Source organism: Streptomyces sp. NPDC012474, from assembly GCF_042955185.1.
Taxonomy (GTDB): Bacteria; Actinomycetota; Actinomycetes; order Streptomycetales; family Streptomycetaceae; genus Streptomyces; species Streptomyces cahuitamycinicus.
In genome coordinates this window covers 1-228,584 of record NZ_JBIBEP010000014.1, presented here as the reverse complement: position 1 = coordinate 228,584, position 228,584 = coordinate 1, and the positions used below count along the sequence as shown (strand labels likewise).

Annotated in this window: 199 protein-coding genes and 4 pseudogenes (1 of these 203 running past the window's edge); 109 read left to right on the top strand and 94 right to left on the bottom strand. The window is 71.7% G+C overall.

Features of this window, described 5'->3' with window-relative positions:
* The 5 genes from ACFY9S_RS28120 to ACFY9S_RS28100 form a co-directional block, all read left to right on the top strand.
* Positions 1 to 840: the 3' portion of an ABC transporter permease subunit gene (locus ACFY9S_RS28120; protein ID WP_391133326.1), read on the top strand. 192 nt of this gene lie to the left of the window's left edge; only the last 840 of its 1,032 coding nucleotides appear in the window; its start codon lies off the left edge, out of view; the stop codon is at positions 838 to 840.
* Positions 841 to 919: 79 nt separating this feature from the next.
* The gene (locus tag ACFY9S_RS28115; protein WP_391133323.1) at positions 920 to 2,596 is read left to right on the top strand and encodes an ABC transporter substrate-binding protein; all 1,677 of its coding nucleotides are present in this window, start codon (positions 920 to 922) and stop codon (positions 2,594 to 2,596) included.
* A gap of 73 nt (positions 2,597 to 2,669) precedes the next feature.
* Positions 2,670 to 3,662: an ABC transporter permease subunit gene (locus ACFY9S_RS28110; RefSeq protein WP_391133320.1), complete on the top strand. Its 993-nt coding sequence runs from the start codon at positions 2,670 to 2,672 to the stop codon at positions 3,660 to 3,662.
* A 36-nt stretch (positions 3,663 to 3,698) separates the two neighbouring features.
* Positions 3,699 to 4,799, top strand: a complete 1,101-nt coding sequence (locus tag ACFY9S_RS28105; RefSeq protein ID WP_391133317.1) for an oligopeptide/dipeptide ABC transporter ATP-binding protein — start codon at positions 3,699 to 3,701, stop codon at positions 4,797 to 4,799.
* Positions 4,800 to 4,825: 26 nt separating this feature from the next.
* Positions 4,826 to 5,911 (top strand): dipeptide ABC transporter ATP-binding protein, encoded by a 1,086-nt coding sequence (locus ACFY9S_RS28100; protein WP_391133314.1) that lies wholly within the window; start codon positions 4,826 to 4,828, stop codon positions 5,909 to 5,911.
* 229 nt (positions 5,912 to 6,140) lie between these two features.
* Here ACFY9S_RS28100 and ACFY9S_RS28095 read toward each other — a convergent pair whose 3' ends face one another.
* Positions 6,141 to 7,496: a M20/M25/M40 family metallo-hydrolase gene (locus tag ACFY9S_RS28095; protein WP_391133311.1), complete on the bottom strand. Its 1,356-nt coding sequence runs from the start codon at positions 7,494 to 7,496 to the stop codon at positions 6,141 to 6,143.
* 190 nt (positions 7,497 to 7,686) lie between these two features.
* Here ACFY9S_RS28095 and ACFY9S_RS28090 point away from each other — a divergent pair, with 190 nt between their 5' ends.
* Positions 7,687 to 8,928, top strand: a complete 1,242-nt coding sequence (locus ACFY9S_RS28090; protein ID WP_391133308.1) for a geranylgeranyl reductase family protein — start codon at positions 7,687 to 7,689, stop codon at positions 8,926 to 8,928.
* Here the strand turns inward: ACFY9S_RS28090 and ACFY9S_RS28085 are convergent.
* On the bottom strand, positions 8,912 to 9,361 hold the full coding sequence (locus tag ACFY9S_RS28085; RefSeq protein WP_391133305.1) for a nitroreductase family deazaflavin-dependent oxidoreductase: 450 nt from the start codon (positions 9,359 to 9,361) through the stop codon (positions 8,912 to 8,914). The genes ACFY9S_RS28090 and ACFY9S_RS28085 overlap by 17 nt on opposite strands.
* 172 nt (positions 9,362 to 9,533) lie before the next feature.
* Here ACFY9S_RS28085 and ACFY9S_RS28080 point away from each other — a divergent pair, with 172 nt between their 5' ends.
* The 3 genes from ACFY9S_RS28080 to ACFY9S_RS28070 all read left to right on the top strand — a co-directional run bounded on the left by ACFY9S_RS28080 (position 9,534) and on the right by ACFY9S_RS28070 (position 12,232).
* Positions 9,534 to 10,226, top strand: a complete 693-nt coding sequence (locus ACFY9S_RS28080) for a WHG domain-containing protein (protein WP_391133302.1) — start codon at positions 9,534 to 9,536, stop codon at positions 10,224 to 10,226.
* A gap of 99 nt (positions 10,227 to 10,325) precedes the next feature.
* Positions 10,326 to 11,570, top strand: coding sequence for a histidine kinase (locus ACFY9S_RS28075; protein ID WP_391133299.1), 1,245 nt, complete (start codon positions 10,326 to 10,328; stop codon positions 11,568 to 11,570).
* Complete coding sequence (locus tag ACFY9S_RS28070; protein ID WP_391133296.1) at positions 11,567 to 12,232, top strand: response regulator; 666 nt, start codon at positions 11,567 to 11,569, stop codon at positions 12,230 to 12,232. Before ACFY9S_RS28075 ends, ACFY9S_RS28070 begins: the two co-directional genes overlap by 4 nt.
* On the opposite strand, the gene ACFY9S_RS28065 is transcribed toward ACFY9S_RS28070, so the two are convergent.
* The gene (locus ACFY9S_RS28065) at positions 12,193 to 12,408 is read right to left on the bottom strand and encodes a DUF6332 family protein (RefSeq protein WP_391133380.1); all 216 of its coding nucleotides are present in this window, start codon (positions 12,406 to 12,408) and stop codon (positions 12,193 to 12,195) included. The genes ACFY9S_RS28070 and ACFY9S_RS28065 overlap by 40 nt on opposite strands.
* 210 nt (positions 12,409 to 12,618) lie before the next feature.
* Between ACFY9S_RS28065 and ACFY9S_RS28060 the strand changes: the two genes are divergently transcribed.
* Positions 12,619 to 13,011 (top strand): MarR family transcriptional regulator, encoded by a 393-nt coding sequence (locus tag ACFY9S_RS28060; RefSeq protein WP_391133294.1) that lies wholly within the window; start codon positions 12,619 to 12,621, stop codon positions 13,009 to 13,011.
* Between the two features lie 18 nt (positions 13,012 to 13,029).
* On the opposite strand, the gene ACFY9S_RS28055 is transcribed toward ACFY9S_RS28060, so the two are convergent.
* From ACFY9S_RS28055 to ACFY9S_RS28045, 3 genes are all read right to left on the bottom strand, one after another.
* A complete protein-coding gene (locus ACFY9S_RS28055) occupies positions 13,030 to 13,758 on the bottom strand; it encodes a maleylpyruvate isomerase family mycothiol-dependent enzyme (protein ID WP_391133291.1) in 729 nt (242 codons plus the stop codon).
* Positions 13,759 to 13,813: 55 nt separating this feature from the next.
* Positions 13,814 to 14,692 carry an SDR family oxidoreductase gene (locus tag ACFY9S_RS28050; protein WP_102910971.1) on the bottom strand — a complete coding sequence of 293 codons (879 nt, stop codon included), beginning with the start codon at positions 14,690 to 14,692 and terminating at the stop codon, positions 13,814 to 13,816.
* Between the two features lie 101 nt (positions 14,693 to 14,793).
* Positions 14,794 to 15,975, bottom strand: a complete 1,182-nt coding sequence (locus ACFY9S_RS28045) for an MFS transporter (protein ID WP_391133287.1) — start codon at positions 15,973 to 15,975, stop codon at positions 14,794 to 14,796.
* A 141-nt stretch (positions 15,976 to 16,116) separates the two neighbouring features.
* On the opposite strand from ACFY9S_RS28045, the gene ACFY9S_RS28040 reads away from it, so the two are divergent.
* The gene (locus tag ACFY9S_RS28040) at positions 16,117 to 17,595 is read left to right on the top strand and encodes a glutamate--cysteine ligase (protein WP_102910437.1); all 1,479 of its coding nucleotides are present in this window, start codon (positions 16,117 to 16,119) and stop codon (positions 17,593 to 17,595) included.
* 2 nt (positions 17,596 to 17,597) lie between these two features.
* Here ACFY9S_RS28040 and ACFY9S_RS28035 read toward each other — a convergent pair whose 3' ends face one another.
* From ACFY9S_RS28035 to ACFY9S_RS28025, 3 genes are read right to left on the bottom strand one after another with little or no spacing between them, the layout of a single operon-like run.
* On the bottom strand, positions 17,598 to 18,707 hold the full coding sequence (locus tag ACFY9S_RS28035) for a Gfo/Idh/MocA family oxidoreductase (protein WP_391133284.1): 1,110 nt from the start codon (positions 18,705 to 18,707) through the stop codon (positions 17,598 to 17,600).
* Positions 18,677 to 19,387 (bottom strand): ThuA domain-containing protein, encoded by a 711-nt coding sequence (locus tag ACFY9S_RS28030; RefSeq protein WP_391133281.1) that lies wholly within the window; start codon positions 19,385 to 19,387, stop codon positions 18,677 to 18,679. Before ACFY9S_RS28030 ends, ACFY9S_RS28035 begins: the two co-directional genes overlap by 31 nt.
* A gap of 51 nt (positions 19,388 to 19,438) precedes the next feature.
* Positions 19,439 to 20,290 (bottom strand): methyltransferase domain-containing protein, encoded by an 852-nt coding sequence (locus tag ACFY9S_RS28025; protein WP_391133278.1) that lies wholly within the window; start codon positions 20,288 to 20,290, stop codon positions 19,439 to 19,441.
* 77 nt (positions 20,291 to 20,367) lie between these two features.
* Here ACFY9S_RS28025 and ACFY9S_RS28020 point away from each other — a divergent pair, with 77 nt between their 5' ends.
* The 4 genes from ACFY9S_RS28020 (at position 20,368) to ACFY9S_RS28005 (ending at position 24,334) form a co-directional block, all read left to right on the top strand.
* Positions 20,368 to 20,799 (top strand): helix-turn-helix domain-containing protein, encoded by a 432-nt coding sequence (locus tag ACFY9S_RS28020; protein WP_102910433.1) that lies wholly within the window; start codon positions 20,368 to 20,370, stop codon positions 20,797 to 20,799.
* Between the two features lie 94 nt (positions 20,800 to 20,893).
* Complete coding sequence (locus ACFY9S_RS28015) at positions 20,894 to 22,162, top strand: MFS transporter (RefSeq protein ID WP_391133275.1); 1,269 nt, start codon at positions 20,894 to 20,896, stop codon at positions 22,160 to 22,162.
* A 235-nt stretch (positions 22,163 to 22,397) separates the two neighbouring features.
* Positions 22,398 to 23,165, top strand: coding sequence for a carbonic anhydrase (locus ACFY9S_RS28010; protein ID WP_391133272.1), 768 nt, complete (start codon positions 22,398 to 22,400; stop codon positions 23,163 to 23,165).
* Positions 23,166 to 23,281: 116 nt separating this feature from the next.
* Positions 23,282 to 24,334, top strand: coding sequence for a substrate-binding domain-containing protein (locus ACFY9S_RS28005; protein WP_391133269.1), 1,053 nt, complete (start codon positions 23,282 to 23,284; stop codon positions 24,332 to 24,334).
* Between the two features lie 239 nt (positions 24,335 to 24,573).
* Here the strand turns inward: ACFY9S_RS28005 and ACFY9S_RS28000 are convergent, their stop codons facing one another.
* Complete coding sequence (locus ACFY9S_RS28000; protein WP_391133266.1) at positions 24,574 to 28,518, bottom strand: glycosyl hydrolase; 3,945 nt, start codon at positions 28,516 to 28,518, stop codon at positions 24,574 to 24,576.
* Between the two features lie 208 nt (positions 28,519 to 28,726).
* On the opposite strand from ACFY9S_RS28000, the gene ACFY9S_RS27995 reads away from it, so the two are divergent.
* The 7 genes from ACFY9S_RS27995 (at position 28,727) to htpG (ending at position 37,537) form a co-directional block, all read left to right on the top strand.
* A complete protein-coding gene (locus ACFY9S_RS27995; protein ID WP_391133263.1) occupies positions 28,727 to 30,013 on the top strand; it encodes an MFS transporter in 1,287 nt (428 codons plus the stop codon).
* Between the two features lie 2 nt (positions 30,014 to 30,015).
* Entirely contained in the window at positions 30,016 to 31,479 is a 1,464-nt protein-coding gene (locus tag ACFY9S_RS27990) for an arabinose isomerase (RefSeq protein ID WP_391133260.1), read from the top strand.
* Positions 31,480 to 31,730: 251 nt separating this feature from the next.
* A complete protein-coding gene (locus ACFY9S_RS27985) occupies positions 31,731 to 32,996 on the top strand; it encodes a cation:proton antiporter (protein WP_391133257.1) in 1,266 nt (421 codons plus the stop codon).
* A 448-nt stretch (positions 32,997 to 33,444) separates the two neighbouring features.
* Positions 33,445 to 33,732 (top strand): DUF3040 domain-containing protein, encoded by a 288-nt coding sequence (locus ACFY9S_RS27980; RefSeq protein WP_391133253.1) that lies wholly within the window; start codon positions 33,445 to 33,447, stop codon positions 33,730 to 33,732.
* Positions 33,733 to 33,927: 195 nt separating this feature from the next.
* Positions 33,928 to 34,701 (top strand): hypothetical protein, encoded by a 774-nt coding sequence (locus ACFY9S_RS27975; protein ID WP_391133250.1) that lies wholly within the window; start codon positions 33,928 to 33,930, stop codon positions 34,699 to 34,701.
* A gap of 116 nt (positions 34,702 to 34,817) precedes the next feature.
* A complete protein-coding gene (locus ACFY9S_RS27970; protein WP_391133247.1) occupies positions 34,818 to 35,555 on the top strand; it encodes a class F sortase in 738 nt (245 codons plus the stop codon).
* A gap of 83 nt (positions 35,556 to 35,638) precedes the next feature.
* Complete coding sequence (gene htpG, locus ACFY9S_RS27965) at positions 35,639 to 37,537, top strand: molecular chaperone HtpG (protein WP_391133244.1); 1,899 nt, start codon at positions 35,639 to 35,641, stop codon at positions 37,535 to 37,537.
* Between the two features lie 12 nt (positions 37,538 to 37,549).
* On the opposite strand, the gene ACFY9S_RS27960 is transcribed toward htpG, so the two are convergent.
* The 3 genes from ACFY9S_RS27960 to ACFY9S_RS27950 form a co-directional block, all read right to left on the bottom strand.
* On the bottom strand, positions 37,550 to 37,801 hold the full coding sequence (locus ACFY9S_RS27960; RefSeq protein ID WP_391133241.1) for a twin-arginine translocase TatA/TatE family subunit: 252 nt from the start codon (positions 37,799 to 37,801) through the stop codon (positions 37,550 to 37,552).
* Positions 37,789 to 38,454: a hypothetical protein gene (locus ACFY9S_RS27955; RefSeq protein WP_391133238.1), complete on the bottom strand. Its 666-nt coding sequence runs from the start codon at positions 38,452 to 38,454 to the stop codon at positions 37,789 to 37,791. The genes ACFY9S_RS27960 and ACFY9S_RS27955 overlap by 13 nt, the downstream gene beginning before the upstream one ends.
* 79 nt (positions 38,455 to 38,533) lie before the next feature.
* Positions 38,534 to 39,109, bottom strand: a complete 576-nt coding sequence (locus ACFY9S_RS27950) for a TerD family protein (protein ID WP_107457539.1) — start codon at positions 39,107 to 39,109, stop codon at positions 38,534 to 38,536.
* Positions 39,110 to 39,254: 145 nt separating this feature from the next.
* Between ACFY9S_RS27950 and ACFY9S_RS27945 the strand changes: the two genes are divergently transcribed.
* Together ACFY9S_RS27945 and ACFY9S_RS27940 are read left to right on the top strand one after the other, a co-directional pair.
* Complete coding sequence (locus ACFY9S_RS27945) at positions 39,255 to 39,641, top strand: BlaI/MecI/CopY family transcriptional regulator (protein WP_062925342.1); 387 nt, start codon at positions 39,255 to 39,257, stop codon at positions 39,639 to 39,641.
* A 6-nt stretch (positions 39,642 to 39,647) separates the two neighbouring features.
* Complete coding sequence (locus tag ACFY9S_RS27940) at positions 39,648 to 40,616, top strand: M48 family metalloprotease (protein WP_391133233.1); 969 nt, start codon at positions 39,648 to 39,650, stop codon at positions 40,614 to 40,616.
* Positions 40,617 to 40,795: 179 nt separating this feature from the next.
* Here the strand turns inward: ACFY9S_RS27940 and ACFY9S_RS27935 are convergent, their stop codons facing one another.
* The 5 genes from ACFY9S_RS27935 to ACFY9S_RS27915 form a co-directional block, all read right to left on the bottom strand.
* A complete protein-coding gene (locus ACFY9S_RS27935; protein ID WP_391133231.1) occupies positions 40,796 to 43,261 on the bottom strand; it encodes a carbohydrate-binding protein in 2,466 nt (821 codons plus the stop codon).
* Between the two features lie 100 nt (positions 43,262 to 43,361).
* Positions 43,362 to 44,186: an ABC transporter permease subunit gene (locus ACFY9S_RS27930; protein ID WP_391133228.1), complete on the bottom strand. Its 825-nt coding sequence runs from the start codon at positions 44,184 to 44,186 to the stop codon at positions 43,362 to 43,364.
* The gene (locus tag ACFY9S_RS27925; RefSeq protein WP_391133226.1) at positions 44,183 to 45,106 is read right to left on the bottom strand and encodes an ABC transporter permease subunit; all 924 of its coding nucleotides are present in this window, start codon (positions 45,104 to 45,106) and stop codon (positions 44,183 to 44,185) included. Before ACFY9S_RS27925 ends, ACFY9S_RS27930 begins: the two co-directional genes overlap by 4 nt.
* Before the next feature lie 2 nt (positions 45,107 to 45,108).
* Complete coding sequence (locus ACFY9S_RS27920; protein WP_391133224.1) at positions 45,109 to 46,434, bottom strand: extracellular solute-binding protein; 1,326 nt, start codon at positions 46,432 to 46,434, stop codon at positions 45,109 to 45,111.
* A gap of 70 nt (positions 46,435 to 46,504) precedes the next feature.
* Positions 46,505 to 47,542, bottom strand: coding sequence for a substrate-binding domain-containing protein (locus ACFY9S_RS27915; protein WP_391133221.1), 1,038 nt, complete (start codon positions 47,540 to 47,542; stop codon positions 46,505 to 46,507).
* Between the two features lie 106 nt (positions 47,543 to 47,648).
* On the opposite strand from ACFY9S_RS27915, the gene ACFY9S_RS27910 reads away from it, so the two are divergent.
* Complete coding sequence (locus ACFY9S_RS27910; RefSeq protein ID WP_391133218.1) at positions 47,649 to 49,781, top strand: alpha-galactosidase; 2,133 nt, start codon at positions 47,649 to 47,651, stop codon at positions 49,779 to 49,781.
* A 10-nt stretch (positions 49,782 to 49,791) separates the two neighbouring features.
* Here the strand turns inward: ACFY9S_RS27910 and ACFY9S_RS27905 are convergent, their stop codons facing one another.
* The 3 genes from ACFY9S_RS27905 to ACFY9S_RS27895 form a co-directional block, all read right to left on the bottom strand.
* Positions 49,792 to 50,955, bottom strand: coding sequence for an acyltransferase family protein (locus ACFY9S_RS27905; protein WP_391133215.1), 1,164 nt, complete (start codon positions 50,953 to 50,955; stop codon positions 49,792 to 49,794).
* A 209-nt stretch (positions 50,956 to 51,164) separates the two neighbouring features.
* Positions 51,165 to 52,802 (bottom strand): cellulase family glycosylhydrolase, encoded by a 1,638-nt coding sequence (locus ACFY9S_RS27900; protein ID WP_391133212.1) that lies wholly within the window; start codon positions 52,800 to 52,802, stop codon positions 51,165 to 51,167.
* A 124-nt stretch (positions 52,803 to 52,926) separates the two neighbouring features.
* Positions 52,927 to 54,027 (bottom strand): GDSL-type esterase/lipase family protein, encoded by a 1,101-nt coding sequence (locus ACFY9S_RS27895; RefSeq protein WP_391133210.1) that lies wholly within the window; start codon positions 54,025 to 54,027, stop codon positions 52,927 to 52,929.
* A gap of 253 nt (positions 54,028 to 54,280) precedes the next feature.
* On the opposite strand from ACFY9S_RS27895, the gene efeU reads away from it, so the two are divergent.
* From efeU to ACFY9S_RS27860, 7 genes are all read left to right on the top strand, one after another.
* Complete coding sequence (efeU, locus tag ACFY9S_RS27890; RefSeq protein WP_391133377.1) at positions 54,281 to 56,365, top strand: iron uptake transporter permease EfeU; 2,085 nt, start codon at positions 54,281 to 54,283, stop codon at positions 56,363 to 56,365.
* Between the two features lie 96 nt (positions 56,366 to 56,461).
* Positions 56,462 to 57,736 (top strand): iron uptake transporter deferrochelatase/peroxidase subunit, encoded by a 1,275-nt coding sequence (efeB, locus tag ACFY9S_RS27885; protein ID WP_391133207.1) that lies wholly within the window; start codon positions 56,462 to 56,464, stop codon positions 57,734 to 57,736.
* Between the two features lie 217 nt (positions 57,737 to 57,953).
* Positions 57,954 to 58,820, top strand: coding sequence for an ABC transporter permease subunit (locus tag ACFY9S_RS27880; RefSeq protein WP_391133374.1), 867 nt, complete (start codon positions 57,954 to 57,956; stop codon positions 58,818 to 58,820).
* Positions 58,817 to 59,704 (top strand): ABC transporter permease subunit, encoded by an 888-nt coding sequence (locus ACFY9S_RS27875; protein ID WP_391133204.1) that lies wholly within the window; start codon positions 58,817 to 58,819, stop codon positions 59,702 to 59,704. The genes ACFY9S_RS27880 and ACFY9S_RS27875 overlap by 4 nt, the downstream gene beginning before the upstream one ends.
* Before the next feature lie 27 nt (positions 59,705 to 59,731).
* Positions 59,732 to 61,381 (top strand): extracellular solute-binding protein, encoded by a 1,650-nt coding sequence (locus ACFY9S_RS27870; RefSeq protein WP_391133201.1) that lies wholly within the window; start codon positions 59,732 to 59,734, stop codon positions 61,379 to 61,381.
* A 43-nt stretch (positions 61,382 to 61,424) separates the two neighbouring features.
* A complete protein-coding gene (locus tag ACFY9S_RS27865) occupies positions 61,425 to 62,471 on the top strand; it encodes a substrate-binding domain-containing protein (protein WP_391133371.1) in 1,047 nt (348 codons plus the stop codon).
* Between the two features lie 31 nt (positions 62,472 to 62,502).
* A complete protein-coding gene (locus ACFY9S_RS27860) occupies positions 62,503 to 64,602 on the top strand; it encodes a DUF2264 domain-containing protein (RefSeq protein WP_391133198.1) in 2,100 nt (699 codons plus the stop codon).
* 5 nt (positions 64,603 to 64,607) lie between these two features.
* On the opposite strand, the gene ACFY9S_RS27855 is transcribed toward ACFY9S_RS27860, so the two are convergent.
* The 4 genes from ACFY9S_RS27855 to ACFY9S_RS27840 all read right to left on the bottom strand — a co-directional run bounded on the left by ACFY9S_RS27855 (position 64,608) and on the right by ACFY9S_RS27840 (position 69,872).
* Entirely contained in the window at positions 64,608 to 66,104 is a 1,497-nt protein-coding gene (locus ACFY9S_RS27855; RefSeq protein ID WP_391133195.1) for a tripartite tricarboxylate transporter permease, read from the bottom strand.
* 1 nt (position 66,105) lies between these two features.
* Positions 66,106 to 66,645 carry a tripartite tricarboxylate transporter TctB family protein gene (locus tag ACFY9S_RS27850; RefSeq protein ID WP_391133192.1) on the bottom strand — a complete coding sequence of 180 codons (540 nt, stop codon included), beginning with the start codon at positions 66,643 to 66,645 and terminating at the stop codon, positions 66,106 to 66,108.
* Entirely contained in the window at positions 66,642 to 67,625 is a 984-nt protein-coding gene (locus ACFY9S_RS27845; RefSeq protein ID WP_391133368.1) for a tripartite tricarboxylate transporter substrate-binding protein, read from the bottom strand. The genes ACFY9S_RS27850 and ACFY9S_RS27845 overlap by 4 nt, the downstream gene beginning before the upstream one ends.
* Before the next feature lie 234 nt (positions 67,626 to 67,859).
* On the bottom strand, positions 67,860 to 69,872 hold the full coding sequence (locus ACFY9S_RS27840) for an FAD-dependent oxidoreductase (protein WP_391133189.1): 2,013 nt from the start codon (positions 69,870 to 69,872) through the stop codon (positions 67,860 to 67,862).
* A 312-nt stretch (positions 69,873 to 70,184) separates the two neighbouring features.
* Between ACFY9S_RS27840 and ACFY9S_RS27835 the strand changes: the two genes are divergently transcribed.
* The 3 genes from ACFY9S_RS27835 to ACFY9S_RS27825 all read left to right on the top strand — a co-directional run bounded on the left by ACFY9S_RS27835 (position 70,185) and on the right by ACFY9S_RS27825 (position 72,951).
* Positions 70,185 to 72,083, top strand: a complete 1,899-nt coding sequence (locus ACFY9S_RS27835; protein WP_391133186.1) for an NAD-binding lipoprotein — start codon at positions 70,185 to 70,187, stop codon at positions 72,081 to 72,083.
* A gap of 113 nt (positions 72,084 to 72,196) precedes the next feature.
* A complete protein-coding gene (locus tag ACFY9S_RS27830; protein WP_031139394.1) occupies positions 72,197 to 72,367 on the top strand; it encodes a DUF5670 family protein in 171 nt (56 codons plus the stop codon).
* Positions 72,368 to 72,459: 92 nt separating this feature from the next.
* Positions 72,460 to 72,951, top strand: a complete 492-nt coding sequence (locus tag ACFY9S_RS27825) for a hemerythrin domain-containing protein (protein ID WP_391133182.1) — start codon at positions 72,460 to 72,462, stop codon at positions 72,949 to 72,951.
* Between the two features lie 128 nt (positions 72,952 to 73,079).
* On the opposite strand, the gene ACFY9S_RS27820 is transcribed toward ACFY9S_RS27825, so the two are convergent.
* The gene (locus tag ACFY9S_RS27820) at positions 73,080 to 74,621 is read right to left on the bottom strand and encodes an alpha/beta fold hydrolase (RefSeq protein ID WP_391133179.1); all 1,542 of its coding nucleotides are present in this window, start codon (positions 74,619 to 74,621) and stop codon (positions 73,080 to 73,082) included.
* A gap of 342 nt (positions 74,622 to 74,963) precedes the next feature.
* Here ACFY9S_RS27820 and ACFY9S_RS27815 point away from each other — a divergent pair, with 342 nt between their 5' ends.
* The 7 genes from ACFY9S_RS27815 (at position 74,964) to ACFY9S_RS27785 (ending at position 81,493) form a co-directional block, all read left to right on the top strand.
* On the top strand, positions 74,964 to 76,079 hold the full coding sequence (locus ACFY9S_RS27815) for a Gfo/Idh/MocA family oxidoreductase (RefSeq protein WP_391133176.1): 1,116 nt from the start codon (positions 74,964 to 74,966) through the stop codon (positions 76,077 to 76,079).
* Positions 76,076 to 76,999, top strand: coding sequence for a DUF6807 family protein (locus ACFY9S_RS27810; RefSeq protein WP_391133173.1), 924 nt, complete (start codon positions 76,076 to 76,078; stop codon positions 76,997 to 76,999). The genes ACFY9S_RS27815 and ACFY9S_RS27810 overlap by 4 nt, the downstream gene beginning before the upstream one ends.
* Entirely contained in the window at positions 76,993 to 77,757 is a 765-nt protein-coding gene (locus ACFY9S_RS27805) for a cupin (protein ID WP_391133170.1), read from the top strand. The genes ACFY9S_RS27810 and ACFY9S_RS27805 overlap by 7 nt, the downstream gene beginning before the upstream one ends.
* A gap of 61 nt (positions 77,758 to 77,818) precedes the next feature.
* Positions 77,819 to 79,102, top strand: coding sequence for an extracellular solute-binding protein (locus tag ACFY9S_RS27800; RefSeq protein ID WP_391133167.1), 1,284 nt, complete (start codon positions 77,819 to 77,821; stop codon positions 79,100 to 79,102).
* Entirely contained in the window at positions 79,099 to 80,037 is a 939-nt protein-coding gene (locus tag ACFY9S_RS27795) for an ABC transporter permease subunit (protein ID WP_391133164.1), read from the top strand. Before ACFY9S_RS27800 ends, ACFY9S_RS27795 begins: the two co-directional genes overlap by 4 nt.
* Complete coding sequence (locus ACFY9S_RS27790) at positions 80,034 to 80,894, top strand: ABC transporter permease subunit (protein WP_391133160.1); 861 nt, start codon at positions 80,034 to 80,036, stop codon at positions 80,892 to 80,894. Before ACFY9S_RS27795 ends, ACFY9S_RS27790 begins: the two co-directional genes overlap by 4 nt.
* 5 nt (positions 80,895 to 80,899) lie before the next feature.
* Complete coding sequence (locus ACFY9S_RS27785) at positions 80,900 to 81,493, top strand: hypothetical protein (protein ID WP_391133157.1); 594 nt, start codon at positions 80,900 to 80,902, stop codon at positions 81,491 to 81,493.
* Positions 81,494 to 81,664: 171 nt separating this feature from the next.
* Here ACFY9S_RS27785 and ACFY9S_RS27780 read toward each other — a convergent pair whose 3' ends face one another.
* Positions 81,665 to 82,366: a phosphatase PAP2 family protein gene (locus ACFY9S_RS27780; RefSeq protein WP_391133154.1), complete on the bottom strand. Its 702-nt coding sequence runs from the start codon at positions 82,364 to 82,366 to the stop codon at positions 81,665 to 81,667.
* Positions 82,367 to 82,502: 136 nt separating this feature from the next.
* On the opposite strand from ACFY9S_RS27780, the gene ACFY9S_RS27775 reads away from it, so the two are divergent.
* A complete protein-coding gene (locus ACFY9S_RS27775) occupies positions 82,503 to 83,159 on the top strand; it encodes a methyltransferase domain-containing protein (RefSeq protein ID WP_391133151.1) in 657 nt (218 codons plus the stop codon).
* Positions 83,160 to 83,171: 12 nt separating this feature from the next.
* On the opposite strand, the gene ACFY9S_RS27770 is transcribed toward ACFY9S_RS27775, so the two are convergent.
* Both ACFY9S_RS27770 and ACFY9S_RS27765 read right to left on the bottom strand, forming a co-directional pair.
* Positions 83,172 to 85,421 carry a heavy metal translocating P-type ATPase gene (locus ACFY9S_RS27770; RefSeq protein ID WP_391133148.1) on the bottom strand — a complete coding sequence of 750 codons (2,250 nt, stop codon included), beginning with the start codon at positions 85,419 to 85,421 and terminating at the stop codon, positions 83,172 to 83,174.
* A 3-nt stretch (positions 85,422 to 85,424) separates the two neighbouring features.
* On the bottom strand, positions 85,425 to 85,637 hold the full coding sequence (locus ACFY9S_RS27765; RefSeq protein WP_391133145.1) for a cation transporter: 213 nt from the start codon (positions 85,635 to 85,637) through the stop codon (positions 85,425 to 85,427).
* Positions 85,638 to 85,837: 200 nt separating this feature from the next.
* On the opposite strand from ACFY9S_RS27765, the gene ACFY9S_RS27760 reads away from it, so the two are divergent.
* A complete protein-coding gene (locus tag ACFY9S_RS27760) occupies positions 85,838 to 86,803 on the top strand; it encodes a hypothetical protein (protein WP_391133142.1) in 966 nt (321 codons plus the stop codon).
* A 3-nt stretch (positions 86,804 to 86,806) separates the two neighbouring features.
* On the opposite strand, the gene ACFY9S_RS27755 is transcribed toward ACFY9S_RS27760, so the two are convergent.
* Positions 86,807 to 88,645, bottom strand: coding sequence for a glycoside hydrolase family 15 protein (locus tag ACFY9S_RS27755; protein ID WP_391133139.1), 1,839 nt, complete (start codon positions 88,643 to 88,645; stop codon positions 86,807 to 86,809).
* Between the two features lie 62 nt (positions 88,646 to 88,707).
* Positions 88,708 to 89,505: a DeoR family transcriptional regulator gene (locus ACFY9S_RS27750; protein WP_391133136.1), complete on the bottom strand. Its 798-nt coding sequence runs from the start codon at positions 89,503 to 89,505 to the stop codon at positions 88,708 to 88,710.
* 117 nt (positions 89,506 to 89,622) lie between these two features.
* Here ACFY9S_RS27750 and ACFY9S_RS27745 point away from each other — a divergent pair, with 117 nt between their 5' ends.
* The gene (locus ACFY9S_RS27745) at positions 89,623 to 90,504 is read left to right on the top strand and encodes an SIS domain-containing protein (RefSeq protein ID WP_391133133.1); all 882 of its coding nucleotides are present in this window, start codon (positions 89,623 to 89,625) and stop codon (positions 90,502 to 90,504) included.
* A gap of 274 nt (positions 90,505 to 90,778) precedes the next feature.
* Complete coding sequence (locus ACFY9S_RS27740; RefSeq protein ID WP_391133130.1) at positions 90,779 to 91,639, top strand: ketose-bisphosphate aldolase; 861 nt, start codon at positions 90,779 to 90,781, stop codon at positions 91,637 to 91,639.
* Here ACFY9S_RS27740 and ACFY9S_RS27735 read toward each other — a convergent pair.
* On the bottom strand, positions 91,629 to 92,759 hold the full coding sequence (locus ACFY9S_RS27735) for a methyltransferase (protein ID WP_391133127.1): 1,131 nt from the start codon (positions 92,757 to 92,759) through the stop codon (positions 91,629 to 91,631). The two genes, ACFY9S_RS27740 and ACFY9S_RS27735, sit on opposite strands and share 11 nt — an antisense overlap.
* 68 nt (positions 92,760 to 92,827) lie before the next feature.
* Here ACFY9S_RS27735 and ACFY9S_RS27730 point away from each other — a divergent pair, with 68 nt between their 5' ends.
* From ACFY9S_RS27730 to ACFY9S_RS27715, 4 genes are all read left to right on the top strand, one after another.
* On the top strand, positions 92,828 to 93,502 hold the full coding sequence (locus tag ACFY9S_RS27730) for an alpha-ketoglutarate-dependent dioxygenase AlkB (RefSeq protein WP_391133124.1): 675 nt from the start codon (positions 92,828 to 92,830) through the stop codon (positions 93,500 to 93,502).
* A 55-nt stretch (positions 93,503 to 93,557) separates the two neighbouring features.
* Complete coding sequence (locus ACFY9S_RS27725; RefSeq protein WP_391133121.1) at positions 93,558 to 94,805, top strand: ROK family protein; 1,248 nt, start codon at positions 93,558 to 93,560, stop codon at positions 94,803 to 94,805.
* A gap of 144 nt (positions 94,806 to 94,949) precedes the next feature.
* Entirely contained in the window at positions 94,950 to 95,840 is an 891-nt protein-coding gene (locus ACFY9S_RS27720) for an NAD(P)-binding domain-containing protein (protein ID WP_391133118.1), read from the top strand.
* An 11-nt stretch (positions 95,841 to 95,851) separates the two neighbouring features.
* Positions 95,852 to 96,274 (top strand): TIGR03618 family F420-dependent PPOX class oxidoreductase, encoded by a 423-nt coding sequence (locus ACFY9S_RS27715; RefSeq protein WP_391133115.1) that lies wholly within the window; start codon positions 95,852 to 95,854, stop codon positions 96,272 to 96,274.
* 18 nt (positions 96,275 to 96,292) lie between these two features.
* On the opposite strand, the gene ACFY9S_RS27710 is transcribed toward ACFY9S_RS27715, so the two are convergent.
* The 3 genes from ACFY9S_RS27710 to ACFY9S_RS27700 are packed head-to-tail and all read right to left on the bottom strand — an operon-like array spanning position 96,293 to position 98,366.
* Complete coding sequence (locus ACFY9S_RS27710) at positions 96,293 to 97,201, bottom strand: phosphotriesterase (RefSeq protein WP_391133112.1); 909 nt, start codon at positions 97,199 to 97,201, stop codon at positions 96,293 to 96,295.
* The gene (locus ACFY9S_RS27705) at positions 97,198 to 97,776 is read right to left on the bottom strand and encodes a DUF4865 family protein (protein WP_391133109.1); all 579 of its coding nucleotides are present in this window, start codon (positions 97,774 to 97,776) and stop codon (positions 97,198 to 97,200) included. The genes ACFY9S_RS27710 and ACFY9S_RS27705 overlap by 4 nt, the downstream gene beginning before the upstream one ends.
* Positions 97,777 to 97,787: 11 nt before the next feature.
* Positions 97,788 to 98,366, bottom strand: coding sequence for a TetR family transcriptional regulator C-terminal domain-containing protein (locus tag ACFY9S_RS27700; RefSeq protein ID WP_391133105.1), 579 nt, complete (start codon positions 98,364 to 98,366; stop codon positions 97,788 to 97,790).
* A gap of 163 nt (positions 98,367 to 98,529) precedes the next feature.
* On the opposite strand from ACFY9S_RS27700, the gene ACFY9S_RS27695 reads away from it, so the two are divergent.
* A complete protein-coding gene (locus tag ACFY9S_RS27695) occupies positions 98,530 to 98,814 on the top strand; it encodes an SHOCT domain-containing protein (protein WP_391133102.1) in 285 nt (94 codons plus the stop codon).
* A 194-nt stretch (positions 98,815 to 99,008) separates the two neighbouring features.
* Here ACFY9S_RS27695 and ACFY9S_RS27690 read toward each other — a convergent pair whose 3' ends face one another.
* Complete coding sequence (locus ACFY9S_RS27690; RefSeq protein WP_391133099.1) at positions 99,009 to 99,542, bottom strand: ATP-binding protein; 534 nt, start codon at positions 99,540 to 99,542, stop codon at positions 99,009 to 99,011.
* Positions 99,543 to 99,725: 183 nt separating this feature from the next.
* A complete protein-coding gene (locus ACFY9S_RS27685) occupies positions 99,726 to 100,049 on the bottom strand; it encodes a hypothetical protein (RefSeq protein WP_184567416.1) in 324 nt (107 codons plus the stop codon).
* A 501-nt stretch (positions 100,050 to 100,550) separates the two neighbouring features.
* Here ACFY9S_RS27685 and ACFY9S_RS27680 point away from each other — a divergent pair.
* Positions 100,551 to 101,675 carry a pyridoxal-phosphate dependent enzyme gene (locus tag ACFY9S_RS27680; protein WP_391133096.1) on the top strand — a complete coding sequence of 375 codons (1,125 nt, stop codon included), beginning with the start codon at positions 100,551 to 100,553 and terminating at the stop codon, positions 101,673 to 101,675.
* A 10-nt stretch (positions 101,676 to 101,685) separates the two neighbouring features.
* On the opposite strand, the gene ACFY9S_RS27675 is transcribed toward ACFY9S_RS27680, so the two are convergent.
* Together ACFY9S_RS27675 and ACFY9S_RS27670 are read right to left on the bottom strand one after the other, a co-directional pair.
* Positions 101,686 to 102,153, bottom strand: a complete 468-nt coding sequence (locus tag ACFY9S_RS27675) for an SRPBCC family protein (RefSeq protein WP_391133093.1) — start codon at positions 102,151 to 102,153, stop codon at positions 101,686 to 101,688.
* 56 nt (positions 102,154 to 102,209) lie between these two features.
* Positions 102,210 to 103,040, bottom strand: coding sequence for a DeoR/GlpR family DNA-binding transcription regulator (locus tag ACFY9S_RS27670; protein WP_102913519.1), 831 nt, complete (start codon positions 103,038 to 103,040; stop codon positions 102,210 to 102,212).
* A gap of 289 nt (positions 103,041 to 103,329) precedes the next feature.
* Between ACFY9S_RS27670 and ACFY9S_RS27665 the strand changes: the two genes are divergently transcribed.
* Positions 103,330 to 105,693: a hypothetical protein gene (locus ACFY9S_RS27665; protein ID WP_391133090.1), complete on the top strand. Its 2,364-nt coding sequence runs from the start codon at positions 103,330 to 103,332 to the stop codon at positions 105,691 to 105,693.
* Between the two features lie 119 nt (positions 105,694 to 105,812).
* Here the strand turns inward: ACFY9S_RS27665 and ACFY9S_RS27660 are convergent, their stop codons facing one another.
* From ACFY9S_RS27660 to ACFY9S_RS27645, 4 genes are all read right to left on the bottom strand, one after another.
* Complete coding sequence (locus tag ACFY9S_RS27660) at positions 105,813 to 108,248, bottom strand: right-handed parallel beta-helix repeat-containing protein (RefSeq protein ID WP_391133087.1); 2,436 nt, start codon at positions 108,246 to 108,248, stop codon at positions 105,813 to 105,815.
* Between the two features lie 153 nt (positions 108,249 to 108,401).
* Entirely contained in the window at positions 108,402 to 109,007 is a 606-nt protein-coding gene (locus ACFY9S_RS27655; RefSeq protein ID WP_391133084.1) for a hypothetical protein, read from the bottom strand.
* 165 nt (positions 109,008 to 109,172) lie between these two features.
* Positions 109,173 to 110,000, bottom strand: coding sequence for an MOSC N-terminal beta barrel domain-containing protein (locus ACFY9S_RS27650; protein WP_391133081.1), 828 nt, complete (start codon positions 109,998 to 110,000; stop codon positions 109,173 to 109,175).
* A gap of 44 nt (positions 110,001 to 110,044) precedes the next feature.
* On the bottom strand, positions 110,045 to 110,473 hold the full coding sequence (locus ACFY9S_RS27645) for a DUF6643 family protein (RefSeq protein WP_391133078.1): 429 nt from the start codon (positions 110,471 to 110,473) through the stop codon (positions 110,045 to 110,047).
* Between the two features lie 298 nt (positions 110,474 to 110,771).
* On the opposite strand from ACFY9S_RS27645, the gene ACFY9S_RS27640 reads away from it, so the two are divergent.
* Positions 110,772 to 112,064, top strand: a complete 1,293-nt coding sequence (locus ACFY9S_RS27640; RefSeq protein WP_391133075.1) for a TerD family protein — start codon at positions 110,772 to 110,774, stop codon at positions 112,062 to 112,064.
* 16 nt (positions 112,065 to 112,080) lie between these two features.
* On the opposite strand, the gene ACFY9S_RS27635 is transcribed toward ACFY9S_RS27640, so the two are convergent.
* Positions 112,081 to 113,271: a glycosyltransferase gene (locus ACFY9S_RS27635; RefSeq protein ID WP_391133072.1), complete on the bottom strand. Its 1,191-nt coding sequence runs from the start codon at positions 113,269 to 113,271 to the stop codon at positions 112,081 to 112,083.
* 39 nt (positions 113,272 to 113,310) lie between these two features.
* On the opposite strand from ACFY9S_RS27635, the gene ACFY9S_RS27630 reads away from it, so the two are divergent.
* Entirely contained in the window at positions 113,311 to 114,096 is a 786-nt protein-coding gene (locus ACFY9S_RS27630; protein WP_391133069.1) for an aspartate/glutamate racemase family protein, read from the top strand.
* A gap of 115 nt (positions 114,097 to 114,211) precedes the next feature.
* A complete protein-coding gene (locus ACFY9S_RS27625) occupies positions 114,212 to 114,766 on the top strand; it encodes a hypothetical protein (RefSeq protein ID WP_102913532.1) in 555 nt (184 codons plus the stop codon).
* Positions 114,767 to 114,815: 49 nt separating this feature from the next.
* Here the strand turns inward: ACFY9S_RS27625 and ACFY9S_RS27620 are convergent, their stop codons facing one another.
* Positions 114,816 to 115,883, bottom strand: coding sequence for an O-antigen ligase family protein (locus ACFY9S_RS27620; RefSeq protein ID WP_391133066.1), 1,068 nt, complete (start codon positions 115,881 to 115,883; stop codon positions 114,816 to 114,818).
* Positions 115,884 to 116,102: 219 nt separating this feature from the next.
* Between ACFY9S_RS27620 and lnt the strand changes: the two genes are divergently transcribed.
* From lnt to ACFY9S_RS27600, 4 genes are all read left to right on the top strand, one after another.
* Entirely contained in the window at positions 116,103 to 117,719 is a 1,617-nt protein-coding gene (gene lnt, locus ACFY9S_RS27615) for an apolipoprotein N-acyltransferase (protein ID WP_391133063.1), read from the top strand.
* Between the two features lie 68 nt (positions 117,720 to 117,787).
* Positions 117,788 to 118,267: an NUDIX domain-containing protein gene (locus ACFY9S_RS27610; RefSeq protein WP_391133060.1), complete on the top strand. Its 480-nt coding sequence runs from the start codon at positions 117,788 to 117,790 to the stop codon at positions 118,265 to 118,267.
* Positions 118,268 to 118,321: 54 nt separating this feature from the next.
* Positions 118,322 to 119,122, top strand: coding sequence for a 3-hydroxybutyrate dehydrogenase (locus ACFY9S_RS27605; RefSeq protein ID WP_391133058.1), 801 nt, complete (start codon positions 118,322 to 118,324; stop codon positions 119,120 to 119,122).
* Between the two features lie 75 nt (positions 119,123 to 119,197).
* Positions 119,198 to 121,102, top strand: a complete 1,905-nt coding sequence (locus ACFY9S_RS27600; RefSeq protein WP_391133055.1) for a GAF domain-containing protein — start codon at positions 119,198 to 119,200, stop codon at positions 121,100 to 121,102.
* A 102-nt stretch (positions 121,103 to 121,204) separates the two neighbouring features.
* On the opposite strand, the gene ACFY9S_RS27595 is transcribed toward ACFY9S_RS27600, so the two are convergent.
* Entirely contained in the window at positions 121,205 to 122,593 is a 1,389-nt protein-coding gene (locus ACFY9S_RS27595; protein ID WP_391133052.1) for an MFS transporter, read from the bottom strand.
* A 686-nt stretch (positions 122,594 to 123,279) separates the two neighbouring features.
* Here ACFY9S_RS27595 and ACFY9S_RS27590 point away from each other — a divergent pair.
* A pseudogene (locus ACFY9S_RS27590) lies at positions 123,280 to 123,509 on the top strand (pirin family protein); the annotation flags it as partial.
* 337 nt (positions 123,510 to 123,846) lie between these two features.
* Here ACFY9S_RS27590 and ACFY9S_RS27585 read toward each other — a convergent pair.
* Entirely contained in the window at positions 123,847 to 124,272 is a 426-nt protein-coding gene (locus tag ACFY9S_RS27585; RefSeq protein WP_391133049.1) for a DUF4440 domain-containing protein, read from the bottom strand.
* A gap of 113 nt (positions 124,273 to 124,385) precedes the next feature.
* On the opposite strand from ACFY9S_RS27585, the gene ACFY9S_RS27580 reads away from it, so the two are divergent.
* Together ACFY9S_RS27580 and ACFY9S_RS27575 are read left to right on the top strand one after the other, a co-directional pair.
* Positions 124,386 to 124,997: a TetR family transcriptional regulator gene (locus ACFY9S_RS27580; RefSeq protein ID WP_391133046.1), complete on the top strand. Its 612-nt coding sequence runs from the start codon at positions 124,386 to 124,388 to the stop codon at positions 124,995 to 124,997.
* Positions 124,998 to 125,191: 194 nt separating this feature from the next.
* A pseudogene (locus tag ACFY9S_RS27575) lies at positions 125,192 to 125,620 on the top strand (carboxylesterase family protein); the annotation flags it as partial.
* A 135-nt stretch (positions 125,621 to 125,755) separates the two neighbouring features.
* Here ACFY9S_RS27575 and ACFY9S_RS27570 read toward each other — a convergent pair.
* The 3 genes from ACFY9S_RS27570 to ACFY9S_RS27560 all read right to left on the bottom strand — a co-directional run bounded on the left by ACFY9S_RS27570 (position 125,756) and on the right by ACFY9S_RS27560 (position 130,137).
* Positions 125,756 to 125,890 (bottom strand): hypothetical protein, encoded by a 135-nt coding sequence (locus ACFY9S_RS27570; RefSeq protein ID WP_391133385.1) that lies wholly within the window; start codon positions 125,888 to 125,890, stop codon positions 125,756 to 125,758.
* A 67-nt stretch (positions 125,891 to 125,957) separates the two neighbouring features.
* On the bottom strand, positions 125,958 to 126,188 hold the full coding sequence (locus tag ACFY9S_RS27565) for a hypothetical protein (RefSeq protein ID WP_391133383.1): 231 nt from the start codon (positions 126,186 to 126,188) through the stop codon (positions 125,958 to 125,960).
* A 223-nt stretch (positions 126,189 to 126,411) separates the two neighbouring features.
* Positions 126,412 to 130,137, bottom strand: coding sequence for a helix-turn-helix domain-containing protein (locus ACFY9S_RS27560; RefSeq protein WP_391133043.1), 3,726 nt, complete (start codon positions 130,135 to 130,137; stop codon positions 126,412 to 126,414).
* 558 nt (positions 130,138 to 130,695) lie between these two features.
* Here ACFY9S_RS27560 and ACFY9S_RS27555 point away from each other — a divergent pair.
* From ACFY9S_RS27555 to ACFY9S_RS27525, 7 genes and pseudogenes are all read left to right on the top strand, one after another.
* Positions 130,696 to 131,964: a glycosyltransferase gene (locus ACFY9S_RS27555; protein WP_391133040.1), complete on the top strand. Its 1,269-nt coding sequence runs from the start codon at positions 130,696 to 130,698 to the stop codon at positions 131,962 to 131,964.
* Entirely contained in the window at positions 131,961 to 133,352 is a 1,392-nt protein-coding gene (locus tag ACFY9S_RS27550) for a hypothetical protein (protein ID WP_391133038.1), read from the top strand. The genes ACFY9S_RS27555 and ACFY9S_RS27550 overlap by 4 nt, the downstream gene beginning before the upstream one ends.
* A gap of 598 nt (positions 133,353 to 133,950) precedes the next feature.
* The gene (locus ACFY9S_RS27545) at positions 133,951 to 134,715 is read left to right on the top strand and encodes a ribosome-inactivating family protein (RefSeq protein WP_391133035.1); all 765 of its coding nucleotides are present in this window, start codon (positions 133,951 to 133,953) and stop codon (positions 134,713 to 134,715) included.
* Positions 134,716 to 134,728: 13 nt separating this feature from the next.
* Complete coding sequence (locus ACFY9S_RS27540; protein ID WP_391133032.1) at positions 134,729 to 134,878, top strand: hypothetical protein; 150 nt, start codon at positions 134,729 to 134,731, stop codon at positions 134,876 to 134,878.
* Positions 134,879 to 135,094: 216 nt separating this feature from the next.
* Positions 135,095 to 135,368: pseudogene (locus ACFY9S_RS27535) on the top strand (hypothetical protein); the annotation flags it as partial.
* Positions 135,369 to 135,465: 97 nt separating this feature from the next.
* Positions 135,466 to 135,621 carry a hypothetical protein gene (locus ACFY9S_RS27530; protein WP_391133030.1) on the top strand — a complete coding sequence of 52 codons (156 nt, stop codon included), beginning with the start codon at positions 135,466 to 135,468 and terminating at the stop codon, positions 135,619 to 135,621.
* 405 nt (positions 135,622 to 136,026) lie between these two features.
* Entirely contained in the window at positions 136,027 to 137,580 is a 1,554-nt protein-coding gene (locus ACFY9S_RS27525; RefSeq protein WP_391133027.1) for a hypothetical protein, read from the top strand.
* Between the two features lie 39 nt (positions 137,581 to 137,619).
* Here the strand turns inward: ACFY9S_RS27525 and ACFY9S_RS27520 are convergent, their stop codons facing one another.
* From ACFY9S_RS27520 to ACFY9S_RS27510, 3 genes are all read right to left on the bottom strand, one after another.
* Positions 137,620 to 137,808 (bottom strand): ferredoxin, encoded by a 189-nt coding sequence (locus ACFY9S_RS27520; protein WP_391133024.1) that lies wholly within the window; start codon positions 137,806 to 137,808, stop codon positions 137,620 to 137,622.
* Positions 137,805 to 139,112, bottom strand: coding sequence for a cytochrome P450 (locus tag ACFY9S_RS27515; protein ID WP_391133021.1), 1,308 nt, complete (start codon positions 139,110 to 139,112; stop codon positions 137,805 to 137,807). The genes ACFY9S_RS27520 and ACFY9S_RS27515 overlap by 4 nt, the downstream gene beginning before the upstream one ends.
* Before the next feature lie 81 nt (positions 139,113 to 139,193).
* Positions 139,194 to 140,075 (bottom strand): enoyl-CoA hydratase-related protein, encoded by an 882-nt coding sequence (locus tag ACFY9S_RS27510; protein WP_391133018.1) that lies wholly within the window; start codon positions 140,073 to 140,075, stop codon positions 139,194 to 139,196.
* Positions 140,076 to 140,196: 121 nt separating this feature from the next.
* On the opposite strand from ACFY9S_RS27510, the gene ACFY9S_RS27505 reads away from it, so the two are divergent.
* The 3 genes from ACFY9S_RS27505 to ACFY9S_RS27495 are packed head-to-tail and all read left to right on the top strand — an operon-like array spanning position 140,197 to position 144,484.
* Entirely contained in the window at positions 140,197 to 141,213 is a 1,017-nt protein-coding gene (locus ACFY9S_RS27505; RefSeq protein WP_391133015.1) for a CoA transferase, read from the top strand.
* Positions 141,207 to 142,481, top strand: a complete 1,275-nt coding sequence (locus ACFY9S_RS27500) for an amidohydrolase family protein (RefSeq protein ID WP_391133013.1) — start codon at positions 141,207 to 141,209, stop codon at positions 142,479 to 142,481. The genes ACFY9S_RS27505 and ACFY9S_RS27500 overlap by 7 nt, the downstream gene beginning before the upstream one ends.
* Entirely contained in the window at positions 142,478 to 144,484 is a 2,007-nt protein-coding gene (locus ACFY9S_RS27495; protein ID WP_391133010.1) for a Tat pathway signal sequence domain protein, read from the top strand. The genes ACFY9S_RS27500 and ACFY9S_RS27495 overlap by 4 nt, the downstream gene beginning before the upstream one ends.
* Positions 144,485 to 144,489: 5 nt before the next feature.
* On the opposite strand, the gene ACFY9S_RS27490 is transcribed toward ACFY9S_RS27495, so the two are convergent.
* From ACFY9S_RS27490 to ACFY9S_RS27430, 13 genes are all read right to left on the bottom strand, one after another.
* Positions 144,490 to 145,248, bottom strand: a complete 759-nt coding sequence (locus ACFY9S_RS27490; protein WP_391133365.1) for an SDR family oxidoreductase — start codon at positions 145,246 to 145,248, stop codon at positions 144,490 to 144,492.
* 9 nt (positions 145,249 to 145,257) lie between these two features.
* A complete protein-coding gene (locus tag ACFY9S_RS27485) occupies positions 145,258 to 146,406 on the bottom strand; it encodes an acyl-CoA dehydrogenase family protein (RefSeq protein ID WP_391133007.1) in 1,149 nt (382 codons plus the stop codon).
* A 14-nt stretch (positions 146,407 to 146,420) separates the two neighbouring features.
* Positions 146,421 to 147,554 (bottom strand): acetyl-CoA C-acyltransferase, encoded by a 1,134-nt coding sequence (locus ACFY9S_RS27480; RefSeq protein ID WP_391133362.1) that lies wholly within the window; start codon positions 147,552 to 147,554, stop codon positions 146,421 to 146,423.
* On the bottom strand, positions 147,554 to 148,357 hold the full coding sequence (locus tag ACFY9S_RS27475) for an enoyl-CoA hydratase-related protein (protein ID WP_391133004.1): 804 nt from the start codon (positions 148,355 to 148,357) through the stop codon (positions 147,554 to 147,556). Before ACFY9S_RS27475 ends, ACFY9S_RS27480 begins: the two co-directional genes overlap by 1 nt.
* On the bottom strand, positions 148,354 to 149,532 hold the full coding sequence (locus ACFY9S_RS27470) for a CoA transferase (RefSeq protein WP_391133001.1): 1,179 nt from the start codon (positions 149,530 to 149,532) through the stop codon (positions 148,354 to 148,356). The genes ACFY9S_RS27475 and ACFY9S_RS27470 overlap by 4 nt, the downstream gene beginning before the upstream one ends.
* A 4-nt stretch (positions 149,533 to 149,536) precedes the next feature.
* Positions 149,537 to 151,111 (bottom strand): FadD3 family acyl-CoA ligase, encoded by a 1,575-nt coding sequence (locus tag ACFY9S_RS27465; protein ID WP_391132999.1) that lies wholly within the window; start codon positions 151,109 to 151,111, stop codon positions 149,537 to 149,539.
* Between the two features lie 13 nt (positions 151,112 to 151,124).
* Positions 151,125 to 152,273 carry an acyl-CoA dehydrogenase family protein gene (locus ACFY9S_RS27460; RefSeq protein ID WP_391132996.1) on the bottom strand — a complete coding sequence of 383 codons (1,149 nt, stop codon included), beginning with the start codon at positions 152,271 to 152,273 and terminating at the stop codon, positions 151,125 to 151,127.
* Complete coding sequence (locus ACFY9S_RS27455; RefSeq protein ID WP_391132993.1) at positions 152,270 to 153,250, bottom strand: acyl-CoA dehydrogenase family protein; 981 nt, start codon at positions 153,248 to 153,250, stop codon at positions 152,270 to 152,272. The genes ACFY9S_RS27460 and ACFY9S_RS27455 overlap by 4 nt, the downstream gene beginning before the upstream one ends.
* A 2-nt stretch (positions 153,251 to 153,252) precedes the next feature.
* The gene (locus ACFY9S_RS27450; protein WP_391132990.1) at positions 153,253 to 154,053 is read right to left on the bottom strand and encodes an enoyl-CoA hydratase-related protein; all 801 of its coding nucleotides are present in this window, start codon (positions 154,051 to 154,053) and stop codon (positions 153,253 to 153,255) included.
* A 104-nt stretch (positions 154,054 to 154,157) separates the two neighbouring features.
* Complete coding sequence (locus ACFY9S_RS27445; RefSeq protein ID WP_391132987.1) at positions 154,158 to 154,925, bottom strand: FCD domain-containing protein; 768 nt, start codon at positions 154,923 to 154,925, stop codon at positions 154,158 to 154,160.
* A gap of 64 nt (positions 154,926 to 154,989) precedes the next feature.
* Positions 154,990 to 155,757 carry a 3-oxoacyl-ACP reductase FabG gene (locus ACFY9S_RS27440; protein ID WP_391132984.1) on the bottom strand — a complete coding sequence of 256 codons (768 nt, stop codon included), beginning with the start codon at positions 155,755 to 155,757 and terminating at the stop codon, positions 154,990 to 154,992.
* A 10-nt stretch (positions 155,758 to 155,767) separates the two neighbouring features.
* Positions 155,768 to 156,934: an acyl-CoA dehydrogenase family protein gene (locus ACFY9S_RS27435; protein WP_391132981.1), complete on the bottom strand. Its 1,167-nt coding sequence runs from the start codon at positions 156,932 to 156,934 to the stop codon at positions 155,768 to 155,770.
* 156 nt (positions 156,935 to 157,090) lie between these two features.
* Positions 157,091 to 157,933 (bottom strand): TetR family transcriptional regulator, encoded by an 843-nt coding sequence (locus ACFY9S_RS27430; protein WP_391132978.1) that lies wholly within the window; start codon positions 157,931 to 157,933, stop codon positions 157,091 to 157,093.
* Positions 157,934 to 158,103: 170 nt separating this feature from the next.
* On the opposite strand from ACFY9S_RS27430, the gene ACFY9S_RS27425 reads away from it, so the two are divergent.
* From ACFY9S_RS27425 to ACFY9S_RS27415, 3 genes are read left to right on the top strand one after another with little or no spacing between them, the layout of a single operon-like run.
* The gene (locus ACFY9S_RS27425; protein WP_391132975.1) at positions 158,104 to 158,955 is read left to right on the top strand and encodes an acyl-CoA dehydrogenase family protein; all 852 of its coding nucleotides are present in this window, start codon (positions 158,104 to 158,106) and stop codon (positions 158,953 to 158,955) included.
* Complete coding sequence (locus ACFY9S_RS27420) at positions 158,955 to 160,112, top strand: acyl-CoA dehydrogenase family protein (RefSeq protein ID WP_391133360.1); 1,158 nt, start codon at positions 158,955 to 158,957, stop codon at positions 160,110 to 160,112. Before ACFY9S_RS27425 ends, ACFY9S_RS27420 begins: the two co-directional genes overlap by 1 nt.
* Before the next feature lie 10 nt (positions 160,113 to 160,122).
* Positions 160,123 to 160,914, top strand: a complete 792-nt coding sequence (locus ACFY9S_RS27415) for an enoyl-CoA hydratase (RefSeq protein WP_391132973.1) — start codon at positions 160,123 to 160,125, stop codon at positions 160,912 to 160,914.
* Between the two features lie 19 nt (positions 160,915 to 160,933).
* Here the strand turns inward: ACFY9S_RS27415 and ACFY9S_RS27410 are convergent, their stop codons facing one another.
* From ACFY9S_RS27410 to ACFY9S_RS27395, 4 genes are read right to left on the bottom strand one after another with little or no spacing between them, the layout of a single operon-like run.
* On the bottom strand, positions 160,934 to 161,989 hold the full coding sequence (locus ACFY9S_RS27410; RefSeq protein WP_391132970.1) for a dihydrodipicolinate reductase: 1,056 nt from the start codon (positions 161,987 to 161,989) through the stop codon (positions 160,934 to 160,936).
* Between the two features lie 15 nt (positions 161,990 to 162,004).
* On the bottom strand, positions 162,005 to 162,541 hold the full coding sequence (locus ACFY9S_RS27405) for a carboxymuconolactone decarboxylase family protein (RefSeq protein WP_391132967.1): 537 nt from the start codon (positions 162,539 to 162,541) through the stop codon (positions 162,005 to 162,007).
* Positions 162,538 to 163,257 (bottom strand): 3-oxoacyl-ACP reductase FabG, encoded by a 720-nt coding sequence (locus ACFY9S_RS27400; protein WP_391132965.1) that lies wholly within the window; start codon positions 163,255 to 163,257, stop codon positions 162,538 to 162,540. Before ACFY9S_RS27400 ends, ACFY9S_RS27405 begins: the two co-directional genes overlap by 4 nt.
* On the bottom strand, positions 163,254 to 164,060 hold the full coding sequence (locus tag ACFY9S_RS27395; RefSeq protein ID WP_391132962.1) for a TauD/TfdA family dioxygenase: 807 nt from the start codon (positions 164,058 to 164,060) through the stop codon (positions 163,254 to 163,256). The genes ACFY9S_RS27400 and ACFY9S_RS27395 overlap by 4 nt, the downstream gene beginning before the upstream one ends.
* Positions 164,061 to 164,241: 181 nt before the next feature.
* Here ACFY9S_RS27395 and ACFY9S_RS27390 point away from each other — a divergent pair, with 181 nt between their 5' ends.
* The 11 genes from ACFY9S_RS27390 (at position 164,242) to ACFY9S_RS27340 (ending at position 175,438) form a co-directional block, all read left to right on the top strand.
* Positions 164,242 to 164,973: an SDR family oxidoreductase gene (locus ACFY9S_RS27390; RefSeq protein ID WP_391132959.1), complete on the top strand. Its 732-nt coding sequence runs from the start codon at positions 164,242 to 164,244 to the stop codon at positions 164,971 to 164,973.
* Entirely contained in the window at positions 164,970 to 166,436 is a 1,467-nt protein-coding gene (locus tag ACFY9S_RS27385) for an aldehyde dehydrogenase family protein (RefSeq protein WP_391132956.1), read from the top strand. Before ACFY9S_RS27390 ends, ACFY9S_RS27385 begins: the two co-directional genes overlap by 4 nt.
* Entirely contained in the window at positions 166,433 to 167,638 is a 1,206-nt protein-coding gene (locus ACFY9S_RS27380; protein WP_391132953.1) for a CoA transferase, read from the top strand. The genes ACFY9S_RS27385 and ACFY9S_RS27380 overlap by 4 nt, the downstream gene beginning before the upstream one ends.
* An 87-nt stretch (positions 167,639 to 167,725) precedes the next feature.
* On the top strand, positions 167,726 to 169,099 hold the full coding sequence (locus ACFY9S_RS27375) for an ABC transporter substrate-binding protein (protein WP_391132950.1): 1,374 nt from the start codon (positions 167,726 to 167,728) through the stop codon (positions 169,097 to 169,099).
* 7 nt (positions 169,100 to 169,106) lie between these two features.
* Complete coding sequence (locus tag ACFY9S_RS27370) at positions 169,107 to 169,307, top strand: ferredoxin (protein WP_319165086.1); 201 nt, start codon at positions 169,107 to 169,109, stop codon at positions 169,305 to 169,307.
* Between the two features lie 34 nt (positions 169,308 to 169,341).
* Entirely contained in the window at positions 169,342 to 170,709 is a 1,368-nt protein-coding gene (locus tag ACFY9S_RS27365) for a cytochrome P450 (RefSeq protein WP_391132946.1), read from the top strand.
* The gene (locus ACFY9S_RS27360; RefSeq protein ID WP_391132943.1) at positions 170,706 to 172,361 is read left to right on the top strand and encodes an OB-fold domain-containing protein; all 1,656 of its coding nucleotides are present in this window, start codon (positions 170,706 to 170,708) and stop codon (positions 172,359 to 172,361) included. The genes ACFY9S_RS27365 and ACFY9S_RS27360 overlap by 4 nt, the downstream gene beginning before the upstream one ends.
* 61 nt (positions 172,362 to 172,422) lie before the next feature.
* Complete coding sequence (locus ACFY9S_RS27355; RefSeq protein ID WP_391132940.1) at positions 172,423 to 173,340, top strand: alpha/beta fold hydrolase; 918 nt, start codon at positions 172,423 to 172,425, stop codon at positions 173,338 to 173,340.
* Positions 173,333 to 173,833 carry a DoxX family membrane protein gene (locus ACFY9S_RS27350; RefSeq protein WP_391132938.1) on the top strand — a complete coding sequence of 167 codons (501 nt, stop codon included), beginning with the start codon at positions 173,333 to 173,335 and terminating at the stop codon, positions 173,831 to 173,833. Before ACFY9S_RS27355 ends, ACFY9S_RS27350 begins: the two co-directional genes overlap by 8 nt.
* Positions 173,830 to 174,666, top strand: a complete 837-nt coding sequence (locus ACFY9S_RS27345; protein WP_391132935.1) for an NAD(P)-binding domain-containing protein — start codon at positions 173,830 to 173,832, stop codon at positions 174,664 to 174,666. The genes ACFY9S_RS27350 and ACFY9S_RS27345 overlap by 4 nt, the downstream gene beginning before the upstream one ends.
* A 79-nt stretch (positions 174,667 to 174,745) precedes the next feature.
* Positions 174,746 to 175,438 (top strand): TetR family transcriptional regulator, encoded by a 693-nt coding sequence (locus tag ACFY9S_RS27340; protein ID WP_391132933.1) that lies wholly within the window; start codon positions 174,746 to 174,748, stop codon positions 175,436 to 175,438.
* On the opposite strand, the gene ACFY9S_RS27335 is transcribed toward ACFY9S_RS27340, so the two are convergent.
* The 3 genes from ACFY9S_RS27335 to ACFY9S_RS27325 form a co-directional block, all read right to left on the bottom strand.
* Positions 175,414 to 176,280, bottom strand: a complete 867-nt coding sequence (locus tag ACFY9S_RS27335) for an NAD-binding protein (RefSeq protein WP_391132930.1) — start codon at positions 176,278 to 176,280, stop codon at positions 175,414 to 175,416. The two genes, ACFY9S_RS27340 and ACFY9S_RS27335, sit on opposite strands and share 25 nt — an antisense overlap.
* On the bottom strand, positions 176,277 to 176,654 hold the full coding sequence (locus ACFY9S_RS27330) for a carboxymuconolactone decarboxylase family protein (protein WP_391132927.1): 378 nt from the start codon (positions 176,652 to 176,654) through the stop codon (positions 176,277 to 176,279). Before ACFY9S_RS27330 ends, ACFY9S_RS27335 begins: the two co-directional genes overlap by 4 nt.
* An 81-nt stretch (positions 176,655 to 176,735) precedes the next feature.
* Positions 176,736 to 179,189, bottom strand: a complete 2,454-nt coding sequence (locus tag ACFY9S_RS27325; RefSeq protein ID WP_391132924.1) for a glycoside hydrolase family 3 C-terminal domain-containing protein — start codon at positions 179,187 to 179,189, stop codon at positions 176,736 to 176,738.
* A 381-nt stretch (positions 179,190 to 179,570) separates the two neighbouring features.
* Between ACFY9S_RS27325 and ACFY9S_RS27320 the strand changes: the two genes are divergently transcribed.
* The 4 genes from ACFY9S_RS27320 to ACFY9S_RS27305 all read left to right on the top strand — a co-directional run bounded on the left by ACFY9S_RS27320 (position 179,571) and on the right by ACFY9S_RS27305 (position 183,264).
* Positions 179,571 to 180,854: an SRPBCC family protein gene (locus ACFY9S_RS27320; protein ID WP_391132921.1), complete on the top strand. Its 1,284-nt coding sequence runs from the start codon at positions 179,571 to 179,573 to the stop codon at positions 180,852 to 180,854.
* Positions 180,855 to 180,904: 50 nt separating this feature from the next.
* Positions 180,905 to 181,234 (top strand): hypothetical protein, encoded by a 330-nt coding sequence (locus tag ACFY9S_RS27315; protein ID WP_391132918.1) that lies wholly within the window; start codon positions 180,905 to 180,907, stop codon positions 181,232 to 181,234.
* Positions 181,234 to 182,511, top strand: coding sequence for an amidohydrolase family protein (locus ACFY9S_RS27310; protein WP_391132916.1), 1,278 nt, complete (start codon positions 181,234 to 181,236; stop codon positions 182,509 to 182,511). The genes ACFY9S_RS27315 and ACFY9S_RS27310 overlap by 1 nt, the downstream gene beginning before the upstream one ends.
* 201 nt (positions 182,512 to 182,712) lie before the next feature.
* Positions 182,713 to 183,264: a snapalysin family zinc-dependent metalloprotease gene (locus ACFY9S_RS27305; RefSeq protein WP_391132913.1), complete on the top strand. Its 552-nt coding sequence runs from the start codon at positions 182,713 to 182,715 to the stop codon at positions 183,262 to 183,264.
* Positions 183,265 to 183,339: 75 nt separating this feature from the next.
* Here the strand turns inward: ACFY9S_RS27305 and ACFY9S_RS27300 are convergent, their stop codons facing one another.
* From ACFY9S_RS27300 to ACFY9S_RS27270, 7 genes are all read right to left on the bottom strand, one after another.
* Positions 183,340 to 185,712, bottom strand: coding sequence for a glycoside hydrolase family 3 N-terminal domain-containing protein (locus ACFY9S_RS27300; RefSeq protein ID WP_391132910.1), 2,373 nt, complete (start codon positions 185,710 to 185,712; stop codon positions 183,340 to 183,342).
* Positions 185,713 to 185,823: 111 nt separating this feature from the next.
* Positions 185,824 to 187,617, bottom strand: coding sequence for a beta-glucuronidase (gene uidA / locus ACFY9S_RS27295; RefSeq protein ID WP_391132908.1), 1,794 nt, complete (start codon positions 187,615 to 187,617; stop codon positions 185,824 to 185,826).
* 127 nt (positions 187,618 to 187,744) lie between these two features.
* Positions 187,745 to 188,962: a family 1 glycosylhydrolase gene (locus ACFY9S_RS27290; RefSeq protein ID WP_391132905.1), complete on the bottom strand. Its 1,218-nt coding sequence runs from the start codon at positions 188,960 to 188,962 to the stop codon at positions 187,745 to 187,747.
* A gap of 42 nt (positions 188,963 to 189,004) precedes the next feature.
* On the bottom strand, positions 189,005 to 189,841 hold the full coding sequence (locus tag ACFY9S_RS27285) for an ATP-binding cassette domain-containing protein (protein WP_391132902.1): 837 nt from the start codon (positions 189,839 to 189,841) through the stop codon (positions 189,005 to 189,007).
* Positions 189,838 to 191,622 (bottom strand): ATP-binding cassette domain-containing protein, encoded by a 1,785-nt coding sequence (locus ACFY9S_RS27280; RefSeq protein WP_391132899.1) that lies wholly within the window; start codon positions 191,620 to 191,622, stop codon positions 189,838 to 189,840. Before ACFY9S_RS27280 ends, ACFY9S_RS27285 begins: the two co-directional genes overlap by 4 nt.
* Positions 191,619 to 192,563 (bottom strand): ABC transporter permease subunit, encoded by a 945-nt coding sequence (locus ACFY9S_RS27275; protein ID WP_391132896.1) that lies wholly within the window; start codon positions 192,561 to 192,563, stop codon positions 191,619 to 191,621. The genes ACFY9S_RS27280 and ACFY9S_RS27275 overlap by 4 nt, the downstream gene beginning before the upstream one ends.
* Before the next feature lie 28 nt (positions 192,564 to 192,591).
* Complete coding sequence (locus tag ACFY9S_RS27270) at positions 192,592 to 194,157, bottom strand: ABC transporter substrate-binding protein (protein WP_391132893.1); 1,566 nt, start codon at positions 194,155 to 194,157, stop codon at positions 192,592 to 192,594.
* Between the two features lie 361 nt (positions 194,158 to 194,518).
* On the opposite strand from ACFY9S_RS27270, the gene ACFY9S_RS27265 reads away from it, so the two are divergent.
* Entirely contained in the window at positions 194,519 to 195,157 is a 639-nt protein-coding gene (locus ACFY9S_RS27265; RefSeq protein ID WP_391132891.1) for a TetR family transcriptional regulator, read from the top strand.
* Between the two features lie 60 nt (positions 195,158 to 195,217).
* Here the strand turns inward: ACFY9S_RS27265 and ACFY9S_RS27260 are convergent, their stop codons facing one another.
* The 3 genes from ACFY9S_RS27260 to ACFY9S_RS27250 are packed head-to-tail and all read right to left on the bottom strand — an operon-like array spanning position 195,218 to position 197,696.
* Entirely contained in the window at positions 195,218 to 195,952 is a 735-nt protein-coding gene (locus tag ACFY9S_RS27260) for an alpha/beta hydrolase fold domain-containing protein (protein ID WP_391132888.1), read from the bottom strand.
* Complete coding sequence (locus tag ACFY9S_RS27255; RefSeq protein WP_391132885.1) at positions 195,942 to 196,661, bottom strand: enoyl-CoA hydratase-related protein; 720 nt, start codon at positions 196,659 to 196,661, stop codon at positions 195,942 to 195,944. Before ACFY9S_RS27255 ends, ACFY9S_RS27260 begins: the two co-directional genes overlap by 11 nt.
* A 42-nt stretch (positions 196,662 to 196,703) precedes the next feature.
* Positions 196,704 to 197,696 (bottom strand): 2Fe-2S iron-sulfur cluster-binding protein, encoded by a 993-nt coding sequence (locus ACFY9S_RS27250; RefSeq protein ID WP_391132882.1) that lies wholly within the window; start codon positions 197,694 to 197,696, stop codon positions 196,704 to 196,706.
* Positions 197,697 to 197,760: 64 nt separating this feature from the next.
* Here ACFY9S_RS27250 and ACFY9S_RS27245 point away from each other — a divergent pair, with 64 nt between their 5' ends.
* From ACFY9S_RS27245 to ACFY9S_RS27205, 9 genes and pseudogenes are all read left to right on the top strand, one after another.
* Positions 197,761 to 199,347: an AMP-binding protein gene (locus ACFY9S_RS27245; protein WP_391132879.1), complete on the top strand. Its 1,587-nt coding sequence runs from the start codon at positions 197,761 to 197,763 to the stop codon at positions 199,345 to 199,347.
* Between the two features lie 11 nt (positions 199,348 to 199,358).
* Positions 199,359 to 200,537, top strand: a complete 1,179-nt coding sequence (locus tag ACFY9S_RS27240) for an amidohydrolase family protein (RefSeq protein ID WP_391132876.1) — start codon at positions 199,359 to 199,361, stop codon at positions 200,535 to 200,537.
* Positions 200,534 to 201,976, top strand: a complete 1,443-nt coding sequence (locus ACFY9S_RS27235) for a FadD3 family acyl-CoA ligase (RefSeq protein WP_391132873.1) — start codon at positions 200,534 to 200,536, stop codon at positions 201,974 to 201,976. The genes ACFY9S_RS27240 and ACFY9S_RS27235 overlap by 4 nt, the downstream gene beginning before the upstream one ends.
* Entirely contained in the window at positions 201,973 to 203,550 is a 1,578-nt protein-coding gene (locus tag ACFY9S_RS27230) for a methylmalonyl-CoA mutase family protein (protein WP_391132870.1), read from the top strand. Before ACFY9S_RS27235 ends, ACFY9S_RS27230 begins: the two co-directional genes overlap by 4 nt.
* On the top strand, positions 203,550 to 203,954 hold the full coding sequence (locus ACFY9S_RS27225) for a cobalamin B12-binding domain-containing protein (RefSeq protein ID WP_319165120.1): 405 nt from the start codon (positions 203,550 to 203,552) through the stop codon (positions 203,952 to 203,954). Before ACFY9S_RS27230 ends, ACFY9S_RS27225 begins: the two co-directional genes overlap by 1 nt.
* Positions 203,954 to 204,910 (top strand): TIGR03564 family F420-dependent LLM class oxidoreductase, encoded by a 957-nt coding sequence (locus ACFY9S_RS27220; RefSeq protein WP_391132866.1) that lies wholly within the window; start codon positions 203,954 to 203,956, stop codon positions 204,908 to 204,910. The genes ACFY9S_RS27225 and ACFY9S_RS27220 overlap by 1 nt, the downstream gene beginning before the upstream one ends.
* Positions 204,907 to 205,944 carry a CoA transferase gene (locus tag ACFY9S_RS27215; RefSeq protein ID WP_391132863.1) on the top strand — a complete coding sequence of 346 codons (1,038 nt, stop codon included), beginning with the start codon at positions 204,907 to 204,909 and terminating at the stop codon, positions 205,942 to 205,944. The genes ACFY9S_RS27220 and ACFY9S_RS27215 overlap by 4 nt, the downstream gene beginning before the upstream one ends.
* A 201-nt stretch (positions 205,945 to 206,145) precedes the next feature.
* Positions 206,146 to 206,328: pseudogene (locus tag ACFY9S_RS27210) on the top strand (phosphotransferase); the annotation flags it as partial.
* A gap of 97 nt (positions 206,329 to 206,425) precedes the next feature.
* Positions 206,426 to 206,653: a hypothetical protein gene (locus ACFY9S_RS27205; protein WP_391132860.1), complete on the top strand. Its 228-nt coding sequence runs from the start codon at positions 206,426 to 206,428 to the stop codon at positions 206,651 to 206,653.
* A gap of 13 nt (positions 206,654 to 206,666) precedes the next feature.
* Here ACFY9S_RS27205 and ACFY9S_RS27200 read toward each other — a convergent pair whose 3' ends face one another.
* The gene (locus ACFY9S_RS27200; RefSeq protein ID WP_391132857.1) at positions 206,667 to 208,571 is read right to left on the bottom strand and encodes a hypothetical protein; all 1,905 of its coding nucleotides are present in this window, start codon (positions 208,569 to 208,571) and stop codon (positions 206,667 to 206,669) included.
* 24 nt (positions 208,572 to 208,595) lie between these two features.
* Positions 208,596 to 209,363: an SDR family oxidoreductase gene (locus ACFY9S_RS27195; RefSeq protein WP_391132854.1), complete on the bottom strand. Its 768-nt coding sequence runs from the start codon at positions 209,361 to 209,363 to the stop codon at positions 208,596 to 208,598.
* A gap of 53 nt (positions 209,364 to 209,416) precedes the next feature.
* Here ACFY9S_RS27195 and ACFY9S_RS27190 point away from each other — a divergent pair, with 53 nt between their 5' ends.
* Both ACFY9S_RS27190 and ACFY9S_RS27185 read left to right on the top strand, forming a co-directional pair.
* A complete protein-coding gene (locus tag ACFY9S_RS27190) occupies positions 209,417 to 210,853 on the top strand; it encodes an AMP-binding protein (protein WP_391132851.1) in 1,437 nt (478 codons plus the stop codon).
* Positions 210,846 to 211,976 carry an acetyl-CoA C-acyltransferase gene (locus tag ACFY9S_RS27185; RefSeq protein WP_391132848.1) on the top strand — a complete coding sequence of 377 codons (1,131 nt, stop codon included), beginning with the start codon at positions 210,846 to 210,848 and terminating at the stop codon, positions 211,974 to 211,976. The genes ACFY9S_RS27190 and ACFY9S_RS27185 overlap by 8 nt, the downstream gene beginning before the upstream one ends.
* Before the next feature lie 230 nt (positions 211,977 to 212,206).
* Here the strand turns inward: ACFY9S_RS27185 and ACFY9S_RS27180 are convergent, their stop codons facing one another.
* Genes ACFY9S_RS27180 through ACFY9S_RS27165 form a run of 4 tightly spaced genes read right to left on the bottom strand, consistent with a single transcriptional unit; the run spans position 212,207 to position 215,524 of the window.
* Positions 212,207 to 213,004 (bottom strand): acyl-CoA thioesterase domain-containing protein, encoded by a 798-nt coding sequence (locus ACFY9S_RS27180; RefSeq protein ID WP_391132846.1) that lies wholly within the window; start codon positions 213,002 to 213,004, stop codon positions 212,207 to 212,209.
* 10 nt (positions 213,005 to 213,014) lie between these two features.
* Positions 213,015 to 214,010, bottom strand: coding sequence for an acyl-CoA dehydrogenase family protein (locus ACFY9S_RS27175; RefSeq protein ID WP_391132843.1), 996 nt, complete (start codon positions 214,008 to 214,010; stop codon positions 213,015 to 213,017).
* Between the two features lie 6 nt (positions 214,011 to 214,016).
* On the bottom strand, positions 214,017 to 215,111 hold the full coding sequence (locus tag ACFY9S_RS27170) for an acyl-CoA dehydrogenase family protein (RefSeq protein WP_391132840.1): 1,095 nt from the start codon (positions 215,109 to 215,111) through the stop codon (positions 214,017 to 214,019).
* Positions 215,108 to 215,524: a nuclear transport factor 2 family protein gene (locus tag ACFY9S_RS27165; RefSeq protein WP_391132837.1), complete on the bottom strand. Its 417-nt coding sequence runs from the start codon at positions 215,522 to 215,524 to the stop codon at positions 215,108 to 215,110. The genes ACFY9S_RS27170 and ACFY9S_RS27165 overlap by 4 nt, the downstream gene beginning before the upstream one ends.
* Positions 215,525 to 215,629: 105 nt before the next feature.
* Between ACFY9S_RS27165 and ACFY9S_RS27160 the strand changes: the two genes are divergently transcribed.
* From ACFY9S_RS27160 to ACFY9S_RS27135, 6 genes are read left to right on the top strand one after another with little or no spacing between them, the layout of a single operon-like run.
* Complete coding sequence (locus ACFY9S_RS27160) at positions 215,630 to 217,741, top strand: ABC transporter permease (RefSeq protein WP_391132834.1); 2,112 nt, start codon at positions 215,630 to 215,632, stop codon at positions 217,739 to 217,741.
* Complete coding sequence (locus ACFY9S_RS27155; RefSeq protein WP_391132830.1) at positions 217,719 to 218,438, top strand: ATP-binding cassette domain-containing protein; 720 nt, start codon at positions 217,719 to 217,721, stop codon at positions 218,436 to 218,438. The genes ACFY9S_RS27160 and ACFY9S_RS27155 overlap by 23 nt, the downstream gene beginning before the upstream one ends.
* On the top strand, positions 218,435 to 219,145 hold the full coding sequence (locus ACFY9S_RS27150) for an ATP-binding cassette domain-containing protein (protein WP_391132828.1): 711 nt from the start codon (positions 218,435 to 218,437) through the stop codon (positions 219,143 to 219,145). Before ACFY9S_RS27155 ends, ACFY9S_RS27150 begins: the two co-directional genes overlap by 4 nt.
* The gene (locus tag ACFY9S_RS27145; protein ID WP_391132825.1) at positions 219,142 to 219,546 is read left to right on the top strand and encodes a hypothetical protein; all 405 of its coding nucleotides are present in this window, start codon (positions 219,142 to 219,144) and stop codon (positions 219,544 to 219,546) included. Before ACFY9S_RS27150 ends, ACFY9S_RS27145 begins: the two co-directional genes overlap by 4 nt.
* Positions 219,509 to 219,829: a hypothetical protein gene (locus ACFY9S_RS27140; protein ID WP_391132822.1), complete on the top strand. Its 321-nt coding sequence runs from the start codon at positions 219,509 to 219,511 to the stop codon at positions 219,827 to 219,829. Before ACFY9S_RS27145 ends, ACFY9S_RS27140 begins: the two co-directional genes overlap by 38 nt.
* A 25-nt stretch (positions 219,830 to 219,854) precedes the next feature.
* Entirely contained in the window at positions 219,855 to 221,171 is a 1,317-nt protein-coding gene (locus ACFY9S_RS27135) for an amidohydrolase family protein (protein WP_391132819.1), read from the top strand.
* A gap of 29 nt (positions 221,172 to 221,200) precedes the next feature.
* Here the strand turns inward: ACFY9S_RS27135 and ACFY9S_RS27130 are convergent, their stop codons facing one another.
* The 5 genes from ACFY9S_RS27130 to ACFY9S_RS27110 form a co-directional block, all read right to left on the bottom strand.
* Positions 221,201 to 221,878, bottom strand: a complete 678-nt coding sequence (locus ACFY9S_RS27130; protein ID WP_391132816.1) for a response regulator — start codon at positions 221,876 to 221,878, stop codon at positions 221,201 to 221,203.
* A 23-nt stretch (positions 221,879 to 221,901) separates the two neighbouring features.
* Positions 221,902 to 223,083: a histidine kinase gene (locus tag ACFY9S_RS27125; protein ID WP_391132813.1), complete on the bottom strand. Its 1,182-nt coding sequence runs from the start codon at positions 223,081 to 223,083 to the stop codon at positions 221,902 to 221,904.
* Positions 223,084 to 223,167: 84 nt separating this feature from the next.
* Positions 223,168 to 225,372 carry an MMPL family transporter gene (locus ACFY9S_RS27120; RefSeq protein ID WP_391132810.1) on the bottom strand — a complete coding sequence of 735 codons (2,205 nt, stop codon included), beginning with the start codon at positions 225,370 to 225,372 and terminating at the stop codon, positions 223,168 to 223,170.
* A gap of 857 nt (positions 225,373 to 226,229) precedes the next feature.
* Positions 226,230 to 227,783 carry a PH domain-containing protein gene (locus ACFY9S_RS27115; protein ID WP_391132807.1) on the bottom strand — a complete coding sequence of 518 codons (1,554 nt, stop codon included), beginning with the start codon at positions 227,781 to 227,783 and terminating at the stop codon, positions 226,230 to 226,232.
* Positions 227,784 to 228,212: 429 nt separating this feature from the next.
* Positions 228,213 to 228,584, bottom strand: a 372-nt coding sequence (locus ACFY9S_RS27110; protein WP_391132804.1) for a MarR family transcriptional regulator, incomplete at its 5' end; no start/stop codon positions are given.

Below are 228,584 nucleotides of genomic sequence, written 5' to 3'. Positions count from 1 at the left end.
GCGCTCCTCGCGCCGGTGCTCACCGCACTGACCGGTTGGGGGCCGATCACCCCCGACAACAAGGCGATCAATCCGGACACGGGCAATTTCCCCTACGGATCACTGGGCGGCATCAGCGCCCAGCACCTGCTCGGCGTCGAACCGGGCACCGGTTACGACCTGTTCGCCCGCATCGTCTACGGCCTGCGTACCTCCCTCTACGTGGGATTCGCCTCGGCCGTGCTGTCGACCGCGGTCGGTGTCGTCGCCGGGCTCGCCGCCGGCTACTTCGGCGGCTGGGTGGATTCCCTGCTCTCGCGGATCATGGACGTGATGCTGGCGTTCCCGCAGCTGCTGTTCATCATCGCGCTCACCCCGGTGATCCAGAACGCGCTGCAGACCGACAGCCACGGCGGCACCGACGAGAACCTCCGTCTGTTCGTCCTGGTCCTCAACATCTCGGTCTTCGCCTGGGCGTACACCGCACGCCTGGTGCGCGGGCAGGTGCTGTCCCTGCGCGAGCGGGAGTTCGTCGACGCGGCACGGCTGATGAGCGCCGGCCGCCGGCACATCCTCTTCCGGCAGTTGCTGCCCAACCTGTGGGCGCCGATCCTCATCTCCTTCGCGCTCGCCGTCCCGCAGAACATCACCACCGAGGCGGCCCTGTCCTACCTGGGCGTCGGCGTGATCCCGCCCAACCCCGACTGGGGCGCCCTGCTGTCGGACGCCTCCCAGTTCTTCCTGCAGGACCCGATGTACCTCTTCGTGCCCGGCGTCCTGCTCCTCGTCCTGGTCCTGGCGCTCAATCTCCTGGGGGACGGCGTCCGGGACGCCCTGGACCCCCGCGCCCGGCGCGGCTGACACAAGCCACCCCCCGAGTATCGGCCCGACGGCCCCACGAACGGCCGGCGAGCCCGTAGCAAGAAACGGAGTTTCCTCAATGACGCGCAGCACGCGCAGATCGCGCACGGTCGCTCTCACGGCCTCAGCCGTGATGATCGCCCTGGGGGCCACCGCATGCGGAGGGTCCTCCGGCAGCAGCGGCAGCGGCGCCCCCGGCAAGGGCGGCACACTGACCATCCTCGACAAGGCGGACTTCGACCACCTGGACCCCCAGCGCGTCTACACGACCGAGGGCCAGAGCATGGACCAGGAGATCGTCCGCACCCTGACCGGCTGGGACGAGACGGGATCGGCCCCCAAGCTGGTCGGCGACCTGGCCACCGACACCGGAACACCGTCCAAGGGCGCCACCGTCTGGACCTTCCACCTCCGGCACGGCGTCAAGTACCAGGACGGCACCGAGGTCACCGCACCCGACGTCAAGTACGGCGTCGAGCGGTTCTTCTCCTCCGACATCAACGGCGGCCCGCCCTACGCGGCCCAGTGGCTCGTCGGCGGCTCCGGCTACAAGGGCCCCTACAAGGGCAAGGAGCTGGGCTCCATCCAGACGCCGGACAAGTACACCATCGTCTTCCACCTGAACCAGCCGGTGGCCGACTTCAACGAGACCACCACGATGACCGGCTGGTCGGCCGTGCCCAAGTCCCATGACACCGGCTCGACCTACGACACCCATGTGTGGGCCGACGGACCGTACATGATCAAGTCGTACACCAAGAACAAGGAACTGGTCCTCACCAGGAACAGCCACTGGGCGCAGTCGACCGACCCGATCCGGCAGCAGAACGTCGACGGGATGAACGTCCGGTTCGGCCAGGACGAGTCGGCCATCGACCAGCAGATCAAGGCCGACGCCGGCACCGCCCAGACGTCGATCCAGCAGTGGCCGATCGCGGGCTCGGACCTGGCTCAGCTGGCAGGCGACCCCTCACTGAAGAGCCGTTACTACAAGATCCCCGCCCCGGGCATCAACTACCTGGCCATCAACACCACCCGCGTGAAGAACCTGAAGGTCCGCCAGGCGATCGAGTACGCCATCGACAAGACCACGGTCCGTGGCGCCTTCGGCGGCTCCGCCTACGGTGACTACGCCACCACCATGCTGAGCCCCGGCATCGGCGGCTACAACAAGTTCAACCTGTACAGCGCCAACCCGGCGGGCAACCTGGCCAAGGCCAAGCAGCTGATGAAGCAGGCGGGCAGCCCGAAGCCGACCATGTCGATCGCGGTGGAGAACACTCCCACCGAGGAGCACTTCGCCGACGCCGTGAAGACCGCGCTGGAGCACATCGGCATCACGGTGAACATCACCCCGATCGACGCGTCGAGCTACTTCAGCACCATCAACAACACCAAGAACCAGTACGACCTGACCTGGGGCGACTGGATCGCCGACTGGCCGAACGCCTCCACCGTGCTCCCCACCCTCTTCGACGGCCGGCTGATCAAGAAGAATCCGCAGGCCAACCAGGACCTGGCCTACCTGAACGACCCGAAGGTCAACGCGCTGATCGACAAGGCCGCCAAGACGGCCGACGTCAAGCAGCGCAACGTCACCTACGGCCAGGTCGACCAGCAGGTCCTCAAGGACGCCGCCGTGGTCCCGCTGATGTACATGAACTTCAGCGAGATGTCCGGCTCCAAGGTCGGCGGGGTCATCCTCGACCCGATCGTGGCCGAGCCGAGCCTGGTCCACGTCTACGTCAAGCACTGACGCCCCTCTTCTCGACCCCGCCGGCGGCCCCGGCCGCCGGCGGGCATCCCACTCACGTCAGGTCCCGGCACCCATGTTTCGTTACCTCATCAGACGCCTGCTGGCAGCGGCCCTGATCATGCTGGTGATCACCACGATCACGTTCTTCATCTTCTTCGCGCTGCCGTCCGACCCCGCACTCCTCGCCTGCGGAAAGACCTGCTCGCCCTCGCGCCTCGCGGAGATCAAGCACTCGCTGGGCCTGGACCAGAGCTACCTGACCCAGTACTGGGAGTTCCTCAAGGGACTGGTCGCCGGCCGCGACTTCGGCGACCAGAGCGTCCGCATCCACTGCGGCGCGCCCTGTCTCGGCGTCTCCTTCCAGACCGACACCCCCGTCCTGACCACCCTGCTGTCGGACTTCCCGGCGGACCTCTCCCTCGGTCTCGGCGCCGCGGTGGCCTTCCTGGTCCTGGGCGTCGGTCTCGGCACCGTCGCCGCGGTGCGCCGCGGCAGGGCCGCCGACAAGGCGGCGGTGGGACTCGCCCTGTTCGGAGTCTCGGTGCAGATCTACTTCATCGGTCTGCTCCTGCTGTACCTCTTCGTCGACAAGTTCCAGATCCTGCCGGCCTCCGGCTACACCTCGATCACCGAGGACCCGGCCGGCTGGTTCAAGGGCCTGATCCTGCCGTGGACCACCCTCGTCATCGTCTACCTCGCGATGTACACCCGGCTCACCCGCTCCTCCATGCTGGACGTCTTCGCCGAGGACTACATGCGCACCGCCCGCGCCAAGGGCCTGCCGGCCGCCACCGTCGTCCTCAAGCACAGACTGCGGGCCGCCATCACCCCCATCATCACCATCTTCGGCATGGACGTCGGCTCCCTGATCGGCGGCTCCGCGGTCATCACCGAGTCGGTGTTCGGCATCAACGGCATCGGCAAGCTCGCCGTCGACTCAGTCCAGAACTCCGACCTGCCGGTCATCCTCGGCACCACGCTCTTCGCCGCGACGTTCGTCGTCCTCGCCAACGTCGTCGTCGACCTCGTGTACGGCCTCGTCGACCCGCGTGTGCGCCTCGCCTGAGCCCTTCCTCTTCCTCAGCGTCCTTAGGAACACCCCGTGTCCGTTCAGACCTCACCGCAGCCCGCGGACGTCACACCCGCGCCCGCACCCTTCCTCGACGTACGCGACCTGAAGGTGCACTTCCCGACCGAGGACGGCCTCGTCAAGTCCGTCGACGGCGTCTCCTTCACCCTGGAGAAGGGCAGGACCCTCGGTATCGTCGGCGAGTCCGGCTCCGGCAAGTCGGTGACCTCACTGGCCCTGCTCGGACTGCACAAGGGCACCCGCGCCCAGGTCAGCGGCGAGATCTGGCTGGAGGGCAGGGAACTCGTCGCCCTGCCCGAGGCCGGGATGCGCGCCCTGCGCGGCCGCACGGTCTCCATGATCTTCCAGGACCCGCTGTCCGCGCTGCATCCCTTCTTCACCGTCGGCTCGCAGATCGCCGAGGCCTACCGGGTGCATCACAAGGTCTCCAGGAAGGAGGCCAGGGACCGGGCGGTGGACATGCTGAAGCGGGTCGGCATCCCGCAGCCCGAGCGCCGCGTCAGGGACTACCCGCACCAGTTCTCCGGTGGCATGCGCCAGCGTGCCATGATCGCGATGTCGCTGGTGTGCGACCCGGAGCTGCTCATCGCCGACGAGCCCACCACCGCCCTGGACGTCACCGTCCAGGCACAGATCCTGGACCTGATCCGCGACCTGCAGGAGGAGTTCGGCTCCGCGGTCGTCATCATCACGCACGACCTTGGCGTGGTCGCCGACGTCGCCGACGACATCCTGGTGATGTACGGCGGCCGCCGCATCGAGTACGGCACCACCCGCGACGTCCTCAAGGATCCCCGGCACCCCTACACCTGGGGCCTGTTGCAGTCCATGCCGCACCTCAGCGGCGACGTCGGCGAACGGCTCAACCCGATCCCCGGCACCCCGCCGAGCCTGATCAACCTGCCGGACGGCTGCGCCTTCCACCCCCGCTGCGGTTACAAGGGCTGGGTACCGCAGGGGCGTTGCACGGCGGAGCGTCCCGAGCTGCGCCTCGTCTCCGGCGGCGAGCGGCACCTCGCCGCGTGCCATCTCAGCGACGACGCCAAGCAGGAGATCCGCGGCGGGGACGGTCCGGACGGCAGGGGCGCCGCAGCCGCACGGGCCGCGCAGTGACGGCGGCGGACGAAAGGGAACATGCCGTGAGCACCACCGAGCCCCGCACCGGGCAGAGCACCGACCGCCCCGCCGCCGAGAACCTCCTGGAGGTACGCGGACTGCAGAAGCACTTCCCCCTCCGGCAGGGCATCCTCTTCCAGCGGCAGATCGGGGCCGTCCGCGCCGTCGACGGCATCGACTTCTCGGTCGGGCCCGGCGAGTCGCTGGGCCTGGTGGGCGAGTCCGGCTGCGGCAAGTCGACCACGGGCCGGCTGGTCACCCGGCTGCTCGAACCCACCGGTGGTTCCGTCGTCTTCGACGGCGAGGACATCACGCACCGGCCGCCCGGGCGGATGCGGGAGGCCCGGCGCAACCTCCAGATGATCTTCCAGGACCCGTACTCGTCGCTGAACCCCCGGCACACCGTCGGCACCATCGTCGAGACGCCGATGCGGCTCAACGGCATCAACCCGCCCCAGGGGCACAAGAAGCGCGCCCAGGAACTCCTGGAGACGGTGGGCCTCAACCCCGAGCACTACAACCGCTATCCGAACGAGTTCTCCGGCGGCCAGCGCCAGCGCATCGGCATCGCCCGCGCCCTTGCCCTGCGGCCGAAGCTGATCGTGGCCGACGAGCCGGTGTCGGCGCTGGACGTCTCCATCCAGGCACAGGTCGTCAATCTACTCCAGGACCTCCAGCGGGAGTTCGGCATCGCCTTCGTCTTCATCGCCCACGACCTGGCCGTGGTGCGGCACTTCTCCGAGCGGGTCGCCGTGATGTACCTCGGCAAGATCGTGGAGGTCGCCGAGCGGGAGTCGCTCTACACCCGGCCCCGGCACCCCTACACGCACGCGCTGCTGTCCGCCGTACCCGAGGCGGACCCGGACGCCGTCGAGCGGCGCGAACGCATCCGGCTGGCCGGGGACGTGCCGTCCCCGATCGACCCGCCCTCCGGCTGCCGCTTCCGCACCCGCTGCTGGAAGGCACAGGACAAGTGCGCCACCGAGGAACCGCACCTGACCCGGGCCGAGGGCAGCCCCACGGGCCATCTCACCGCCTGCCACTACCCCGAGGAGCCCACGGTCGCCGCGCGCGAGGAGGACATCGTCCTGGACCCGGCGCTCGGCTAGGGGCTGGTGCTGCGGGACGGGGGCGATGCCGCCGTGGCTGTGCCCTGGCACGGACGCGGCGTTCGCCCCGCCGCCCGTGTCCGTGACGTCCCCGCCCGACGCCCCGGTGCCGGGCGAAGACATCCGGCCAGGAGCTTCAGCATGCGCTCGGGCAGCGGCCGCTCCCGTCCTCGCACCGGGCCGGGGCCCGGGACTCCCCCCCCCGACCGCTCGGTCGGGGGCGGAGCGGTCAGCCCGCCGCGTAGTTGCGCAGGAACAGCGCCTCCGCCACCGAGAGCCGCTCCAGCTCGTCGGGGGACACGCTCTCGTTCACCGCGTGGATCTGCGCCTCCGGCTCGCTCAGCCCGATGAGCAGGATCTCCGCACGCGGGTAGAGGGCGGCCAGCGTGTTGCACAGCGGGATGGAACCGCCCTGTCCCGCGTACTGCATCTCCTGGCCCGGGTAGGCGACCGCCATCGCCGCGGCCATGGCCTGGTACGCCGGGCTGCCGGTGTCGGCGCGGAACGCCTGGCCCTCACCGATCTGCTCGGTGCTCACCCGCGCGCCCCACGGCGTGTGCGCCTCCAGGTGCGCCTGGAGCAGCTTGGTCGCCTCGCCCGCGTCCACCCCCGGCGGCACCCGCAGACTGACCAGCGCCCGGGCACTCGCCTGCACGGACGGGGTGGCCCCGACGACCGGCGGGCAGTCGATGCCGATGACCGTGACGGCCGGGCGCGCCCAGATCCGGTCGGCGACCGTCCCGGACCCGGTCAGCTCCACACCGTCGAGCACCTTGGCGTCCCGCCGGAACTGCTCCTCCGTGTACTCCAGCCCCTCCCAGGCCGGGCCCCCGGAGAGCCCCTCGACGGTCGTCGAACCGTCCTCGGCGCGCAGCGAGTCCAGGACCCGGATCAGCGCGGCCAGCGCGTCGGGCGCCGCGCCGCCGAACTGGCCCGAGTGCAGGTTGCCCGCGAGCGTGTCGATCCGTACGCGGACGAGGGTCATACCGCGCAGGGTGGAGGTCACGGTCGGCAGGCCGGCGCGGAAGTTGCCCGCGTCGCCGATGACGATCGTGTCCGCCGCGAGCAGCTCCGGGTGCTCCTCGGCGTACCGCTCCAGACCGCCGGTGCCCATCTCCTCGGAGCCCTCGGCGATCACCTTGACGCCGACGGGGATCCCGCCGTTCGCCTTCAGCGCGCGCAGCGCCAGCAGATGCATGATCACACCGCCCTTGCAGTCGGCGGCCCCGCGCCCGTACCAGCGCCCGTCCCGCTCGGTCAGCTCGAACGGCGGCGTCGTCCAGGCGGCCTCGTCCAGCGGCGGCTGCACGTCGTAGTGGGCGTAGAGCAGGACGGTCCTGGAGCCCTCCGGGCCGGGCAGGTAGCCGTAGACCGACTGCGTGCCGTCGGGGGTGTCGAGCAGGGCCACGTCCTGGAAGCCCTCGGCGGCGAGCGCGTCCGCGACCCAGCGGGCGGCACCCTCGCTCTCGCTCCTCGGGAACTGGTCGAAGTCCGCCACCGACCGGAAGGCCACCAGTTCGGTGAGCTCCTCCTTCGCCCTGGGCATCAGCGAGGCGACGGTCTCGGCGACCGGATTCGACGACATGGGCACGCTCCTCGTGGGTGCGACGTTGTACGGATGCGTACTGATCGGCACGCGGTGATCGGATGGTGTGGGCGCGGCCCCGTGTAAGGGCCAGCCACGTCGGTGATCCTCCCACAGCGGCCTGCGGTGACCGCCGCCGTAGGATGCGGGAGACAGCGGCAGGCGGCTTGATCGGGAGCAGTAGACCATCGTGAGCAGCGAGAACTCTTCGGCGGACGACGTGCGGCAGGTGTGGGACGTCGTGGTGGTGGGCGCGGGACCCGCGGGCGCTTCGGCCGCCTATGCGGCGGCGGTGGCCGGCAGACGCGTGCTGCTGCTGGAGAAGGCCGAACTGCCGCGGTACAAGACGTGTGGCGGCGGCATCATCGGCCCCTCGCGCGACGCACTTCCGCCCGGCTTCGAGCTGCCGTTCAGGGACCGGGTGTACGCGGTGACGTTCTCCAACAACGGCCGGTTCACGCGCACACGCCGCTCGAAGCAGATGCTGTTCGGGCTGATCAACCGGCCCGAGTTCGACCAGCAGCTGGTCGAGCACGCGCAGAAGGCGGGCGCCGAGCTGCGCACGGGCGTCACGGTCCAGCGGGTCGAGCAGCACGGCTCGGCGGTGCCGGACCGGCGCACGGTCGCCGTGGTCCTGCAGGGCGGCGAGATCGTGCTCGCGCGGGCCGTCGTCGGGGCGGACGGCAGCGCCAGCCGCATAGGGGCGCATGTCGGGGTCAAGCTGGGGCAGGTGGATCTCGGCCTTGAGGCGGAGATCCCGGTGCCGGAGACCGTCGCCGAGGACTGGAAGGGCCGAGTGCTCCTCGACTGGGGCCCCATTCCCGGCAGTTACGGCTGGGTCTTCCCCAAGGGGGACACCCTGACGGTCGGGGTGATCTCCGCTCGTGGCGAAGGCGCCGCGACCAAGCGGTACTTGGAGGAGTTCATCGGCCGCCTGGGACTCGCCGGCTTCGAACCCGCCATCTCCTCGGGGCATTTGACGCGGTGCCGCGCCGACGACTCGCCGCTCTCGCGCGGGCGGGTACTGGTGTGCGGCGACGCGGCGGGACTCCTGGAGCCGTGGACGCGTGAGGGCATTTCCTTCGCGTTGCGCTCCGGCCGGCTCGCGGGGGAGTGGGCGGTGCGGATCGCCGAGGCGCACGACGCCGTGGACACGCGCCGGCAGGCTCTCAACTACGCGTTCGCCGTCAAGGCCGGGCTCGGGGTGGAGATGAGCGTCGGCAAGCGGCTGCTGACGGCGTTCGAGCGCCGTCCCGGGGTGTTCCACATGGCGCTGACGAGCTTGCGCCCCGCGTGGAGGGCGTTCAAGGAGATCACGCAGGGGTCGACGTCGCTGGGTGAGATCGTCCGCACGTATCCGGTGGCCCAGCGGGCCCTGACCGCGCTGGACCGCCGTCCCGCCGCGGGCGGCGAGGTCAGCTCGTCGGAGTGATCTCGAAGACCGGGTGGTCGGGGGCGATGCGGCGCAGCTCGGCGTCCGGGGAGTCGGGACCGACTCCGTTGAAGAAGACCCCGACCTCCGCCTTCCAGCGTTTGAGGTAGGCGCGCAGAATCGGAGCCTTGTCGTCGTCGCCCACCTCGGCCGCGGTGAAGGTGTCCACGCGCTTGCCGAGGTGCAGTTCGCCGCCGCCCGCGGCGCGCATGTTGCGCGTCCACTGCACATGGCCGCGGGGGGCGACCAGGTACTGCCTGCCGTCCAGGGTCAGCAGGTTGACCGGGGTGGTGCGCCACTGGCCGCTCTTGCGGCCGCGGACGGCGAGGACACGAGAGCCCCAGACGCTGATGCCGCGGCGGGTCATCCAGGCCACGATGCGGTTGAAGACGTTGACGGTGAACCAGCCGGGCTTCTGCACGTGCGTGGACATGGGTCCCCCTCGGGTGACGGCGAAGCGGCTCTCTCTTCTGTGAGCACTGCTCTCGCTCTCTCTGGTGTCAGTGTGCACGAGGTCGTCACGCCCGTGCAAGAGCACTGCTCTCGTTTTTATTCACTGCTCTGTTTTGTGTGCACTGCTCTGTTCTCGTGGGAGACTGCCCGGCATGAGCACCGCACACGGCGCCCGTGCCCGGGCCAGGATCGAAGTCACCGCGGCCATCAAGGAGGAGGCCCGCAGACAGCTCGCGGCGGAGGGGGCCGCCCGGCTCTCCCTGCGGGCCGTGGCCCGTGAACTCGGCATGGTCTCCTCCGCGCTGTACCGCTACTTCCCCAGCCGTGACGACCTGCTGACCGCTCTCATCATCGACGCCTACGACTCCCTCGGTGAGAGCGCCGAGGCGGCCCACGACGCGGCGGACTCCCCCTTCGAGCGCTGGATCACGGTCTGCGAAGCGGTGCGCGGCTGGGCGCTGGACCATCCGCACGAGTACGCGCTGATCTACGGATCGCCCGTCCCCGGCTACACGGCCCCCGACTCCACCGTGCCGGCCGCCGCCCGCGTGGGCCTGCTGCTCATCGGCATCGCCCGCGACGCCCACCAGGGCCCGGCTCCCGACCGGCCCGCGCTGGCGGACGACCTCCGTCCGGAGGCCGAGCGCATGGCCGCCGATCTCGCCTCCGACCTGCCCCCGGAAGTCGTGACGGCCCTCGTCGCGGCCTGGGCCCAGCTGTACGGGCTGGTCGGCTTCGAGCTGTTCGGCCAGTTCAACCGGGTGGTGGTGGACCGGGAGACGTTCTTCCGGCACGCGGTGGGGCGACTCGCCCGGGGGGTGGGGCTGGTGCCCGGGCCCCGGTAGACCACCGGGCCGGTGATCGCGCGTACTTCCCGGGGAGTACGCGCGACCCCCACGCCGGGGTGACGCGGCTGCGGGGGCGCGACGTCTAGCGTGGCCGGTATGGACGAGCAGCGCGCGCGGGGCGGTCCGCCGCGATGGTGGCGGCACGGACCCGCGTGGTGGGACCGGTGGGAGGGGCGGGCGCCCCGGTGGCCCTGGCGGTCTACCGCGCTCGTCACCGTGTTCGTCCTGGCCGGGTCGAACTTCGCCGCCCACGGGCAGCAGGGCGTACGGGCGGAACCGGACGTCTTCGCCCGGGTCCTGCTGCTGGTGGCCGGAGGGCTGCTGCTGTGGCGGAAGCGGCATCCGGTCGCGGTCGTGTTCGGCACGGCGGCTGCCGTCATGGTCTACCTGGGGGCCGGGTATCCCTACGGGCCGGTGCTCTTCACCGTCGCGCTGGCCTGCTTCAGTGCCGTCGTCACCGGTCACCGCCGGGCGGCCTGGGCCGCCATGGGCCTGCTCTGGGCCGGGCACGTCCTGGTGGCGCACTGGCTCTTCGCATGGCTGCCGCCCTCGGGGGACTCAGCCGTCTCGTGGGGCGGGGAGATCGTGGTGGCCACCTGGGTGGTGGCCATCGCGGCGGTGTCGGAGCTGTTCCGCGTGCGGCGCGAACAGTGGGTCCGGGAGCGGGCGGAGAGGGCGGAGGCCGCGCGGCGGCGGGCCGGCGAGGAACGGCTGCGGATCGCGCGGGAGTTGCACGACGTCCTCGCCCACAGCATCTCCGTCATCAACGTGCAGGCGGGGGTCGGCCTCGCGCTCCTCGACACCGACCCCGAGCAGGCCCGTACGGCCCTCACCACGATCAAGGACCAGAGCAAGGAGGCGCTCGGCGAGGTGCGCCAGGTGCTCGACACGCTGCGCGCCCCCGGTGACGCGCCGCGCGCCCCCGCGCCCGGGCTCGGACGGCTGCCCGAACTGGTGGAGCAGGCCGCGGGCGCGGGCCTCACGGTGGACGTCGAGGGGAAGCCGCCGCGCCTCGCCCCCGGCACGGACCTCGCCGCCTTCCGGATCGTCCAGGAGGCCTTGACCAACGTCGTACGGCACTCGGGTTCGCGGCACGCGCGCGTGCACCTCACGCACGACGAGGGTGTCCTGCGGCTGCGCGTGGACGACGACGGGCCCGCGACCGGGGACGACGCGGGCGGCAGCGGCAACGGGCTCGCGGGCATGCGGGAGCGGGCCGCCGCCCTGGGTGGCACCATCGAGGCGGGCCCCCGCCCGGACGGCGGATTCCGGGTGCTCGCCGTACTGCCGCTGGCGCCGTCCGCCCGCACATCTCCCGGACCGACACAGGAGGACCGGTGATCCGCGTACTGCTCGCCGACGACCAGGCACTGGTACGGGCGGGGTTCCGGGCGCTGCTCGACGCACAGCCCGACATCGAGGTGGCCGCGGAGGCCGCCGACGGTGCGGAGGCCGTGCGCCGGGTCCGCGAACTGCGACCCGATGTCGTCCTGATGGACATCCGCATGCCCGCCGTCGACGGCCTCGCCGCCACCCGACAGGTCACCGGCGACCCCCGCCTGAAGGACGTCAGGGTCGTCATGCTCACCACGTTCGAGCTCGACGAGTACGTCTTCGAGGCGATTCGCTCCGGCGCCTCCGGCTTCCTGGTCAAGGACACCGAGCCGGACGAACTCCTGCGCGCGGTGAGGGCGGTGGTGGCGGGTGACGCGCTGCTGTCGCCGGGTGTGACGCGGCGGTTGATCTCCGAGTTCGCCTCCCGCTCCAAGGAACCGGAGGCGGCCGGCGCCCTGGACCGGCTCACCGAGCGGGAGCGGGAGGTGATGGCGCTGGTCGGGATCGGTCTGTCCAACGAGGAGATCGCCCGCCGTCTGGTCGTCAGCCCGCTCACCGCGAAGACCCACGTCAGCCGCACGATGGTGAAGCTCGGTGCCCGCGATCGGGCCCAACTGGTCGTTCTCGCCTACGAGACGGGGCTGGTGCGGCCGGGCTGGCTGGGCTGACCTGCCGTCCGGAACCGGAGCAGCACACTGACGACCCGGGCGGCGAAGAGCACCGGCGCGAGCGCCGGACCGGCGAGCGGCTGCAGGCGCTCCGGCGTCTTCGGAAGGTCGAAGAGCAGCGCGGGCCCGGCCACGGCCCCGAACGCCACCGCCGCCGCGAAGGCCGCACTGCACAGTGCGTACCTCGAGGGACGGGAAGGTCGGCGCGAAGCCGGAGCCGACCAGCACCATCGTCGGCAGGATCACCGCCGCGGAGTCCGGGTCGAGGTCGATGCGCACAGGGAGATCAGCGCGATGGGGCGGGCAGAAGCATCGTGCGCGCGCATGATATGCAAGCGCATTTAATTCAGGTGCAACAATCTCGGTTCTCTGTTACGGTGCGGCGCATGGCTCAGCAGGCCGAACAGGCGCTCGTGGAACAGTGGCGGGACATACTGGCGCTGCATGCGCGTACGCAGTGCGAACTCGACCGTGCGCTGCACGGCCACGGTCTGTGCGCCAGCGACTTCGAGGTGCTCGACGTCCTCGCCGGGTGCCGCACCCCGAAGGGCACGCCCTCCTACCGCGTCCAGGAGATCTCCGAGCGGGTCCACCTGAGCCAGAGCGCGCTGTCGCGGCTGATCGCCCGGCTGGAGAAGGAGGGGCTCGTCGAACGCGGCATGTGCGCGGAGGACCGGCGCGGCGTGAAGGTCTGCCTCACGGCGAAGGGGCGCGCGCTGCACGGCGAGCTGCTCCCCGTGCAGCGCGCGGTGCTGGCGCGGATGCTCACCGACGGCTGATCACCCGCCGGCGGCTGCTCAGATCGCCGACGCCTCCCGCCACAGCGCCGCGAGTGCCCGGTCGCCCGTGGCGTTCGGCAGCGGCGCCCGGTTCCACAGCGCCAGATACAACTGCTCGGCAGGGCCGGACAGTTCGCACTCGGCAGCGCCGGAGGCGTCCCGCGTCGTCACGGGCGGCTCGGGCGACAGCCGTACGGTCCACACGGCGCCGGTGTCCTCCGCGCGGACCCGCAGCACGCGCGGCTCGGGGGTGCGTACCCGGCTCCTGGAGCGGGCGTGGAAGCCGCGCAGCAGTTCGTCGATGCCGTCGGTGGCGAACTCGGGAGTGACGCCGGTCGGGCCACCGCCGCGCGCGGACTCGGCGTCGACCCGGTGCACGGCCGTCTCGTGCGCCTGCCGACGGGCCCAGAAGGCCAGCGGTGACGGCGCGGGCAGGAAGGCGAAGCACTCCACGTCGGGCGAGGCGCCGGCCAGCGTGCCGACGAGGTGCCGGTGGCTGTCGCGGTACCAGGCCACGAGCTCCGCGCCGTCCAGGTCGGCGGGTTCGGCCGGCGGGCGGCCCTCGGTGAGCTGCTCCGCGACGAACGCGGCGGCCCAGCGGTGCACGGCGCCCGTGTGCCGCAACAGGTCGCGCACCTGCCAGCCGGGACACGTCGGCACCTTGGCGTCGGTCCCGGCCTCCTCGGCGGCCGCGGCCAGCAGTCTGCCTTCCGTCTGCAGTGCCTGAAGGAACTCGGTGGTCTCCATGACGCCGAGTCTGCCGCATGCGGTGTGCTCCGGGCCCCGGGTTTTCAGGCGAGCGTCACGGCAGCGGCGTCCCGCCCGTCGCGTTGACGATCTCGGCGGTGATGTACGACGCCTCCTGCGAGGCGAGGAAGACGTACGCCGGAGCCATTTCGGCGGGCTGGGCGGGCCGTCCGATGGGGGCCTGCTTGCCGAACGTCTGGGTGTCCGGCAGGGTCGCCGGGATCAGCGGCGTCCACACCGGGCCCGGCGCCACCGCGTTGACGCGGATGCCCTTCTCGATCAGCATCTGCGCCAGCCCCTGCGTGAACGTGACGATCGCGCCCTTCGTCGTCGCGTAGTCCAGCAGATGCGGACTGGGCTTGTACGCCTGCACCGACGTGGAGTTGATGATGCTGCCGCCCTCCGGGATGTGCGGCAGGGCCAGCTTGCACAGCCAGAACATGCCGTACAGGTTGGTGCGCAGCACCCGGTCGAACTGCTCGGTGGTGATCGCCTCGATGCCGTCGGGCTGGGACATCTGGTACGCCGCGTTGTTCACGAGGACGTCGATCCGGCCGAACTCGTCCACCGCACGGTCGATGAGCGCCCGGCAGTTCTCCTCCTCCCGTACGTCGCACGAGACGGGCACCGCGCGGCGGCCGGCCTCCTCGACGAGCCGGGCGGTCTCGGCGGCGTCGTCCTTCTCGTCATCCAGATGGGTGAAGAGCACGTCGGCTCCCTCGCGGGCGAACGCGAGGGCGACCGCGCGGCCGATCCCGGAGTCCCCGCCGGTGATCACGGCCTTGCGGCCGGCCAGCCGGCCACTGCCCCGGTAGGACTCCTCACCGTGGTCCGGGGGCGGGTCCATCGGCCCGGTCCAGCCGGGGTGCGGCTGGTCCTGGGAGGGAAACTCCGGGGTCGGGTGCTGCTCGCCAGGATGCTGCTGTTCGGTCACGGGTCTTCCTCCTTGGACACGTCGTACGGCCCGGTGATCGCAACGGGCGTGGCCACGGGTACCCAGGATCACCGGCATCCCCCCGGCGGCGTCTCCCCCCTTCAGCCCCCGGCCGCGCGCCGGGCGGCCGCCCCCACCAGTGCCCCCACGACCGCCGCCACCGCTGCCAGCACCGCCACGCTGGTCAGTGCGGCGGGCAGGGTGAACCAGTCCGCCATGAAGCCGATCGCGGGCGGGCCGAGGAGCATGCCCCCGTAGCCCAGAGTCGAGGCCGTCGCGACGCCGCTCGGGCCGGCGAGGGCGCCCGCGCGTTCCACCGCCACGGGGAAGAGGTTCGCCAGGCCGATGCCCGTGATCGCGTATCCGAGGAGGGCCGCCCAGAGGGTGGGGGCGAGGGAGCCGAGCAGCATTCCGGCCGCCGCGGTGCTGCCGCCGGCGACGACGGTCCGGGTTTGCCCCAGCCGTTCCAGCAACGTCGTGCCGGTCAGGCGTCCCAGCGTCATGGCGAGCGCGAAACAGGAGTAGCCCGCGGCCGCCGCACCCGCCGAGGCGTGCAGGTCCTGCTCGAGGTGCAGGGCGCCCCAGTCGGCCAGCGCCCCTTCGCCGTACGCGGTGCACCCCGCGATCACGCCGAAGACGATCACCAGCCCCCGGGTGCGGCCGTCCGGGCGGCGCGGGGCGCCTTCGGCGGGCAGCTCCCGCTCCGGAGGCTTCGGCGGTTCGTGCCGCAGCAGTGTGGGGCCCGCCGCGGCGGTCACGAGCAGGCCGACGAGGGTGAGCAGCACCAGGTGCCGCGTGGGGGAGAGGGCCCCGGCGAGCAGCCCGCCCAGTCCCGCTCCGACCATGCCGCCCAGGCTGAAAGCCGCGTGGAAGCTCGGCATGACCGGGCGCCCCAGTGCGGCCACGAGCTCGACGGCCGCGCTGTTGAAGGCGACGTTGATTCCGCCGTACGCGGCACCGAAGAGCAGCAGGACGAGGCCCAGCGTGAGCGCCGAGTGGGTCAGCGGTGGCAGGGCGACGCTCAGGGAGAGCAGGACGGCGCACACGACGGTGACCCGGTGGTTCCCGAAGCGGCGGCACAGGCGCCCCGTCAGGGTCATGGTGACGACGGCCCCGGCGGAGACGCCCAGGAGGGCGAGGCCGAGGGCACTGGCGGAGGCGCCGGTCTGCGCCTTGATGGCGGGGATGCGCACGACCCAGCCGGCGAAGACGAAGCCGTCGAGGGCGAAGAAGACCGTGAGGGCGATCCTCAGCCGGGTGAGGGAGCTGTTGTGGCCCGGCACGTCATTGTGCGTTCGGGATTTGTTTATTTGCGGCACAAACGCAGGCTAGGTGGGTGCGGTGTCGAGGACAAGGTGCGACTCTGGGACGAGACCCATCCGCTGAGGTGCGGACGTATCCGCCGAAGGAGCGCAGGAGGGCACATGGGACGTGACGTGCCGGCCCTGGTGTTCACCCGGGAGGACCGCCGTCGGTACCGGGAGAAGATGCACACCGACCTCGAGGTGCTGGCCCGGATGCTGCACGAGTCGGGGTTCGAGAGCGAGCGCCCTCAGGTCGGGCTCGAGATCGAGCTCAACCTCGTCGACGACGCCGGGCTGCCCGCGATGCGCAACACCGACGTGCTCCAGGCGATCGCCGACCCCGCCTGGTCGAGCGAGCTGGGCCGCTTCAACCTGGAGATCAACATCCCGCCCCGGCAGCTGACGGCAGGCGGCCCCGGCTCCTGGGAGCAGGCGATCCGGGACGCCCTCAACCACGCCGAGGACCGTGCCGCGGCGGTGGGCGCGCACCTGATCATGGTCGGCATCCTGCCGACCCTGGGCGAGTCGGACGTCAGCGAGTCCGCGCTCTCCGGCGACCCCCGGTACCGGCTCCTCAACGAGCAGATCTTCGCGGCCCGGGGCGAGGACCTGCGGATCAGGGTCGACGGTGTGGAGCGCCTGTCGACGTACGCCGACACGATCACTCCCGAGGCCGCCTGCACCAGCACCCAGTTCCATCTCCAGGTCGAGCCGAAGGCGTTCCCGCACTACTGGAACGCGGCCCAGGCCATCGCCGGTGTGCAGATCGCCCTCGCGGCGAACTCGCCCTTCCTGTTCGGCAAGGAGCTGTGGCGCGAGACCCGCATCCCCCTGTTCGAACAGGCCACCGACACCCGCCCCGAGGAGATCAAGGCCCAGGGCGTACGGCCCCGGGTGTGGTTCGGGGAGCGCTGGATCACCAGCGTCTTCGACCTCTTCGAGGAGAACGTGCGCTACTTCCCGGCCCTGCTGCCGCTGTGCGAGGACGAGGACCCGCAGCGGGAGCTGGACAGCGGCGGCGTCCCCCAGCTGGGCGAACTGACCCTCCACAACGGCACGATCTACCGCTGGAACCGCCCCATCTACGCGGTCACCGACAGCGGCCCGCATCTGCGCATCGAGAACCGGGTGCTGCCCGCCGGCCCCACCGTGGCCGACATCATCGCCAACGGCGCCTTCTACTACGGCCTGACGCGCGCCCTCGTCGACGAGGACCGGCCGGTGTGGACGCGGATGTCCTTCTCGGTCGCCGAGGAGAACCTGCACACCGCGGCCCGCGACGGCATCGAGGCCCGCCTGTACTGGCCCGGCGTGGGCGAAGTGCCGGTCACGGAACTGGTGTTGCGGCGTCTGCTGCCCCTGGCGCACAGAGGACTGGAGCTGACCGGCATGGACGCCGCCTGGCGCGAACCCCTGCTGGGCATCATCGAGCAGCGCTGCGTCACGGGCCGCAACGGCGCCCTGTGGCAGGCGGAGATGGTGCACCACCTGGAGAAGGCCGGCATCTCCGACCGGCGGGAGGCGCTGCGGCAGATGACCAGGACGTACATGGACTACATGCACATGAACGCGCCGGCGCACACCTGGCCCGTGGACTGACCTCAGGCGGCCCGGCCGTGCCACTGCGCCGCGGCCGTCAGGGGCACCGGTGCGGGCACCCGTGCCGATGTCGTCAGCTCGATCCGGCGCCCCTCCGCCGCCGAACGCAGCAGCGCGGTCATCGTCTCCAGTACGTGCAGGGCGAGTTCACCGCCGGCGCGCGGCGCCCGCGACGCGTCGGCCGTGAGGAAGTCGATCAGTCCGACGCCGCGTGCGCCGTCCGCGTAGCCCGCTGTCACCGGCAGGGCGCGCCACCGGGTGTCGCCGAGCGCGTGGAGGCGTACCTCGCCGTCGAAGCGGTTCGGGTCGGGCACCGACAGGGTGCCGCTCTCGCCGTGCACCTCGATCGGGGCGGCCGTGGTGGCCACGCCGTCGAAGCTCGTCGTGAGCGTCGTCAGCGTCCCGCCCACGTGCTCCAGCACTCCGGAGACATGGCTGTCCACCTCGACCGGTATGCGCTCGCCCGCGCGCGGCCCGGAACCGATCACGCGCTCGGCGCGCAGCCGCCCGGCCGCTCCGGTCACTGCGCGCACCGGCCCCAGCAGATGGACCAGGGACGACAGGTAGTACGGCCCCATGTCCAGCAGCGGGCCGCCGCCGGCCGTGTAGTAGAAGTCGGGGTGGGGATGCCAGCGTTCATGCCCCGGGGTGATCATCACGGCGGAGGCGAACTGGGGGCGTCCGATGTTCCCCGCCTCCACGGCCGCCCGCGCCGTCTGAACTCCCGTCCCCAGGACGGTGTCCGGGGCACAGCCCACACCGGTGCCCGCCCGCGCGGCGGCTTCCAGGACGGACCGGGCGCCGGCCAGGTCCGCCGCCAGCGGCTTCTCCCCGTAGACGTTCTTGCCGTGGCGGATCGCCCCGAGTGCTATCCCGGCATGGGCCGCCGGGGTGGTCAGGTTCAGCACCGTGTCCACGTCCGGGCTGCTCAGCAGTTCCTCGACCGACAGCGCCCGGGCGTCCGGAAGTCCGGCGGCGGCCGCGGCCGACCGGGAGGCGTCGAGGTCGGCGACCGCGGTGACGCGCACACCGGGATGACCCACGAGAGTGTCCAGGTAGGCGCGGGAGATGACGCCGAGTCCTACGACCCCGACGCGGTGCGCGTCGCCCACAGCATGCCCCTCTCGATGATGGTGCGGACGTCGGGGTTCTCCAGGACATCGACGCTGTGCCCCGGAGTCGTCACCACCACCCGCCCGGCACCCCACCGGCGGGTCCAGACCGCCGGCGAGGTCACCGGCCGGTGCCAGGGCTCCCACGGCCGCACCGGATGCGTGGTGGTGGCCAGGACGTCGATGAGGTCGTCGTGGAGCACCCAGTACTGCTCGGTGTCCAGGGCGAAGTCCTCGATACCCGCGGTGATCGGGTGCGTGCGGCCGGCCTCGGTGAACGTGATGGTGTGCGGCAGGAAGTTGTCGTCCGCCGCGCCCCGGCGCTCGCACGGTTCCTTGCCGGGGTGCGTGGCGAACTGGCCGCCCACCAGGTGCAGATAGTCCGAGGAGGCGCGGAACGAGTCGGCGATGCCGCCGTGCCAGCCGGTGAAGCCGGTCCCGGCCACGACCGCGGAGGTCAGCCCCGCCAGCTGCTCGCGTGTGATCTCCGACATCGTCACGCACTGCACGACCAGGTCGGTGGCGGCCAGTTCGGCGGCATCCGCGTAGATCCCGGTCGACTCCTCGATCCGGACGGCGTACCCGTTGCTCCGGAGGAAGGGCAGGAACAGTTCCGTGGCTTCGACCGGCTGATGCCCTTCCCAGCCGCCTCGGACCACCAGGGCTCTCTTCTGCGTCATCGTGATCTCACTATGCGCCGGTCGCCCGCGCTCGGAAAAGAGGGCCGGACCTCACGAAAGTTTCGCGGCGGCGGCCCGTGCCGAGACCATCCAGCAGGCCGCGGTGTAACGCACCTGCGTGCCCTGCACGAAGGGGGCGAAGGCCGTCCGGACCGCCTCGACGATCTCAGCCCGGGTCCGCTCGTCGGCCCCGGGCAGGACCGTGCCGAGCGGACCGAGCCGCGTGAAGTAGGTGACGAGGTCGGACTCGGGCAGGCCGCAGACCACGTCGAGCGGCTGGATGTCGATCCCGGCCCAGCTGCTCTCCGCCAGGATGCGGTGGACACGCTCCGGGTCCGCGAACGCGAACTGGCCCGGCTGGTCCGGCCGGCGGGCGGGCAGATCCGGCAGGAAGGGGGCCGCGGCGCGCTCGGCCGTCGTCATGAAGGGGTTCTCCTCCGGGCCCCGCCACACGACGCACCGCAGCCCCGCCCCGTCCCTCACCGTGCTCCGCAGATTGGTGAAGGCCCGCACGGGGTCGTTGAAGAACATGACGCCGAAGCGCGAGACGACGGCGTCGAAGGCGCCGGGTCCGAACGCGTACTCCTGTGCGTCGGCCTCGATGAAGGACGCCGGTACGCCTTCCCGCTCGGCGTGCGCCCGGGCCGTCTCGATCATCGGCCTCGAGATGTCCACACCGACGCAGTGACCGGACCTGCGGGCGACGGCCCGGGTGATGCCGCCCGTGCCGCAGCCCACGTCGAGCACACTTCCAGCGTGCTCGGCGGCCACCGCGTCGACGAGCAGCTCCTCGATCGGCCTGAACATCTCGTCCAGCAACTCCTGGAGATCCACCCATGCGTTGCCGGCGGGCCCGTTCCAGCGGGCGGCCTGCTCGTCGTCGGATGCACGTGAGGCGTCCATCTTCGTCTCTCCCTCTGCTTGTCTTCGCCGGGTCGGGATGACAGCGTTCTACTTCAAGTCGACTTGAGGTCAAGACAATGACAGACCTGGACATCGCCGAAGTGGCGCACCGCGCCGGTGTGCCCGCCTCGACACTGCGGTTCTACGAGGAGAAGGGGCTGATCGCCTCGACCGGCCGACGCGGGCTGCGGCGTCAGTACGACCCCGGGGTGCTGGAGCGGCTGGCCCTGATCGCGCTGGGGCGGACGGCCGGGTTCTCGCTCGACGAGATCGCGCAGATGTTCGCCCCGGACGGGCAGCCGCGGATCGACCGGCGGATGCTGTCCGCCAAGGCGGACGAACTGGACAGAAGGATCCGCGAACTGGGCGTCCTGCGGGACTCCCTGCGGCATGCCGCCGCCTGCCCCGCACCCAGCCATCTCGAGTGCGGCACCTTCCGCCGCCTGATCGACGCGGCGGCGTCCGGCGGCGTCGCCACGCCGGGACGACGGGTGCCCGGCCGCCGTTGACGGCCGTCGCGATCTTGGCCCAAAACTGGCTCGTGCTTTGCCCGATTCCCGTCGTCGCGTCCCTAACGTCGGCTGCGAACTTCGGGAGGCCACCGTGCTCGAAACCGTGAGAGGGCAGGCAGCGGGTCTGACCAAGGACCAGCGCAACGCCTTCGTCGCCGCCTATCTCGGCTGGGCCATGGACGCGTTCGACTACTTCCTGGTCGTGCTCGTCTACAGCGAGATAGCGGACGACTTCCATGTCTCCCTCACCGACATGGCCTTCCTCACCACCGCGACGCTGGTGATGCGGCCGGTCGGCGCGCTGCTCTTCGGCCTGTGGGCGGATCGCCGGGGCCGGCGCGTCCCGCTCATGGTCGACGTCGTCTTCTACTCGATCGTCGGCTTCGCCTGCGCCTTCGCGCCCGACTACACCGTGCTGTTGGTACTGCGCCTGCTCTACGGCATCGGCATGGGCGGCGAATGGGGTCTGGGCGCGGCCCTGGCCATGGAGAAGATCCCCAGCGAACGGCGTGGGTTCTGGTCGGGCCTGCTGCAGAGCGGTTACTCGCTGGGGTATCTCCTGGCCGCCGTGGCGTTCTTCCTCATCGAGCCCGTCTTCGGCTGGCGCGGCCTGTTCGCGTTCAGCCTGCTGCCCGCCCTGGTCGCGCTGTGGGTGCGCAGCAGGGTGGAGGAGAGCGAGGTGTGGGAGAAGAGCGTCGCGCTCAACCGAACCCCCGCGCACCGGGTGTTCAGGAACCCCGCGGTGCTGCGGCGCTTCGTCTACCTCGTCGCGCTGATGACCGCCTTCAACTGGATGTCGCACGGCACCCAGGACATCTACCCGACCTTCGTGAAGAAGGGCCTGGACCTGTCGGCCGACACGTCGATCGCGATCGCGGTGGTCTACAACATCGGCGCCATGATCGGCGGGGTGCTGCTCGGCGCCTACTCCGAGCGGCTGGGCCGCCGCCGGACGATCATGATCGCTGCGGCGGCGGGCCTGGTGGTGGTGCCGTTCTTCGTGCTGTCCACCACCGTCGGCTGGCTGATGCTGTCGTCCTTCCTCATGCAGGTGTGCGTGCAGGGCGCGTGGGGTGTCATCCCGGCGCATCTGACCGAGATGAGCCCCGACGCCGTCCGGGGCTTCTACCCGGGCGTCACCTACCAGCTCGGCAACCTGATCGCCGCACTCAACCTGCCGCTCCAGGAGTTCCTCGCCGAGCGTCACGGCTACCCGTCGGCGATGGCGTGGACCATCGTGCCCACCCTGGCCGTGGTGATCCTGCTGAGCGCGCTCGGCAAGGAGGCCAAGGGGGTCCGCTTCGGGAGCGGCTCGGCGGAGGCGCCGAGCGGTGCGGCGACGGGCACGGTGCGATCCTGAGGGGAGGGACCCGCTGGGCTCCCTCTACCCGTCCCGCGCGGCACCGGCCTCGTCAACAGGGCAGGGAGTCCCCCTGGCCCCGGTCACCGAGGGCCCGGACACGACCGCGTGCCGCGTTTTGGATCAGTCCTTCTCCTGCGCTGCACGAGCGTTGTACGGGCGCTAACCGTCCTCCCACAAGAGTGGAATCACCGCTTCCCACCACGGAGAGCGGCGACCGAAAGGGGACGGCCACATGGGTACCGCCGACACACCACAGCGCAGGGCCATACTGACCGGCGGGCTGGCTGCCGGCGCAGCGCTGCTCACCGCCTGCTCGTCGAAGGACACCGCCGGCACGAGCAAGGCCGCGGCCGCGGCGGGCAAGCCCTCGCCCTCTCCCGCGGCGGCCGCGCGACCGGACTCGCCCTGGTCCGCGTTCGCACGGCTGATGGACGGCAACAAGCGCTGGATCGACGGCAAGCTCCAGCACCCCGACCGCGATCCGAAGCGGCGCGAGTTCGTCGCCGAGGCGCAGGACCCGTACGGCGTGATCCTCTCCTGCATCGACTCCCGCGTCCCGCCGGAGCTCGTCTTCGACACGGGCCTCGGCGACCTGTTCGTGATGCGCACCGGCGGGCAGGTCGTCGAACCGGTCGTCGTCGGTTCCGTGGAGTACGGCCCCATGACGTCCGGCACGCCGCTCGTCGTGGTCCTCGGCCACCAGCGATGCGGCGCTGTCAAGGCGGCATACGAGGCGCTGAGGGACCGCAAGCCGCTGCCCGGCAACCTCCAGTCGATCGCCGAAGCCCTGCGGCCGGCCTACCGGGAGACCGTCAAGCGGCAGCACGCCGACCCCGTCGACGCGATGGTCCGGATCCACACCAAGCAGACCGCCGCCGACCTGCGGAACAACAACGACCTCGGGCCGCTCGTGAAGAAGGGCGACCTGGCCGTCGTCAGCGCCTACTACTCGCTCGACACCGGCCGAGTGGAGGTCCTCACCGGCGCGCCCTCCGCCTGAGCCGGGGGCCCGTGCAGACCGGGCGGGAAAAACGTTCCACGCCCGGTCACGGTATACTCGCCGCGCCCATGAAGGCCATCGTCGTGCCTGGTCGCGCGGCTGCAACAGCGAGGGGGGTGGACGCCGTTCCGGCACGCCCCGCCCGCATCCAGGACGTCGCAGCCGCCGCCGGTGTCTCGGTGTCCACGGTGTCGAACGTGCTCAACCGGCCCGAGCGGGTCACCGCGCAGACCGCCGAGCGCGTCCGCGTCGCCGTCGCCGCGCTCGACTACGTCCCCCACCCGGGAGCAGCAGGTCTGCGCACCGGCCACTCCTCCGCGATCGGGCTGGTCCTGCCCGACGTCGCCAACTCCTTCTACGCGCGCATCGCCCGGGGCGCCGCCGACGCGGCCTACGACCACGGCTACTCGCTCGTCCTGTGCCACAGCGGGGACGCCCCCGAACGGGAACAGGGGTACTTCAGCATGCTCGTCGAGCAGCGGGCCGTCGGCGTCGTCGTCGTACCGCTCAGCGCCGACCCGGGCCGGCTGGCCCGGCTGCGCGAGCGCGGCATCCCGCTCGTCCTGGCCGACCGCGCGATGCCCGACCGGGAGGGCTGCTCGGCCTCCGTCGACGACATCGCCGGCGGCCGCATCGCCGTACAGCACCTCCTCGGCAAGGGGGCCCGCGACATCCTCGTCGTCAACGGCGAGCGCGGCATACGCCAGTGCGCCGACCGCTACCAGGGCGCCCGGCAGGCCGTGCGCAGCCACCGCGAGGCCCGGCTCGACCAGGTCGTCGCCGAGCGGATGACCGTCGCCCACGGCACGGAGATCGCGCGCGGGCTGAAGGACCTGCCCGACGGGGTGTTCTGCACCAACGACTTCCTCGCCGCCGGCCTGTGCCGGGGGCTGACCGAACGCGGCGTGCGCATCCCCGAGGACGTGCAGGTCGTCGGCTACGGCGACCTCGACGTCGCGACCTTCGGGGCGACGACCCTTACGACGGTCCGGCAGCCCGTCGAGGACCTCGGCCGGGCGGCGGTGGAGATGCTGCTCGACGAGATCGAGGCCCGCGCGGACCACCTCCACGAGACCCGCGTCTTCGCCCCCGACCTGGTCCTGCGCGACTCGACCCGGCCGCGCACCGACGACCGGGGCCAGTCGTTGGACCGGGCCGCAGCAGACTGACGGTGCCGGCCGATGCCGGTGAGCGGGGTCGGGTGCGTGCCGCTGCAAGGCGGAGGAGGGCGCCGACGCGATGGCCGTCCCTCCGCGCGAGCGCAGCCGGGCGCGAGGGAAGTCGGCGAGCGACGACGACGCGGCGGATGTGTGTGCCCCACCTCAGCCGGCCGCGTCACCGCCGCTCCGAACAGCGCACCTAGCCACCGGTCCGAACAGTGCACCTACCACCGGTCCGAACAGCGCCCCTAGCCCCCGGACGGAATCCGCAGCGTCACCGGCCCCCACAGCCCCGACGGCAACTGGGACGGGAAAGCCCAGGCGGTGGGGGTGGCTTCGGCGAGGTACGGCGCCAGCGTGCCCCGGACCGTCACCTCCAGCCGGACCGTCCGCCCCGCGGCGCCGCGCAGCGGGAAACGGTACGGCGCGCAGAACGCCTCCCCGGCGAACTCCCCGTCGACCGACACCTCCACACTGCCCCGGACCCGCCCCAGATCCAGCACGGGATCGGGCCCGGGCGGCACCTCCACCGCCCGTGCGTACGTCACACCCCCGCTCCAGCCGCCCAGCCCCTGCTCGCGCCAGTCGCCCAACGCCAGCGGCGCCGGCACCGCCCGCACCCGGACCGGCCCGTGCCAGGCGGAGCCGCCCCGCAGGACGGCCGTGGGCTCGGTGACCACCTCGACCCGGGTGGGTGCCGGGAGCGGCTCGTGGAGGGTCAGCCGGTCGCCCGTCACAGCCAGTTCCTCTCCGTCCCCGATCCGCACGCGCGCGTGCAGCGCCAACGGCAGCTCCAGCGACACCGTTCCCGGCGGCACCGTGAACCGGAAGCGCTGCGGTGACGCCCGGACGTCATCGGTGGACCGCGACGGCAGGACGGCACCGCCGAGCACCGGACGGCCGCCCAGCCACGCGGTGTCCGGCAGCGGATGCGGCCGTACGGCGGCGTGGCAGTGCTGCAACTCGCCCCGCCTGCGCTCGTCCTCGACGGTCCGGCCCCGCCACGCGCCCGCCTCGGTCTCCCAGCCGGCGCCGCTGACCAGGGCCGTCACCCCGGTTCCCGAGCGGGCCACCAGATCGACGAACACCGCGTCCCGGACATCGGCGCTGTCGGCCACCACTTCCAGCGTGTGCCCGCCCGGCCCGAGTTCCGGCTCGTGCCGGAAGAACATCGGCACGGCGCCCCAGTCCGCCTCGTAGTACTCCGCCTTCTCCTGCCGCGCCACCACGTCGCCGTCGACCAGCACGGTCAGTGCCGAGGCGGCACCCACGACGAGCACCGCCCGCGTCTCACCGGCCGGTATCCGGAACGCCACGCGGTAGGTGACGCGGCCGTCGGGCCGGACTCCGTCGGGCGGGCGCATGAACCGCGGCCGGGGCCCGAACCCGCCCGGCTCCGACAGGCAGAAGAAGCTGCCGAGCGGTGTGCCGGCGGCTGCCGAGATCGACGAGGGCCGGTCCTGGGCGTCCGACAGCTCGTATTCCAGCACGTTGCGATCGCGGCGGACGGTGACCGGGGCGGAGGCCAGGTAGCCGCCGCCGTACGGGCCGAGCGGCTCCCCGTTCCACCACACCCGCTTGACCGCCTCCGCGCCGACGTGCAGCTCGGCGGGCCCCCGGTGTCCGGTCTCCACGATCGCCCGGACCCGGGCCACCGCACCGTCGGCCGGCACGGGGACGCGTACGAACTCCTCGTTCACCAGCCCCTTGGTGCCCAGCAGCCCGCCTTGGTCGAGGATGCCGCGGCTCGACGAGTACACCGCGGGGTGCCAGTCCGAGTCCGGTGGTACGAGAGGCGCTCGACCGGCCAGGATCCGCTCCGCCCACGCCGCGTCCAGCGGCTCGGGAACCCGGTCGGGCGGCACCGGGCGCAGGACCCGGACGCGGTTGCCGTAGGTGACCCGGCTCCGCTCCCACACCGCCCCCTCGGTCCACTCCATGGTCCAGATCTGCTGCTCCGCCACGGACGCTCCCGGGGGCAGGGCGAGATCGCCCCAGGTGTTGTCCAACGTGGGGACCAGCCGGCCGCGCCAGCCGGCCGAGACGTCGAGCAGCCGGACCGTCCTCCCATCCGCGGCAGGCGTCGGTCCCGGACGGCCCTCACGCCAGACGACCAGGGCCGCCGGGGCGCCGTCCAGCGGCACCTCGATGACCGAGAGGGCACCGTCGTCGGAGAGGGTGACGCGGGCCGGGCTGCTGTTGCCGGTCGCCGGGTTCCAGACCTCGGCCTCCGCGACGCCCGCCCGGACGGTGACGGACGAGGCGCGGACGGGCTCGGGAGCGGAGCCGGACGGGCGCAACGGATGCGCGCCGATCTCCGGGAAGGCGGCCGTGACCAGTGCCACCGCCTGATGCCCCTTCCGCCGGACGAGCAGCGGTACCTCGCCCGTCGCGTGCCCGGCCGCGTCGGCCAATGCCTCGGCGGCGGCCCCGGGGCCACGCACCCGTTCCAGCCGGGGATGGGCGAGCAGGGCCGCCACCACCGAGTCGTCACCGGACCGGCCCGCGGCACTCCCGGGCGGACGGCCCACGACCAGCACCCGCCCTCCCGCGTCGAGCAGTTCGGCCAGCCGGCGCGCCGTCCCTTCCTCCAGCACGCTCGCCGAGGGCAGCAGCACCGCGCCGTACGCCAGGCTCCTGAGGCGCAGGGCACCCTCGGTGGCCCGGGCGCGCTGCACCGAGTCGTCGTCGACGACGTCGAAGGAGATTCCGCGCCGGTCCAGGGCACCGGCGTGCGGCCCGAGCCAGTTGTTCGAGCCGCACAGGTCCAGGTACTGCTGCTGCGTCTCGTCGGCGAGGGCGTGGCCGTCGCCGAGCCTGCCGTCGCCGAAGTGCCGGACCGGCGCGTCCAGCGGGACGAGCGCCTGCATGGTGGCGGTCGGGTGCAGCACCGCCACGTCGGCCGCGTAACCGCCCCACGACATGATCGAGCAGATCCGGGCCACCGCCCGGGAGAACGCCGGGTACTGCCTCCAGTAGGGCTGGCGCCAGTCGGTGGAGGGCGGCGCCCACTCGAACCAGCCGGCCGCGGTGCCGAAGTAGCTGGCGTGCGGGTTGTAGAGGTTGGCGCCGCTGCGCAGGAACGGCAGCAGCCAGCCGTAGGTGTCCTCCAGCGTGCCGCCCCACCCGGAGGAGTGGAACGCCTCGATCCAGACGCGTTCGTGGCCGTAGAGGTGGGCCATGGAGGAGTGCACCTTGGCATCGCCGTGGTGGTCGCTGCCCGCGGCGCCGTACCAGCGGTGGGTGCGGAAGTAGTCGGTGTAGATCTGCGTGGACTGGGCCGGGTAGCCCGCGCGGGCGGGGTGGCTCTGGTCGCTGCCCAGCAGCAGACCGCGCTCGCGGTGCCAGGCGGCGAGCGGCCGGAACAGGGCCTCCTCGGTCAGCTCCGCGCGGACCCCGTAGTAGTCGCCGCGGATCTTCCCCTCCGGTACGCCCGCGTCGGTGCCGAAGAGGGCCGGCAGGTGGTCGAGCAGGTCGTAGCCGCGCCGGGCGCGGAACTCGTCGGCGAAACGGTGGCTCCAGGCGTTGGTGGCGGGCAGTTCGTCCTGGAAGCTGCCCGCGATGACCGTGCCCAGGTACTCGGGTACGCGGCGGTCGTATTCGTGGTGCACCGTGTCCATCAGCAGGCCGACGGCCCGCGGGTCCAGGTAGTCGAACGCGGTGGGCACGGCGGTGACGAGCCGCACCCGGGTCCCGTCGGCGGCCGCGAGGTGCCCGTCCACGGCTAGGTCGAGCCGCCGGCCTTGACGGGAGTACGCGGCCAGCGGTGTCTCGGCGTCCGGCAGGGCGACCCTGCCCCGGGAGACGCTCGCGTCCCGGCAGCGCAGGGCGAGTCCGGCCGCACCGGGGTGACGCCGCGTCACACCGCCCTGCACATTGGCGCCGGAGAACCCGATCTGGTCGTAGAACCACAGCCTTGTGCCCAGCTCCGCCGCGATCGCGCAGGCGTCCGTGAAACGCTCCCACCACTCCTCGCCGAACCACGCCGGATCGTCGGCCCGGGCCCCGAACGCCGGGCCCGCCGGGGCGAGATTGATGACGACCAGGTTGTGGACCCCGCCCTGCGCGAACGCCCGCAGCTGCCAGGCGAGTCGGTCCCGGGTGACCTTCGCACCCGACCACCACCACAGGGGAGTGGGGCCGAAGGCACGGGGCGGGTCGTCGAACAACTGCCGCAGCTCGGGGGAGATCACACACACGGTCCTTCCCCTAAAACGTTTTTAGGCCCTCTCACGGTAGGCGAGCCGGAGCGGCCACGCCATATCCCCGCCCGGCGTTCGGGGGAGCCGACGGCATGTCACCCCGACGTGCGCGACACCTTGTTGCAACGTTTTTCCCGCTCTATATTCGCCTCGACCAGGCACCCGGAACCGCGATGTCACCAGACGACGGAGTCGCATCATGGCCGGTACCCGCCCCATCCCCCCACCGCTCTGGAAGGCCGCCGCCCTGTCCGGCATGGCCTCCTATCTCGACGCCGGGCTGATCGTGAGCATCTCCGTCAACCTGGCCGTCTACCGCGACAGTTACGACATGGGCGTGTGGATGGCCGGGGCGATCAGCGCGATCGTCACCGGCTGCATCGCCGTCGGATCCCTCGTCGGCGGACGGCTAGCCGACCTCTTCGGACGCCGCCGCGTCTACAACTGGGACATCTTCTGCTTCGCGGTCGGCGCCCTCGTCATCACGCTCGCGCCGGACGACATCACCCTGCTCGTCGGTGTTCTCGTCGCCGGGCTCGCGGCCGGCGCCGACCTGCCGACGTCCCTGGCCGTGGTATCGGACGCGGCGCCCTCCTGGGCCCGGGGCAGACTCGTGGCGTTCACGCAGGTCATGTGGATGCTGGGCATCACCGTCGCCATCTTCCTCGGCTTCGTCCTGTCCACCACCGGCATGACCGGGGCCCGGCTCATCACGGGACAACTGGCCGTCGCCGCACTCGTCACCTGGGCCCTGCGGTCCCGCCTGAAACTGCCCGACGAGCCGCCGGAGACGGAGACCGGCGCCGCCCCGGAAGCCATCTCCCTGAAAGGGGTGTGGACGCGAGCCGCCCTGCTGCCCATGACCGCGACGTTCCTCTTCTACGTGACCTGGGGCCTCGGAGCCAACACCTTCGGACAGTTCGGCACCTACCTGCTCGTCACCGTCAGCGACGCCTCGCAGAGCCTCGCCACCGGAATCAACCTGGCGTTCATCCCGATCGGCGTGCTGCTGACCCTGGCCTTCGTGCGCGTCGCCGACAGCCCCTGGCGCGACCGGCTGTTCCACGTGGCCGCTGTGGTCCAGATCCTCGCCTTCGTCATCGCGTCCCTGACCGCGGGCGCACTCGTCGGCATGCTCGTCTTCTTCGTGCTGTACCAGCTCTCCAACCCCTTCGCCGGAGAAGCCAACTACAAGGTCTGGTCGCAGCTCACGCTGCCCGCCGACACCCGCGCCACCACCCAGGGCCTCACCTACGCCCTCTCCCGGGGCGTCTTCGCGGTCGCCGCCTTCTTCACGCCCGCCCTCGCCGACCACAGCCCGTCCGTCCTGCTCTGGACGATCACCGCGTGCATGACGGCGGCGGCGCTGGCGGGCGTGTTCATCATCCGCGTCCTGGTCCCGCGCTCCGCGAGAGCCGTGCCCGACGGAGCGGACCTCCGCGTCCCCAGCACCTCGCCGGCCGACCCTCTCGACAAGGAGCACTGACCATGGCAACGACCGCGGACCGCACGGCCGTACGGGCCGCCACCCTGCACGACCTGCTCCCGCCGGTCACCCGGCGCCGTACCAGGGTCGGACTGGTCGCCGGCGGACTTGGCACCTACTGGCCGCAGTTCCCCGGACTCCTCCCGCAACTGAAGGAGTCGGCCGCCTATGTCGCCGAGCGGTTCCGGGCCATGGACGCCGAGGTGACCGACGCCGGTTTCGTCTCCGACGCCCAGGAGGGCGCCCGCGCCGCCGAGCGGTTGCGGCGCGCCGACTGCGACCTGATCGTGCTGTTCCTGACGACGTACCTCACCTCCTCGATGGTGCTGCCGATCGCTCAGCGTTCGCACGCGCCGGTTCTGGTCATCGACCTCCAGCCGTCCGAGAGGATGGACCACGCCGCCTTCGACACCGGGGCCTGGCTGGCCTACTGCGGGCAGTGCCCCGTGCCGGAGGTCGGCAACGTCTTCCGGCGCGCCGGCATTCCCTTCCGGTCGGTGTCGGGCTGGCTGCGCCAGGAGTCCGCCTGGCGGCGCATCGAGCAGTGGATCCGTGCCGCGCACATCCGTGCCGCGCTCCGGCACGCCCGGCACGGCCTCATGGGGCACGTGTACCCCGGCATGCTCGACGTGCAGACCGATCCGACGCTGCTGGCCACGACGTTCGGCTCACATGTGGAGGTCCTGGAGTTCGACGACCTGAGGCACCGCGTGGAACGGGTGACCGAGGCCGAGACCCGGGAGCGGATGGCCCTCGCCCGGCAGGTCTTCACCCTCGACGAGAGCGTGGTGGAGGAGGACTTCGCCTGGGGCGCGACCGTGTCCGTCGCCCTGGACCGGCTGGTGGCCGACTTCGAGCTCGACAGCCTCGCCTACTACCACCGCGGCCTCGACGGTGAACTGCACGAGCGGCTCGGCGCCGGCATGATCCTCGGCGCCTCCCTGCTCACCGCCCGGGGCGTACCCGCGGCCGGCGAGTACGAACTGCGCACGTCCGTAGCCCAGCTCGCCTCCCAGAGCGTCGGCGCCGGAGGCTCCTTCACCGAGATCCAGGCCCTCGACTTCGAGGACGGGGTGGTGGAGATGGGCCATGACGGCCCCGCCCACCTCTCCGTCGGCGCCCGCGACCCGCTGCTGCGCGGCCTCGGCGTGTACCACGGCAAACGCGGCTGGGGCGTGAGCGTCGAGTTCGACGTCCGGCACGGGCCCGTCACGCTGCTCGGCCTCGGCCAGGACGCCGATGGCAGCCTGTCCTTCGTCACGTCCGAGGGCACCGTCGTACCGGGACCGCTGCTGGAGATCGGCAACACCACCAGCCGGGTCGACTTCGGCCGTGACCCCGGCGAATGGGTCGACGCCTGGAGCGCCACGGGTATCGGCCACCACTGGTCCCTCGCGGTCGGACACCACACGGCCGACTTCCGGGCGGCGGCGAGCCTGCTGGGCATCGACCACCGGGAAGTGTGACGGGCGGCGCTCCGTCGAGGATGGGTGTCCTCCCCGCCCGCGGATGGGTTCCGGCACCGATGGCGGCGTCACCGGGGCGCGTGTGAGGCTGGCGGCACCGCCCGGACCGCCGCACCGGCCGCCACGGCCGCGGCCCCGGCGTGCGCCGAGAGGCGCACGACGCCACCCCCTCAAGGCCCCTGAAGGAGGAGCCCCTATCCATCCCCGCTCGGTGAAACGATCCGTCTGCGCGCCCTCGAAGGTGGTGATCCGTGGGACACGCTGACAGCCTTCTCGCCATGGGCGGAGCCTTCCTGGCCGCCGCCCTCCTCGCCCGCCTCGGCGGCCGCATCGGGCTCCCCACCATCCCGCTGTTCATGCTCGCGGGCATCCTGCTCGGGCCCCACACCCCCGGCCTCGTCATCGTCGAGGACGCACACGACTTCGAGATGCTCTCCGCGCTCGGACTGGTGCTGCTGCTGTTCTACCTGGGCCTGGAGTTCCACCTCGACGACCTCAGGAGCGGCGGCCGGCGCCTGCTGACGGCGGGCGGGATCTACCTGCTGCTCAACGTCGGCGCGGGGCTGGGCTTCGGCTTCGCCCTGGGCTGGGGCGTCCGGGAGGCACTGGTCCTCGCCGGTGTCCTCGGGATCTCCTCGTCCGCCATCGTCACCAAGGTCCTCATCGACCTGGGCCGCATCGGCCGCCCGGAGACACGCCTCATCCTGGGCGTCATCGTGGTCGAGGACATCTTCCTCGCGCTGTACCTGGCAGCCCTCCAGCCGGTCATCAGCGGCGCCCAGGGCGTCGGCGACATGATCACGCAGGGCTCCAAGGCCTTCGGCTTCCTGCTGCTGCTGGCCGCGGCGGCCCGCTACGGCACGAAGCTCGTCGGGCGGCTCATCGCGACCCGCGACAACGAACTGCTCGTCATCAGCTTCCTCGGCACGGCCGTCCTGGTGGCGGGAGTCTCCGAGGTCCTCGGAGTCGCCGACGCCATCGGCGCGTTCATGGTCGGCCTGATCCTGGCCGGCACTCCCTCCGGCCCGCGCATCAGGGACCTGGTCCATCCGCTGCGCGACGCCTTCGCGGCCATCTTCTTCTTCGCCTTCGGACTCTCCATCGACCCCGGCGACATCGTCTCCGTCGTCGGACCCGTCGCCGCTGCGGCCGCACTGACCCTCGTCATGAACGTCCTCGCGGGTCTCCTCGTCGCCCGGGTCTACGGCTACGGCATCGAGCCCGCCGCCGAGATCGCCACCACTCTCGTCGCCCGCGGTGAGTTCGCGCTGATCCTGGCCGCCATGGCCGCGGGCGCCGGACTCGACACCCGGCTCGCCCCGTTCATCGCCGGGTACGTCCTCGTCCTCGCGGTCCTCGGCCCCATCGCCGCCGGACGCGCACACCTGCTCGCCCGCGCGCTCCGGGCGGGGCAGGGCTTCCTGCCCCGCCTCACGGCCCCGGCGACCGCCACCGAGCCAGAGCCCGAGCACGTCGTCCCACCCGCCGCTCCCCAGCACGCCGAGGCCGAGCGCTAGCTGCGCCGAGGGCTCGATCAGCCGCCCGTGCAAACGGCGTAGCGGGCGGTCCTTCAGGCCGGGCTTCCGGAGCAGGAAACCCGTCCTGCGGGGCATGACGACGTCGATGACGGCCAGGTTGGGCGGTGGGCGGACCTCGGTGCCTCCGCACGGGGCCGGGGCCCGGGGCGAGTCCGGCGCCGACGAGCGGGGCAGCACGCGTTGCCGCCCCGAACCCCGCCTGTCGTACCGGCGTTCATGAGGGTCGGCCACCGGGAAGAATGAGCCTTGGGCCCGATGGCGCAAGCCGTTGGAGGAGGGAGAAGCTGAAGCCCTGGTGAGACAGCTCCGACCGGCCGCACCGGCGGACCGTCTCCCTCCGCACCGCCGCAGGGCCCGACACCCCAGGACTTGTCATGATCCCGGCCGTGCCTGCCCAGAAGCGCTCGGGTTCCGGGAAGGAGAAGCCGTGCCCCCGTCCGAAGACCACCGCCTCGTCGATCTCGAAGCACGACTCGAGCGGGAGGATCCCCGCTTCACCCGGGCCATGAGATCCGGCCGCCCCGCCCGGCCCCGGGAGTACCGGCGTACCGGCGCCTGGTGGGGGCTGGCACTCGGCGTGGCCATGCTGGCCTGCGGCATCGCCCTGGCTCAGGGGCTGCTCATCGCGGGCGGGCTGGTCCTCGTCGGCATGGCGGCCCAGCTGGCCGACCCGGACCCGGCCCGCATGGCGCACCGGGGATTCGGACGGCGCTGACGAGGGAGGGTCTCCGGGGCCTTCCGGCGACGGCCGGACGGGCGGGACGTGCCGCCGTCGGAGTGCTGTCGTAACCCGTGTGAACGCCCCGGATGGTGGGACGGCCCGGTGTGACTGACGGTGGTTCACGTCGAGACCGGGTCTCGTGAGCTGGCGAGGCGTCAGCTGCCCGGGTCGCGACGGAAGGACTCACCGATGCGCTCTGCCCGCATGCTGCTCGCGACGGCCACTGCCACGGCCGCCCTCGCGATCACCGCGCCCGCCGCCTACGCCGAGGCGATGGGTGACTGGGACAACGACTCCAGTTCCTACAGCAAGGAGCACCACAAGGACGGCAAGCACCACGAGCCGCGCGGCGGCGTTCACACCGGTGGCGGAGCCCTTTCCGCGGTGACCTCGGACGACGAGTGGGACGGCGACAAGGGCGACCACGAGGGCAAGGAAGAGGAGCACGGCAAGGAGAAGGGGCACGAGAAGGGCTCCTGGAAGGACAAGCACGGCAAGCCGCACGGCGGGATGCACACCGGTGGCGGAGCCCTTTCCGCGGTGACCTCGGACGACGAGTGGGACGGCGACAAGGGCGACCACGAGGGCAAGGAAGAGGAGCACGGCAAGGAGAAGGGGCACGAGAAGGGCTCCTGGAAGGACAAGCACGGCAAGCCGCACGGCGGGATGCACACCGGTGGCGGAGCCCTTTCCGCGGTGAACTCCGACGACTGGGACAACGCCAAGCACGACCAGGACGCCTCCAAGGAGGACGACTGGAGCGGCAAGCACGACGAGCACGACAAGGGCTCCTGGGAGGGCAAGCACGACAAGCACGACAAGCCGCGCGGCGGCATGCACACCGGTGGCGGCGGGCTGGCCTCCGCGCCGGGCGTGACCGCCGGCGGGATGGCCGTGCTGGCGGTGGCCGGCACCGGTCTGTACGCGCTGCGACGCCAGAAGGCCTCGCGCGGCACCGCGTGACCGACGCCTGACGTCACAGCAGCCGTGGCCGCCGCACGTGCACCTCGCGTCGCGGCGGCCCGGCTCGTCGTCCCGCGTGCCGTGCCCGCTGCCGTGTCCGAATGAGGTGGTCCTTGATGGCAGCCAGTCCCCCCGCTCTTCCCGGCCCCGGCCCCGGCCCCGAACCCGAACCCGAACCGTCGAAGCGGCGGCTGCGCACCGTCGTGTCGGTGCTGTGGGTGGTGGCCGCCCTCGTCCTGACCGTGAGCCTGGTCGGCGGCCGCGGTGGGTCGTCCGACGCCGCCGGCCCGCCGCACGCGCCGCCGGCCGGGACCGCCACCCCGGCCGTCCCCGACCAGCCCGACACACCGCCCACGTCCGCCGCGCCGCACCGGTCCGCCGCGTCCGGGGCCGGCCCGCATCTGCCGCGGTCCCGGCCGGTCCGCCTGCTCATCCCCAAGATCTCGGTCGACGCCCCCTTCACCGACCTCGCCCTCGACCGCTCGGGTCAGCTGGAGCCCCCGCCGTCGCACGACACCAACCTCGTCGGCTGGTACGCCAAGGGGCACACCCCCGGTGAGCCGGGCACGGCGATCATCGCGGGGCACGTGGACACCGCGACCTCCCCGGCCGTCTTCGCCGGGCTCAGCGCGCTGAGGAAGGGCGACCGGTTCCAGGTCGCGCGGGCCGACGGCGGCAAGGCGACCTTCGTCGTCTACGCCACAAAGTCGTTCGAGAAGGACGCCTTCCCCAGCGACCGGGTCTACGGCGACACCCCGGACGCCCAGGTCCGGCTCATCACCTGCGCCGGTGCCTACGACCGCCGGGCCCGGGACTACACCGAGAACCTGGTCGTCTTCGCCCGTCTCGTCTGACTTCCGGGGCCCCGGCCTGACTTGGTGTTTTAGAGTGAGATCCAGTTCAGGCGACTGTGGGACCTGTGAGGGATTCGCGAACCATGACGACCGAAACGTTTGAGTTCCAGGTAGAGGCGCGTCAGCTGCTCCAGCTGATGATCCACTCGGTCTACTCGAACAAGGATGTCTTCCTGCGGGAACTCGTCTCCAACGCTTCCGACGCGCTCGACAAGCTGCGTCTGGAGAAGCTGCGGGACGACTCGCTCGACGCCGATGTGTCGGATCTGCACATCGAGCTCGACATCGACAAGGAGGCCCGCACCCTCACGGTGCGGGACAACGGCATCGGCATGTCGTACGACGAGGTCGGGCGACTCATCGGCACCATCGCCCATTCGGGTACGGCCGCGTTCCTGGAGGAGCTGAAGGAGGCCAAGGACGCGGCCGGGGCCGAGGGGCTCATCGGCCAGTTCGGTGTCGGCTTCTACTCCGGGTTCATGGCGGCGGACGAGGTGACGCTGGTGACCCGGCGCGCCGGCGAGCGCCAGGGGACCCGCTGGACGTCGCGCGGCGAGGCCACGTACACCCTGGAGAGGGTCGACGACGCGCCGCAGGGCACGTCCGTCACGCTCCACCTCAAGCCAGCAGACCCCGAGAACCAGCTGCACGACTACACCGCGGAGTGGACGATCCGGGAGATCGTCAAGCGCTACTCGGACTTCATCACCTGGCCGATCCGGCTGGTCCCGGAGGCGAAGGAGGGTGAGGGCACTCCCGAGCCCGAGACGCTGAACTCCATGAAGGCCCTGTGGGCGCGCTCGCGCGACGAGGTGTCCGACGACGAGTACCACGAGCTGTACAAGCACATCAGCCACGACTGGCGTGAGCCGCTGGAGACGATCCGGCTCCAGGCCGAGGGCACCTTCGAGTACCAGGCCCTGCTCTTCGTCCCCTCGCACGCCCCGCACGACCTGTTCACGCGGGACTTCAAGCGCGGCGTCCAGCTGTACGTGAAGCGCGTCTTCATCATGGACGACTGCGAGGCGCTGCTGCCGCCCTACCTCCGCTTCGTCAAGGGCGTCGTGGACGCGCAGGACCTCTCGCTCAACGTCTCCCGCGAGATCCTGCAGCAGGACCGGCACATCCGGATGATGCAGCGCCGCCTGACGAAGAAGGTGCTGTCCACGGTCAAGGAGTTCCTCGCCAAGGACGCCGACCGCTACCGCACGTTCTGGCGCGAGTTCGGCACCGCCCTGAAGGAGGGCCTGGTCACCGACTCCGAGAACCGCGGCGCGATCCTCGCGGTCTCCTCGTTCGCGACCACGCACTCCGACGACGAGCCGACGACGCTCGCGCAGTACGTGGAGCGGATGAAGGACGGTCAGGACGACATCTGGTTCATCACCGGAGAGTCCCGGCAGAGCATCGAGAACTCCCCGCACATGGAGGCGTTCCGGGACAAGGGCATCGAGGTCCTGCTGCTCACCGACGCCGTCGACGAGGTCTGGGTCGACGCCGTCGGCGAGTACGAGGGCAAGAAGCTGCGGTCGGTGACCAAGGGCGAGATCGACCTCGACGGCGAGGGCGGGGAGAAGACCGGCGAGGAGCGCGAGAAGCAGGCCGAGGAGTACGCCGGGCTGCTCGGCTGGATGCGCGAGCAGCTCGACGAGGACATCAAGGAGGTCCGCCTCTCGACGCGGCTCACGGTCTCCCCGGCCTGCGTCGTCTCGGACGCGCACGACCTGACCCCGGCCCTGGAGAACATGTACCGGGCGATGGGCCAGGAGGTGCCGCGCACCAAGCGGATCCTGGAGCTCAACCCCGGCCACCCGCTGGTGAAGGGCCTGCACGAGGCCTACCGGGCGAGCGAGGACCGCGCGGAGCTCACCGAGTCCGCCGAGCTGCTCCACGCCCTGGCGGTGCTCGCGGAGGGCGGCCAGCCCAAGGACCCGGCGCGCTTCGTCAGGCTCGTGGCCGACCGCCTGGAGCGCACGCTGTAGTCACGGGACGGATCAGGGGTGGTCCGGGGCGCCCGCCGCCCGGGCACCGGGCGGGGTCGTGCCGGTGCCGGGCGGGACGATCTCGCCCTGGACCACCCGCGTCGCGGGGGCCGTTCCGGCCTCCTCGTCCTTCGCCGCGCGGGCCTCGGCCTTGAGGATGCGGGCCGCCTTGCCGGCCGAGCGCGTCAGCTCGGGGAGCTTCTTCATCCCGATGACGGCTATGACGACGATGAGAATGATCGCGAACTCGCTCAGTCCGAACATGGTGTCCTGTCCTCTCTCGCCCGGGCCGGGCACGGCGTGAGCGTATCGGGCGGGGAGCACGGTGTGATCGCCGTACCGGAATGCGGAAGCAGATGCCGGCGCAGGTGCGGCAGCATCCCGCGGTCGAGCAGCTCCTGCCGCCACACCAGCCGGGCGTGCTCCACCTGGTCGGCGGCCGGGGGCACGCCGCGCCGCCGCGGGGCCGTGTACAGCAGGGCGGCCAGGGTTCCGAGGCCGGTCACGGCCGCCACGAGCGCCAGGGTCCGGCCGGCCGCGACGAGCGATCCGGGCAGCGGGCCGAGGGCGTCGGCGAGGTGCAGCAGGCCGCCGGTCAGGAGCAGTGCCGCGGCGGACGTGCCCGCCACGAGCGGTGTGAGCACCGCGAGGGCCGGCAGCGGACTGCCCGTGCCCAGCGGCCCCCGCCTCTCGTGCCGGGCGGCCCTGCGCACGGCGAGGTAGGAGCGGTACGGCCCTTCGGCCGCCGCCGCGATGTCGTCGGCGCGGGCGAGCGCGTGGGCGCGCAGGTGCGCTGCCGCCCGGCCGGCCGGGTCGGCGCCCAGGGCGCCACGGATGTCGGCGGTGCTCAGCGCGTGGTGCAGTACGGCTTCGAAGTCCGCGCGGTCGTCCGGGCGGAGGGAGGACGGGTCGGCCACATGGTCTCCCGGTCGGTTGCTGATGCGGGCGCCGGGCCCGGCCACACGAGGTCGGGCCCGGCGGCGCGTTCGGTTCATGTCAGACGTTGACGCCGAAGTCGGCGGCGATACCGGCGAGGCCCGAGGCGTAGCCCTGGCCGACCGCACGGAACTTCCACTCGGCGCCGTGCCGGTAGAGCTCGCCGAAGACCATCGCGGTCTCGGTCGAGGCGTCCTCCGACAGGTCGTAGCGGGCGATCTCCTGGCCGCCCGCCTGGTTGACGACCCGGATGAAGGCGTTGCGGACCTGCCCGAAGCTCTGACCGCGGTTCTCGGCGTCGTGGATGGACACCGGGAAGACGATCTTGTCGATCTCGGCCGGCACGGCGGCGAGGTTCACCTTGACGGACTCGTCGTCGCCCTCGCCCTCACCGGTGAGGTTGTCGCCGGTGTGCTCGACCGAACCGTCCGGGCTCTTGAGGTTGTTGTAGAAGACGAAGTGCTGGTCCGAGGGGACCTTGCCGGAGGCGTCCAGGAGCAGGGCGGAGGCGTCGAGGTCGTAGTCGGTGCCGGTGGTCGTGCGTACGTCCCAGCCCAGGCCGACCAGGACGGCGGTCAGGCCGGGCGCCTCCTTGCTGAGCGAGACGTTGCCGCCCTTGGACAGGGAAACTCCCACGGGGTACTCCTTCTTGAGCGCTTGACGTGTGCGGTGCGGATGCCACTCTTGAATCTACAGTAATGTAGAAGGAGGCGGGATCGGCCCGGCGGATCTATACGATGTCCGTAAGCGCAACGCAGGGCGGCGAGAGCGAGGCAGGGTGGTGACGGGTCCCGGGCAGCGTCCCCGGCGGGGACAGGGCGAGCTGGAGGCGCTGGTGCTGTCGGCGCTGCGGGAGGCGGACGGCCCGGCCACGGCCGGCTGGGTGCAGGAACGCCTCGGCGGTGACCTGGCGTACACGACGGTGATCACCATCCTGACCCGGCTGCTGGGCAAGGGCGCGGTCACCCGGGAGCGGGTCGGCCGGTCCTTCGCCTGGACACCGGCCTCGGACCAGGCGGGCCTGGCCGCCCGCAAGATGCGCAAGGTGCTGGACGCCGAGAGCGACCGCGGAGCCGTGCTGGCCAGCTTCGTCACCGGCCTCGGCCCGGACGAGGAGCGGCTGCTGCGCGACCTGCTGGATCAGGCCCAGAGCGAAGGGGAAGACTGAAGCCTCATGGGGGTCTTCGTCTTTCTGCCACTGATCCTGCCGCTCACCGCCTGGCCGGTCGCCCGCCTCGCCGAACAGCATCTGCATCCGCGCACAGCGACCCGGCTGCTGACGGTGCTGGCCGTGGTGCTGGCCCTGTGCAGCACGGTGTGCCTGGCGCTGGTGATGGTGGTCGGCACCGCGCAACTGCCCGGCAACCCGCTGCCGGACGGCTGGTCCGACCCCGAGGTACGGGCGGCGGTGCCGTACGACGAGGTCGTGGGCAAGGCCGCCATTCCCGCACTGTGCGCGGTCGTCGTCGCGTGTGTCCGGACGGTGCGGCGGCACGGGCGGGTACGCCGTCAGGCGCATCGTGCTCTGGCCGGGCTGCGGGAGACGGAGGTCGCGGTGCTGCCCGACCCCCTGCCCTACGCGTACGCGTTGCCGCCCGGGGGCCGCCGGGGCGGTGGGGTGTCGCGTGCCGGCACCGGACGTGGCCGTGTCGTGGTGACCACGGCCCTGCTGGACCGGCTCCGGCCGGCCGAGCGCCGGGCCCTGTTCGCCCATGAGCGGGCGCACCTCGCCGCACGGCACGACCGGTACCTGCTCGCCGTGCGGCTCGCGGCCCGCGCCAACCCCTTCCTGCGGCCGCTGCGTACCGCCGTGGCGTACACGGCGGAGCGGTGGGCGGACGAGGAGGCGGCCCGGGTGATCGGCAGCCGTCGCACGGTGGCGAGGGCGATCGGCACGGCCGCGCTCGTCTCGCGGGGTACCCCGCTGCCCACCCTCGCGGGACTCGCGGCTCCCGGACCGGTGCCGCGCCGGGTGGCGGCGCTGCTCGGCCCGGCCCCCGCGGTGCGCCACTGGCCGCCGGCGTTCACGGCGGTCGGAGCGGCGGCGTGGGGCGCGGCCGCCGGGACGGCCGTCTCGGCGATGTCGTCCGCGAACTCGGCGGTGACGATGGTGCTCATCCTCCACGCTGCGACGCCGCTCTGACGACCCTCCGACGCGCACGCGCCGAGCGGCGCGACAGTGCCGCAGCCCGCCTCCACGGCGGACTGCGGCACCAGGCCCACTGACGTGCTGTCAGCGGTTGCGTGTCAGGTGCGTGAGGGTGCGCCGGTCGCGCAGGGCCGTTCCTCACTCCTCCGCGACCGCGTCCGTCACCGCACGGCTCAGCCCACGACCCGGCCCAGCTCGATCCGGTCGATGTTCGGCGCCCAGGCGGCGGCGTTGCCGAACGTCACCTTGTTCGCGCCCTTCGACAGATCGACCGGGACACCGACCGTCCAGTAGTCGTCCCAGCTCCAGGTGTTCTTGAACGTGACCTTCTGCGGCGCGGCGCCCCCGACCTCGATGTCCGCCGTACGGGACATGATGTCCGTGTTGTAGGCGTGGCCGTTGTCCCGGCGGTCGTTGTGGGCGTAGTGGACGACCAGCATGTAGCGGCCGGACCTCGGTGCGGTCACCGTGAACTCGGCGGTGCTGGAGGCGCTGTTGCCGAGCCAGCCGATGTACGAGCCCGCGGACGCGTGCGGGCTGTCCACGAGCTTGGCGCCACCCGCGAGCGTGGCCGAGGCCCCCTCGTAGGAGAGGGTGCCGGCGGCCGAGCCGGCGCCGGAGACGTCGAGGGAGCGGACGGCGGCCTGGCCCGACGTCAGCGCGACGCGGTTGTTGCCCGCGACGAGATACAGCCGCAGCGGGCGGCCGGGCGCCGCCGTGACCTTCTCGCCGTGCAGGGCGAGCCGCACCGCCGCCGAGGTCCGCGGGGTCACCGTGTAGTAGCCGTCGCGCGGGGCGTAGACGTCGAAGACGGCCTTGTCGCCCGAGCGCAGAACGAGGGCCCCCGTACCCACGCCGGCCGAGGACGAGTAGTCGTACGACGGCTTGCCGCTGATGTCCGCCAGGGTGGCCTCGTACGACGCGGAGGCCGCGCCGGTGTCGCGTGTCAGGTCGATCCGGTCGAGCGTGACCTCGGCGTCACCCTTGGACAGCACCAACTGGTGCTTGCCCGCCGCAAGTCGGATGCGGACGTCCTTCTTGGCGCGGTAGGTCCAGTTCTCGGTCGAGGGGTAGGCGACCGTCACCGGGGCGGCGCCGTCGACGGTCAGCTTCTGTGTGGCGGGACCGCCGGACTGGTTGCCGTACAGGATCGCGAGGTCGTACGCGCCGTCCTCCGGCACGTCCACGGTGAACGCGACCCTGCTCCCCGGCTGGTTGAGCGAGCCGACGTCCTTGGTGCCGGAGGCCGCGTAGCCGTTGGCGTTCTGGACCGTGCCCTGCGTGTAGACCTTGCCGTCGGTAATGGCCGCGTCCTCGGCCTCGTACGACGCCGACCAGGGGACGGGGGAGGCGGCCGGGGTGCCCGAGCCGCCGGGGGTCAGGACGATCCGGTACGCCGACATCTTGTGCAGGCCGCGCAGCGGGACCGTCGCCGAACCGTCGGCCGCGACCTTCACCTTGGTGCGCGCCAGGACCCGCGGGGCCGCGTGCTGCCCCTCGTATCCCGACCAGGCGGCCTCGGCGACCGTCGCGGTGACCGTACGGCCGAACACCGAGCGGGGGACGTTCTTCACGACCACGTCCGAGTCGCCGTCCGCGCCTCCGAGCAGCACCTGGGCCTGGCGGCGGGAGCTGTCCAGGGAGGCGAGACCCTGGAGGGTGTCGACGGTGTTCGGCTGCGGCGGCGTCACCTTCACGGTGTTCCCGGTCATGCCCGCGTACCAGCGGAACAGCCACCAGCCGCCGTTGGGGATGTTGGAGCGCACCACATGGCCGCTGAGATTGCCGGCCGCGTCCCAGTACGCCATGTTGGCGAACACCTTGTTGCGCTCGAACATCGACACCCACTGCACGAGCTGCCCGGGCACGGACAGGTCCCGGCGGTTGGCGTACTCGTCGATGTTGATCTTCAGGGGGGCGATGCCCGCCTCGCGCTCCAGCGTGCGGTAGTCGTCGTAGTGCGCCTGGAAGTCGCGCAGGGAGCCGGAGCCGAGCTCGTGCCAGGTCATCACCTGGGGCACGACGTCCTCCCGCTTGGTGAAGGCGAGGAAGTCCTTCAACAGGCGCGTGTGATAGGCGGCTTCGTTGGGACCGGCGATACGGGCGTCCGGGTCGATCGCGCGGATCCGCTGGTACACCGTCTTCCAGTCCTTGAAGAACCGGTCGCGGTTCTTCTCGTACTGGGCCTGGTCCTGGACGTCGAGCTTGTACCAGATCTGGTCGGGCTCGTTGAAGGGGATGTAGACGAAGCGGTCGCTGTTCGGGTCGGCCGAGACCTCCTTGACGATCTTGTCGACCTTGGGGAGATAGTCGTCGATGCCGAGGTCCTCGTACGGCCACTTGGCGTAGACGTCCTGCATCATCACGTTGATCTCGCCGCCGCCGGTGCGGAAGAACGACTTGGAGACCGTGAGTGCGTCGCCGTTGGGGTGCTGGGCGCCACCCTCCGGCTTCTGCGAGATGCTGGTGATCTTCAGGGGCTCCATCACGGCGTCGCTCGGTACGCCCTCGTCGCTGAGGCCGTAGAGGGAGCCGTTGGCGCCGAGCATCACCGGGCCCTCGGAGGCGTCGAGGTCGACGGTGAGGCGTTGTGGGTCGGCTGCGGCGGCGGGACCGGCCGCGGGGAGGGTGGCTGCCATGGCGGCTGCTCCAAGTAGTGCTGCGATCAGGGCGGTTCTGGTACGGGACCTCGTACCGGCTCTCGTGCGGGTGGGGGTGATCACGCTGCTGGACCTCCAGTCACTTCACGGCTCCACTGGTGATTCCGGACACGATCCTTCGCTGGCCGACGAGGAACACGGCGACCATGGGCAGGCTCATCACCACGACGTACGCGAAGACGAGATGCCAGTTGTTGAGGTAGAGCTGGGCGCTGGCGACCTGGTAGAGGTTGAGCGGCAGGGTCGCCCGGTCTCCGCCGCCGAGGACGAAGAACGCGTAGAAGACATCGCTCCAGGCGTAGAGCATCACCATGATCGTCGCCGTGGCGATGACCGGCCGGAGCAGGGGCAGGACGATCCGCCAGAAGATCCGCGACGGCGTCGCCCCGTCCATCCGGGCCGCCTCCTCCAGTTCCGTGGGGATGGCGCGGATGAAGCCGGTCATGAAGAAGATCGACGTCGACAGGTACATGCCGGTGTAGACGGCGATCATGCCGGGCCGGGATCCGGCCAGGCCCAGTTGGCGCAGCTCCATCACGATGGTGATGACGGCGGGCGGCAGCAGCAGCCCGCTGATGCACAGCGCGTACGCCGCCGACACCAGCTTCGACTTGCGGCGCGCGAAGACCCAGGCGGCGCCCGCGCCCAGGATCAGCACCAGGATCACGGAAGGCACCACGACCAGCAGGGAGTTGAGGAAGCCGCGCAGCATCTCGCCCTCGGCGACGGCGTCCGCGTAGTTGGCGGCGGGCTGCCAGTGCCGGGGCAGGTCCAGGTTCGGTTCGATCGCCTCCGCCTGCGGCTTGGCCGAGGTGACGGCGACCAGCCACAGCGGCACGCCCACGGCCAGCCCGGCCAGCAGCAGGACCAGGGTGGGACGGCCGTAGCGCCACAGCGGGGTCACAGCATCTGCTCCCTTCGCCGGAGTCCCACGACCAGCGGAATCGCCACGGCGACCACGACCAGGAAGAGCACGAGACTCATCGCGGAGGCCTGGGCGTACAGGCCCTGCCCGAAGATCCGGAACATGTAGATGTTGAAGACCTCGGTGGAGGCCGCGGGCCCGCCGCCGGTCGTGGCCTGCACGATGTCGAAGGTGTTCATCGAACCGATCAGCGCCGTGGTGACGTTGAAGGTGACGGCCGGCGCGAGCATCGGCCAGCGCACCGACCAGAACGTCCGCCACGGCCCGGCGCCGTCGATCCGGGCGGCTTCGAGCATGTCGTCCGGGATGCCCTTCAGCCCCGCCAAATAGATCAGCATGGCCAGGCCCATCCACTTCCAGCCGTGGATCAGGGTGACGATCACCAGCGTCCAGGTCGGCGAACCCAGCCACGGGATGTCGGTGCCCAGCAGGGAGTTGACGGCTCCGTCCTGGTCGAGGAGCGCCTGGAAGACGTATCCCGTCGCGAGGGCCGAGATCAGCACCGGCAGGAAGAAGACGGCCCGGAAGAACCGGTTGAAGCGGCTGTCGTCCTCCAGCAGCAGCGCCAGCACCAGCCCGAAACCGTTCTGGAACACCGCCGCCAGCAGTGCGTACAGCAGCGTCGTGCGGATAGCGCGCAGCAGCGAACCGTCGTCGGCGATGGTCCTGAAGTTGTCCAGGCCCGTGAAGGCGATGTCCGCGTGGTACGACGACCAATTGGTGAACGGGTAGTAGAAGTTGAGCAGGTTGGGCACCAGGAAGAACCCCGCGAGGACGGCGATCGCGGGGAGCGCGAACCACCACGGGTGGTGCACCGCGGCGCGCGGAAGCCGTCCCACGCTCTTGGGTGTGCCGGCTGTCGAGGGCTGCTTGCGTGTCCGTACGACCGTGTCCGCCATCGTCAGAACCCGGGTGCGCCCTGGGCCTTGGCCACCTGCGCGAACTGGTCCTGGATCGCCTGGGCGACCTGCAGCGGGGTCTTCTTTCCGAAGATCATGTCGGCCAGGTACAGGTGGGTGTCGGGTGCGACGATGGCCTTGGCCTGGAACACGCCGATGGCCTTCGGCAGGGCCGCGACCTGGGACTTCGATGTCTCGGGCAGCCCGCCGGGGGTGGGCACGGACGGCTGCACGGACGGGATCTTCATCGCCTTGATGTAGTCCGGGTAGTCGGGCCCGAGCCAGAAGGCGAGGAACTGCCGGGCCGCGTTCTGCCGCTTGTCGTCACCGGTCCTGAACGCGACGACCCCGTTGGTCTGGTCGGGGGAGTACAGGCCGGTCGCCGAGGAGTTGGCGACCGGGAACCAGCCGATCCTCTTGTCGATCTCGGCGGTGGAGTACTTGGCCTGCAACTGGCTCTGGAAGGAGGTGACGTTGAGGACCATGCCGGCCTCGCCCTTCCACAGGGCGTCGGCCTGCCCGGTGAACGTGCCCGTCCGGTAGTTCTTCTGGGCCAGCCCGGCGCCGAGCAGCTTGTCCTTGTACTTCTTGATCGCGCCGACGACGACCGGGTCGGTCCACTTCTTCTTGCCCGCGTTCAGATCGGCCCACCACTGCCGGTCGAGGTCGGTGAGCTGGACCTGCATCTGCCACTGGAGTGGCCACTTGTCGCCGCCGGCCTCGTAGAACGCGGCCGCGTCGGTCTCGTCGGCGACCTTGTGGCCGAGCGCCAGCAACTCGTCGTACGACGTGGGGAAGTCCTTCTCGGTCAGTCCCGCCCGCTTGAAGACGTCCTTGTTGTAGTAGACGCCGAGCATGGCCGGGCTGGTGACGATCGCCGCGTAGCGCTTGCCGTCGATGACGCCGAGGGACTTCTCGGTGTCGCCGAGCTTGGAGACCCAGGGCTCGCCGTCGAGCGTGAGCAGGTTCTGCCGCGGCTGGATGAACGGCAGCGTGGAGATGGACGGCTGCCAGAACATCAGGTCGGGGCGGTCGCCGGAGGCCAGCTTCGTCGGAACGTTCTGCTCGTAGAGGTCCGGGATCGCCTGGGTGTCGACCTCGGCGCCGGTGGCCTTCTCGAAGGCGTCGATGACCTGCTCGGGCGCGTTGACCGTGTTCTGCGCGGTCCACATGGTCAGCTTCACGCCGTCCAGCCGCGCGGTCGGGTTCACCGCCGTCTGCTCGGCGTCGTCGGCACCGGAGTCCCCGGCGGTGGGATCACTGCACGCGGTGGCGGCCAGTCCGGCGGCACATATCAGCGCCAGGGCGGGGAGGACTCTTCTGTTCATCTCGTGCCTTTCGAGCAGGCGGTTCAGTTCAGGAAGCGGGACTCACAACTGCGGTGCTCACCAGGGATGTTCAAGTGCCGGAGGGCGGAGGGCCCGAGCTCTCCCGCACCACCAGCTCCGGTACGGACACCGGATGCGGGGCGACCGGCGCGGACTCCTCCAGCGCACCGTGCAGCAGGGCGAACGCGGCTCGGCCGAGGCCGGTGAAGTCCAGGCGGACGGTCGTCAGGGACGGTGTGAGGAAGGCGGAGTGCGGGGCGTCGTCGAACCCGGCCACGCTGACCTCGCCCGGCACCGCGCGGCCCGTCTCGTGCAGGGCGCGGAGCACGCCGAGCGCGAGGTCGTCGTTGCCGCACAGGATCGCGGTGACGGACGGGTCCCTCGCCAGTTTCAGCGCCGCCGCGTGACCGCCCGCGGGTCCCCAACTGCTCTGCGCCGGGCGGGGTTCCGGGGCGCCCGCCTCCTTCAGCGCCTGCCGCCAGCCGCTGGTGCGGGCGCTGGTGCGGCGGGTGCTGGACGGGATGGCGACGTAGTGCACGGTCTCGTGGCCGAGTGAGAGCAGATGCCGGGTCGCCTGGTAGGCGGCCTCGCGGTCGTCGGTCCACACCCAGGGGCTCTCGCCGCCGGGCGGGCTCGCCGGGGTCTCGACCACGCCCACCACCGGCAGCCCGTCGGGCACGGCATCCAGTGCCCGCACACCGGCCGGATCGTAGGCGATCACGACGATCCCGCCGCCCGCGTCCGCCGCCCGCTGCACCTCGGCGGCGACGGCAGCGTCCTCGGCGGATTCCAGCACGCCGATCCCCACCGCGTAGGACGCGGCCCGGGCGGACTCCTCGATGCCCTGCAGGATCGAGGCGTAGCCGTAGTGGGTGGTGTTCGCGGTGAGCACGGTCACGGTGCGGGTGCGCCCGCTGGCCAGAGCGAGGGCGGTGGCGTTGCGCCGGAAGCCCAGTTCCTCGATGGCGGCCAGGACCCGCTCCCGGGTGGACGGCCGGACGCTGGGATGGCCGTTGATCACTCGCGAGACCGTCTGGTACGAAACCCCGGCGGCCGTGGCGACGTCCCTGATGCTCGCCGGGCGCCTTGTGTGACCGGTCACATTCATGCGAGGATTGTGACCGGTCACACTTGGGTCGTCAAGAGACCGTAACGAGAGATTCACGCGGACCTCCGCTCCCCGGCAACGGGGCGGGGCCAGGAGGGGGAGCACCTTGACCGGCACGGCGGAGACCGCGCACACGGCCTCCAACCAGCGGCACAGCGAGTTCACTTGGGAGCACTCGGCGCTCGACGCCCGGTTCGCCGTCGCTGTCGACGGGACCTTGCGGCTGACCCGGCTGGCGCACCCCGGCGACGATCGCCGCGCCGACCCGCAGACCGCGCTTCCGCTGGTGGAGCTCACCGCCCTCGGCCACGGCAGCGGCTGGTCAGGCCCCCGCTTCACCGGCACGGCCTTCGGCGCGCGGCTCGCCCACCGGGGCCACCGGACCGGCAGCCGCGAGGGCTGGGAGTGGCTGACAGCCGAACTCCACGATCCGGCGACCGGGTTGACGGCGTTCGTCGAACTCACCTCACCGACCGGCCTGCCCGTCCTGCGCTCCCGGGTCCGGCTCCGCAACGACGGCCGTGCGCCCCTGGTCGTCCAGTCCGTCAGCAGCCTGCTGCTCGGCGGACTACCCGCCCCGGACGCCCTCGACGTCCACCGGGCCCGCAACGACTGGCTCGCCGAGTGCCGTTGGTACGCCGAGCCGCTGCGCGCGTCCGTCGCCGACATCAACACGGACGTCCACGAGCACGACAGCCGGGCCGCCCTCACTCTCACCGGGCGCGGCAGCTGGCCCACCGACGGCCATCTGGCCATGGGCGCGCTGACCGAGCGCGGCGGCGGCCGGGCCTGGGCGTGGCAGGTCGAGTCCCCGGCCGGCTGGCGCTGGGACCTCGGCGAACGCGCACACGGCACCTACCTGGCGCTGAACGGACCCACGGACGCCGAGCACCAGTGGCGGATCCGTCTCGAACCGGGCGAGGAGTTCACCACCGTCCCCGGTGCCCTGGCCCTCGGCCCGGACCTCGACGCCGCGCTGGGCGCCCTCACCTCCTACCGCCGCGCGATCCGCCGCCCGCACCCGGACCACACCGCCCTCCCCGTCGTCTTCAACGACTACATGAACACCCTCATGGGCGACCCGACCACGGCCAAGCTGCTGCCGCTGATCGACGCCGCCGCCGACGCGGGCGCCGAGTACTTCTGCATCGACTCCGGCTGGTACGACGACGACACCCGGGGCTGGTGGGACAGCGTCGGCGCGTGGCAGCCCTCGCCGCGCCGCTTCCCCGACGGCGGCATCCGGGCCGTCCTGGACCGGATCCGGGAGCGCGGCATGGTGCCCGGGCTGTGGCTGGAGCCGGAGGTCGTCGGGGTGCGCAGCCCCGTCGCGGCCGAGCTGCCGCCCGAGGCGTTCTTCCAGCGCGACGGCGTACGCCTCACCGAGCAGGGACGCCACCAGCTCGACCTGAGGCACCCGGCCGCCCGCGCCCACCTCGACAAGACCGTCGACCGGATCGCCGGCGACTGGGGCGTGGGCTATCTCAAGCTGGACTACAACATCGTCGTCGACCCGGGCACCCAGGCCCCCGGCGACCTCGCACCGGGAGCGGGCCTGCTCGGCCACGCCCAGGCCTACCTGGACTGGCTCTCCGGGGTTCTGGACCGCCACCCCGGCCTCGTCGTCGAGAACTGCGCCTCCGGCGGCATGCGCATGGACGGCGCCACCCTCGCCGTCGCCCAGCTCCAGTCCACCAGCGACCAGCAGGACCCGCTGAGCTACCCGCCCATCGCCGCCGCCGCACCGACCATGGTCCCGCCCGAGCAGGGCGCCGTCTGGGCCTACCCGCAGCCCGAGTACGACGACGACCTGATCGCCTGGACCCTCGGCGGGGCGCTCCTCGGCCGCATCCACCTCTCCGGTCACCTGGACCGGATGTCGGACCACCAGCGGGCCCTCGTCCGGGACGCCGTGAACGTCTACAAGTCGATCCGCGGCGACCTCGCCCGGGCCCTGCCGTTCTGGCCGCTCGGCCTGCCCGGCTGGACGGACGAGTGGCTGGCCCTGGGGCTGCGGAGCCCCGGCGACGGCACGGCGTACCTCTCCCTCTGGCGGCGCGGCGGGCCGGACGAACTCCGCGTCCCCGTCCCGCACCTGGCGGGCCGGGCCGCCCGGGTGGAGATCCTGCACCCGTCGACGCCGGAGGCGGGCCGGGCCGTCTGGGACGGGTCGGGGCTGACCATGTCCGTGCCGCGCACGCCCGGGGCGCTGCTGATCCGGCTCCGGCCGACGTCGTGAGAAGGGCCGCTCACGCCCGTACGGCGTTCCGCTCGCGCGCCTGATCGCGTGCGTCCCGGCGGAACGCCCACGCCATGTCCGGCTCCATCACCCAGCGGAACACCCGTCGCACCGGCGGGGTGCACAGTGCTGTCACGAGCACCGCGGCGGCGACCGTCACGAGGACCTCGCCCAGGGGCCGGTGCACCCACGCCGGCTCGTACCAGCCCCAGAACTTGGACCCCTGCGCGACGAAGCCGTGCAGCAGGTAGCCGTAGAGCGTGCCCGCGCCCAGCACGGTGAACCAGGTGCGGCGGCCGGGCACCCAGGCGAGGAAGCAGGCGACCAGCACCAGCGAGCAGCCGAACGTCGCCAGTGTCATGACCGGCCCGTACCAGGAGGGGGCGGCGAGCTCCTCGGCGCTGTCGCGATGGTAGAACCAGGCGCCGCTCATCCGCGGCACCGCCCAGTAGGCCACCGCGAGCGCACCGGCGAAGACCGGCACGGCGAGGATCCGCGCCGCACGGCGCCGCACCAGGCGGAAGTGCTCGGGCCGCAGCAGCAGACCGAGGACGAAGTACGGCAGGAACTGCAGCGTGCGCTGCAGATCGAGGTCGTTGCCGATGGCGGGAGAGAGAGTCGCCAGCATCGCGACGACGAGGGCGATCGGCATCGGCCACCGCACGCGCTGCCAGATCGGCGTGGTCAGCCGCCAGATGAACAGGGCAGCCAGGAACCAGGTCAGGTAAAGGGGATCCAGCAGGCTGACCGGCCGGTCCGGCTCCTGGTCGGTCCACCGGGTGAACAGGGTGTAGGCCGTCTCGAAGACGACGTACGGCACGGCGAGACCGGTGATCAGGCGCCTGATCCGTCCCGGGCTCGCGTCGAAGGAGCGCGAGAAGTAGCCGGAGATGACGATGAACGCCGGCATGTGGAAGGCGTACACCACCATGTAGAGCGCGCCGGCCGCCCGGCTGCCGTCCCGCAGCGGCTCCCAGGCGTGCCCGATCGCCACCAGCACGATCGCCAGGTACTTGGCGTTGTCGAAGAACGCGTCCCGCCGGCCGGCCGGGTCCGGTGCGGACTGCGGTGCTCTCCGTTCCGTCCCGCCGGCCGGTTCCGGCGCGGCCTGATGTGCTCTCCGTTCCGTCCCGCCGGTCGTGACCGTGCGCATGCGCAGGGTGTCCTCGCTCATCACGCCTCCCGCGCGGGGTTCGGGGGACCCGGAGGGGTGCCTGCGCGTTGTGCCGGGGGTGCGGCGGTGGGGTGCCGGTGCGACATCCCCGCCGCCTGACCACCGCGGCGCGGCGTAAACCGCTTTCTGTGCCAGTGTGGCGCGGATCACACCCACGGCGGTGCCGCCGGGCCCGGAGCGCGCGGCGGCACCGTCGCACGACGGCGTGGTCAGCTCACGGAGCAGTCGGCGCCGTTGAGGGTGAAGGCGGTCGGGCTGGGGTTCGCGGCCGACCGGGTGGCCGTGAAGCCGAGGGTGACCGAGCCGGCCGCGGGGATGGCCGCGGTGTACGAGGCGGCCGCGACGCTCACCTCGGAGCCGCTCTGGGACGCCGTACCGCCCCACAGGTTGGTGATGCGCTGGCCGTCCGGGAAGGCCCAGCGCAGCGTCCAGCCGTTGATCGTCGACGTGCCGGTGTTGCGGAGGACGATCTCACCCTGGAAGCCGCCGGGCCAGCTGCCCGTCACCCGGTAACCGACACCGCAGGCCGACGGTGAGCCGCCGGGGGAGGTCGTGACCGTCACCGTGCCCGAGCGGGGCGAGCGGTTGCCGGCCGCGTCCCGGGCGTAGACGGCGAAGGTGTGGGAGGTGGCGGGGGACAGGCCGGTGAGGGTGGCGCTGGTCCTGGTGCTGCTGGTGACGGCCGTCTCGGTGGCGCCGCTGATCCGCACGACGTCGTAGCCGGTGACGCCGGTCGCGTCGGAGGCGGCGGCCCAGGTCAGGGTGGCCGACGAGGAGGTCACCCCGGAGGCGGTCGGGGTGCCCGGAGCGGTCGGGGGAGTGGTGTCGCCGCCGCTGCCGGAGTAGATCGCGGCCTCCTTGGCGGTGGCGGCGATGCCGTTCGCGCCGTTGAAGAGGCGCTGACCCCAGGAGGTGAGCTGGTCGGGGTCGAAGTTCGCGACCATGTCCAGGTACTCGACGCCGCCGCCGTTGCCGCTCCAGGACCAGCCGAGGTAGCCGAGACGGAGCTGCTGGGTGACGGCCAGGATGGTGTCCTCGTCGGGGTTGCCGTCCGAGTGGTCGTGGCCGAACTCGCCGACGACGATGGGCAGTTTCGCGGTGACGAAGCGGTTCAGGTAGTCGGTGATCTCGGCGGCGGTGTCGAAGACGCCGTACATGTGGATCGAGAAGACCGTGTTGGCGTCGGGGTCGGCGGCGAAGACCGAGGCGGCGTTGTCGCGCATCGTGAACGCCCAGTCCTGGCCCCAGTTGGGCGCGTCGACCATGATCGTGTGGTCGAACCCGGCGTCGCGGAGCTTCTGGATCGCGGCCTTGGTGTCCGCCGTCCACGCCGTGTAGCCGGTGTTGCCGTACGGCTCGTTGCCGATGTTGACGATGACGTAGTCCTCCTGGCCGGCCAGAGCGCTCCGCACGCTGATCCAGTAGTCGGCCGCGCGGGCGAGGGTGGCCGCTCCGCTCTGCTCGCCGTAGCCCGTCGTGTCGTGCACCTCCAGGACGCAGATCAGCCGGTTCTGCTTGCACTGGGAGACCACGTTCGCCACGTCGGCGGTGTCGTTGCGGGTCCAGCGGTCACCGCTGGAGAGGACCACGCGAACGGTGTTGGCGCCCTTGTCCTTGATGTGTGCGAGGGAGCTGATCCGGTCCGGGAACCAGGTGTGGGCGTGGTTGACGCCGCGCATCACGAAGTCGTTCCCGCCGGCCTCGAGCAGCCGGCCGTTCTGCACCCGGAAGCCGGTGGGCGCGGCCTGGGCCGGCGGGGTGAGGGCGAGGAGGGACAGGAAGAGGGCGAGCACGGTGGCGGCCACCGTGGCCAGGCGTGGAGTGGTGCGGGTGGGGCGGAGTCTCATGACGGCTCCATCAGTGGGGGTCGGTCGGGGCACGTTGCCGGTCGCGCTGTCGTGCTGAACGGGTCCTGCCGTCGCGCTCGGTGCGAACGGGTCCGTCGCCGGGGCATCCGGCCCGGCGTGGCTGTCATGCGGCCGGTGCCGTGCCCGTGCAGGTGACGGTCGCCGCCGGGCTGCCGGCCGTTGCCGGGGCGGTGGCGACGAAGCCGAAGGTGGCGCTCGCGCCGGGGGCGAGGGTGCCGTTCCACGCCGCGTTCCTGACGGTGGCCGTGCCGTCGGCGGCCGTGGTGAGGCTGCCGTTCCAGAGCTGGGTGAGGCGCGCTCCGTTCGCCGGTGCGACGGTCGCGGTCCAGCCCGGGACGGCCGAGGCCGATGTGTTCGTCACCGTCACCTCGCCCTGGTAGCCGCCCTGCCAGGAGGAGACGGCCCGGAAACGCGCGGTGCAGGCGACGGGGTCCTCGCCCGGATCGCCCGGGTCCTGCGGGACGCCGGCGTCGAGGACCGCCGACAGGGCCGGGAACCAGCGGGCGGCGATCTTGCCGTCGCCGGAGGCGTTGGGATGCACGCCGTCGTAGGTGTCGGTGGCCGTGCTGAAGCCGGTCCACTGGTCGACCACCGTGACGGGGGAGCGGTCGGTGCCGTTCGCCCGGGCCCAGCCGGGAATCCGTGCGTTGAAGTCGACGACCCGCTGCGCGCAGCCCGCGCAGCTGCCCGGGTTCATGGGGATGAGCTGCGCGACGAGGATCCGCATGTCCGGATTCGAGGCCCTCATCTGCGCCACGAGCTTGGTGTAGGCGGCGAGGATGCGCTCGGGCGCGACGCTGCTCCACACGTCGTTCGTGCCGAAGTGCATGACAACGATGTCCGGCCGGGTGGAGGCCAGCCTGCCGGGCAGCAGGTTCCGGTCGGCCACGTTGGTGACCAGTTCGCCGCCGTGCCCCTCGTTGTCCCCGTCGTGGGCCTGTCCGCAGCCCTGCGGGGGGAGGGTGCCGACGAAGTCGATGTTCGTGTATCCGCTGTTCTTGAGCCGGTTCCAGAGCACCGCCCGCCAGCAGCCCGGCGAGCCGGTGATCGAGTCGCCGAGCGGCATGATGCGGACGGGGTCGGCCGTGGGCGCGGCCGTCGCGCCCGGGGCGAAGCCCATGCCGAGGGGGAGGAGCAGGGCGGCCAGGAGGCCGAGAACGGACAGGACGCGTAAGTGCGGGGACGAGTGGGGGGGTCTGTGCATGGTGGTCCCTTCCCATGGATGAGGTGGGAGCGCTCCCACCTCATCAAGCCATCGTTGTCATTGACGCGTCAAGAGGTGCGGCGATCCGATGGCATGCCCGGGGCGGCCGGGAACCCTCAGTACTTTTGCCGGGTCATGAGGCATTCATGACCGGATGCCCAGAGAGTCGAGTCCATGATGGTCGGCGTCGGTAAGGCATGCCTTGGCTAACCCGCTTGTGCGGGCCGGGGCGTTGGGCCGGGAGGGCCGGTACATGTGGGACGACGCGTTTCCGAGCTTTCTGATCGCTCTGAGGGAAGGACTCGAAGCCGGCCTCATCGTCTCCGTGCTGGTCGCCACACTCGTGCGGGCCGGGGCCAGGTCGCGGCTGCCGCAGGTGTGGACCGGCGTGCTGGGGGCGATCGCGCTGTCGATGAGCTTCGGCGCGGTTCTGACCTTCACCGCGGCCTCCCTGTCCACCGCCGCGCAGGAGGCTTTCGGCGGCGCGCTGAGCATCGTGGCCGTCGCCTTCGTGACCGCGATGGTGTTCTGGATGCGCCGCTCCGCCCGCAGCCTGGCGGGGGAGATCAAGGAGAAGGTCACCGGGGCACTGGCCATGGGCACCGGCGTGCTGGTCCTCACCTCCTTCCTGGCAGTGGGGCGCGAGGGCCTGGAGACCGCCTTGTTCCTGTGGACCACGGCCCGCGCGGCACACGAGTCGGCCGGGCCGCTGACCGGCGCGGGTATCGGCCTCGTGCTCGCGGCGGTGCTGTGCTGGGGGCTCTACCGCCGTGTGCTCTCCATCGATCTCACGCGCTTCTTCACCGCCACCGGCGCCGTCCTCATCGTGATCGCCGCGGGCGTTCTCGGCTACGGACTGCGCGACCTCCAGGAGGGCGGGGTCCTGCCGGGCGGGGCGGCCTACGCCGTTGACCTCAGCGGCAGCGTCGACGCGGGGTCCTGGTACAGCAGTCTGCTCCAGGGCGTGCTCAACCTGACGCCGACGATGACGTGGCTTCAGGCGGCCGGGTACGTCGGGTATCTCGGCGTGGTGATGACGCTGTTCGTGGGGGGCGTGCGGGGAGGCGCTCCCAGCCCGAGCCCGAGCCCGAGCCCGAGCCCGAGCCCGAGCCCGAGCCCGAGCCCGAGCCCGAGCCCGAGCCCGAGCCCGAGTCCCGGCCCGGCCCCCGAGCCCACTCGCCGCCGCCCGGCCTGGCTCGTCCCCGTCGCCGTGGTCGCCGTGCCCGCGCTCCTGGCCGGACTCGTCGTCGCCCTGGCACACCCCGAGCCCGCCGGGGGCGAGACGGTCGCCGTCTCCGCCCAGGACTGCGGTCGGGGCTTCACCGCGCCCGAGCCGGGGCGGCGGACCTTCCGGATGCGTAACACCGGGGACCAGACGTCCGAGGTGTACCTGATCGACCCGTCCTCGAACGCGGTCTACGGCGAGATCGAGGGCCTGGCCCCCGGCACCACCCGGGACCTGGTCGCCACCGTGGCGGGCGGAACGTACGCCTGGCGCTGTGTGCCGGGCGACGGCAAGGCCGTCACCTCGAAGACGGTCCGGGTGGACGGCGCCGCCGGTGCCCACGCCGTCGTCCCCGTCTCCGAGCGGGATCTCGCAGCGCCGCTCGCGGCGTACCGGGCGTACGTGGACCGAGGGCTGGCGACACTCGTCACCCGGACCCGGAAGCTCAGTGACGACATCCGCGCCGGGCACCTGGACACCGCCCGCACCGACTGGCTGACGGCCCACCGCACCTATGCCTCCCTCGGCGCCGCCTACGGCACCTTCGAAGACTTCGAGCAGAAGATCGACGGGCGTCCCGACGGTCTGCCGGGCGGCGTGCACGACAGGGACTTCACCGGCTTCCACCGGATCGAGTACGGGCTGTGGCACGGCGAGCCGGCGGCCGGACTCAACGGCGTGGCACAGCAGTTGGCCGACGACAGCGCCGGACTGCGCAAGGCTTTCCCGCATCAGGACTTCGACCCCTCCGACCTGCCCCTGCGCGCCCACGAGATCCTGGAGAACACCCTCCAGTTCGAACTGACCGGCGACACCGACCAGGGCAGCGGCACCGGACTGGCCACCGCCGACGCCAACCTCGCCGGCACCCGCGAACTGCTCGCCGTACTGGAGCCGTTGCTCAGCACGCGCGCCCCGCGTCTGCTGCCAGCCGTCGACGCGGACATCGCGCGACTGCAGAAGCTGCTCGACTCCGCACACCACGGGACCGGCTGGACCCCCGTCGACCGGCTCGGCCGCGTGGCGAAGGCCCGGCTCGACGGGGCCACGGGGCAGCTCCTCGAAGACCTCTCGCCGGTGCCGGATCTGCTCGAAGTCAGGAAGTCCGCGTGAGCGCGCGGCGACGAAACCACCCCGCGTTAGTGCGCGGCGACGAAACCACCCCGCAGCAGACACCACCCCGCAGAAGACTCCGAAGGGAACCCCCTCATGCCGTCCGCCGACACGCCGCCGCCGGGCTGCCCCGCCCACGCCGGCCGCCGCTCCTTCGTGAAGACGGCCCTGGGTGCCGGAGCAGCCGGAGCCGTTCTGGCCGGGGGCGGGACCGCACTCGCCGAGAGCGGCGGTGCGAGGGCCCGGGCGGCCGAGCAGCAGAGCGCAGCCCCGGTGTCCTTCCACGGAACCCACCAGGCCGGGATCCTCACTCCCGCTCAAACGGCGGCCGCTTTCGTCTCCTTCGACGTCATCGCCGAGAGCCGTGCCGAACTGGCCGATCTGCTGCGAACCCTGACCGGGCGGGCCCGCTTCCTCACCTCCGGCGGCACGCCCGAGGACCTCGGCGTCGTTGCCCCGCCCTCGGACAACGGCATCCTCGGCCCGGTCGTCCCGGCCGACGCGCTCACCGTCACGGTGGGGGTCGGCGCCTCCCTGTTCGACGACCGGTTCGGACTCGCCCGGGCCAAGCCGCGCCGGCTCACGCCCATGCGGACCTTTCCCAACGACGACCTGAACCCCGCCGAGTGCCACGGCGACCTGTCCCTGCAGATCTGCGCGGCCCGCCAGGACACCGTGCTGCACGCGCTGCGCGACATCGCCAAGCACACCCGCGGCGCGCTGCAGATCCGGTGGCGCGTCGACGGGTTCCAGAACGTGCCCCGGCCCAGCGGCACCCAGCGCAACCTGCTGGGCTTCAAGGACGGCATCGTCAACCCGGACGTCGCGTCGGCCCGCGAGATGGACCACCTGGTGTGGGTCGGCGAGGGACAGGGCGAGCCCTCCTGGGCGGCCGGCGGCAGCTACCAGGTCGTCCGGATCATCCGGATGCTCGTGGAGTTCTGGGACCGGGTCTCGCTGTCCGAGCAGGAGCTGATGCTCGGCCGGCGCAAGGACACCGGTGCCCCGCTGGACGGCGCCCGGGAGACCGACAGCCCGAACTACGCCAAAGACCCGCACGGCACGGCGATCCCGCTCGACGCGCACATCCGGCTCGCCAACCCGCGCACCGCGAGGACCGGCGACTCCCGGATTCTGCGCCGGGGTTACAACTACGACCGGGGTGTCGACAACGTCGGCGACCTCGACATGGGGCTGGTCTTCTGCTGCTACCAGCAGGACGTGCGCCGCCAGTTCGAGGCCACGCAGACCCGGCTGATCGACGAGCCCCTCGTCGACTACGTCTCCCCGACCGGCGGCGGCTACTTCTTCGCCCTGCCGGGCGTTCGGGACTCCTCCGACTGGCTCGGCAGAGGGCTGCTCTCGGCCTGACACCTCGGCACGGTCCCAAGTCGCCTCTGTGCCAGAAGTGTTGACCGCGCACTGAAAGCGTTTTAGCTTCCCTTCACCGTACATGCCGACGTGAGGGGGAACCGTGGCAACTGGCTTACGGGAACGAGCAGGTGTGAAGGGGGTGAGTCCCAGCAGTCGCCCCTCCGGACGGGCACAGCGGGAGCGTAAAGGTTTTCAGAGAAGCAGGGGCGGGACGCTGTTCCTGCTCCTGCTCCCCGGCGTCGCCTACTTCCTGCTGTTCCACTACGGCGCGCTCGTGGGCAACGTCATCGCGTTCAAGGAGTACGTGCCGTTCGACGGCCTGTGGGGCAGCCCCTGGGCGGGGTCCGGCAACTTCCGGCGCATGTTCGAGGACGAGGCCTTCTGGGACGCCGTCCTCAACACCCTCTGGATCGCCGTCCTCCAGCTGGTCTTCTACTTCCCGGTGCCGCTCGGCCTCGCCCTGCTGCTGCACACCCTCACCTGGAGCTCGGTGCGCCGGTTCGTGCAGTCGGTGGCGTACCTGCCGCACTTCATCTCGTGGGTGATCGTCGTCGCGCTGTTCCAGCAGGTGCTCGGCGACACCGGCCTGCTCAACAGCGGCCTCAGCGGAGCCGGTCTGCACACCGTCGACATCATCGGCGACCCCGACGCCTTCAAGCCGCTCGTCGTCGCCCAGGTCATCTGGAAGGACGCCGGCTGGGGCACGATCATCTTCCTCGCCGCCCTCGCCCAGGTCGACGAGCAGCAGTACGAGGCGGCCGCCATCGACGGCGCCGGACCCTGGCGGCGCCTGTGGCACGTCACCCTGCCCGCCATCCGCCCGGTGATCGTGCTGCTGCTCATCATGCGGCTCGGCGACATCCTCTCCGTCGGGTTCGAGCAGATGCTGCTGCAGCGCGACGCGGTGGGCCCCGAGGCCGCCGAGGTCATCGACACCTTCGTCTACCACCAGGGCATCGTCGGCGGCGACTACGGATTCGCGGCGGCGGCCGGCCTGTTCAAGGGGCTCGTCGGCGCCCTCCTCGTCTACGCGGCCAACAAGGTCGCCCACCGCCTCGGCGAACAGGGGGTCTACAAGTGAGCGCGTCCGCCCGGCCCGGCTGGATGGAGAAACCCCGGCCGCTCACCCAGGCCGCGAAGGCCCTCGCCCTCGCCGCCGTCGTGCTGCTGGTGTGCGTGCCGTTCCTGGTGATCGTGTCGACCTCGCTGGCGTCCACCCGGGAGGTCGTCGACAACGGCGGCTGGGTGCTGTGGCCCACCGAACCCTCGCTCGACGCCTACCGCGACATCTTCGACGGCGGCATCGTCACCCACGCCCTCGGCGTCAGCGCCGGTGTCACGATCGTCGGCACCCTGCTCAGCCTCGCCTGCACGGTGACCCTGGCCTACGCGCTCTCCCGCCCGGGCGTCTTCGGCGGCAAACCCGTCCTGCTGCTGGTGCTGTTCACGTTCCTCTTCCCGCCCGGCATGATCCCGAGCTTCCTGCTCGTCAAGGAACTCGGCCTGCTCGACTCGTACGCCTCGCTCGTCCTGCCGGTCCTGGTCAACGTGTTCAACCTGGTCGTCCTGCGCGGCTTCTTCCAGTCGCTCCCCGAGGAGCTGTACGAGGCGGCCCGGCTGGACGGGGCGGGGGACTGGCGGGTGCTGGTGTCGGTGGTGCTGCCACTGTCCAAGGCCGCGCTCGCCGTCGTCGGCCTGTTCTACGCCGTCGCCTACTGGAACTCCTGGTTCTACGCCTCGCTGTACCTGGAGAGCGACCACTGGCCGCTCCAGCAGGTGCTGCGCACCTATGTGGTGGCCGGTGCCGGACTCACCGACGCCACCACCGGCGAGGCCACCGTCACCGCTCCGCAGACCGTGCAGATGGCGGTGCTCGTGATCGCCACCGTGCCGATCCTGCTCGTCTATCCCTTCCTGCAGAAGTACTTCACCAAGGGCGTGCTCACCGGCGCCATCAAGAGCTGACCCAAGCCGACACGAGGTGATTCACCCATGCCCCGCATGTCCCGACGCACCCTCCTGCGCTCCATGGCGGTGGGCGGTGCCGCCGTCTCCGTCCCCGGTCTGCTGACCGCCTGCTCCTCCGGCTCCGGCGACGGCGACGTCTCCAACGCCGGGAAAAAGCTGGCCCCTTGGCCCGCCCACCGTCCCGCCGCCGGGCCCAAGCCGGACCTCGCCCCCACCGGGGAGGGCGTCCAGGCCGGATACACCTCCTACCCGTCCGAACTGGTCAAGTCCGTCTCCCGCACCCCCGGCGACGGCTCCACCGTGCGCGTCATGACCGTCTCCTTCGGCACGCCGCCCAAGCCCGCCTCGCAGAACCGCTTCTGGGCGGCCGTCGAGAAGGCCCTCGGGGTGAAGATCGAGTACACGATCATCTCCCAGGCCGACTACCAGAAGAAGATGGCCACGGTGATGGCGGGAGACGCCGACGCCCTGCCCGACATCATCAACATGTTCGCCGGCTTCACCCTGCCCCGCGAGGCGCAGTTCGTGCAGCGCCGCGCCCAGGACCTCACGCCGTACCTCTCCGGTGACGCGATCACCGACTACCCCAACCTCGCGGGCATCCCCACCCACGCCTGGCGCGACATGGGCCGTATCGGCGGCCGCATCTACGGCATCCCGCTGGAACGCCCGCTGCCCGGCTCGACCCTCTGGATCAACCAGGACATGTTCGCCGACGCGGGCATGAAGGAGGGCTGGACCGCCGACGACTTCACCGCTGTGGCCCGGCAGGGCACCCGCGGCCGGACGTACATGCTCGGCGCCGCCCACGGCTCCCTGTTCGGCAACGCCTACCACTCCGCCGCCCACAACGCCCCCCAGCGCTGGGCCGTCACCAAGGACGGCACCTTCCTGCCGGCCGCCGCCGACGAACGCTACAAGGCGTCCATCGCCTTCCAGGCCCAGCTGCGCAAGAACGGCTCCTACCACCCCGACGCCACGTCCATCTCCCAGATCGACCTGACGACCCTCTACTACAACGGCACCGTCGGCTCCATGCAGGACGGGTTCGGCGCCTACCTGCCCAAGTACCGGGAGTCCAAGGGCAAGATGAGCCCCGCCGCGGCCCTCCCGTACAGCGTCGGCGGCGAGCCCGGCGGCATCGTCGCCGCCCGCCGCTCCTTCGGCTACACCGTCCTGAAGAAGGCGAAGAAGGAACGCGTCCAGCTGCTCCTGCGCATCCTCGACCACCTCGCCGCGCCCTTCGGCAGCGAGGAATGGGAGCTCGTGCACTACGGCGTCGAGGGCGTCCACTTCACCCGCGGCAAGGACGGCTCACCCGAGCCCACCCGGCTCGGCGAGGTCGAGAACAACACCAACCTGCCGCTGAAGTACCTCGCCGAAGGACCCCAGGTGCTGTTCGTGCCCGGCATGCCCGACGCCGTGCGCGCCCTGCACGCCTGGCAGCGCGAGGTCGTGCCGCACGCCATCCGCGACGCCTCCTTCGGGCTCCAGTCCGCGACGAACAACTCCCAGGGCGCCACCCTGAAGACGTTCCTCGACGACACGGTCACCGGGATCATCGCCGGGCGTCTGCCGTTGTCGGAGTGGGACGCGGCCGTGCGGAAGTGGCGGAGCCGGGGCGGCGACAGAATGGCCGACGAGTACGCGAAGGACTACGCGGCCAACACCTGAACAGCGGTGGACGGAAGAGGAGACGCGGGGGATGGGGAACGACATGGGGTCCAAGGGGCGCATCACGATCCGCGAGGTCGCCGAGCGGGCGGGCGTGTCCACGGCGACCGCCTCCCGCGCGCTCAGCGGCAACCACCCGGTGCCCGCCGCGACCCGGGCCCGGGTCCTGCGCGCCGCCCGCGCCCTCGACTACGTCGCCAACGCGCACGCCCGCGCCCTGGTCGGCGGCGGCCGCAAGATGGCCGCCGTCGTGGTCCGCCAGGTCACCAGCCCCTTCTACGCCCAGGTCGCCGAGGGCGTGGAGGCCGAGGCCGCCGACCGCGGCTGGCTCTGCGTGGTCGGCGCCACCGGCGGCGACGCGCAGCGCGAAATGGAGTTCGTGCAGCTCATGCGAGAGGAGGGCGCCCGGCTGGTGATCCTGGTCGGCGGGGTCGTCGAGGACGACGCCTACCGCGAGCGTGTCGCCCACTACGCCCACGCCCTCGACTCCTCCGGAGCCCGGCTCGTGCTCTGCGGCCGGCCCGCTCCCGGCGCCGGGATCCCCGCACTGGTCGTGGAGTTCGACAACGAGGCCGGAGCCCGCGCCGTCACCGGCCATCTGCTCTCGGCCGGGCACCGCCGGATCGTCTTCCTCGGCGGCCTGCCCGGCAACACCGCCCTCGATGCCCGCGTCACCGGCTACCGGGCCGCCCTCGCCGAGCACGGGCTGCCACCTCAGGCCGCGCATGTCGTCGACTGCGGACTCGGCCGCGCCGCCGGACACCGGGCGATGGCCGAACTCCTGAAGAACACGCGGGAGTTCACCGCGGTCTTCGCCGGGGACGACATGGTCGCCGCCGGTGCCCTGCGCGCCATCGCCGAGGCCGGACTGAGCGTCCCCGGTGACATCTCCGTCGTCGGCTACAACGACATCCCGCTCGCCGAGGACTTCAACCCGCCGCTCACCACCGTACGGACCCCTGCCGAGGAACTCGGGCGCGCCGCCGTGCGCATCGCCCTGCGCGACCCCGAACACGCCGCCGGGGCCCACCACCTGCTCGGCACCCACATCGTCGTCCGCGACAGCGTCGGCCCGCCCCCGCCCGGGTGAGCCCTGTGACCAACGGAGGAACCGCACCCGCATGAGCGCGCCGCACGTGTCGCTCCCCGACCCGACGCACCTGTCCAACCTGCCCCGCCTGCCCCCCGCCGATCCGTCGACCTCGCCCGTCACCGGCTGGACCCGTGCCCACTGGGAGGCCGTCGCCGACCGCCTTCTGGACGCCCTGACGCCCTACGCCTCCCCGGGCCTGGCCCAGTACCGCCTGCCCGGGCCGCCCAGCCACTCCGGGCCGTGGTCCGACGGACTGGAGGGCTTCGCCCGCTCCTTCCTGCTGGCCGCGTTCCGCATCGCTGGTTCGGGCGGGCGGGAGACGCCCGGCCTGATCGAGCGGTACGCGGCCGGGCTGGAGTCCGGCACCGACCCGCGCAGCCCCGACCACTGGCCGCCCATCACCGACCGGAGCCAGCCCATGGTCGAGGCGGCGTCCGTCGCGATCGCCCTGCACGAAACCCGCCCCTGGATCTGGGACCGGCTCGACGACCGGGTACGGCAGCGGATCGCCGACTGGCTCGGGGGCTTCCTCGGAGCGGTCGTCAACGACTCCAACTGGCGGCTGTTCCAGGTCATCACCGAGGAGTTCCTCGCCTCCGTCGGCGCCCCGCACAGCCGCGCCGAGATCGACGCCGGGCTGGCCCGACTGGAGGACTGGTACCGGGGCGACGGCTGGTACACCGACGGTGACGGCCGCAAGTTCGACTACTACAACGCCTGGGCCCTGCACCTCTATCCGGTGCTCTGGGCGCGTATCGCCGGACCGCGCGCCGACTCCCGGCTGGTGGCGGAACACCGGGCGCGTCTGCGGTCGTTCCTCCACGACCACCAGCACTTCTTCGGCGGTGACGGCGCCCCCGTCCACCAGGGCCGTTCCCTCACCTACCGGTTCGCCACGACAGCGCCCCTGTGGGCGGGCGTGCTCGCCGACGCCACTGCGCTCCCGCCCGGCCGCACCCGCCGCCTCGCCTCCGGGGCGCTGAAGCACTTCGCCGAGCGGGGCGTGCCCGACGAGCGGGGGCTGCTCACGCTCGGCTGGTACCGGCCCTTCCTCCCGGTCACCCAGCGCTACTCGGGCCCCGCTTCCCCGTACTGGGCGAGCAAGGCGTTCCTCGGCCTGCTCCTGCCCGCCGACCACCCCGTGTGGACCGAGCCCGAGGAACCCGGCCCGGCCGACATGGGCGACGTCCGCCGCGCGCTACCCGCCCCGGGCTGGCTGCTGCACTCCACCGCCGCCGACGGAATCGTCCGGCTCGTCAACCACGGCAGCGACCGGCTGCCACCCCCACCCGCGACGGCTGAGGACAGCCCGCACTACGCCCGGTTCGCCTACTCCAGTGCGACGGCGCCCGAGACACCGGCGGACCGAGCTCCTGACAACCACGTCGCCCTGCTCGCCCCCGACGGCACGCCCACCCCGCGCGGCCGCATCCACCCCCTCGGCGTCCAGGGTGCGCGGGCCGCCTCCTGGCACCGGGCGGTGCTCCCGGGCAGCGACGAAGGGCACCGCATCGAGACGGTCAGCGTGGCCCACGGCGCCTGGGAGGTCCGGGTCCACCGCGTCGACGCGCCGCCCGGCACACCCGTGCGCGAAGGGGGCTGGGCCGTCGCCGACGACAGCGCGCCGCCGGTCGCGTCGACCGGCCCCGGGCGGGCGCGGGCCCGGCGCGCCGACGGGCTGACCAGCACCATCGTCGCACTGCACGGGTGGCGGGACGCCGGGGCCGCGGTGGCCCGGGCGGCCGGCACCAACGCCTGCGGCCACCACTCGGCGACCCCCTGCCTCACCCTGCCCGCCCACCCGGGCGGCACCCATCTCCTGGTGACCCTCGTCGTGCTGAGCGCCGACCCGGAGGTGAACGGCGACCCGGAGGTGAAGGGCGACCCGGAGGTGAACGGCGACCCGGAGGTGAAGGGCGACCCGGAGGTGAACGGCGACCCGGAGGTGAAGGGCGACCCGGAGGTGAACGGCGGCCCGAGGTCGAACGGCGACCCAAGGATGAACGGCGACCCAAAGTCGAACGGCGACCCGTACGCGCGAGGTTCAGGAACGCGCGTACGGGTCGCCGTGTCCGGTGAGGTGGAGATCCACTTCCCGGACGGCACCCGGGAGCGGGTGCCGCGATGACCGGGTCAGGCCGCCTCGGCGCGGCCCCGCGTCACCGCCTTCTTCAGCAGCGGCCACACCAGCAGCAGCACGATCACCGCGTACACGGTCACCGCGAACGGCGTGTTGACCAGACCCGTCACGCTGCCGTCGCTGATCTGCAGGGCGCGCCGCAACTGCTGCTCGGCGTTCGGGCCGAGGATCACGCCGATCACGGCGGGCAGCACGGGCAGCCCGTAGCGGCGCATACCGAAGCCGATCAGGCCGATGATCAGCAGGATCACCAGGTCGATCACCTCGCCGCCGACCGCGTAGGCGCCGACCGCCGCGAAGAACATGATCCCGGCGTACAGGTAGGGCCGGGGGATACGCAGCAGCTTCGCCCACACCGGCGCCAGCGGCAGGTTCAGCGCGAGCAGCAGCACCATGCCGACGAAGAGCGAGGCGATCAGGCCCCACACCAGGTCGGGCTCGCGCTCGAAGAGGAGCGGGCCGGGCTGGATGCCGTACTGCTGGAACGCGGCCAGCATCACGGCCGCGACCGCCGTGGTCGGCAGGCCCAGGGTCAGCATCGACACCAGGGTGCCCGCCGCCGAGGCGGACGCCGCCGACTCCGGGCCCGCGACGCCCTCGATGGCACCCTTGCCCCACTCGTCCTTGTGCTTCGACAGGCGCTTCTCCGTCACGTACGACAGGAAGGTGGGGATCTCCGCGCCGCCCGCCGGGATGGCACCGAACGGGAAACCGATGAACGGGCCGCGCAGCCACGACTTCCAGGTCCGGTTCACGTCGTCGCGCCCGAGCCAGGGACGCCCCACCGGGATCGGCTCCGGCGCTCTGCGCCGCAGGTGCGCGGCGACCCACAGGGCTTCGCCGATCGCGAAGAGCCCGACCGCGACGATCACCACGTCGATGCCGTCGGCCAGTTGGAGCGAGCCGAACGTCAGGCGCTGCTGCCCGGTCATCTGGTCCAGGCCCACGAGACCCAGGGTGAGACCGATCAGCAGGGAGGCCAGGCCCCGGATGCGGGACGAGCCGAGGACCGAGGTCACGGCGATGAACGCCAGCACCATGATGGCGAAGTAGTCCGGCGCACCGATGTCCACGGCCAGTTTCGCGACCGTCGGCGCGAGCGCCACCAGCAGGAGTGTCCCGATCAGGCCGCCCGCGAAGTGGCCGACGGCGGCCGCCGCCAGGGCCTGGGCGCCGCGCCCGGACTTGGCCATGGGGTTGCCCTCCATGGCCGCCACCACCGCCGCGCTCTCCCCGGGCGTGTTGAGCAGGATGGAGGTGGTCGAGCCGCCGAACATCGCGCCGTAGTAGATGCCGGCGAACATGATGAACGCGCCGATCGGTTCGAGCCCGTACGTCACCGGCAGCAGCAGGGCGACCGCCATCGCCGGGCCGATGCCCGGCAGCACGCCGATCGCCGTGCCGAGCAGCACGCCGATCACGGCCCACAGGAGGTTGATCGGCGTGAGGGCCGTACCGAAGCCGTCGAGAAGGGAGTTGAAGGCATCCATGTCACAGCACTCCCATCAGCGGACCGCCGGGCAGGGGCACTCCGAGCAGGTTGTTGAAGACGGTGTAGGTGACGAGGGAGAGCCCGGCCGCTATGAGCGGATCGCGGTCGATCCTGCGGCTGCCCAGCGCGAAGGCCGCGCCCCAGAAGAGCAACGCGCCGGCTACGGGGAAGCCGAGCGGCTCGATGAGGACGGCCGCGCCGAGGAACACTCCGGCGAGCAGCAGCACGGTGCGCCAGTCGGCGGGCTCGGACAGGTCGACGTCCTCACCGCCCTCGGCCTGGCCCCGGCCGCCGCGCAGCACGTCCAGGGCGAGCAGGGCGGCGATGACCAGCAGGCCGGCGCCGACCACGATCGGCACGGTCTTCGGGCCGACCGGGCCGCGCTGGGCGATGTCGACGTCCATGGTGAGCGCGTCGGTCAGGACGAGGACGCCCAGTGCCAGCAGCAGGACGCACACGCCCAGTTCGGAGTGCTCCCGCAGCCACGAGCGCCGCGCGCCGCCGGTCTCGGCGGGGGGAATGTCGGTCTGCGTCGTCACAGTCCCAGCTCCTTCAGCACCGAAACCACGCGCTTGTCCTCGGCGTCGAGGAACGCGCCGAACTTCTCGCCGGTGAGGAAGGCGTCGTCCCAGCCGTTCTGCCGCAGGGACTTGCGCCACTCGTCCGAGCCGTGGAGCTCCTCGACGAGCTTCACGAGCTTGTCGCGCTCCCCGTCGTTCAGGCCGGGCGGGGCGACGATGCCGCGCCAGTTGGTGAAGTTCACGTCGTAGCCCGCCTCCTTCAGCGTGGGCGCGTCGAGCCCGTCGACGCGCTTCGGGCCGGTGACCGCGAGGAGGCGCAGCTCGCCCGCCTTGATCTGGTCCAGGTACTCGCCGACCCCGGAGACACCGAAGGCGACCTTGTTGCCGAGGATCGAGGCGAGCAGTTCGCCGCCGCCGTCGAAGGGGATGTAGTTCACCTGCTTCGGGGGGATCCCGGCCGCCCGGGCCATCAGCATCGGCGCGAGGTGGTCGGGCCCGCCGGGCGACGAGCCGCCGCCCACCGGGAGCTTGCCGGGGTCCTCCTTCCAGGCGCCGATCAGGTCGTCGATCGTCTTGTACGGCGAGTCCTTCGCCACGACGACCACGTCCTGCTCCTCGGTGAGCCGGGCGATCGGTGTGGTGTCCCCGAGCGTCTTCGGCGCGTCGTTGGAGCGGACGGCGCCCACGACTCCGAGGCCCATGGACATGGCGAGCTTGCCGTTGCCGTGCTCGCTCACCAGCCGGCTCAGGCCCACCGTGCCGCCGGCACCGGGCAGGTTGAACACCTCGATGTTGTGGGTGAGTCCGGCGTCCTCGGCGTTCTTCGCGGCCGTCCGGGCCGTGATGTCGTAGCCGCCGCCGGGCGTGTTGGGGACCATGAAACGCAGGCCCGGGATCTGTGTGCCGGTCTCGGAGCCGCTGCCGGTGGTCAGCAGCGGCGGTCCGACGAGCACGAGCACGGCGGCCCCGAGCAGGGCGAGGGGAGTGCGCAGGCGCACGAGTGCCACCACCTGTCGGTACGTCGATGCGGGTAGGGATACGCCCTGTGGGGGAGGGTGACGTGGGCCACATGGTGCCCGGGCCCCGGCGAGCTGTCTCCCTTGCGGAACCAACGGAGGTTTTGGTCTTTGCGGTCAGCGGCGGCCGCACGGCGGCGAACCCCCGCCGTGACAGCCGGATGGCCCCGGCGCCGGTGCGCCAGGGCCATCGGGTGCGTGACGGTTCGCCGTCCCCTACGAGGTGTGGATCTCCAGGGCGGCCCGCACGGCGGACTCCAGGGCCCCCTCGATCCACGCCGGCTTGACGGACGTGTGATCACCGGCGAAGTGCAACGGCCCCTCCTGCACGGGGACGGCCGGGAGCAGCTCCGTGTGCTGCCCGGGCAGCAGCACGGACGCCTCCCCGTAGGCGTACGGGTCGCGCAGCCAGCTCTGCGTACGCCCCGCGCCGGTGTAGAAGACCTCGACGCGCTGGCCGTAGACCTGCTGGAGACCGCACAGCGCGTGCGGGTAGCGCGCCTCGTCGTCCAGGGAGTCCCAGCGCAGCGCGTCGTCGGCCCAGCTGTAGGAGGCCAGCACGACACCGCCCGCGCTGCCCGGAACCGGATGGGAGGGATGGAACATGAACCGGTTGGCGTTGTCCGACACCGAGCCGCCGCCGACGACGCCGACCGCCTCGGGCTGGTCGCGTGCGCTCGCGCGGTTGGCGGCGTAGTGGGTCCGCTGACCCGCCGTGATGTGCCCGTCGGGCACCGAGGGGTGGGCGCCGAGAAGACTGCCGTCCCCGGCGGCGCGGCCGGTGCGGTACGCGTCGTACAGGCCCGGGTCGACGGCGTTCAGTTCGCGCTTCCAGTCGGCCTCGTCGAACTCCCACCAGCGGCGGCTGAACTCCAGCAGCACCTTGGTCGCGCTGTCGTAGTGCAGTTCGCTGACCGCGCGGCGCTTGCCGTACGACAGGGGCGGGTCGACCTGTACGTGGCGCAGGCCGGAGAACGGCACCGTGACCACGGCGACGTCCGCCGTGAACTGCTCGCGTACGACCGGGCCGCCACGGCCCTCGGACACCGTGTCCACCCACACGTGCGGGCCCTTGCCGCGGACGCGGCCGGCGTCCGGAGCAGGGCGGTCGGGGTGGTGGTACTCGATGCGCGTGACACGGCGGTCGAACCGCACGTCCTCGCGCACGCGTTCCAGCAGGGCGTCGGGCAGTACGGCCGTGCCGCCCTCCAACTCGTAGAACGGTGTGTCGGGGCTGATGAGGGAGGAGCCGATGAAGCTGTGGATGAAGGAGAGCGGGAGGCGTGAGGTGAGGTTCTCCAGGGTGCCGATCAGGTCGATGGTCCGCTCGTCCAGTCCGGCGTGCTCGGTGAGGAAGCGGAACATCGACCAGTCACCGAACCGCTTCACCACGCGGGCCCAGCCCCGCAGTCGCTCGGCGAGCGGCTTGTCGACGCGCTTGCCGTCGGCGTTGACGTAGCTGAACTCGTCGCGCACCGGGTCCAGTGCGGCGCGCAGGATGGCGGCGGCCGGGGTGTCCCAGTGGGCCTTGGGGACGCCGAAGGACCGGTTCACGCGCCGGGGGGCGCGGGCGTAGTCGGTGCGCCGCACGCGGATGCCGTTGACGTGGATCCAGGTGCGGCCGGCGGGGCGTCCTTCGGCGTCGACGTCGACGTAGTGGAAGCGCCGCTTCTCGAGGCCGAACTGGTCGATCAGTTCCATCACCAGGGGGTGGCTGCCGGGGATGCGCATCGCGCCCGCCTCGGCGTACTGGCGGGGGTCGGCGAAGGGCTGCTCGGCGTCCTCGTGGCCGCCGCTGCGGAAGGTCTTGATGCGTCCGCCCGCTCGGTTGCCGTTGGCCTCCAGGACCGTCACCCGGTGACCGGCCTTCTTGAGCAGCCACGCGGCGACCAGCCCGGCCGGACCGGCGCCGATGACGAGGACGTCTTTGGGGCGTGTCCGGCGCTGAGCCGGCAACCCCTTCTCGAGGACGCGCTGGTAGCGGGGGACGAGGGGGCGGTCGGCGGAGTCCAGAACGAGCAGTGCGCGGGCGACGGCGAGGCACCTGTCGAAGTCGGCACCACGTCTGCCGCCCGGGGCAGTCGGGGCGGCCGGGGCAGCCGTTGCGGGCAGAGCCGTGGCGGCACCGCCGGCCAGAGCCGTCGCCACCGTGGCCGTGCCTGCCACCGCCGCGAAGCTCCTCCGGGAGAGGCCGTCGTCCGAGCGCACCACCGCGTGATCTTCAGTCATGGCGGTCTTTGTACTGGCGTCCTCGCCCCGGCCGCCGCCCTTCGCCCGGGCGTTGACCCGAAGGAGCGAAACCGGCTGGAAACCCTGACGTCAGAGCAGGTTCGCCGACGTGGGCGCCCATCGGCCCCGGTCGGCGCCCACCGGCAACCCGAAGGAATGAACGCGGAGCGAACCGCGTCCGCCGCCCTGATCGAGCCCCCACACTGCGACTTGCGGATGTACATCCGTGCTCTCCGGCCGTCGCGCACCCGGCGCATCGTGTGCACGGCGCCGACCGGCCTTTCGGAGAGCGCGGGCGACGGAGGGGGAAGAGTGGCGCAGCGGCGCGCTCCGTTGGGTGACCGGGCCCGTTACTGGTTCGACAGCACGCTGGCCCGCGGTGCCTCGGCGATCGTCGGCTGGATGGCGCTGCTGTGCCTGGCCGTGGTCGTCCCGGCCAGTGCGGTGGTGGTGTGGACCGACCCCGACGCGCCTCAGTCGCTGCCCGGCCGGCTGGCGGCGGTGTGGCACCTCACCGGCGAGACCCTCCGGCTGGGCGGCGCGACGGGTGCGCCGCTGCGCGTGACGATGTCGGTGCTGCTCGCCCTGGTCGCCCTGCTGTACGTCTCGACGCTCGTCGGCCTGATCACGACGGCGCTCACGGAGCGGCTCACCGCGTTGCGACGGGGCCGCTCCACCGTGCTGGAACACGGGCACGTCGTGGTCCTGGGCTGGTCGGAGCAGGTCTTCACGGTGGTGAGCGAACTGGTGGCCGCCAACGCCAATCAGCGGCGCGCGGCGGTGGCGGTGCTGGCCGACCGGGACAAGACCGCCATGGAGGAGGCCCTGAGCACCAAGGTGGGTCCCGTCGGCCGTACGCGGCTGATCTGCCGCAGCGGCCCCACCACCGACCCGGCGGTACTCACCCTGACCAGCCCGGCGACGGCGGGCGTCGTGCTGGTCCTGCCGCGCGACGAGCCGGACGCCGATGCCGAGGTGGTCAAGACGCTGCTGGCGCTGCGGGCCGCCCTGCCCGGGGAAGGGGCTCACCCGCCCGTCGTCGCCGCCGTCCGGGACGACCGCTACCGTCTGGCCGCCTCACTCGCCGCCGGGCCGGGCGGCGTGGTGCTGGAGAGCGACACCGTCACCGCGCGGCTGATCGTCCAGGCCGCCCGCCGTCCCGGGCTCTCGCTCGTCCACCAGGAGCTCCTCGACTTCGCCGGCGACGAGTTCTACCTGGTCGCCGAACCGACCCTGACCGGACGCCCGTTCGGGGACGCGCTGCTGTCCTACCCGACGTCGAGCGTCGTCGGGATCGTGCGCGGCGACACCCCTCTGCTCAACCCGCCGCCGCAGACGCCCCTCGCCGAGGACGACCTGCTCGTCGTCATCTCCCGGGACGACGACACGGTCTGGCCGGCCGACTGCGCGGACTCGGTCGACAAGGCGGCCATGGCGTCCGGCCCTGTCACCCCCGCACGGCCGGAGCGGGTCCTGATGCTGGGCTGGAACCGCCGGGCACCGCTCATGGTCGACCAGCTGCGCCGCCGGGCCCGGCCCGGATCGGCGGTGGACGTGGTGTCGGACGGCGGTGAGGCGACGGTCCGGGAGGTGAACGAGGCCGACGCGCACCACGGCACCGACCTGACCCTGACCCTGTACCCCGGCGACGTCACGCGTCCGGAGACCCTGCGAGGTCTGGACGTGCACTCCTACGACAGCGTGATCGTGCTCGGCCAGGACCCCGCTCCCGGGCAGCCGCCGGACGAACCCGACAACCGCACGCTCGTCACCCTCCTGCTGCTGCGCCGGCTGGAGGAAGCCTCCGGGCGCGAACTGCCCGTCGTCACGGAGCTGGTCGACGACCGCAACCGGGCACTGGCGCCCCTGGGCCCCGGAGCAGACGTGATCATCAGCGGCAAGCTCATCGGCCTGCTCATGGCGCAGATCTCCCAGAACCGGCACCTCGCGGCGGTGTTCGAGGAGCTGTTCTCCGCCGACGGCACCGGCATCCGCCTGCGGCCGGCCGGCGACTACGTGCTGCCCGGCTGTGAGACGACCTTCGCCACGGTCGTGGCCGCGGCGCGGCAGCGCGACGAATGCGCCATCGGCTACCGGAGCCACGACGACGCGTCGACGAGTCCGGGCTACGGCGTGCGGATCAACCCGTCCAAAGCCGGACGACGTCGCTGGACGGCCGACGACGAGGTGATCGTGGTGGGCAGGGACTGAGACTCGGCAGCCAAAAGCCGTTCAGGTGCCCGTGATCCGTGTGAAGAAACTCGAAAATTCGACTGTGTGTTCGCTTGCTGGCGGGGCAATCGGAGGAGCGGAGGTTGATAACTATGGTTCCCCTGCTTCTCGTCCTGCTGCTGGCCCTGGTCCTCTTCGGCGCGGGCTTCGCCCTGAAGGCCCTCTGGTGGATCGCGGTGATCGTGCTGGTCCTGTGGCTGCTCGGCTTCGTGCTGCGCAGCGCGGACAGTGGTGGCCGTCGGGGCCGCTGGTATCGCTGGTAGACGGGCAGGCCGCCGCCCGCGGCGAGGAAAACGTAAGGAATGGGGTAGACGAAAGTGGCCCGATTCTCTTCCAGGAAAGGCGTTCCTTTTCCATGGCCGATACGCAAGACGTCGTAGAACTCATTCTTCAGGACCACCGGCGCATGGAAGACCTCTTCCGGCGGATGCGCAGCGTCGAGGACGACCGGGCGGATGCGCTGCGGGAGTTCGCGGACCTGCTGATCGCGCACGCGCAGGCCGAGGAGGCCAAGGTCTACCCGGCGCTGAAGCGGTACAAGAACATCGACGATGAAGAGGTCGAGCACGGCGAGCACGAGCACGACGAGGGCAACGAGGCACTCCTGGAGCTCCTCCAGGTCGAGGAGGTCGGCTCCGAGGAGTGGGACTCCAAGCTGGAGGAGCTGGTGGAGGCCGTCACCCACCACGCCGACGAGGAGGAGCGCACCATCCTCAACGGCGCCCGCGAGAACGTGGCGATGGAGCGCCGGGAGGAGCTGGGCCGGGCGTTCGCGCAGGAGCGTGAGCGTCAGCTGAGGGCCGGCTGCGGCTCCGTGCAGAACGTGCGCAAGATCGTCCAGTCCTGACTCGCCATGCCGGCCCTGATGGTCACCGCCCGCGGGCGGTGACCATCAGGGCCGGTTGCTGTCAAGGACGGCGCGCCAAGGCCGCGCCACCACGCCAAGGCCGCGGACCGCGCAGCAAGGTCGCAGCACTAGCGGGTGCTGGGCGCCGCGCAGCCGACGTCCCGTGCGGGCAGCCGCCCCGTGGCGAGGTACGCGTTGACCGCTTCGTCGGCACAGGCAGACCCGTACACGCCGTACACCGCGTGCTGGTCGGCCCCCTTCAGGGTGACCAGGCGCGAGGAGGGCCACATCTCCCGGACGGCCTCGGCGCCGTCGTGGGAGGTGCGCGGGTCCCCGGTGGCGCTCACCAGCAGGGCCGGAAGGTCGTCCCGGATCCTGGTCGGACGCTCGCGCGGCCGGTCCCAGAACGCGCACGGGTTGATGTTGTCGGTCACGGGCGCGAAGAGCGGGTCCCCGGCCCGGGTGCGCTGGACGTCGCGCCAGTACACCTCGGGATCACGCGGCGCGGCGTTGTCGCCGCACACGATCGCCGTCTGCGCGCTGCCGTAGGGGGAGTGGGTGCCGGTGAGCACGAACTCGAGCACTTCGGCGAGCCACGGCGACGGCTTGACCCGTTCCCCCCGCGAGGCCCGCAGCATGTCCCGTACCCCCTGGGCGAAGTCTCCGTAGGCGGCGTCATTGTGCTGCGAGAGGCCGTTGAGGGCGACGACGGGCATGACGTGCTCGTCCAGCCGGTGCTCGCCGAGCCGCAGCGGGGAGCGGGTTGCGGCGGCCCGGACCCGCTCCACCGTTGCCAGCACCTCGCCGCGCGTACGGCCGAGCCCGTAGTCCGTGTCGCGGGCGGCGGCCCAGGAGGCCCAGCCCTTCAAGGCGTCACGGTTGGCCGGCTCGGTGCCCCGCAGGAGCCGGGAGCTGTGGCGCTCCGGATCGATCACACCGTCCAGGACGACCCGGTCGGTGCGGCCCGGGAACATCGAGGCGTACACCTCGCCCAGGTAACTGCCGTACGAGTACCCCAGGTAGGAGATCCTCCGCTCGCCGAGCGCGGCCCGGACGACGTCCATGTCGCGGGCGGTGTCGCGGGTGGTGGCATGGGGGAGCGCGTCGCCCGCGTGGGCGCGGCAGCGGTCGGCGAGGTCCTTCGAGAAAGCCGCCGTGCGGTCGAATCCGGCACGCTCCTCACCCGCCCCGCGCCAGGCCGAGCCGGTCGGCCAGCGGCAGTCCAGCGGGGTGCTGCGGCCGATGAATCGGGGGTCGACGCCCACCACGTCGAACCGCGCGGCCACGTCCTTCATGGCATCGCGCACCCAAGGCGGATCGCCCAGCGAGGGTCCGCCCGGGCCGCCGCCGTTGAGGAGCAGGGGGCCGACGCGGCGGCCGGTGTCGGTGGCGCGGATCCGGGAGATCGCGACGGTGATCGTCCGGCCGCCGGGGTCGGAGTAGTCCAGCGGGACGGTCACGTCGGCGCAGCGGGCGCCCGCCTGCGCCAGTTCCTTGCCGGTGCTGTCGTCCGGCCCGAGCACGCAGCTCTTCCAGGTGAGGTGCTGCTGGTGGTAGCGGGCGAGAGGCTCCGGGGCCGCCCGGGCCGTGGCGGGCAGGGCCGTGAGGACGAGGGTGGCGGCCGTCAGGGCGAGGGCGGCTCGTGTGGTTCCCGGGGGACGGGATAACACGTGGGGATGTCCTTCCTGTCGTCGATGTCCCCTCGATGGGCCGGCGGGGACATGCCGCTGAGGGGCGTTGTGCGACAGAACGGTAGGGGTGGCCCGCTGCCCGATCACTCCGGCTGGCAGCCGGTTCGTGGGTGGGGCCAGCCCCAGTGGCGAGGCGGCGGAATGCCGTTTCCACGAGTGGGGCGGCCATCCCAATCTCCGCCCCGAGCTGGGACAATGCTCGGGCAGACCTTGTGCAGGTCGCCGTAGGGGGGTTGTCCAGACATTCTCTCGCGCCTAGGGTCCCTTCCGAGTGCAAGCGCTTTCCAAGCGCGTGTCCGCAGGCTGTCCGAGGAGCGTTGCATGTCCTTGTCCCCCACCCGCCGCCGCGTGGCCGTCGTCGGCACCGGAGCCATCGTCGGCGGCAGCCATCTGCCCGCGCTGCGGGCCCATTCCGACCGGGTGGAACTGGTGGCCGCCGTAGACGTGGACCAAGAGCGCCTCGACGCCTTCCGCGAACTGGCCGGTGAGCAGGTCGCCGGTTACACCTCGATGGACGCGATGCTGGACGCCGTACGCCCCGACCTGGTCCTGATCGGGACGCCGCCCTCCCTGCACCGCGACCAGACGGTCGCCGCGCTGAAGGCGGGAGCCTGGGTGCTGTGCGAGAAGCCGCTGACCCTGTCGCTCGCCGAGTACGACGAGATCGCCGCGGCCGAGGAGGCCTCCGGCGCCTATGCGGCGGTCGTCTTCCAGCACCGCTACGGCTCCGGCGCCGTGCACGCCCGCGAGCTGATCACCAGCGGTGCGCTGGGCGCCCCGCTGGTCGCGCACTGCCAGACGACCTGGCACCGGGACGCCGCGTACTACGCGGTGCCGTGGCGCGGAAAATGGGCCAGTGAGGGCGGCGGCCCGACCATGGGCCACGGCATCCACCAGTACGACCTCCTCCTGCACCTGCTCGGCGAGTGGGAGGAGATCCGGGCCATGGCCGCGCGCCTGGTCCACGACACCGAGAGCGAGGACGTCTCCACCGCCCTGGTGCGCTTCCGCAGCGGCGCCCTCGCGACCGTCGTCAACAGCGTGCTCTCACCGGACGAGGTGAGCCGCATCCGCATCGACTGCGCGGACGCCACGGTCGAGCTCACCCACCTGTACGGCCACGGCAACGACAGCTGGGCCTACACCCCGGCCCCGCACGTGGCGTCGGAGCGCGCCACGGCCTGGCGCACCCCCGCGGCCGACGTGCCCAGCTCGCACACCGCCCAGCTGGGCACCCTCCTCGACGCCTACGACCGCGGCACCCGGCCCCCGGGCAGCGGCCGTGACGCCCGCGCCACCCTGGAGTTCGCCGCCGCCCTGTACAAGGCGGCGTTCACCGGCAGCTCGGTGCGGGCGGGGGAGATCGGCCCCGGTGATCCCTTCTACGAGGCCATGCACGGCGAGTACCCCGACTGGGCCCCCAAGGAGCGCGCATGACCATCCGCGTCACCCACACGCACGGCGAGGACATCGCCGTCACTGCTGGCGGCACGGAGATCCTCCGCTACGTATACCGCCCCGACCCGGACCCCTTCGAGTCCCGCAAGCCCTACGCCCACCCGGTGCGCACCCTCTCGGGCCGCACCGTCACCGGCTACCGCCCGAACGACCACCGCTGGCACAAGGGCCTGCAGATGACCGCGAGCCATCTGTCCGGCCAGAACTTCTGGGGCGGCAACTGCTACGTCCACGGCGAGGGTTACCTCCCCCTGCCGGGGCGCGTGGGCTCGATGCGGCACGACGGCTTCTCCGACTTCACCGTCGAGGACGACCGCCTCGCCGTCACCGAGGACCTCACCTGGATCGAGAACGGCGGCGAGGAGTGGGCGCGCGAGGTGCGCGGCCTGACCGTCCACTCGGTGGACGAGGAGGCCGGTTCCTGGGCCCTGGACTGGGCGATCCGCCTCACCAACACCCGTTCCGAACCGCTGGTCTTCGGCTCTCCGACCACAGCGGGCCGCGAGATGGCCGGCTACACCGGACTCCAGTGGCGCGGCCCGCGCGACTTCACCGGCGGCACGGTCTTCGCCCCGGACACCGACGCCGACGCGGGCAAACTGATGGGCACCCAGGGCCCGTGGCTCGCCTTCACCACCGAGCACGACGACGTCGACGGCCACTCCACCCTGGTCTTCGCGCACGCGCCCGAGAACCTCGACGCGGCCTCCGCGGTCCACGAGTCGCACTGGTTCGTCCGCTCCGAGCCCTTCCCCACGGTCGCGTTCTCCTGGGCCTTCTTCGAGGAGTTCGAGCTGCCGCCGGGCGAGTCCTTCGCCTACCGCTACCGGCTGGTGGTCGCCGACGGCGCCTGGGACCGCGACCGGGTCGGCACACACCTGGAGGGCCTGGCGTGGTGAGCGAACCCCAGGATGCCGGACTCCCGCACCCGCTGCCGGGCGCGATCGGCCTGTCGCACCTCAGCGCCTACGACTGGGAGGCAGCCGACGGCGTCTGCGGCGGAAGCCCGCACCTGCATCTGGTGTGCACGGAGGCGTACGTCGTCACCGGCGGCCGGGGCGCGGTCCAGACGCTGAGCCCCGACGGCTACCGGGACATCCCCCTCGAAGCCGGCTCGATCGCCTGGTTCACGCCGGGCACCGTGCACCGCATGGTGCAGGGCGGCGATCTGCGCATCACCGTGCTGATGCAGAACAGCGGCCTGCCCGAGGCCGGAGACGCCGTGTTCACCTTCCCGCCCGAGCTGCTCGCCGACCCCGACCGGTATGCCGCGGCGGCCACACTGCCGCCCGGGACCGGGCCTCGGACGGCGGCGGCCGCCCGGCGTCGCAGGGACCTGGCGGTCGAGGGCTACCTGGGGCTGCGCGAGGCCCTCGTGGCCGGCGACAACGGCCCGTACCTGGAGTTCCAGCGGGCCGCCGCCCGGCTCGTGCGCGACAAGGTGCCCACCTGGCGGGACCTGTGGCGGACAGGCGCCCTGGCCACCGCCGAACGCACGGGCGCCCAGCTCGACGCACTGGCCTCCGGTGAGCCCGCCCACCTCGACGAGGCCACCGCGTACGAGGCCGCCCCCACTCGGCTCGGCGGCTTCGGTATGTGCGGACGGCGGGACGAGTACAGCCTGCCCGGCACCACGCTTCCGCACCAGGAGGAGTAGCCACCGGGGGGGGACTTGAGGGGGGCTCAACCGAAACTCCGTCGAGAGGAGTGACCTCGGCATGCCCGGAAACAGGACAAAGGGGTTCTGCGCGTGGGCCGTCGCACTGGCACTGTGTGCCGTGCTGGCGGGCTGCGGAGGATCCGGGGAGTCCGCCGGCGGCGGCAAGATCGTGCTGCGCTACACGTGGTGGGGCAACCCCGACCGCGCGGAACGCACCGAGCAGGCCGTCGCGCTGTTCGAGAAGCAGCACCCGAACGTCGACGTGACGACGTCGTTCTCCGGCTACGACGCCTACAAGCAGAAGCTCGCCACCCAGGCCGCCGGCGGTGACGCCCCGGACGTGATGCAGCTGGACTACCGCCAGATCGACCAGTACGCCTCCGGCGGCGTCCTGCTCGACCTGACGAAACAGAAGTCCGTCCTGCGCACCTCCGAGATCGACCAGGGCCTGCTCGCCACCGGCCGCGTCGACGACGTCCAGTACGCGATCCCGCAGGGCCGCGGCACCGAGACCGTCGCCTACGACGTCCGAACCTGGAAGAAGTCGGGCGTCCCCCTGCCCGGCAAGAGCTGGACCTGGAGCCAGTGGGCGGACACCATGCGCGCCCTCGCGAAGAAGACCGGCAAACCGGGGGCGACCGACCCGGGCCAGAGCGAGGACGCCTTCGAGGTCTGGCTGCGCGGCCGGGGCAAGGCCCTCTACACCGACGACGGGCGGCTGGGCTTCACCGCCGGTGACCTCACGCGCTGGTGGACCTTCACCGACCGGCTGCGCCGCGAGGGCGCCGTCTCGCCCGCCGAGCAGACCACCCAGCTCGACGGCTCCGTCGAGAACACCCCGCTGGGGCGTGGCACGTCCGTCACCGACGCCAACTGGGACGCCCCCGCGAGCGGCTTCGTCGCCCTGATACCGACCGGCGTGGCCCTCGCGCCGATGCCGTCCGGCGAGGACGGCACACCCGGTCAGTACTTCAAGCCGTCGATGTTCCTCGGCGTCTCGGCGAACACCGGACATCCCGAGGCGGCGGCGCAACTCGTCGACTTCATGATCAACGACCCGGAGGCCGCGACAATCCTCGGCGCGAGCCGCGGCATCCCCGTCAACGAGACGATCCGCGACGAGATCGGCCCGCGGCTGAAGGACTTCGACAAGACCATCGCCGACTTCCAGGCATCCCTTGAGGGCAAGCTCAAGGACCCGCCGCAGGCCCCGCCCTCGGGCGACAACGCCCTGCAGAGCACCTTCCAGCGCGACTACGACCAGGTGTCCTACGCGCGCATGTCGCCCCGCGAGGCGGCCGAGAACTACGTCACCGAGGCGAAGGCGGAGCTGAGGTCATGACCACCACCGCGATCCCCGCGGAGGCGAGGAGCGCCCCCGCCACCGCCCCGAAGCGCCGCCCCAGGCGGGAACGCGAGGGCGCCGCCTGGGTGTTCCTCTCACCCTGGGTGCTCGGCGCGATCGTCCTGACGCTGCTGCCGATGGCCGTGTCGCTGTACCTGTCGTTCACCGACTACGACCTGTTCAACCCGCCCAAGTGGGTGGGCCTGCGCAACTACGTGCAGATGTTCACCGAGGACCCGCGCTACTGGCGCTCGGTCGTGACGACCCTGACCTACGTCGTCGTCGCCGTGCCCCTCCAACTGGCCCTCGCGCTCGTCGTCGCGCTGGCCCTGAAGGGCATGAAGCGCGGCAAGGGCTTCTACCGCTCGGCGTTCTACGCACCGTCCCTGCTCGGCGCGTCGATGTCCATCGCGCTGGTCTGGCGGGCGGTCTTCAACGACGGCGGCACGGTGGACAACCTGCTCGGCACCGGCGGCTGGGTCAACAAGCCCGGCTGGGCCCTGCTGGCCGTCGCCCTGCTGACGGTGTGGCAGTTCGGGGCCCCGATGGTCATCTTCCTGGCGGGGCTCCAGCAGATCACCGCCGAGCTGTACGAGGCGGCGGCGGTCGACGGGGCGAGCAAGTGGCGGCAGTTCCTGTCGGTCACCGTGCCGATGCTGTCCCCGGTGCTCTTCTTCAACCTGGTCCTGCAGACCATCCAGGCCTTCCAGGTGTTCACCCCCGCCTTCGCGGTCAGCGCCGGCAAGGGCGGACCGGCCGACTCGACTCTCGTCTACACCATGTACCTCTACGACCGGGGCTTCGTCGCCTCCCACATGGGCTACGCCTCCGCCATGGCCTGGGTGCTGCTCCTCGTGATCGGCGTCGTCACGGCGGTGCTGTTCCGCACCTCGCGCTCCTGGGTCTTCTACGCCTCCGAGGGGGACCGGTGACCTCTACGACCGTTACACACAGGCCCGTTCGCTGGGGCCGTGTCGCCGTGCACCTCGGCTGCCTGGCCGCGCTGCTGGTCATGCTGTACCCGCTGGCGTGGCTGCTGGCCACCTCGCTCAAGCCCGCCGACGAGGTCATCGCGAGCCTCGACCTGCTGCCCAGCCGCCTGGAGTGGTCGAACTACTCCACCGCCCTGGACGGCGTCAACGACGTCTCCATCTGGCGGCTGCTCGGCAACTCCCTGCTGATCGCGGGCGGGGCGGTGGCCGGCAACGTCATCAGCTGCTCGCTCGCCGCGTACGCCTTCGCGCGGCTGCGGTTCCGCTTCCGGGGGCCGCTGTTCGCCTTCATGATCGCCACGATCATGCTGCCGCACCACGCGGTGCTGATCCCGCAGTACATCATCTTCAACCAGCTCGGTCTGGTGAACACCTACTGGCCGCTGATCCTGCCGAAGTTCCTCGCCACGGAGGCGTTCTTCGTCTTCCTCATCGTGCAGTTCATGCGCGGCCTGCCGCGCGAGCTGGAGGAGGCGGCCCGGATCGACGGCTGCGGACCCTTCCGCAGCTTCTTCCAGGTCGTGCTGCCGCTCACCCGGCCGGCCCTGATCACCACCGCGATCTTCACCTTCATCTGGACCTGGAACGACTTCTTCACCCAGCTCATCTACCTCTTCGACCCGGACAAGTTCACCCTCACGCTCGCGCTGCGCTCCTTCGTGGACGCCTCCAGCACCTCCGCGTTCGGCCCCATGTTCGCCCTGTCGGTGATCGCGCTGCTGCCGATCGTGCTGTTCTTCCTCGCCTTCCAGCGGTTCCTGGTGGAGGGCATGGCCAGCTCGGGACTCAAGGGGTGAGCGGGATGACCCGACGTGAGACGGGCGAGGTGTTCGGCCCGCGCATGACCCTCTTCGCCGACGTGCTGAGCATCGGACTCGCCACAGCGGCGGCCTGTCTGCCCCTGGTCACGGTCCCGGCCGCGCTGTCGACGGCGTGTGCCGTGCTGCGCGGCGCGGGGCAGGACGAGCCCGTCACGGCGGGGCGGTACTTCGCCCTGCTGCGGCGGCGGTTGCGCGTCGGCGACCTGGTGGCGGGAGCCGTCGCCCTGGCGGGTCTGCTGCTGCTCGCCGCCGACCTGGCGCTGGCCGGGGCCGGGCTGCCGGGGGCACCGCTGTTCGCGGTGGCTTCCGCGGTGATCGGCGCCTGCGCGGCGGTGGTCGGCCTGCGGGCGTGCGGGCGTCCCGAGTCGCTCGCCGACTGGCGTGCGGCGGTGCGCGGGGCGGGCCGGGACGCCGTCACGGACGTGGGCGGCAGCGGCCTGGTCCTGCTCGCCGTGGCGACGGCCGGGCTGTGCGCCTGGATGCTGCTGCCGCTGGCCTTCCTCGCCCCCGGGCCGCTGGCCCTCGCGCTCACGGCCGTCGACGTACGCCGGTCCGCCGCCGTTTGCCTTCACTAGCCTGCGCGGCGTACAGCGGCGGGTACGAGGACCTCCCGCGCCGGCACGGCCCGGACGTACCACCGGGCAGTGCCGCACCAGCAACGCCCGGACGTGCTCCCAGGCGGTGAAGGTCTTCGGCTGACGGTCGGCCACCGCGAGGGCGCCCCCGGCACGCGGCCCCCCCGCCGCTCACCGGCGCAGGGCGCCGTCGATGCTGATCCGCGGCCAGGAACGGGCCGTCGTGAGGAGGGCCTGGGTCCTCGCCGAGGGGGTGGCCGCTGCCGCCGCGAGGGCCGCCGCCGCGCTGGCGATGCCGAGGACCGCACCCGCTGCCACGTCGCCCGGGTAGTGCACGCCCGTGTGGACGCGGGAGTAGCCGACGGCGCTCGCCAGCGCCCCGAGCGGAACCGCCGCGGGTGGCAGGACCACGCCGACGGCGGTGGCGAAAGCGACCGCGGACGCCGTGTGCCCCGACGGGAACGAGGCCGAGGTCGGCATCTTGACGTGCCGGTCCACCGTCACCCGCGCCGCTTCCCGGTCGGGCCGCGCCCGGCGCACCAGGCGCTTGCCGAGCAGATTGGCCGAGGCCGAGGCCACGGCGATCGCGCCGACGCCGACCAGCGCGGCCTTGCGCGGCCGCTTCCCGCCCAGGGCCAGGGCGGCGGCGATGCCGAACGAGATCTTGGAGTGGTCGGCCGCGTGGGACAGGTGGCGCAGCGTCCGGTCCAGGGTCGGCGTGGGAGTGGCGGCCACCGCCGCGTACAGGGCGCCGTCCACGGCCCTGAGATCGCCGAACACGGCGCTCAGGAGCCGGCCGGCTCCGCCCGCGGAGTCCCGGGCGTCCCGGAGCGGACGGGGGGCGTCCGCGTCTGTGGTCGTCGGATCGGTCATGTGCTTCTCCCCGCAGTGGCCTTCCCCAGCAAGGTACCGGCTCACGCCCGGCGCACGCTCGGCGCCCCTGCGAGCCGGTACCGCCCGAGTGCCCGGACGGCCGACGGCCACCCCCGCGAGCCGGGACACTGAGCACATGTCACCTCTGCCCGACAGGGCCCTGCGAGCGCTGGAGCGTTTCCACGCCGCCCACCCCTGGGACCACAACGCCCACTTCCACCGCTGGATCCTGCGGCAGCTCCCCGGGCGGGTGGGCAGCGCCCTGGACGTGGGATGCGGCAGCGGCGACCTGGCCCGGCTGCTGGCCCTGCGGGCGCGGCGCGTGCACGGCATCGACGCCGACCCGGAGATCACGGCCAGGGCGCGGGAGCTGACCCCGGCGGCGACCCCGGTGACGTACACGGCGGCCGACGCGCTGACCGGGCTCGGTGAGCAGTCGTACGACGTCATCACCTGCGTCGCCGCCGTCCACCATCTGCCCTTCGAACCGGCGCTCAAGGCCTTCCGTGACCACCTGGCCCCCGGCGGCACCCTGGTGATCGTCGGCGTCGCCCGGGAGCGGACGCCCGTCGACCATCTGCTCGGCATCGTGTCGGTCCCGCTCAACCTCGTCATGGCGTTGCTGAGGAGCCGGGGCCGCCCGGTGCCCCGACCGGTCTCGATGACAGCCCGCACCCGTCCGGCGGACCTGTCCTTCACCGAGATCGCGCGCGGGGCCCGGGCCGTCCTTCCCGGCGCCCGTCTGCGCCGCCGGCTGCTCTGGCGCTACACGCTGGTGTGGCGCCGCCGGTGACCCGCCGGCGCCTCAACCGGCGGTCCGGAAGGTGCGCAGCCGCAGCGAGTTGCCGACCACGAAGACGGACGAGAAGGCCATCGCCGCCCCGGCGATCATCGGGGTGAGCAGGCCGGCAGCGGCCAGCGGCAGGGCCGCCACGTTGTAGGCGAAGGCCCAGAACAGATTCGAGCGGATGGTGCCGAGGGTGCGGCGGGCCAGCCGGATGGCGTCCGCCGCGGCCCGCAGGTCGCCGCGGACGAGGGTCAGGTCACCGGCCTCGATCGCGGCGTCCGTGCCGGTGCCCATGGCCAGTCCGAGATCGGCCTGGGCGAGGGCCGCGGCGTCGTTGACTCCGTCGCCGACCATCGCCACCGACCGGCCCTCGGCCTGCAGCCGCTTCACGACGTCGACCTTGTCCTGCGGGAGCACCCCGGCGATGACCTCCTCGATGCCCACCTCCCGGGCGACCGACCGGGCCACCGCCTCGTTGTCCCCGGTCAGCAGGATCGGCGTGAGCCCGAGCGCCCGCAGCCGCCCGACCGCCTCCGCGCTCGTGTCCTTCACCGCGTCGGCCACCTCCAGGACCGCACGAGCCTCACCGTCCCAGGCGACCGCGATGGCCGTGCGCCCGGTCTCCTCGGCCGCCGCCGCGGCCCGGGCCAGCCCCTCGGGCAGTCTCATCGCCCAGTCGGCCAGCAGCCGCTCCCGGCCGACGAGCACCGCGTGGCCCTCGACGACGCCCTGCACACCGAGCCCGGGCACATTGGCGAAGTCCTCGGGCGTCGGCAGCGCACCCAGCTTCTCCAGCGCCCCGTCGGCGACGGCCCGGGCGATCGGGTGCTCGGAGGAGTGCTCCAGCGCCCCGGCCAGCCGCAGCACTTCGGCCTCGTCCGTGCCCTCGGCGGTGTGCACGGCCAGCAGTGTCATACGGCCGGTCGTGACCGTGCCGGTCTTGTCCAGGACGACGATGTCGACCCGGCGCGTCGACTCCAGGATCTCCGGCCCCTTGATGAGGATGCCGAGCTGGGCGCCCCGCCCGGTGCCCACCATCAGCGCGGTCGGCGTGGCCAGCCCGAGGGCGCAGGGGCAGGCGATGACGAGGACGGCGACCGCCGCGGTGAAGGCGGCCGTCAGCCCCACGCCGTTGCCCAGCCAGAACCCCAGAGTGCCCAGCGCGAGGGCGATCACCACCGGCACGAACACGGCGGAGATCCGGTCCGCGAGCCGCTGCGCCGCGGCCTTGCCGTTCTGCGCGTCCTCCACGAGCCGGGCCATCCGGGCCAGTTGCGTGTCGGCGCCCACGCGCGTGGCCCGCACGACGAGCCGCCCGCCGACGTTGATCGTGGCGCCGGTGACCGGGTCGCCCGAGCCCACCTCCACGGGCACGGACTCGCCGGTGAGCATCGAGGCGTCCACGGCGGAGGATCCCTCGACGACCGTCCCGTCCGTGGCGATCTTCTCGCCGGGCCGGACCAGGAAGCGGTCGCCCGCCTTCAACTCGGCGACCGGAACGGTCTCTTCACGGCCGCCGTCACGCAGCACCGTGACGTCCTTCGCGCCCAGCTCCAGCAGCGCACGCAGTGCCGCGCCCGCCTTGCGCTTGGCCCGGGCCTCGAAGTACCGCCCGGCCAGGATGAAGGCGGTCACGCCCGCGGCGGCCTCCAGGTAGATGTTCCCGGCGCCGTCCGTGCGCTGGATGGTCAGCTCGAAGGGGTGCGTCATGCCCGGCGTGCCCGCGGTGCCGAAGAACAGCGCCCACAGCGACCACAGGAAGGCGGCCGAGACGCCCACCGAGATCAGGGTGTCCATGGTGGCGGCGCCGTGCCGCGCGTTGGTGAACGCCGCCTTGTGGAAGGGCCACGCCGCGTACGTCACGACGGGCGCGGCCAGGGTGAGCGACAGCCACTGCCAGTACTCGAACTGCAGCGCCGGGATCATGGCCATGGCCACGACGGGAACCGCCAGCACCACGGCCGTGACCAGCCGCTCGCGCAGCGGCCGCAGTTCGTCGGCCCCGGGGGCCGCGTCGTTCTGCTCCGCGGGAGGTGCGGGCTCCCACGCGGTGTACCCGGTCGCCTCGACGGTGGCGACGAGGTCACCGACGGAGACGCCGCCGGAGTAGCTGACCTTCGCCTTCTCGGTCGCGTAGTTGACCGTGGCGGTGACCCCGTCCATGCGGTTGAGCTTCTTCTCGACGCGTGCCGCGCAGGATGCGCAGGTCATACCGCCGATGGCAAGCTCCACCTCGGCGTCCGTGCCGGTCGTCGTACCGGTGCTCATGGCTCAGACCCTCCCTGTCAGCTCGTAGCCGGCCTCGTCGACGGCCTCCGCGATGACGGCGTCGTCGGGCTCGGCGGAACCGGTGACGGTGACATGACCGCTGTCGAGGTCGACCTCGACACCGCTGACGCCGTCCAGCTCGCCGATGACCTGGGTCAGCGTGGCCTTGCAGTGGCCGCAGGACATTCCGGAGACGGCGTAGGTGGTGGCGGGCATCGGGTGCCTCCTCTGGACGAATCCAACAAGTGTGGAGATACGGGGCGGGGGTATCCCTCCGCTGACTTCAGGTATACCCCTGAGGGGTATACGATGCAAGCGCGAGAACAGCTTGACTGAATACCCCCCAGGGGTATGGTGAGCTGTATGGAGGCCCCGCATTCGAGCGGAAGGCCCGGTATCTGAAGGAGCCGACGGCCATGAACACCGGACTGCGGATCACCACCTTCGCCGCCGCATTGGCAGCGACCTTCGGCGCGGCCTACGGCGTCGGACAGGGCGTCGGCCCCGTCGTCGCCGACAGCCCCCCGAAGCACGAGGAGGAACACACCCGGCCCGCGCCGGAGAAGGCGCGAGGCAGCGGGCACGCAGGCCACGACACGCCCCCGGCCGGCGGTCTGCAGGTCTCCGAGGGCGGCTACACCCTCGACCTCCGGACCCCGCGCGTCACCGCGGGCAAGCGGGCAGACCTGCGCTTCACCGTCCGGGACGCCGACGGCCGCGCGGTCACCGCCTACCAGCGCGAGCACGACAAGGAACTCCACCTCATCGTGGCCTCACGCGACCTGGTCACCTATCGCCATCTGCACCCCACCCGCGCCGCCGACGGCACCTGGAGCACCCCCGTGGACCTGCCCCGCGCGGGCGGCTACCGCGTCTTCGCCGACTTCACCCCGGACAAGAAGAACGCCGGCAACCTCACCCTCGGCGCGGACCTCGCCGCCTCCGGCCCGTACCAGGCCCGGCAACTGCCGCAGGAGAGCGCCACGACCCGGGTAGACGGCTACGAGGTGCGGCTGTCCGGCTCCCTGCGTCCGGGTAAGGCGGGCGAACTGAAGCTGAAGGTCTCCCGCGACGGCAAGCCCGTCACCGACCTCCAGCCCTACCTCGGCGCGTACGGCCACCTGGTCGCCCTGCGCTCCGGCGACCTCGCCTACCTGCACGTCCACCCGAACGGCGAACCCGGCGACGGCACGACCAGGCCCGGACCGGACATCTCGTTCACCGCCACGGCACCCAGCTCCGGCTCCTACCGCCTGTTCCTCGACTTCAAGCACGAAGGCAAGGTCCACACGGCTGCCTTCACCGTTCACGCCGGAGAAGCGGCGGCGGCGCCCGGGTCCGGTACTCCCGAAGGGCACGCGGACGACGGCCACGGGCACTGAGCGTCAGCCGAGCGCCCGGTCCAGATTGAAGGCCGCGCTGATCAGCGCGAGGTGCGTGAACGCCTGCGGGAAGTTGCCCTGCTGCTGCCCGGTGTGGCTGATCTCCTCGGCGTACAGGCCCAGATGGTTGGCGTACGTCAGCATCTTCTCGAAGGCGAGGCGCGCCTCGTCGATCCGCCCGGCGTGCACCATCGCCTCGACGTACCAGAACGAGCAGATGGAGAACGTGCCCTCGTCGCCGCGCAGCCCGTCGGGGCTGGAGCGGGGGTCGTAGCGGTAGACCAGCGAGTCGGACACCAGTTCCTCGGTGAGCACGTCCAGCGTCGACAGCCACTTCGGATCGGTGGGGGCGATGAACTTCGTCAGCGGCATCATCAGCACCGCCGCGTCCAGCACGTCACCGTCCTCGTGCTGGACGAACGCCCCGCGCTCCTCGCACCAGCCCCGGCTCATGATCCGCCGGTAGATCGTGTCGCGGCACTCCCGCCAGCGCGGCAGGTCGGCGGGCAAACCGCGCCGGTTGGCCATCCGGATGGCCCGCTCGATCGCCACCCAGCACATCAGCCGCGAGTACAGGAAGTTCTTGCGCCCGCCCCGCGTCTCCCAGATCCCCTCGTCGGGCTGGTCCCAGTGCGCGCACACCCAGTCCACCAGCGCGCACACGTCGTCCCAGTGGCCGCTGGAGACGGGCTTGGCCCACTTGTCGTAGAGGTAGACCGAGTCGATCAGCGCGCCGTAGATGTCGAGCTGGAGCTGGTCGGCGGCCGCGTTGCCGACCCGTACCGGCGCGGAGCCGTGGTGGCCCTCCAGGTGGCCGAGGGTGCGCTCGGGCAGCTCGGTGCGTCCGTCGATGCCGTACATGATCTGCAGCGGTCCGGAGGTCTTGCCGTCACCGGGGCTGATGTGCCGGGTCACGAAGTCCATGAACGCCTCGGCCTCCCCGGTGAAGCCCAGCCGCAGCAGCGCGTAGACACAGAAGGCCGCGTCGCGCACCCACACGTACCGGTAGTCCCAGTTGCGCTCGCCGCCGAGCTCCTCGGGCAGACTCGTCGTCGGCGCGGCCACGATCGCCCCGGTGGGCGCGTACGTGAGCAGCTTCAGCGTCAGCGCCGAGCGGTGCACCATCTCCCGCCAGCGGCCCTTGTACCGGGACGCCGCCAGCCAGCGCCGCCAGTACGCCACGGTCGCCGCGAACTGCTCCTCCGCCTCCGTGCGCGCACACCGGCGGGCCGCCACACCGCCGCCGACCTTGTCCAGCGCGAACACCGCCGAGTCGCCCTCGGAGAGCTTGAATTCGCCGCACACGTCGTCCGGCCCGTCGGCCTCCAGCGGCACGGTCGCGGTCAGCGCGAGCGTCAGCCCTTCGGTCTCGAACTCCGCGGTGTCACCGGCCAGCCGGACGGTGTGCGGCAGGGATCCGTAGTCGAACCGGGGCGCCACCCGCGCACGGAAGGGGATCGAGCCGCGCACGCACACCACCCGCCGGATCAGCCGGTGCCGCTCCGCCTCGGCCGGGCCGCCGCCGACCGGCATGAAGTCCTGCACCTCGCCGACCCCGCCCTCGGTGAAGAAGCGGGTGATCAGGACGTTGGTGTCGGGGAAGTAGAACTGCTTGGTCCGGGCCGGTACGGTCGCCGCCAGTTCGAAGCAGCCGCCGCGCTCCGCGTCCAGGATCGAGGCGAACACGCTCGGCGCGTCGAAGGCCGGGCAGCAGTACCAGTCGATCGTGCCGTCGGTCCCCACCAGGGCGACGCTGCGCAGATCGCCGATCAGCCCGTGCTCGGCGATCGGTACGTACCGCCGGCCGCCCCGCACGCCCCGGTCCTGTGCCGTTCCGCCCATGACAGCCTCCCTGCCGGTAGGCGCCTCAGCTCCAGCCTAGAACCGCCGGCGGACCGCCGCCGTCAGACGGTGACGACCCGCAGTCCGGCCTCCTCGAAGCGACGCACCACCTCGGTGTCGGCCGCCGTGTCCGTGACCAGTGTGTCCACCGCCTCGGCCGCGCAGATCCGGGCGAACGCCCGCCGCCCCAGCTTGCTGGAGTCGGCGGCGACCACCACCCGTTCCGCCCGTTCGCACAGCAGCCGGTTGATCGCCGCCTCCGCCTCGTCGTGCGCCGCGGCGCCGTGCGTCACGTCGAAGGCGACGACGCCGAGCACCGCCACGTCGACGGTGATCTGCCCGAGCACCCCGTCCGCGAGCGGCCCGACCAGCTCGTAGGACTGGGCCCGCGCCACCCCTCCGGTCAGCACGATCTTGAACTGGGGCCGCACGGCCAGCTCGTTGGCGATGTTCAGCGCGTTCGTCACCACGGTCAGCGCGGGCGCCCCGGACACCCCGGACTCCCCGGACACCAGATCCCCGCGCACGGCCAGCGCTCGCGCCACCTCGGTCGTGGTGGTCCCCCCGGTCAGCCCCACCGCCTCACCCGGCGCCACCAGGTCCGCCACCGCCTTGGCGATGCGCTGCTTCTCGGAGGCGTGGCGGGCCGTCTTGTAGCGCAGCGGCAACTCGTACGACACGCCGTGCACGACAGCGCCGCCCCGGGTGCGCACCAGCATCTGCTGCTCGGCGAGTCCGTCGAAGTCACGGCGGATCGTCGCCGCCGACACCCCGAGTTCGGCCGCCGCGTCCTCCACGTCCAGCCGGCCACGCTCCACGAGCAGTTCCAGCAGCGTCCTCCAGCGGGCGTCCCGCGACATCCGCACCTCCACGTTTCGATCTCCGGGCGACCCTAACGCACCCGGTCCGGCCAAATGCTTGATGATGCTCGAAAGCTGGCGCTATCTTGCAGGAACAATCAGAGTGGAGGGTGCGGGATGACGCATGTCGAGGACGAGCTGATCAGCCAGCCCGAGTGCTGGGCACGCGCCGCGTCGCAGGCGGCCCATCACGCGAAAGCGCTGCCCTCCCCGGGGGAGCGGGTCGCGATCGTCGGCTGCGGCACCTCGTACTTCATGGCGCGGGCCGCCGCGGCGCTGCGCGAGGGCGCGGGCCAGGGCGAGACCGACGCCTTCGCCGCCTCGGAGTTCCCCCACGGCCGCCGCTACGACCGGGTCGTCGCCCTCACCCGCTCCGGCACCACGACCGAAGTCCTGGACCTGCTGGGCCGGCTGAAGGGCGCCATCCGCACCACCGCCATCACCGCCGACCCGGACACGCCCGTGCGGGCGGCCGCCGGTGAACTCGCCGTCCTGGACTTCGCGGACGAACGCTCCGTCGTGCAGACCCGGTTCGCGACCACGGCCCTCACCCTGCTCCGCGCCCACCTCGGCCTCCACCCCGACGCCGCCGTCACCGACGCGCGCACCGCCCTGACGGAGCCGCTGCCCGAAGGGCTGGTGGAGTGCGGGCAGTTCACCTTCCTGGGGCGCGGCTGGACCGTCGGCCTGGCCGACGAGGCCGGGCTGAAGATGCGCGAGGCCGCGCTGGCCTGGGCGGAGGCCTACCCGGCGATGGAGTACCGGCACGGCCCCATCAGCGTCAGCACCAGGGGCACGGCGACCTGGATGCTGGGCGAGGCCCCGGACGGACTCGCCGAACAGGTGCGTGACACGGGTGCGTTGTGGATCGCCGGGCGCCTCGACCCGCTCGCCGAACTCGTCCGTGTCCAGCGGCTCGCGGTCGCCGTCGCCGCGTCCCGCGGGCTGGACTCCGACAGCCCGCGCCACCTCACGCGCTCGGTGATCCTCGCGCCCTGACCCGGGCCTCGCCCGGACACGCCGCCGTCGCGGCGTCCGGCCGGCTCAGCCGCGAGCGGCGGGCCTGGCGCTCGGTCCGGGCGCACGCCCATCTGCCGCGTGGCCGTCCGTCGCCGACTCCTGCACGCTCGGCCGCGCCCGCACGGGAAGGCCCCCAGCGTGTCGGCTCCCTCCTCCGCCTCGCATCCCGCACGCACCACGCCCCGCTCGGACCGGCCGAAAGGCGCAGTCCCTCTCAGCCGGCCCGATCCAACGACTGGCCCCAGGAGACCCCGTGCCCCTGACCACCACCGGCGCCCTCGTCACCCGCGCCGCCGCGGCCGATTCGGCCGTCGCCTCCTTCAACGTCATCACCCTGGAGCACGTCGAGGCCGTCGTCGCGGGCGCCGAGTCCGTGCGCGCCCCCGTCGTCCTCCAGGTCAGCGAGAACGCGGTGAAGTTCCGCGGCGGACAGCTGCTCCCGCTCGCCCGCGCAGCCGTCGCCGTGGCGGAGCGTGCCGCCGTGCCGGTGGCGTTGCACCTCGACCACGTGCAGAGCGACGCCCTGCTGCACCAGGCCGCGGACGCCGGCTTCAGCTCCGTGATGTACGACGCGGCCCGCCTGCCCTACGCCGAGAACCTCACCGCGACCCGGGCGGCGGTCGACCGGGCCCACGCCCGAGGGCTGTGGATCGAGGCCGAGCTCGGCCAGATCGGCGGCAAGAACGGCAGACCCCCGCTGGACGCGCACGCCCCCGGCGCCCGCACCGACCCCGACGAGGCGCGGGCCTTCGTGGCCGACTCGGGTGTGGACGCCCTGGCCGTCGCCATCGGCAGCTCCCACGCCATGACCACCCGCACGGCGGCCCTCGACCACGCCCTGCTCAAACGCCTGTCGGCCGCACTGGACGTCCCGCTCGTCCTGCACGGCTCCTCCGGCGTCCCGGACGACGAACTCAGGGCGGCCGTCGCCGGAGGCATCACCAAGGTCAACATCGGCACGGCCCTGAACATCGCGCTGACCGGAGCGATCCGGGACTTCCTCACCGACCGGCCCGAGGCGGTCGACCCGCGCAGCTACCTGACCCTCGCACGGGAGGCGATGACACGGACGGTGGCGAGGACCCTCAAGACCCTGGGCTCCGCTACCGCTTGACGGCCTTCAGCACCACGAACCTCGGATCACTCGCGACGAGCCGGCTGTTGCCGAACAGCTTCCGCAGCTTGACGTGGTAGCCCAGGTGCCGGTTGCCGACCACCCACAGCTCCCCGCCCGGCCGCAGCGTGCGCTGCGCCCCGGTGAACATCCGCCAGGCCGTGGCGTCCGTCGTCGCCTGGTGGGAGTGGAACGGCGGGTTGCAGAGGACCAGATCGACACTGCCGGACGGCACACCCGCCAGCCCGTCCCCGACCCGGAACTCGGCACGCCCCGGCGCGCCGTTCGCCTTGTACGTCGCCTCCGCCGATGCCACGGCCTGGAACGACTCGTCCACGAACAGCACCTCGGCTTCCGGGTCGGTCCGCGCCACCGACGCACCCACCACGCCGTTGCCACAGCCCAGATCCACCACCCGGCCGCCCCGCCCCCGCGGCAGCTGCCCGAGGAAGAACCGCGTGCCGATGTCGAGCCGGTCGGCGCAGAAGACCCCGGCGTGGTTGACGACGGTGCCTCCCGACGCGGGGCCGATGCCGTCCTCCAGCGTGTACACGTACGGCCACGGGTTGGCGGGCCGCTCCAGCGCCGGATCCGGCGTGCAGAAGATCAGCCGGGCCTTCTTCTCGGCGAGCGAGGTGCGGGTCGGGCCGAGGATCCGCTCGAACAACCGCAGCGTCGAGGTGTGGATCTCCTTCACCATGCCCGTACCGACGACGACCGTCCCCGCGTGCACGGCCGGCGCCAGCCGCAGCAACTGATCCTCCAGCAACGCCAGGCTCTTCGGCACCCGCACCAGCAACACGTCGATGCGCTCCGGAGGCGCGTCCTGCGTGGTGAGCAGCCGCACCGCGCCCGGCTCGGCACCGGCCCGCGCGAGGTTGGCGCGGGTCGCCTCCTGCGCGAGGAAGGAGTCGGTGATCTGCACCGGCCGGTGCGCCGCGAGCGCCGTGACCAGCGCACCCCACCGGTCCCCGACGACCACGACCGTGCCGTCCAGCGGCACCCGCTCCGCGGCCAGATGCCTCAGCAGGTACTCGTCCGAGGCGTCCCAGGCACGCAGCCTGTCGCGCGGGTCCTCGGGATAACGGGTCAGCGCCGGCTCGCCCCACGGCGTCGTCATACGGTCGTCCATCGTGCGACCAGGCTAGCCGAGCCGCAGCTCAGGACGCGTCGGGCACCATGGAAGGCATGGACGCCGAGCTGTTCCCCAGGCCGCGAGCGCAGATCGCGCCCGGCGCCGTGCACCTGCCCGGCTGGCTGGACGCGGAACACCAGCGGGCGCTGCTCGACGCCTGCCGCGAGTGGGCCCGGCCGCCCGCCGGCCTGCGCACGGTCCGCACCCCCGGCGGCGGCACCATGACCGCCCGCCAGGTGTGCCTGGGCTGGCACTGGTACCCGTACGCCTACGCCCGCACGGTCGCCGACGGGGACGGCGCGCCGGTCAAGCCGTTCCCGCGGTGGCTCGGCGAACTGGGCCGCCGGGCGGTCCGCGACACCCTCGCGGAACCCGCGCCGGACTACGACATCGCCCTGATCAACTTCTACGACGCCGACGCCCGCATGGGCATGCACCGCGACGGCGACGAGAGGTCCGACGCACCGGTGGTGTCGCTGAGCCTCGGCGACACCTGTGTCTTCCGTTTCGGCAACACCGAGACGCGCACTCGGCCCTACACCGACGTCGAGCTGCGCAGCGGCGACCTGTTCGTCTTCGGCGGCCCCTCCCGCCTCGCCCACCACGGGGTCCCCCGGGTCCATCCGGGCACGGCACCGCCCGGGCTGGGGCTGACCGGCCGTCTCAACGTCACGCTCCGGGTCAGCGGCCTCAGGGACCCGGCCGAGCGGATGACCGCCGCTCCGTGACGCCCGGCGGGCAGGCTCGGCCACCATCCCGGCGGATCATGGGAGACTCGCCCTCATGAGCGGGAAGGCGGACCCCCGGCAGGCGGGGGATGGGACCACCTCGAGGACGCGGCTGGACCGGGGGCGCGCAGCGCTCGGACCCGCGCTGGAGCTCGTCCACACCGGACGCGCGCCGACCCGGGCCGTGCTCACCGCCGAGCTCGGGGTGACGCGTGCGACGGCCGGCGCGGTCGCCGCGGAGCTGGAGGCACTCGGGCTGATCCGGGTCGACGCCCGGCCCGGCGCCGCGGCCGGTTCGCAGGGCAGGCCATCCCACCGGCTGGCCGTCGCCGACGACGGACCCGTCGCGCTCGCCGCGCAGGTGCACGCCGACGGCTTCCGGGCGGCGCTGGTCGGACTGGGCGGCCGGATCGTCGCCACCGCGCCCGGCTGCGAGGTCGTCGACGCCGACCCGGCCAAGGTGCTCGCCTCCGTCGTCACGGCCGGCGCGGAGCTGCTGCGCGAGACCGGGCTCCGGTGCGTGGGCGCGGGCCTCGCCGTACCCTCCGCCGTCGCCGAACCCGAGGGTCTGGCGCTGAACCCCCTCCACCTGGCCTGGCCCGCCGGCGCGCCCGTGCGGGACATCTTCGCCGAGCAGGTCCGCGCGGCCGGCATCGACGGGCCCGCGTTCGCCGCGAACGACGTCAACCTCGCCGCGCTCGCCGAGCACCGGCACGGCGCCGGCCGCGGCGCCCGGGACCTGCTCTGCGTGGCCACCGGCCACCGTGGCGTCGGCGGCGCACTCGTCCTCGACGGCCGCCTGCACCGGGGCAGTTCGGGCCTCGCGCTGGAGGTCGGGCACCTCACCGTGCACCCCGAGGGCCGCCCCTGCCACTGCGGCAGCCGCGGCTGCCTCGACGTGGAGACCGACCCGCTTGCCTTTCTCACCGAGGCCGGACGCGAACCGGGCCCCGAGGTCTCCCTGCTCCAGCAGTCCATCGACCTGATCCGCCACCACTACGACGACCCGGGCGTCCGCGCCGCAGCCGAGGCCGTCGTCGACCGCCTCGGCCTCGGCCTCGCGGGCCTGGTCAACATCCTCAACCCGGACCGCATCATCCTCGGCGGCCTGCACCGCACCCTCCTCGACGCCGACCCCGGCCGCCTGCGCGCGGTCGTCGCCGACCGCAGTCTGTGGGGCCAGAGCGGCGGCGTCCCCATCCTGCCCTGCACCCTCGACCACAACAGCCTGGTCGGCGCGGCGGAACTGGCCTGGCAGCCGGTCCTGGACGACCCACTGGGAGCACTGTCCCCGCGCGGGTGACCGGTCGCCGGACGCGCTCCCGCCTGACTGGCCCCACCGGTATCAGGCTTGGGCGCGCCGCTTCCGGGCAGGCGCGCCGCCGAGCGGGCAGGCTGGGGAGCGGGCAGTCCGCCCCGCGCCCGCACCACCGAGGAAGTTGACGCAATGACCCACAAGCTCACCGTGAGCGTCCTTGGCACCGGCATCATGGGTGCCGCGATGGCCCGCAACCTCGCCCGGGCCGGTCACACGGTCCATGCCTGGAACCGCACCCGGGCCAAGGCCGAGCCGCTGGCCGCCGAGGGCGTGCACATCGCCGCCGGCCCCGCGCAGGCGGTGCGGGACGCCGACGTCGTCCTGACCATGCTCCACGACGGCCCCGCCGCCCTGGACACGATGCGCGAGGCGGCCCCCGGCCTGCGCCCCGGCACCGCCTGGGCGCAGTCCACCACCGTGGGCCTCGACGACGTCGCCGAGCTGGCCGCCTTCGCCCGCGAACACGGCCTCCTCTTCTACGACGCCCCCGTCCTGGGCACCCGCCGGCCCGCCGAGGCCGGGCAACTGACCGTGCTCGCGGCGGGCCCCGCCGAGGGGCGCGAGACGGTGACGCCGGTCTTCGAGGCGGTCGGCGCCCGTACCGTCTGGTCCGGCGAGGACGGAGCGGAGGGCGGGGCCACCCGCCTCAAGCTCGTCGCCAACAGCTGGGTCCTCGCCGTCACGGCCGCCGCCGGCGAGGCCCTCGCCCTGTCCAAGGCCCTCGGCGTCGACCCGCACGGCTTCTTCGACCTCGTCGCCGGCGGCCCGCTCGACATGGGCTATCTGCGCGCCAAGTCGGATCTCGTCCTCGAAGGCAAGCTCACACCGCCCCAGTTCGCGGTGAGCACCGCCGCCAAGGACGCCCGGCTGATCGTCCAGGCCGGCGCGGGCAACGGTGTCCGGCTGGACGTCGCCGAAGCGGCCGCCGCCCGGATGGAGCGCGCCGCAGCACAGGGCCACGCCGACGAGGACATGGCCGCCGCCTACTTCGCCAGCTTCGACGAGAAGACCGACTCCTAGGAGGTTCCCTCATGTCCAAGCCGCCGCTGCCGCCCGAGGCCGACGCCCTGCTGAGCCGGCCCAACCCGTGCGTCATGGCCACGCTGCGCTCCGACGGGGCACCGGTCTCCACGGCGACCTGGTACGCGTGGCAGGACGGCCGGGTGCTGATCAACCTCGACGAGGGCCGGGTACGCCTCAAGCATCTGCGCCGCGACCCGCGCGTCACCCTAACCGTCCTCGCCGGCGACGACTGGTACACCCACGTCACCCTCATCGGCCGCGTGACCGAGATGCACGACGACGAGGACCTGGCCGACATCGATCTCCTCGCCCGCCACTACACCGGCAAGCCCTACCCCGACCGCGTCCGCCCCCGGGTGAGCGCCTGGATCGAGGTCGACCGCTGGCACGGCTGGGGCTCGATGAAGGACAACGACCAAGCCGGAGGCTGAGGCCGTCGACCAGGCGGGTCAGGGCCACTCGGCCCCGAACGCCCGTCCCGGATTCTCCGTGAGGACGCGCCTCACCAGTTCCTCGCCCACGGCGTGCACGAGCCGGGGCCGCACCCGGCGCAGCAGGTACGGCATCCCGGGGCCGCCGCTGACGGAGCGGGCGGCGGCCGTCGTGGTGTCCGCGCCCAGCAGCAGCCGGTCGCCGAACCCGGCGTCGGCGAGGGCCCGTACGGCGTCCGGCATCCGCCAGTCCGTGGCGTGGTGGGCGAGTGACGGCCCGTCGAAGGCCAGATAGCAGCCGGACCGTGCCGCCTGCCGGTGCACCTCGAGGTCGGGGGAGCGGTTGAGGTGCCCGAGCACCACCCGGTGCGGCGGCACCCCCAACTCCCCGCACAGCAGGTCCAGTACGTCCAGCGCCCCGGTCCCCAACTCCAGGTGCACGGCGATCGCCGCGCCCGTGGCGTGCTGCGCCTCGGCCGCCGCCGTCATGGTCCAGCGGGCGTGCGCGTCCAGGGTGTGGAAGCCGCCCGCGACCTTGACGAGCCCCGCCCGCACCCCCGATGTCCCGATGCCCTCGGTGAGTTCGGCGACGAAGACCTCGGCGAGCCGGCTCCGCAGCCCGGCGAGTGTGTCCTCGTCGTAGTGCACGGCCTGGTGCAGGCCGGTCGCGGCCACGACGTGCACACCCGTCTCCCGGGACAGCGGCGGCAGATCCGCGGCCCGCCGCCCGAGCCCGTACGGCGTCCACTGCACGACGGTCCCACCGCCCTGCTCCCGGAACGCCTTCAGCTCCGCGCGCGCCGCCGCCACGCTGCGCAGCTCCTGGCCGGGGAGCCGGGGACTGCCGAAGAACAGGTGGTCGTGGGCATCGCACACACCCAGGTCCGCGGGGGACACGTCTCCCAGCACCGTGCGGACCGCGCTCACCACCGGCGTCCCCGGGGCAGCAGGTCCCGGCCCGGCGCGGACAGGTGCAGCACCTCGAACACCTCGCCGTCCGCCTCGGGCGTGTCGTGCTCCCAGAGGGAGAAGTGCACCAGCTCCCAGCGGCTGGTGTCGACGGCCGCGGCGGCGAGCAGGGCCCCGTCCTCCCCGGCCAGCCGCCGGGCCTCTCCCACCGCGTCCGCCACGGCGTCGGCCAACGGCCCGTCGTCCGGCACCGGTTGGCGCCGCCGCACCGCGAACCGCGCGTGCGAGGCGCCCCCTTCCTCGTACGTTAGCCCCGTCCACTGCCGCACCGACGGCCGCCCGAAGTCGTCACGGACCCCCTGGAACCCGCCGCCCCACAGGAAGGCGTTCATGCCGTCAACGGTGTTCCAGAGGTAGAAGGGCGCGTACTGGTCGACCGGCGAGCCGCGCAGGCCGCACTCGCGGATCAGGTAGGCCTTGAGGCCGAGCCCGTCCCAGTCGTCGAGCAGGTGCCCCCGGCGGGCGACGCGGTCGCGGATGACGCCCATGTCGTAGCCGGCGGGCAGGGTGAGCTCGTACTGCATGGCGTGCAAGGGAGTCTCCTCTAGGAAGTCCTGGGTGCCAGCAGGGAGAGCAGTCCCCGGACCCCCGCGTCGAACGCGGCGGGGGAGCCGGAGGCCCGGGCGAGGACGTAACCGCCCTGGACGGTCGCGACGACCGCCGCCGCGATCTCGCCGCCGTCGAGTCCGGGCGCGAACTGGCCCTGCGCCTTGCCTTCCTCGACGATCCCGGCGATCCGTCCGCGCAGCCAGTCGAGCGTCTCGTCGACCGGCGCGCGCAGCTCGGCGCTCGCGATCACGTCCGGGTCCATCGTCAGCCGGCCGACCGGGCAGCCCCGCAGCACGTCCCGCTCGCGCCGCAGATACGCCTCGATGCGCTCGTACGGCGTGCCCGGGCCGTCGAGTACCCCCGCCGCGGCAGCGCGCGTCTCCTCGGCGGTCCGCCGGATCGCGGCCAGGGCGAGATCGGGCTTGCCCTTGAAGTGGTGGTACATGCTGCCCTGCCCGGCGTTCGCACGCTCCAGGATCGCCTTGGGGCTGGTGCCCACGTAGCCACGCTCCCACAGCAGTGCGCGGGTGGACTCGATCAGCCGTTCCGGGGTGCTCATACCCGTACTGTACATACCAGTAGTTACAGAAGTCGAGGAAGTGCGGAGCAACGCGACCCCGGCCGTCTGCTCCACACGGGGTACGGGCGGTGCCGCCGGTCGTACGACGCATCGGGGCCCCTGCCGGAGGACGCTCGAAAGCGACACAAGCCATCGAGCGATCGAGGAGTCGGACGACATGCAGACCCTGGCGAACTTCGGCGACGGCGGCGGGCCCGGCCCGTGGATCCTGCTCTTCCCGGCGATCTGGGCGCTGGTGATCGGGGGCGGCGTCGTGCTGCTGCGCCGCTCCGGGTGGCGCGGCCGCCGTGGCGGTCCCTGGCGGCAGTCCGCCGTCAGGGACGACTCGCCCATCGCCGTACTCGGCCACCGCTTCGCCTCCGGCGAGATCGACGAGGACGAGTACTGGCGCCGACTGTCCGTACTGAACGAGGAGTTCGGCCGCAAGGGAGGTGTGGCCTAGGGATGGCCGCCGCGACTCACGGCTCCGGCCGTCGTGGCCCTCGGGGGAGTCGCGGCCGGGTCCCTCGCGGTGCCGCTTCCGGCCCGGCGCGCGCCGGGTCCGAGCGCGCTGCGGGCGCACGCCACGGGGTGGCGTGCGCCCCCGGAGTACACCGGGCGGCACACGCCCCCGAGGGGACGGTGGTCACCGCCCGGTCAACCGGCAACGGCGGACCGGGCGGGAGCATGGTCGGGCCGGAGCCCGTCGGTGGAAGCCCCGACCTCGGCGAACCGGCGCGCGGGCTTCTCCAGGACGGTGCGTCGCGCGTGGAGCGACGGCGCCGTCACCGCGGGGGTGGACGTCGGCAGGGTGAACCACACGACCTTGCCGGACTCGCCGTCCGGCCGGACGCCCCAGCTCTCGCTCATGGCCGCCACCATCGCGAGCCCGCGCCCGCAGGTCGCCAGCGGTTCGGCGTCGTCGACCACGGGCATGCGCGGGTCGCCGTCACGCACCGAGACCGTGAGCCGGTCGAGCAGCAGCTCTATCTCCACGGTGCACGTCTTGTCGGGCTGGGCATGGCGGTGGACGTTGGACAACAGCTCCGTCACGCCGAGCGAGGCCCGGTCGATCAGGGGATCCAGATGCCAGTAGCGCAATTGCGCAGATACGATTCTGCGGACCTGGCCGATCCGCGACGGCAGGGCTTGGAGCTCCACCGTGCAGTGCCTGCTTGGGTAGCTGATCACGGCTGCGACTCCCCGACGTGAGGTCCGGAAGAACACGGAGTTCGGATCCAGCAGGGCGCCTGCATGACACTGCCGCCTGCTGTCGTGGCCGGCGGGCTGGTTCGCAGCGTTATCGCCGGTAAACCCAGAGTGACGTGAGACCAGAGTGGCGCAGGGGGTGAAGTACCGCAAGTCGCGGACATCTCAGTCGCCACGCCCCGCTGCCCTGCGCACGGCTTCGATGAAGCGCCGCGCGGCCGGCGGTCCCGGCTCTCCCGGTGCGGGGTCGTGGTCGCCCAGAGTGAGCAGGTACCGCTGGCCGTTGAGGTCCGCGGTAGCCCGGTCATCGGGGCCGAACCAGGGCTTGGAGGCGCGGACGGCCTGCACCGGCGCGCTGTCGATCTCACTGCCGTAGCTGGTCAGCAGTTCGAGACGGCCGTCGCTGATCCGGACCTGGCCGGCCCGGGTGAGTGAACGCAGCCGCTTTCCGATCCGCACGCCCGTGGCCCTGAACTCCGGCTCTCCCATGCCACCTGCCCCCTAGTGCGCGTCGGTGTACCGGGCCGTTCCGCGCGGTGCCCGGTACGGGCTCGTGTCCTGATCCAGTGTGCCCCGTCCGGACGAAGGGTCCCCTCCGGGGTGGTGCGCCCGCCCGGTCCGGGCCCCGGCCCGGCCGTGCGGTGCGCCCGGCCGGCCGCCGCCCCGCAAGGGCGGTGCCGGTGCCCGAAGCCTGCTCCGGAAGGCGGTCGTACCCTGCGCTCACCCCGTCCGGGGTCCTGGTCCCGCCGAGCAGTCTCCCCCCGCCCGGCATCGAGCACCAGTGCCCGCGCCGCCCTCTTCGGGGGCGCCCGCAGCACACTCGCCCACGCGCCCCCTGGACCGCGCGCCCCCTTGCCCCGGGTCCTGCCCCTGGGGGCGCTTTGGGGGGCTCAAAGATGCGTTTATGCAGGTGAGGGGCGTGCGGAAGGTGCTTATGATCGGGGTGTCGGCTGTGCGCCCCCTGCCGGCGCACAGCGTTAGGAGCCCCCCGTGAGTACCCCCCAGCAGACCCGGACCGGCGTGACCCTCGACGTCGACCACAGCGACGCCGCCTACCGGGCGTGGCTCAAAGAGGCCGTCCGCAGAGTCCAGGCGGACGCCAACCGTTCGGCCGACACGCACTTGCTGCAGTTCCCCCTGCCGGAGCGGTGGGGCATCGACCTGTACCTGAAGGACGAGTCGACCCACCCCACCGGCAGCCTCAAGCACCGGCTCGCCCGCTCCCTCTTCCTGTACGGCCTGTGCAACGGCTGGATCCGGCCGGACCGACCCGTCATCGAGGCCTCCAGCGGCTCGACCGCCGTCTCCGAGGCGTACTTCGCGAAGCTGATCGGCGTGCCCTTCATCGCGGTCATGCCTCGCACGACGAGCGCCGAGAAGATCCGCCTCATCGAATTCCACTCCGGCCGGTGTCACTTCGTGGACGACCCCCGCACCATGTACGAGGAGTCCGCCCGCCTCGCGGCCGAGACCGGCGGCCACTACATGGACCAGTTCACCTACGCCGAACGGGCCACGGACTGGCGCGGGAACAACAACATCGCCGAGTCCATCTTCCGCCAACTGCGCCTGGAGCGGTTCCCCGAGCCGGCGTGGATCGTCGCCACGGCGGGCACCGGCGGCACCTCTGCGACCCTCGCGCGCTACGTCCACTACATGCAGTACGACACCCGTGTCTGCGTGGCCGACCCCGAGAACTCGTGCTTCTTCGAGGGCTGGACCACCGGCGATCCGGACGTCACCTGCGACTGCGGCTCCCGCATCGAGGGCATCGGCCGGCCCCGCATGGAACCGAGCTTCGTGCCCGGCGCGATCGACCGGATGATGAAGGTGCCCGACGCGGCCAGTGTCGCCGCCGTACGCGCCCTGGAACGCGCCATCGGCCGCAAGGCCGGCGGCTCCACCGGCACGGGCCTGTGGAGCGCGCTGAAGATCATCGCGGAGATGGTGTCCGAGGGACGGCAGGGCAGCGTCGTGACCCTGCTGTGCGACCCGGGGGACCGGTATCTCGACAAGTACTACTCCGACGCCTGGCTGGCCGCCCAGGGGCTGGACATCCGGCCGTACACGACCGCGATCGACTCGCTGCTGAGGACGGGCGTCTGGCCGGACTGACTGCGAGCCCTCAGATGTTCAGCCGCCGGTCCAGGGCCCGCACGGCGTCCCGGAACGCGCGCGCCTGACCCGCGCGCGCCACCTTCACGGCCAGCCGGTACGCGACGGTCCCGTCGGTCGCGAAGGTCCACCGCACCCGGGTGCCAGCGCCGGCCGGCGCGAGCCGCCACTCCTCGGCTATGGCCCGCACGCCCGGCAGATTGGTGACGTCCACGCGGTAGGCGTACACCTGTGGTGCCTTCGCCGCGATGACCGTTTCCCGGAACCGGATGCCACCGGTGAGGGTGATGTCCCGCCCCGCGCCCGCGTCGACCGGGCGGGCGGCCGACACCTGTGCGAACCACGCGGCCCAGCCGGGCACGTCCTCCAGTGCGCCGTAGACCGCCTCCACCGGAGCGGCCATGTCCCGCTCGAAGACGTGCCGAACGCGAGCCGTCGCCACGAAGTCGAGTTCCACCGGGCGCAGTCGACGAGGCATGGGCGGAGCCCTCCTGGACGGGAGCGGGCGGATGCGCCACCCTAGCCGAGCTCCCGTCAGATGTCCGCACCGTCCTCGGGCTCCCCGGCCACCACCAGCCGCCGCAGATGCTCCGCGACGACACCGCGCGCCTCGTCCGGCAGGCCGGCGTCCGTCACGAGCGTGTCGACCCGCTCCAGCGAGGCGAACGAACTCAGCCCCACCTTGCCCCACTTGGTGTGGTCCGCGACCACGACCACGCGGCGGGCCGACTGCACGAGCCGCCGGTTCGTCTCGGCCTCCGCGAGGTTCGGCGTCGACAGGCCGGCCTCGACCGATATGCCGTGCACCCCGAGGAACAGCAGGTCGAAGTGGAGCGCCGCGATCGCCTGGTCCGCCACCGGCCCCACCAGCGAGTCGGAGGGCGTGCGCACCCCGCCCGTCAGCACGACCGTGGCCGCGCCCTGCCGCGGACCCGAGGTGCGCTGCGCCGCGTGGAACACGTCGGCGACCCGCACCGAATTGGTGACCACCGTGAGATCCGGGACGTCCAGCAGCTGGTGCGCCAGCGCGAAGGTCGTCGTACCGCCCGACAGGGCGATCGCCGCGCCCGGCGCGACCAGCTTGGCCGCGGCGCGTGCGATGTCCTCCTTGGCGGTCAGCTCCAGGCCGGACTTGGCCTCGAAGCCCGGTTCGTGCGTACTCGCCTCGACCACCGGGACCGCGCCGCCGTGGACCTTCTCCAGCACGCCCTGGCGGGCGAGCGCGTCGAGGTCGCGGCGGACCGTCATGTCCGACACGCCGAGCTTGCGGGTCAGCTCGTTGACCCGGACACCGCCCCGGCGGCGAACCTCGTCGAGGATCAGGGATCGCCGCTGCTCCGCGAGGAGGTTCTGATTCTCGCTCACGTACGCTCCGGTCCTTTCGCCTCAATGCCGTCCGACACCCCCCGCACCGGCTCCGACTAGGACATTCTTCCGGGCTCCGGTGCGAGGACGTCCCATCCTCGCATGTCGCGGAGCAGCGGGCGCCACCACGCCCACTCGTCGCGCACATGCCACCGGTGGCCCGGCGGTCACAACGGTTCATCACGGATCGGGGAGATTCCGTGACAGGGGGTGTGCGGCGCCGCGGAAGTGGAGATCCTTGTGCGCGCACGGACAGAGCCGACGGCGTGTCACGGGGGAGTGCGAATCAGTGGAACGTGCGCCAGAACATGCGTCGACCGGCGGGCCCGACGGTCCCGCCACGCGACCGGGCGAGCCCACAACCGCCCTCGAACTCCTGGTCCACGGCGTGGGCGGCACCACGCCGCAGGAGATGCTCAACGATCCTCGGACGGTACGCGTCACCGGCGACGACACGGCTGCCGTCTTCCGGCGCGCCGACGACGTCGACGCGGAGCACAACCCCGACGACCGCCGCCGCGAGGGGCCGGTGCCCGAGGCCTACGTCTGGTGCAACCTCACCTCCGGCAACGGCACCCGCGCCCTGTGGCTGTTGCTGCTGCCGTTCATGGTCGTCAACCTCGCCCACTGGATGCGCCCCTCCGCCCACGGCCGCCGCCGCACCGTACGCCTCTACGGCCTCCTGGTCCGGCTCGCGGCGCTCACGCTGACCGTCCTGCTCGTCGCCGCCGCCTGCGAGGTCGCCCTCGACCTGGCGGCCTGGCAGTGCGCGGGCACCACCGCCTGCGCCGACCGCCACTCCTGGCTGGGCTTCCTCTCGCCCGGCGTCTCGGACGGCGGCTGGTGGAGCGCCCCCGGCCGCAGGCTCGCCCTCGCCGCCGTCGTGCCCACCGCCCTGACCGTCCTGCTCTGGTACCTGTCCCGGCGTACCTGGAGCGACTACGAGTCCCAGCAGCCCCTCGAACGTGCCGCCGAGCCCGAAGGCGACGGCGGCCCGACCGCACTCGGCCGGCCCGGGTTCTGGTACGGGCGCCGGCTGGTGGCCCGGCTGCGCGCCGCGCACACCGCCGCCGGCCTGATCACGGTCGCCGCGGCGGTCGGCAGCGCCGCCGCCCGCCACGACCGTCGCCCCGGCGGCCCCGCCGTACTCGACGCCCTCGGCCTGATCCTGGAGGCGGCCCTCGCGGCCTGCGCGGTCGCCGTGGTGTGGGTGGTGTGCCGCCGCGGCCGCAGCGAGAGACGGCTGGACCGCAAACTCGACGAGCGTTTCGTACGACGCCTGCCGCTCGTCGCGCTCGTCCTGCTCGCCCTCGCCCTGCTGTACGCAGGGTGGGAGCGCCCCGGGTGGACGTCGGAAGGCCGGCTGCCGGGTGATGCGGCCTTCGGCGGGATCGCCCTGGTCCAGGGCCTGCTCGTGATCGTCCTCGGCGTCGTCGCCCACGGTCTGCACCGCACCGACCCCGACCGGCGGGCGGTGCTGCGGGGCCTGGGCGGGCCGGCCGTGGCGATGCTGGCCTGCGCTCTGGGCGGCGTGATGTCCGGCGGCGTGTCACAGCGGGTGTCCGACTGGCTGGATGGCACCGGGGCGTCGATCGAGGGCCCGCCGGTGCTGCTGACCTGGCAGGCGTCCGTGATCCCGCCGCTGCTCGTCGTGCTGCTGGGGCTCATCGGCTGGCTGGCCCATCGCGCCTGGCAGCTCGCCCGCGCCGAGCGCGCCGCCGTGACAATCGACTACCCGGACGAGGCCGAGGACCCCGCCCGCACCCGCCGCATCGCCTACACCCGTGCCATGGCCTCGCTCACCGACCGGGGCCCCCGCATCGTCGCCGTCACCTCCGGCGTCACTCTGCTGCTCGGCGCCGGAGCCCTCGTGGGCGCCCTGGCCACCGACGAGACCCCGGCCGAGGCCGCGCAGGGCGCCTCCCCCGTCGTCCACGGCGCCGCCGAGACCGCCCAGGCCCTCGGGTCCTGGCTGATCGGCCTCGGATTCATACTCTTCGTCACCTGGGGGCGGCGGGCCTACAAGGACGCCTCGGCCCGCCGCACCATCGGCATCCTGTGGGACGTCGGCACCTTCTGGCCACGCGCCTCCCACCCCTTCGCCCCGCCCTGCTACGCCGAGCGCGCGGTGCCCGACCTGACCTGGCGGATGGCCACCTGGACCCGCGCCACCGGCGGACGGCTGGTCATCTCCGGGCACTCGCAGGGCAGCGTCCTCGCCGCCGCCGCGGCCTGGCAACTCGCCCCGTCCGCCCGCAAACGGGTCGCACTGCTGACCTACGGCTCCCCGCTGGAGCGCCTCTACGGCCGCTGGTTCCCGGCGCACTTCGGCCCCACCGCGCTCAGCTCCCTGCACCGGGACGTCGACTGCTGGCGCAACCTCCACCGGCTCACCGACCCCATCGGCGGCCCGGTGCGCCTGCCCGGCGACCGTGGCCCGCAGGTCGACCACGCCCCCCTGATGGACCCTCTCGCCTACGGCCGTACCGATCTCCTGCCGCTGCCCGCGCCGATCCTCGGTCACTCCGACTACCAGGCCGATCCGGTCTTCGCCGAGGAACGCCGCAAGCTGCTGGCGCGACTGCGGCCGGAGGACCCGGCGGCCGGGGAGGTGCCTTCGCCGCGTCACCAGCCCGAGCCGCCCGCCGCGTAGGCGCATCCTCAGAGCATCTGCCGACAGCGGGATCATCAGCGCATCCGGCGAACAGCGGGATCATCAGCGCATCCGGCGAACAGCGTGATCCTCAGCGCATCGGCCGCACCGCGGGATCCTCAGAGCAGCTCGGGCAGATCCTCGGCGTAGAGGAGGGTCAGGTCGTCCGTGCTCGGCTCCGGAAACTGGGCGACCCGGCTCGCGTGCCGTTCGACCATGGCCTCGAACGTCTGCCGCGCGGTACGGCCGTTGCCGAAGGCCGGGCCCTTGGGCAGCACCGTGAAGTACTTCCGCAGGGCCTCCGGCGCGCCCGGCGCCAGCCGGTACTCGTGCTCCTCGGCCTGCTGCTCCACGATCCGCAGCAGGTCCTCGGGGCCGTAGTCGCTGAACGTGATGGTCCGGGAGAAGCGGGACGCCACACCCGGGTTGACCGACAGGAAGCGCTCCATCTCGGCCGTGTAGCCCGCGACGATCACCACGACCGCGTCCCGGTGGTCCTCCATCAGCTTCACCAGCGTGTCGATGGCCTCCTTGCCGAAGTCGCGGCCCGCGTCCTCCGGGGACAGCGCGTACGCCTCGTCGATGAACAGCACGCCACCGCGCGCCTTCTCGAACGCCTCCTGCGTGCGGATCGCCGTCGAACCGATGTGCTCGCCGACCAGGTCCACGCGGGACACCTCGACCAGGTGCCCCTTCTCCAGCACGCCGAGCGAGGCGAGGATCTCGCCGTAGAGCCGCGCGACCGTCGTCTTGCCGGTGCCGGGGGAGCCGGTGAAAACCAGGTGCCGCTTGACCGAGGCCGCCTTCAGACCGGCCCGCTGCCGGCGCCGGCCGACCTCGATCATGTCGGTGAGGGCGCGCACCTCGCGCTTGACGCTCTCCAGCCCCACCAGCGCGTCCAGTTCACCGAGGACGTCCTTGGAGGTGCGAGCCGGCTGTCCGGGCTCGGCGGCCGGCGCCGGCGGCTCCGGCTCGGTGCGCTGTCCCGGGACCGCGCCCAGCAGGCCGGAGGAATGGCTCACCGTCTGCACGGCCGTCGCCGGTGCCGCGGGCGCACGCGGCCCGGCACTCTCGTCGCTCGTGCAGTCCTCGACGAGCGGGCCCGCCCCGGACGCGGCGTCCGCGCCGCTGTCCGCGAACTCGTAGCCCCCGCGCGCACACCGCTCCGTGCGGCACTTGCGCAGCGTCGTACGGCTGCCGTCGATCACATGGAAGCCGTAGCCGCCGCTGCCCGTCACCCGGCAGTTCTGGAAGCTGCCGCGGCCGCCGGCCGAGACGTAGACGCCCGCCTCCGCCGGCGAGTCGATCGTGCAGCGCTCCACGGTCGGGTCGGCGCCCTTGGTGACGATCACGCCGGTCTGCGTGCCGTCCACCGTGCAGTTGCTGAGCGTGCCACCGCTGCCGTGGTCGCGGAACCAGGCGCCCGTCGCCGCGTCCCGGATCCGGCAGTCGTCGAGCTGCGCGGTCGCGCCGTCGCTCACCGACACCGCCGTGTTGCGCACCTGCGACAGGTCGCTGTCGACGACGTCCGCGCGCGAGCCGCGGTCGAGGACGAACAGCGCGTCCGGCACGTCGTGCACCCGGCAGGAGTCCAGGACGGCGGTGGCACCGTCGCTGACCCACACCGCCGGGTAGTCGCCCGTGCTGTCGAAGATCTCGCACTGGTTGGCGTCCACCCGCGTGCCCGGGTCCCACACCGACAGGCCGTTGCGCCCGAACTGCCGCACCGTGGTGCGGGTCAGCGTGAGAACGGAACGGGAGCGCAGGTCCACCGCGTTCTCCGGGATGTCGTGGATGCGGCAGTCGGCGAGGGTCAGCACCGCGTCCGTGTCGAGCGTGACCCCGTCGGCCGTCGTGCGGTGCACATCGCAGTCGGTGAGGTGTGCCGTGGCCCGGCCGGTGATCTGCACACCGCTGCCCCGCACTTCGTAGATCTCGCAGCCGACCGCCTCCAGCGCAGAGTTCTCCCCGGTCGCCGACAGGCCCGAGCCCGAGGTGTGGTGGATCCGGCAGCGCTCAAGTCGCGGGTGGGCGCCACCGCGCACCACCACGCCCGCCTGGCCGGCCGCGACGACCTCGCACTCCTCGAACACCCCGCCCGCGCCGTCGAGTACGGCGATGCCGATGCCCGCCGGGTTGTCGACCGCGCAGCGCCGGACCGTGGGCCGGGCGCTGCCGCGCACCTCGATGCCGGCCGCCGACCGTGTCACGACCCGCACGTCGCGCAGCTCCGGGGTGCCCTCCTCCACCAGCACGGCAGGGGCGGCGGCGTCCTGGCCCTCCACATGGAGGTCCTGCACCACCGCCGAGGCGCGCACGGTCAGCGGCACGCCGTCCACGGGCGCGATCCGCACGGAGCCGGGGGAGCCCTCGGGGCCGCGCAGGGTCACCGCGCGCTGCAGGACGAGGTTCTCCCGGTAGGTGCCGGGCGCGACGGTGAGGACGTCCCCGTCGGCCGCGGCCTCCAGGGCGGCGGCGAGCGATGCGTACTCACCTGTGCGGCGCCGCCACCGCGACGTGCCGGTGTGCGTCACCTGGACCGTGCCCTGTGCCATGGTGTAGCCGTGCCCCCACATCGGTCGTACTGATGGCTCGTCCGCCCTCGGGGCGCGTCCCTGGGGCTCGCTCGCGCGCGGGTTGTGCCGAACGGTTCGGCCGGACCACCGTAGCGTGCGCGCGGGTGGTGGGTTGACCAGAGCCGGGAGCCGTCAGCTGCCGGCGCCCGTCCTGCCCCAGTCCGGGCCCGCCTTGTCCCATGCCTGGTCCCAACGGGCGTACCGGCGGCGGACCATGCGCCAGACGATCAGCCGTCTCCCGCCCTCGATGAGACCGCCCGTCGCCAGGGCGGCGCCGAAGCCGGCGAGGACCGCGTGCGTGGAGGCCGTCGCTGAGTCGAGCGGGCGGGACACCAGCCGGCCGTGCCGGTCGGTCCATATCCGGAACTCGTCGCCCTGCTGCGGGTCCTTGAGGCCCGCCAGGACGGGGCCCTGGTGCGCGGTGCCGTCCGGCGCCGTCCAGTCGGCGAGGACGCGGGTGCGCAGATCCCTGCCCGACGAGGTCTCCGGGTCGGCGTCCAGCGGGGAGGGGTCCAGCTCGCGGACCACGGTGGCCGTCACCAGCTGCCGCGCTTCGTGCTGCGCCCGGACGGAGCGCTGCAGGGCGTCCTCAGCCGTTCCCCCGACGAGCGAGCCGGCCACCGGGGCGGCCAGCAGGATCAGCATCAGGGCGGCCAGGGCCACCCAGGCCTCGGCCAGGTCGGTCGCGCGGCACAGCGGATTGCGCCGCCAGCGCCAGAGCCCGCTGATCGCTCGCACCGCCTGCACCCCCTTCCCGCTCCGTGATACTCCTCCGGCGGAGCCGCCCACGCACGGACCCGTCGAAGAGAGAGCGACATCACTTCGCCCCCCCGGGCCTCTCATGAATTTCTCATACAGGCCAACGCTCTGGCCCGCGGCGCGGTTCCCGCTTCGCCCGAAGAGCTATTCGAGGATCCTGACCGGGTCCCCGACCCGGATCGTGCCGCGGGACAGCGGTACCAGGTTCTGACCGAAGACCAGTTTGCCGCCGAGGCGGCGGTGGCGCCCCAGGCTGAACAGGGGCTCGTGACCCCGCTCGCCCGTGCCCTGGTCGGTGGTGGTCACCACGCAACGGCCGCAGGGCTTGGCCACACGGAAGGGCACCTCCCCGACGGCGATGCGCGACCAGTCGTCCTCGGCCCAGGCCGAGGTGCCCGCCACGACCACGTTCGGCCGGAAGCGGTTCATGGGCAGCGGGCCCTCGCCGGCGTGCTCGCCGCGCGCGATCAGGGAGTTGAGGGCGTCGAGCGAAGCCGTCGTGGTGAGCAGCAGCGGAAAGCCGTCGGCGAAGGAGACGGTCTCACCGGGCCGCGCGTACTCCGGGGCGAGGGGCCGACGGGTGGCCGGGTCGTCCATGTACACCAGGCGCGCCTCGAAGCCGAGGCAGGAGCTGACCCAGGCGTGCGCGGCCTCGTCCTCGGCCGGGATCGCCTCGACCTTGTCGCGGAAGATCTCCACCGGCACGGTCACGACGGGCCGGGGAACGGGCACCGCCAAGGGCGGCCTGCCGGGCGCGGACAGACGGACACCGCCACCGGGCTGGAGCTCGGCGGCGAGGAGCGCGACGCGCGGCTGCCGGCGTTGCGTGACGACCTTTCCCCCGTCGTCGATCAGCACCCAGCGCCGGTCTCCGGCCAGCCCCCAGGGCTCGACGGCGGCCTCCCGGGGCGCCAGGCCCCGGACCGCCTTGACCGGATGGACGTGAATCGAGTACAGGTGAGCGTTCCCCATGGGGCCATCGTGCCAGCCGGCACCGACAGCCCCCGGAGGCCGGCTCAGTACCCGCGGTACTGCTGGCTGTTGTACGGGTCCTGATAGGGAGCCGGGGCCGGCCGGGGAGCCGCGGGGCGCATGGCCTCGTAGCCCGCTGGGGCCGCCGGACGCGGCTGCTGCGGCTGGGGGCCGGGGTAGCCGCGCGGAGCGGTGGCCTGCTGCGGGATGTACGCCGCGGGCGCCTGCTGCAGCGGCGAGGGCTGCTGCGCCTGCGGATAGCCGTAGGCGGGCTGGGAGGGAGCTGCCGGCAGGGCGGGCAGCGCCGACGGGAGGGCGGGCAGGTTGCCGCCCGGCATGTCGTACTGAGCGGGGACCCGGATCGGGGCGATCTGCGGGGTGCCCCGCTCGGCGACGAGCCTGTCGTAGATCGGGGTGTCCGGGAAGGAGGCGGAGTAGTAGCCGCCGCCATAGGTGGAGCGGGGGGAGGTCATGGCACATAAGTTAAGCCCACGATGTGCTGGTTGGGGAGACCGATAAGAGGGTTGTTTTCCGTGTCCGCAGTGACGCGGGATCCCCAATGCGAGCGAACTCGGCAAAATGGGGCGCCGAACGGAGACCTGATCGTGTAAAGGCCGAGTTCCGGGCGGGTTACCAGAGGTTGGCCGCCGTCCTCCGGTCGGTCGGGCTTGGGGACTTCGCCGCGGCGAGGAATTAGGTTGTGCGCACGGAACTCGACGGACCGCCGGGGCGTGCCCGGCGCGGTGACAAGCAATGGGGGCGGACATGCAAATGCTGAAAGGTTCAAATACTCCGGTGCCCACCGCGGCCTTGCGGGTGGAATTGGGGTGGCGGGCCGGAGCGGGTGTGCCCGACGCCGACGCCTCCGCTTTGCTGCTGGTAAGCGGAAAGGTCCGTTCGGACGCGGACTTCGTCTTCTACAACCAGCCCGCGCACTCCTCCGGCGCGATCCGGCACGAGGGAAAGCGCACCACCGGCGGCCGGGTGACCGACGCGCTCCTCGTCGACCTCGCGCGCGTGGAGCCCGCGATCGAGACGGTCGTCCTCGTCGCCTCCGCCGACGGCGGCACGTTCGGACACGTTCCCGACCTGTACATCGAGGTCCAGGACGCGGCCCAGGGCACGCCGGTGGCCCGCTTCGACAACCCAGGAGCCACCACCGAAACCGCTTTCGTGCTGGGCGAGTTCTACCGCCGCCAGGGCGCCTGGAAGTTCCGCGCCGTCGGTCAGGGCTACAGCAGCGGCCTCGAAGGGCTGGCCACGGACTACGGCATCACCGTGGACGAGCCGCAGCAGGCGGCACCGGCACCGGCCGTCGCCCCGGCGCCTCCCAGGGCCACACCACCCGCCGTGCCCCCCGCGTACACACCCCCGCCCGTGCCACAGCCCGCCGCTCCGCCGCCGCCCGCCGCGCCGCCCGCGCCCGTCCGCCTCACCAAGGTGACGCTCACCAAGGCGGCCCCCTCCGTCTCGCTGACCAAGCAGGGCGGCACCTCCGGCGCGCTGCACGTGAACCTCAACTGGGAGGTGCGCAAGCAGTTCTCGGGGTGGAGCGGCAAGTTCGGCCGTCCGGCCGCGATGCACTCCGACCTCGACCTCGACCTGTGCGCCCTGTACGAACTCAGCGACGGCAGCAAGGGCGTCGTACAGGCGCTCGGCAACAGCTTCGGGGCGCTGCACCAGCCCCCGTACATCCACCTCGACGGCGACGACCGCACCGGCGCCGTGTCGACGGGGGAGAACCTCACCGTCAACCTCGACCACAAGAACTCCTTCCGGCGCATCCTCGTCTTCGTCACCATCTACGAAGGCGCCCGCTCCTTCGCCGATCTGCACGCGTCGGTCACGCTCCAGCCGCAGCACGGGGCGGCGATCGACTTCTCCCTCGACGAGTGCACCGTCCCCTCGCTCGTGTGCGCGCTCGCCCTGATCACCAACACCGGCGGCGACCTGATCGTCCAGCGGGAGGCCCGCTACCTGGTGCCCGACCGCGGGGTGAGCCCGCAGCGGACCGTCGACCACGCCTACGGGTGGGGCATGAACTGGACCCCCGGCCGCAAGTGACCGCCCCCGGTGGCCGTCAGCCCTCGTCGGGCAGGGCGTCCGGGCGCGTGTAGGTGCGGCCCTTCCAGGCCGCACCCCGCCCCCGGTAGTGCTGCACCGCGGAATCGACGGTCATGAGGAGGTACAGGAACGCGGTGAACGGCAGCAGGGGGGCGAGCCACAGCGGCTGCCGGTAGTAGCGGAGCATCGGCACGTACGTCCCCGCCATGACGAGCCACGCGAGACCGCCCAGGGCCGCCGCCGGCGCACGGCCGGCGGCGAGACCGGCCAGGGCCGCCACGGGCGGGACCAGGTACACCAGCGCCAGCCCGGCGACCGTCCCGGCCAGCAGCAGCGGATGGTGCCGCAACTGGGCGTACGCGCTGCGCGACACCATCCGCCACAGGTCACGCAGCCGCGGATACGGCCGCACACTGTCCACCCGCTCGGCGAGCCCCAGCCAGACGCGTCCGCCGCCGCCCTTCACGGCCCGGGCGAGCGCCACGTCGTCGATCACGGCGTGCCGGATCGCGTCCGGGATCCGCGCCCGCTCGGCGGTCTCCGCCCGCAGCAGGACACAGCCCCCGGCCGCGGCCGCCGTCCGGCCCTTGCCGGCGATCCGGCGGAAGGGGTAGAGCTGCGCGAAGAAATAGACGAACGCCGGCACCACGAGCCGTTCCCAGACGCTCTCCACCCGCAGCCGGGCCATCTGCGAGACGACGTCGAACCCACCGGATCGCGCCGCCGACACCAGCTCGCGCAGACTGTCCGGCGCATGTGCGATGTCGGCGTCCGTCAGGAGGAAGTACTCGGGCTCACGCGCGCGTGCCAGGCCGAGGCCGTGGCGCACCGCCCACAGCTTCCCGGTCCAGCCCGCCGGCGGCTCACCCGGCGAACCCACGGTCAGCGGCAGCCCGCCGTGCCGGCGAGCCAGCTCGCGTGCCAGATCACCGGTACCGTCCGAACTGCCGTCGTCGACGAGGAAGATCTCCGCCCGCCCCGGATAGTCCTGGGCGAGCAGTGCAGGAAGCGCCGCCGGAAGCACGGCCGCCTCGTCGCGGGCCGGGACGACGACGCACACGGACGGCCACCCGTCCGGCTCCGCGCGTGACGGCAGCCGCACGTCGGTGCGCCAGAAGAAGCCCTGGCAGAGCAGCAGCCACAGCCAGGCGAGCAGTGATCCAGCGGCAGTCCACACAAGGGCACTCACGCGCGCAGTCTGCCCCACCCGGCCTGCCCGAGACGGCTCATCGTCTATCGTGATCGGGTGAAGATCGCGCTCATGGACTCCGGAATCGGTCTGCTGGCGGCCACCGCCGCGGTACGGCGGCTGCGCCCCGACGCCGATCTCGTGCTCTCCCTGGACCCCGACGGCATGCCGTGGGGCCCGCGCACCCCGCAGGACCTCACCCGGCGCGCCCTGGCCGTCGCCGAGGCCGCCGCCGCGCGCCGCCCCGACGCCCTGATCGTCGGCTGCAACACCGCGACCGTGCACGCGCTCACCGCCCTGCGCGCCCACCTCGAACCGGAACTTCCGGTCATCGGCACCGTCCCGGCGATCAAGCCGGCATCGGCCGGCGGCGGGCATCTCGCGATCTGGGCCACCCCGGCCACCACCGGCAGTCCCTACCAGCAGGCCTTGATTCGGGACTTCGCCGGGGGCGTGCCCGTCACCGAGGTGCCGTGCTGGGGCCTCGCCGAGGCCGTGGAGCGCGCGGACGAGGCGGCGATCGACGCGGCCGTGTCCGCGGCCGCCGCCCTCACCCCGGACGACGTGACCACCGTCGTCCTCGGCTGCACCCACTACGAACTGGTCGCCGAACGCATCCGGACCGCCGTCCAGCGTCCCGGCCGCCCGCCTCTCGTGCTGCATGGCTCCGCGGGAGCCGTGGCCGCCCAGGCACTGCGCCGGCTCGGCGAGCAGCCCGCGCCGGGAGCCACACCGCACGGCACGCTCACCGTGCTGCTCAGCGGGCGCGAGGGCACGCTGCCCGCCCCCGCCCTGGCGTATGCCGAAGGACGCCTGATGCAGGCGGTCACGCCCGCCCGCTGACCGGAACCCGTCACCGGCCGTCATCGGCGAGCCGTACCGGCCCCGGCGCCCGGCCGGCGCAGTCACACTCCGCCACGAGGTACCTGCGGAGCGAAATCTGAGTACCCTCAAAGACATGAGGGACCACCGCCACGGCGAGAACGCCCGCCACCCGCACCCGGAGGTCTGGACCGGCCGTGCCACCAACCGGGTGCAGTGGCTGCTGGCGCTCGTGGGTGCCGCCTGCATGGCGCTCGGCATCGAGCTGGCCGTCGGCTCGGCATGGAAGTCCGGCATCGCCCCACTGGTCATGGCCGTAGTCGGGTGCATCGCCGCCGGGCTGCTTGTCCTCTTCGGAACACTCGCCTTCGTGCACGTCGCCCTGCGGGTCGACGAGGAGAACCTGGAGGTGCGCTGCGGCCACATCGGCATTCCCCGCCGCCGCATCCCGCTCTCCCAGGTGGCCGGCGCCACGTACATCTCCCACGTCACCCCTCGTCACTGGGGCGGCTGGGGATACCGATGGCGGCCCGAGAAGGGCACCGCGGTGGTCGTACGACGCGGCGAGGGCGTCGAGCTGGAGTTGTGGGACGGGCACACCTTCACGATCACCGTGGACGACGCGGAGGCGGCCGTCCGGGTCATCGAGGCACGACTGCGGCCCACCAAGCCGGGTGCTCCCGCGCACTGAGCCGCCCGTCGCTCGCCACCGTGCGTGATCGACCCGTGATCACCGGCTGTCACCACGCGGGAGTGTGCCCCGCTCCACGTGCCTGCGCGTGCGGCGTAGGGCTCGACGGTTCGAAGGGGCGCGCCGTGGCCATGCCCGCCAGCAGGCCCGCTCCCACCGCCACCGCCGTGAAGCTCAGCGCGTTGCCGATCGCGGCGATGGCGGCGAGCGCCGTCAGGGCCGCGCCGGCGGTGAGCGCCACCGGGGTCGGGCGCGGGCCGCGCCACAGCGCGTACAGGACCCAGCCGAACGCCGCCGCGAGCAGGGCCACGCCGACGATCCCCTGTTCGGCCGCCTGCTGCAGGGGCGCCGAGTGCGGCTTGCCGTCGGAGAGCAGAGACTGGGCGGACGTCGTGCTCAGCTCCCCGAAACGTCCCGGCCCGGCCCCCAGGGCGGCGTCCTCGCCCAGCAGCTGCCATGCGTCCTGCCACAGCCGCACCCGGTGCGGCGTCAGCCGCCCCTCCAGAGCGGCCAGGAACCCGCCCGATCCGGCCTGCGCGGCGACCGCCCAGACCAGGCCGGTCACCACGGCGGCGACCGCGGCCAGTACGGCCATCCCGGCGCCGCGGTGACGGGTGCGGCCGGCGGCCAGAGAGCACACCAGCACCGCCGCACACGTCACGAGTCCGGTGGTCGAGCCGAGCACGGCCGCCAGCACCGCGGTACCCGCGGCCAGCAGGCGCAGGGTGAACCGAACGGCCGGAACCGGCGTGGACCAGGCCGCACAGCAAACGGCACCGGCCGACAGCGTCAGGACGGCGGCCGTGGCCCCGGCATGCCCGAGGGGCGCGGCGATCTGCGGTCCCGGAGCGAGGTGCGGAACGGCCACCGTCAGCGCGATGCCGGCCAGTGCCCCGGCGAAGGGCGCGCCGACCGGCAGCAGCGCCCCGCTGATCCGCCCGGCCGCGTATCCCGCGGCCACGGCCAGTACCGCCAGGAGAACCCCCTCGGGCCTGCCGTCGTGCACGGCCGCCGTGATCAGGGACCAAGCGGCGCAGGTGCCCAGCACCACGACACCCGCCGCGTCAGAAACGATTCGTCTCTCGCCGTCCGCGTCCGGCCCGGACGCGGACGTCACCCCACTGGAACCCACCCCGCCCGCCCCCCGGCGCACCTTCGCCCCCGACTTGTGAAGACCCCGGCCGCACAGGCCGCCACCGGCCGCACGACTGAGGCTTGGCACACGGTAACGGCTGGTCGGCGGTTTGGGGATGTGTCGTGACGAAATGAACAGGGAGCCCGTCCACCCCGCGTACCGCGCTGTCGGCCCCGAGGTCACGCGCCTTAGACTCCGGGAGTGACCGTCACCGCAACCTCCGTCGGCGAGTCGGACCAGCTGGAGCCGCGGATCGCGCCCGGGGCGTGGACCTGGGCCCGGCGGCTCGTGCGTCTCGTTCCGGCCGCCGCAGCCGCGCTCTCCGGCCTGCTCCTCTACGTCTCCTTCCCGCCCCGCACGCTGTGGTGGCTGGCGCTGCCGGCCTTCGCCGTCTTCGGCTGGGTGCTGCGCGGGCGCGGCTGGAAGGCCGCACTGGGCCTCGGCTACCTCTTCGGCCTCGGCTTCCTGCTGCCGCTGCTGGTGTGGACGGGAGTGGAGGTGGGGCCGGGCCCCTGGCTCGCCCTGGTGGCGATCGAGGCGCTCTTCGTCGCCCTCGTCGGCGCCGGCGTCGCGACCGTGTCGAAGCTGCCCGGCTGGCCGGTGTGGGCGGCCGCCGTGTGGATCGCCGGCGAGGCGGCACGCGCGCGTGCGCCCTTCAACGGCTTCCCCTGGGGGAAGGTCGCCTTCGGTCAGGCGGACGGTGTGTTCCTGCCGCTCGCCGCGGTGGGCGGCACCCCGGTGCTCGGCTTCGCGGTGGTGCTGTGCGGCTTCGGACTGTACGAGGTCGTCCGGCTGGCCCGGCAGTGGCGGCGGACCGGTGAGGTACGGCGCTCCGCCGCGGCCCTGGGTCTGCTGAGCCTGGCCGTCCCGGTCGCGGGCGCCGTCGCCGCCCGGCCCCTGGTCAGCGACACGGCAGAGGACGGCAGCGCCACCGTTGCGGTGATCCAGGGCAACGTGCCCCGCGCCGGCCTCGACTTCAACTCCCAGCGGCGAGCCGTGCTCGACCACCACGTGCGCGAGACGGAACGCCTGGCCGCCGAGGTCAAGGCGGGCAAGGTCGCGCGGCCCGACTTCGTGCTGTGGCCGGAGAACTCCTCCGACATCGATCCCTTCGCCAACCCCGACGCCCGCGCCGTCATCGACACGGCGGCCAAGTCCATCGGGGTGCCCATCTCGGTCGGCGGTGTCGTCGAGCGCGACGGCAAGCTGTACAACGAGCAGATCCTGTGGGACCCGGCGAAGGGCCCCGTCGACACCTACGACAAGCGCCAGATCCAGCCGTTCGGCGAGTACCTGCCGCTGCGCTCGCTCATCGGCGCGATCAACCCGAACTGGACGGCCATGGTCCGCCAGGACTTCAGCCGGGGCACCAAGCCGGGCGTGTTCACCATGGACGGCGCCAAGGTCGGCCTCGTCACCTGCTATGAGGCCGCCTTCGACTGGGCCGTGCGCTCCGAGGTCACCGACGGCGCCCAGATGATCTCCGTGCCCAGCAACAACGCCACCTTCGACCGCAGCGAGATGACCTACCAGCAGCTCGCCATGTCCCGCGTACGAGCGGTGGAGCACAGCCGGACCGTGACCGTGCCGGTGACCAGCGGTGTCAGCGCGATCATCATGCCGGACGGCCGGATCACCCAGAAGACCGGCATGTTCGTGGCCGACTCACTGGTGCAGAAGGTGCCGCTGCGGTCCTCGCAGACCCCCGCCACCCGGCTCGGCGTCCTGCCGGAGGTCGCGCTCGTGGTGGTCGCGGCCGGCGGACTCGGCTGGGCCGTCGGCGCCGGACTGCGCAAACGACGCGCCGGGGACGTGTAGCCGTACGCGGGTCGCACACCGCCTGAATCGCGCCGGGGCAGCGGAAGGGGCCCATTAGGGTCGACGGCATGGCTACTCCCGACTTCATCAGCACACTCCGTAACTCGGCCGGTCATCAGCTGCTCTGGCTCCCCGGCGTCACCGCCCTCGTCTTCGACGACGAGGGCAGAGTGCTGCTCAACCGGCGGGCCGACACCCGCAGGTGGTCCGTGCTCGGCGGCATCCCCGACCCGGGGGAGCAGCCGGCGGCCTGCGCGGTGCGGGAGGTTCACGAGGAGACGGGCGTGCGCTGCGTCGCCGAACGGGTCGTTCTCGTCCAGGCACTGGAGCCCGTCACGTACGAGAACGGTGACACCTGCCAGTACATGGACATCACCTTCCGCTGCCGGGCCGTCGGCGGTGAGGCTCGGGTCAACGACGACGAGTCGCTGGACGTGGCCTGGTTCGACGTCGACGCTCTGCCCGAGCTGAACGAGTTGGGTCTGCTCCGGATCAAGCAGGCACTGTCGGACGCCCCCACATGGTTCGACCCCACTGCCTTCGGCTGAACTATGGGTTGTGACCACATGGGGTGAGGCCTGGGCGCTGCCTAGGGTCGAACCATGACCGTGTCCCGTGCCCCCCTGGCCTCCCACGCCTCCCCGCTCGACCTGGGCGGCCGCACCGCGCTCGTCACCGGCGCCGCCGGCGGCATCGGCCGTGCCTGCGTGCTGCGGCTCGCGGCCGCCGGGGCCAAGGTGAGAGCGGTCGACCGGGACGCCGCGGGCCTGGAGGAACTGGCCGGCCAGGGGCACGGCCTCGCCGGCACGGTGGAGCCGCACGTCCTCGACCTCACCGACCTGGACGCCGCCGAACTCGCCGCCGCGGGCACCGATGTCCTCGTCAACAACGCCGGGCTCCAACTTGTGTGCCCCATCGAGGAGTTCCCGCCGGAGGTGTTCCACACGGTGCTCACCGTGATGCTGGAGGCGCCGTTCCGGCTCATCCGCGGGGCCCTGCCCCACATGTACGCGCAGGGATGGGGCCGCGTCGTGAACGTGTCGTCCGTCCACGGACTGCGCGCATCGGCCTACAAGTCGGCCTATGTGGCCGCCAAACACGGTCTGGAGGGACTGTCCAAGACCACCGCCCTCGAAGGCGCGCCCCACGGTGTCACCTCGAACTGTGTGAACCCCGCCTATGTGCGCACCCCACTGGTCGAGAAGCAACTGGCCGACCAGGCGCAGGCACACGGCATCCCCGAGGAGCGCGTCCTGTCCGAGGTGCTGCTGCAGGACAGCGCCGTCAAGCGGCTGATCGAACCGGGGGAGGTCGCCGAGGCGGTGGCGTATCTGTGCGGTCCGCAGGCGTCCTTCGTGACCGGTGCTTCGCTCGTGCTCGACGGTGGCTGGACCGCCCACTGAGTAGTCGGCCCCGGCGGCCGGGGGAGTTGTCCACAGGGCTGACGGGACGGGCCGGTCATGGTGAATCCTGAGAGCATGTCCAGCGATCACGCGCAGTCCGCCGAAACGCCGTTCCTCGAGCTCCTGGCCCGGGGAGCGTCGGCCGATGCCTACGAGCAGCCGGAGCTGCTCGCGCGTGCCGAAGGGCGCCCGGCGGAGTGGATCGCCGCGCTCCGGCAGGCCCGGCCGCTCGCCCTGCGCGTACGCGCAGAGCTGGAGGGACGCCGCCGCCGCGAGGCCGAGCTGTCCGCACTGTTCGCGACCGCCCACGACCTCGCCGGGCTGCGCGACCTCGACGCCGTGCTCCAGGCGATCGTGCAGCGCGCCCGCTCGCTGCTGGGCACGGACGTCGCCTACCTCAGCCTGAACGACACCGAGCGCGGCGACACCTACATGCGGGTCACCGAGGGCTCGGTCGCGGCCCGGTTCCAGCAGCTGCGGCTCGGCATGGGGGAGGGGCTCGGAGGACTGGTCGCACAGACCGCGCGCCCCTATGTCACCGACGACTACTTCAAGGACGACCGTTTCCAGCACACCCTCGCCATCGACGCGGGCGTGCGCGACGAGGGGCTGGTGGCCATCCTCGGCGTGCCGCTGACGCTCGGGCACCACGTCATCGGCGTGCTGTTCGCCGCGGACCGCCGCGCCCGGGTCTTCGAGCGGGAGCAGATCGCCCTGCTCGGCTCCTTCGCCGCCCTCGCCGCGGCCGCCATCGACACCGCCAACCTCCTCGCCGAGACCAGGTCGGCCCTGGCCGGCCTGGAGCGTGCGAACGAGATCATCCGGGACCGCAGCGGCGTCATCGAGCGCGCCTCCGACGTGCACGACCGGCTCGCCGAACTCGTCCTGCGCGGCGGCGGGGTGCACGACGTGGCCGCCGCCGTATCCGAGATCCTCGACGGCACGGTCGAGTTCGCCGAGGCCGCCGCCGCACCTGCCGGGGCCCTGGAGAAGTCCGGCGCGCAGGGGCACGCGGTGCTGCACGAGGACGACTGGATCGCCGCCGTCGCCGCCGGGGGCGAACTGCTCGGAGCGCTCGTGCTGCGGGGCCACCCGGGGCTCGACCCGGTCGACCAGCGCACCCTGGAGCGTGCCGCGATGGTCACCTCCTTGCTGCTCCTGGCCCGCAGATCGGCCGCCGAGGCCGAACAGCGCGTGCGCGGTGAGCTGCTGGACGACCTGCTGGACGCCCGTGACCGCGACCCGCGCCTGCTGCGCGAGCGCGCGATCCGGCTCCACGCCGACCTCGACGCGCTCCACGTGGTGCTGGCCGCGCGACTGGAGGGCGGCGCGGCCGACGCCGACCAGGAGGCGGACGCCCGCAGACGCCTGGCAGCGGCGGCGTCCCACCTGGCCGCGACCGGGCACGGCCTGGCCGCCGCCCGCGACGGCGGCACCGTCCTGCTGCTGCCCCTCGGCCCCGGCGACACCGCCACCGACGCGGCCCGCCGTGCCGCCCGCCACCTGGGCACGGCGGTCCACGCACCGGTCACCGTCGGCGCTTCCGCACCCGCCGAGGACCTCGCCACCCGCCCCGAGACCGTGGCCACGGCCTACGGGGAGGCCCGCCGCTGCCTCGAAGCCCTACGCGTCCTCGGCCGCTTCGGTGACGGAGCCGCCGCCGAGGACTTCGGGTTCCTGGGGCTGCTCCTGGCCGGCGACCGGGACATCCCGGGCTTCGTCGACCGCACCATCGGCGAGGTCGTCGCCTACGACCGCCGACGTGGCACGGATCTGCTGGGCACCCTCGACGCCTACTTCGCCTGCGGCATGAGCCCCGCCCGCACCAAGGACGAACTGCACGTGCATGTGAACACCGTCGCCCAGCGCCTGGAACGCGTCGGCCGCCTCCTCGGCGACGACTGGCAGAGCCCTGCGCGGGCTCTGGAGATTCAACTCGCCCTGCGCCTGCACCGGTTGTCGGCACGAGAACGACGCTGACCTCATACGCGGAACGTTCGCCGACCCCCGCACGGAGAACGTTCGCCGCCGACCCCCGTACGCGCAACGTACGAGGGCAGGACGGCACGGGCCCCCGGCGCGTCAGGCGCGGGCGTCCTCCGGGGCGGCGGCCGCCCGGTCCGCTCCCTGACCGGAGGGCGGGACCACGTCGGCCAGATCCCGGTGGCGCGTTTCCTTGGCCGCCGCCACCGCGACGACCGTGAGCACGGCGGCGGCGATGACGTACAGGGCGATCGGCGTGGAGCTGCCGTAGTCGGCCAGCAGCGCGGTGGCGATCAGCGGCGCCGGCGCACCCGCCGCCACCGAGGCGAACTGCGCACCGATCGACGCACCGGAGTAGCGCATGCGCGTCGCGAACATCTCGGAGAAGAACGCGGCCTGGGGCGCGTACATCGCCCCGTGCAGGACCAGCCCGACGGTCACGGCGAGGATCAGGTTGCCGAAGCCGCCGGTGTCGATCAGCGCGAAGAACGGGAACATCCACAACCCGACACCGACCGCACCCATCAGATACACGGGCCGGCGGCCGATCCGGTCGGACAGCGCGCCCCACCCGGGGATGACGGCGAAGTGCACGGCCGAGGCGATCAGCACCGCGTTGAGCGCGGTCTGCTTGGAGACACCGGCCGAGGTGGTGGCGTACACGAGGATGAACGCGGTGATGACGTAGTAGCTGATGTTCTCCGCCATGCGCGCGCCCATGGCGACCAGCACGTCACGCCAGTGGTGGCGCAGCACGGAGACGATCGGCGCCTTCTCGGCCTCCGCGGCCACGTCCGCCTTGCGGGCCTCGGCCTGTGCCAACGCCTGCTTGAAGACCGGCGATTCATCGACAGACAGACGAATCCACATACCGACGACGACCAGCACACCGGAGAGCAGGAACGGCACCCGCCAGCCCCAGCTGCCGAACGCGGCGTCCGACAGCAGGGCCGTGAGCAGCGACAGCACACCGGTGGCCAGGAGCTGCCCCGCCGGCGCGCCGGTCTGCGGCCACGATGCCCAGAACCCACGCCGCCGCGCGTCCCCGTGCTCCGACACCAGCAGCACGGCACCGCCCCATTCCCCGCCGAGCGCGAAGCCCTGGACCAGCCGGAGCACGGTGAGCAGCACCGGCGCGGCCGACCCTATGGTGGCGTGCGTCGGCAGCAGCCCGATGGCGAAGGTGGCCCCGCCCATCAGCAGCAGACTCAGCACCAGCAGCTTCTTGCGCCCGAGCCGGTCACCGTAATGCCCGAACACCAGCGCGCCCAGCGGCCGGGCGGCGAACCCGACGGCGTACGTCAGGAACGACAGCAGGGTGCCCACGAGCGGGTCGGAGTCCGGGAAGAACAGCTTGTTGAACACGAGGGCGGCGGCGGAGCCGTAGAGGAAGAAGTCGTACCACTCGATGGTGGTGCCGATGAGACTGGCGGCGACGATGCGTTTGAGGCTGGCGGGGGGTGGGGGAGCGGTCGCGGGGGAGGTCATCGGCACCACTTCCTGGCGGTTGGCGGGGACGGTTGTGTGTCGCCATACCGTAGGAATCCGCAGGTCAGTGGCGTATGTGGTGGGACACCATAGTTCTGGGTGTGGAGGTGCGTGCGGCCACTATGGGGGCGTCGCCGGAGGCTCTGCGAGAGCCCCGATCGCGCCCGCGAGAGCACTGTCCGAGTTGCGCTGTGCGGGCATGATTTGGAGGTGGCGTGCTGACTCCCGTGCTGGTTTGGTGCTGACTAAAAGCCCATGTCATCACCCGTTCTCACCTCTCCCGTGCTGACTTGGTGCTGACTACGCTGCGTTGAACTCGGTCATCTGGCGCCGATCGGGCAGCAGCCGTTGCTTGGTCCTGCATGAAGCTGAGGCATGGGGGCGTTGGGATCAGGTCTGAGGTGAACGGAATGGTGGGCCTGTGCATGGTGCGGCGCCCGCGAGCGAACATCGTCTGCGCGGTTGCGTGGTGCGACACCCCGGCCGCGCATGCCGGAGCCGGCGATACCTCTGGTGCCGTGACCGTCGGATGCTTGCCGTGAGTGTGCTTGTGGATGGGGGACGGATCCGGTGAACCGGCCGAGAGCCTGGGAAGCCGATTGCTCGCCAAGCAGCGCCGCACCCTGGTGCACCGAGGACTACCGGCTCGACGCGCTGTCTTCGACCCGCCGGCCCTCACCCGCCCACGCGCCGTACTGGACTCAGAGATGGCCCTGCTCGGTGACCCGCCCGGCTGTGTAGGCCTGTTCCACTTGTTCTGGAACTGGATCGGGCGATCTCAGGAAGAGATCGTACAGGCGCGTCGGGACTGGATGGAAGGGACACGGTTCGGGGAGGTGAAGGGTACGACGGGGATCCGCTGCCCGCACCGGAACTGCACCAGGTGCCGTTGAAGCCGCGGGGAAGGGTGCGCTGACCTGCGGGAACGCGTCAACGTTCGTGTCCGCCGGGTGGAAGGCGGTCGGGTAACTCTCACTGTCTTCCACCTGCCTGCCGGAAGGCGTCCAAACAGCCGGCTGGCTCAGGCCGGTGCGGTTGGCGATTCCACAGTGTGGCTGTCTTTCGGTGGCTTTGGCAGGACTCTTGCTGACCTAATGCTGACTTTGCTGACGCCTCGGCGCGAGGGCCTGTCAGTGGACCGAGCCAGCGGCCCGCCTTGGGCCGGAATGTCGCCGAGGTGAGCAAAGCGTGCGGCAAGCGTCCGCGGACACGCCCATGCCCCGGGGAGCTACGGCGTTCTCAGGTCCGGGCCGCTACGGGAGGGGGCGCTGCGTGATCTGCTCGATCGCGGTTGCCTGGGACCAGACTGCCTGCCACTGGCCGTCTGCGTTCTCATAGGTGTCGGTGTGCCAGTAGCTCGCGCGGGGTACCGGGCGGTGCTTGAAGATGACCTCCAGGGTGGCCTGGTAGCGGATGACGGCGGCGTTCCCGTGAATGCGGACGTCGATGGGGCCGGGTTCCCATTCCACGTAGTTGATGTCTCCGGATGCGATCGCCTGGAGGTATGCGTCTTTGGAGAGCACGTGGCCGGCGGGGGTGACGAGCTGGAAGTCGGGTGCGTGCAGCTCGGAAGCGGTACTGATGTCGCCCGCGACGAGCGCTCGGAGTCTCGCCCGCTCGACGTGACGGATCTGCTCGGCGATCGCACCGTCGGCCGGGACGGCTGTCGTCTGCGCCATGGGGGATTCACTCCTGATGGGTCGAGAAGCCAAGCATTGGGTGTGGAGCACCCTAGATGACCAGCAAGTTTGGACTCATTGACGATGAGAGTCCATTACGTCAGCATTAGAGCATGGCAGACGACCGAACGGAACACATCCTCGATGCCGCGCTGACGGCTTTCTGCCAGTACGGCTACGGCAAGACCACGATGCAGGACATCGCCCGCGCCGCCGGGATGTCCCGGGCCGCTCTGTACCTGCATTTCCCCAGCAAAGAAGATCTCTTCCGCGCAGGGTCCCGCCGGGCGCACTCCCGGGCGCTCGGCGAGGTGGACACTGCTCTCGCCCAGCAGGGCGACGTGCTGCCCCGAGTCGATGCCGCGATGACCGCCTACTTTGGAGGACTCCTGGCGGAGATCTCGTCGAGCGTGCACGGCGGGGAGGTCCTCGGTGCGAGTCTCGACGTCGCCGGGGACATCGTCAGCGAGGCCCATGCGGCTCTGGTCACCCGGCTCGCCGGCGCACTGCAGACCGCGGCGGCAGCGGGAGAAGTGCAGTTTTCGACCTCCGACGCGACTGCCGAGGACATCGCACTTCTCCTCCTCGCAGTCGCGGACGGGCTGAGGAAGACGAGTGCGGCCCCGCAGTCGCTGCAGCAGCGGAAAGCGTTGTTCCTGCGCCTGGTGCACGCTGGGATCGCACCCGTGCACCAGGCAGACTCGGACGGCAACGCTCCGTCATAACGTCTCTGCACGCCTGTGCCCGTACCCGACACCCCAGGAGCCCACCTTGGCGACCCAGTGTGACCCGACCGTCCCCGCCGGGTGGTCGAGATGATCGTGAGCACGACGACGGGCCGGGTCCGCGGGCTTGGTACGGGCAGCATTACGGCGTTTAAAAGAGTGCCCTACGCAGCAGCCCCTGAGGGGATGCTGCCTTGCGGCCCCCGGAACCGGCCGCGCCGTGGGATGGGGTCCGCGACTGCGTCGGGTTCGGCGCGGCCCCGCCGCAACTGGCACCGGCACCCACCGCTCCACCGGCGTGGCGGCCCGGTGCCGGGCTGGACTGCCTGACGTTGAACGTATGGAGCCCAGACGTGGGCGCGGTGGGCCTGCCGGTCATGGTGTGGATCTACGGCGGCCTGTGGAAGCACGGCTCCTCCAACATGCCGCAGTACGACGCCTCCACCCTGGCCGACTCCGGAACCGTGGTGGTCACCTTCAACTACCGCGTCGGTTTCGAGGGCTTCGGATACCTGCCCGGGGTCGCGGACAACCGCGGGCTGCGCGATCAGATCGCCGCCCTGGAATGGGACCGGGACAACATCGCCGCCTTCGGCGGCGACCCCGCCAACGTGACCGTCTTCGGCCAGTCCGCCGATGCCGCCTCCACCGCCCTGCTCATGGCCGCGCCTGCCGCGCGCGGCCGGGGCGGCGGACATGATCGACTCCGTTCGGTAGTGGGGGTGGGGCGGGCAGCGGGGAACGGCCCTGGCGTCGCCTCAGGCCCCGCCGAAGTCGAGCAGGACCTTGCACGAGCGGGCGGGGTCGGCCGCGAGTTCGAACCCCTCCAGGGCATCCGCCACCGGGAGTACGGACGTGACCACCGGCTCGACGGGGAGGCGGCCGTCGGCCAAAGCCCGCAGACCTCGTCGAGTTCGTCGTCGAAGCGGAAGGAACCGACGAGTCGCAGCTCCCGTGTGATCAGGGCGTTCGCGGCCACCGGCGTGTCGCCGGGGGCAGCAGGCCGAGGCCCCCCACGAGCCCGCCGCGGTCGACTCCGTACACGCACGTGCGCAGTCGGGCCGGGTTGCCCGAGGACTCGATGGCGAGGTCCGCGGCGAGTTCCTCCAGTCCGCCTTCGGCGCCGGAGCCGAACCGCACGGTCGACGTGGCTCCCACCTGCTTGGCGGAGGCCAGCGGAGCCTCGTGCACGTCGGTCACGGTGATCTCGGCCGCGCCTGGCGGAGTACGAGTCAGGGGAGGGGAGACGGCCCTCGCACAGCAGCCGGAGTACGACGTGTGCGCGAAAGGCGCAGGCCGGAGATCCGGCAAGCGCCAGCACGGCCGCTACTTCTGGTACGACCCGGGCAAAGGTCCACGGGAGTGCAGATCGCGGCAATGCTGACCCGGCCGCTTTCATGACCCAGGGAGACGGTCAGGGGCAGACCCGCCGGTACGGCCGGTCGGGAATGTAAGAGCGCCACTGCGCCCGGGTCAGCTCCGCGTTCCCGGCACGGGAGCAGACAAGGGACACCGCTCGGTCAGGATCCACGACGTACCGCTGGAGCGGGACGTGCTCGCCGCCGGCGTACAGCATGGTGCTGTCCGGGCTGAAGGCGAGCGTGTCGACGCTCTCACCGGAGGTGGGCAGAGAAGGACCGAGAGGTTGCTGGGTTGCGATGTCCCAGAGTTGGACGGTGCCCTCGTCGCCGCCCACGGCGAGCGTGCTGCCGTCCGGACTGAAGGCGAGAGCCGTGATCGACTCGGCTGAGTCGGAGGACGGATCGACGGGGCCCGGAAAGACGTTCCTCAGGATGCCCGCTCGGTGGCGGAGGTCGCCGTCCCAGATGGCCACCCGCCCCGTCCCGTCGCCGGCCGCCAGGCCGGAGCCGTCGGGAGCGAAGGCGATGGCTGCGATGTCGTCGTGCTGGACGAGGTCATGGGCGTGGGATCGGCCCGTTCGGACGACGCGGTTGTCGGTCACGAGGAGCCCGCCGTCCCGGCTGACGGCCAGATGCCGGCCGGCAGGGCCGGGGAGGAGCGCCGTCCTCCGCCGCTGCGTGGTGTCCCATGTCTCGTTGGCGAAGCCGTCGTCGGTCAGACGTGCGGTGAGGAGCGTACGACCGCCCGGTCCCAGGGCGATCGCGTCCGGCGGCATCGCGGACGGCCTCGCCAGGTCCACCGTGGTCTTCGCCCGTCCGGCGGCCACGTCCCACACCGTCAGACGCTGAGGCACCGGGTCCCAGCCGGTGGCGGAGACTCCGTACGCGAACATGCCGCCGTCGGGGCTGAAGGACAGCAAGGGCTCGATGGCGTCCGCGGGGCCCGTCGGTTTGCCGGTGCGGAAGGCGGGGTGTGGTGGGTCCGGCAGGGTTCGCAGCAGACGGCCGTCGCGTGTGCTCCGCAACCGGAAGACGTAGCGGTCACCGATACGTTCGGCGGTGGCGAGCGTCCTGCCGTCGGGGCTGAGCCGGACCCCGGTGAGCGGACTCGTGCGCCAGGCGCGGGTGAGCGTCGCGGTGAGGTCGAGGGTGTGGACCGTGCCCCCTTCGAGATACCGCAACAGGGGCCGCGAGGAGTCCCAGGCGAGACCGGAGAGCGTCTCGTTGTTCAAGGAGTGCCGGAAAACGGGGGCGCCGCCGCCGGGCAGACGCCACACCCTGATCTCCTGGCCGCCGCCGGTCGCCAGAAACGAGCCGTCCGCGCTCACGACGGCGGCATCGGCACCCTGGTGGGCGACGTCGGCGAGCTCTCGTCCCGACGTGGTGTCCCATACACGCACCCGGTCCCCGGCGAGAGCGAGGACCCGGCCGCCGGTGAGGCCCAGGAAGACGTCGTCACCACAGACGCCGCGAGCGCTCGTCCAGGCGCCGGAGCGGACGCTGCGCGCGGAGGTGTCCCAGACCTGCGGGGCCAAGCCGCGCGGACAGACGGCCAGCAGCCGGTCGTCGGCCGCCGCGTGGGTGTGCTCCCCCCGGCCGGCCGACGGGGTCCGGAAGACCAGATGGCCGTCGGTGACCGAGTAAAGCCCAGCCCGGTCGTCGTCCGGGCTCCTCACCAGGTAATTGCGGCCACTTGCCCCGAAGGTCACGGTGTCCCCGAACGGCAGGGGATCCCCGATCCAGCGCCTCGTTCGCGTGTCCCACAGCCGCTGGGTCCTGTCAGCGGTCTGGATGACGAGCACCCGGCCGCCCAGACCCGCGGCGAGTATCGACCCGTGAGGTACCGGCCCTGAGGCGATACGGCGGTGGGTGTCTACATCCCACATCCGCCAGGTGGTGTTGTCGCTGGTGCTGAGCAGAGTACGCCCGGAGACGTCCAGGAACCGCGCCGGTTCGTCACCGGGCGCCGGGTCGGTGAAGTTGTCCAGTTCGGGCTGGGCCAGCGCGCCCAGCAGGGCTCGGCGGGACTCCGGTAGCGGAGAGGTGCGCCATGCGGCGACGCCGAGGAGCATCGCGGTGCGCGGGTCGGTGGTGCGCAGCGCCTCGGCGACCGCGGCCACCCGGCGGGCCGCCGTGTCGGTGGTCTGCTTCTCGCTGTCCTGGCGCAGTCGCACGGCGGTCAGGCCGACGACCAGGGCCACCGCCAGCACGGCGCAGAGCGAGGCCGTGAGGGTGCGGCTCCGGCGCCGGGCCCGGGTGGCGGCACGCTCCTCCGTCGCACGCTGCTCCGCCGCGGTGACCAGGAAGGCCGTCTCCTCGGACGTCAGACCGTCGTAGCCGCGGTCGTCGCCCGCGAACAGTTCCTCGGCCCGCGCCAGGCGGGTGCCCCGGTAGAGCGTGCCCGGGTCGCGGTCGTGCTCCAGCCACGTGCGGGCGGCGTCGGTCAGCTGCCGGTGGTGGCGCAGCCGCTCCCGGTCCGCGTCGATCCACTCGCGCAGCCGCGGCCAGGAGGTGATGAGTGACTCGTGGGCGAGCTGCACTCCGTCGTCGTCGGTGGTCAGCAGCCGGGCCCGGGTCAGCCGCCCGGCGACGGCTCGCACTGCGGGGTCCTCCCACCCGGCCATTTCCTCCCAGCTGAGCGGGCGGCGGGTGTCGGCGTTGCCCTGGCCGGGCTCGACCATCCGCAGGAGCAGGTGCCGGGCAGCGTGCGCCTGCGCAGGTGAGAGTTCCCCGTACGCCTCCTCGGCGCTGGCCGCGATCGCGCCGCGCACTCCGCCGGCCGCTTCGTACGCGGCCAGGGTCAGCATCCGTCCCTTGCGCCGCCGCCAGGTCTCCAACAGGGCGTGGGACAGCATCGGCAGTCCGCCCGGCTCGTCGAGCACGTCCTCGACGATCCGTGCGGTCAGTGTCCGCTCCACGATGAGTCCGGCCGCCTGCGCGGGACCGACCACCGCCTCGCGCAGCTCGTCCGCGTTCATGGGCCCGACCAGGAGTCCGCTCCCGTGGAGTGCCTCCGCCAGTCGTGTGTGCTCGGCGCACCGCGCATAGAAGTCGGACCGTACGGCGATGAGCACGCGCAGTCGGCTTCCCGGGTCGCGCGCGGCGAGCAGAAGGTCGAGGAAGCGGTCCCGCTCGGCGCGTTCGCGGCAGAGGGTGAAGACCTCCTCGAACTGATCCACCACCACCCAGCTCTCCGGATCGTCGGCCGTCGGTGTCAGCAGGTGTGCGTAGGTGGTGGCGGGCCGGGCTCCCGGAGTGAGGATCCGAAGCACCGCCGTATGCCCCTGCTGCGCGATCTTCTCCCGCAACAGGGGAATCAGACCGGCCCTCAGCAGGGAGGACTTGCCGCTGCCGGACGCCCCGAACACCACGGCGAACGCGGACCCGCACCACAGCTCGCTCAGCTCGTCGATCAGCCGGTCCCGGCCGAAGAACAGCTCACGGTCGTCCGGCTCGAAGCGCGTGAGGCCACGGTAGGGCGGTGCGGCGTCGGCATCCTCCTGCCTCTCCTCCCCGGCCAGCGCCTCGGCCTCCGCCCACCGTGCCTCCCACGGAGCGGGGTCGGCGCCGCATGCCTGGACGTACGCCTGGAGCACGCCCAACGACGGCAGCCGCTCGCCGCTCGCCGCTTTCGCCAGGGTCGTCACTGAGAAGCCGGCCTTCTTCGCCATGGCCCGGTACGACACGCCACCCGCCGAGCGGCGCAGCTCCCGAAGATCGTGGGCGAGTCGCTGCACGGGACCGGCCGCCGGGTCGACCGGTAGTTCGGGGCGCCCCATGGCGAAGCCTCTTTCACATACAAGGAAACATGCTGATCAGCGGCCCAAGGTACTTTTCGTCCCCCTCGGAGGGGAACTCTTTCCGACTGTGATGTTTGCCAGTGGGCTCGCGGAGGCGGCAACAATCAACGGCTCCGGCTTCCGCACTGTGTGATCGCAGACGAAGCGGCGGACAGCATCTCCTGTCACCACCCGGGTCGGGTCCCGAAGCCGACGTACACCGCCCACGGGATTGTCTGACCTGGCAAAAGGGAGGTGCCAAACAACTTTCCGGTTGCCAGTGTCGGCGCAGCAAGGCCGGAGGATCCCGGCACACTGAGCCACCCCAGGAAGAGCGCATGTCCTCCCCCGAAGCGATGACGATCCTCGGATCGGAAGCGCCTCGACAGTCGGCGCCATCGCCGCGACACCGCACCTGCAGGAACGCCGGCGGCCCTGTGCGGGCGGGGGTGAGTGCGGCCAGGAGCGCACCGGAAAGCACGGGTGCGGTCGCCTCGCCGAAGGTGAACACAGTGGCACCGACCAGCCATATCAACCGAAACCGGGGGGACGCCGCACGTGCGCATCGCCTTCCTGCTGCACAACGCCTACGCGATGGGCGGCACCGTACGGACGACCATGACACTCGCCGAATCGCTCGCCGGGAGACACCAGGTGGAACTCGTGTCGGTCTTCCGGCACCGCGAGAAGCCACAACTGGGGCGGTCGCCGAGGGTATCGCTGCGGGCCCTGGTGGACCGGCGCAAGGGATCCGAGGACGCGGCGGACCCCCTCGCCCAGCGGGCCGGGGAGATCTTCCCGAAGGGGGACAGCCGCTCCCACCAGTACCACCGGCTCGCCGAGCAGCGGGTCATCGACTGGCTGCGGGAGACGGACGCCGACGTCATCGTGGGCACCAGGGCCGGGCTCAACGCGCTGCTGGCGCGGTTCGGGCCACGACATGCCGTACGCGTCGGCCAGGAGCACCTCACCCATGACAACCACCCGCACCGCCTGCGGACGGAACTCCAGCGCTGGTACGGCGGTCTCGACGCGCTGATCACCATGACCGAGGCCGACGCGCGCGACCACCGGCGCGGCATGCGGCTGTCGCACACCCGGGTGCTGGCCATCCCCAACAGCGTCCCCGAACCCTCGGTGCCGCCTGCCGACGCGGCGGCCAAGGTCGTCGTCGCGGCGGGACGGCTGGCCCGCGTCAAGCGGTACGAGATGCTGGTCGACGCGTTCGCCCTGGCAGGTGCGGTCTGCCCCGACTGGTCCCTGCGCATCTACGGGGACGGCGCGGAGCGCGCCCGGATAGCCGACCGGATAGCCCATCACGGCCTGAGTGACCGGGTCTTCCTGATGGGTTCGGCCACTCCCATCGAGGCCGAGTGGGTCAAGGGCTCCATCGCCGCGGTGACCTCCGCGCACGAGTCGTTCGGGATGACGATCGTGGAGGCGATGCGCTGCGGCCTGCCCGTGGTGAGCACCGACTGCCCGCACGGCCCCGGCGAGATCATCCGCCACGGCGTGGACGGCTGTCTCGTCCCGCGCGACAGCACCCGGGGCGTGGCCGACGCGCTGCTGGCACTGATGCGGGACGACGGACGGCGTGCGGAGATGGGCAGAGCCGCTCGGGCCAGTGCGGAGAAACGATTCACCCCGGATGGTGTCGCCGACCGCTACGAGCGGCTGTTCAATGCCCTGGTGGAGGAGCGGGCCGGGTGGTCCACTCCTGAACCGCCGGGCCTGGCCGACCGTGCCGCCGTGCTCGCCGCCACGGCAGGCATCCTCGCCCGCGCAGTGGTGCGCCGCGGGCGGCGCAAGCTGGGCTGGGTCGGATGAACGCGGATCGCACAGCGGCCTCGGCACAGCGGATGCTGTGGATCGTGGTCGCCGGGTTCTGTCTGGTCTCGGCCGTCCTCGTACCGCTCACCCTGCCGCTCGGCTGGGACGAGCTCGTGTACGCCAGCCGCTTCGGACCGTACGGTCCCGCGACCCCCTTCAGCGCGCCGCGTACCCGTGGGGTTCCCCTGCTGCTTGCTCCGATCGCCTCTTGGAGCGACTCGACGGTGCTGCTCAGGGTGTGGCTGCTCCTGCTGGCCGGCGGTGCGCTGTGGCTGGGGTTCCGGCCCTGGCTGCGCATCGTGCACCGACCGGCGGCGGTGTGGGTGGCGGCCGGGCTGTACGGCAGCCTGTGGATCACTCTGTTCTACGCCGGTTCGGCGATGCCGAACCACTACACCGCGATGGGTGCCACCGCCGCGGTGGCCTGTTTCCTCGCGCCGCGTCCCCGGTACGCGGGTGTCGCGGCAGGCCTGGCGGTGGTGACCCTGATGCGGCCCAACGACGGTGTGGCCGTCGCCGCGCCGCTGCTCCTGGCCGCCGTGCTGATGCCCGCACTGCGCGGCCGCCTTTGGGGGCGTCTGTCGGCCGTGGTGGCAGGACTCGTGGCGGGTGCGCTGCCCTGGGTCGTCGAGGCCGAGGCGCGGTTCGGCGGGGTGCGGAACCGGCTCGCGGAGGCCGACCAGGTCCAGGGCGGTCTGCGGGCCGTCTTCTCCTTGCGCGCCCATCTCACCGCGCTGGACGGTCCCCTGCTGTGCCGTCCCTGTACGGGCGACGCCGTACGGCTGCCCGTGACGGAGTGGTGGGTGCTGCTGCCGCTGCTGGTCGGCCTGGGACTGTGGGCGGAGCGCCGGGCGCGCCGGTCCGCTGCGCCGCTGTGGCTGTCCGTGGCGGTGGCCGGGGCCACGGCGGCGCCGTATCTCTTCCTCGTCCCCTACGCCGCGCCGCGGTTCCTGCTGCCGGCCTACGCCCTGCTGGCGCTCCCTGCCGCTGTCGGGCTCCTCGCCGTCGTCCACCGGGCCCGCACCCGCCGTTCGCTGCCGACAGCCGCGGTGCTCGCCCTGGCACTCCTCGGTCACTGGGGCATCCAGGCCGGGCTCGTCCACACTCATGCGGGCATCCAGCAGCGGGCCCGCGGAGACTGGGACCGGATCGCCTCCGTGCTGCGTGAGCACGGGGTGCACCCGCCGTGTGTCCTCGCGGGGAACCGTTCGACGATTCCCATCGCCCACACCGCGGGCTGCTCGGTCACGGAGACGGATCCCCCTGCGCACCCCAGCGCGCTGGTCCTGCGCGAGCGGAAGCCACCGCACTGGGCGCGCGACTGGCCACGTTCTCCGGTGCCGGACACCTACAACCCCGGATGGACCGTCGTCGTGCGTCCATGACGGCCGGCTGTGCGGCTCAGGGCCGGTAGGGCGGTAAGGGCCCCGATGTCCACTTTGGCGCTGACGGCTCCCGAGGTGCCTTCGCGTCCGGGCCCGAACAGTGCAGAGCCCGGCGCATGCCCCGCGCCGTACGGCATGAAAGTCCTGCCGGAGCATGAGTCCCGCGCGTGACTGCTGAAGATCCTGCCGCCGCCCCGGCCGTGTCCTTGGCCGGCTGATTCCTCTCAGCGCCCACTGGGACGAACTGTGAGGGCTTCGGCCCGACGCGAAGAGGGGGCGGGGCGTCGAGCAGGTTGCCGGGCAGCCGCCGTAAGCCGACGGCGTCCTGCACCGGAGTGTCGCCCGCCAGATGTCGCTCGAAGGTGTCGAGCCGCGCGGCGAGCTCCGCGACCCGTCGCACCGCCGGTCCACCCTCGTGCCGTCGGGCTGAAGCCCGTGAGGCAGAGGTGTGAAGCAACGACAGCCTGACATCCGGGCACGTGATGTGGAACCTGACCCTCCGGATTTGTATGCGGTGGCAAAAGGGGCCTGCCAAACAACCTTCCGGCTGTGAGCGTCGGTCGTAGCATCCCTGCGCGTCGAACAACCGGAGCACACCATGCCCACCAGCGTCCTCATCGCGGTCGCCTTGTCCGTCCTCCTCGGATTCCTGGTGATCGTGCTGCCCACCGGGGACACCGAGGCTTCCGGCTCGGCGGCGGCGGACCATGCGACGATCAACGCCGGAACCGTCGACGGCAATAGGCGCGTCGACTTCCCACAGGTCCGCTGGAACATCAACCACGGCTCGGGTGCCTATCTGACAATGCTCGACCAACTGCGGAACCTCGCCGAGACCTCGGCCAACGGTCGTGCCACACCCAACTTGGACACCGGGGCGGAAGTCGTCATCACCGACGACACGGAGACCCAGAGTTTCGCCGACATCGTGATCGGCAGTGGCAACACCACCCCCACGCTGCATGCGATCGTACGGCTCAGCGACTATTACGTCGTGCGGTTCTTTTCCGGCGACACCTCGCACGGCTTCGTCCTGAACCTCGCCTCCGACGTCCACGGCAAGGAGGACGCCGCAGACGACAACTGGTCTTTCGGCAAGGAGGGCTATGACGCCCTCGCCCGTGTCGCGAACCAGTCGCTGACCGCCGTCAACCTGAGCGAGTCCAGCCTTGAGAACAGCCTCAGGGACCTCGGCATCCGCAGCGCCGACCGCACCGCCCAGGCGCGCGGCATGCTGCGCTACAGCATCGCCATCACCGAGGCCTCACGGTTCCGCCACATCGCCAACCGCATCGCGAACGGCATGAACAACGGGTCCGACGTCTTCGTCACCGCACAGGAGGTCGGCCTGATACGTACCTAGACCAGCATCAGCCATGTCTTCATCGGCCGCACCAACCGCACCGACCTCTCCGCCGGGCACCAGCATCGCCGGCAACACCGTCGCGGACGTCCGCGACGCCGCGGACCTGCACGCAGTCGCTCTCAACGACAGCCCCTACCCCAACACGAAGGACGAGCTGTGAGCGCGGCAGCGGGCCTGATCCAGGACGGCCGTCGCCGGCGGGATACTCCTCCCCTGTCCCGCCGGGGCTTCTTCCTGCCGGTCACCGACCGCAGGGCTTCTCGTGATCCTGGATGCCGTGTTCGGATCGATTCCGTGATCCCGGCACCCGCCGGGACGTTTCTCCCGAAGCTGTCGGCTGGCGTTGCTGAGGATCTCGGCGACCGCGGACGATTCCGGCTACACCGTCCCGCCGCAGGCCGACGCGGGCTGGATCGGGGCCGCTGGGCCCTGGGCTTCGTACCTGGACACCGGCTCGGGCGGCCCGGAGAACCACTTCACCAACCGCAACACCACCGCACCTGACGGCCCTGCTCAAACGCGCCGGAAGGATTCCGGCCCACGGCAGCCAGCGCACAGACTGGGACGCGGGCTGCCGACCGGGGGCGGACAACCCCGAGCGGGACCAGGTTCCGCTGTTCTCGATCCCCGTGGCCGACGGTGCGACGTGAGGATTTCGTCATCGGCTGCGGGATGCTGCCCGACCGCCACTCCCCATTGAATGGGAGAACAACGCGACGTCTCAGGAGGCGAGCGGGGATGGGGCGCGTGCGAAAGGTATCGACCGGGCCGTTGGCTGTCGCGGTGCTGGTCGTGGTGGTCGGCGGCGTTGGCTTCGGGCTGTACTGGTTCCAGCTGGGGAAGCTGTGGCAGGACCAAGCTGACCATCTGGCCTTCGGTGCTTGTCAACCCTGCGCCGCTTGAGTGCGCCATGGCGAGATCCGAATGGTGCCCACGACCGGCCGCCTGCGTCGGACGGGTAACGCCGGGGCCGAGATAGTGACGCTTTCAGGTCGCCGGCTGTTCCGGCTCCAGCTGGCAGCCGCCGAGGACGAGGCGCCAGGGCCCTCTCGGGACGGCGGAGGGCTGCCCCTACCGCATCCGCTGTCCCAGGGCGCGTGACATCTGCCGTACTGAGGGAACCGAGTTGGGAAGTGGCAGGCATCCAGCGCCCTCACTTTCCTGCTGAAGGAGAATAGCCTTCTCCGGTATTGCATCGGGGGTTCTCTCTCAGTGTGAGTCTACCTATGCTGAAACCGCCCGCCGGCCCCCCACATCCGCGACAACAGGCCGTCGTTGCTTCATGGAAGCGAGGTTTTCCCCATGCGCATGAGTACGAGACTTCCCACCCGGCGAGGGTTGCTGGCCGGAGCGGCCGCCTCGCTGCTGGCCGTGACGTCCGTCCAGTCAGTCGCTGCTCAGGCGGCCGAACCCTCCACCCTTCCCTCCCCGGCCGAGGTCTCGGTCGACTTCGGCTCACGCGAGGGCCGACTGCCGCGCCCGGAACGGCTGAACAACTTCGGCAACGTCACGGCGTGGCCCGACCAGCGCGCCGCCGACGCGAAGTTCCTGAACCGGCAGGGCCTGCACGGCGACATCTACCGGATCTGGCTCAGCAGCCCGAACGCGGCGGACAGCCTCGACGTGTTCAACCTGTGTGACCTGAAAGCACAGCGGTGCGACCTGTCCAAGCTGGACGCCTACCTCACCGAGGCGAGCACGGTCTCCGACTCGGTGCTGATCAACCTCAACCCGACGGACTTCGTCGAAGGCAAACGGCCCTTCGATGACCTCGAGCCGATGCTCGAACTGATCGTGCGGAGCGTCAAGGCGAAGTACCCCCGCGTCAAGTACGTGGAGGCCTTCAACGAGCCGGACTGGCAGTTCCACGGCCAGCAGCGCAAGACGGGTACCCCGGCGGACAGGACGACGCTGCAGCCGGGTGGTCTGTACCGCTTCTACGAGCCCTACTACGAGGCCGTCAACAAGGTCAACAAGGGCCTGCGGCGCGCGGACCGGATCAAACTCGGCGGACCGGCGCTGATGTGGATGGACCCGAAGTGGATGAAGCCCTTCCTCGACGACTACGCCGCCGACCGGGACCCGCGCAAGCGTCTGGACTTCCTCTCCTATCACGCGTACCTCAAATGGGACGACAACTACCAGACGCCGACGATGTACAACGGCGACCTGAGGGTGGTGGCGTCCCAGCGGGAGACCCTGCGCGGCTGGCTGAAGGAGCGCCGCATCCACCAGCCCATCCCGAGCTATGTCACCGAGACGGGCGTCTACCCCGGCCCGGCCTACGACGACACCGACCCCAAGAAGGACTACATCCGGCAGGCAGCCGGTATGGCCACCTACAACTACTACTTCGCGAACCAGCCGGACACCTACATGTTCAACTGGTGCGTCCGGCACCGGGTCGAGGAGCGTAAGGACCAGCTCGTGACCCGCACCCCGAACGGGCCGGTCAACGACACCTTCACTCCCTACGGCAACACGATGCTGATGCAGTCCCGGATGAAGGACACCAGGGTCGCCGCCGAGTCGGACGCGCTCGAAGGGGACAACGGCGTTTACGCGATGGCGTCGAAGGACCGTACCGGCGCGTCGCTGATGGTCTGGAACTGGCAGCATGTGGGCGACCGCAGCTACCGGGCCACCATCGACATGTCCCGGATGCCGTCCGAGCTCAGGAACCGTCCGGTCCGCCGGCTCATGTACCGGATCGACCAGAACACGAGCAACTACTTCTCCGACCCGGGCAAGGCCGGCCTCCAGCTGGTCGACAAGAAGATCGTCAGGCCCGGCAGGACCCACACCGCAACCGTCGATCTCGCGCCCAACGCGATCTACCTGATCGTCCTGGAACGCGCCTGAGTCCCGGGAGCGGCACCACCCGGTGCCGCTCCGCACCGGTCAGTGGCAGGTGATGGCCCGCTCCGGGCAGCTCATCGCAGCGGAGCGCGCTGCCTGCTCGAACTCATCCGGTACATCGGGTTGTTCGGTCACGGCGTAGCCGTCGTCGCTCAGGTCGAACACCTCGGGGCTGACGGTGCAGCAGACGCCGTGACCACGGCAGCGGTCCTCGTCGATGGTCACCTTCATCGCGTGCCCTCCTCGGCGTGCGTGAATTCCAGGTTGAGGTGGGTCAGGCCGCGCAGCATGTACGTCGGCAGGTACTGGTAGCGGCGCGCGTCCGCCGGCCCGTGCACGCGCTCGGAGATCCGTATGTCGCTGGTGCGTGCCAGGAGGCGCTCGATGCCGACCCTTGCCTCGGCCCGGGCGAGCGGCGCGCCGGGGCAGGTGTGGATGCCGCGGCCGAAGGAGATGTGGTGCCGGGCGTTCGGGCGGGCGGGATCGAAGGTCGCCGGGTCCTCGAAGCGGCGCGGGTCGCGGTTGGCCGCGCTGTTGACGACCATCAGCGTGGTACCGGCCGGGATGTCGACACCGCCCACCGTGGCCGGGACACGGGAGAGCCGGAAGTCGCCCTTGACCGGGCTCTCCATCCGCAGGGTCTCCTCGACGAAGTTCGGGACGCGGTCCGGCTCCGAGCGCAACAGCGTCTGGAGGTCGGGGCGTTCGGCGATCACCTTGAACGCGGAGCTGAGCAGCCGGACGGTGGTCTCCTGCCCGGCGGAGAACAGGTTGGCGGCCACCCGGACGGCGTCGGCGACCTCGGGCAGGGAACCGTCGGGGAACGTGGCGGTGGCCAGCCCGGTCAGGACGTCCTCGCGCGGTTCCCGGCGCCGGTCCTCGATGTAGTCGGTGAACCGCCCGTACAGGAACTCCAGTGGCGAGTGGGCGAGGGCGTCCTCCCCCGTGCTGCCGATGCCGCCCCCCGCCTGCGGCCGACGCTGAAGCGCGAAGAGGAACTCCTCCCGGTCCTCCTCGGGCACGCCGAGCAGGTCCGCGATGACGAGCAGCGTGAAGGGGCCCGCGAACTCGCTGATGAACTCGCCCTCCGGGTGGGCCAGGAAGGTGTCCAGCAGGCGGTCGGCGATCTCCCGGAGGGCGGCTTCGTTCTCCTTGAGCCGCTTCGGCGTGATCAGCCGCATCAGCAGTCCGCGGTGCGCGGTGTGTACCGGGGGATCGAGGGTGGGCAGTTGGTCGCTCATGGGCAGCTCGTGGCGATGCCGCTCGATGAGCTCACTGACGTCGTCACCGTCCAGCGGGACCGGGAAACCCGGGAAGGGGCCGGTCACCGACAGGCACGACGAAAAGGTCTGCGCGTCCTGGGTCACGTGGACCGCCTCGTCGTACCCCGTCACCATCATCACGCCGTGGTGGGGCTCCCGGGCGACGGGGCAGCGTGTGCGCAGAGCGTCGAAGTACGGATACGGGTCCGCCACGGTGGCGTCGTCCCGGAAGAAGTCGATCGCGTCGATGTCCTCGGGCGGCTCGTCGTGCATCACTGGCCGGTCTCCTTGGTCGATTCGAGGCGCGAGTGGACCTCTCGCGCACGAGAATCTAATTCTCGATCCAGAGTATTGCTAGTGCCCATGCGATTCGGCCGCGCGGGCGGCCATCTCGTCGGCCAGGCCCCAGCGCCGAGCCTCCGTCGCGCTCAACGAGGCGCCGGTCATGGCGAGATAGGCGGTCCGTTCGCGGCCGATCCGCCTCGGCAGACTCGCGGTGCCGCCCGCGCCCGGGATGAGTCCCATGCTGATCTCGGGCAGCCGGATCACCGTGTCCTGCACCACGATCACGCGGCCCGCGAAGGCGGCCAGTTCGATGCCCGCGCCGACGCAGGCGCCGTGCAGATGCGCGGTCACCTTGGGCGCGCACCGCTGGAGAAGCGCGGCGGGGCTGCGGTGCACACGCACCTGGTGGGCCCGCGCCTGGTCGGTCGAGGAGCCGAACTCGGCGAGGTCACCGCCGCTGCAGAAAGAGGAGCCGCTGCCGCGCAGGTCGACGCGGGCGACCGTCGGGTCCGTCACGGCGACCTCCAGGGCCTCGCACAGGGCGTCCCGGGTCGCGGCGTCGAAAGCGTTGTGCACCCGCGGGCGGTTCAGTGTGATGGTGAGCCGGTCGCCGTCCCGATCGAGCAGGACGGGCTCGGTGGACGGGCGGGCGGCATGCCGGTGCTTCCCAGAGAGCCAGGACCGGTGGGCGGCCCCCACCTGGAGGGTGGAGTAGGCGAGCGACTCCACGACCAACCGGTCGGACGGTGGCAGGCCCGGCCCCATGCGAAGCACCTGTACGAGGGTGAGGCAGGCGTCAGGTCGGGCGGCGACGATGTCCCGGAGCCGCTGGGCGGTGGCGTACGGATCGGCGCACCCGACCCAGGGCCGGGGCGGGTCGGCCGACGCGGTGAGCAGCAGGTCGAATTCCCCTTCCGGCTCTCTGGGTTCCGCCGCCACGGCGACTCGCACACACGGAGTTTCCCGTGGGGGGCGGGGGGGTGAGCGGTCGAGGTCGACCAGGAGGAAGGGTGGTTCCATGACGCCCGCAGTGTAACCTTGCCTCACGTCAGAGGAGAAGGGTGTTCACGTCTTGAAGAATGCCACTCTCGCCCGCTGGACGGCCGCCGTGGAGGGCAGGCTAGGACCCCTGACCGTAGTCGCCGACGACTTCACCAGCCTGACCGGCGTCCCCGTGGACCTGGAACGTGCGCTCTTCGAGCGAGCCGCACTCGCCGGCTACCACCTCCCCGGCAGGGTTTCGGCAGGGGGCTCCTGCCGGCTCCTCGCCACCGCCGACGGCTGGGCAGCGGTCAATCTGGCCCGCCCCGACGATCATGCCGCCCTCCCGGCCCTTCTCGGACTTCTCGCCACGCCCCGGGCCGAGCTGGGGACCGCAGCGGGCCGAACGGTCGCGGCCGAACTGGCGCGATCCGCACAGACCTTGGGTGTGGCCGCCGCCGCGCTCGGATCCGAGTGCGGCCACCGTGCCCCGGTGAGCGCCGAACGGCACGGACCGTCCTGCCCACGCGACCTCACCCGCCTCAAGGTCGTCGACCTGTCCGCGCTCTGGGCGGGCCCCCTGTGTGCCCGTCTGCTCGGTCTGGCCGGTGCCCGAGTGGTGAAGGTGGAGAGCACCACGCGGCCGGACGGGGCCCGTTTCGGCCACCCGGACTTCTACCGTCGTCTGCACGCCGGGCACGAGAGCCTGGTGCTCGACTTCGCCTCCGGCGCGCTGGCCGAGGCACTCGCGGACGCCGACGTGGTCGTGGAGGCGTCCCGGCCGCGGGCGCTGCGGCGGCTGGGCGTGCACGCGGAGGAGTTCCTCGCCGCCCGTCCCGGCCGGGTGTGGGTGAGCATCACCGGCTACGGCCGCGACGACGACCGGATCGCCTTCGGCGACGACGCGGCGGTCGCCGGCGGCCTGACGGGCCGGGACCGGTACGGCGACCCGGTGTTCCTCGGCGACGCGCTCGCCGATCCCGTCACCGGCCTGTACGCCGCCCGGGCCGTCGCCCGTTCCCTGGCGCGGGGCGGCGGGGAACTGCTGTGCGTGTCCATGGCGGCCTGCGCCGCCGCGCAGGCCGAGGCGCCGGTGGCGCCGTGCTGATCAGGGACGTTGAGGTCGAGGGCCACGGCCGGGTGGACGTCCGGGTCGAGGACGGCCGGGTCGCCGCGATCGGGAGCCGACTGGCCGGTGACGCCCAGGTCGAGGGGGGCGGCGCGGCCCTGTTGCCCGGGCTCCACGACCACCACATCCACCTCATGGCGCTGGCGGCCGAGACGGCCTCGGTGCGGGTGGGGCCCGCCGAGGTGCGGGGACGCGACGAACTCGCGGTGTCGCTGCGGGCCGGGGCGCCGGGGGAGTGGGTCCGGGCCGTCGGCTACCACGAGAGCGTCGCGGGGGAGCTGGACCGGTGGACGCTGGACGCCCTCGTCCCCGACCGCCCGGTCCGCGTGCAGCACCGCAGCGGCGCCATGTGGTTCCTGAACAGCGCGGCGCTGCGGACGGCCGGGCTGGAGAGCGCCGACGGGCGCCTGTGGCGCGAGGACGGCCGTCTGCGCGCCCTCCTGCCGCCCGTCCCGCTCGACCCGGCTGGGGTCGGACGACGGGCCGCGGCCCTCGGCGTCACCGGCTTCACCAACGCCGACCCGCACCCCGCCGACGGTCTCGCGCAGACGCTGTCCGTCCTGCCCCAGCGACTGATCGTCATGGGTGTGGACCGGCCGGTGAAGCTGCTGCTCGATGACCCGGCCCTGCCCACACCCGCCGATCTGGCCGCCACGGTGGCCGACGTACGGCCCCGGCCGGTCGCCGTGCACTGCGTCACCCGCGTGCAGTTGCTCGTGACACTCCTCGCCCTGGAGGAAGTGGGCCCGGTCGAGGGCGACCGGATCGAGCACGGGTCCGTGATCCCGACGGAGGCACTCCCACGGCTCCGCCGGCTCGGTGTCATCGTGGTGACCCAGCCGCACTTCCCGGTCGAAAGGGCCGAGGCTTACGCGACTGAGGTGCACCCCGACGACCGGCCGCACCTCTACCGCTGCCGCAGCCTCGCCGAAGCGGGCGTCCCGGTCGCCGCCGGAACCGACGCGCCGTACGGCACCCACGACCCCTGGGCCGTCATGCGGTCCGCAGTCGCACGCGACGCGGGAGAGAGTCTCACCCCGCGCGCCGCGCTGCGGCTCTTCCTGGGCAGCCCGCACCGGCCGGATCGCGAACGGCGGGTGACGGTCGGCTCGCCGGCCGACATCTGCCTGCTCCATGTGCCCCTGCGGGAGGCGCTCGACGCGCTGACCGCCGATGCCGTACGGGCCGCGTATGTGCGGGGCCGCCTGATCACCGAACCCACGCGGACCAGCGAAGGAGCCCAGTGAACGAGACGCATGACGAAGACTTCCGCGAGCCCTACGTGGACGTGGACGAATGGCGCGACACCCCGGTGCGTCACCGCTACGTCCACGGTGGCTTCGCCGACAACGGCACACGGTTCTCGATCTACTTCCCGCCGGACGACGCCTACCAGGGGCGCTTCTTCCAGCACATCACCCCCGTCCCCGGCAGCGAGCACCAGGCGCAGACGGCCCGCGGGCAGGAGGACAGGATCTCCTTCGCCGCCTCGAGCGGCGCGTACTTCCTGGAGACCAACGGCGGCGGCGCGGACCCGGGCGACCCGACCATCGCCGGCTTCCGCGCCAACGCGGCGGCGGCCCGTCACTCACGCGTCGTCGCCCAGCGGGTCTACGGGCACCACCGGGTCCACGGGTACGCGTACGGCGGCAGCGGCGGTGGCTTCCGGACGATCGCCGGTGCCGAGAACACCGACGGAGCCTGGGACGGGTTCGTGCCGTACGTCATCGGCAGCCCCATGGCCATACCGAACGTCTTCAGCGTACGCATGCACGCGCAGCGGGTGCTCCGGCACCGGCTGGACAGCATCGTCGACGCGCTGGAACCCGGCGGCAGCGGGGACCCGTACGCGGGCCTCGACTCCGAGGAGAGGGCGGCGCTCGCCGAAGTCACGGCCATGGGCTTCCCGCCGCGCGCCTGGTTCGGACACCGCACGATGGGCATGCACGCCTTCACTGCCCTCTACGGTGGCATGCGCCTGGTCGATCCCGGCTACTTCGAGGACTTCTGGACGCTGCCCGGCTACCTCGGGGCCGACTCCGGGTCCTCGGTCCACCGCGACCGCCTCCGGTACGCCTGCGAGATCGCCGCCGTGATCACAGCGCGGGAGGCTGCGCGGCTCGGGCTCGGCGTCCCGCACATACCGGACGCACGGGGCGGGGTGGACCACGCCTTCCGGGGCACGGGAGCGGACGAGGACTCCGTCGTCGCCCTGAGGCTCGCCGTGTCCGCCTCCATCGACGCGCAGGGCGCGGAGCTGACCGTGCGGACCGGGCAGGCCGAGGGGCAGTCCCTCGTCCTGCGTGAAGTGCGGGGCGACCTGGCACTGCTGGACGAGCAGAACGATCCGTCCGCGGTCACGGCCCTGCGCCCCGGGGACCGCGTGGACGTCGACAACGGCAACTTCCTCGCGGCCCAGACCTACCACCGACACCAGGTCCCGCCCGACGGCTTCCCGGTCTGGGACCGCTTCCGCGACGCGGCCGGGAAGCCGGTCCCGCCGCAGCGGCCCCAACTGCTGGGACCGCTCTTCTCGCTGGGCGCGACCGGGGCCGTCCAGACGGGGAAGTTCGCCGGGAAGATGATCGTGGTCGCCTGTCTCCTGGACCGGGAGGCGTTTCCCTGGCAGGCGGACTGGTACCGGTCGGCTGTCCGACACCACCTCGGGGACGCCACCGACGAGCACTTCCGCCTCTGGTACGTCGACAACGCCCTGCACGGTGACGAGGAGATCCAGGAGGATCCCACCCGGTCCGTGAGTTACCTGGGGGTTCTGCACCAGGCGCTGCGTGACCTGAGCGCGTGGGTGGAGCAGGGCATGCCTCCCGTCGCCTCGACCGACTGCACGATCGACGACGGCCAGGTCGTGGTGCCGTCATCCGCGGCCGCCCAGCGGGGAGTTCAGCCAGTCGTCCAGCTGACCGTGGACGGCGCGGACCGTGCCGATGTGCGACCCGGGGAGGAGCAGGTCACGCTCTGCGCCGTCGGCGAGGTCCCACCCGGCGCCGGGAAGATCGTCGCGGTCCAGTGGGACCTCGACGGCGCCGGCACGTTCCCGGTGACCGAGGACGTCACACCGGCCGAACGCGTCCGTGTGGAGCGGCGCCACGCCTTCTCCTCGCCCGGCACCCACTTCGTGACCGTACGGGTCCGCTCCGAGCGCGACGGCGACGCCTCGGCCCTTTTCACGAGGGTGGACAACACCGCCCGGGTCCGGGTGGTCGTCGCCGGCACCGGCCACACCGACTGACATGGTCAGACGCTGTACCCGCCGTCCACCCCCAGCGCCTGGCCCGTGACGAACCCGGCCCGGTCCGAGGCGAGGAACGCGACCGCCTCCGCGATGTCCTGGGCCTGCCCGAAGCGACGCAGGGGGATGTTGCGGCGGGTGACGGCGAGGGCCTCCTCGTCGAGCTCGCCCGTGTCGATCAGCCGCCCCGCGATACCGTCCGTGAGCATGCCCGGGGCGACGCAGTTGACGCGGACGCCGTAGCGGCCCTCCTCGGCGGCCAGGGCGCGGGCGACGGCCTCGACCGCCCCTTTGACGCCCGAGGACAGCCCGTCGCGGACCGGGTAACGGCGCGTGGCGACGGTGGTGACGGCGACGATGTTGCCTCCGCTCTCCCGCAGCAGCGGCAGCGCGGGATGGACGAGGTTGAAGAACGCCCCCGCGTCGGCCTCCAGCTGAGCGCGGTACCGGCTGGGCGTGACCTTGCTCAGGTGGGTCATGGGCACGTGCGGCCCGGCCGCGTAGACCAGCGTGTGTACCCCTCCGCACCCGCGCACGGCCCGAGCGGTCTCCGTCGCGTCGGTCAGATCCAGCCGCAGGGCGGTGACCGGGCGGCCGTGGCCCTTCACCTCCCGGACGAGGTCCTCGGCCGCCTCCTGGTTGGCGCGGTAGGTGAACACGATGTCGCTGCCGCGTTCGGCCAGCGTTCTGACGATCGCGGCTCCGATGCCACCGGTGCCGCCCGCCACGAAGGCCGTGCCCGGCCTGGCGGAGAAGTCCTCCATCGACATGTGTCACAACCCCAGGGACTTGGCGATGATGACCTTCATGACCTCGCTGGTCCCGGCGTAGATACGGGTGATGCGGGCGTCCGCGTACAGCCGGGCGATCGGGTACTCCAGCATGTAGCCGTAACCGCCGAAGAGTTGAAGACACCGGTCGACGGCGCGGGCCTGCATCTCGGTGCAGAACAGTTTGACCTTCGCGGCGTCCGCACCGGACAGCCGCCCGTCGACCAGCTCCAGCACGGCCCGGTCGAGCACGGCCTGAGCGGCCTCGATCTCGGCGTCCACGGCGGCCAGTTCGAACTTGGTGTTCTGGAAGGACGCGACCGGCGTCCCGAACACGTTCCGTTCCTTGACGTACGCGATCGTCGTGTCGAGCGCGGCCCGCGCCTGCGCCACCGAACCCACCGCGACGGTCATCCTCTCCTGGGGGAGGTTGTGCCCGAGGTAGGTGAAGGCACTGCCCTCCTCGCCGAGCCGGTTGGCGGCGGGCACCCGGACCTCGTCGAAGGCCAGCTCCACGGTGTCCTGGACCTTGATGCCCATCTTGTCCAGCACCCGGCCGCGAGTGAAGCCAGGCATGCCGTCCTCCACCACCAGCAGCGTGAGCCCGGCCCGGCGGTCGACCGGGTCGGTCGACGTGCGTGCCACCACGATCACCAGGTCGGCGAGGAGTCCGCCGGTGATGAACGTCTTGGCGCCGCTCACCACGTAGTGGTCGCCGTCGCGCACGGCGGTCGTGCGGATGCCCGCGAGGTCGGAGCCGGTGCTGGGCTCGGTCATCGCGATCGCGGTCAGCAGCCGGCCGGAGGCCAGCCCGGGGAACCAGCGCCGGCGCTGCTCCTCGTTCGCGTAGGTGAGGAAGTACGGCAGCACGACGTCGAGTTGGGTGCGGACCGTGCCGAGCGTGACGAGGGCGCGGGCCGCCTCCTCCTGGAGGACCACGTTGTAGCGGTAGTCGGGCTGCCCGCCCCCGCCGTACTCCTCAGGGACGGGTACGCCCAGCAGGCCGAGCGAGCCCAGCCGCTCGAAGAACGACCGGGGCAGGCGCCCGGCCTGCTCCCACTCGGCGTAGTGCGGGACCACCTCCTTGGCCACGACGTCCCGGACCAGCTCCCGGAACGCCTCGTGGTCGGCGGTGAAGACATCACGGCGCACGGCAACCCCCCGGGTCAGTGGACGAGTTCGACGAGCGTGGCGTTCGCGGTGCCACCGCCCTCGCACATGGTCAGCAGGCCGTAGCGGATGCCGTGGTCGCGCATGTGGTGGATCATGCGGGTCATCAGGACGGCCCCCGACGCGCCCAGCGGATGGCCGAGCGCGATGGCACCCCCGAGCGGATTGAGCAGCTCCGGGTCGGCACCCGTCTCGGCGAGCCAGGCGAGCGGAACGGGCGCGAAGGCCTCGTTCACCTCGAAGACACCGACCTCCGACAGGCCCACTCCCGCCTTGCGCAGAACCTGCTCCGTCGCCGGGACCGGCCCGGTCAGCATCAGCACCGGGTCCGAGCCCACCACTGCTCCCGCCCGGTAGCGCACGATCGGCGTCAGCCCCAACTCCCGTGCCCTGTCCGGGGTGGTGACCAGGAGCGCCGCCGCGCCGTCGGAGATCTGCGAGGCGTTGCCGGCGTGGATCACACCGTCGTCCAGGAAGGACGGCTTCAGCTTCGCGAGCGTCTCCAGGCTGGTGCCCCGGCGAATGCCCTCGTCGGCCGTCACCCCCGCCACCGGCAGGATCTGCTCCCCGAAGGCTCCGGCGTCCTGCGCGGCGGCCGCCCGCTCGTGCGACAGCGCCGCGTACGCGTCGAGCCGGGCCCGGCTGAAGCCCCACTTGTGGGCGATCTTCTCCGCCGAGATGCCCTGATTGAAGGAGAAGTCCTGGTACCGGCCCAGGACTTGGGGACCGTACGGCATTCCGCTCGCCCTGGCCGAGCCCAGCGGGACCCGGCTCATGACCTCGACCCCGCCCGCCACGACCACCTCCTGCTGCCCGGACAACACCGCCTGCACGGCGAACTCCAGCGCCTGCTGGCTGGACCCGCAGGCCCGGTTGACCGTGGTCCCGGGGATACTCTCGGGCCAGCCCGCGGCCAGCACCGCGTACCGGCCGATGTTGCTCGACTGGTCGCCGACCTGGGAGACGCACCCCCAGATCACGTCGTCGACGGTCTCCGGGGCGAACCCGGCCCGCTCGACCAGCGCGTTCAGCACCGCGCCGGACAGATCGGCCGGGTGGCTGCCCGCCAGCCCGCCGTTCCGCTTGCCCACAGCGGTGCGGACCGCCGCCGCGATCACCGCTTCCCGTATCACGTGTCGTCGTCCTCCGATCGGCTCGGCACGGCCCAGTCGCCCGTGAAGAGTGGTTCGCGTCGCGAGGCGAACGCGGCGTACGCCTCGCGGACGTCCGCGCCCGCGAAGTTCACCGCCTGTGCTCGCGCCTCGTTCGTCAGCGCGTCCCGCAAGGTACGGCCGGTGCCCTCGTTCAGCAGCGCCTTGGTCTGGGCGAGGGCCACCGGCGGACCGGCCACCAGGCGTGCGGTCAGGTCGTCGACGAAGGCGTCCACCACGTCGGCCGCCGTCACCCAGGTCACCAGGCCCAGTGCCTTCGCCTCCTCGGCGTCGATCGTCTCCGCGAGCAGCGCGAGCCGCTTGGCCTGCTGCAACCCGACGAGTCTGGGCAGCAGCCAAGAGCCGCCGCAGTCCGGGGACAGACCGCGCCGGGCGAAGATCTGCGAGAAGCGCGCCTCCGGTGTGGCGACCACCAGATCGCAGCCGAGTGCCAGGTTCCAGCCCGCCCCCACCGCAGCCCCGGTCACCTTGGCGACCGTGGGCGCGGGCAGTTCGTGCAGCAACAGCGTCACGTCGGTGAGAGGCCGCATGCGGTACAGGGGGTGGGCGCTGCTGACCCTCCTGGGGATGTCCGCGCCGGAGCAGAATGCCCCGCCCGCCCCGGTCAGGACGAGCGCCCGGACCGACCGGTCACCGCCCGCCTCCGCGAGAGCCTCGCGCAGGGCCTCCCACAGTTCGGCGTCGATGGCGTTCCTGCGGTGCGGCCGGTTCAGGGTCAGGGTCCGGACGCCGCCCGCGTCGCTCGTCAGCAGCACGCTCACCGGACCGCTCCCCGTGCCCGCAGGGCGGCGATCTCCGGCTGTGCGTAGTTGAGTTCGGTCAGTACGGCATCCGTGTGTTCACCGAGCGCGGGGATCGCGCCCATCGGCGGGTCGAACCCGGCGATCACGGGTGGCGGCAGTAGCGCGGGCACCGGCCCCGACGGCGTGCCGACCTCTCGCCAGCGGTCGCGCGCGGCGAGGTGAGGATGGTCGAGGACATCGGTGACCGTGTTGTACCGGGCGTTGCCGATCCCGGCCGCGTCGGCCAACTCCTGGACGTGACCCAGGTCGTACCGCGCGCACCAGGCGCCGATCGCGGTGTCGAGGACCTCGCGGTGCTCCACACGGCCGGCGTTCGTGCGGAACCGCTCGTCGTCCGCGAGGTCCGGTCGGCCGATCAACTCCGTGGCCAGCCGCTGCCATTCGCGGTCGTTCGTGGTGCCGAGCACGACGGTCTGCCCGTCGGCCGTGCGATAGGCGCCGTAGGGGGACACGGCGGGCGAACTCATGCCGAGCGGCTGCTGCTCCACCCCCGAGTGCCGCGTGTAGGTCAGCGGGTAGCCCATCAGCTCGGCCATGGTGTCGAGCAGGCTCACCGCCACCTGCCCCGGCCGTCTGGCGTACAGCAGCGCCAGCACCGACAGCGCCGCGTACAGTCCGCTGCACACGTCCGCCACCGGCGGTCCCGGTTTGGCGGGAGCACCGGGCCGGCCCGTTACCGAGCAGGCCCCCGACTCCGCCTGGACCAGCAGGTCGTAGGCGCGTTTGTGGGAGAGGGGCCCGCCGGGGCCGTAGCCGTCGATCTCCACGGCGATCAGGTCCGGGTGGCTCACCTCCAGATCGGCGGCGGCCAGACCCAGCTTGGCCGTGGTGCCGGGCGTGAGGTTGGAGACCAGCACGTCGGCGCGCTCCAGCAGCCGGTGCAGGACCGCCTGCCCGCCGTCCGACTTCAGGTCCAGGGCCACCGACTCCTTACCTCGGTTGGCCCACACGAAGTGGGCCGCGAGGCCGCCGACCACGTCGTCGTAGTGTCGGGCGAAGTCGCCGCCCGCCGGGTTCTCCACCTTGATCACCCGGGCGCCGAAGTCGCCGAGCGTGCGCGTGCACATGGGGGCCGAGACGGCCTGCTCCAGTGCCACCACCGTGATCCCCGCCAGGGGGCCGCTGTCAGTCACCGGCTCAGCCCCCGTACCGGGCGCGCAACTCGTGCTTGAGGACTTTCTGGCTCGCGTTGCGCGGCAGTGCGTCTACGAAGCGGACCTGGCGGGGCACCTTGAAGTTGGCCATGTGCTCCCGGGCCCACGTGATGACGTCCTGTTCCGAGAGGTTCGCGCCGGGCCCCGGCACGACGAAGGCGCAGCAGACCTCGCCGAGCCGCTCGTCCGGGACACCGATGACGGCTGCCTGGGCTATCGACTCGTGGCCGAGCAACAGTTTCTCTATCTCGGCCGGGTAGGCGTTGAAGCCGCCGACGATGAACATCTCCTTCTTGCGGTCGACGATCGCCAGGTTCCCCTCCGGGTCGAGACGCCCGATGTCGCCGGTATGCAGCCAGCCGTCACGGTCGACCGTCTCCGCGGTGGCCTCGGGGTCGTCCCAGTAGCCGCGGGTGACGTTGTAGCCCCGGACCAGGACCTCCCCCTCCTCGCCCGCCGGCACCTCCCGTCCGGAGTCGTCCGCGACACGGACCTCGACGTCCGGGATCGGACGCCCGGTGGTGCGGGCCACCGTCTCCTCGCTGTCGCCGACCCGGGTCGTCGTGACGAGAGCCGTCGACTCGGTGAGGCCGTAGGCGCTCAGCACGATGTCGAAGGACAGGTCCTTCTTCATCGCCCGGATCAGCGACTCCGGGATGGTAGTGCCGCCCGTCATGGACACCCGCAGCGACGACAGGTCGTACGCGGAGCGCTCCGGATGGTTCAGCAGGTCGTGGAAGACTGTCGGCGGACCCAGGATGATGCTGACCCGCTCCGCTTGGATGATCTCCAGGGCGTGCCCGGCGTCGAAGACCGCCATGGGGATCACGGTCACCCCGTGCATCAGCGAGGCGAGCCAGCCCGCCTTGTAGCCGAAGCAGTGGAAGAACGGCGGGATGACCAGGAAACCGTCGGTCGCGGCGAAGGTGTACTCCGTGGACATCCAGCCGTACGCCCGCAGCGTCTGCCCGTGGGTGAGGATCACGCCCTTGGGGTGGCCGGTGGTGCCGGAGGTGAACATCACGTCGGAGACGTGGTCCGGAGTGAGCTGGTCGATTGACGCGTGTGCGGCTGCCTCGGTGCGTTCCTCGCCATGTGCGAGGAACTGGCTCCAGTGAAGCCCTTCTGCTTCGCCCGGCATCGGCAACGCGGTGCGCAGCGCCGGCAGTTCGGGATCGGTGCGCCGCAGGTCCGCAATGTAGTCGGTGCCGAGGAAGGACGCTGCGGCGAACAAGGCCTTCGCCCCGGACTTCCGCAGGATGTAGGAGATCTCGCTCGCTTTGAAGCGGGTGTTGAGCGGTACGACGACACCCCCGGCGCCATGAATGCCGAGGGCCGTCACGATCCACTCCGCCGAGTTCGGCGCGCACAGGCCCACCCGGTCGCCCGGCCCGATGCCGAGCGCGAGTGCCGAGCGGACTGCCTCGATCATCCGCTCCTCCAGTTCCCGGAAGGTGAGGCGCAGGTCGCCGTCGACGAGGGCGGGGGCGTCACCGAACCGCCGCGCGGCCACCCTCACCACGTTCGGAACGCTCAGGAATTCCAGGTCGTGTCGCATGACGGGGCTCCGATCAGAAACGGCGGCCGGCGGGCAGGCGCAGCAGTCGCTTGGCGATGATGTTGCGCTGGATCTGGGACGTGCCGCCATACACGGACGCGGCCCGCGAGTAGAAGTAGTCGCCCAGGACCTCGCCGCCCTCCCCGTGCAGCTCCTCGGGGAACATCTTCAGTGCCGTCTCGTACAGGCGCTGTTCGGCGCGGGTCATCAGAAGCTTGTCGACGGACGACTCCGGACCCGCGCTCTGTCCGGCGAGGCGTTCGGCGGTGCGGCGCCGGGCGTGGGCGACAAGGACCTGGTAGTCGACGACACAGCGGCCGATGTCCGACAGCAGCCCGTCCGGAAGCGTGCCGCGGCGCTCGTGCGCGGTCCGGCGCAGACGTTCGATCAGCAGCCCGTACTTCGACAGGTGGCCGGTGTCCAGCGCGTTGCGTTCGTAGGCCACCGTCGTCATCGCCAGTGGCCAGCCGTCGCCCTCGGCGCCGATCCGCTCGGACGCCTCCAGGCGCACGTCGTCGAGGAACAGTTCGCAGAACTCGTCGTCGCCGTTGGCCGCACGCAGCGGCCGTACGGTCACGCCGGGGCGGTCCAGGGGCAGTACGAAGGCCGAGATGGAGGTGTGGGCGGCAGCCGTGCGGTCGGTGCGGGCCAGCAGCAGGCAGAGGCCGGAGTACTGGGCATAACTCGTCCACAGTTTCTGGCCGTTGACGACATAGTGGCCCTCCGGCCGACGCTCGGCGTAGGTGCTCATGCCGGCCAGGTCCGAGCCGGCGCCGGGCTCGCTGAAGCCCTGGCACCACACGTCGTCGCCGGAGAGCATGCGCGGCAGCAGCCGGCCGCGCTGTTCCTCGGAGCCGAACCGCAGCAGGGCGTGGGCGAGGTAGCCGATGCGGGGGACGCCGGGGGCGCCGCACGCTCCCAGTTCGTCGCTGACGGCCACCTGGTGCAGCGCGGTCAGGCCACGACCGCCGTACTCCTCCGGAACGTCGAGGCCGACCCAGCCGCCGGAGTGCAGCCGGCGGTGCCAGCGGTGCAGGAAGACGGGGAGCGGCTCCTCCGTGGGCCGTTCGGGCAGCGGGTGGGCGGCGAGCCAGGTGCGGAAGTCATGGCGCAGGCGCTCCAGGTCCGCCGAGTCACCGAAGTCCAGGGGAGTGTCCGTCATCGCGTCGCCTCCGGGGCGGCCAGGGCGGGCAGCAGATCGGCCGTGGTCGCGAGCAGTGTGGCTCCGACGAGGACCCGGCGCAGGTACAGGTGGGCCACGTGCTCCCACGTCTGGGCGATCCCGCCGAACACCTGCATCCCGGCGTACACCGCCTCCACGGCCGAGGAGTTGACCTCCGCCTTGGCCACGCGGGCCGCGGTCAGGGCACGGCCCGGCGGTTCGTTGTCCAGGCACCAGGCGGCGTAGCGGGTGGCGCTGGTGCAGGCATCCGCGAGGACGGTGGCGTCGGCGAGCAGGTGTTGCACGGCCTGGTAGGAGCCGATCGGCTGTGCGTACTGGTGGCGTTCGCGGGCGTAGTCCACGCTCTGCTCGACGAACGAGCTGGCCGCCCCGACGAGTTCGCTTGCCACCACCACCAGGGCGTACGCCTGCCAGCTCTGGTGCGCGCCCGGGGTGAGACGACCGACTGGCCGGCCGTCGGCCGAGGCCCGCCGCACACCGCGCAGCAGGTCCGCGGTCGGTGCCGGGGACCCCAGCTCGTGCTCGGTCACGCGGCCTTCGGCATCCACGGAGAGTGCCGTGTCCGCGCCGTCGCAGTCCCAGGCGACGAGGCCGGCCGCATCGGGTTCCGGGAAGCGCAGGTCGCCGGCGAGGGCGACGGTGGGGCGGTTGCCGTGGACTGGCCTTGGCCGCTCGCCGTTCTCGAGGAGGCGTAACAACTCGGGGGCGAGCAGCGCGGTTCCGAGCAGGGACGTGGTCAGGGGCTGCCGGCCGTGCTCCTCGGCGAGCAGGGCGCACTCCTGCACGGTGGCGGCCGGTGCGGAGGTGCGGCGGAGGTCGGTCAGGCCGAGTTCGTCGAGTGCCCGCTGAGCGTCCGCGCGAGTCTGCGCCCTGATGTCGTCGGCCGAGCCGGTGCGGAAGCGGGTCGCGAACCCCCGCAGCATGTCGCGGACCAGCGTGAACTCCTCGCGTTCCACGCTCAGCCCTCCTCGGCGGCGCTGGGACGGCGGTCCGCACGGGAGGCGAGGTCACTGATGATGCGGATGTGGTCGGGGCTGGTCATGGTGGAGCGCTCGGCCAGCAACGCCGCCTCCATCCCACCGCGCGAGACCTGCTCGACCACCGCCGCGAGCGCCGCCTTCGTGGCGCGCAGCGCCTCCGGGGGCTGCGCGGCGAGCCGATGGGCCAGTGCCAGGGCCTCGCCCATGAGATCGGGGCCCGGGACGGTCCGGTTGGCCAGGCCGAGTTCGACGGCGGTGGCGGCGGGAATGCGGTCGCCGGTGAACAGGTACTCCTTCACGCGCAGCAGGCTCGTCAGCAGCGGCCAGAGGGTCACTCCGCCGTCGCCCGCCACCAGACCCACCGAGATGTGCGGGTCCGCGAGGTAGGCGTCCTCGGCCATGAGCACGAGGTCGCACCCCAGCGCGAGGGAGCAACCCAAGCCCACCGCAGGGCCGTTGACGGCCGCGACGACAGGCAGCGGGAAGCGGATCATGTCCGTCTGGATGGTCCGGTCGAGCCGGATGGACCGCTCGCGCAGCTCCGGGTCGTCGTGATGGCGCAGCAGATGGTCGAAGTCGCCGCCCGCGCTGAACGCCCGGCCCGCCCCGGTGAGGACGACCGCCCGCGCCCCGGTGTCCTCCGCGAGCTCCCGCCACACCTGCGACAGCCGGAGGTGGAGCTCCGCCGAGACGCCGTTGAGGCTCTCGGGGCGGTTCAGCGTGACGATGCGGACATCTCCGTCGGCGGCCACGGTCAGGACGGGGCTCACGTCGGTCATGCCGCTGATGTTATGAGAGGTCAGGCTGCATGTGTCAATGGTGTTGCGCAAAATGGAGAATCTCGTTCTCGCTTCTCGTGCGAGGGGACCCCTCTTCGTGTGGCTCAGTCCTCGGGCTCGGTCAGCTCCACGCGTTCCCGGCCGTCCACCTCGGAGGCAGCCCGTGCGAACCCGCACACATGGCGGCTCATCCGACGCCGGGCCGCCGCCGCGTCACCCGACCTGACGGCCTCGGTGATCTTCGCGTGCGCCTGGGCGGTGACCTCGCGGATACGGGCGTCCATGAACCGTTCCAGGTTCGTGGCGGCGTAGATCGACTCCGAGAGCGCGCTGAGGAACCCGATGAGCAGCTCGTTGCCACCCGCCCTCGCCACCGCGTTGTGCCAGCGGACGTTGGCTCGCAGGAAACGACGGATGTCGTCACCGGCGCCGACCAGCTCGGCGTGGGCGGCGTCCAGGTCGGCCAGATCTTGCTCGGTGCGCCGGCCGGCCGCGAGCGCGGCGCACGCCGGCTCGATCGCCTCGCGGGTCTCGTGCAGGGCCTCCAGCCGGATCTGCTGGCCTCGGATGACCAACTGCACGGTGTTCGCCAGGGATTCGCGGCCCGGCCGGTGCACGAAGGCTCCGCCTCCGCGTCCGGGCCGGATCTCCACCAGTCGCTCGACCTCCAGGATGCGCAGCGCCTCCCGCACGGTCGCCCGGCTCAGCCCTGTCTGCTCGACCAGCTGCCGCTCCGGGGGCAACGGTGTGCCCTCCGCGAGCTCCCCGGACAGGATGCGCTCACGCACCTCGGACGCCAGCACGTCCGAGGCCTTGGGGACGGTGAGCGTGTCGAAGCGCGGAGTGCGGGGCGTGGAGTGAGCGCTGGGCACGGGTTCAGGCCTCTCGTCGTGCATCCGTTTCGGCCGGACCATTCAACACCGCACCCGCTGTCCGTCAGATGACCAGCCCGCCGTCCACCGGCAGCACCTGCCCGGTGACGAAGGATGCCGCGTCGGAGGCAAGGAAGACGAACGCGCCCGCGACCTCGTCCGGCTCCGCCCACCGGCCCAGCGGAATTCGGGCGAGCATCCGCTCCGCGAACTTCGGATCGGTGCGGATGGTCTCGGTCATCGGCGTCGCGGCGAGCGGGGCGAGCGCGTTGACCAGGATGTTCTTCCGCGCCAGCTCACGGGCCAGTGACTTGGTGAGTCCGATGATGCCCGCCTTGGCCGCCGAGTAGTTCACCTGGCCCAGGGTGCCGGTCAGGCCGGCCGACGACGTGACGTTGATGATCCGGCCGGTGCCGTCCGTCGGCAGGAACGGCAGCGCGGCCTGCGCGCAGTGGAACGCCCCCAGCACGTGGATGTCCAGGAGCCGGCGGAACGACTCCTCCTCCAGCTTCTCGAACATCGCGGGCGCCGTGACGCCCGCGTTGTTGACGAGGATGTGCAGTGCCCCGTCGGTGAGCGCGGCCGCCCTGGCCGCCGCGGCATCGGCTGCCGCCCGGTCCCCGACGTCCAGGGCGGCGCCCTCGGCGCGCAGTCCCCCGTCGGTCAGTTTCCGGGCCACGGCCGTGGCCGCCGCCTCGTCGACGTCGGTGACGAGCACCGCGGCCCCGGCCCGGGCGAGCGCCCCGGCCACCGCCGAGCCGATACCACCCGCCGCCCCGGTCACCAGCGCCGAACGCCCGGTGAGATCGAACAGTCCCGTTCCCTCGGTCATGATCAGCTCCTCAGTAGCTTCTCGGCAGGCCCAGCGTGTGGGACCCCAGGTAGTTCAGGACCATCTCCTGGCTGACCGGCGCGATCCGCATCAGCCGTGCCTCACGGAAGAAGCGGGCCACCGGGTACTCCTCGGAGTAGCCCATCCCGCCGTGTGTCTGAAGTGCCCGGTCGGCCGCGGTGAAGCCGGCGTCCGCGCACAGGTACTTGGCCGTGTTGGCCTCTCGCCCGCACGGCCTGCCCTGGTCGTAGAGCCAGGTCGCCTTGCGCAGCACGAGCTCCGCCGCGTCGAGGTGGGCGAGTGCGTCGGCCAGCGGGAACTGGATGCCCTGGTTCATGCCGATGGGCCGGCCGAACACCTCCCGCTCGCGGCCGTAGCGCACGGCCCGGTCCAGGGCCACCCGGCCGATGCCGAGAGCCTCGGCGGCGATCAGCATCCGCTCCGGGTTGAGGCCGTCGAGGAGGTAGCGGAACCCCTGGCCCTCCTCACCGACCCGGTCCTCCACCGGCACCCGCAGGTCGTCGATGAACACCTCGTTCGAGGAGACGGCGTTTCGGCCCATCTTCGGGATCGGGCGGATGTCCACCCGGTCGCGGTCCAGGTCGGTGAGGAACAGCGTCATGCCGTCCGTCGGCTTCTCCACCTCGTCCCGTCTCGCCGTCCGCGTCAGCAGCAGGATCTTCTCCGACTCCAGGGCCTTGGAGATCCAGACCTTGCGTCCGCTGACGACGTAGTGGTCGCCGTCCCGGCGGGCGTACGTGGTGATGCTCGTCGTGTCGAGCCCGGCGCCGGGTTCCGTCACTCCGAAGCACACGTGCAGATCGCCGCGTGCGATACGGGGCAGCGTGCGGCGCTTCAGTTCGTCGGAGCCGTGCAGCACCACCGGATGCATGCCGAAGATCGACATGTGGATCGCGCTGGCGGCGTTCATTCCCCCGCCGGAGCGCGCGACCTCCTCCAGCAGCAGCGTCGCCTCGGTGATGCCGAGTCCGTGACCGCCGTGCTCCTCCGGAATCGTGATGCCGAGCCAGCCGCCATCGGCGACGGCGGCGTAGAACTCCTCGGGGAACGCGTGGCCTTGGTCCTTCTCCATCCAGTACCGGTCGTCGAAGTCACGCAGGAGACCGGCCACGGCCTTGCGAATCGTCTCCTGGTCCTCGGTCAGCTCGAAATCCACAGCGGGGAACCCCTCTGTCGGGTGGCTGGGGAGAGTGCGAAACATATCAAAGGTCAGACCAAAGTGTCCGGTCAAGAGCCAGGAGGCGGAGGTGCTTCGCGCAGAAGGGCCCCCGCGGTGTGTGCACCGCGGGGGCCCGGAGGTGGGTCGGTCAGATCACGCCTGGCGTCGGGAAGTCGCCTTGCGGGTGGTGGGCTTGGCTGCCGAGGTGGCCTTCTTCGCGGGGGCGGCCTTCTTCGCAGGCGTCGCCTTCTTCGCGGGTGTCGCCTTCTTCGCCGCGCCGGTTTTCTTCGCGGGCGGAGCCGCCGTCGGCTCCGGGATGCGCGCCGTCGCCCCGCCCGTGACCCCGCCCAGGCAGAATGCCCAGACCTCGTCGACGGAGATGGGGGACGGGTGGGCGCCGACCGGGGCAGCGGGCGCCTGGGCCGTGAACATGGCCGTCTGCATGATCAGGGAAGCGGTGCGCCGGGCCTTGGGGGAGGTGGCCACCCCCGCGTCGACCGCCTCTTCGACCAGTTCGGTGAACAGCGCGAGCAGCGGCAAGTGTGCGGTGGCCACCTGGTCCGGGTGGCTGACCAGCAGCTGGATGGCGAAATCGGTGAAGAGCGGCGACTGCCGGCCCGGGCGCGGCTTGGAGGAGTCGTAGAGCAGCTCGACCGCGATCTTCAGCCGGTTCAGCGGGTCGGACCCCGCGGCGGCCTTCTCGCGGATCTCCGTGGCCGACTTCGACAGCGCGTCCTCGAACAGCGCGAGCAGCAGCTCGTGCTTGCCGTCGAAGTGCTGGTAGAAGCTGCGCAGCGACTGGCGGGAGCGCTCCACGACCTCCTGCACGGTGAAGTCGGTGGTGCCCTTGTCGGCGATGAGCTCCTGGGCGGCGTCCAGGAAGCGCTGCACGCGCTGCTCGGCGCGCAGCTTCGCCGCCCGGGTGGAGCGCTCGACGGCGCGCTGCCGCCAGGCGGGCTCGGGGGTCTCGACGGAATCTGCGGGGACGACACTCATGGAAGAACGGTACTCCACGCAGACGGAAAGAAGGGCCCCACGCCCTACCGAATTGTGCACCATCAGACCCAAGAGCCTTACTTGCGATATGTGAGAATGCTATTCTCCAACCTCTGATCCGGGCCGCGCCCGGCGTGCAGACAGGCACGAGTACGGCGGAGGGGGCCGGTGTGGAGTTCGAACTCGACGAGGAGCAGCGGCTGCTGCGGCGCTCGGTGCGGGAGACGGTCGCCAAGGTGCGCGGACGGCCAGAGCATCAGCAGTGGGACACATACCTTCGGCTCGGCTGGCTCGAGGCGCCCCCGCTGGAGCTCGCCCTCATCCTCGAAGAGCTGGGATACGCCGCCGACGCGACCCCGTTCCTGGCCACCGCCACCTGGTTCGCACCGCTCGCCGGCCGCCTCCCCGAAGGCAGCGGCACTGCGGTCTTCGACGGCACCGGGCGTTACGTTCTGGACGCCGACCGGGCCGGAGAGGTCGCCCTGCTCACCCGCCGGGGCGTCACCGTCGTACCGGGAGCGGAACTCGCCGCCGAACGGATCCCCGTTCTCGATCCGCACCTGCACGCCGCCCACGTCCGTGCCGACGACCTCGCCTCCGGAGTGCCCGACCTCGCACTGCTGGGGCTCGCGGCCACGTGTGTCGGTGCCTGCCGCCGGGTTCTCGACCTCGTCCTGGACCATGTGAAGCAGCGCGTGCAGTTCGGCCGGCCCCTCGGCTCCTTCCAGGCCGTCAAGCACAAGGCGGCCGACATGCACGTGGCCATCGAACGCGCCCGCGCCCTCACTCACTTCAGCGCCCTGACCATCGCGGAGGACGACCCGCGTCGCGCCGACGCCGCGCACATGGCCAAGGCCGCGGCGGGGGAGTGCCAGCGCCTGGTCTTCCGGCACGGTCTGCAACTGTCCGGCGCCATGGGCTTCACCTGGGAGAACGAGGTGCAGTACCACCTCAAACGGGCCCAGGCCTGCGACCTGCTGCTCGGCACCGCGTCCGCCCACAGGAAGGCACTGCTCGCGTGATGAAGCTGGCCGACGACCCCGAGGTGGAGGAGTTCCGCGCACGGTTCGCCGCCTTCCTCGACACCCACCTGCCCGAGGAGGCCGAGGCCCGCGAACGCGCCGGCTCCAGCGCCCACGTCCCCGAGTGGGCCCGCCGCTGGCAGCGCACCCTGTTCGACGCGGGCTGGCTGCTGCCGGGCCAGCCGCCCGAGTACGGCGGCCGCGACGTCGGCCTGCCCCAGCAACTCGCCCACCTGGAGGAGCTGGCCCGCCGCCGGATCTACCACAGCTTCAATCCCCAGGGTCTCGGCATCATCGCCGCATCCCTGCTCACCTTCGGCACCGAGGAGCAGAAGCGCCGATGGGCCGTGCCGATCCTGCGCGCCGAGATCACCGCGGCGCTCGGCATGAGCGAACCCGAGGCCGGCTCCGACCTCGCCTCCCTGCGTACCCGTGCCGTACCGGACCGGGACGGGTTCGTGGTCAACGGCCAGAAGATCTGGACCTCCGGCGCCCATGACGCCGACGTCCTGCTCACCTTCGTCCGCACCGACCCTGACGCGCCGAAGCACAAGGGCATCAGCGCCCTGCTGATCCCCACCGACGCCGAGGGCGTCGTACGCCGCCCGTTCGGGTCGATCGCCGCCGAGGACGACCTCGACTTCAACGAGGTGTTCCTCACCGACGTCCGGGTGCCGCGCGAGAACCTGATCGGCCCGCTCAACGAGGGCTGGCGGGTGGCCAACGGCTCACTCGGCCACGAGCGCACCCTGTTGTGGCTGTCGTACGCCGAACGCCTGGAGGATCTGCTGCGCGACGCCGCCGACGTGGGCGCGGACCAGGAGTGGTACGCCACCCTCCGCATGGACCTGACGGCGCTGCGGCTGCTCGGCTACCGCCAAGTCGGGACGGACCGCGACCCGGCGGAGATCTCGGTCCTCAAGCTGCTCGGCTCCGAGGCCGTCCAGTCCGCCTCCCTGCACGCGCTGGAGGCCCACGGCGCCGAAGGGCTGGAGCATCCGGCGCGCACGGGCCCGTACCACCACATGCACCACGAGCACTTCATCTCCAGCTGGTTCGAGCGCTACGCCCGCAGCTTCGCCGGCACCATCGCCGGCGGCACCAGCGAGATCCAGCGCAACATCATCGCCGAGCGCATTCTCGGCCTACCCCGATAGGACGCCGGTCATGGACCAGATCCTGTACGACGCCGCGGACGGTATCGCCACGATCACCCTCAATCGCCCCGAGGCGGCCAACGCCCAGACCATGGCGCTCCTCGACGATCTCGACGCCGCCTGGACCCGTGCCGCGCGCGACGAGGACGTACGGGTCGTCGTCCTCAAGGCGAACGGCCGGCACTTCTCCGCCGGGCACGATCTGAAGGATCGCTGGCCCGGCCCGGGCGAGATCACCCTGGAGTGGATCTACGACGCCGAGACCCGCCGCTATCTGGAGTACGCGCTGAAGTGGCGCAACATCCCCAAGCCGACCATCGCGGCCGTCCAGGGCAAGTGCATCGCCGCCGGCCTGATGCTGTGCTGGCCGTGCGACCTGATCGTGGCCGCGGAGAACGCCGAGTTCTCCGACCCGGTCGTGCACATGGGCATCGGGGGCGTCGAGTACCACGGCCACACCTGGGAGCTGGGCGCGCGCAAGGCGAAGGAGATCCTGTTCACCGGACGGCCGCTGACCGCCCAGGAGGCCGAGCAGGTCGGCATGGTGAACAAGGTCGTGCCGCCGGCCGAACTCGACGACGCCGCCTACGAACTGGCCGGCCGGATCGCGGCGATGCCCCCGTTCGGACTGCGCCAGGCCAAGCGCGCCGTCAACCAGACCCTCGACGTCCAGGGCTTCTACGCCGCCCTCCAGTCCGTCTTCGACATCCACCAGACCGGCCACGGCAACGCCCTCAGCGTGGACGGCTTCCCGATCCTGACCCGCCTCGACGAGATGAAGCAGCGTCTGAAGCAGGGCTGAAACCGGGGGACGCCCCGGCTCAGCCGAACAATGCGGTGAACGGGGGCAGGTCCACCGTGGTCCGGATGCCCGGGGCCGCCGCGCAGACGGCGTGGACGGCGTTGACGGCCCGGTGGGCGGTGTAGCCGGGGGAGACGGCGACCAACCGCTCCAGCGGCACCGGGAAGCGCATATCGATGTCGAGGGGCGCGTCGCCGTCGACCGTCAGATGCCACCCGGTGGGACGCAGCTCCCAGGCCGGGTCGAGGTCGCCGGTGCAGTACCAGGTCGCCTGGAACTCCAGCAGGGTGCGACCCTCCCGCAGCCCCGACAGTGTCATTCGCTGCGCCGCCACCGTCCCGGCGTGCAGGAGACCGGCTGCGATCTCGGTGGTGCGCGCGGCCGTGGCGAACTCCCCGCGTACCTCCACCGAGTCCAGCGGCAGCCCCAGGGCATCGGCCACCAGACGCAACGACGGCCCGAAACTGCCCTCGATGTGCGCCAGGCGACCCTCGTCGAAGGACGCGGCCGGTTCCCGGCCGAAGCCCATGATGTCGAACAGCAGTTCCGGCGAGTCCCGTCGGGACAGATCGGCGTACTCGTGGACGGTCAGGTTGTCCAGCCGCCGCTGTACCGAGGCCAGCACGAGCGGCACCGCCTCGGTGATGAAGCCGGGGCTGCTGCCGGTGTCGTGGAGCGAGGCGCCGCCTCGCTCGCATGCCTCCTCGACCCTGTTCCGGACGGCGGGATCCATACCGGCCGGGTGGTGGAACCCGCCGGTCGTGGCCACGACGTTCACGCCGGACGAGAGCAGGGCGGACACCTCGTCCAGGTCGGTCACCCGCGGCATGTACAGCACACAGTCGGCTCCCAGGGCGAGGACGTCGTCGAGGCGGTGGGTGGTCGTGACACCGGTGGGGCCCGCTCCGCACAGCTCACCGGCGTCACGACCGGACTTGCCGGGAGAGTGGACGTGAACTCCCGCCAGCACCATGCGAGGGTGGTCGAGAACGGCGCGCAGCGAGCGCGCGCCGATGGTCCCCGTGGCCCACTGGACCACGCGAAGCGGCTGGTCGCGGTCCGGAGAACGCTGCATGTCCATCCTCCCCGGCTATGCGGCCGGTCCGCGATCGCTCATGCCCCCGTCATGCATCCCGCGATCGGGCTCGACTCCGAAGGTGTTGTAGGCCATGGCCTGCATCCCGTACGCGCCGACCGTGAACACGAAGTCCATCAGCTGCCGTTCGTCCATGTCCTTCGCCAGTTCCTCGTACACCTCGTCGGAGAGGGAGGAGGTGGTCTCGAGTTCGTCCACGGCCCGGTTCAGCAGCGTGCCCGTGCCCTGGCGGACCTCCTCCACTTCCTCCTCGGTGACGCCTGCCTCGCGCGCGATCAGCACGTGGTGGGCCCACTCGTAGCGGCACCGGTGACGCCAGGCGACCCTGAGGATCGTCAGCTCGCGCGTCCTTGCGGGCAGTGAGCTGCGGTACAGCAGGTGGGTGCCGAAGGCCAGGAACGCCTTGGCCAGGTGGGGGTGGTTCAGCAACAGGCCGAGGGCATTGGACGGCGGGACGGCTCGCCCGCCTGTCAGCGGCCGCAGCACCTCGGCGTCCCACTCCTCGTACGGGACGGGGGACAGCCTCGTCATGTGTTGCGGCCCCCGTTCACGCCGATGATCTGCCCGGTGATGTAACCGGCCTCCTCGCTGACCAGGAAGGAGCAGGTCGCGGCGATGTCCTCGGGGCGGCCGACCCGGCGGACCGGTGTGCGCGCGATGTGCTCCTCGATGGTGCCGCCGAGCCGCTGGTTCTGCTCGGCGGTGCGCAGCATGGGGGTGTCGATGAAGCCGGGCGGGATCGCGTTCACCGTGATGCCCTTCGGGCCGAGTTCGAGGGCCAGGGCCTTGGTGAGCCCGTTGACCGCGGACTTGGCCGCGACATAGTGCGCCATGAACGGCTGGCCGGAGTGGGTGCTGGAGGAGGAGATGTTCACGATCCGGCCCCAGCGGGCCCGGACCATGTCCGGAAGGGCCGACTGCACGCAGTGGAAGACGCCGTTGAGGTTGATGTCGACCACGCGCTGCCAGTCGGCGAAGGGCAGGTCCGTGAAGCGGGTGAAGCCGTCCCTGCCGGCCGCGTTGACCAGGACGCCCACCGGGCCGAAGCGGTCGCGCACCGCGTCCATCGCCTTGTCGACCTGGGCGCGGTCCGTGACGTCCACCGTCAGCCCGAAACCGTCCTCGGCGGGGGAGAGGTCGAGCACGGCCACGTTCAGCCCGTCCGCGGTGAGCCGGTGTGCGATCGCCCGGCCGATACCGGACGCGCCGCCGGTCACGACGGCCGTCGGTGCCGACGCGGCGCTCACGCGAACGCCTCGTCGCCGACGACGGTCGTCCGGTGCAGCAGCCGTTCGGAGTTCTCGTCGTAGGGCAGGGCCCGGTGCAGGATGCCGGTGTTGTCCCACACCACCAGGTCGCCGACCTCCCAGTCGTGGGTGTGGCGGAAGCGCTCCTGGGTGGACCAGTCGAGCAGTTCCTCCAGCAGGGCGCGGCTGTCGTCGAGGTCCATGCCCACGACGTGGTCGGCGGTCGCGCCGATGACCAGGGAGCGGCGGCCGTCGCGGCGCCGCCACACCAGGGACACCTCGTGCGTGGGCTGCGTGCGCCAGGCGGCCAGCTCCTGCTCGCCGGGGGCGGGGTTCACCAGCCGCTGGGCGGCCTCGAAGCTGTGCACCACCCGCAACGACGCGTAGCGCTCCCGGTCCTTCTCCGGCAGGGCCTCGTACGCCGCGTAGGTACTGGCGAAGTCGGTGCCGCCGCCGGTCATGGCGACCTGGCGGGCGGTCAGTGTGGTCGCCTTGACCGGCACGTCGTCGGTGGTGCCGTCGAGATGCCAGAAGAACGCGCCCTTGAGGTACTTGGCGGTCCTGCTCTTCTCCGGGTTGATGGAGATCGGGAAGATCTCCGCCCCGTTCAGCGCGACCACCTCGCCGAGCCGCCGGCTGAACGCCAGCTGCTGCTCGTCGTCGAGGTGCAGACCGCGCACCAGCAGGACGCCCCGCCACTTGAGGGCCTCCGCACAGCGGTGGACGAAGGAGTCCTCGAGCGGGTCCGTGACCCCGGTGAACTCGACCCCGAGCGCCGGGCTCAAGGCTTTCGATTCGATCATGGGAACACTCCTTCCGAATGTGAGAATCCTATTCTCAAGTAGGGGCGACCGGAAACCCCCCGTGCATGCAGGGCGGTTGGGGTGGGGTGTGCCCGATGGGAGCATCCGATTCTCATGTCCGAATCCTTGCTTCACGCAAAGAGAGAATGTAGTTTCCGAGCAACCGAGCGAGGAGGCTGGGATGCGGTTCAAGGACAAGGTGATCATCGTCACCGGGGCCGGCCAGGGCATCGGCGAGGGGTACGCCCGGGCGCTGGCCGCCGAGGGCGCGCGGGTGGTGGTCGCCGAGTTGAACGAGGAGCAGGGGCAGCGGGTCGCCAAGGAGATCGGCGACGCCCTGTTCGTGCGGACCGACGTGGCCGACCCCGCCTCCGCCGAGGCGCTCATCGACACCGTGACGAGTGAGTTCGGGCGGATCGACCACCTGGTCAACAACGCGGCGATCTTCCACGGCATGCGCCGCGAGGGCATCGTCACCGTCGACTACGACTACCTCGACCGGTTTCTGAGGGTGAACCTGCTCGGCGCGCTGCACGTCACCCGCGCCGCCCTGCCGCACCTTCAGGAGGGCGCGGCCGTCGTCAACCAGTCGTCGACCGCCGCCTGGCAGGCCACCGGCTTCTACGGGCTCGCGAAGGCAGGCATCAACCACCTCACCGCCTCCCTCGCCGCCGAACTCGGGCCGCGCGGCATCCGCGTCAACGCGATCGCGCCCGGTCCGACGGACACCGAGGCGGCCCGCAGCATCATCCCCGAGGAGTACCGCACGGCCATGGTGCAGTCCTTCGCCCTCAAGCGCATGGGCACGGCCGCCGACCAGGCGAGCGCCCTGCTGTTCCTGCTCTCCGACGAGGCCGCCTGGGTCACCGGACAGATCATCGCCGTCGACGGCGGATCGGTGGTGCGGCTGTGAGCGCTCTCGTCGTCAAGTCACAGCTCATCGACGGCAAGCTGGTCGCCGCCGACAGCACCTTCGCGTCCCACAACCCGGCCACCGGAGAACTGCTCGGCCACGCTCCGGACGCCACGAAGGCCGACGCCGAGACCGCCATCGCCGCCGCCCGCCGCGCCTTCGACACCACCGACTGGGCCACGAACACGGCCCTGCGGCTGCGCTGTCTGCGCCAGCTCCACCAGACCCTCGACGACCACCGCGAGGAACTGCGCGAGCTGACCATCGCCGAGGTGGGTGCGCCCCGCCAGCTCACCCACGGCCCCCAGCTCGACGAGCCGATCGGCCTCGTGACCTACTACGCGGACCTCCTGGAGAACTACGAGTTCACCGAGGACCTCGGTGAGAAGGAGAGCCGAGGCCAGCGCCACCACCGCTGGGTGGAGAAGGAGGCGGCCGGGGTCGTCGCGGCGATCCTGCCGTACAACTTCCCCAACCAGCTCGCCCTCGCCAAGCTGGCCCCCGCGCTCGCCGCCGGCTGCACGGTCGTCCTCAAAGGGGCCCCGCAGACCCCGCTGACCACCCTCGCGCTCGGCGAGCTCATCGCCGAGCACACCGACATCCCGCCCGGTGTCGTCAACGTCCTCAGCTCCTCGCGCGCCGAGACCGGCGAGGTGCTCACCACCCATCCCGACGTGGACCTGGTCACCTTCACCGGGGCCACCACCACCGGGCGGGCCATCATGGCCGCCGCGGCCGGCACCGTGAAGCGGGTCTTCCTCGAACTCGGCGGCAAGTCCGCCATGATCGTCCTGGACGACGCGGACTACGCCAAGGCCGCCATGTTCGCCGCCTTCACGATCTGCTCCCACTCCGGCCAGGGCTGCGCCCTCACCTCTCGCCTCCTCGTCCCGCGCGCCGACCACGACCGGATCGTGCAGCTCGTCGCCGCCGGCATGGAACGTGTCCGAGTCGGCGACCCGGCCGACCCGAAGACCGCCATGGGCCCGCTCATCAGTGAGCAGCAGCGCGACAAGGTCGACGCCATGGTGCGGCGCGCCGTCGAGGCCGGGGCGACCCTGGTCCGCGGCGGCAAGCGCGTCGACCCCGGCTGGTTCTACGAACCCACCCTCCTCGCCGGCGTCGACCCCGACAGCGAGATCGCCCAGGAGGAGGTCTTCGGACCCGTCCTCTCGGTCCTCCCCTACGACGACGAGGACGACGCCGTCCGTATCGCCAACCACTCCAAGTACGGCCTGTCCGGCGCCGTGCACAGCGCCGACGACGAGCGCGCCGTCCGTTTCGCCCGGCGCATCCGCACCGGCACCTTCTCGATCAACGGCGGCAACTACTTCTCCGCCGACGTGCCGTTCGGCGGCTACAAGCAGTCCGGCATCGGCCGGGAGAGCGGACGCGCAGGGTTCGAGGAGTTCCTGGAGGAGAAGGCGTACGGCCGGGTCGTACCGCCCGAGGAGGCCGCATGAAGCCACTGGAAGGCATCCGGGTCCTCGAAGTCGCCATGTACGGCTTCGTGCCGTCGGCCGGAGCCGTGCTCGCCGACTGGGGCGCCGACGTCGTCAAGATCGAGCACGCCGTCACCGGCGACCCACAGCGCGGACTGCGCCAGACCGGCCCGTTCCGGGTGGAGGGCGACCCCAATCCCAACGTCGCCCACGCCAACCGCGGCAAGCGCTCCCTCGGCCTGGACATGTCCCGCCCCGAGGGCCGTGAGGTGCTCTACGAACTGGTGAAGGACTCCGACGTCTTCCTCACCAGTCTCATGCCCGGCGCCCGCGCCCGCCTCGGTATCGACGTCGACGACATCCGCGCCGTCAACCCGCGCATCGTCTACGCCCGCGGCAGCGCCCTCGGCCCGCGCGGCCCCGAGGCCGGCAAGGGCGGCTACGACATGACCGCCTTCTGGGCGCGCGCCGGGACCGCCACCAGCATCACCCCGCCCGGCAGCGACGGCATGATCAGCCCTCCCGGCCCCGCCTACGGCGACACCGTCTCCGGCACCAACCTCGCCGGCGGCATCGCGGCCGCCCTGCTGCGCCGGGAGCGCACCGGCGAGGCCCCCGTCGTGGACGTCTCCCTGCTCGGCAGCGGCCTGTGGGCGCTCGGCCATTCCATCGCCGTCTCCGTCCACCTCGACCGCGCCTGGGAGGGTGTGAAACCCAGCGCTCACGGCTCACCGGCCAACCCGCTCTCGGGTCTCTACCGCACGGCCGACGGCCGGTTCATCGCCTTCGTCATGCTCCAGCCGGCGAAGTTCTGGCCGAACGTGTGCCGCTGCATCGGCCGGCCGGAGCTCGCCGACGACCCGCGGTTCGCCACCACCGAGGCCATCGCGGAGCACACCTCGGACGCGGTGAAGATCCTCCGCGAGGTGATCGCGAGCCGCACCCTGACCGAGTGGTCCGAGGACCTCGCCGCACTCGACGGACCCTGGGCGCCCGTCCAGGACACCCTTCAGGCCGCCGCCGACCAGCAGGTCCGCGCCAACGGCTACATCGGACAGGCCGGCGAGCTCGAACTGGTCGCAAGCCCCGTCCAGTTCGACGTCGAGGACACCCGCCTCGGACCGGCACCGGAGTTCGCCGCCCAGACCGAGGAGATCCTCACCGAACTCGGCTACGACTGGGACCGCATCCTCGCCCTCAAGGCGAGCGGCGCGATCACCTGACCGTCAGGCCGGGGCACCAGGTCCCACACCTCCCGCACTCCCTCACCTCCCTCGGACGACGGCGTCCGAGCTCCCCGAGGAGGCACCATGCGCAGGACGCTGATCGGCGCGGTCACGGTGGTCGCGGTGCTGCTGACCGGCTGCTCCACCCGCTCGGGTGACGATCCCGCCCCCGACCCCGGGCAACAGACGAGCCCGGCCGCCCAGCGGAGCTCCGACTTCGGCACCCTGAAGGACGTGTGCGGTCCCGGCACCGCCGAGCCCGCGTCGGTCCAGGGCGTCGCCGACGACAAGATCCAGGTCGGGGTCCTGTCCGACGTCGGCTTCACCAAACGTTCCGAGTTCGTGGACGCGGCCGAGGTGTTCACATCCTGGTGCAACGACGCGGGCGGCATCAACGGCCGCGACCTCGCCCCCGTCACCCGCGACGCGAAGCTGATGGAGGTCCGCCAGCGGGTGCTGGAGGCCTGCAAGGCGGACTTCGCGCTCGTGGGCGGCGGCTCGGCGCTGGACAGCCTCGGCGTCAAGGACCGGCTGAAGTGCCTGCTGCCCAACTTCCCCGCCCAGTCCAGCCAGATCGGCGCCATCGGGTCCGACCTCCAGGCGCTCGCCTCCGGCCCGACCGCCGGGTACTTCCAGTACGCGGGGTACTACTCCTGGCTGCTGAAGGAGAAGTACCCGGACTCGGCCCCCAAGGTCGGCATCATCGCGGGCGACGCCCCCGTCACCAAGGTCCTGGCCGCCCAGTACAAGGAAGCCGTCGCCGGCCTCGGCGGCAAGGTCTCCTACAGCGACCTCTACCCGGCGGCCGGAGTCTCCGACTGGACCCCCTACGCCCAGTCGATCAAGAAGAACGGCGTCAAGGGCCTCGTCTTCCTGGGCGACTTCCCGAGCCTGGCCAAACTGGAGCAGGCCCTCACCGGCATCGGCTACACCCCCGACTGGATCGACGCCAACAGCAACGCCTACGGTCCCGCCTTCCCGCAACTGGCAGGCGCCGCCCTCGGCAAGCAGCACAACTATGCCGAACTGTTCGCCAGCGCACCGCTGGAGAGCGCCTCGGAGAACCCGGCCGTCCAGCAGGTGATCGACCTGTTCGAGAAGTACGCCCCCGGCAAGCAGGTCACCTACCCGGCCCTGCGCGCCTTCTCCTCCTGGCTGCTGTTCGCCACCGCCGCCCGCGACTGCGCCGAACTCACGCGGAAGTGCGTGTACGAGAACGCGACGAAGAACACCGACTTCACCGCCGGCGGCCTGCAAGCCCCCTTCGACCTCACCTCGAAGGAGCCGCCCCGGTGCTACTCCGTCGTCGAGGCGACGGCCAAGGGCTGGCAGGCGGCCGACTTCAAGCCGGACCAGGGCGCGTACCGCTGTGACGCCCCCACCTACAAGTACAAGACGGACTACGGCAAGCCGGCCACCCTCGCCGACGTCGGCAAGTCCCTGTCCGACCTGACATGAACCGGAGATGAGAGACGTGAAGGTACGCGTCGACCCCGAGCGCTGCCAGGGCCACACCCTGTGCGCCATGCGCGCCCCCAAGGTCTTCGAGCTGAGCGAGATCGACGGACACTCCTCGCCCGTCGCCGAGGACGTCCCCACCGACCAGGAGGACGCGGTGGTCGAGGCCGTCCGCTCCTGCCCCGAACGCGCTATCGGCGTGTTCTGAGCCGTACCCGGCGGACCGAGAGGAAGCACAGCCCATGACCGCACCGGACACCACCGGCGACGAGGCCCGCAAACAGCCCCGCGTCCACTTCGACCGGCACGCCCCGGAGTACCGCGACCAGTTCGAGGAGCAGACCCGCGCCTTCCACGCCGGCTGCCCGCTCGCCTATACCGACACCTACGACGGACACTGGGTGGCCGCCGGTAACCGCGAGCTGCTGGCCTTGGCCCGCGCCGGCGAGAAGCTGTCCAACGACCACGACGTGCACGGCGAGCGCCGCGGCTACCGCGGCATCAGCATCCCGGCCCCGCCCCGCGGCAGGGGCCTGCGCGGCGGTTTCCTGGAGATGGACCCGCCCGAGCAGCGCGCCTACCGCACCGCCCTCAACCCCTACCTCTCCCCGGCGGCCGTCCAGCGGTGGATCCCGTTCATCGACGATGTGGCCCGCGCCTGCATCGACGAGAGGATCGAGACGGGCCGGATCGACTTCGTCGACGACCTCGCCAACATCGTCCCGGCCGTGTTCACCCTCGCCATGATGGGCATCCCGCTGAAGAAGTGGGAGCTGTACAACGAGCCCGCCCACGCCGGTGTCTACACCCCGCCGAACTCCCCGGAGATGGCCCGGGTGGTGGAGGCCCACACGGCGATGATCCGGGACATCGCCGCCACCCTTCAGGAAGCCCGCGCCCACCCGCGTCCCGGCCTTGCCGACGCCCTCGTCCGCCTGGAGATCGACGGCGAGGCCCCGCGCGAGGAGGACCTGGTCGGCGCGCTCGCCCTGCTCATCGGCGGCGGCTTCGACACCACCACCGCGCTCACCGCGCACTCCCTGGAGTGGCTGTCCCAGCACCCCGACGAGCGGGAGCGGTTGAGCAGCGAGCGCGACACCCTGCTGGACACCGCCACCGAGGAGTTCCTGCGCTACTTCACCCCGGCGCCCGGCGACGGACGCACCGTCGCCGAGGACTGCGGGATCGCGGGCGCCGAGTTCAAGGAGGGCGACCGGGTGTGGCTGTCCTGGGCGATGGCCAACCGCGACCCGAAGGTCTTCACCGACCCCGACCGGGTCGACCTCGCCCGCGGCGGCAACCGTCACACCGCCTTCGGCCTGGGCATCCACCGCTGCATCGGCTCCAACGTCGCCCGCACGGTCTTCAAGCGGATGCTGCTCCAGGTCCTCGACCGGATGCCCGACTTCGAGTGCGACCCCGAGGGCACGGTGCACTACGAGACCATCGGCGTGATCCAGGGCATGCGCCACCTCCTCGCCACCTTCACCCCGGGCTCCCGCCGCGGACCTGGACTCGCGGAGACCCTGGAGAGCCTCCAGCAGGCCTGCGACGAACAGGGACTGGCCGAGCCGGTCACGGTCCGCAAGGCGGAGGCGAAGATCCGTTGAGCGGGCCCGGAGGCGCTGCCCGTCCGCAGCCGGAGATCCGCCAGGAAACCGAGTTCTTCTGGACCTCCGGCCGGGACGGACGGCTCCGCTTCCAGGCCTGCACCGCGTGCCGGGCTCTGATCCACCCGCCGCAGCCGGTCTGCCGCCACTGCCGGGGGCGCGAGACCGAGGTCGGGGAGGTCTCCGGCTTCGCCACGCTCATCGGCTTCACCGTCAACCACCGCTTCCCGTTCCCGGGCCTGCCCTCCCCGTTCGTCGTCGCCCAGGTGGCGATCGAGGAGGACCCGCGCGTCAGGCTGACCACCAACGTCGTCGGCTGCGCGCCGGAGGACCTGCGGGTGGGCATGCGCATGGAGGCGGTCTTCGAGCAGGCCGGTGAGGCCTGGCTGCCCCTGTTCCGGCCGTGCGCCGAACAGCCCCCGCCCACGCCCCTGCCCGAGGATCCTCCGGTCACCGCACACCTGCGCCCGGCGCCCCCGGGGCCCCGGTTCGAGGACCGCGCGGTCATCAGCGGCGCCGGCGCCTCACGCATCGGCCGCCGTCTGATGGTCCCGCCCCTCGAACTCACCGTCGAGGCCTGCGAGAAGGCCGTAGCCGACGCGGGACTCACCCTCGACGACATCGACGGTCTGTCCACCTACCCCGGCGCCGGCGCCTACGGCGGCTTCGCCGAGGGCGGCGTGAGCGGGCTGGAGTCCGCGCTGGGCATCCGCCCGGTGTGGCACAACGGGGCGGGGGAGACCTTCGGCCCGGGCGGTTCGGTGATCGCCGCGATGCTCGCGGTCGCGGGCGGCCTCGCCCGGCACGTCCTGTGCTTCCGTACCGTCTGGGAGGCGACGTACGGCGAGCTCGTCCGGCAGGGCAGGGTCCGTATGCCACAACCGGCGGGTCCCGACGGCTGGTTCAAGCCCTTCGGCGCCGTCTCTCCCGCGATCATGCTTGCGATGAACGCCCAGCGGCACATGCACCGCTACGGCACCACCCGCGAGACCCTCGGTTGGATCGCCCTCAACCAGCGCGCGGGCGCCGCCCGCCACCCGGACGCGGTCTACCGCGACCCGCTCACCATGGACGACTACCTCTCCGCGCGCACCATCACCACCCCCTTCGGCCTCTACGACTGCGACGTCCCCTGCGACGCCTCCGTCGCCGTCGTCGTCTCCGCCGCCGAGACCGCACCCGACCTCGCCGGACCACCGGTCCGCGTCGAGGCCGTCGGGACGCAGATCATCGAGCGCCCCGAATGGGACCAGTCCACCCTCACCCACGAACCCCAGGTGCTCGGCCAGTCCGCCCACCTGTGGACCCGCACCGACCTGCGCCCGGCCGACGTGGACCTGGCGCTGCTCTACGACGGCTTCACCTTCAACTGCCTGTCCTGGATCGAGGCACTCGGTTTCTGCGGCATCGGCGAGGCCCGCGACTTCCTGGACGGCGGCAAGAACATCGCCCCCGACGGGGTGCTGCCGCTGAACCCGCACGGCGGTCAGCTCTCCCACGGCCGGACCCACGGCATGGGCCTGCTCCACGAGGCCGTGGTTCAGCTGCGCGGCGAGGCGGAAGCGCGCCAGGTCGTGGGGGCGCGCACGGCCGTGGTCTCCAGCGGCGGGCTCACCCCCAGCGGCGTACTCCTGCTCAGGACGGACGCATGACGTCGAGGATCGTGATCTTCAGGACCATGACATCCAGGACCATGACATCCAGGACCGTGGCATGACCTCACTCGAACCCGAACTCGCCACCGCCGCCGTACGCCGGCAGGTCGTCGACGTGCACGGCGTCCCGGCCTCCGCACTGGTGGCCGAGGTACCGCGCCCGCAGGCCGTGATCGTGGCCCTGCACGGCGGCGCCACCACCTCCGCCTACTTCGACCACCCCGGACATCCGAGGCTCTCCCTCCTGCGCACCGCCGCCGCGGCCGGTTTCACCGTCCTCGCCCTTGACCGCCCCGGCTACGGCAGTTCGGCCGGGCACGAGGACCACATGCGTACACCCGAACAGCGCACCGACTTCGCGTACGAGGCCGTGGAGGCGCTGCTGGAGGGGCGTGAACGCGGCGTCGGCGTGTTCCTGTGGTCGCACTCGGCGGGCTCCGAACTCACCCTGCGCATGGCGACCGACCCGCGGGCCCGGGAACTGCTGGGCGTCGAGCTGGCCGGCATGGGCCGGGTGCACCACTCCAAAGCCGTGCGGGCGATGGAGGAATGGCGGCGCGACCCGACCCGCACCCGGCCCAGCCTCCGCGACGCCCTGTGGCACCCGCCGCAGGCCTACCCGCCCGATGTGCACGGCGGACAGCGGATCGGCGCCGCCTCGCCCGCCTACGAGGGACACCGGGAGGGCTGGCAGGAGGACCTGGTCCGGCTGGCGGCGCGCGTCGCGGTGCCGGTCCACATCACCCTCGCCGAACACGAACAGGTGTGGGCCAACGGGCCGGAGGGCCTCGCCGACCTGGCCTCGTTGTTCACCGGCTCGCCTCGCGTGGTGCCCCACGAACAGGCAGGTGCCGGACACAACACCAGCGTCGGCCGGACGGCCCTCGCCTACCACCTGCATGTCCTGGCCTTCGTCGAGGAGTGCGCGCTCGGCGTGCGGGCGCTGCCCACGGAACGGGGACGGCGCGATGGGTGAGGCCTCCGACGCCGCGCTGCTGGCGGTCCGGCTCGTGCTGGGCGGGGTCATGGTGGCGCACGGCTGGAACCACTGGCGCGGCGGGGGCGGTATCACCGGCACCGCGGGCTGGTTCGCCGGTCTCGGCCTGACCCGGCCGCGGCTCCAGGCCTGGCTCAGCGTGATCACCGAGATCGGCGCGGGCGGCCTCCTCGTGCTGGGACTGCTCACACCGCTGGCCTGCGCCGCCGTGCTGTCGGTCATGCTGGTCGCCGGGCTGCTCGCCCACCGGCCGCACGGCTTCTTCGTCTTCAAGGAAGGCTACGAATACGTTCTGGTCCTCGGCGTGCTGGCCCTGGCGCTCGGCGCCTGGGGGCCAGGGGAGTACGCGGTGGACACGGCGGCCGGTATCGCGGTGACCGGGTGGGCGGGCGCCGGAGCAGTGCTCGGACTGGGGACCGTGGCGACCGCCGGCCTGCTCGCCGTGTTCTGGCGCCCGGGGAGGGCGACATGAGCAGAGCGGCCGCGCGCGTGGGGTTCATCGGACTGGGCAGTCAGGGTGCGCCCATGGCACGCCGCATCATCGCGGCGGGACACGAGACGACCCTGTGGGCCCGCAGACCCGCCACCCTGGCCTCGTTCGCGGACAGCGGCGCCGAAGCGGCCCGCTCGCCGGCCGAACTCGCCACCCTGAGCGACCTGGTGTGCCTGTGCGTCGTGGACGACGCCGATGTCGAGCAGGTGGTCACCGGCCCGGACGGAGTTCTCGCCGGACTGCGCCGGGGCGGAGTGATCGCCATCCATTCGACCGTGCATCCCGACACCTGCCGCCGCCTGGAGGCGTCGGCCCGCACATGCGGTGTCTCCCTCGTGGACGCGCCGGTCAGCGGGGGCGGCCGGGCCGCCGAACAGGGATCCCTCGTCGTCATGGCGGGCGGGGACCCCCAGGTCTTCGCCTACTGCCGCCCGGTGTTCGCCACCTACGGCGACCCCGTCGTCCACCTCGGTCCGACGGGCTCCGGCCAGCTCGCGAAGATCCTCAACAACCTGCTGTTCACGGCCCACTTGGGGCTCGCCTCGGAGGTGCTGGGGCTGGGGGCCACCCTCGGTCTCGACCGTGCCGCGCTGAGCCGGATACTGCCACGCGGCAGCGCCGCCAGCTTCGCGCTGGAGCGGGTCGCCGACGCCGACGGCGGCCTGGACCGCATCGCCGCCCACGCGGGGGCCCTGCTCGCCAAGGACGTCCGCCTCTTCGCCGAGATCGCGGACCGGGGCTGCGTCCGTGACGGAGCGGTACTCCAGGAGGCCGCCCTGGCCGCTCTCGCCGCCATGGGCCGGAGATCGTAGAACCGGTACGCGCACTCGCCCCGGGGCGGCGCCCCTGCGTACTGTGTGGGCACCTCTCCACCGGCAAAAGGGGCAGGACATGGTGTCGGAGCAGCGTGAGCGGATCCTGGAGGCGGCGCTGGAGGTGCTGGCCGCTCGCGGGTTCAAGGGCACCTCGATCGACGCGGTGGCGGAGCGGGCCGGTCTGACCCGGCAGGGCGTCCTGCACTACTTCCCCAGTAAGAAGCGGCTGCTGCTGGAAGTCCTCGACTTCCGTGAAGCGCTGCACCGCGAGAACCTGTCGGACCGGCGGGTGGGGGAGGACTGGGCCGGTGACTTCGCCGAGGCCGTCGCGTTCGAACAGAGCCACCCGTCTCTCGCCACCGTGCACAGTGTGATGCTGGCCGAGGCGGTCACCGGCCAGGAACCGGCCGCCGACTACGTCCAGCAGCGGTGCCGCTCCCTGCAGGACCATTTGGCCGCGAGCCTGACCGAGCGCTACGGAGAACACCTGCCCAGCGGGCTGAGCGCGCCCACCGCGGCCGCCGCCGTCCTGGCACTGGTGGAGGGGGTCCACCAGTTATGGCTGGTGGACCCCGAAGCGGAGCTGGAGACGGACCGCTATCCGCGGATCGTGCGGGACACGGTGGCGGTCCTGCTCGGCACCGATTCCCTCGCCGATCCCGCCGCCGAACCCGGCACCCACCCTGCCCCTCATCCCCACGATCCCGCCACCGGTCCCGCCGCCGACCTCGATCCCACAGACGGTCAGTCCCTCGCGACGAACGGGTAGATGCGGGTGAAGTCGGCACCGGGTTCCGCCTCGCTGAAGGCATCCCACACCGAGCCCGTCACCGCCCCCATGGTCCGAGTGCCGCTCAGCCGCCGCACCTCGTCCAGGTAGAGCCGGACGTCCTTGGCCATCAGCGTGTTGCTGAACCCGGAGGCGTAGCGACCGGTGAGCACCTCACCCGGGAACTTGTCCGCGCTGGCGCCGCTGCGTCCGCTGGAGGCGTTGAGCACCTCCACCATCACGGCCGGGTCCAGTCCGGCGGCCTGCCCGAAGGCGACGGCCTCGCTGGTCGCGGCCAGCGCGGTCGCGGACAGGAAGTTGTTGGCCAGCTTCAGCGCCTGTGCCTGTCCGGGCCGGTCGCCGACCCTGCGCCGCCGGTCACTGAGCCCGGCCAGCACCGGCTCCACCTGGGCACAGTCCCCGTCCGTCCCGGCGTACATGACCATCAGGGTGCGTTGCCGCGCTCCGGCCACCCCGCCCGACACGGGCGCGTCCACGTACGCCGGGCCCATCGCGGACAGCGCGCGGGCGGCTGCCACCCCCACCGTGGACGTGTCCACGACGTGGGTGACCTGCCGGTCCCGGGCACCCGCGAGATCCCGCACCACCTCCTGGCAGACGGCCCCGTCCGGCAGGCTGAGCACCACGGTTTTGGCCGCGCGCGCCACGTCGGCCGGGCTCGGGACCCAGCGGGCGCCCAGCGGGGTGCGCGCGGGCCCGGCGGCGTCGTACGCCACCACCTCGAACCCGGCCCCGACCAGGTTGGATGCCAGCGCGCCGCCCATGGCACCCAGACCCACGAATCCGACCGGACCCGGCCGGGCGCCGGATCGCGCGGTCATGTCCCCTCCCTGGCGCCGCGGACCTCGCGGACGGCCGTGCGGGCCGAGTTGCCGGCCGGGGCACCGCAGTAGGCGGTGATCTGGAACAGCAGTTCGTCGACCTCGGCGTCGGTCACCCCGGCGCGCGGCGCGGCCCCGAGATGGAGACGGAACTCCTCCATCCGTCCGAGCGCCGCGGTCATGGCCAGCACCAGCAGACTGCGGTCGCGGTTGTCCAGCGGCCCACCGCGCGCCCACGCGCCCCACGCCACCGACACCAGGTAGTCCTGGAACTCGGCAGGTACGGAGTCTCCCGGCGGCAGTCGCGTGCCGTCGTCGCCGAGAACCTGCGCGCGAGCCGCGCCCGCGGCACGCCGCCACTCGCCGTCGTCCATCCACCCCTCCTTCCCGGGCTCGGCGCGCAGCCGAGCCCGACTCCGGTCAGCCGCGTTTCTGCCGAGTCGCAGTCAATGCGGTCATCGCCGCACGGCGGCCTTGCGGTGGAGCGGCAGATCCCGCGAGGACGAGCCCACCCAGACGTCGCGGGACCCGGTGCCCGTGACCCAGCCCTCCGCAGCGCCGTGCCAGTACTGGAGTTGCCGCTCGGCCACGGTGATCGTGACGCGACGGGACTCGCCGGGGCCCAGGCGGACCTTCTGGTAGCCCACCAGCTTCCGGATCGGTTGCTCGGCGTTCCTCACCTTGGGGCTGGGGCTGGGGCCGAGGTAGACCTGCGGGACCTCCTGGCCGGCGCGTTTTCCGGTGTTCTTGATCCTGAAGCTGACGCTCAGTCCTTCGGGCCGCGGTGTGACCTTCAGGTCGCTGTAGGAGAACGTCGTGTAGGTCAGGCCGTAGCCGAAGGGGAACAGTGTCTTCATCTTCTGCTGGTCATACCAGCGATGGCCCACGAAGACGCCCTCGGAGTAGTCCTGCTGCCCGTCGACGCCCGGGTATCGCCGAGGCATACCACTGACGATCGTGTGCGCGTCGTCCAGCGGGAAGGTCTGGGTGAGCCTGCCCCCTGGCACGGCGTCGCCGAAGAGCAGCCGTGCGGTGGCGGTCCCGCCCATCTGACCGGGGTAGTACATCTCCAGCACGCTCTTGACCGAGTTCAGCCACGGCATCGTGACGGGTCCGCCGGTGTTCAGGACGACGATCGTGTTGCGGTTGGCCTTGGCGACCGCCGACACGAGGGCGTCCTGCTCGTGAGGCAGCACCAGCGTGCCGCGGTCCGCGCCCTCGGTCTGCTCGTTGTAGACGAACACCACGGCGGTCCTGGCCTTCTTGGCGGCGGAGACGGCAGCGGCCAGATCGGCCCGCGCGGTCTGCGGCGGGGTCCAGGTCAGTTGTACCTGCAGCTTCGCGTCGTCGTGGTAGCCATCCACCTTCACGCCGATCTCGTGCTTCCCGGCCTTGAGGTGGACCCGTGCCGAGGTGCTGGTGAGCGCGTCGGCGCGGTAGCTGTGCCCGCCGGCGACCTCCTTGCCGTCGACGGTCAGCGACCGGTCGCTCAGCGTCGAGCGGACGCTGAGCAGGTAGTCGCCGTCCTCGGGTGCCGTCAGCGTGCGCGTCTGGTCGAAGAGTCTGCCCGTGAGCGCGTCGTCGCCGGTGTGGTCGATCGCTCCGCCCGACAGCGCTGAGCCGGGGATGACCGTGCCGATGGTGTCGACACCCGGATGGTACGAGACCTCCGCGCCGTGTCCCGCCCGCTTGACGATCTCCTCGCGTGGGGCGGTCACGGTGGTGGGATTCACCTGGGAGCTGCCCTTGCCCCCGATCACGGGAGCGACGGCCGGGGTGCCGATGAGCGCGATGTCGCGGGCCGCTCCCCGGGTGAGCGGCAGGGCGTCGCCCTTGTTGCGCAGCAGGACGGCACCGTCCTCGGCGACGCGCTGGGCGACGGCGTTACTCGCCTTGGTGTCGAACCGGGGGCGCGCCGGCAGGGAGCAGCCCGGCACAGGCCCCTTGGGAGATGCGCAGCGCAGCAGGCCGAACCTCTCCATGACCCCGAGGATGCGTGTGACGGACCGGTCCAGAGCCGTGACCGGTATCGAGCCGTCCTGTATCGCGGCCTTGAGCGGGGCACCGAAGTAGTCGGGGCCGATGGGCGGACCGGGCATGTCCTGGTCGAGTCCGCGGAGGATGTCGGTGGTGGCGCGGGTCCCTGACCAGTCCGACATCACCCACCCGCTAAATCCCCACTGCTCCCGCAGTATGGAGGTCAGCAGGGTGTCGTTGCTGCAGGAGTGCGTACCGTTGACCTTGTTGTAGGAGCACATGACGGATCCGGTGCCGGCCTTGACGGCTGCTTCGAAACCGGGGAGTTCGACCTCGTGCAGCGCCTGCTCCCCGACGTTGGCGTTGATGGTCTGGCGATCGGTCTCCTGGTTGTTGGCCGCGAAGTGCTTGGTCGTGGCGATCAGGCCCTCGTCCTGGATGCCGCGGACCTCCTGGCCCACCATGCGGGAGTTGACGAGCGGGTCCTCGCTGTAGGACTCGAAGTTGCGGCCCGCGTAGGGCACGCGGATGGTGTTGACCATCGGAGCGAGCACCGCGTCCATACCCCGGGCACGTCCGTCGCGGCCGAGGACCCTTCCGTACTCACGCGCCAGCCGGTCGTCGAACGAGGAGGCGAGGGCCACCGGCACCGGCATCGCCGTCGAGGAGGGGGCGGCGCGCGTACCGGCCGGACCATCACTCATCCGCAGCGGCGGAATCCCGAGCCGGGCCACACCGGGGATGTATCCGGACTCACCGATCTCCCGTTGCCGCGGATCGTCCCAACGGCCCTGGACGAACGACAGCTTCTCGTCCAGGGCCATCTTCGCGACCAGTCGCGAGACCCCGTCGGGGGCGCTCGCCGCGGACTGTCCGGGGAATCCTCGGGGAGCGACCCCCAGTACGGCGACAGCGGACACGGTGATCAACATGCTGGCGAGCCGAAGCCTTCTCCTGCGGCCCGACCCGGTCGTGTTCGTGCGGCGTGTTGGCATCAAACCTCCTCGTTCCTCGATGCACCGTCGTCTGCCGGCATCTGCGGACGGGCCGCCGGCGCGGACGGGCTTCGGTGATGCGGTCAGCGAACCGGCAGGACCGGAGGGAATCGGGACCAGGCGTCGACGAGCCGGAGGCCGGGGACGGGGGTGGGGGGCGCGAAGAGCTGTGACGCCGGTGAGGCCAAGTTACCGGTGAGCGGAAAGCAACTCAATAGACAACCTCAAAGCTCATTGAGCAAGTTCTGGAAACGTAGTTCTCCAAAACTGAGACTGTTGTTATCGTAGGCCCGTCCCCCAGAGCGGAGGTTCCGACCCATGGCGCACTTCCCCAAACCCCCCGAGGGCAGCTGGACCGAGCACTTCAAGATCGACACCGGGCCCGTCTCCTACGCCGACTCCATCTCGCCGGAGTTCTACGAGCTGGAGCGGGACGCCGTCTTCCGCCGGACCTGGCTGAACGTCGGGCGCGTCGAGCAACTGCCCCGCAAGGGCAGCTACTTCACCAAGGAACTGGACGCCGCCCGGGCCTCCGTCGTCGTGGTGCGCGGCACGGACGGCGAGGTGCGTGCCTTCCACAACGTGTGCCGCCACCGCGGCAACAAGCTCGTGTGGGACGACTACCCGCGCGCGGAGACCAAGGGCACCTGCCGGGCCTTCACCTGCAAGTACCACGCCTGGCGCTACGACCTGGAGGGCAAGCTCACCTTCGTCCAGCAGGAGTCGGAGTTCTTCGACATCGACAAGTCGAAGTACGGGCTGATGCAGGTGCAGACCGAGGTGTGGGAGGGGTTCATCTTCGTCAACCTCGACCCGCACAACACCACGCCTCTCAAGACCTACCTCGGCAAGTTCGCGCAGGGCATCGACGGCTACCCGTTCCACAAGCTGACCCGGGTGCACAAGTACCGCGCCGAGATCGGCAGCAACTGGAAGCTGTTCATCGACGCGTTCGCCGAGTTCTACCACGCGCCGATCCTGCACGCCGGCCAGTACGAGTCCGGCGAGGCCGCCAAGATCAAGAAGTACGGCTACGAGGCCCTGGCCTACGACATCGACGGCCCGCACAGCATGGTCTCCTCCTGGGGCGGTATCGCGCCCCCCAAGGAGAAGGCGATGGTCAAGCCCATCGAACGGGTGCTGCGCAGCGGCCTGTTCGGCGCGTGGGACGCTCCCGACATCGGCATGACGACCGAGGAGCTGCCGCCCGCGATCAATCCGACCCGCAGCAAAGTCTGGGGCATGGATACGTTCGTGTTCTTCCCCAACTTCATGCTGCTGATCTGGCGGCCCAACTGGGTGCTGACGTACCACTACTGGCCGACGTCGTACAACACCCACATCTTCGAGGGCACCTGCTACTTCGTCCCGCCGGAGAACGGCTTCCAGCGGCTCCAGCAGGAACTCGCCGCCGTGACCTTCAAGGAGTACGGCCTCCAGGACGGCAACACCCTGGAGGCGACCCAGACGATGCTGGAGTCGCGCACGGTGGACCAGTTCCCGCTCTGCGACCAGGAGGTCCTGCTCCGCCATCTGCACAACACCACGCAGAGCTACGTGCGCGAGTACCAGCAGCGCAACGCCGAGGCGCCCACCTCCTGAGACGCCCTCCGCCCGAAGACGCCCGCCGAACAGACAGGGAGACCTTTGACATGGGCAACGTCTTTCCCCCCGACTTCGCCGCGCTGGAACCGTTCGCGGACTGGGCGGTCCGCGGCGAGCGGGCCCGCTACGCCAAACGCGTCAGCAGCACCATGGAGGAGCTTCAGGCCTTCTACGACGTGGCGTATCCGCTTCTCCAGCAGCACACCGAGTATCTGGAGAACCTCAGCCTCGACGGGATCAGCGACGAGGACAAGCACCTGCTGTGGGCGTTCTGCGCACTGGTGACCGTCGCCTTCCCGGTGGAGGCGTGGGGTCAGCCGAGGGTCCCGGACAGCGGCCCGTCCAGCATCGACGCCGTCATCGAACCCGCCGTGTGATGGCCGCTCGGGAAAGGACGCCGGACACGACACCGCAGCCGCCCGTGCTGCTGCGGGCGGCGCGCCTCCTGGACGTCGACAAGGGCGAGATCGTCGAGCCGGGCCAGGTGCTGGTGGTGGGCGAGCACATCGCCGAGGTCCAGCCGGCTCGGCTCCCCGAGGGTACGGTCGTCCGTGACCTCGGGGACGTCACCCTGCTGCCGGGCCTGATGGACATGGAGGTCAATCTCTTCCTCGGCGGCCGGGATCACCGCAGTCCGCTGATCCCGGTCCAGGAGGATCCGGCCGTACGGACCCTGCGCGCGGCCGCCAACGCCCGTCGCACGCTCCAGCGCGGCTACACCACCGTGCGCAACCTCGGCCTGTTCGTGCAGACCGGGGGAGTGCTGCTGGACGTCGCGCTGAAGAAGGCGATCGACCTGGGCTGGGTCGAGGGCCCGAGGGTGGTGCCCGCCGGGCACGCGATCGCCCCGACCGGCGGGCATCTCGACCCGACCATGTTCCAGGCGTTCGCGCCGGGCGTGCTGCCCCTCACCGTCGAGGAGGGCATCGCCAACGGGGTGGCGGAGGTACGCAAGGCGGTCCGCCACCAGATCAAGTACGGGGCACGGGTCATCAAGGTGTGCGCCTCCAACGGGGTCATGTCGCACACCGGCCCCGCCGGCGCGCAGCAGTACTCCGATGAGGAGCTGCGCGCCATCGTGGACGAGGCGCACCGCGCGGGGCTGAAGGTTGCCGCGCACTGCATGGGCGACACGGCGATCCGGGCCGCCCTGGAGGCCGGCATCGACTGCATCGAGCACGGCTTCCTGGCGAGCGACGCCACCCTCGACCTGATGGTCGAGCGCGGCACCTTCCTGGTCGCCACCACCTCGCTCACCGAGGGCATGGACACCGCGCACGCGGATCCGGCGCTCCAGGCGAAGGCCGCCGAGGTCTTCCCGCGCGCCCGCGAGTCCACCGCCCGCGCGATCCGCCGCGGGGTCAAGGTCGCTCTCGGCACCGACGCCCCCGCCATCCCGCACGGCAGGGGCGTCATGGAGCTCCTGGCCCTCGCCGACCGGGGCATGCGGCCGATCGACGCCCTGCGCGCCGCGACCACCGTCGCCGCCGACCTGATCGACGCCGACGACCGGGGCCGGATCGCCCCCGGACTGCTCGCCGACGTCATCGCCGTACCGGGCGACCCGCTCACCGACCTGTCCGTCGCCGGAAGGGTGTGCTTCGTGATGAAGGGCGGCCGGGTGTACCGCGACGACGACACACCGGCCTCCTGACCCGCTGACGTCTACGGGAAGCGGCGGGAAACGGTGGTAAGCCGACCACGGCATCGACGAGTTGGCGCACGACTCGCGAGGCTGAGAAGGCCGCTTGCACGGGCGGAGGCTGTCCGACAAAGGGCCTGCGGAAGCGTTGAGAACGCCATGCCAAAGCCACTAGTTTGCATTGGCGTCCGTCAAGGCAGTGGAGGGAATTCTGTGACCCGAAGACTCAACCTGTTATCGACCGCGGTCCTGACGTGCGGCGCCCTGGTGGGTGTCAGCACACCGGCTGGTGCGGCCGACCCCGCACCGGAGGTGATCCCGATCGACCTGCTGCTGGCCGGCTCCTACACCGACGCGGCCCGCGAGGCGATCGAGGTCTGGAACAAAGCCGTCCCGACGATCAAGTTCGTCGAGCAGGACACTCCGGCGGCGCTGCGGGTCATGGAGTACAAGACGGCCAGGGGCGTCCAGTCCCACGTCAACATCAAAGGCGCAGGCCGGGGTTGGGTGTACCTGGAAGTCGGGGACGCCCAGTTGTACAAGCCTTCTCGCATCGTCGTCCACGAACTGGGTCACATCCTGTCGCTTCCCGACCTGGGCCCGGGCAGCCCCTGCACCAAGGTGATGTCAGGCGCCTGGGGTGGGTCGGACTGCGTCAACGTCCAGCCCGACGCCAGTGAGAAGGCCGCCGTCAGGGACTTCTTCGCCGCGAACGACGTCGGCGACAAGGTCCCGTGGTGGGGCTCAGGACTTGCCGCACGGTAGAGGTGATTGTCGCCGGGCCGCCCACCGCGGCCCGGCTTCCGCTCGTCAGCGGACACGCGCTGACTGACGGGCGACTCACCGCGGGCTGGGGACGGCGGGGGCCTGGACGGATGTGGCGCAGCGGACGTCGTCGCTGCTCAGAGCCGCCATCAAGGTGATCGCGCCGGCTTCGAGGGCGCGGCGGCCGTCGGCGCCGGTGTAGCAGAGCCGCTCGAGGGGGGCTTCGAGGACGAACTCCTTCGACGCCCCGGCGGTCAGCGCCAGACGTTGGAACGCGAGCAATTGGCGGACCGGGCGCACAACGCTCGCGTACTCGTCCCGGGCGTAGAGCTGCACTACGGTCTCGCCGTCCCGTTCGCCGGTGTTGGAGACCTTCAGCGGGACGCGCACGGTGCCCTCCGGCGTGACCTCGGCGTCACCGGTGAGCTCCACGTCGAAGACGGTGTAGGACAGCCCGTGACCGAACGCGAACAGCGGGCTCTGGTCGTCCAGGTCGATGTAGGCGTAGGTGTCGCCGGTGGGGTGGTCGTAGCCGCTGCCGTGCCGGTGTCCGTGGTAGGCGGGGACCTGCCCGAGGTGACGGGGGAAGGTGGCCGGGAGCCTGCCGCCGGGGTCCGCGGCGCCGAGCAGTACCGACGCGATCGCGGAGCCCGCCACCTCGCCGAGCAGTGGGGCCAGCAGCAGCGCGGAAGAAGCCCGGGCGACGCGTTCCAGGAGCAGCGGGCGGCCCGACACCACGACCGTCACCACCGGCTTTCCGGTGGCGGCCAGCCGCTCGACGAGCTCCTCCTGGTTGCCGGGGAGCGACGGCGACGTGCTGGAGCGGCCCTCGCCCGCCGTGTTGCCGCCGACCCGGCCGCTGCGTTCACCGACGACAGCGATGATCACATCGGTGTCCGCGACGAGGGCCGACACCCGCCCCGCGTCGATGGGCTCGCGTGAGGTGAAGGAGCCGAGCGGCACTTCGGTGACCGGGGCTCCGTGTGCCTCCAGCGCGTCGAGAACCGTACGGGCGTCCGGATGCAGGGCCCTGGCCATCTCCTCGAAGCGCGGCTGGAGTTGGCCCAGCGGAGTGGTCACGATGTCGGGGGCGGCGAAAGTCACCGGGTCGATCCCGTCGACTTCTCCACTGCGCACCGCCCTGATCGCGGCCGTCATCTCGGCGGCGGCGGCCGACGTGTACGCCCCGAAGTGGATGCGCAGTTCCGCGGCGGCGGGGCCGGTCACAGCGATGCGGGGCAGCGTGCCCGTGAGCGGCAGGGTGCCGTCGTTGCGGAGCAGGACCAGGGCCCGTTCGGCGATGGCCTCGCGGGTCGCGGCGGCCGCCACGGCCTCCGGCTGCGGGCCGGGCGTGCGATCGGCCGCGGGGCGGGCTCGGAAGGAGGGGACGAGCCCGACCCTCGCTTTGATTGTCAGGACCCGTGCGACGGCCTGGTCGATCACCTTCTCGTCGAGCCTGCCGGAGGCGACCTCCTCCACCATGTGCGGATAGTCGCACGCCTCGGGCAGTTCGGAGTCCAGGCCCGCCGTCAGAGCCTGCGCGGCCGCGGCGCCGGGCGAGTCGGCCGTACGGTAGCGGGTGCGCAGCATGCCGACCGACTCGTAGTCGCTCACCACCAGACCGTCGAAGCCGAGTTCGCCGCGCAGGAACTCGGTGAGCAGCGACCGGTTGGCAGCCGCCGGTATGCCGTCGATGTCGTTGTACGAGTTCATGACCAGCGACAGGCCGGCCTCGGCGATGGCGCGGCGGAACGGCTCGGCGTGCTCGTCGACCAGGGTGCGCCGGCCGAGCTGGGTGGTGGCCATGTTGAGGCCACCCTCGGAAGCGCCGAAGCCCAGGAAGTGCTTGCCGGTGGCGAGGATCTCCGCACCGGGTTCCGTCCCGTCGCCGCCCTGGATGCCCTGGACGTAGGCGACCGCGCACTGCGCCGAGAGCTCCGGGTCCTCCCCGTACGTCTCATGGACCCGTCCCCAGCGCGGGTCGCGGCTGATGTCCATCACCGGCGCGAACACCAGGTGGACCCCGAGGTCCCGCATGTGTGCGGCGGTGACCCGGGCCACGGACCGGACGAGAGCGGGGTCCCAGGTCGCCGCCTGCGCCCAGGCCGTGGGGAACTGTTCACCCGAGGCGTGCAGGAAGCCGTTGACGCCCTCGAAGTGAACCAGCCCGCCGATCCCGAAGGGTGAGGCCTCCCGCACCGCCTGCTGGACCCTGGCCAGCGCGGAACGCAGGCTGCCCGCGTCCTGGCCGAGGAACCAGCCCAGCGAGAGGTGTCCCACCCCGTGCGGGCGCTGCTCGGCGACGCGTTCGACGGCGAGTGCCGGCCCGCCGCGCGGGTCGAAGCGGATCAGGCCCGGCAGGTTCAGGCCGCCGAGCTGGGCCACCTTCTGCTCCAGGGTGAGCCTCTCGACCAGACGGTCGACGGTGTGGGACAGGCTCGTGCTCATGGGTGCTCGGTCCTTCTCGTGAAGTGCGGTGCTCGCGGAGTGCGGGAGTGGAGGGGTGCAGGGGTGCGGGAGTGTCGGCCGGGCGACCCGGCCCCCGGCCGATCGGGTGCGTCAGCCGGAGCTCGAGGGCTTCCGGCCGCCCAGGGACGACCAGCGGCCCTTGAGCGCGTGGGCGGCGGCCTTGGGACGGCGGTCGCGAGTGAAGACGCCCTTGCGGTTGCCGTCCACGCGGTGGATGCCGTTGGAGGTCTGGAAGTCGGCGAAGTTCCACACCTGTTCCCCCACGACCGCCGCGCAGCGGTCGAAGGCCCGGTGGTTGGCCTCCAGGTACGCCGCCTGGTACTCCTCCGTCCACGGCTGGTCCCACACCGAATGCAGCCCCGGCAGGGTGTCCGCGCCGTACTCCGTGATCAGGATCGGTTTGGTGTACTTCTCGCACCAGCCGCGCAGGTCGGCCTCCATGTAGGTCTCGGCGGTGGCCAGGTCGCCGATGGCGATGTACCAGCCGTAGTACCGGTTGAGGCACAGCACGTCGAACAGGTCGGCGATGAGGTCGTTCTTGAAGGTGGTGAGCAGCGAGGCGGTGTGGGAGACCGGGCGGGTGGGGTCGAGTTCGCGGGTGAGTTCGACGAGCGGTTCGAAGTACTCGCGGGCGCCCTCCTCGTGGGTGGACGGCTCGTTGGCGATGCACCACATGACGACGCTGGGGTGGTTCTTGTCCCGGGCGACCAGCTCGCGGATGGCCTGCGCGTGGGCGGCCCGGGTGTCGTCGTTGCAGGTGTCGGGCGAGTACGTCGGCGGGTGCTGCCTGCCACCCAGGCCGCCCTCGACGGCCAGGTTGATGCCGACGGCGGCGGTCTCGTCGATGACGACGATGCCCTGCCGGTCGGCGAGTTCGAGGACCTCCTCCGCGTAGGGGTAGTGGGTCGTGCGGAAGGAGTTGGCACCCGTCCACCGCATCAGCTGGAAGTCGTGGACGAGGTAGGCGTCGTCATGGCCCTTGCCGCGCACCGGGATGTCCTCGTGCTTGCCGAAACCGGTGAAGTAGAACGGCTCGCCGTTGATGAGGAACCGGGTCCCGCGGACCTCGACGGTCCGTACGCCGAAGGGCTGGGTGTAGGTGTCGAGGACCGTGTCGCCGTCGACGATCTCGGCGACCAGGTCGTAGAGGTACGCCGCGCCCGGCCGCCACGGTGTCACATCGTCGATGCGTACCGTGCCGCTCGCCCCGTCGGCCGCGGCGACCTCGGCCCCGGCGGCGTCGAGGACGCGGACCCGTACGGCCGCGGCGGCGCTGGTCTCCACCTCGTACGCGACCGTGCCGGTGGTCGCGTCCAGGCCGGTGACGACGGTGATGTCCTCGATGTGGACGGACGGCACGCTGTACAGCAGCACCGAGCGGGCCAGGCCCGCGTAGTTGAAGAAGTCGTGGTGGTACGTCTGGGTGCGTCGGCCGTCCTGGGCGACGGTGATCCGGCCGGGCGGAACCGTGGTGTGGGTCAGCTCGTTGCTGACGCCGATGGTCAGCCGGAACTCGCCGCCCGCCCTGACCTGCTCGGTGATGTCGGCCTCGAACGGGGTGTAGCCGCCGATGTGTTCGGCGACCAGCACGTCGTCCACGTACACCCGGCCCTCGTGGGTGGCGGCACCGACGCGCAGGATGACGCGCTCACCGGCCCAACCGCGTGGCACGCGGACGGTGCGCTGGTACCAGACCCGGCCGACGTGGTCCCGAACGGCGCTGTCGGTGAACTGGTCGTTGTAGCTGGCGGGTACGGCGGCCTCGAGCGGGGTGTCGAGCGTCCGGGTCCACGGCTGCTCACCCACGGCGGTGCTGATCGCGAATCTCCACAGACCGTCCAGGGAGACCAGGTCGCGGGTGGCGGTGGCGCGGGGCTTCAGCATGTCGTTCGACTCTCCGGGGGTGTGGGGCAGGTGCGGTGGAGTGGGGCATGCGGGTCGTGTCAGCCGGCCGTGTGGAGACCGGACGCGTCGTAAGGCCCCACGGCGGCGTGCTCGTACGTCATGGCGCTCAGCCCTCAGCCAGGACGGTCCGGCCGCCGCGGGCGACCTCGCCCAGCCAGGCGAGGCTCGGTTTGGGGTGTCGCTCGAAGGTCTCGCGGTCCACCGCGATCAGCCCGAAGGTGGGCTTCCAGTGGCCCCACTCGTAGTTGTCGAGGGCGCTCCAGTGCAGGTATCCGCGTACGTCCACCCCGTCGTCCACGGCGGCGAACAGGTGCCGCAGCGCCTCGCCGGTGTAGGCGATACGGCGGCTGTCGTCGGCGGTGGCGATGCCGTTCTCGGTGACGAGGACCGGGACATGGCCGGTGGTCTGCCAGGCGTGGCGGACCGCGATGCCGAGCGCGTCGGGGCGGTAGGCGTTACCGGTGAGGGTGGTGTCGGGGCCCTGCGGGTGCGGGACGACGCCGCCGGCGTCGACGTTCTGGCTGGAGTAGGACTGGACGCCGATGAAGTCGTCGCCGCGCACGGCCTCCAGGTAGAGATCCTCACGGACGTAGCGGACCTCCTTGAGCCTGTCCTCGTGGCCGGGGAGGGCGGTGAGGGCCTGGCAGGCCACCGTCCAGCCTACGGAGGCGTCCGAGTACTTTCGGAGGATCTCGCGGGCCGCGTGGTGCGCCTCCGTGAGGCGAGCACCGATCACCGGGTCCGGGTCCGGCAGGACGGGGCGGGCCGCGCCCTCCACGGTCGGGCTCATCCACTTCTTCGCGCCTTCGGGGTCCTCACGCGCGGCCTTGTACATGCCGGCCATCAGCGCGAGCATGTTGGGCTCGTTGATGGTGCACACCCAACGGACGTCCTCGAGGATGCCGAGGGCCGCGCGCACGTACGCCTGGAAGCGCTCCACGGCCCGCTCCCCCGTCCAGCCGCCCTCCGCGGCGAACCACTGGGGGCTGGTGAAGTGGTGCAGGGTGACGACCGGTTCGAGACCGAGGCAGCGGGCGGTGTCGATCATGCGCCGGTAGTGGGCGAGTTCGGCGCGCGAGACATGACCCGCAACGGGCTCGATGCGCGCCCATTCGATGCTGAAGCGACACGCGTTGAGGCCGGCCTCGGCGAGCAGCCGCATGTCCTCCTCGTAGCGGTGGTAGCTGTCGCAGGCGTCGCCACTGCGCTCCATGCCGGGGCGACGGCCCTCACGGGCCCAGAAGTCGCTGTTGACGTTGTTTCCCTCGACTTGGTGGGCGGCGGTGGCGGCGCCCCACAGGAAGCCCTCTGCCGTCTGCTTCACGGTCGTTCTCCTTTGCTGTGCGGGGGAGTTGACAGCCATCGCCTACGGGATGGGCTCCGCGGTGGCCGGCCGCCGGCGCCCCGCACGGCGAGCCCGCTGGCGCACGGGGTCGGAGACCGGTGCGGCGAGCATCAGCGCTCGGGTGTAGGGGTGTTCGGGCCTTGAGGTGACCTGGACGGCGGGGCCGCACTCCACGATGTCGCCGCGGTGGATGACGCTCACCCGATGGCTGACGTGCCGGATGACCGCCAGGTCGTGCGAGACGAAGAGATAGGCGACTCCGGTACGGCGCTGGATGTCGACGAACAGGTCGAGCACACGGGCCTGGTTGGACAGGTCGAGTGCGGAGACGGGTTCGTCGCAGACGATGAGCCGGGGAGCGGGCGCCAGTGCCCGGGCGATCGCGACGCGCTGGCGCTGACCGCCGCTGAACTCGCGGGGCAGACGCTCGTAGGAGTCGCCCGGCAGGCCCACCTGGTCCAGGAGTTCACCGATCCTGGCCCTGGCCTGACCGGCCTCGATCCCCTGGACGCGCAAGGGCTCGCTGAGGATGTCGCCGACGGCGAGCGCCGGGTTGAGCGAGCCGTAGGGGTCCTGGAAGACGACCTGGATGTCCCGCGCCAGTGCGCGACGGCTCTTGCGGGTGGCGTGGGTGATGTCCTGCCCGGCGAAGGTGATGGTGCCGCCCGAGGCCGCCACCAGACCGAGCACGGCCCGGCCGATCGTCGTCTTGCCGGAGCCTGACTCGCCGACCAGGCCGTGCGTCTCGCCTTCCGCCACATCGAGCGACACTCCGTGCAGCACCTCGTCGGGGCGGGCGCGGAAGCCCCGTCCGGGAAAGGTGACGCGCAGGTCGCTCACGTCGAGGAGCGCGCTCATCGCAGGGTCTCCTTCACGGCGGCGGCGGGCCGAGCGGGTGCGTCGGCGCGCACGGTGTTCTCGTCGAGGATCGAGTCGAGGAGCATCCGCGTGTACGCGTGCTGCGGATCGCGGAAGAGTTCCTCGGTCTCGCCCGTCTCGACGACCGTGCCCTCGCGCATCACGGCGACGCGGTCGCAGATGTCGGCCACCACACCGAAGTTGTGGGTGACGAGCAGCACCGCCATGTTGAGTTCCTTCCGCAGATCACGCAGCAGGTCGAGGATCTCGGCCTGCACGGTGACGTCGAGCGCGGTGGTCGGCTCGTCCGCGATCAGGAGCAGCGGCCGGCTGGCGACAGCTCCGGCGATGAGCGCGCGTTGCGCCATGCCGCCGGAGATCTGGTGCGGATACGAGCGGAAGGTCCGCTCGGGGTCCGGGATGCCGACCCTGCCGAGCAGGGCGAGGACCCGGTCGCGGGCCTCGCCTCGCGAGAGGGGTGTCCCGGCGGACGAGGCGGCGGCGCGCACGCCCTCGACGAGTTGGGCGCCGACCGTGCAGGAGGGGTCCAGGTTGGACATGGGTTCCTGCGGTACGTAGGCGATGGCACGGCCGCGGACGGAACGGAGTTCGCGCTCACCGAGGCCGAGGAGTTCACGGCCGTCGAGCCGCACCGAGCCGCTTGTGATCACCGCTTCCGCCGGCAGCAGGCCGAGCACCGAGAACGCCGTCTGGGTCTTGCCCGAGCCGGACTCGCCGACCAGGCCGACGGTTTCGCCCGCGGCCACTTCGAGGGTGACGGAACTGACGACCTCCTTCAGTTCACCGGTCGGGCTAGGGTAGGCGAGCGACAGGCCCTCCACGGTCAGCAGCGCCCCGCCGACGCTCGGGGGCCTCTTCTCGGCCGCCTGGTAGTCGGGTGCGGAGATACGCGACGGCTTGGGCCGGTCGCCCTCCAGCGCGTCCCGCAGTGCGTTGCCCAGCAGTACAAGGCAGGCCGTGATGAGGCCGAGGAGCAGGCTGGGCCACAGGAACTGCAGCGGTTCCTCGTACAGGTTGGAGAACCCCTCGGCGATCATCGACCCGAAGCTGGGGACGGTGTCGGAACCGACGCCCAGGAAGGCGAGACCGGACTGGACGCTGATGGAGGCGCCGCACAGGAACGCGGTGGCGATGACGACCGGACCACGGACCACCGTGAGGACATGGCGGCGCAGGATGCGCCGGTCGGGCAGTCCCGAGACCCGGGCGGCATCGACGTACAGTTCGTTCTTCACACCGGCGACGAGGTTGCGTACGAGGCGGTAGATGCCCGGTGAGAGCAGCACACCGAAGATCAGCATGGTGACGCGGTAGTCGCCGCCGGTGACCGGCATGAGGACGATGAGCAGCAGCAGCCCCGGGAACGTCATGACGAGGTTGAACACCCACTCGGTGACGCCCCGCACACGGCGGTCGAAATATCCGCCGATCAGTCCGAAGGTGACACCGATGGCAAGGGCGACGACGGTGCCGATCAGGGCGGAGACGGCGCTGGTGTTGATGGAGCCCAGAAGCCTGGCGAAGATGTCGCGGCCGCTCTTGTCGCCGCCGAGGAGGTAGCCGTGCTCACCGGCGGCGGCGTTGACGGCAGCCAGATTGGCCTGGTTGGGCTCGTGGTCGCTCAAGCAGGGCGCGAGCAGCCCGAGCAGGACGACGCTCAGGAGCAGGGCCGCGCTGATGACGGCCTGGGGGTCGGCGAGCGGACGGCGCCGCGCCGTGACGCGCTTCGCCTCTGCCGAAGAGGTACCTGAGATACTCAACTGGCCATCCTCGCCTTCGGGTTGAGCCAGCCGTTGATGAGATCGACGACCAGGTTGACGATGACGACGAGGAGTACACCGAAGACGGTGATGCCCATGATGATCGGGACGTCTCCCTGCAGCGACGCGTTGAACGCGTACTGGCCGAAGCCCGGCAGGGCGAAGACCTGTTCGATGACGAGGGCGCCGCCGAGCATCTGGATGAACTCCAGGGACAGCACGGTCAGAGCCGGTCCGGCGGCGTTGCGCAAGGCGTGCCGCAGGACGATCGAGCGGGTCGGGATGCCCCGGGAGCGCAGGGTGCGGACGTAGTCCTTGCGCAGTTCGCCGATCATGGTGCCGCGGATCTGCGCCGTCAGGTTCGCGATGCCGCCCACCATCAGAGCGGCTACCGGGATGGCGATGCTGCTCGCCCAGCGGCTCGGGTTCTCGCCGAAGGGCGTGTATCCGGTGGCGGGAAACCAGTGCAGACGGAACGCGAGGACGTAGACGAGAGCGATCGCGATGAGCAGGTTCGGGATCAGGTAACCGATCATCGACGCACCCTGGGTGACGCGGTCGATGACGCCGCCGCGCGAGGCCGCGAGGACTCCGAGGACCACGCTGAGCACTGCGGTGATCAGCAGGGCCACGACGACGATCGACAAGGTGACGCCGAGACGGGCGCCGATCGCCCCGCGCACCGGCTCGGCGGTGAAGTACGAGGTGCCGAGATCACCGCCCAGGGCATGACCGAGCCACTCGAAGTACTGCATTACCAGCGGCTGGTCCAGGCCCAGTTGGGCCTTCTTGGCGGCGATGCTCTGCGGGGTCGCGCCGGCACCGAGGAGGGTTGCGGCGACGTCGTCGAAGGAGGTGCTGAGCAGTGCGAACGTGATCAAGGTGACCAGGACGGCGAGCACCAGGCCGGTGGCGAGGCGGCGCAGCACGTAGAGGAGCATGAGCGGGCTCGATTCGAGGAGGCGGCTGCTACTTGGCGACGCCGAACTGGCGGATGGTGGGGGCGGTCGAGGAGCCGTCACCCAGGTACGTGATGCCCTTGCCGGTCACCCACTGGGTGCCGACGAAGAAGAGGGGCGCCGTCCAGGCCTGCTCGACACCGAACTCGTTGACCTTGCGGTAGGCCGCGGCGGCCTTGACCGGGTCGGTCTGCCGGTCGGCCTCCGCGAGCAGGTCGGTCAGCCTCGGGTCGGTGGTGTGGAACGGGTTGCGGTAGCCGCCCTCGCCGTAGAAGGCCTTGGCGAGGACGGGGTCCGCGTCGAGGCCGTCCATGATGAGGAACATGGGGTACTTGCCCGACAGCAGGGCTGTCCCGCTCTGCTGGGGCGGTACCGGCTCCCAGGTCACCTTGACGCCGATGTCACCGAGCGCCTGCTGGATGATCGGCTCGAACTGCTTGATGTAGACAAAGCTCGGCATCTTCACCGAGAAGCCGTTCGCGTAGCCGGCCGCGGCCATCAGCTTCTTCGCGGCCTTGGTGTCGTAGGCGTATGTCTTGTTCAGTGCCTGGTCGTAGACCTGGCCCTTGGGCTTGAACACCTGCTCGGTCGCGACGCCGCCACCTCGCAGCATCTGCTGGACCAGCTTGTCGCGGTCGAAGGCCATGTTGATGGCCTTGCGCACACGTACGTCACCGATGGCCTTGAGCTTGGTACCCGCACGGTCGGCGAGGACCAGGTTCGCTCCGGCGGTCGCGCCGACCTCGGTCACCTTGAAGCCGGACGACTCCAGTTGGCTCAGGCGCGAGGCATCCACGGAACCGGCATTGGTCTCACCCGCCTTGAGGGCGTTGGCGGCGGCCGTCGGGTCGGAGATCACGCGCAGCTTGACGGTCTGGAACGGGTAGGCGGCCTTGTCCCAGTAGTCGTCGCGCTTCTTGAGCACGTATACGGATCCGTTGACCGTCTGTGCCTTGTCGAGGGTGTATGGACCCGAGCCGACCGGGTTCAGGGCGGCGCTCTTGTCCGTCATGGTCTTCGGGTCGCCGACGACGCCGGACGCCGACGACAGGGACGCGAGCAGGGAGCCGTCAGGCTGCTTGAGCTTGATGACGACGGTCGACGCGTCGGGCGCCTCGACGGACGCGACGGAGGCCAGGCTCCCTTGGTTGGGGCCGGGTGTCTTCACCATCAGGTCCAGGGTGGCCTTGACGGCGCTCGCGTCCACGGCCGCGCCCGAGCTGAACTTCATGCCGCCGCGCAGCTTCAGCGTGAGGGTGCGGGCGTCGTCGGAGTACTTCCAGCTCTCGGCGGCGCCGGGCTTGAGCTGCCCGTTGTTGTCCTCGATCAGGAGCGTGTCGTAGATCGACTGCCACACGTAGGCCTGCTGACCTCTCACGAGCTGGGTCGGTGCGAAGGAGTTGGGTGTGCCGAGTATGGACAGGGCGAGCGTCTTGGCACCGGAGGACGAACCGGCGGCCTGGTCACCGTCGCCGGCGCAGGCCGTGGCGGCAGTCGCGAGGAGCGCGGCGCCGACGGCGGCCGCAAGGGTCCGCGGGAGCCGCCGTGGACGGGAGGACCTGGAGGGTGTGCGCATGGGGAGTCCTTCGTCGCGAGAAGTGAGGAGCTGATCCTTCGTCAGTGCCATGCGTGAAGTCAGGAGCCGGCGGATGAGACGGCCGCGTGGCGAACGTGGCGGTCTGCCCGTGACGTGAGCTCGAACCCGCCAACTCTTACCGCCCGGTTGGTTTTCATTCGCAAGCTAGGACCCGGCGCGGGACCGGGGGAAGATGGGCGTCCTGCTTCGTAATCAGAGCGTTATCAAAGGGGGTTCGCCGTCGTGGACCGCACGGTGGCGGCTGCGCGAGCCCTTGCGTCGCTGCCCTTCGGCCGTCACAATCCCCGGCAACCACAAATCCGACCACTTGGTAAGTGTTCGGCCGGGAGGGGAACGCATCGTGACCGACGCCATGCCGCGGGGGCCGTACGCCAAGACGGCAGCCCGCCGTTCGGAAATCGTCCGGGCGGCGCGCGACAGTTTTGCCGAACACGGCTACGCCAAAGCTTCGTTGCGGAACATCGCGGAACGGGCCGGTATCACCCACGCGGGCCTGCTGCACCACTTCCGGAACAAGGACGAGCTGCTCGCCGCGGTTCTCGCCGAACGTGACAACGAGGAGTGGGAATACGGCAAATCCAAGGTGACCAGCCCTCAGGAGGTGGCCCGGTACCTCGGCGACACGCTGCGCCACCACCAGTCGAGCCCCGAGTTGATGCGTCTGTGGATCGAACTCGCCACCGCGGCGTCGCGCCCAGGGCATCCGGCGCACGCCTACTTCGCCCGGCGCTACAAGGACGGCCGCAGACGCTTCAGCGACGGCATGCACACGGACGCGGGCACGGGAAGGCTGCGCGCGGGCCTGAAGCCCGAACACGCGGCCGTCTTGTTGCAAGCCGTGCTCAACGGCCTGCAACTGCAGTGGCTGCTGGACGAGGAACTCGACATCGTGGGACCGTTCTGGGCCTTCCTGTCGCTGATCTATGAGGAGCCCGGGGACGACGGCCGAGCCGGGCCCGAGCCCCCCGCGGGTGAGTGACGCCGGTCCGGCCGTCGTGGGCACCCGTAGGTGACGCCATGGCGTGGCGCGCCGGGGAGTTCATCCGCGCCGATGCGTGGCCACCCCGTTCGGGCACCAGGCCCGCAGGAACTGCGCCATCGCCTCCACCTGCCGCATGCCCTGTGCGGAGGAGTCCTCGTGGATCCGCATGTCCACCGCGATGCCGGAGTGCGCCGCCCGGGTCGCGAAGGACAGCGTGTCGTCGAGCAGCACCTCCGTGCCGGCCGCGTGCAGTTGCAGCGGTGGCAGGCCGTGCAGGTTGCCGTGCAGCGGACTGAGCATCGGATGGTCGCGCGGGGTCGTCCCCGCGTACGTGGCCGCTCGGATCGGCAGCGCTTCCGCGTCCACGGTGCGGTCGGCGGCGGCGTTGAGCAGCAGGCTGGACGAGTCCAGCGTGAAATCCAGCACCGGTGAGGAGAGCACCGCGCAGGTCGGCAGCGTGGCGCCCGCGTCGCGGAGCCGCAGCAGCAGGCCGGCTGCGAGGGCCCCGCCGAGCCGCTTGCCCGCCACCGCCGCCGGCCCATGGGCGTGGCAGTGCTCCCAGGCTGACTGGACATCGTCCAACGCCGCCGGGAACCGGGGCCGGTAGCGGGCGCAGACGACCGCGTAGCCGGTGAGCCGGGCCAGTTCCCGCGCGGTCGGCAGCGCGTCCTGGGGCGTGCCGGCGAGCCGCGGATCGCCGTGCAGGTACAACATCGTCTGCGCCACGGCCCCGCCCTCCGGACGGACCTCGGGGCCGAACGGCCCGTCGTCGACGCGCACTTCACTTGCCACGGGACATCACCTTCTCCGCCGCTTGCCAGTGTTCCTCGGACACCCACAGCCGGGCGAAGGCCGCGGCGGCCTCGCGCGCCGGCCGGGTCCGGGTCGTGAGGTTCTTGATCTCGCGGGCCTGCGGGGTGGCGAGGGAGCGGGCCACCTCCCGCCAGCCGGCGGCGAACCGCGCGCGGGGCAGGACGAGATCCACCAGCCCCAGCCGCTCGGCCTCGGCCGCCTCCAGCACCCGACCGGTGCCCGACAGCAGCAGGGCCTGCCCCGGTCCCACCAGCCGAGCCAGCCGCTCGGCCCCGCCCCAGGCGGGGACGATGGCCAGCTTCGTCTGGGTGAAACCGATCCGGACGTCGTCGGCGGCGATGCGGATGTCGGCCGCCATGGCCACCTCGGCGCCGCCGCCCAGCGCGTGCCCGTTGAGGGCGGCCACCACCGGCCCGGGGAAACTCGCGATCCGGTCGCACAGCGCCCGCATCCGCAGCGCCATGTCCGCGGCCTCGCCCTCGGTGCGCAGCCGCGCCAGTTCCTTCAGGTCACCGCCGGAGACGAAGGCCTTCTCGCCCGCCCCGGTCACCGCCAGCGCCGCCGCGCCCTCGGCCGCGTCCAGGGCCTTCTCCAACTCGCCCATGGTGTGCGGATCGATGGCGTTGCGGGCGTGCGGACGGTCGATGGTGACGACGGCCAGGCCGTCCTGAAGCTCCAGCTCAACCATGCGCGGCCTTCCGGTCGTCGGGCGGGTGCGGATGCTGCTGTGTCAGTCCTCGTACACCACGGTCACGTCCGGGGTCGTCGGCTCGGCCTGACAGGTGAGCACGTATCCCTCGGCGACCTCGTCGGCGTCCAGGGCGTTGTTCACCCGCATCTTGGCCTCGCCGTCCGTCAGCCGGGCCATGCAGGTGGCGCAGTCCCCGGACTCGCAGGAGAACGGCGGCGTGAAGCCGGCCCGGCGGGCGCTCTGCAGCAGCGTCTCGCCGGGTCGTTGCGGCACGGTACGGCGCTCACCGCGCAGGTCGACGGTGACGGTCCCGGCGACGGGCTCCGGCGGCCCGGCGGGCGCCTCCTCGGGTGCCGTCGGGGTGAACCGCTCGACCAGGATCCGCTCGGCAGCGACCCGGTGGGCGGCCAGGGTCTCCTCGACCAGGGCCATGAACGGCTCCGGCCCGCAGACGTAGAAGTCCGCCCCGTCGTCGGCCAGGGCCCGTATCTCCGCGGGGGTGACCAGCCCGTCCCGGTCGTCGAAATGATGGCGCAGGTCCAGCCGGCCGGGGTGGCGCACCGCGAGCGCGTCCAGCGCCTCGCGGAAGATGGCCGCCCCGGCGCTCTGATGGGCGGTCAGCAGTGCGACATCGCGGCGCGTCGTCGCCAGTGCGCTCTTGATCAGCGAGAACACGGGAGTGATGCCGCTGCCGCCGGCGTAGGCGACGAGCGGCCGATCGGCGGCGTCCTCACGCAGGCAGAACGCACCGCCGGGCAGGGTGGCCTCCAGCGTGTCGCCGGGCCTCAGCCGCTCGTGCATCCAGCCGGAGACAAGTCCGCCCGGCACCCGCTTGACGGTGACGCGCACCTCGCCGTCGGTGTCGGGCGAGGAGGACATCGAGTAGCTCCGCAGCGTCCCGCACACCTTGAAGGTCAGGAACTGCCCGGCCCGGTAGGGGAAGTGCGCGTCGAGGGCGAAGGTGCGGGTGTCCGGCGTCTCGTCGACGACCCGGGTGATCCGCACCGGATGAAAGCCATGGTCCCGTGCCATGTGTGGAACTTACCTTCTCGCTATGGGAGAGTGCAATTCTCCAAACGAGGGAGGAGTATCTGTCATGACGACGATTCCCCCCGGCGCCCTGCGGCCGATCCCGCCCGGACTCGCGGCGCGCTACGAGTCCGAGGGCTGGTGGAACGGGGAGACGCTGGGCGGCCTGCTGGCGGCCGGGCTGGGCCAGAACGGGGACGTGGAGTTCCGCGTGCACTCCGCGGTGCGGCCCTGGAGGGGCACGTTCGCCGACGTGGAGCGCACGGCGCGCCGGCTGGCCGCAGGTCTGCGGGCGCGCGGCGTGGGCCCGGGTGACGTGGTGGTCATGCAGCTGCCCAACTGGATGGAGGCGGCGGCGGTGTTCTGGGCCTCGGCCTTCCTCGGCGCGGTGGTCGTCCCGGTGGTCCACTTCTACGGGCCCAAGGAGATCCGCTACATCGTCGAGGCCACCCGCCCCAAGGCCTTCTTCGCGGCCGAGCGCTTCGGGCGGACGGAGTTCCGTCCGGACCTGTGCGCCGGGGTGCCCGTCATCGGTGTGGTCGGCCGGGACTTCGACGAGCTGCTCGCCGACGAGCCGCTGGCCGGCGCATCGCCGGTGGACCCGGACGCCCCCGCCCTCATCGCCTTCACCTCCGGCACCACCCGCGACCCCAAGGGCGTCATCCACAGCCACCGCACCCTCGGCTACGAGACCCGCCAGCTGGCCGCGAGCTATCCACCGGACCGGGGACGGCAGTTCACGGTGGCACCGGTCGGCCACTTCATCGGCATGATCAACGCGTTCCTCATCCCGGTCCTCGACGGCTCCCCGGTCAACCTCGGCGACACCTGGGACCCGGCCCGGGCGCTCGCGCTGATGCGGGCCGAGGGGCTCACCGTCGGCGGTGGGGCGACGTACTACATGACCAGCCTGCTGGACCACCCCGACTGCACCGGGGAGCACATCGCACGGCTGAAGTACGCCGGCCTCGGGGGCGCCTCCATCGCCTCGGCCGTGACGACCCGGCTGGAGTCCCTCGGCATCACCGTCTTCCGCGCCTACGGCTCCACCGAACACCCGTCGGTGACCTGCACCCCCTACGACGGGCCCGCCGCACAGCGCCTGCACACCGACGGACTCCCGCTGCCCGGTGTGGAGGTGCGGCTCGCCGAGGACGGCGAGATCCTCACCCGCGGCCCCGATCTCTGCCTCGGCTACACCGACCCCGCACTCACCGCCGCCACCTTCGACGCCGACGGCTGGTACCGCACCGGCGACATCGGCACCCTGGACGCCGACGGCTGGCTGACCGTCACCGACCGCAAGGCCGACGTCATCATCCGGGGCGGGGAGAACATCAGCGCCCTGGAGGTCGAGGAGATCCTGCTGGGGCTGGACGGGGTGGCCGAGGCGGCCGTGGTGGGCGTGCCCGACCCGCACCTGGGGGAGCGGGCCGCCGCCGTCCTGCGCATGCTGCCCGGCTGGTCGGCGCCGAGACTCGCAGAGGTGCGCCTGCACTTCGACCGAGCGGGGCTGGCCCGGCAGAAGTGGCCCGAAGTCGTGCACGAGGTCGAGGACTTCCCACGCACCCCGAGCGGCAAGGTCAAGAAGTTCGTCCTTCGCAAGCGCATTGCGACTCCCTCGATGCGAGAATACGATTCTCGCAATCGGTGAAGGAGGATCTCATGCCCTCTCGTGCACTCGCGTATCCGCTCTTCGACGCGGACAACCACCTCTACGAGACCCAGGAAGCGCTCACCAAGTACCTCCCCAAGGAGTACGAGGGCGCCATCCAGTACGTGAACGTCGGCGGCCGCACCAAGATCGCGATACGCGGGCAGATCAGCGAGTACATCCCGAACCCCACGTTCGAGGTCGTCGCCCGCCCCGGAGCGATGGAGGAGTACTTCAAGGTCGGCAACCCCGACGGCAAGACGCGCCGGGAGATCTTCGGCGAGCCCATGCGCTCCGTCCCGGCCTTCCGCGAACCGGCCCCGCGCCTGGAGCTCATGGACGAGCTCGGCATCCACCGCAGCCTGATGTTCCCGACCCTCGCCAGCCTCATCGAGGAGCGGATGAAGGACGACCCGGAGCTGATCCACGTCGTCGTCCACTCCCTCAACCGGTGGCTCCACGACACCTGGGGCTTCACCTACAAGGACCGCATCTTCACCGTCCCGGTCATCACCCTGCCGATCGTGGAGAAGGCGATCGAGGAGCTGAACTGGGTCGTGGAGCGCGGTGCCCGCGCCATCCTCATCCGCCCCGCGCCGGTCCCCGGCTTCGGCGGCACCCGGTCCTTCGCCCTGCCCGAGTTCGACCCGTTCTGGAAACGGGTGGTCGAGACCGGTGTCCTGGTCGCGCTCCACTCCTCCGACAGCGGCTACTCCAACTACGCCAACGACTGGGAGGGCCGGCGGCGCGAGTTCCTGCCCTTCAAGCCCAACGCCTTCCGGCAGGTCAACGAGTGGCGGCCGATCGAGGACGCCGTCTCCTCACTGATCTGCCACGGAGCGCTCTCCCGCTTCCCCGAGCTGAAGGTCGCCGTCATCGAGAACGGTGCCTCGTGGGTGCAGCCACTGCTCAGCCGCCTCGCCGACGTCCACAAGAAGATGCCGCACGAGTTCCGGGAGAACCCGGTGGACGTCTTCAAGCGGCACATCCACATCAGCCCGTTCTGGGAAGAGGACATGGCGGAGCTCGGCGACCTCATCGGCATCGAGCGCGTCCTGTTCGGCTCCGACTACCCCCACCCCGAGGGCCTCGCCGACCCCGTCACCTACGTCGACCACCTCCCGAAGCTGTCCGAGGAGGACAAGGCCAAGGTCATGGGCGGCAATCTGGCCCGGCTGATCGACGCATGACCACCGCCCGCACCATCCCCGAGCTGGTGCTGAGCGCGGCCGAGCGGTTCGGCGACGCCGAGGCCGTGGTCGACGGGGAGCTGCGCCTGACCTTCACCGGCCTGGCCGACCGGGTCCGGCGCACCGCGGGGGCGTTCGCCTCGGCGTGCGTCGGGCCGGGCGACCGGGTGGCGCTGTGGGCACCCAACTCGGCCGAGTGGATCGTCGCCGCGTTCGGACTGCTCACTGCCGGCGGGGTGCTGGTGCCGGTGAACACCCGCTTCCTCGACGAGGAGGCGCATGACATCGTCGTACGCAGTGGCGCCAAGGCGCTGCTCGTGCAGAACGGCTTCCTGGACCGGGAGTTCACCGGTCCGCCCGGCGTCCCCGTCATCGACCTGAAGACCTCCGGCTTCCTCGCCTCCGGCGATCCGCTGGACCCCAGGGCCGACGCGGACGACCTGGCGGACATCGTCTTCACCTCGGGCACGACGGGCCGCCCCAAGGGCGTGATGACGACGCACGGCCAGACCCTGCGCCTGTACGCCGAGTGGTGCGACCTCGCCCAGCTCCGGCAGGGCGACCGCTACCTGATCGTCAACCCGTTCTTCCACATCTTCGGCTACAAGGCGGGCCTCGTCGCCTCGATGATCCAGGGCGCCACCGTCCTCCCGGTGGCCGTCTTCGACGTGGACCGGGTGCTGGACCTCGTGGAGAAGGAGCGGGTGACCGTCCTGCCGGGACCGCCGACCCTGTACCACTCCCTGCTGGAGGCGGGCGCGGGCCGCGACCTGTCCTCCCTGCGGGTCGCGGTGACCGGGGCGGCGGACATCCCCGTCGAGCTGGTCCGGCGCATCACCACGGAACTGCCGTTCACCCACCTGATGACCGGCTACGGCCTCACCGAGGCCGGCACCGTCACCGCGTCCCGCTCCGGCGACCCCTACGAGGCGGTCGCCACGACCGTCGGCCGGCCCTGCGCAGGCTTCGAGGTGCGCATCGCCGACGACGGGGAAGTGCTCGTGCGCGGCTACTCGGTCATGCGCGGCTACCTCGACGACCCCGAGGCCACCGCCGAGACCGTCGACCCCGACGGCTGGCTGCACACCGGCGACCTCGGCGAACTGGACGACGAGGGCCGACTCAGGATCGTCGGCCGCAAGAAGGACATGTTCACCGTCGGCGGATTCAACGCCTACCCCGCCGAGATCGAGGGCTTCCTGCTGAGGCACCCGGCCGTCGCCCAGGCCGCCGTCATCGGCGTGCCCGACGAGCGGCTGGGGCAGGTCGGCAAGGCCTTCGTCGTCGCACGCACCGAGTTCGCCGGGATCACGGAGGCCCAGCTGATCGCCTGGGCGCGCGAGCGGATGGCCGGCTTCAAGGTGCCCCGCCACGTCGAGTTCCGCACCGAGCTGCCGCTGAACGCCACCGGAAAGGTGATGAAGGACCAGCTGTCATGACCAAGGACTTCCGCACTGCCTCCGGCATCCCACTCAACCCGGTGTACGGCCCCGCCGACCGCCGCGCGCAACCCCCCGACCCGGGCACCTTCCCCTTCACACGCGGCAACTACCCCACCGGATACCGGGGCCGCACCTGGACCCTGCGCCAGTACTCCGGCTTCGGCACCGCCGAGGAGTCCAACCGCCGCTACCGCTACCTCCTCGACCAGGGCGGCACCGGCCTGTCCGTGGCGCTCGACCTGCCCACCCAGTGCGGTTACGACTCCGACGACCCGGAGTACGCCGACGAGGTCGGCCGGGTCGGCGTCGCCCTGGACACCCTCGCCGACGCCGAGATCCTCTTCGACACCCTCCCGCTGGACCGGATCAGCACCAGCTTCACCATCAACGGCACGGCGGCGATCCTGCTCGCCCTCTACGTCGCCGCCGCCGAGAAGCGCGGCATCCCCCGGGCGAAGCTCACCGGCACCATCCAGAACGACATCCTCAAGGAGTACGCCTCGCGCGGCACCTGGATCTGGCCCCCGGAACCCTCGCTGAGGCTCATCGCGGACACGATCGAGTTCTGCGCCGAGCAGGTACCCCGCTTCAACGCGATCTCCGTCGCGGGGGCGCACTTCCGCGACGCCGGCGCAAACGCCGTACAGGAGATGGCGTTCACCCTCGCCGACGGGGTCACGTACTGCGAGACGGTCCTGGAACGCGGCCGGATGACCATCGACCAGTTCGCGCCGCAGATCTCCTTCTTCTTCTACACGCACGGCGACTTCTTCGAAGAGGTCGCCAAGTACCGGGCGGGGCGCAGGCGCTGGGCGACCCTCGTGCGCGAGCGGTTCGGCGCGACCACCGACAAGGCGTGCATGTTCCGCTTCGGTGTCGTGGCCGGCGGAGCCTCCCTCTACGCCCCGCAGGCCCGCAACAACACCGTGCGTGTCGCCTATGAGGCCCTCGCCTCCGTGTTCGGCGGCGTGCAGTCGATGTTCACCGCCGCCTGGGACGAGCCGTTCGCCCTGCCCAGCGAGGAGTCGACGACTCTGGCCCTGCGCACCCAGCAGATCCTCGCGCACGAGACCGGGGTGACCCGGGTCGCCGACCCGCTGGGCGGCTCGTACTTCGTCGAGGCCCTCACCGACGCCACCGAGGAGCGGATCGTCGCGATCATGGACGACCTCGAGGCGCACGGCGGCATGGTCCGCTGCATCGAGGACGGCTACCTCCAGGGGCTCATCGCCGACGAGGCATGGCGGCTGCACCAGGAGACCACCTCCGGGGAGCGGCCGGTTGTCGGCGTCAACCGGTTCGCGGTGGACGAACCCCCGCCCGACCTCGCCACCTACGAACTCGACGCCGAGGGCCGCGAACGCCAGCTCAAACGGCTCGCACGGGTCAAGGCCGAGCGCAGCGCCGCCGAGGTGCGCGCCCGCCTCGACGACCTGCGGCGCGCCGCGGAAGGAGACACCAACCTGATGGATCCGCTCGTCGCCTGCGCGGGCGCCTACTGCACGGTCGGCGAGATGGCCGACGCCCTGCGCGCGGTGTGGGGCGAGTTCCGGCAGCCGGTGGTGTTCTGATGACCCCACCTGTGCGCGTCCTCGTCGCCAAGCCCGGCCTCGACGGCCACGACCGCGGCGCGAAGCTGGTCGCCCGCGGGTTGCGGGACGCCGGCTTCGAGGTGGTGTTCACCGGCATCCGGCACCGCGTGGACGACATCGCCGCCACCGCCGTGCAGGAGGACGTCGCCGTGGTCGGCCTGTCCATCCTCTCCGGCGCACATCTCACCCTCACCCGCCGCACGGTCGACGCGTTGCGCGCCGCCGGCGGCGACGACATCCCCGTCGTGGTCGGCGGCACCATCCCGGCCTCCGACGTGGCCCGGCTGCGGGAGGCCGGGGCCGCCGGGGTCTACCCCACGGGCACCCCGCTCGACGCGATCGTCGCGGACATCCGCGCCCTGACAGCCCCGGAGGACTTCTGATGCGAGTCGGAGTGATGAGCGGTCCCGAGCGGGGCGACGCCGCGCACAAGGCGGCCCGCATGGTCGACGACGCCCGGTGGGCCGAGGAGGCCGGATTCGACACCGTGTGGGTGCCGCAGGTGCCCACCGACTTCGACGCGCTGACCGCCATCGCCCTCATGGGCCAGGCCACCGAGCGCGTCGAACTGGGCACGGCGGTCGTCCCCGTGTACGCCCAGCACCCGATCGCACTGGCCCGTCAGGCGGTGTCCGCGCAGGCGGCGGCGGGCGGACGGCTCACGCTCGGCGTCGGCGCCTCCCACCACTGGATCGTCCGCGACATGCTGGGCCTGCCGTACGAGAAGCCCGCGGCATACACCCGCGCCTACCTGGAGGTGCTCAACGCGGCGCTGTCCGGGGACGGTTCGGTGGACATCGAGAACGACGTCTTCCGCGTCCACAATCCGCTCACCGTCGCCCCGCTCGCCCCCCTGCCGGTCCTGATGGCCGCGCTGGGCCCGGTGATGCTGCGCATCGCGGGGGAGTACGCCGACGGCACGGTGCTGTGGATGGCGGACGAGCGGTCGGTTGCCGAGCACGTCGTCCCGACGATCACCAAGGCGGCCGCGGCGGCGGGCCGCCCGGCACCCCGCATCGTCGCCGGCATCCCGGTGTGCCTGTGCGCACCGCACGAGGCCGACGCCGCGCGCGAGCGCGCCAACCGCATCCTCGGCGAGGCCGAGATCTCCCCGAACTACCGGCGCCTGCTGGAGTACGGCGACGCCAGCGACGTCGGCGATCTGTGCGCGGCCGGCGACGAGGCGGCCATCAGGGCCCGCTTCAGGCGGTTCGCGGACGCGGGGGTGACGGATCTGTCGGTGCGGCTGCTGCCCCTGGGGAACGGGCGGGACGAACTGGTCGCCTCGAAGCTGCGCACCCGTGACGCGGTGGCCGCGATAGCGGCGGACCTGCGGTGAACGGGCCGCTGGCCGGCCTGCGCGTCCTGGAGGTGGGCCACATCCTGGCCGGCCCGTACGCCACCATGCTGCTCGCCGACCTCGGAGCCCGGGTCACCAAGGTCGAACCGCCCGGCGGCGACCTCTCCCGGCAGGTCTCCGACGCCTACTTCGCCAGCCTCAACCGGGGCAAGCGCTCGGTCCGCCTGGACCTGTCCGCCCCGGCCGGCCAGGACCGGCTGCACGATCTCGTACGCGACGCCGACGCCCTGCTGGTGAACCTCAAACCGTCCGCCATCGAGCGCTTCGGCCTGACCTACGAGGCCCTGAAGCCCTACAACGAGCACCTGGTGTGCGTGGCCCTCACCGGCTGGGGCATGGACGCCGGTGACATGCCCGCCTTCGACTACGTCGTCCAGGCCGCCACCGGCATCGCGGCCCTGACGGGCGACCCGGACGGGCCGCCCTCGCTGCCCGGCTACTCCTCGGTCGACAACTCGGCCGGAATGGCCGCCGCGCTGGGACTGCTGGCCCAGATCGTCTCCGGACGCGGCGGCCAGATCGACGTGTCGCTGCGCGACGTGATGCTCTCCCAGCTCAACTACCACGCCGCCGCCTGGCTCAACGACGGCACGGCCCCGCGCCGCCTCGGAGGCGCCCACGCCTACTACGTCCCCGCCCAGCTCTTCCCCACCGCCGAGGGGCACCTCGCGCTGTTCATCACCCACGACGGCTTCTGGCGCTCCTTCGCCGCCGAGGCGGGCATCGAGGGCTACCCGACGATGGCCGAGCGCGCGGCCCGCCGCGAGGAAGTGGTGGCCGCGGTGACGAAGGCGCTCGCCGCCGACTCGGCGGTGAGCTGGGAACGCCGGCTGCGCCCGCTCGGTGTCCCGGCGGCGGCCGTGCGCACGCTTCCCCAGGCCCTCGTCGAGTTTCCCGACGCGGTCGTGCGGGCCGGTGAACACCGCCTGGTCGCGAGCCCGTTCCGGATCGCCGGGCACCAGCCGTCGTACACGCCGCCGCCGCGCCTCGGGGAGCACGGCGGCGCGGCTTAGAAGCCGCCCCGCTCAGGGGACCACTACGGCATCCCGCCGGCCACCGCTCGGCGGTGGCCGGCTGCACCACGCCATGCGGTCGGTCGGCCAGTGCCGTGCGCGCCCTGGAGATGCTGTGTCCCGCACGGCCTGGCCGACCTCGGCAGGCCGGAGGGCTAGAGCGGCAGACCCCGAGCACCTGAGGATGCTGCACGCTACCGTTCGAAACCCGCCTACCGCGAGACCGAGAACCCGCAGGTGGGCCCCGTCGCCGACTGGCTCGCCGCGCACACCCCGAAGCAGGGCGCGACCGGAATCGTCCACGGTGGCCTGCAGTTCGCCACCGTCATGCTCGCCCACGACGCCCCGCGCCTCGCCGCCGTCGTCGACTGGGAGATGACCTCCTCGGCGACCCCCTCCTCGACCTGGCGTGGATCCTCACCGCCTGGCGCGAGAAGGACGCCCCGCCCGGCAGCGACCCCCGGTTCCAGCCCTGGGAGGCGTGCCCGGCCGTGCCGAACTCGTCGCGCACTACGCCGAGTCGACCGGCCGGGACGTCTCCGCCTTCCGTTGGTACCAGGTCCTGGCCTGCTTCCGCCTCGCCGCCCTCCTGGAGGGCGGCTACGCCCGCGCGCTCGCCGGGAAGATGAACCGCAAGCTGGGCGACTGGCTGCACGCCTACGCGGGGTGGCTGTGGGCCAAGGCGGGCCAGGAGATGGAGAGGGCCTGAATCGTGGAGAGGCTCAGGTTCCGTTCGCCGGCTGGGTGTACGTCTTCCCGCCGACCGTGGTGGTGAGCGTGCCGGTCGCCTGGAAGACCGTCTCCCAGAGGTCGATCGTCAGATGGAACCCGTCGGCGCTGGTCTTCTTGGTGGCCAGCACCTTTCCGCCCCGCCCGGTCTTCACCAGGTCCGAGTACCAGTCGAGGCTGGTCAGGGTGGTGCTGTGGCTGACGCGCGTCACTCGCTCGGTGCCGTCGAGGAAGCTCGTGCCGTCGTCCGAGTAGCGCCTGTAGCGCAGCGACACCGTCTTCACGGCGGTCTTGGTCTCGTCCCACACGATGTCGACCTTCGCGCTGCCGGACGACTTCCCGCTCAGGGTGTAGGTGCCCTGCGGCGGATAAGGCCGCTCCGGAAGCGAGCTGCCCGGAACGTAGGGCGTGCCCCACGGCACCTCGTCGGAGACCGGTTTCACCGGCCGTCGGTGCACCGGCTCACGGTCCACCAGCTCCGCGAGCATCAGCCGCGTGCGGCGACCGCCCGGCTCCTCGGACACCGGACACGGCAGTGGGTTCGCCCCACCGCAGGACGGCGCCGACACCAGGCGCTCGTGGTAGGCGACCGTCGTTCCGTCCGGGGACCAGCGCGGGTCGGCACCGGCGTTCCAGTTCGGAGAGGTGTTCGCGTAGTTGAGTTGCCGGCCCCGGTAGGCTCCGCGGTCACCGTGGCGGTCGATCAGGTAGGGCTGGAAGAAGCGCCGATCGCCGTTGTTGCGCACCGAGGAGACCGCCGACGTGGTCAGCAGGTCGGTGATCGGCGGGATGCCGGTCATGCCGGACATGAAGGTCACGCGGTCGCTGCCGCGGGTGTCCAGCGCCACGATCCAGCGGTCGTCCGGGGACGAGTCCATGGGGTCGGTGTACCCGGGGTCGGCCGTCACCCGGCGGACCTTGCCGGTGCGCAGGTCGGCGGCCATCAGGTCCATGTTGGACGACTCGGCCGGGAAGCCGACGTAGAAGACCTCCCTGCCGTCCTTCGAGAAGCCACGCAGCTCACCGACGGAGGGCACCGAGGCGTCGAACACGAGCTTCGAGGGTTTCCCGGGGTCGACGTGCACCGGTTGCTCGGCGGTGTCGGCGTCGAACATGCGGGTGACCTTCTCCAGGTCGTAGCGGGGGGCGCGCGGTGTGCCCGTCGTGGGGGACGGGTCGAACTTCAGCCGGGCGAAGTAGCCGTACTGGTCGAACCGCCCGGCCGTGACCGAGGTGGCGTTGAATCCGAGGTGCACCTGGTCCGGGTGCAGGCGCAGCTCACGGATCGTGCTTCCCGGCCCCGAACCGTCCGCCTTCGTGTTCCAGCGGATGGGGTACACGCGGACGCGGGCCGGAGTGCAGGCCGCCGAGGCGAGCCGGTGGGGACCGCAGTCCAGGACGTTCGTCCCCCACAGCACCCGCCTGCCGTCGGCGAACGGCTGAGGGTAGCTGATGTCCGGGTTCATGCCCTGCCGGTTCTCGGGCGGTACGCCGCACGTCAGGCACTTCCACGCGTCACCGTTCGGGAAGGTCTTCCCGTCCGTGCGCACGGCGATCAGCTGGCTTCCGCTGTAGACGCTCGCCGGGTCGGGCGCGGCGGGGGCGCCGGCGAAGGTCACGTTGGCGGTGACCACCCGGCCGTCCGGAAGGAAGCCGCCGGTCCGCATAGTGCTACCCCATCCGGCCGAAACGCAGCCCGTACCGCGCGGGTTCACGGAGCGCGTGCAGGACCCGGCCTCGTCCGAGGGGGCGGTGGGCGGCAGCGGCAGCCTCTTCACCTTGATCCGCTCGGGAGAGGGCGGGGGCGGGGATGGTGAGGCGGCCTCCGCGGGGGACAGGAAGGCGGTGACACCCACTAGCGCCACCAGGGCGGCGAGGGCCTTGGTTCTCATTCGCATGACACTCCTCGGATAGGGGTCGTGCTACTTCGGCGGGAACCTCAACGCACCGTCCAGCCGCACCACTTCACCGTTGAGGTAGTCGTTCTCGCACAGATGCTGGACCAGCGCTGCGTACTCCTTGGGCCGTCCCATGCGCCGCGGATGCGGCACCTGTGGGCCCCAGTACGCCTCCAGGCGGTCGGCCGCCTTCCCATAGGCGGGAGTGAGGACGGTGCCCGGGGCGACGGAGACCACGCGGATGCCGAGAGGGGACAGGTCCCGGGCCGCGACCAACGTCATCGCGCTCACCCCGCCTTTCGCGGCGGCGTACGGCAGTTGGCCGATCTGGCCCTCGTACGCGGCGATGGACGACGTCGTGACGATCACGCCGCGCCCGCCGTCCTCGTCATGGGGTGCGGTGCGTGCGAGCGCCGCTGCTGCCATGCGCATGACATTGAAGACACCGGTCAGATAGATGTCGACGGTGGTGCGGAAGCCGGCGAGATCCAGGGGGGAGCCGTCCTTGCCGACGAGCCTGCCGCCGCTCGCCGGACCGCCGTGACAGTCGACGGCGATCCTGAACTCGCCCGCCTGCTCGGCTGCCTGTACCGCTGCCGCCACCGAGTCCTCGTCCGTGGCGTCGGTGCGGACGTACCGCACACCGAGTTCTGCCTCCAGGACCTTGCCCTTGTCGTCGGCGAGGTCGGCGACCACCACCCGGGCGCCTGCCGCGTGCAATCGCCGTACCGTGGCCTCGCCGAGGCCACCCGCGCCCCCGACCACCAGGGCCGCCGAATCAATGACGCGCATGTCATTCCCCTCTCTTGCGAGCTACGCTCTGAGTGTATGAGAATGACGTTCTCATGAATATAGCCGTGATCCTGGAAATGGCCGCCTCCGCGGGGGACCGGCCGGCCGTCACGGAGGGCGGCCGCTCGCTCTCCGCGGCCGAGCTTCATCGCCTCGCCCGTCACGCGGCCGACCGCTTCCGTGACCGCACCGCGGTCCTGTACCTGGGCCCCAATCACCTCGCCTACCCGGTCGCCCTGTTCGGTGCGGCATGCGCCGGGGTCCGGTTCGTCCCACTCAACTACCGACTGGGCGACGAGCAGTTGAACGCCCTGATCCTCCGTCATCCCGGAGCCGAGGTGCTGCACCCGGCCGATCTCGACGCGCTGCTGACCCCGCCGTCGGGCGAGGCCGAGTGGCGGCCCGTCCCGGAGGACCGCGACGCCACCGCCGTCGTCCTCTACACCAGCGGCACCACCGCCGCCCCCAAGGCGGCCCTGCTGCGCCACCGACACCTGCTCGCCTACGTCTTCAACACGCAGGACTTCGGTGCGGCGGAACCGTCCGACGCGAGCCTGGTGGCCCTGCCGCCCTACCACGTGGCCGGCCTGATGAACCTGGTGACGAACCTGTACGCCGGCCGCCGCGTCGTCTACCAGTCCGCCTTCGGCCCGGCCGACTGGCTGGCTACGGTGCGCCGCGAGGGTGTCACCCACGCCATGGTCGTCCCCACCATGCTCGCCAGGATCACGGCGGAGCTGGGGGACGAGGAGGCGGGTGTGCCCACCCTGCGCAGTCTCGCCTATGGAGGAGCCCGTTGCCCCCGCCCGGTGGTGGAGCGGGCGCTGCGGCAGTTCCCGCGGACCGGCTTCGTCAACGCCTACGGGCTGACGGAGACCGCCTCGTCCGTCTGCGTGCTGGGCCCCGACGACCACTGGCGGGCGATCACCTCCGACGACCCGGCGGTACGAGCGCGCCTCGGTTCCGTGGGCCGTCCGCTGCCGGGCGTGGAGGTCGCGATCCGAGACGATGACGGAAAGCCGCTCGGGCCGGGTGAAACGGGGCTCGTGTTCGTGCGCGGGGAACAGATCTCAGGCGAGTACGCGGAGCCGAGCGGGGGCGCCGACACGGACGGCTGGTTCGCCACCCGCGACCGGGGCCGTCTGGACGAGGACGGCTACCTCTCCATCGAGGGCCGTGCCGACGACACCATCATCCGGGGCGGGGAGAACATCGCTCCTGCCGAGATCGAGGACGTACTGCTTCAGTACCCGGGCGTGCGCGATGCCGCCGTGCTGGGGCTGTCCGACCCGGAGTGGGGCCAGCGCCTGGTCGCGGTACTGGTCGGGGTCGGCGAGCCGGACGAGATCCGCTCCTTCGCGAAGGAGCGCCTGCGCTCCTCCAAGGCACCGGACAGCATCGTCTTCCGTCCCGAACTGCCCCGCACGCCCACGGGGAAGCTTCTTCGCCGCACCCTGGTCGCCGAACTGGAAGAGGCCTACGATGCCTGACGCCGTGCTCGTCGCCGCCCTGCGCACCCCGATCGGCACCGCCTTCAAGGGGAGCCTGCGCGACACGTCCGCGTACGACCTGGCGGGCCGTGTCGTAACGGCGATCGCCGAAGGGCTGGACCCGGACCTCGTGGACGACCTGATTCTCGCCGAGTCGCACTACGGCGGCGGAGTCGTCGCCCGTCACGCGGCCGTGACAGCGGGCCTGGGACAGGTGCCCGGGCTCGCCGTGAACCGGCACTGCGCGGCCGGGCTCGCCGCCGTCTCGACCGCGGCGGCCTCTGTCCGGGCGGGCATGGACTGGCTGGTGCTCGCCGGCGGCGTCAACTCGGCGTCCACCGCGCCCAAGCTGTCCTTCCTGGACAGTGAGCGCTGGGTGCCGCCCTCGCACCCCGACCGTCCGGACGCCCCCAACCTCGACATGTCGATCACCGTCGGCTGGAACACCGCCGTACGGGAAGGCCTCTCGCGCGAGGAGATGGACGCCTGGGCACTGCGCTCCCACCGCAACGCCGTCCGGGCGCTCGACGAAGGCCGCTTCAAGGACGAGACGGTGCCGGTCGACACCCCGCGCGGCCCCTTCGAGGCCGACGAACACCCTCGCCGCGACACCAGCGCGCAGAGGCTTGCCGCGCTCAAACCCCTCCACCCGGAAATCGAGGGTTTCTCGATCACGGCGGGCAACGCCTGCGGCGCCAACGACGCGGCAGCGGCCGTGGCCGTGGCCGACGAGCGGCTCGGTCTGCCCGCCCTGGCCAGGGTGCGTTCCTGGGCTTCCGTGGCCCTGGATCCGGCCGAGACCGGCCTGACCCCCGTGCACGCCATCCCCAAGGCGCTCGGGCGGGCGGGTATGGCGGTGTCCGACGTGGACCTGTTCGAGATCAACGAGGCGTTCGCCTCGGTGCCGCTCGCCGCCGTTCGCCGCCTCGGCCTCGACCCGGACACCGTGAACGTCAGCGGCAGCGGCTGCTCGTTGGGCCACCCCGTCGCCGCCACGGGGGCCAGAATGATCGTCACGCTCGTCCACGAACTGCGTCGCCGGGGCGGGGGAGTGGGCGTCGCGTCGATGTGCGCGGGCGGGGGAATGGGGTCGGCGCTGGTCCTGGAGGTGCCGGCGCCCTGACGGTGTCCGAGACGGTCGACCCGGCCGGCGAACCCTGGCCCTGTACCGCGGACGAGCGCAGGTGGTGCAGGAGACCGCTCGCGCGCTGCTGGAGGGCTGGGGAGGGTCCACGCGACAGCTGATCGCCTGCCCAGCCGCCGCGACGCACCCTCTGCGCTCCTGCCGCAACCGCTCCAGCCGGGAGGACTCCGGCAGGACGCCGCAGTCCTCATGGTCTGTCTCGCCGCAGGTCACGCTGTGAACCGCAACAACGCCTCCTGCGCGTACGACGCGAGCAGCGTCCCGTTCGGTGTCAGGACGTCCCCGCGACCGAAGCACCGTCCGTGCGCGGCGAGCGGGCTGTGCTGGCGCAGCAGCAGCCAGTCCCCGGTGCCCAACGGCCGGTGGAACCAGACGGTGTGCGAGGTGACGGCCGAGGCGAAGGACCGGCCCGCGTCGGCCTGCGTCATGCCCTCGACGGGCCGCAGAGCGGTGCCGATCGGTGTGAGGTCGGTGGCATAGGCGACGAGCGCGGGGGCGAGCGCCGGGGCGGCGTCGGGGACGCGGGTCCACAGTTCGTACGCGGGCGGCTCGGACTTCGCTGTGTCGAGATCGGTCGCCGCCCTCGACTCCCAGGGCAACAGGCCGAGTTCGACGGCGCGTTCGGGCCCGGGCAGTACGGGCACAGGGTCGGCGGTCTGCCGGTCGGGCCCCTCCTCCCAAGCATGCAGGCTCGCGTTCGCCACCGCGACGACTCCCCGCTCCTGGCGTGCGGTGAGCCGTACCGTTGCGAAGGTCCGGCCCTGCTGCGGCACCTCGGTCTCGTAACGCACCGGCTCGCCCGTGCGCCCTTCCCGCAGGAACTGCGTGTGCAGCGACTTCACCCCCTTGTCCGGCGCGGCGAGCTGTGCCGCGCACACGAACTGGGCGAGCAACTGCCCGCCGAACAGCCGTCGGTACTCCAGTTGCTGCGAGCGGCCCTCGTAGGCGTCCGGTCCGCAGGGCGCGATGTCGAGGCAGCCGAGCAGGTCGTTCCACAGGTCGGTCACGGGGTGTTCCTCACAGGTCGACGAGGCGGGGCGCGCGTGTCTCATGCAGCAGCAGCCGGCCGGCCTCGCGGGTCAGTTCACGGGTGGAGCCGAGCAGTCCGTCGAGCACCAGGGCACGTTTGACGTGCCGGTGCAGGGCGTGCTCGGCGGTGAAGCCGATGCCGCCGAGTGCCTGCTGGCAGTGGCGGGCGGCGGTGAGCGCGGCCCGGCCGGCCGCGGCCTTGGCGAGCAGCGCGCGAGTGTGGTCCAGGATGTCGGTGTCGTCGTCCAGCGCAAGGGCGGCCACCCCGGCGCCGCTGCCTGTCTCCGGAGTCGCGACGGCGCTGCCTGTTTCCGGAATCCCGGCGGCGTTGTCCGCCTCCGATGCCCCGGCGGCGCTACCTGCCTCCGATGCCCCGGCGGCGCTACCTGCCTCCGATGCCCCGGCGGCGCTACCTGCCTCCGATGCCCCGGCCGCGGCAAGCACCGCCTCCGCCGCCTCCAGCGCCACGTACGTCTCCGCCAGCCGGTGCCGCAACGCCTGGAAGGAGGCGAGCGGGCGTCCGAACTGCTCCCGGTTCAGGACGTGTTCGCGGGCGAGCGTCAGCATGGCCCGTCCGGTGCCCAGCAGCCACCACCCCAGCGCCCGGCGCCCCGCCGCCATGGCCGCAGGCGGAAGGTTTCCGGGTTCTGCGCGGAGTAGCGGGAGGCCGGGATCCAGCGGGCCGGCCGGTGCCCCGTCCTCCCGGGCCCATCGCACCCAGGCCCCGCCCGCGTACGGCAGCGGTGGCGTGCCCCCGAGCGGACGGCCCGCCCCCAGCAGCACGACGTCGTTGAGGACCGGTGCCTGCGCGCCGGTCTCGCCGAGCAGCCGGAACACCAGGGGGATCGCGGTGTCCGGCTCCTGGGTGAGCATCTCCCCCCAGCCCAACTGGGCAAGTCCAGCGTCCGGTTCGACGCCCGGCGCGCTCGTCGTGAGGGTCTTGCGCAGGGCTTCTTCCAGCAGTGCGCGTTCGGCGGCGTCCACCGCGTCTCACTCCTTCCCGAGGTCCAGCAGGCGACGGGCGACGATGTTGCGCTGGATTTCGGCGGTACCGCCGTAGATGGTCGCGGCCCGTGAGTAGAGGTACTCCGTACGCCACGCCTCGTCGGGCGCCAGCTCCACCGTCCCCGGCAGCAGGTCCCGCACGGTGTCGAACAGCCGTTGCTCGGCGCCGGCCAGCAGGATCTTGTCCACGGAGGTCTCCGGACCCAGCCGTCCGCCGTCCGCCAGGGCCCGCTGCGTGGCGGCCGAGCGGCAGCGCACGCTGTGCAGGTCCAGCCAGGCGGCACCCAGCGCGTCCGCGTCCGGCTCGCATTCGTCGGCCAGGAGGCGGTCGAGACGGCTGTAGAGGTGGGCCACGCGGTGCCAGAAGCAGGTGGACCGCTCGTGCGGCAGCAGGTCCATCGCCAGCCGCCAGCCGTCGCCGGGGGAGCCCAGCAGCCGCCCGGTGGGGACCCGCACGTCGTCGAAGAACACCTCGGCGAACTCGTCGACGCCGTGCATCGTGCGCAGCGGCCGTACGGTGATGCCGGGGGAGTCCATGTCGACGAAGAAGGCGCTGATGCCGCCGTGCCCGGGCCCTCCCGTCCGGGCCAGCAGGACGCAGCGGGCGGCGTACTGGGCGAGGCTCGTCCACACCTTCTGCCCCGTCACCACCCACGCGTCCCCGTCCCGCGCGGCCCGCGTGGACAGGGATGCCAGGTCGCTGCCCGAGCCGGGCTCGGAGAAACCCTGGCACCACTGCTCCTGGCCGCCCAGCAGCCGGGGCACCATCTCGGCGGCGAGCGCGGGCGGAGCGTAGTCGATGAGCGTGGGGACCAGGACCTCGACCATCGACCACAGGCCCGGCTCGGCCAGGTCCCGTGAGGCGATTTCCTCGCCCAGTACGGATCGCAGCACACTCGGCCCGCCCAGCCCGCCGACCGCGTCCGGCCATCCGTACCGCATCCAGCCCGCCGCCCACAGCTCCCGCCGGACGCGGCCCAGTTGGGCGACCTGGGCGTCCAGGGAGCGGTCGTCGCCGGGAGACAGGTCGTGACGGTCCAGCCAGGCGCCCAGCGCCCGCCGGAGCTCCGCGACCTTCACGAGCGGGTGCGCTCGAAGGCGTGCGGGCGGCCCGAGTCGTGGACGCCGCTGCGGCGGATGAAGGTCATGGCGCGGGTGCGCAGCCGCCAGCCGTCCGGGGTGCGGACGTAGGTGTCGTCGTAGTAGCCGATGCGCATCGCGTGCTCGGAGTGCTCGACGAAGCACAGCGGCTGGGTGCCGGTGGCCCTGTCGCCGTCAAGTTCGACGACCGGCGTTCCCACGAGGAACAGCCCCTTCGGGGCGGCCGAGACGAGCGCCGGGAACTCGTCGAGCGGGTAGGTGTCGCCGAAGGCGCTGTAGCTGCCGTCCGGAGTGAAGACTGCGAGCACCCGGTCCACGTCTCCGCGGGTCATGGCGACCGCGTAGCGAGCGAGGAGCTGTTCGATCTCTACCAGGTCGTCGGTGTCGCTCAAGAGCCTCGTCCTCTCGTCTGCAACCGATTGAGAATGTCGTTCTCGCTCAAGGAGTATGGTGCCGGATGGTTGCTTCTCCAATAGGGAGAAGCTAATTTCCACTCCATGGATCAATTCCTGGCCTTCACGGTGGTGGGCCTGAGCACCGCCGCCGTCTACGCCGTGATCGGCACCGGTCTGGTGGTCACCCACGCCACCACCGGTGTGTTCAACTTCGCCCACGGCGCGGCCGGAATGCTCTCCTCCTTCGCCTATTGGCAACTCGCCGTCGGCTGGGGCTGGCCGGTCCCGCTCGCTCTGGCCTTTCTCCTGCTCGTCCTCGCCCCGGCCTTCGGACTGTTCGTCGAACGGGTGCTGATGCGGCCGGTGCAGGCCCTCGGCGAAGCCGAACGCCTCGTGATGACCGTCGCGTTGCTCACCGGATGCATCGCGCTCGCCCGCTGGGTGTGGGACCCCAACACCGCACGCCCGCTCTCGCCGTTCCTCGCCGACCGGCCCGCGCTCCGCATCGGTCCGGCCACCGTCACCTGGCACCAGGCCATCACGCTGGCGGTCGCCCTCGCGATCGCCGCCGCGCTGTGGCTGCTGCTCCACCGCACCCGCTCCGGCACGGAGATGCGCGCCTCCGTCGACGACCGGGCGCTCGCCGGCCTCACCGGCGCCGACCCGCAGCGCGCCACCCGGCTCGCCTGGGTGCTGGGCCTCCAGCTCGCCGCCGTCGGCGGCATCCTCATCGCCCCCGCCGTCGCGCTCGACGCCCAGCAGTTGTCGCTGCTCATCGTCAGCGCCTACACCGCAGCCGTCTTCGGCCGTCTGCGCAGCCTGCCCCTCACCTTCCTCGGGGCACTCGTCGTCGGCCTGCTGGAGGCCTACCTCGCCGGTTACCTGCCGCAGAACGACTACCTGCCGGGCCTGCGCCTGGCCGCTCCCGCCCTGCTGCTGTTCCTGGCCCTGCTCGCCTTCCCGCAGCGCCGGCTGCGCGGCCGTGACCGCACACCGGGGCGGGTCTTCCTGCCGACGGCCCGCGGCAGCCTCCTCCTGGCGGGTTCGGTCCTGTTGTTCGCGCTGTTCCTGGTGAGCGTCCTGACGGAGGACGCCGTCATCTCCTACGGCACGCTCTTCCCGCTCGGCGTCATCGCCCTGTCCTTCGTGCCGCTGGCCGGATACACGGGGCAGATCTCCCTGTGCCAGCTGTCCATCGCCGGCATCGGCGCCGTGGTCTGGGGACACCTCGGCGCGCACGGCGAACTGTGGGCACTGCCCGTCGCCATGCTGGTCGCCGCCGCCGTCGGCGCGCTGATCGCGCTGCCCGCCCTGCGCCTGTCCGGCATCTACCTGGCCCTCGGCACCGCCGCCTTCGCCGCCGTCCTCGACCGCTGGATCTTCACCCTGCCCGCCTTCGAGGTGCTCGGCGTACGCGTCGCCTTCTTCGACCAGGGCTCGGTCGCGGTCACCGGCCCCGACCTGTTCGGCCTGCACCTCACCTCACCGGTCCAGCTGCTGCTCCTGTCCGCCGTCTGTCTCGCGCTCGCCACGCTCGGCGTGGCCGGGCTGCGGCGGGGCCGGTTCGGCCGCCGGCTGATCGCGCTGCGCGACAGCGAGGCCGCCTATGCCACCCTCGGCGGACGGCTCCTCGTCACCAAGACCGCCGTCTTCGCCCTGTCCGCCGGGATCGCGGGGCTGGGCGGCGCCCTGTACGGCATGCAGGTGCAGACCGTCACCGCCGAGCAGTTCAACCTCGTCACCGGGCTGCCGATCTTCCTGATCGCGGTCATCGGCGGCCTCGGTACCGTCGGCACGGGCCTGTTCACCGGCATCGCCTTCGTCGTGCCGGCGCAACTGCTGAGCGGCCTCGGATCCTGGGTGCACGACATGACGGCCCTCCTCGTCGCGCTCGCGGGTATGGGTCTCGCCCACAGCCCCGACGGCGTACTCGCCCGGATGCGCGCCGAATGGGCACCGCTGGCCCGGAACCGGCAGCTGCTGCCCGCACTGCTGAGCGTCCTCGGCCTGTGCTGGCTGCTCGCGGCGCTCGACCTCACGAACGGGTGGCTGCTCCTCACTCTCGCCGTCGTAACGGCCCTGCTGCTGCGCACCCGCGCCGCCGCCGCTCAGCGGCAGTCCACCGACGTCCCGCCCGAGTGGTGGGGAGTACGCCGCCCCTGGCGGCCCGAGGACGGGGAGGTGCTGAACCGTGCCACCACTGCTGCGAGCTGAGGAGATCACCGTCTCCTTCGGCGGGCGCCGCGCCCTCGACGGGGTGTCGCTGACCGCCGAGGCAGGCCGCGTCACCGGCCTCATCGGCCCCAACGGCGCCGGAAAGTCCACCCTGTTCGACGTGATCTGCGGGCTGCGCCGCCCCCGCACCGGCCGGGTGCGACTCGACGGCCACGACATCACACGCGAGGGTCCCGCACGCCGCGCCCGGCGCGGGATGTCCCGCACCTTCCAGCACCTGGAACTCTTCGGCCGCCTCTCCGTGCGCGACAACCTCCTCGTCGCCGCCGAACTCGGCCCGGCGCGCCGTCACGCCGCCCGCACGGCCGACGCGGTACTGGACCGGCTCGGCCTGACCGGCGTGGCCGAGGACCCCGCCGACGCGCTCCCCACCGGCCTGGCCCGCCTGGTCGAGGTCGGCCGTGCCCTCGTCCTCGGCCCGCGCGTCCTGCTCCTCGACGAGCCCGCCGCCGGCCAGGACGCCGAGGAGACGCATCGCTTCGCCGCGTTGCTGCGTTCCCTGGCCGACGAGGGCACGGCCGTCCTGCTCGTCGAGCACGACATGAGCCTGGTGATGAACGTCTGCGACGAGGTGTACGTCCTCGACCTCGGCTCCGTCGTGGCCAGCGGCCCGCCCGCCCGCGTGCAGACCGACGAGACGGTCCTCGCCGCCTACCTGGGGGAGGCACGGCCATGAGCGGACCCCTGCTGGAACTGGACGGCATCCGCGCCGCCCACGGCGGCATCACCGTCCTGCACGGTGTCGATCTGGCCGTCGAGGAGGGCCGGGTGGTGGCCCTTCTCGGTCCCAACGGCGCAGGCAAGACCACCCTCCTGACGGTCGCCGCCGGTGTGCACCCGCCCAGCGCCGGCCGGTTGCTGCTCGGCGGCCGGGACGCCACCGGCATCCATCCGCGCGAGCTCGCCCGTGCCGGCGTGTGCCTGGTGCCGCAGGGCCGTGGTGTCTTCCCCAACCTCTCGGTGCGCGACAACCTCCTGATGATGACCTTCACGGGCCGCACCCAGAAGGAGATCGAGGAGATCGCCTACGCCCGCTTTCCCGTCCTCGGCAACCGGCGTACCCAACCCGCGGGCACGCTCTCCGGTGGCGAACAGCAGATGCTCGCCCTCGCCCGAGGCCTGGCCACCGACCCCGCCGTCCTCCTCCTCGACGAACTCTCCATGGGACTCGCCCCGCTGGTCGTCGCCGAACTGTACGAACTGGTCGCCGACGTCGCCCGGCAGGGCGTCGCCGTCCTGGTCGTCGAGCAGTTCGCCGCCGCCGTACTGACGATCGCCGACCACGCCGCGGTCCTCGCCGGCGGCCGCGTCCAGTGGCAGGGGCACCCCGACAGCTCCTTGCAGGCCGAACTCTCCTCCTACTACCTGGGGAGCCCGACATGACCGCACCCGACGCGCGTGCAGAACGGTTCGTCCACCAACTCGCCGAGCTGAAGATCCCCGACCCCGCCGCCGCCCGCGCCGCACTCTGGCTGCGCCTCGGGGGACTGCTCATGGCCACCGGGCTGGTCCTCGGCGCACTGGCTTTCCCACTGGCCCACGCCACGGACAACTCCCTCGCCCAGGGTGACGCCCTCGCCATCGGTCTCGGCGGCGTCGCCGCCGCCGTGGTGGGCGGCACCCTGTTCCTGCGCTACTCGATCACCGGGTTCCTGCGCTTCTGGCTCGCCCGCCAGTCGTACGACCTGGACCGGCTGGGGGAAAGGCTCATCGCCCCGGCACCCGCACCCGAAGGAGAACCGCGCCATGCCGTCACCCCGCGCAACGGCCCTGCACCCCGGTGACCAACTGGCCTCGGCCACCGGTACCACCCGCGTCATCGTGATCCGGGCCCCTGCAGAGGCCGCGGGCCCCGTCGAATGCGGCGGCAGCCCGATGGTCCCCGTCCAGGAAGCCCCTGCCGCGCCTCAGCCCGGCCAGGCACCCGACACCCTCATCGGCAAGCGCTACGTCGACCCCGCCGACACCCTCGAACTTCTCTGCACCGCCTCCGGCACCGGCCACCTCACGTACGGAGGAACCTCCCTGGCGATCAAGCCGCCCAAGGCCCTGCCCGCCTCGGACTGACCCGCCCAACGCCACAAGGAGTCCCATGGACCGCGATGACATGATCCTCATCAGCGTCGACGACCACATCATCGAACCGCCGGACCTGTTCGCGAACCACCTGCCGGCCCGCTACAAGAAGGATGCGCCGCGGCTTGTCCACCGCGAGGACGGCAGTGACGTCTGGCAGTTCCGGGACGCGAAGATAGGCAACGCAGCGCTCAACGCGGTCGCGGGCCGGCCCAAGGAGGAGTACGGCATGGAGCCGCAGGGCCTGGACGAGATCAGGCCCGGCTGTTATGACGTCGACGAACGCGTCGCCGACATGAACGCCGGCGGCGTCCTCGCCCAGATGAACTTCCCTTCCTTCCCCGGCTTCTCCGCCCGCCTGTTCGCCACCGAGGACTCCGACTTCTCCCTGGCCCTGGTTCGCGCCTACAACGACTGGCACATCGACGAGTGGTGCGCCGCCCACCCCGGCCGCTTCATCCCCATGGCGCTGCCGGCCATCTGGGACGCCGAGCTGTGCGCCCAGGAGATCCGGCGCGTGGCCGAGAAGGGCTGTCACGCCCTCACCTTCCCGGAGAACCCGGTGCCGCTCGGCTACCCGAGCTTCCATTCCGAGTACTGGGACCCGGTATGGCGGGCGCTGACCGACTGCGGCACGGTGATGAACCTGCACATCGGCTCCTCCGGCCGCCTCGCCATCACCGCGCCCGACGCCCCGCCGGACGTGATGATCACCCTGCAGCCCATCAACCTCGTCCAGGCGGCGGCCGACCTGATGTGGTCACGCGTCCTCAAGGAGTACCCGACCATCAAGATCGGGCTGTCGGAGGGCGGCACCGGCTGGGTCCCCTACTTCCTGGACCGCCTGGACCGCACCTACGAGATGCACGCCACCTGGACACTCCAGGACTTCGGCGGGAAGCAGCCCTCGGAGATCTTCCGCGAGCACTTCCTGACCTGCTTCATCAGCGATCCGATAGGGGTGAAGCTCCGTCACGACATCGGCGTCGACAACATCTGCTGGGAGGCCGACTACCCGCACAGCGACTCGATGTGGCCCAACGCCCCCGAGGAACTCCACGAGGTGCTGACCGCGAACTCCGTGCCGGACGACGAGATCAACAAGATGACGCACGAGAACGCGATGCGCTGGTACTCCTTCGACCCGTTCGCCCACCTCCCCCGCGAACAGGCCACCGTGGGCGCCCTGCGCAGGGCCGCGGGGGACCACGACGTCTCCGTCAGGCCCCGTAGCCACCAGATCGTCACCCCGGCCGAGAAACTCGCCGTGTACCGCCGGAAGGCCGAAGCGGCCCTCGCCGTGGCACAGAAGACGGACGGCGCGCGCCCGTAGTCGCCGGCTGACCGGGCCCGCCGGCCCGGTCAGTCCCGCTGTCCTCCGGTGCGGACCAGGCCGGACTCGTAGGCGATGACGACGAGCTGGGCGCGGTCGCGGGCACCGAGTTTGGTCATGGCCCGGTTGGCGTGGGTCTTGACGGTGACGGGGGTGACGAAGAGGCGTTCGGCGATCGCGTCGTTCGACAGGCCCCCGGCCACGAGGGCCATCACCTCGCGTTCCCTGGGAGTCAGCGTGGCCAGCCGGCGGGGGTCGACGAGGTCGCTGGGGGCGGGCTGGGCGAGGACGCGGCTGATGAGGCCCTTGGTGGCCGCGGGAGAGAGCAGTGCCTCGCCGGAGGCGACGAGACGGACGGCGTCGAGAAGCTGTGCCGGTTCGACGCCCTTGCCGAGGAAGCCGCTCGCGCCGGCCCGCAGCGCCTCGATGACGAGCTCGTCCTCCTCGAACGTGGTCAGCACGAGGACCCTGACGCCTGCCAGGTCCTCGTCCTGAGCGATCAGGCGGGTAGCCTCGATGCCGTCGACCTCGGGCATCCGGATGTCCATGACCACGACGTCGGCACGCTCGGACCGGGCCAGCCGAGCCGCCTCCCCGCCGTTGGAGGCCTCCCCGACGACCTCCAGGTCCGGTTGCGCGTCGATGAGTAGCCGGAAGGTGCCCCGGAGCAGCGCTTGATCGTCGGCGAGCAGGACGCGAATCGGCATGGGAGAAACTTCCTCACAGGGTGTCAGTCGGTGGCGGGGCCGAGCGAGATCGGCAGTTCGGCGACGACCTCGAACCCGCCTTCCGGCCGCGGGCCGGCCGTGACCCTCCCGCCGATGGCGTCGGCCCGCTCGCGCATGCCTATCAGTCCATGACCGGTGCCCGCACCCTTGGTCGCGCCGGAGGGTCCGTCGTCCGTCACGGTGACCCGGAGCGAGTTCGGACCGTAGTCCAGGACCACCTCGGTCCGGGTCGCGGAGGCGTGCTTGTGGGTGTTGGTGAGGGCTTCCTGGATGATGCGGTAGGCGGTCAGCTCGGTTGCGGGCGCCAGCGGAACAGGAGCGCCGGTGCGGGCCACCCGCACGGACAACCCGCTGGCACGAAACCCACCGGCGAGGGCGTCGAGATCGGCCAGGCGGGGGATGGGGGCACGCGAGCCCGGCGCGTCGTCGGGTTGGCGCAGCAGACCGACCGTGGCCCGCAGTTCGTCCAGCGCCGCGCGACTGGTTTCCTTGATGTGGGCCAGCGCCTCGTAAGCCTGGTCGGGGTTGGCGCGCATGAGGTGGTGAGCCACCCCTGCCTGGGCGTTGACGAGGGTGATGTGGTGGGCGACGACGTCGTGCAGATCGCGCGCGATACGCACGCGTTCCTCGGTGACCCGGCGCCGGGCTTCCTCCTCCTGCGTGCGCTCGGCGCGCACCGCACGTTCTCTGGCCTTCACCAGGTTGTCGCGGCGGCTGCGGACGGCACGGCCCAGCGCGGTGGCCGCGATCGCGAAGTCGAACCGCAGCAGGCTCGCCCCGCCCACCAGTGACTCCGCGTGGGTGGCGGCATAGACACCTGTGATCGCCACGGCGGCGGCCGCTCCGACGGCCCATGCGGTGCGGCGGCTGCCGAGAACGGCGAGCGTGTACAGGGCGACAAGGCTTGACGCCGGGACCAGGGAGCTGTGTGTTGCGAAGGCCATCAACGTGAGGTCGCCCGCCAGCGTGAACAGGGCGACCCACAGTGGCCAGCGGCTGCGGACGGCCAGGGGCAGGCAGGACAGAGCCGTCCACGCCGTTTCGTCCCAACGCGGCTCGTGCCATTCGGACGTGCCGACCGCGGTGGCCGCCGCGGCGACCACGACCAGGGGCACCGCCGGGAGCACGTCTCTGACCCGGTCATGACGGGTCAGCCACTGCCGCCACACCATTCTCACCTGCATTTCCTCACTGTAAGCAGCGCGGGCCGGCGGAAGGCCGGGTGATTCCCGACTGGCCGGCCCGCGCGTGGGCGTCGTTACGTCGTGCTACCGGCTCCGGCCGGCCACGCCGACGGTCTCCGGCTCCCGCACCGCGGGGTGCGGCTGCGCCGGTTCGTCCACGGGGCCTTCCACGGACACGTGGGGCAGCGCCTTGTCCAGGCAGCGGGGCAGCCACCAGTTGGCCCGTCCGCACAGGTGCATGAGCGCCGGCACGACGATCATGCGGATCAGCAGGGCATCCACAGCTACAGCTACGGCGAGGCTGACGCCGAACTCGGAGATGACCCGCATGCCGCCGAAGACGAAGGAGCCGAAGACGCAGACCATGATGGTGGCGGCGACGGCGATGACCTTGCCGGTCTCGGCCTGCCCGACCCGGACCGCACGGCGGCTGTCACCGGTGTGCGCCCACTCCTCGCGCATCCGGCTGACCAGGAAGACCTGGTAGTCCATGGACAGGCCGAACATGATGCCGACGACCAGGATCGGCACGAACGACTCGATCGGCCCGGCCGCGCCGAGCCCGAGCAGTCCGGCGCCGAAGCCGTACTGGAAGACGACCACGATCGCACCGAAGGCCACCCCGATGCTGAGGATGTTGAGCAGCGCGCCGACCGCGGGGATGAGCAGACTGCGGAAGGCGATGGTCAGCAGCAGGAACCCGAGGACGACGATCACGAGCACGAACAGCGGCAGTTTGCTCATCAGGACCGAGGCGAAGTCGTCGTTGCTCGCGGTGAGACCGCCTACATACACCTTCATCGACGTGCCGTGCTCCGCCTCGGGGATCACGTCGTCACGCAGGTGGTGGATCAGGTCGGAGGTGTCGGCCGACTGGGGCGAGGTCGTCGGGACGACGGAGATCACCCCGACCGTCTGTCCCACCCTCATCGGTGACGCGGTGGCACTGGCCACACCGTCGACCTGCTCCAGAGCGGTGACCAGCTTGGTCCTCGCCGCCTGGTCGGCGGCGGTGGGGGCCTGCACGGCGAGGACGAGCGGGCCGTTGAAGCCGGGGCCGAACCCGTCGGCGATCATGTCGTAAGCCTGGCGGTTCGTCGAGGTGGTGGGCAGGTTGCCGTCGTCGGAGGCACCCAGGCGCAGCGACAGTGTCGGGAACGCAAGCGCCGTCAGAACGGCCAGGGCCACCAGGCCGAGGGCCTTGGGATGGGCCTGGACCCGGGCGGCCCATCGTCCCCACAGGCCGGGGCGGCCCATGGACGGCCGTACCACCTGACCGGCCTGCTCACGGCGCTCGGCGCGGCTGAGGATCCGGGTGCCGATCATCCCGAGCAGCGCAGGCAGCAGGGTGATCGCGGCGAGCACGGTGAGGGCGACGGTGACGGCCGCGCCGATCGCCATGCCGTTGATGATCCCGACATTGAGGGTGAGCATGCCCAGCAGCGCGACGACGACGGTCAGCCCGGCGAAGAGCACGGCCCTGCCGGAGGTATTGAGGGCCCTGGCCGTCGACTCTGCCACGCCCATGCCCGCCAGCAGGTTGGCGCGCTGCCGGTTGACGATGAACAGGGCGTAGTCGATGCCCACGCCCAGACCGATCAGCGAACCCAGGGTCAGCGTGGTGTCGGAGAGGGTGACGGCATGGCTGAGCAGCATCACCGCGACCGCGGACGTGCCGACGCCCACGACGGCCGTGATGATGGGCAGCGCCGCCACCCACACCGCCCGGAAGACGAACAGCAGCACGATGAAGGCGAGGACGATGCCCATCGCGTCCGCGACGGCGTTCGGCTTCGGGTTGACGGTGAACGCCTGCCCGTTGAGCGCGATGTGCAGGCTCCCCGACTCCGGAGCGGTCGCGAGTTCCTTCACATGGTCGATCTGCGGGTCGGAGACGTTCTCGTCGAACGCGACCGTGGCGTAGGCGGTGCCGCCGTCCTTGCTGACCTGCCCCTTGCCTTCGGGTGCGTAGGGGCTGGTCACTGCGGCGACCCCCGGCGCGTCGGCGATGTGGCGCAGCGCCTCGGTCATCGCCCGCTCGGCCACCGGCTCGGTGACCTTGCCGCCCTTCAGCTGCCAGACGACCCGGCCGCTCTTGCCCGCGGCACTGTTCGAGGCCTGCTGAAGCAGGGCTGTGGCCTGGGCCGAGTCGGTGTTCTGGGAGGTCGGGCTGTTGCCGAAGTCATTGCCGACGGCGCCGACTCCGGCGCCGAGGGCAAGCAACAGGCCCACCCAGGCCAGGACGACAGCGAGCCGGTGCCGGTGGCACCAGCGGGCGAGAGGGGACATCGACGAGCCTTTCCAGGAAATGCCATGAGCCGGGCCGACGATCACGGCCCACCCTCACGCTCGCAGTTCCCCGGTCTGAAATCGTTGGCCGTTCGCAGACACTTCCGTCTACTGCGATCGCAGTAGACGAAAGGGCGAACGCGGTCCCCCTCGAAAACTCACCGTGGGAGGCGCTGCCACGACCACGAGCGGGCCTCGCCGGCAAGGTGCGGCCACCATGGGGGCGTCGCCGGAGGCTCTGCGAGAGCCCCGATCGCGCCCGCGAGAGCACTGTCCGAGTTGCGCTGTGCGGGCATGATTTGGAGGTGGCGTGCTGACTCCCGTGCTGACTTGGCGCTGACTACGCTGCGTTGAACTCGGTCATCTGGCGCCGATCGGGCAGCAGCCGTTGCTTGGTCCTGCATGAAGCTGAGGTATGGGGGCGTTGGGATCAGGTCTGAGGTGAACGGAATGGTGGGCCTGTGCATGGTGCGGCGCCCGCGAGCGAACATCGTCTGCGCGGTTGCGTGGTGCGACACCCCGGCCGCGCATGCCGGAGCCGGCGATACCTCTGGTGCCGTGACCGTCGGATGCTTGCCGTGAGTGTGCTTGTGGATGGGGGACGGATTCGGTGAACCGGCCGAGAGCCTGGGAAGCCGATTGCTCGCCAAGCAGCGCCGCACCCTGGTGCACCGAGGACTACCGGCTCGACGGCGCTGTCTTCGACCCGCCGGCCCTCACCCGCCCACGCGCCGTACTGGACTCAGAGATGGCCCTGCTCGGTGACCCGCTCGGCTCTATAGGCCTGTTCCACTTGTTCTGGAACTGGATCGGGCGCTCTCAGGAAGAGTGCCCCGTCATGGCTCAGCCAGGCCGCGTCAGAGCTCGCGACCGACGGTGGGTGCGAGGTTGTACGGGAGGTCCAGCTCGCGCAGGATTCGGATCAGGTCGGCCGGAGCCGCTGCCAGGCGGACCGGGGTGCCCGCGTCATCGAGTTCGGCGACGTGCCAACTTCTGCTGATCGTCTCCTCATCGCCCCGAGCGCGCCGCACGTGCACGGCGGTGAGCCGCTCCACCGGGATCGGCTTCGCCGCGAACCGGCCGGGGCCGTCGTGGGGCACCACTGCGGGTGGGCCGTCGCCGAGGACGATGTGGGTGCCGAAGCCGTGCGGGTTGTAGTCGGTGTGGTCCAGGAAATGGGCGGCCAAGAACACCTCTCCCCGCACAGGGCGTGTCTGGACCGCTCCCGTTTCCGCCGGTGTACGGATGCGTGTGGCGCGCCATGCCCAGGCGCACAGGCCCAGGGTGACCAGTGAGCCTGCTGCCCACCACGTGATCGGCGTGCGCGATGAGAACAGGGTGGTGGGGTGGAGGTAGCACAGCGGCAGCAGCCACACGGCGGTGACGACCAGCACGCCCCCGAACGGCAGTGCCGACGGGAGCACCTCGTCGTCGGCCAGCCGGCGCCCGCGCCGGCGCATCAGCAGCAGGGCCCCCGGGTACGCTGCGCCCAGGCCCAGCCCGGCCGCGATGACGGTCACGTCACCGGCGGGCGTCATGTGCTCGCGCCAGACGTGCCGTTCGTCGGCGACCACCCTGATTTGCCCACGCCAGAAGGTCACCTCGACCCGGTCACCGGCCGCGAACCCCTGGGCGCCTTCGTACGAGACCCTGACTCGCCGCACCTGCTCGCCGTCGGCGAAGTACAGCCAGCTGGGCCTCTTGCCACCCTCGGGTTCGGACCGCGTGATCACGGCGGGCACGGTCGTCAGACACTCGCCGCGCACCGCGGCGGGCGTCTCGGCGGCGCACGGCTCGGCCGCCTCCCACGCCCGCTTCTGCGCATTGGCGCTCGGCACGGACCACGCGGCCAGACCCGCGCCCGCGAGCAGCAGCACGCACAGGGCCAGTGGCCAGCGTCGGCCACGCCCGGCGGTGCGGTACGACACGACGGGAAGATGCGTGGACTCCGGCCTGCCGTAACGGCGGTGCAGCGCTCGGAGCGCCTCCACCTCCGAGTCGAACGCCGGGTCGTCGTATTGCGCGGTCTGCGGCAGGGGCAGGCGCAGCTTGCGTCCGTCGCGCAACACCAGGTCGACGCGACGCACCTCACCGTTGCGCACACGCTGCAGTCGTATGTGCAGGTCCGCGACCTCGCTCCACGGCACGCTCCTGTGGCGCAGCATCATCCGAGAGTGCACGCCGTACGCGTCGGCGCGCACCTGAGCTGTGGCCCAGAAGAGCAGCACAACGGCTGTCAGCACCACCGTCAGGCCGACCGTCATCCACGGGACGAACCACTTGCCCCAGCGCTCCGTGGGCAGCAGCACCGTCAGGAACGCCCAGACCCCCACCACGGCGCCGAACCCGGCGAAGGCACGCCCGGGGCGGCTGATGAGGGGACGGCAGGTCATGTCGGGCGCTTCTGGCATGCGGATGATGCTGACATCCCCGGAAGCGCACGCGCATGTGCGCTGTACGGCAACGCCCTGGTCACGGACATTGCCGGGCCGCGGAAGGCGCTACCGGCTCGGCGGGCCGACCATAGCCTGGGACACGACGTCATCCAGCATCGGAGACGTTCCCGGCACAGTCAGCTGAGTGTCGTCCAGGATCGGCAGGCCCGAACTACATCCGCTACCGGCCGCGGCCCGACGTGCCGCTTTCAGCAGACACCGCCGGGGGCCTACGACCCGAAGGGCGGCCGACCGCCCAAGCACGGCGGCGAGTTCGTCTTGGTGACTCCGTCACCTGGGGCACCGAGCAGGCCGTGACGGTCACCGACACCCGCCTCGATGGAAAAGGGGTATGAGTGCGCTATGCAAAACGGTCGGCGGGGTGAGAAGGACCATCCGCGCGCGTCAGGCGTCTCCGGCCGCAGGAACGTCCATCGCCCACCCCAGCGGGTGCGACTCCGTGTCGTCCTGGGCCGGAGCGAGAGGCTCTCCCCCGGCTTCGTTGAAGGCGGCCAGCGCCTCGATGAGGGCCAGTCGCTGCGTCGGGGTGAGTCGCTCCACGATCTCGGCGATCGCGGCGCGGCGGCGGGCGGTGACGTCCGCGACCGTGCGGCGGCCTTCCTCCGTGAGCTGGAGCAGCGTTTCGCGGCGGTTGCCGGGGTTGGGCTGGCGGTCGGCGAGGCCGGCGGCGATCAGCCGGTCGACCATCCGCATGGCGGTGGACGGGGCGACCCGGAGCAGGTCGGCGAGGGTGACGAGTTTGGTGGCGCCGCGTGT

Coding starts and splice junctions, on each gene's coding strand:
- ACFY9S_RS28115 (WP_391133323.1), top strand. CDS start 920: ATGACGCGCAGCACGCGCAGATCGCGCACGGTCGCTCTCACGGCCTCA.
- ACFY9S_RS28110 (WP_391133320.1), top strand. CDS start 2,670: ATGTTTCGTTACCTCATCAGACGCCTGCTGGCAGCGGCCCTGATCATG.
- ACFY9S_RS28095 (WP_391133311.1), bottom strand. CDS start 7,496: ATGTCGTCGAATCCGGTCGCCGAGACCGTCGCCTCGCTGATGCCCAGG.
- ACFY9S_RS28085 (WP_391133305.1), bottom strand. CDS start 9,361: ATGTCCACGCACGTGCAGAAGCCCGGCTGGTTCACCGTCAACGTCTTC.
- ACFY9S_RS28080 (WP_391133302.1), top strand. CDS start 9,534: ATGAGCACCGCACACGGCGCCCGTGCCCGGGCCAGGATCGAAGTCACC.
- ACFY9S_RS28075 (WP_391133299.1), top strand. CDS start 10,326: ATGGACGAGCAGCGCGCGCGGGGCGGTCCGCCGCGATGGTGGCGGCAC.
- ACFY9S_RS28060 (WP_391133294.1), top strand. CDS start 12,619: ATGGCTCAGCAGGCCGAACAGGCGCTCGTGGAACAGTGGCGGGACATA.
- ACFY9S_RS28055 (WP_391133291.1), bottom strand. CDS start 13,758: ATGGAGACCACCGAGTTCCTTCAGGCACTGCAGACGGAAGGCAGACTG.
- ACFY9S_RS28040 (WP_102910437.1), top strand. CDS start 16,117: ATGGGACGTGACGTGCCGGCCCTGGTGTTCACCCGGGAGGACCGCCGT.
- ACFY9S_RS28030 (WP_391133281.1), bottom strand. CDS start 19,387: ATGACGCAGAAGAGAGCCCTGGTGGTCCGAGGCGGCTGGGAAGGGCAT.
- ACFY9S_RS28025 (WP_391133278.1), bottom strand. CDS start 20,290: ATGGACGCCTCACGTGCATCCGACGACGAGCAGGCCGCCCGCTGGAAC.
- ACFY9S_RS28020 (WP_102910433.1), top strand. CDS start 20,368: ATGACAGACCTGGACATCGCCGAAGTGGCGCACCGCGCCGGTGTGCCC.
- ACFY9S_RS28010 (WP_391133272.1), top strand. CDS start 22,398: ATGGGTACCGCCGACACACCACAGCGCAGGGCCATACTGACCGGCGGG.
- ACFY9S_RS27995 (WP_391133263.1), top strand. CDS start 28,727: ATGGCCGGTACCCGCCCCATCCCCCCACCGCTCTGGAAGGCCGCCGCC.
- ACFY9S_RS27990 (WP_391133260.1), top strand. CDS start 30,016: ATGGCAACGACCGCGGACCGCACGGCCGTACGGGCCGCCACCCTGCAC.
- ACFY9S_RS27975 (WP_391133250.1), top strand. CDS start 33,928: ATGCGCTCTGCCCGCATGCTGCTCGCGACGGCCACTGCCACGGCCGCC.
- ACFY9S_RS27970 (WP_391133247.1), top strand. CDS start 34,818: ATGGCAGCCAGTCCCCCCGCTCTTCCCGGCCCCGGCCCCGGCCCCGAA.
- htpG (WP_391133244.1), top strand. CDS start 35,639: ATGACGACCGAAACGTTTGAGTTCCAGGTAGAGGCGCGTCAGCTGCTC.
- ACFY9S_RS27960 (WP_391133241.1), bottom strand. CDS start 37,801: ATGTTCGGACTGAGCGAGTTCGCGATCATTCTCATCGTCGTCATAGCC.
- ACFY9S_RS27940 (WP_391133233.1), top strand. CDS start 39,648: ATGGGGGTCTTCGTCTTTCTGCCACTGATCCTGCCGCTCACCGCCTGG.
- ACFY9S_RS27935 (WP_391133231.1), bottom strand. CDS start 43,261: ATGGCAGCCACCCTCCCCGCGGCCGGTCCCGCCGCCGCAGCCGACCCA.
- ACFY9S_RS27925 (WP_391133226.1), bottom strand. CDS start 45,106: ATGGCGGACACGGTCGTACGGACACGCAAGCAGCCCTCGACAGCCGGC.
- ACFY9S_RS27920 (WP_391133224.1), bottom strand. CDS start 46,434: ATGAACAGAAGAGTCCTCCCCGCCCTGGCGCTGATATGTGCCGCCGGA.
- ACFY9S_RS27915 (WP_391133221.1), bottom strand. CDS start 47,542: ATGAATGTGACCGGTCACACAAGGCGCCCGGCGAGCATCAGGGACGTC.
- ACFY9S_RS27905 (WP_391133215.1), bottom strand. CDS start 50,955: ATGAGCGAGGACACCCTGCGCATGCGCACGGTCACGACCGGCGGGACG.
- ACFY9S_RS27900 (WP_391133212.1), bottom strand. CDS start 52,802: ATGAGACTCCGCCCCACCCGCACCACTCCACGCCTGGCCACGGTGGCC.
- ACFY9S_RS27895 (WP_391133210.1), bottom strand. CDS start 54,027: ATGCACAGACCCCCCCACTCGTCCCCGCACTTACGCGTCCTGTCCGTT.
- efeU (WP_391133377.1), top strand. CDS start 54,281: ATGTGGGACGACGCGTTTCCGAGCTTTCTGATCGCTCTGAGGGAAGGA.
- efeB (WP_391133207.1), top strand. CDS start 56,462: ATGCCGTCCGCCGACACGCCGCCGCCGGGCTGCCCCGCCCACGCCGGC.
- ACFY9S_RS27870 (WP_391133201.1), top strand. CDS start 59,732: ATGCCCCGCATGTCCCGACGCACCCTCCTGCGCTCCATGGCGGTGGGC.
- ACFY9S_RS27865 (WP_391133371.1), top strand. CDS start 61,425: ATGGGGTCCAAGGGGCGCATCACGATCCGCGAGGTCGCCGAGCGGGCG.
- ACFY9S_RS27860 (WP_391133198.1), top strand. CDS start 62,503: ATGAGCGCGCCGCACGTGTCGCTCCCCGACCCGACGCACCTGTCCAAC.
- ACFY9S_RS27855 (WP_391133195.1), bottom strand. CDS start 66,104: ATGGATGCCTTCAACTCCCTTCTCGACGGCTTCGGTACGGCCCTCACG.
- ACFY9S_RS27840 (WP_391133189.1), bottom strand. CDS start 69,872: ATGACTGAAGATCACGCGGTGGTGCGCTCGGACGACGGCCTCTCCCGG.
- ACFY9S_RS27830 (WP_031139394.1), top strand. CDS start 72,197: ATGGTTCCCCTGCTTCTCGTCCTGCTGCTGGCCCTGGTCCTCTTCGGC.
- ACFY9S_RS27825 (WP_391133182.1), top strand. CDS start 72,460: ATGGCCGATACGCAAGACGTCGTAGAACTCATTCTTCAGGACCACCGG.
- ACFY9S_RS27815 (WP_391133176.1), top strand. CDS start 74,964: ATGTCCTTGTCCCCCACCCGCCGCCGCGTGGCCGTCGTCGGCACCGGA.
- ACFY9S_RS27810 (WP_391133173.1), top strand. CDS start 76,076: ATGACCATCCGCGTCACCCACACGCACGGCGAGGACATCGCCGTCACT.
- ACFY9S_RS27800 (WP_391133167.1), top strand. CDS start 77,819: ATGCCCGGAAACAGGACAAAGGGGTTCTGCGCGTGGGCCGTCGCACTG.
- ACFY9S_RS27795 (WP_391133164.1), top strand. CDS start 79,099: ATGACCACCACCGCGATCCCCGCGGAGGCGAGGAGCGCCCCCGCCACC.
- ACFY9S_RS27785 (WP_391133157.1), top strand. CDS start 80,900: ATGACCCGACGTGAGACGGGCGAGGTGTTCGGCCCGCGCATGACCCTC.
- ACFY9S_RS27780 (WP_391133154.1), bottom strand. CDS start 82,366: ATGACCGATCCGACGACCACAGACGCGGACGCCCCCCGTCCGCTCCGG.
- ACFY9S_RS27775 (WP_391133151.1), top strand. CDS start 82,503: ATGTCACCTCTGCCCGACAGGGCCCTGCGAGCGCTGGAGCGTTTCCAC.
- ACFY9S_RS27770 (WP_391133148.1), bottom strand. CDS start 85,421: ATGAGCACCGGTACGACGACCGGCACGGACGCCGAGGTGGAGCTTGCC.
- ACFY9S_RS27765 (WP_391133145.1), bottom strand. CDS start 85,637: ATGCCCGCCACCACCTACGCCGTCTCCGGAATGTCCTGCGGCCACTGC.
- ACFY9S_RS27760 (WP_391133142.1), top strand. CDS start 85,838: ATGAACACCGGACTGCGGATCACCACCTTCGCCGCCGCATTGGCAGCG.
- ACFY9S_RS27755 (WP_391133139.1), bottom strand. CDS start 88,645: ATGGGCGGAACGGCACAGGACCGGGGCGTGCGGGGCGGCCGGCGGTAC.
- ACFY9S_RS27750 (WP_391133136.1), bottom strand. CDS start 89,505: ATGTCGCGGGACGCCCGCTGGAGGACGCTGCTGGAACTGCTCGTGGAG.
- ACFY9S_RS27745 (WP_391133133.1), top strand. CDS start 89,623: ATGACGCATGTCGAGGACGAGCTGATCAGCCAGCCCGAGTGCTGGGCA.
- ACFY9S_RS27735 (WP_391133127.1), bottom strand. CDS start 92,759: ATGACGACGCCGTGGGGCGAGCCGGCGCTGACCCGTTATCCCGAGGAC.
- ACFY9S_RS27730 (WP_391133124.1), top strand. CDS start 92,828: ATGGACGCCGAGCTGTTCCCCAGGCCGCGAGCGCAGATCGCGCCCGGC.
- ACFY9S_RS27725 (WP_391133121.1), top strand. CDS start 93,558: ATGAGCGGGAAGGCGGACCCCCGGCAGGCGGGGGATGGGACCACCTCG.
- ACFY9S_RS27720 (WP_391133118.1), top strand. CDS start 94,950: ATGACCCACAAGCTCACCGTGAGCGTCCTTGGCACCGGCATCATGGGT.
- ACFY9S_RS27715 (WP_391133115.1), top strand. CDS start 95,852: ATGTCCAAGCCGCCGCTGCCGCCCGAGGCCGACGCCCTGCTGAGCCGG.
- ACFY9S_RS27700 (WP_391133105.1), bottom strand. CDS start 98,366: ATGTACAGTACGGGTATGAGCACCCCGGAACGGCTGATCGAGTCCACC.
- ACFY9S_RS27695 (WP_391133102.1), top strand. CDS start 98,530: ATGCAGACCCTGGCGAACTTCGGCGACGGCGGCGGGCCCGGCCCGTGG.
- ACFY9S_RS27685 (WP_184567416.1), bottom strand. CDS start 100,049: ATGGGAGAGCCGGAGTTCAGGGCCACGGGCGTGCGGATCGGAAAGCGG.
- ACFY9S_RS27675 (WP_391133093.1), bottom strand. CDS start 102,153: ATGCCTCGTCGACTGCGCCCGGTGGAACTCGACTTCGTGGCGACGGCT.
- ACFY9S_RS27660 (WP_391133087.1), bottom strand. CDS start 108,248: ATGGCACAGGGCACGGTCCAGGTGACGCACACCGGCACGTCGCGGTGG.
- ACFY9S_RS27650 (WP_391133081.1), bottom strand. CDS start 110,000: ATGGGGAACGCTCACCTGTACTCGATTCACGTCCATCCGGTCAAGGCG.
- ACFY9S_RS27645 (WP_391133078.1), bottom strand. CDS start 110,473: ATGACCTCCCCCCGCTCCACCTATGGCGGCGGCTACTACTCCGCCTCC.
- ACFY9S_RS27640 (WP_391133075.1), top strand. CDS start 110,772: ATGCTGAAAGGTTCAAATACTCCGGTGCCCACCGCGGCCTTGCGGGTG.
- ACFY9S_RS27625 (WP_102913532.1), top strand. CDS start 114,212: ATGAGGGACCACCGCCACGGCGAGAACGCCCGCCACCCGCACCCGGAG.
- ACFY9S_RS27610 (WP_391133060.1), top strand. CDS start 117,788: ATGGCTACTCCCGACTTCATCAGCACACTCCGTAACTCGGCCGGTCAT.
- ACFY9S_RS27605 (WP_391133058.1), top strand. CDS start 118,322: ATGACCGTGTCCCGTGCCCCCCTGGCCTCCCACGCCTCCCCGCTCGAC.
- ACFY9S_RS27600 (WP_391133055.1), top strand. CDS start 119,198: ATGTCCAGCGATCACGCGCAGTCCGCCGAAACGCCGTTCCTCGAGCTC.
- ACFY9S_RS27595 (WP_391133052.1), bottom strand. CDS start 122,593: ATGACCTCCCCCGCGACCGCTCCCCCACCCCCCGCCAGCCTCAAACGC.
- ACFY9S_RS27585 (WP_391133049.1), bottom strand. CDS start 124,272: ATGGCGCAGACGACAGCCGTCCCGGCCGACGGTGCGATCGCCGAGCAG.
- ACFY9S_RS27580 (WP_391133046.1), top strand. CDS start 124,386: ATGGCAGACGACCGAACGGAACACATCCTCGATGCCGCGCTGACGGCT.
- ACFY9S_RS27560 (WP_391133043.1), bottom strand. CDS start 130,137: ATGGGGCGCCCCGAACTACCGGTCGACCCGGCGGCCGGTCCCGTGCAG.
- ACFY9S_RS27550 (WP_391133038.1), top strand. CDS start 131,961: ATGAACGCGGATCGCACAGCGGCCTCGGCACAGCGGATGCTGTGGATC.
- ACFY9S_RS27545 (WP_391133035.1), top strand. CDS start 133,951: ATGCCCACCAGCGTCCTCATCGCGGTCGCCTTGTCCGTCCTCCTCGGA.
- ACFY9S_RS27540 (WP_391133032.1), top strand. CDS start 134,729: ATGTCTTCATCGGCCGCACCAACCGCACCGACCTCTCCGCCGGGCACC.
- ACFY9S_RS27525 (WP_391133027.1), top strand. CDS start 136,027: ATGAGTACGAGACTTCCCACCCGGCGAGGGTTGCTGGCCGGAGCGGCC.
- ACFY9S_RS27520 (WP_391133024.1), bottom strand. CDS start 137,808: ATGAAGGTGACCATCGACGAGGACCGCTGCCGTGGTCACGGCGTCTGC.
- ACFY9S_RS27515 (WP_391133021.1), bottom strand. CDS start 139,112: ATGCACGACGAGCCGCCCGAGGACATCGACGCGATCGACTTCTTCCGG.
- ACFY9S_RS27490 (WP_391133365.1), bottom strand. CDS start 145,248: ATGGAGGACTTCTCCGCCAGGCCGGGCACGGCCTTCGTGGCGGGCGGC.
- ACFY9S_RS27465 (WP_391132999.1), bottom strand. CDS start 151,111: ATGCGACACGACCTGGAATTCCTGAGCGTTCCGAACGTGGTGAGGGTG.
- ACFY9S_RS27460 (WP_391132996.1), bottom strand. CDS start 152,273: ATGACGGACACTCCCCTGGACTTCGGTGACTCGGCGGACCTGGAGCGC.
- ACFY9S_RS27450 (WP_391132990.1), bottom strand. CDS start 154,053: ATGACCGACGTGAGCCCCGTCCTGACCGTGGCCGCCGACGGAGATGTC.
- ACFY9S_RS27440 (WP_391132984.1), bottom strand. CDS start 155,757: ATGACCGAGGGAACGGGACTGTTCGATCTCACCGGGCGTTCGGCGCTG.
- ACFY9S_RS27430 (WP_391132978.1), bottom strand. CDS start 157,933: ATGAGTGTCGTCCCCGCAGATTCCGTCGAGACCCCCGAGCCCGCCTGG.
- ACFY9S_RS27420 (WP_391133360.1), top strand. CDS start 158,955: ATGAAGCTGGCCGACGACCCCGAGGTGGAGGAGTTCCGCGCACGGTTC.
- ACFY9S_RS27415 (WP_391132973.1), top strand. CDS start 160,123: ATGGACCAGATCCTGTACGACGCCGCGGACGGTATCGCCACGATCACC.
- ACFY9S_RS27410 (WP_391132970.1), bottom strand. CDS start 161,989: ATGCAGCGTTCTCCGGACCGCGACCAGCCGCTTCGCGTGGTCCAGTGG.
- ACFY9S_RS27405 (WP_391132967.1), bottom strand. CDS start 162,541: ATGACGAGGCTGTCCCCCGTCCCGTACGAGGAGTGGGACGCCGAGGTG.
- ACFY9S_RS27395 (WP_391132962.1), bottom strand. CDS start 164,060: ATGATCGAATCGAAAGCCTTGAGCCCGGCGCTCGGGGTCGAGTTCACC.
- ACFY9S_RS27390 (WP_391132959.1), top strand. CDS start 164,242: ATGCGGTTCAAGGACAAGGTGATCATCGTCACCGGGGCCGGCCAGGGC.
- ACFY9S_RS27380 (WP_391132953.1), top strand. CDS start 166,433: ATGAAGCCACTGGAAGGCATCCGGGTCCTCGAAGTCGCCATGTACGGC.
- ACFY9S_RS27375 (WP_391132950.1), top strand. CDS start 167,726: ATGCGCAGGACGCTGATCGGCGCGGTCACGGTGGTCGCGGTGCTGCTG.
- ACFY9S_RS27370 (WP_319165086.1), top strand. CDS start 169,107: ATGAGAGACGTGAAGGTACGCGTCGACCCCGAGCGCTGCCAGGGCCAC.
- ACFY9S_RS27365 (WP_391132946.1), top strand. CDS start 169,342: ATGACCGCACCGGACACCACCGGCGACGAGGCCCGCAAACAGCCCCGC.
- ACFY9S_RS27355 (WP_391132940.1), top strand. CDS start 172,423: ATGACCTCACTCGAACCCGAACTCGCCACCGCCGCCGTACGCCGGCAG.
- ACFY9S_RS27350 (WP_391132938.1), top strand. CDS start 173,333: ATGGGTGAGGCCTCCGACGCCGCGCTGCTGGCGGTCCGGCTCGTGCTG.
- ACFY9S_RS27345 (WP_391132935.1), top strand. CDS start 173,830: ATGAGCAGAGCGGCCGCGCGCGTGGGGTTCATCGGACTGGGCAGTCAG.
- ACFY9S_RS27340 (WP_391132933.1), top strand. CDS start 174,746: ATGGTGTCGGAGCAGCGTGAGCGGATCCTGGAGGCGGCGCTGGAGGTG.
- ACFY9S_RS27335 (WP_391132930.1), bottom strand. CDS start 176,280: ATGACCGCGCGATCCGGCGCCCGGCCGGGTCCGGTCGGATTCGTGGGT.
- ACFY9S_RS27330 (WP_391132927.1), bottom strand. CDS start 176,654: ATGGACGACGGCGAGTGGCGGCGTGCCGCGGGCGCGGCTCGCGCGCAG.
- ACFY9S_RS27325 (WP_391132924.1), bottom strand. CDS start 179,189: ATGTTGATCACCGTGTCCGCTGTCGCCGTACTGGGGGTCGCTCCCCGA.
- ACFY9S_RS27320 (WP_391132921.1), top strand. CDS start 179,571: ATGGCGCACTTCCCCAAACCCCCCGAGGGCAGCTGGACCGAGCACTTC.
- ACFY9S_RS27315 (WP_391132918.1), top strand. CDS start 180,905: ATGGGCAACGTCTTTCCCCCCGACTTCGCCGCGCTGGAACCGTTCGCG.
- ACFY9S_RS27310 (WP_391132916.1), top strand. CDS start 181,234: ATGGCCGCTCGGGAAAGGACGCCGGACACGACACCGCAGCCGCCCGTG.
- ACFY9S_RS27300 (WP_391132910.1), bottom strand. CDS start 185,712: ATGAGCACGAGCCTGTCCCACACCGTCGACCGTCTGGTCGAGAGGCTC.
- uidA (WP_391132908.1), bottom strand. CDS start 187,617: ATGCTGAAGCCCCGCGCCACCGCCACCCGCGACCTGGTCTCCCTGGAC.
- ACFY9S_RS27285 (WP_391132902.1), bottom strand. CDS start 189,841: ATGAGCGCGCTCCTCGACGTGAGCGACCTGCGCGTCACCTTTCCCGGA.
- ACFY9S_RS27275 (WP_391132896.1), bottom strand. CDS start 192,563: ATGCTCCTCTACGTGCTGCGCCGCCTCGCCACCGGCCTGGTGCTCGCC.
- ACFY9S_RS27270 (WP_391132893.1), bottom strand. CDS start 194,157: ATGCGCACACCCTCCAGGTCCTCCCGTCCACGGCGGCTCCCGCGGACC.
- ACFY9S_RS27255 (WP_391132885.1), bottom strand. CDS start 196,661: ATGGTTGAGCTGGAGCTTCAGGACGGCCTGGCCGTCGTCACCATCGAC.
- ACFY9S_RS27250 (WP_391132882.1), bottom strand. CDS start 197,696: ATGGCACGGGACCATGGCTTTCATCCGGTGCGGATCACCCGGGTCGTC.
- ACFY9S_RS27245 (WP_391132879.1), top strand. CDS start 197,761: ATGACGACGATTCCCCCCGGCGCCCTGCGGCCGATCCCGCCCGGACTC.
- ACFY9S_RS27240 (WP_391132876.1), top strand. CDS start 199,359: ATGCCCTCTCGTGCACTCGCGTATCCGCTCTTCGACGCGGACAACCAC.
- ACFY9S_RS27235 (WP_391132873.1), top strand. CDS start 200,534: ATGACCACCGCCCGCACCATCCCCGAGCTGGTGCTGAGCGCGGCCGAG.
- ACFY9S_RS27230 (WP_391132870.1), top strand. CDS start 201,973: ATGACCAAGGACTTCCGCACTGCCTCCGGCATCCCACTCAACCCGGTG.
- ACFY9S_RS27225 (WP_319165120.1), top strand. CDS start 203,550: ATGACCCCACCTGTGCGCGTCCTCGTCGCCAAGCCCGGCCTCGACGGC.
- ACFY9S_RS27220 (WP_391132866.1), top strand. CDS start 203,954: ATGCGAGTCGGAGTGATGAGCGGTCCCGAGCGGGGCGACGCCGCGCAC.
- ACFY9S_RS27200 (WP_391132857.1), bottom strand. CDS start 208,571: ATGCGAATGAGAACCAAGGCCCTCGCCGCCCTGGTGGCGCTAGTGGGT.
- ACFY9S_RS27195 (WP_391132854.1), bottom strand. CDS start 209,363: ATGCGCGTCATTGATTCGGCGGCCCTGGTGGTCGGGGGCGCGGGTGGC.
- ACFY9S_RS27190 (WP_391132851.1), top strand. CDS start 209,417: ATGAATATAGCCGTGATCCTGGAAATGGCCGCCTCCGCGGGGGACCGG.
- ACFY9S_RS27185 (WP_391132848.1), top strand. CDS start 210,846: ATGCCTGACGCCGTGCTCGTCGCCGCCCTGCGCACCCCGATCGGCACC.
- ACFY9S_RS27160 (WP_391132834.1), top strand. CDS start 215,630: ATGGATCAATTCCTGGCCTTCACGGTGGTGGGCCTGAGCACCGCCGCC.
- ACFY9S_RS27150 (WP_391132828.1), top strand. CDS start 218,435: ATGAGCGGACCCCTGCTGGAACTGGACGGCATCCGCGCCGCCCACGGC.
- ACFY9S_RS27145 (WP_391132825.1), top strand. CDS start 219,142: ATGACCGCACCCGACGCGCGTGCAGAACGGTTCGTCCACCAACTCGCC.
- ACFY9S_RS27140 (WP_391132822.1), top strand. CDS start 219,509: ATGCCGTCACCCCGCGCAACGGCCCTGCACCCCGGTGACCAACTGGCC.
- ACFY9S_RS27135 (WP_391132819.1), top strand. CDS start 219,855: ATGGACCGCGATGACATGATCCTCATCAGCGTCGACGACCACATCATC.
- ACFY9S_RS27130 (WP_391132816.1), bottom strand. CDS start 221,878: ATGCCGATTCGCGTCCTGCTCGCCGACGATCAAGCGCTGCTCCGGGGC.
- ACFY9S_RS27125 (WP_391132813.1), bottom strand. CDS start 223,083: ATGCAGGTGAGAATGGTGTGGCGGCAGTGGCTGACCCGTCATGACCGG.
- ACFY9S_RS27120 (WP_391132810.1), bottom strand. CDS start 225,372: ATGTCCCCTCTCGCCCGCTGGTGCCACCGGCACCGGCTCGCTGTCGTC.
- ACFY9S_RS27115 (WP_391132807.1), bottom strand. CDS start 227,783: ATGCCAGAAGCGCCCGACATGACCTGCCGTCCCCTCATCAGCCGCCCC.